This is a genomic window from Nocardia sp. NPDC056611, assembly GCF_042792755.1.
In the GTDB taxonomy this organism is placed as follows: domain Bacteria; phylum Actinomycetota; class Actinomycetes; order Mycobacteriales; family Mycobacteriaceae; genus Nocardia.
Genome location: NZ_JBHTVV010000001.1, coordinates 1 through 223461 on the forward strand (window position 1 = coordinate 1; position 223461 = coordinate 223461).

The window sequence follows — 223461 nt, forward strand, 5'->3', positions numbered from 1 at the left end:
GTGCGGTAACGCATGGAGGTGACTGGTACTAATAGGCCGAGGACTTACCAACAAAGAAGCTACGCGTCCACTGTGCAGTATCTGAAACAACACACAGATACAGGCAGACAGATCCGAATCCCGTTCGCGGGTGCCGGGTTTGGCTCTCTGTGTGACAGTTTCATAGAGTTACGGCGGCTATAGCGGTGGGGAAACGCCCGGTCCCATTCCGAACCCGGAAGCTAAGGCCACCTGCGCCGATGGTACTGCACTCGACAGGGTGTGGGAGAGTAGGACACCGCCGGAACATCATTCGCGAAGACCCCCAGCTTATTGGCTGGGGGTCTTCGGCGTTTTTTGGGAAGATCCTCGGGTGAGTTGGGATCTTGAAGAGCTCGTCGTCAGCCGTACATTGCGACTGCCCGGTATCGAGGGGCCTGGCGGGGACGGCGCGGTCGCCACGCGGCAGTTCGATGCGATATTGATGTCCGTGGGGTTCAAGCTCTCCGGGGAACTCGTCGCGAGACTGTCGGGATCGGCCGCGGGGGCGGTGATCGATGTGGCGGTGCGAGTGTTGCCGATCGTGCGCCGGATGGTCGGCGCGCATGTCGAGCACAATGTGTATTTCAAGGACTTTCCGGCGAATGTGCCTGACTCCGTGGAGTTCTGGACCGAACGCCTGCTGGCCGCGCTCGGCGATGATTCGGCGGCCGTCGCGGTGTCCGAGGGTTTGGCACAGGGGGTGTTGAACCTGCTCGCTCTTCCCGAATACGGGAGGTATCAGCACGGCTATGCCGAAATGGTTGCGGCTCATGATGAGTTGATCGAGTCCGTGCGGGATCGGGTGACCGTGCTGCACCTCGGGCGATCGCTCGAGGACGAGGTGTCCGCGCTTTACCTGTCTCTGGCCGGACGGGCCACGCCGCTCGGCGAGGAGGATCTGGCGATTCTTCGGGAGCTGGCGCTTCACTGTGCGTCCGGCCCGCAACCGGAGTCGATTCCGGTGCGTGAGCACCGGGCGATCATCAACGAGGTCCGGCTCGCGGAGGGTGAGAAGCTGTTGGCCGACACGGTCACCGATGTGCTGCGCCTGGCGTGCCTGCTGTCGGAGGGCGATGTGTCGCTGTCGATTCCTACGCGGTTCCGTTCGCTGTCGCGGCGTTCGCGCCGTGGTCTGCTGGCGGCATTGGATGCGGTGATCGTGGATCAGCCGGCCAAGCTGGGCGATGTGGCCGCGCACCGGGAGGCGTGGAAGCGACTGGGTGAGCGCCTGCATCCGCACGAGTTCCCGCGGTGGGAACATGCCGCAATGGTTTTCGAAGTCGCGCGGGGTGAGCGGCGCGCCCGGTCGTTCATGTCGCGGTTCGAGGCGTTGTTGGCGGTCGATGATGTCGTGGGTGCCGCACAGCTGTTGCGGGCCGCGCCCGGGTTGTTGTTCCGCTCGCTCGATCGCCTGTTGCGGACGGCCACAACGGATGCCGAGCAGGAAGCGGTGCTGACGGTGGTCGAATCGACGATCGGCATGGTGTCGGCCCGCGTGATCCTGTCCGTCCGTGAGCATGTGGACAACCGCGACGGTGTCGCGCAGCGGGTGTTCGCGAACCGTCTGGGCCGTGGCCGGGTACAGCCGGATGGCCGGGACCCGATCGACGCGAAGGTCCTCGACCGCTTGCGCGTATTACTGGACGGAGAACTGAAGCGCCGCCTGCCCGCCCCGTCCCGGCTGGTGATCGATCCGGACGCCGTCGATATCGCTCTCCCCCTGAGCGGCAAGGCGATCAGCGGTGGCCTGGGTGTGCTGCCGCGCGGTTCGGTGTCGCCGGTGTACGGCGAGCGACTCCGGTTCTTCGTCTACTGGCGAGAACGGTCCGCGTCCACGGACTTCGATCTTTCCGCGCTACTGCTCGATCAGGATTACGAGCTGGATGGCCGGCTGTCCTACACCAACCTGACCGACGTGGGTGGTGTGCACTCCGGCGATATCACCGCGGCCCCCGAGGGCGCGTCGGAGTTCATCGAGCTGGATCTGGACAAGGTGGTGGCGCACGCGATCGCGCCGCAGGTGAATGTCTACTCCGGCGAGGGCTTCGACGAGGTGGCAGAGTCCTTCTTCGGCTTCATGCTCCGGGATGGTGACCAGCGGGGCCTGCCCTACGAGCCGCGCACCGTGCGCATGAAGTCGGACCTGCGCGGTGCGGGGCGCGTCGCGTTGCCGCTGGTCTTCTTCCGTGCGCAGTCCGGCGAGTGGCGGGTGAAGTGGCTGCACCTGAATCTACGAGGTGCGCCGGGTTTCAATGCCGTGGAGAACAACCAGGTTTCGGCGTCGGCGCTCGCGCGCGCTGTGATCGATCGCCGCTACCTGACCCTCGCCTATCTCGCGCGCCTCATGGTCGAGGAGGTAACCCTGTGGGACGGGCGGTCTTTCGACGAGCCGGTCATGTTCATCGGCCTGACGCGCCCGGAGGGCTTGCCGGAGGGGTCGCGGGTGTTCACGCCGGAAAATCTGAGTGACCTGATCCCGGCTTGACTGCTACCGTGATGTCCGGCGAGGCCATGGGGGAGCTTCCTTCTAATCGAATTCAGCTCTTCCGCTTTCCTTGCCGCCCGAGGCCCCCGGTTACCGCCGGGGGCCTCGGCATTTCGCCCCCTGGACACCAATGAGAGCAGTGCTCTTGACTTGGATCGCCGTATAGATGATCATTGCTCAAAACAAAGAGCACTGATCTCGGAGTCGCTATGATCGCCACTGTCTGGTCCACCCTCAACTTCACTCTCGCCTTCGTCTTCGAGCTGGTTGCTGTTGGCGCACTGGCCTATTGGGGCGTGCGTACCGGCCGCGGCCGCATCGCGAAGATTCTTCGGGGGGCCGGCACGGCTGTCGCGGCGATGGTGCTGTGGGGGCTGTTCGCGGCGCCGGAGGCGAGCTTCTCGGTGCCGGTGGCCGCGGTGGCGACCAAGGTGCTCGTCTTCGGTGGCGCGGCCGCGGGGCTCTGGCAGTTGGGGTATCGGAAGGTCGCGGTGGTCTTCCCGCTCGTGGTGATCGCGAATCTGGCGGTGATCCACTTCGGGCAGCTGTCGCTGTGAGGCCCGAAGTGAAAATTGAGGCGACACAAGGGTTGTCGGGTGGATACGGTCGCAGCATGATTTCTTTGGCGACTCGGTGTCGGCTGCGCGGCCGTATCGAGTAGCCCGGGAGCGGTGTCTCCGTCCGGGGGAATCGCGCTGTTCTTTTCCCGATCAGCACGAAGGACTGAAGACCGTGCGTACCAATGTTTCTCGACCCGACCTGTCCGTTGTTCGCAATCTGGGGATTCTCGCGCATGTGGATGCCGGGAAGACCACGGTGACCGAGCGGATGCTGTTCCTCACCGGGAGCATCCACAAGCGCGGCGAGGTGCACGACGGGACCACCGTCACCGATTTCGATCCGCAGGAGCGGGATCGGGGGATCACCATCTTCGCGGCGGCCGTGAGCTGTGTGTGGGCCGGGCATCGGTTCACTGTCATCGATACTCCGGGGCACGTGGACTTCTCCGATGAGGTCGAGCGGTCGTTGCGGGTGTTGGACGGCGCTGTCGCGGTGTTCGATGCCGTCGCGGGAGTCGAGCCGCAGAGTGAGTCGGTGTGGCGGCGGGCTGACCGGTACGGGGTGCCTCGGATCGCGTTCGTCAACAAGATGGATCGGGCCGGGGCGGACCTGACGGCCGCCGTGGCCTCGATCCGGGAACGGCTGCATCCGGTTCCGTTGCTCGTGCAGTTGCCGGTGTACTCCGGTGAGGTGCTCACCGGTGTGGTGGACCTGGTCGGGCTGCGTGCGCTCAGGTGGGAGGACGGATTCGCGGAGACCGCGATCCCGGACCACATGGCGGATGCGGTGGCGCAGGCTCGCAAGGCGCTGGAAGAGGCTGTGGCGGAGCGGAGTTCGGCGGCGCTCGAGGAGTTCGTCGAGCGCTCCGCGCTGTCCGCGGATATCTTGGCCGCCGCGCTGCGGGAGCTGACGCTCTCCGGTGAGGTGGTCCCGGTGCTGTGCGGTGCGGCGTACCGCGATATCGGTATCGAGCCGCTGCTCGACGCGGTGGCCGCCTACCTGCCGTCGCCGCTGGACCGGCCGGCGGTGGGTGACGGTGCGTACGGGCGGGCCGCGGATCCGGCGGAACCGCTGGCGGCCTTGGCGTTCAAGGTGCATGCCACGCCGACGGGTCGGCTGACGTTCGTCCGCGTCTACTCGGGTGTCCTCCGCAAGGGCGACACCGTGCTGGACGCGGGCAGTGGTCGGCGCGAGCGGGTTTCGCGCATCCTGCGGGTGCAGGCGGACCGGCACGCCGAGGTGGAGTCCGCGCCCGCGGGCGACATCGTCGCGCTGGTCGGCCCGAAGGCCGTGCGGGTGGGCGCGACCCTGTGCACTCCGGATGCCCCGGTGCTGCTGGAGCCGCCGGCTCCGACCGAGCCGGTGGTGTCGGTGGCGGTGGAGGCGCGGACCGGCGCCGAGACCGAGAAGCTGGCGGTGGCGCTGGCCCGGCTGGCCGAGGAGGACCCGTCGCTGACGGTGCGGACCGATCCGGAGTCGGGGCAGACGCTGCTGGCCGGGCTGGGTGAACTGCACCTGGAGGTCGTGGTGGAGAAGTTGCGCCGCGACCGGGGGCTGAGCGTGACGGTCGGCCGGCCGCAGGTGGCGTATCGCGAGACCGTGGTGCGCGGCGTGCGGGGCTTCACCTACCGGCACGCCAAGCAGGACGGCGGTTCGGGGCAGTGGGCGCACATCGTCTTCGACGTGCGGCCGCTGCGCGAATCCGAGCCCGGGGCCACGGGTTTCGAGTTCGAGTCCACGGTGGTGGGCGGCCGGGTGCCGGCGGAGTTCGTGCGCGCGGTCGAGGCCGGGTGCCGGGATGCCCTGGCGGAGGGCCCGCTGGCGGGTCATCCGGTCACGGGTCTGCGGGTCACGCTCGCCGACGGCGCGACGCACACCAAGGACTCGTCGGAGCTGGCCTTCCGCACCGCGGGCCGCCTGGGCCTGCGGGAAGCCTTGCGCGCCAGTGTCATGGCGGTGCTGGAGCCGCTGGTGGAGCTCACCGCCACGGTGCCGGAGGACCATGTCGGCGCGGTGCTCGGTGATCTCGCCGCCCGGCGGGGCCGGGTGACGGGGTCGGTGACCCGCATCGGCACGGTGGTCGTGACGGCCACTGTCCCGCTGGCCGAATTATTCGGCTACGCAACGCGTTTGCGGAGCCGGACGCAGGGCCGGGGCACGTTCACGACGCGCCCACTGGGTTACGCGCCGGTTCCGTAGCGGTCGGACGCCCGGTGGCGGCGGCACATGGTGTCGCCGTCATCGGGCCCTTCCATCGATCGGAGGTCGACGGAAGGGCTTGATTGTTGTCGCGACTACGTTTACTGTTGTCGCAACAACATATTTTCCCGATTGGAGACGACGATGATGTACTCGTTCACCGAAGAGGCCGTGATCACCGGTGACCTGGACCGCATCTGGGCGGTCGCCACCGATGTCGACCGCTGGTCGGAATGGGACCCGCACGAGGAGAAGTCCCGGATCGACGGTGAGTTCGCGGCCGGGACCACAGGGTGGGTGAAGCCGAAGGGCGCGCCGGCCGGGCCGTTCACTATCGTGGCCGTGGAGCCGGGACAGTCGTGGACCAGTGAGGCGGGCATCCCGTTCGGGAAGCTGCGCGGTCACCGCACCTACGTCCCGCTCGGCGACGGCCGCGTGCGGGTGGCCGAGCACGTCGAGGTGCACGGGCCGATGGGCCCGCTGTTCAAGCTCGTCTGGGAGAAGGGCATGCGCGCGGACATGCCGCTGACCTTCGCCGCATTGGAACAGGAGGCGCGACGGCGTGGCTGAACCACGGGGACCGCTCATGAGTCCGGGCTTCTGGCTGCACCACGCCGCCCTGGAGTGGCGGGCGACGCTGGAACGCAATCTGCGTCCGCTCGGACTCACGCCGACCCAGTTCAATCTGCTGGCCTCGGCCGGGTGGTTGGGCCGGGCGGGGGAGCTGCCGACCCAGCAGCAGGTGGCCGACATGTCGGGCGCGGATCGGATGATGGCGTCCAAGGTGATTCGCGGCCTGGAGGAGCGTGGCCTGCTGGCGCGGTGCGCCGATCCGGCCGACGCTCGCGCGCTGCGCATCGAACTCACGGCCGAAGGCCGGGAATTGGCGAGCCGGGGCGTGCGGATCGCCGTCGACACCGACGAGCAGCTCTTCGGCGTAGACGGCGACCTACTGCGCGAGCAGCTGAAACCGATTGCCGCGCACCGGCTCCCGAACTGACGCCGCCGCTCTCGGATGGCGCCCACCACGGCAGATCGCGGGAGCGCGGCATCGAACCGCGGAGTGCTGCTGGAGGACCTCGAGCACGAGTTCGGCGATCCTTCGCCGCGCGCGGAAGCCATCCGCGCGAGCCAGCGATACGGCTGTACTCGGGCGGTCAGCCCTTGACCAGGATGGCCCGGGTGTAGAGCAGCGCGAAGCCTTGGCGCTGGACGTTCTGCTGAGATTTGGAGCCGGGCTGGGTGGTGACCACCGCCATGTCGCAGCCGGCCGCGGCTGCCTCGGCGAGGCGGGCCGACAGCAGCGACGATTGCACGCCGTGCCGCCGATGCGCGGGATGGGTTGCCGCGCCGGTGAGTTGGGCGATGCCGCCGGACATACGCAGGCTGGCGCCGCCCGCCACGCGGCCGTCGCGCCGGGCGAGATACCTCTGGACGCCCGCCGCGCCGGTCAGGTCGCGCATGGCGTTGGCGATGATCTCGGCGGGGAATTCCTCGTGCGAGGCGACGCCCTGGGTGTCGGGGTGGGCGAAGCCGTCCGCGACCACGGTGAGCCAGATGTCGAATTCGTCTTCGCCGCTGGGCATCACCTCGATGCCCGGCGCGACGTCCGCCGTCCGGGGCGCGCCCAGTTCGCGGCCGAGCACGTTCTCGAACGACACCAGCCGGTACCCGCGGCCGGTGAGCAGTTCTCCGATGCCGGGGTCGCCGAGTTGGGAGACCTCGGCCTGCACGGGCGTCTCGCGGGCCGCGAACAGCCGCTCGATCTCGTCGAGTTCGGCCTCGTCGGGAATCCCCGCGAAGCCGAGTCCGGCGATCTTGTTCAGCGGCGACCCGTCCTCGGCGAACGACGCGACCCCGCCCGCGAGGGGGATCACGAAGCCGGTGTCCGGTTCGAGCCGGGCCGCGGCGGCCGCGCTGCCCTTGGCGATCAGCTCGGTCTCCACCCGCTCGACGCGGGCGGCCAGCTCGCTCCCGCAGAACAGCGTTCCCTCATCGCTCGGCATGGGGTCGAGCCTAGGTCGCGGATCGGTGGCCGCGCCTCTGATTTTCACGGTGCCGCCCGCCGCGGTGGGCGGTTGCCGGGGTCACATCGTGGCGGTCGAGGCGCGGGGCGGGGACGGGCGGGCCGTAGGGTCGGAGCGTGGCTGTTGATGATTCGAGCGGATCCGCCGGTGGTCTGGTGGTCGGGTTCGACCTGGATATGACGCTGATCGATTCGCGGCCGGGGATCGCCGCGGTGTGGGACGCGGTAGCCGCCAGGACCGGGGTGGCGATCGATTCGGAGCTGGTGGTGTCGCGGCTGGGTCCGCCGCTGGCGCACGAGGCGGCGCAATGGTTCCCGGAGCACGAGGTGCCGGGCGTGGTGGCCATGTACCGGGAGATGTATCCGGAGCTGGCGGTGCGCGCGTCGGACCATCTGCCCGGCGTGGTGGACGCGCTGGCGGCGGTGCACGAGGCCGGGGGCCGGGTGCTGGTGATCACCGCCAAGAACGGCCCGCACGCGCAGCTGCATCTGGACCATCTGGGGCTGGCGGTCGACGAACTGGTCGGCGGCGCGTGGGCGGAGGAGAAGGGAGAGGTGCTGCTCCAGCGCGGCGCCTCGATCTATGTGGGCGACCATCTCGGTGATGTGCGCGCGGCCAAGGTGGCGGACGCGACCTCGGTGGCGGTGACCACCGGACCGTATGCGGCCGAGGAGTTGTCGGCGGCCGGCGCGGACGTGGTGCTGCGGGACCTGACCGAGTTCCCGGCCTGGCTGACCGCGCATCTGACGTAGGGGGTGGTGGCCGCATCAGCGGGGCGATGCGGCCGCAGGGGCAATTAGTGGGGGCGGCAGGGGAATTCCCGGCGGTGGGGCCGGGTGGCGTTTGGCATCAGGGTGATTCGAACGGTGTCGGCCGCCGGTTGTCACGGCTACCTTTCTGGACACGGTCACGAGTATCAGCGTTTTTCGAGCCCCGGCTCGCTGATCGGCAACCCTCGCGTGGGCGGTGGGGTGCCCCGGGTGACGACCAGGTGATGTCCGCCGGGCATCGCAAGCGCCAGACCGCGCCCTTCGCGTCGCGGTCGTGTCCCCATGCCCGGCCGCGTGCCGGTGCGCGAATGTAGAGGTAGCAATGAGCAGGATCTGGTCCCGGTCGCGTGTTCTCCGGGTCGCGGTGGGTGTCGGTGCGGCGGCTCTGGTCGTGGGATCGGCGACGGCCTGCGGCGGCCGCGACGCGTCCGGAAGTGGTTCGGACACGGTGTATTTCGGAGTGTCCGGTCCGAAGACGGGCGGCTCGGCCGAGTACGGCCGGCTCTGGCAGCAGGGGTTCGACCTGGCGCTGGACGAGATCAACGCCGCGGGCGGGATCGACGGCAAGAAGGTCGCGCTGAAGTGGGAGGATTCGCAGTCGGATCCGAAACAGACGGTGCCGATCGCCACCAAGTTCGTCGGCGACCAGTCGATCATCGCCGAGCTGGGCGACTTCTCCTCGCCCGCCTCCATCGCCGCCTCGCCGGTGTACAACCGCGGCAAGCTGGTGCAGTACGGATTCACCAACTCCTCGGTGGATTTCACCAAGGGCGGCGACTATTCGTGGAGCCCGTCGATCACCTTGGACGTGTTCCAGGAGCGCAATGCCGAATGGGTGAAGTCCAAGGCCAAGAAGGTGTCGGTGGTGTATCTCGAAACCGACTGGGGTAAGCAGGCTTTCAAGTTCTTCGAGCAGTTCGCCAAGGAGAAGGGCATCGAGATCGCCTATTCCTCGCCGATTCTGCCGGACTCGCAGGACTTCCGGCCGGTGCTGATCAAGGGCCGCGACGCCAACCCGGACGCCTTCGTACACCTGGGTTACGGGCCGGACGGCGCACTGGTGGTCAAGCAGCTGCGTGACGTCGGGTTCACCGGACAGTTCTTCGGTGGCCAGAACACGCCGCAGTTCATCGATCTGGCGGGCAGCGCGGCCGAGGGCGACATCGTGAACGGCGTGTTCACCCCGTCGGATCCGAGCCCGAAGATCCAGAGCTTCGTCACCAAGTTCAAGGCCAAGTTCAACACCGACCCGGGCGACTTCAATGTCTACGCCTACGACGCCGTCAACGTGCTGGTGAAGGCCGCCAAGGCCGGCGGGGCCACCCGCGAGGGCGTGCTGAAGGGCCTGCGTGAGGTCAAGGACTTCGACGGCATCGGTCTGGGCACCTTCGCCTTCGATCAGCAGACCCGCCGCCCGAGCGGTGTGAAGCCGATCGAACTGGTGCTGCAGAACGGCAAATTCGTGCCGGTCGGAAGCAAGAAGTAGATGTTCGACACGCTCATCGCGGGCTTGGTCCACGGCAATGCGTACGCCCTCATCGCCGTGGGCATCACCCTGATCTTCGGGGTCAGCAATGTCATCAACTTCGCGCACGGCGCGATCTTCGCGTTCGGTTCGGTGCTGGGCTGGTGGCTGATCGCCCAGCACGGGGTGCCGTGGTGGGCGGCGCTGGTCGTGGTGGTGGCGGTGACGGCGCTGGTCGGCGTGGCCATCGATGTGCTGGCGGTGCGGCCGCTGCGCCGCGCCCCGGCCATCGCCGCGCTGCTGGCGACGGTGGCGGTGGGGCTGATCATCGAGAACGTGGTCGCCCTGGTGTTCGGTCCGGACACCCGGCCGTTCCCGCAGGTGCTGTCCACCAACAATTTTCAGGTGGGCGGGGTGCGGTTCGGCACCTCGGACGTGGTCATGTTCGCCATCACTCTCATCGTGATGGCGGGGCTGTGGGGGTTCCTGCGGTTCAGCCGCCACGGCCTGGCCATTCGCGCCACCGCGCAGGATCCGGACGCCGCCGCGCAGATGGGCATCGGGGTCGGCCGGGTGCAGTCGCTGGCCTTCGCCATCGCCTCCGGGCTGGGTGGCCTGGCGGGCATCTTCGTCGGCCTCTACAACTCGAACATCTCACCGACCAGCGGCGGCATCGTCGGCATGACGGGGTTCGTGGCCGCCACCATCGGTGGGCTGGGCTCGATTCCAGGCGCGGTCGTCGGCGGTTTCGTGCTCGGCCTGGTGGAGGCGTTCGGCATCTACTGGTTCGGTGACGGCTATCGGGATCTGATCACCTTCGGCCTGCTGGTGATCTTCCTGGTGCTGCGGCCGGGCGGCCTGCTGGCCCGCCCGCCCGCCATCGAATCCGAGCCGATGACCGGCACGTTCCTCGGCTCCGGCCGGGAACCGCGGGTGCGCTGGTGGCATGCGCTGATCGCGTTCGCCGTTGCGGGCGTGGCGATTCCACTCGTCGCGGACGACTACGGCATCTCGGTGGGCACCCAGATCCTGGCCTACGCCATCATCGCGGTCTCGATGACGCTGGTGGCCGGGTCGGCCGGGCAGCTGGCCATCGGGCAGGCGGGGCCGATCGCCATCGGCGCGTACACCTCGGCGGTGCTGACGGTGTCGCACGGCTGGGCTTTTCTGCCGGCCATCGTGGCCGCGGGGATCGTCGCCGCGGTGGCGTCCTCGGTGCTGGCCGCGCCGCTGTGGCGGCTGGGCGGTCACTATGTGGCCATCGCGACGCTGGGCATCGGCATCGTGACGGTGGCGATCATTCGCAACTGGGAGCCGGTGACCCGCGGCAGTTACGGCATCTTCGGGATCCCCGCGCCCAGCCTGTTCGGCTACGAATTCACCACGCACACCCAGATTTTCCGGCTGGAGCTGGCAGTGCTGGCCGTTGTGGTGGCGGTCATCGTCGGCGTGCAGCGGTCCCGCCTCGGCACGGCCATCCGGGCCATCGGGGCCGACGAGGTGGCGGCGCGCTCGGCGGGTGTGCCGGTGCGCGATTACAAGGCGCTGGCCTTCGCGGTGGCGGCGTTCTTCTCCGGCATCGGCGGTGCGCTGCTCGCGCACCAGTACTCCTACATCGATCCGACCGTGTTCAACCTGCCGATGTCGCTGCTGGTGGTGACCATCCTGGTGCTGGGCGGCACGGCGTCGCCGTACGGCGCGGTGCTGGGCGCGGCGGTGCTGATCGGGGCGCCGGAGGTGCTGCGGCTCGCGCCGTCGTGGCGAATCGTGTTGTACGGCTTGGTGTTGCTGCTGGTGGTGCGGTTCCGGCCGCAGGGAATTCTGGTGAGGAGGGATCGTGTCGTCGGAAACGAACAGAACTCTGGAAACAAGCCCAGCCCGGTCGGTGCCTGACTCGGCCGAGGCGGTGCTCACCGTCACCGGCCTGCGGCGGGCCTTCGGTGGCGTGCAGGCCGTGAACGGGGTCGAATTCTCGATCGCGCCCGGCGAATTCGTCTCGATCATCGGGCCCAACGGGTCCGGCAAGTCGACGACGGTCAACCTGATCTCGGGCGTGCTGAGACCGGATGCCGGGGAAGTTCTGGTGCGTGGCAGGCGGATTCGTCCGGGTCGCCCCGAGGCGGCAGCAGCGGCGGGCATCGCGCGCACCTTCCAGAACGGCCGGGTGTTCGGCAATATGACGGTCCGCGAGAATGTCGACGTCGGTCTCCAGCCGACCTTGCACGCCACCCGCCCGCTGCGCGCGCTGGCCGGTATTCCGGTGCTCGGGTGGATTTCGCTGCTGGCCGAGCTGGGGGTGGCCCTGGTGCCGACTCCGGCGGCGCGCGCCGAACGACGCGTGTCGGCGGCCCGCATCGACGCCCAGCTGGCACGTTTCGAGGAACGGCTGGTCCCGCGCGCCGACCATCCCGCCTACACCCTGTCCTACGCCAATCGCCGCCGCACCGAGATCGCTCGGGCGCTCGCGTCCGAGCCGGATCTGCTGTTGCTGGACGAACCGGCCGCGGGCATGAACCAGACCGAGACCGCGGAAATCGGCCGGCAGCTGGCCGAATTGAAGGCGCAGGGCCAGACCGTGCTGCTGGTCGAACACAAGATGGACCTGGTCCACGAGCTCTCCGACCGGGTGCTGGTGCTGGACGAGGGCCGGATCATCGCGTCGGGCACGCCCGACGAGGTGCTCTCCGATCCCCGCGTCATCGAGGCGTACCTGGGCCGCAGCCGGGCCGGGGCAAAGGTGGCCGTCGATGTCTGAGTTCGACGAGAACGCCACGCCGATCCTGGAATTCGATCGCGTGGTGGTGCATTACGGGGCGTCCCGGGCCCTCGACGAGGTGTCGCTGACGGTCCGCCCCGGCGAGATCGTGTCCCTGCTCGGCGGTAATGCCTCCGGCAAGTCGACCACCATGAAAACCGCTCTCGGACTGTTGCATCCGAGTTCCGGCGCGGTCCGGATCGACGGCGTCGACGTGAGCGGCACCCCCGCCGCCACCCGGATCCGGGCCGGGCTGGCCTCGGTGCCGGAGGCGCGACGCGTGTTCCCGGCCATGACCGTCGAGGAGAACCTCTTCGTCGGCGGCTACATCCGCAAGGAGCGTCGCGCGGTGCTGGCCGCGCGGGCCGCCGAGCTGTTCGAGCATTTCCCTCGGCTGGCCGAGCGCCGGATGCAGCGGGCGGGGACCCTGTCCGGCGGGGAGCAACAGATGCTGGCCTTCGCCCGCGCGCTCATGAGCAAACCCCGGCTGATCTGCATGGACGAGCCGACAATGGGACTGTCGCCGTTGTTCGTGGATCGGGTGCTGTCGGAGATCGCCCGGCTCAATCGGGAACTGGGCCTGGCCATCCTGATCGTGGAACAGCAGGCGGAGCTGGCCCTGAGCATCGCGCATACCGCCAATGTGCTGCGCACGGGGCGGATCGTCCTGCACGGCCCGGCCGCGGACCTGGTCGGCGATCCGGCCGTCCGCGATGCCTACCTGGGAAAGGTGACGACATGACCGCACGACGCCTGGGCTTCTTCACCCGCCTGGTCCGCACCGACCCGGCCGAGGACGCGGCCGGCGTGTACCGGCAGGCCCTGGACCAGATCGAACTGGCCGAACGGCTCGGCTACGACACCGCCTGGGTGGCGCAGCACCACCTGGATCCGGCGGAGGGCGGGCTGCCGTCGCCGTTCGTGTTCCTGGCGCACGCGGCCGCCCGGTTCCCGCGGATCCGGGTCGGGACCGCCATCGTGACGCTGGCGCTGGAGGACCCGATCCGGGTCGCCGAGGACGCGGCCGTGCTGGACGAGCTGTCGGGCGGGCGGCTGGAACTCGGCTTCGGCGCGGGCGGGTCCCGGCACGCCTTCGAACTGTTCGAGGCGGCCGATCTCGACCGGCAGCGGCTGTACGCGGACAAACTCGCCAAGGTCACCGCCGCCCTGGCGGGAACGCCGTTGATCGGGGATCGGGGGCTCAATCCGCCCGCGCCCGGACTGCGGGACCGGCTGTGGCAGGCCACCTTCTCGGTCGCCGGCGCGGCGCGCGCCGCCCGCGCGGGTGACGGACTGCTGCTGTCGAAGGCGCAGCCGCGGGATCCGGCCGCACCCGCGGCCACCCTGTGGGAGATCCAGCAGCCGCTGGTCGACGCCTATCTCGACGCGCTGCCGCCGGGTGCGAAACCGCGAATCGGCGCGTCCCGGGGCGTTTTCGTGGCAGACGACCACGCCGAGGCCCGGGCCCTGGCCGAGCGCGGCGCGGCCCGGTTCCTCGATCAGCTGGGTCGCAACGGCGGGCCGGAGGTGGCCGATTCGGTCGCCGAGGTGCTGCGCGACATCTACGTCGGCACGCCCGACGAGGTGGTGGAGCAGCTCGCCGCCGACGTGGCGCTGCGGCACGCCACCGACTTCATCGTGCAGGTCCACCCGGTCGACCCGGGCCACGCCGCCACCCTGCGCTCCATCGAACTCATCGCCACCAAGGTTGCCCCGCAACTGGGTTGGCGACCCGACGAAAGGACTTCCTCGTGACCGAAGCGACCGCCGCCGTCGAGGCGGCGCCACTCGCCCCGGCCGAACCGGAGGCGGACAGGTCCGCCGATGTCATCGATGCCGTACTCGGCCCACGCGCGGACGCGGTTCGGGCGCTGCGGGCGACGCGCCCGGCGGTGATCGCGCATACGCAGGGGGTTTACGAGGCGTTGCTGAACGGTCCGGCGGCCGCGACTGTCGGGCGGGACCGGCTGATCGCGGCGGCCGTGGCGGTGGCGGAGCTGGCGGGCGCGCCCGAGCTGGCCGCGCATTACGCCGGGCTGGGAACGGCTCCGGCCGAGGGGGATCCGGTGCTCGCCGCCATCCTGCGGCACGCCGCGCGGGTCACGACCGCGCCCGCCGCCATCACCCGCGCGGATATCGATGCCCTGGGCGCGGCCGGGCTGTCCGAGCGCGACATCGTCACGGTCGCGCAGCTCATCGGATTCGTGCACTTCCAGGTCCGGCTGCTGGCCGGTCTCACACTGATCGGAGCGGACCATGGGTGAGCGGGGCGCGAGCGAGGTGCGCAGCGTCGAAAACCGACGCCGCCCAACGGGATTCACGCAGGACCAGCTGGACTGGGTGCCGTGGGTGGAACCCATCCGGCTGGCCGATGCCGATGAGTTGCAGAAACCCCTGCTGGAGGGCGATCGCGGGATCGGGCCGTACTTCCGGCTACTCGCGCGCAACCCGGAGGTGCTGGCGCACCGCAGTGGCAACGACAAAGAGATCTTCTACGGTCGAGGGGGACTGACCCGCGCGGAGCGCGAACTCGCGGCGACCGTTACCTCCCGGCACAACGGGTGCGAGTACTGCGCCTCCGTTCATTCACGTTTCACATCTGCGTTGTCCAAGCGGCCCGGGGATGTTCAGCGGTTGCTGGACGAAGGCAACGACGTGCGGATCGACGAAAGGTGGGACGCGGTCATCGATTTCGTGGACGCCCTCGCCGCGAATCCGCCCCGGGCCACCACCGGCCATCTGAACCGCTTGCGGCAGTTGGGTTTCGATGCCGCCGAGCTGCACGATCTGGTGTTGTCGGCGGCCTCGTTCTCGTGGGCCAACCGATTGATGCTCACTCTCGGGGAGCCGGAGGTGCCCGCCTAATCCAGTGCTGTATCGAGTTGGTTCTAGAAAGTTCATCCGTCATCTTCCCTCCGGGGGCATCGGCTCGGTATCGTCGCGAGGGCAAACAGTCAGTGACAACACTGGCAATCGTTCGGATCGGAGCACCACCATGGCGAACTTCCTTTCGGATGTTCTTTCTCAGACCCTGTTCAAGCTGCTGGCTACCGGTTCGGCGAGCCTTTCGGCCAAGTAGCCACGCGAGCGCCATCTTTCGGCAACTGAACGGGTGCCGGAGCGATGCGGAAGGGCCCTCCCGCGCTTGCGGGGATCGGGCCCTTTTTCGTGTCCGGATTATCCGGCTTCGGCAGGGGGTACTCCGCCCCTACGCCAGGCTCCGGTGCTGGTCCGGCGGCGCGTCGCGAGGGGCGTTCAAATAAAACCTAAAAAGTTCCTCAAAAAGTATTCCGTCCAGTTCGCCTGCTCTGTATCGTGATGAACGGCAAACGATCAGTGACTTTCGGGTCAATGCGACATCGGGCCGCGAGTCTCTCCCCCCGGACCCGCGTACCGAACTTGGGACGGTTCCCCTGCCTATACCCACCGTCCCGGGTGCGTCGCCTGGCCCGACGTTGCTGAGCCAACTTTCGGCTAACGCGCGGTAAGTCGAAGGTTCAAACGAAGGGCCCGATCCATGACGAGGGGATCGGGCCCTTCGGTATTGTCTGGCGCAATGTCACAGGAAACGAACGCGGGAAGAATGTACGCCGGGCAGCCCGTAGAAGACCGGCAGCGGCAGCGTCGTGCGCGTTTTCTGGAGTCCGGGCTCACGGTGTTCGCGCGCGATGGATACGCCAATAGTTCCGTCGGAGCCATCTGCAAGGACGCCGGACTCTCCTCCAGACAGTTCTACGAGGAGTTCACCGGTCGCGAATCGCTGTTGCTCGAGCTCTACGAGCATATCGATCGCGAGTCGCGGGAAGCCGTGGCGGCCACCATCGCCGAGCACTCCGACGCCAGCGCCATCGACATCATCGACGCGGCGGTCCGCGCCTACATCGAGTCCATCGGACGAGATCCGCGCAAGGCCAGAGTCGCGCTCGTCGAGGTCGTCGGCGCGGGCCCCAAGGTGGAGAAATTCCGCCTGGAGCTGCGCCGCGCCTGGGGCGCACTGCTGGCCAGCGCCGCCGAGGACGCGGCCCTGCACGGCGAGATCCCGCCCGGCGACTACGAAATGCGCGTGCTCGCCATCATCGGCGCGGTGAACTACGTGGTCGACGCCTGGAGCGGCTCCGATCCGCGCCAGCCGCTCGACGACGTCATCCAGGTGCTGCGCCGCATCATCATGGGCGCGGTCAGCGCCTGACCCGAAAACCCACCTTCCGACGCTCTTTCGCGCCCGTCCGCCTCGCGGACGGGCGCGAACTTTACGGGTAGCGTGCCGATCATGGAGGCTGCGCCGAACAGCGGGACCGGGCCGAACAGGGGGACTGGGCCGAACAGCCGGACCGGACCGAACACGGGGACCGGGCCGAACATGGAGACGGTGCCGATCCAGCTGCCCGACGGAACCACGATCCCGGTGCGGCTGATCCCGGCGAAGGGCTCGCACCGGCATCCGATCACCGCCGACACGCCGCGGCCGGTCGTGGTGATCGCCCCCGGCCTCGGCGTGCCGGGGGAGTACTACTCGCTGTTCGGAATGCCGTTGGCGGCCCGGGGTTTCGATGTGGCGCTGCTGGAGATCCGCGGCAACGGCGGCGGACCCGCGACCGGACCGTCCCGCTACGGCTATCAGGACCTGGTGGCGGTGGACTTCCCGGCCATGTTCGAGGCCGTGCGCCTGCGCTTCCCCGACAGCACCCCGTACCTGCTCGGCCACAGCATGGGCGGCCAGCTGGGCGCCATGTACGCGTCCCGGATCCGGGGGCGGCTGGGCGGGCTCATCCTCATCGCGTCCGGCACACCGCATTTCCGCGGGTACTCGGGGCTGGCCGCGGTCGGCAGCGCGGCGCTGTCGCTGACCGCCAATCTGGCCGGGTTCTGGCCGGGCGACATGGTCACGGCGGGCGGCTTCGGTCGGCAGTCCAAGGCGCTCATCGCCGATTGGGCGCGATTGGCCCGCACCGGCAGGTTCGAACCCGCCGGGGCCGATATCGACTACGAGGAGCGGATCGGGCGGCTGAAACTGCCGGTCCTGTCGATCACCCTGAGCGGCGATGAGCTGACCCCGCGCGGATCAGCCCGGCAACTGCTCGCGAAAATGCCGCAGGCCGACATCACCACCTGGCACAACCCGGCCCCGCTCGGGCACAACGGCTGGATCAGCGATCCCGGCTCCACCATCGACTACGTCGAAAAATGGCTGCGGGACCGCTGATTCGTCAGCGGATCGGGGGCGCTCAGAGCCGCCGCGCGCGCGGCGCGGTCATCTTCTCGGGGCTGAGCAGGTCGTCGAGTTCGGCCTTGGTCATGGCCCCGCGCTCGAGCACCAGGTCATAGACACTGCCGCCGGACTCCAGCGCCTCCTTGGCGATGGCCGCCGACTGCTCGTAGCCCAGCGTCGGCACCAGCGCGGTCACCAGTCCGATGCTGTGCGCCACCAGATCCCGGCAGTGCTCCCGGTTGGCGGTGATGCCGGTGATGCAGCGGCTGGTCAGGGTGACCGCGGCATTGCGCAGCATCATGGTGCCCATCATGAGGTCGTGGGCCATGATCGGCTCGGCCATATTGAGTTCCAGCTGGCTGGCCTCGGCGGCCATGGTGACGGTCATGTCGTAGCCGATGAGCTGGAAACAGACCTGGCTGACCACCTCCGGGATGACCGGGTTGACCTTGCCCGGCATGATCGACGAACCCGGTTGCATGGCGGGCAGATTGATCTCGCCCAGGCCCGCGCGCGGACCGCTGGACAGCAGCCGCAGGTCGTTGCAGATCTTGGACAGCTGCACCGCGGCGCGTTTGAGGGTGGCCGACACCGCCACGAAATCGCCGGAGTCCTGGGTGGCCTCGACCAGGTTCTCGGCCTGCACGATGGGCAATCCGGTTATTTCCGCGAGCTTGACGGTGACCAGGTCCGCGTAGCCGGGCGGGCTGGTGATGCCGGTGCCGATGGCGGTCGCGCCCATGTTCACCGCGAGCAGGTCACCGCCGACGCGCTGCAGATGGTTGATAGCCTCGCCGATCATGACCGCGTACGCGCCGAATTCCTGGCCCAGGGTCATCGGGACCGCGTCCTGCAGCTGGGTGCGGCCCATCTTGATCACGTCGGCGAATTCGACGGCCTTGGCGCGCAGCGCGTTCTGCAGTTCGCCCAGCGCCGCGGAGGCGTCCTGCAGGGACAGGTAGACGCCCAGTTTCACCGAGGTGGGGTAGACGTCATTGGTGGACTGCGAGCGGTTCACGTCGTCGTTGGGGTGCAGGTATCGGTATTCGCCCTTGCGGTGGCCCATGAGCTCCAGGCCGCGGTTGGCGATCACCTCGTTGGCGTTCATGTTGGTGGAGGTGCCCGCGCCGCCCTGCACCATGTCGACGACGAAGTTCTCGCGCAGACGGCCGGTGAGCAGTTCGTCGCAGGCCGCGACGATGGCGTCGGCCTTGGGCTGGGCGAGCGCACCGAGTTCCGCGTTGGCCAGGGCCGCAGCCTTTTTCACGTGGGCCAGGGCATTGACCAGGTGCCCGAACTTGCGCAGCTTGATGCCGGAGATCTGAAAGTTCTCGACCGCGCGCAGGGTCTGCACCCCGTAGTACGCGTCGGCCGGCAGTTCCCGGGTGCCGAGCGAATCGTGTTCGGTGCGAATGCCGCCCAGCGGCTGCTGGGCCGCGATGACGGCCGACAGCTGCGCGGAGACCGCGCGCATGCGGTGCGCGACCAGCTGGGCGACCCGGGAGACCATGCGGTAGTAGCGATCCGGGTGCAGGACGGCCAGTTCCCGCAGGGTCGCCCGGGGCACGGTGAGCACGACCGCGCCGGTGACGCTGCGCCCGGTGGCGGTGTGGGGAGTGTCGTCGACCAGCGCGATCTCCGAGATCAGGCTGCCGGGCCCGAGCAGGGCGAGCTCGACCACGTGGCCGGTGAGGCCGGAGGTGATCCGGATCTCGCCCTCCACCACGATGCCCGCCCACTCGCGCGGCGTGGATTCGTGGAACAGCACCGCCCCGGCCGGGTATTCGCGCCGCTCGGCGGTGGCGGCGAAGGCGCGGACGTCCTCCGGATCGAGTCCGGTGGCCGCGGCGGTGCTACTGATCAGCTCGTCCAGTTCGGCCACGTCGACTCCTCGCTCGGTGGGAAAACCCCACATCGGCACCCGAGTCCGATCTTTCCGAAACGGGCGGATCTTTCAAGCGCGACGCGGCCGTTCACCGTCCATCAGTTGCTGGAGGAAGAACTCGTAGACCAATGCGGCCTGGAACGCGGACTGCTTGTTGTCCGCGGCGCCGCCGTGACCGCCCTCGATGTTCTCGTAGTACCAGACCTCATGGCCCTCGGATGCCAAGCGCGCGGCCATCTTCCGGGCGTGGCCGGGGTGCACGCGATCGTCGCGGGTGGAGGTGGCGAGCAGGATCGGCGGATAGGTCTGCTCGGCGCTGGTGTTCTGGTACGGCGAGTACTTGGCGATGTACTCCCACTCCTCGGGCTTGTCCGGGTCGCCGTACTCGGCCATCCAGGACGCGCCCGCCAGCAGCAGGTGGTAGCGCTTCATATCCAGCAGCGGCACCTGGCAGACGATGGCCCCGAACAGCTCCGGGTAGCGGGTCAGCATGACGCCCATGAGCAGGCCGCCGTTGCTGCCGCCCACCGCGCCCAGCTGGTCGTGGGTGGTGATGCCGCGCGCCACCAGGTCGCGGGCGATGGCCGCGAAATCCTCGTAGGCCTTGTGCCGGTTGGCCTTCAGCGCCGAGGTGTGCCATTCCGGGCCGTATTCGCCGCCGCCGCGGATATTGGTCATGACGTAGGTGCCGCCGCGTTCCAGCCAGCCCATGCCGACCGCGCCGCTGTAGGCCGGGCGGCGCGACACCTCGAAGCCGCCGTAGCCGGACATGACGGTCGGTCCGGGGGTGCCCCGCAGATCACGGTGGCGGATCACGAAATACGGGATCTCGGTGCCGTCGTCGGAACGCGCGAAGAACTGCTCGGTTTCCATACCGTCGGCGTCGAAGAACGCGGGCTCCTGCTTCAGCACCTCCACCGCGCCGCCCACCGAACTCGACATGAGCGTGGCCGGGCTGGTGAAACTGCTGGTGGAGAGCATGAATTCGTCGCCGCCCTCGAGCCGGTCGAGGTTCATCACGCTGGTGGTGGACATGGCCGGGGCGTCGGCCAGCGGCGCGCGGGTCCAGCCGTCCGGGCCGGGGGTGAGCACGTGCAGTTCGGTCTGCACATCGTGCAGGGTGGCCAGTAGCAGGTGGTTCTCGGTCCAGCTGTAGCCGTGCAGGGCCGTGTGCGGGTCGGGGGTGAAGAGCACCTCGAAATCGCGTGCGCCGGACAGGAATTCCTCGAAGTCGGCGGCCAGCAGCGCGCCCGCCGGATAGGTCGAGCCGTTCACCTCCCACGGGGTCTTCGGCCGCACCAGCAGCCACTCCTTGTTCCAGGAGACGTCGGCGTCGGTGGGGGCCTCGATGAGCCGCAAGGTGTCGTCGGACTCGAGCAGGTAGACCTCTTCGTTGAAGAAGTCGGTGGCGCGGCTCAGATAGTGCCGTTCGTAGCCGGGGGTGCGGTCGTAGCCCGCCGAGACGGCCACGTCGGTGGACAGGCCCTCGTACACGAATTCGGCCTCGGCCAAGGGGGTTCCGCGCCGCCAGCGCTTCACCACCCGGGGATAGCCGGAGTCGGTGAGGGAACCGGGGCCGAAGTCCGTGCCCACGTAGATGGTGTCGTGGTCGATCCAGGCGTAGTCGGACTTGGCCTCGGGTAGGTGGAAGCCGCCGTCCGCCGGGTCGATGAAAGTCTTCGCCTCGATATCGAATTCGCGGATCACCTTGGCGTCCGCGCCGCCGCGCGACAGGCTGATCAGCGCGCGCCGCTGCTCCGGGCGCTTCACCGCCGCGCCGCCCCATACCCAGTTCTCGCCCTCGGCCGCGGCCAGTGCGTCCAGGTCGATGAGGATCTCCCAGTCCGGCTCGGCCTTGGCGTATTCGGCGAAGGTGGTGCGCCGCCACAGGCCCTTGGGGTGCTCACGGTCGCGCCAGTAGTTGTAGAGCCACGGGCCGCGCCGGCTCGGATAGGCGATGCGGGTGTCGGTGTCGAGCATGGCGAGCACACGCGCCTCGAGTTCGCCGAAACGCTCGGTCGAGGCGAAACGCTCCTTCGACACCACGTTCCGTTCCTCGGCCCACGCCAGCGCGCGGTCGCTCTCGACTTCTTCGAGCCACAGGTAGGGATCGGTCACACCCTGTCCAACACCGGTCATGCCCTCATTGTTGCCCAGGGGCGCGTTCGCCGGTCGCGAACGTGTTGCCGAGCACGGTGGCAATGACAGTCGGGCGCGGGTGGCGCTGACCGCATCGTCCGGTCAGTAGGATTGCCAGGTGTCGCATGAGCCCCGGCTGTGGGAACAGCACTGCTGCCTGCCATTACTGCCGACCGCGGACGTCACCGAGCTGATTCGGTACCCGATGGGCTCGTATCTCTCGGTGAACATCGGATATTCGCCGCAGACCACCCGCGACTCGCTGGAACTGGTCACCCAGCTGCGGCGGGATGCCTTGACCGACGGCCGTTTCCGGCTGGTGCACGACATCGAGGACGCCTGGCCGAGCACGCCGACCGCGGAGACCGAGTCCACCATCGCGCTGGCCTTCGACCTCGAGGACGCCGGGCCGCTGGACGGCGATCTCGACAATGTCGAGCTGTTCCACGAACTGGGGCTGCGCTCGCTGCTGCCCACCTACAACCACGCCAATGCCGCCGGCTGCGGCTGCCTCGACACCGAGGACACCGGGCTCACCGCCTACGGACGCGACCTGATCCGCACCCTCAACGAGGTGGGCGTGTTCGCCGACGGGTCGCACTGCTCGCGCCGCACCGGCCTCGACATCGCGGAGGTCACCAGCGTCCCGATGATCTACAGCCACTCGAATTTCGCGGCGCTGTGGGAACATCCGCGCAATATCGCCGACGAGCAGGCCAAGGCGTGCGCGGCCACCGGCGGGGTGATCGGTGTCAATGGGGTCGGCATATTCCTGGGCCGCAACGAGCCCGCCGACCGGGCCGGGCGGGTGGAGGCCATGGCCGACCACATCGCCTACGGGGCGGAACTGGTCGGTATCGAGCATGTCGGGGTGGGCTCGGACTACTCCTTCGACGCCGACGATTTCAATCGGGAGCTGGCTGAGAATCCGGAGAGCTACTCCCAGGAGTACCTCCGCTACGGCCAATTGCAATGGACGCCACCGGAAGATCTGCTCGGCACGGCGGGGGTGCGCGGCCTGGACGCGGCGCTCGCCGACCGCGGCTTCTCCGTGGCGGACCGGGCGGCCGTCTTCGGCGGCAACTTCGCGCGCGTCGCCCGGCAGGTGTGGCGCGGCTGATTCCACCTGCATAGCGAACTGATCGGTCGTTTCCGTGGTGTGGGAGTGACCGCTCTCACGTGCTCGCGGTCTCACCCGGGCGGGGGATGGCTGAGTGAGCACCCGGCAACAGGTCTAGTCTCGAAGCCGTGACTTCCCACTACGATGTCGTCGTTCTCGGCGCTGGTCCCGGCGGTTACGTCGCCGCGATTCGTGCCGCTCAACTCGGCCTGCGAACAGCGATCGTCGAGCAGAAATACTGGGGTGGCGTGTGCCTGAACGTGGGCTGCATTCCGTCCAAGGCACTGCTGCGCAACGCGGAGCTGGCTCATATCTTCACCAAGGAAGCGAAGACCTTCGGTATCTCGGGTAACGCGACCTTCGACTTCGGCGCGGCGTTCGACCGCAGCCGCAAGGTCGCGGACGGCCGGGTCAAGGGCGTCCACTTCCTGATGAAGAAGAACAAGATCGACGAGTTCGACGGCAAGGGCACCTTCACCGGCCCGAAGTCGCTCTCGGTCGCGCTCACCAAGGGCGGCACCGAGGACATCACGTTCGACAACGTGATCATCGCCGCCGGCACCGAGACCAAGCTGCTGCCGGGCACCTCGCTGTCGGCCAACGTGGTCACCTACGAGGAGCAGATCCTCACCCGCGACCTGCCGGGCTCCATCCTCATCGTGGGTGCGGGCGCCATCGGCATGGAGTTCGGCTACGTCCTCAAGAACTACGGCGTGGACGTGCGCATCGTCGAATTCCTGGACCGCGCCCTGCCGAACGAGGACGCCGACATCTCCAAGGAGATCACCAAGGCGTACAAGAAGCTCGGCATCACCATCACCACCGGTGCGGCCGTGCAGTCCATGGAAGACGACGGCTCCAAGGTCACCGTCGCCATCAAGGACAACAAGACCGGCGCCATCGAGACCGTCACCGTCGACAAGGTGCTGCAGGCCGTCGGCTTCGCGCCGCGCGTGCAGGGCTACGGCCTGGAGAACACCGGCGTCGCGCTCACCGACCGTGGCGCCATCGCCATCGACGACTACATGCGCACCAACGTCCCCGGCATCTACGCCATCGGTGACGTCACCGCCAAGCTGCAGCTCGCGCACGTCGCCGAGGCGCAGGGCGTGGTCGCCGCCGAGACCATCGCGGGTGCGGAGACCCAGGCGCTGGGCGACTACCGCATGATGCCGCGCGCCACCTTCTGCCAGCCGCAGGTCGCCTCCTTCGGCCTCACCGAGCAGCAGGCCAAGGACGAGGGCTACGACGTCAAGGTCGCCACCTTCCCGTTCACCGCGAACGGCAAGGCGCACGGCCTCGGCGACGCGCAGGGCTTCGTCAAGCTGATCTCCGACGCCAAGTACGGGGAACTGCTCGGCGGCCACCTGATCGGCCCGGACGTCTCCGAGCTGCTGCCGGAACTGACCCTGGCCCAGAAGTGGGACCTCACGGTCAACGAGGTCGCCCGCAACGTCCACACCCACCCGACCCTGTCGGAAGCCATTCAGGAAGCGATCCACGGCCTCGCCGGCCACATGATCAACTTCTGACTCTGAAGGGTCTCAGGGCTTCGCCCCCGAACCCCCTCGAGATTTTCGGGGGCAGGCCCCCGGACCCCCGAGGTCCGGGGGCCTGCCCCGCAAGGCGGCCTGATGTCGGCGTAAGTCGCCGGTATCAGGCCGTTCTCGTGTAGCGATCAGTCGGCCAGGTGCAGGCGGCGGTGGAGGGCGTAGACGCGGTCGGTGAGTTCCGGGAAGGGGCCCGAGACCGGGATGGACGGGGCCACCTCCTGGATGGCGAGGGGGCGGATCGGGCCCGCGGGGACGCCGAACTCGTCGAGCCACTCGGTGAGCTGGGCGGTGGAGGCGGCGTAGACGATCGGGCCCAGGCCGACCCAGGCGTGGGCGGCCGAGCACATGGCGCAGTGTTCGCCGGAGGTGTAGACGGTGGCGGTGGCGCGCTGCTCGGGGGTGAGGTGGTCGGCGGCCCAGCGGGCCAGCTCGAATTCGGGGTGGCGGGTGGCGTCGCCGCCGGAGACCCGGTTGCGGTCCTCGGCCAGGACCTTGCCGTCCGCGTCGACCAGCAGTGATCCGAACGGCTCGTCGCCCGCGTCGAGGGCCTCGGCGGCCAGCTCCACGCAGCGTTCCAGGTACTGCAGATCGGTGTCGGCGGACATTCGGCTCCTTACGGGCGGTGGTAGGCGGACTGCGCCGCTTCGATGGTCGCGAGATTGGACTCGAGGATGTCGATGAGGCCGACGAGCTGGTCGGCGACCCGCGCGCCGAGGTCGGTGAGGGTGTACTCGACCACCGGCGGGATGGACTGCTGGACTTCGCGATTGACCATGCCGTCGCGTTCCAGGGTCTGCAGGGTCTGGGAAAGCATGCGCTCGGAGATGCCGTCGACCCGGCGGCGCAGCGCCGAGAAGCGGTAGGGGCCCTCGCGCAGGGCGGCCAGGGCGAGCACGCCCCAGCGGCTGGCGACGTCCTGCAGGACCGGGCGGGAGGCGCAGTTGCGGGCGAAGACGTCGGCTTCCAGGGTCGGGTCGTCCGTGAAGGACTGGTCGGAAGGCCGGGCGTTCATGAGATTCAGGTTACCTGCCATTCGGGTAGCGGTTCAGGAATAGCATGTGCTTACTATTAGTTAGTACATGTCGAGCGTGCAGTTCATTTCATCGAACCTGGAGGTAGTCATGACCGTCGCAGTCACCGGAGCCAGTGGTCAGCTGGGTCGTCTGGTCGTCGAGGCGCTGCTGAAGGACGGGTCGCAGCCCGTCGTCGCCGTGGTCCGCGATCCCGCCAAGGTGGCCGACCTGGCCGAGCGCGGCGTCGAGGTGCGGGTCGCGAGCTTCGACGATCCGGCGGCGCTGGAACGCGCCTTCCAGGGCGTCGACCGCGTGCTGCTGGTCTCCGGCAACGAGTTCGGCAAGCGCGTCGCCCAGCACACCAATGTGCTGCGCGCCGCCGAGGCCGCGGGCGTGAAACTGCTGGCCTACACCAGCATTCCGCAGGCCGACCGCAATCCGCTGATCCTCGCCCAGGAGCACATCGGCACCGAGGCGGTGCTGGCCGGGGCGAGCATCCCGACCACCCTGCTGCGCAACGGCTGGTACTGGGAGAACTACGCCGGCGGTCTGGGCCACGCCGTCGCGAGCGGCGTGCTGCTCGGCGCGGCCGGGGACGGCAAGGTATCCGGCGCGGCGCGGGCCGACTACGCCGAGGCGGCCGCCCGGGTGCTCACCACCGACGGGCACGAGGGCAAGGTCTACGAGCTCGGCGGCGACGAGACCCTCTCGTACGCCGAACTGGCGCAGGTGATCTCGGAGGTCTCCGGCAAGCCGGTGCGTTACGAGGATCTGCCGCAGCAGGATTACGCGGCCGCGCTGCAGGGTGCGGGCCTGGACGCCGGATACGCGGCGGTGCTGGCCGATGCCGACGCCGGGATCGCGGGCGGCATCCTGGCTGTCGACTCCGGCGACCTGCAGCGGCTGCTGGGTCGCCCGACCACCCCGGTGGCCGAGGTGTTCCGGGCGGCGCTCAACTGATCGAGGGTTCGGGCTGGACCGATCGAGCGGACGGGCAGGCTCAGTACCAGTTGTGGGCCTGCCAGAACGCCCACGCGTTGTTGGGGCTGCCGTAGCGTTCGACCATGTAGCGGTAGGCCCAGCGCAATTGGGTGAGCGGGTTGAACATCCAGTCCGGGCCCTCGCTGAACATCTTGTGCGCGGGGAGGGCCTGGGGCAGCCCGTACGCGCCCGAGGTCGGGTTGATGGCGAACACCTGCCAGTCGCTCTCGCGGGTGATGATGTGGTTGAACGAATCCCACTGGTCGAACGGGACCATGAAGCGGGACATGGTCTGCAGGGCGGGCTTCGAATAGCGCTGGGCCGAGCCGACCAGTTGCAGCAGCGAGGCCGGATCGAGGGGAAGCGCGACCGGGACGCCGGTGGCGGAGACGGGGTTGGCGATCTCGGTGCGAGCGTCGGCGTGCGTGACGCCGACCGTCAAGGGCGCGATGGCCGCCGCCAGCAGTCCGAGTACCGCGACTCGGATCGGGCGCCGGCGGGCGGTGTTCTCGTGGGAAGCGGGCAACGCCTGGTCCTTCCGTGTCGTTCACGAAAAAACAGACCCCATGTGTCTTCCAATCAGAAACCGACCGTACGCCCTTGAACTTCGGTGACGGGGTGAGCGACACGCGGGGAACTCCCTGATCGGCGCCGACGCGCTGGTCAGCGCGCCCGCCCGCGCAGCAGTTCGCGCTCGCTGTCATTGGCGGTGAGTTCGGCCGCCCGCTCGAATGCCGCCCGCGCCTCGGCGGTCCGGCCCAGCCGTTCCAAGAGATCCCCGCGCACGGCGTGCAGCAGGTGATAGCCGTCCAGATCCGCCGCGACCGCGTCGATCAACTCCAGGCCCGCCGCGGGCCCGTGCACCATCGCCACCGCCACCGCCCGGTTCAACTCCACGACCGGTGACGGAAATCGTTGCGCGAGCACGGCATACAGTCCGGCGATGCGCCGCCAATCGGTGTCGGCGGCGGCCGGGGTCACCGCGTGCACCGAGGCGATGGCGGCCTGCAGGGCGTAGCGGCCGGGCGGGAGTTCCCGCGTCCGGTTCAGGGTGTGGGCGCGGGCCAGGGCGGCCAGTCCGCGTTCGATGTACAGGCGGTTCCAGCGGGAACGGTCCTGATCGGGCAGCAGGATCGGGCCGCCGCCGGAATCGCTGCGGGCCGTGGTGCGTGAGGCCTGCAATTCCAGCAGGGCCGCCAGGCCGTGCGCCTCCGGTTCCTCGGGCAGCAGTCCGGTGAGGATGCGGGCCAGGCGCAGCGCGTCCTCGCACAGTTCGGCGCGCACCCAGCGTTCGCCGGAGGTGGCCGCGTAGCCCTCGTTGAAGATCAGGTAGATCACTTCGAGCACCGAGTCCAGTCGCGCGGTCAGCTCCGCGCCCTCCGGTACCTCGAAGGGGATCCCTTTGGCGGCGATGGTGCGTTTGGCGCGCACGATCCGTTGCGCCACCGTCGATTCCGGGACCAGATAGGCGCGCGCGATCTCGGTGGTCGTCAACCCGCCCACCATGCGCAGGGTGAGCGCCGCCCGCGCCGGGGGCGTGAGCACCGGATGGCAGGCGGTGAAGATCATGCGCAGCAGGTCGTCGGCGATCACCGGGTCCGGTTCGCCCACCGGCGCTTCCGCGGTGATCGCCTCCCGGCCCAGCAGTTCCAGCTTCCGGGCGAAGTTCGCGTCGCGCCGGATGCGGTCCACCGCCCGGTGTTTGGCGGTGAGCATGAGCCAGCCGCCGGGATTCGGCGGGACGCCCGCGGACGGCCACTGTTCCAGTGCCGCCACGTGGGCGTCCTGCGCGAGTTCCTCGGCGGTGGCGATATCCCCGACCAGGCGGGTCAATCCCGCCACCAGCCGCGGCCATTCGATGCGCCAGGCCGCTTCCACGGCCCGGCGCGCCCGCTCCTCCCGCGGAGTCAGTGCTGGCCTTCCAGCTGCCGCACCTCGACCTCGATCTCCCATTCGGGTCCGTGCACGCGCAGGAACCGGGAGGCCCATTCGGCGGCCTCCTCGGGGGAGCGCGTCTGCAGCAGCAGGTAGCCGCCGATGATCTCCTTGGATTCGGTGAACGGACCGTCCATGACGGTCTGCGTGCCGCCGGACTGCCGGATCCGGGTGCCCTCCTCGGGCGGGCGCAGGCCCGCGGTGTCGAGCAGCACGCCCGCCTTGGTCATCTCCTCGATGATCTCGTTGACCCGCGCGATCAGGTCGTCGCCGGGACCGTCGGGGGCCTGGGCGGGGTCCAGGCGAATCAGCACCAGGTGTCGCATAGTCGAATCCTCCTTCGTGTGGGGATCGTGGTTCGACCCTCGCCTACTCCTCGAACGGGGTGGGGCGGAATCGACATCCGGCTCAGACCCACCGCACCATCAGACCCACTGCACCAGCTGGATGACGATGCCGTTGGGATCCAGCGCCTGGAAGTAGCGCTCGCCCCACGGCTCGGTCTCGATGGGCGTCACGATCGGCACGCCCTCGCCCTGCACGCGAGCGTATTCGGCATCGATGTCATCCACCACGAAGACCACCAGCAGACCCTGGCCGGCGCTGCCCGCGATGCGGTCCGGCTTGAAGCTGCCGAGGCCGGTGCGCAGGTAGATGACGTCGAAGCCGGCGTCGGGCCGGGTCAGGTTGACGAAACCGTCGGCCGACATCTTCTCGGTGAAGCCGAAGTGGTCGATGAGGAACTTCGCGGAGGCGGTCTCGTCGGGCACGTTCAGGGAGATCGCGGATGCGGTGACGTTCAAGGGTCCTCCTAGGTGGCGCCGGTTAACTCTGTACTAAGTACGCTATACTTTGTACGGACATTCCCGGCGGGATGCAAAGTGATGACCGTCACATGGATACGATCGGCGGCGGAGGTGACGCGAATGGCCGCGAAAGGCGGGGAGCGCAGCAGCGCGGGAGACCCGGTGCGAACGCTGGAACTGCTCTGGCGCGAGCCCGGCTCCGGCGGGTCGGCGCGCGGGCCCAAACAGCGCACCACCGTGGACGCCGTCGTCGCGGCCGCGCTCGGGATCGCCGATACCCAGGGCCTGGCCGCGCTCACCATGCGCTCGGTCGCGGCCGCGCTCGGCATCACGCCGATGGCCACCTACACCTATGTGCCGGGCAAGGCGGAACTGCTGGATCTCATGCTCGACACGGTCTACCAGCGCATGGAGCGCCACGACCTGAGCGGAATGGGCTGGCGGGACCGGGTTTCCACGATCGCCGCCGAGAACCGCGTCATGCTCGCGGCGCACCCGTGGGTGGCGTACCTGCCCACCACGCGCCCGCCGCTGGGGCCCGGCGTGGCGGCGAAGTACGACCACGAACTGAGGGCCTTCGACGGCCTCGGCCTCGGCGACCTCGATATGGACGCGGCGCTCACGTACGTGCTGGGGTTCGTGACCGCCACCGCGCAGCTCGCGATCGACGCCGCCGGGGCGGCCGCGGAAAGCGGGCAATCCGACCATGATTGGTGGGAGCGCGCGGCTCCGCTGCTGGCCCGGGTGTTCGACGCCGAGCGCTACCCTTTGGCGGCGCGGGTCGGCGAGGCGGCCGGGCAGGCGCACGACAGTGCCTACAGTGCGGACCATGCCTACGAATTCGGTCTCGCTCGGGTCCTCGACGGGCTGGCGGGCCTGATCGAGCGTCCCGAACACTGATCGAGAACCCCTGAGCGCCTCTGTCTCTTCCGCGAACCTGGCACAGACCGACCGGGACGATGGTCTCAATATCGCCGCACGGAGCGGCGGGTGGCGGCAGAATTTCAGCTATGCCCCGATCGGCCCCGGAAATCGTTGCCGCCGAAACCTTCACCAGGGCAGCGCAGCCGGTGCTTCCCGTGGGGGAGGGACTGGTCCTGCGGCCGTGGCTGCGGCGCGACGGCCCCGAGGTGTACGCGGCATTCCAGGATCCAGCTATCGCCCGCTGGCACGTGCGCACCGCCGACACCGTGGAGGAGGTCGGGGACTGGGTGGACTCGTGGGCGCGGTCGTGGAGCAGTGGCGCGGCGGCGAATTGGGCCGTGGCGGACAGTCGCAGCGGCCGGCTGATGGGCCGCGCCTCACTGCATCACATGGAGCTGTGGCACGGCGAGGCGGAGATCGCGTACTGGGTGATCCCGGCGGCCCGCGGTCGCGGCATCGCGCCGCGGGCGGTGGAGGCGCTGGTCGGCTGGGCCTTCGAGGTGGCCGGATTCCACCGCCTCGAATTACGTCATTCCGTGCACAACGCCCAATCCTGCCGGGTGGCCGGCAAATCCGGCTTCATCCTCGAGGGCATCAATCGCAGCGCGGGTCTGCACACCGACGGCTGGCACGATATGCACCTGCACGCCCGCATCCAGCCCGCCCGCCCCGCCGAACCCGCCCTCCCGTACGAGGCCGCCACCCAGCCGGTCTTCCGCCTGCGCCGCTAGGGCTTCCGGTCAGTGGTCGGTCTCGATGCGCAGCGCGGTGATGGTGCTGGCCAGGCCCTCGTACTGATTGGTGAGCAGCACGATCTCGATGAGCCGCTGCTCGTCGTAGTGCGCGGCCAGCGCCTGCCAGGTGGCGTCGTCGAGGTCGCGGGTGGTGACCAGCTGGTCGACGGCGGTGAGCAGGGCGCGTTCCTTGTCGGTCCAGCCCGCGGCGGCGGGCCCCTCGCGCAGCCGGTCCAGAATCTCGGGGGTGACGCCCGCGCGCCGTCCCAGCCGGATGTGGTGGTCGGTCTCGTATTCGCATTCGCGCAGGTGCGCGACGCGGAGAATGACCAGTTCGGATTCGTAACGCCGCAGCTTGCCGCCGGGCATCAGCCGCCCGGAGAAGTGCAGCCAGCCGCGGAACAGGCCGCCGGTGCGGCCCAGCGTGCTGAACAGGTGGGCGTCGTCCGTCCCGGCGGCGCGGGAAAGCGCCTGCCAGACAACCCAGTTGACCGGTCCGAGCTCCCGCAGACGGCCGGGAGCGATGCGTGGCTTCGTCGACACCATGGCTCCAGTCAACACCCTGTCTGGGCCACCCGCCAGACCGTGGCGGTGCGCGCCGCCGTGCCCGGTGCGTCGCGACGCGTCCGCGCACCGGCCGGTCCGTGGCGGCTCGGTCGGTTCATTCCCGGACCGCGCGGGCGAGTCTGGTGAGTTCCACGGCGCGGCGAGCTCTGGTCAGGACGTGGGCGCGGGAGCTGGCCAAGTGGGCGAGCAGGGCGCGCAGGGCGGCGTCGAGCTCGTCCGCGAGCAGGTGTTCGGCGATGGCGATGTGGTCCTCGGCCATGGCGGCGATGCGGCCCGGGGTGGGGATGTCCAGGGCGCGCACGGGGCGCACGCGGGCCTGGACCGCCGAGAGTGCCTCGGCGAGCGCGGCATTGCCCGCGGCCAGCAGGACGGTGGTGTGGAAACGCTCGTCGGCGGTGATGAGGTCGGTGTCGGGTGCGGGCGGCTGGTCGCGCAGGTCCTTCCAGAATTCGAGTTCCCGCCGGACCGCGGCCGAGTCGAGAAGCACGCGGCCGTGTGATGGGGGCGCGGCGATGATGGTTCGCGACGCCGCCGGCGATGCCGAGGCGGCGGGGTCGGTCGCGACCGGTTCATCAGGTCCGGCCGGTTGGGCGGGCAGGGTGTCCGGGCAGCCGGACGCCGTGGTCTGCAGCCGCTGGATACCCCTGGCTTCCAGCACGATTCGGAGTTCGTAGAGGTCGCCCAGGTCGTCGACGCGGGGCCGGTACGGGTACAGGCCGTCGGGGTGACGTTCCAGCAGGCCGTCGGACAGCAGCCGGGCCAGCGCCTCCCGGACGGGGGTGCGGGAGACGCCGTACGCCTCGGCGAGTCGTTCCTCGCCGAGCCGCTCGGTGGGCACCAGCACCCCGGCCGCGAGATCCTGCTGGAGCGCGCGGTAGACCCGCTCCGACAACGGAATGCGCCCCCTGCGCGCGTTCACGCCGCTGTCCGATCAGATCGCCATGGCCAGGCGCACCGCGGATTCCGCGCCCGCACCGCCCTCCCCGGAGGACGTGACGCGGCCCGAGCGCAGCACGTAGAACTGCTGCGCGGCTTGCAGGGCGAAACCGATGTGCTGTTCCACCAGGAGCACGCTCAGGCCGCCGCGGGCGGTGAGATCGATTATGGTGCGCTCGATCTCGGCGACCACCGACGGCTGGATGCCTTCGGTCGGCTCGTCCAGGATCAGCAGCTTCGGTTCGGTGATGAGGGCGCGGGCGATGGCCAGCTGCTGGCGCTGACCGCCGGAGAGCAGTCCGGCTTTACGGGTCAACAGTTCCCGCAGCGCCGGGAACAGGTCCAGGGCTTCGGCGATGAGTTCCTTGCCCTTGGCCCGGCCGTCGGCCACCACCTGCAGGTTCTCCATTGTGGACAACTGTGGAAAACTCTGCTGCCCCTGCGGCACGTAGGCGATGCCGCGCTTGACCCGCCGCGACGGCGACATCTTGGTGATGTCCTCGCCGCCGAAGCGGATTTTCCCGGACTTGGCGGGCAGCAGTCCGACCGCCGCGCGCAGCAGCGAGGTCTTGCCGGCCCCGTTGTGACCCATGATGGCGGCCACGCCGTTGTCCGGAACCGTCAGGGACACACCGTGAATCACTTCGGTCCGGCCGTAGCCGGTGTGTAGGTCAACGAGTTCCAGCATTCGTGGCCTCCTTCGCCTCGTCCGATTCCTGCTCTGTGCCGGCGGCGGTGTGCTCCTCGGCGGGCGGCAGCTCACCGGCCGCGGCGGTGCCGAGGTAGACCTCCTGCACCTTCGGATCGGCCTGCACCTGCTCCACCGTGCCCTCGCTGAGCACCCGGCCGCCCGCGAGCACGGTCACCGAACTGGCGAACGCGCGCATGAAGTCCATGTCGTGCTCGACCACGATGACCACCCGCTCACCGCCGATGCGGCGCAACAGGTTTCCGGTCTCCTCGCGTTCCTCGGCGCTCATGCCCGCCACCGGTTCGTCCAGCAGCAGCACCGACGCGTTCTGCACCAGCAGCATGCCGATCTCCAGCCACTGCTTCTGGCCGTGCGCGAGCACGCCGGCGGGCTTGTCGCGCAGCGCGGTGAGCCCGGTCGTCTCCAGCGCCTGCTCGATGGCGGGCAGCACCGACTTGCGCCGTCGCAGCATGGTGAGCGCCGACCGTCCCGCGCCCGCCGCGATATCGAGGTTCTGCAGCACGGTGAGCTGTTCGAACACGCTCGCGGTCTGGAAGGTGCGGCCGACGCCCAGGCGCGCGATCTGATGCACCTTGCGGCCGATGAGCTCGGCGCCGGTCTTCTGCGCCGAACCGGTCGCGGGGACCAGTCCGGTGATGGCGTCGATGAGGGTGGTCTTGCCCGCGCCGTTGGGTCCGATGAGGAACCGCAGGTCGCCCTGCAGGACGGTGAGGTCCACGTCGGAGACGGCTTTGAAGCCGTCGAAACTGACCGAGAGGCCGCGGATCTCGAGGTATTCGCTGTCCATGCCGGCGTTGCCGCCGAGCTTCGGTGCGGGTGTGGTCATCGGGCTTCCACCTTCTGCTCGGCGGCGGGCTCGGCCTCGGCATGCGGCTGGGTGTCGGCCGCGGTGTCGGCGGCGGGTTCGGGTTCGGCGGGCGCCGGGGCGGTGTCGGCGGCCCCGGCAGGTCGCCACCGCTCCAGCAGCCGCTTGGCCATCGGCCCGAATCCGGCCAGCCCGGCCGGAATGAAACCGACCACCACGATGAACAGCGCACCCTGGAAGTAGGTCCACGCCGAGGGGAAGTTCTCGGAGAACGTCGTCTGCGCCCAGGCCACGCCGATCGCGCCCAGCACCGGCCCGAGCAGGGTGGTGCGGCCGCCGATGGCGACGCCGATCAGGAACGCGATGGACGGGACCACGCCGATGTCGGCGGGGGAGATGATCCCGACGATCGGGGTGAACAGCGCGCCCGCGATACCCGCGAAGAACGCGGCCACCACATAGGCGACGATCTTGATATTGGCCGGGTCGTAGCCGAGGAAACGAACCCGCTCCTCCTGATCACGCACGGCGATGAGGAGTTCGCCGTACCGGCTGTGCATCAGCTGCCGCGCCACCGCCACCACCGCGAGCAGCGTGGCCGCCGCGATGAAGAACAGCATGCGCCGGTTCACCGGATCGTCGAGGCGGAAGCCGAAGAACGAGCGGAAGTCGCTCAAACCGGTGAACCCGCCGATGGTCTGCTGCCCGGTGAGCAGGATCGCCAGCGCCGCCGCCAGCGCCTGGCTCAGGATCGCGAAGTACGCGCCCTTGACCCGGCGCTTGAAGACGCCGAAGCCGAGCACCGCCGCCAGCGCGGCCGGCAGCACCGCGATGGCCAGGATCGCCACCGGCGCGGATTCGAAAGGCCGCCAGTACGACGGCAGTTCGGGCACGCCGGCGATGACCATGAACTCCGGTACGTCCTCGTGCGCCTTGGCGGCGTCGGCCATCTGCAGGTGCATGGCCATGATGTACGCGCCGAGCCCGAAGAACACGCCCTGGCCGAGGGTGAGCATGCCGCCGCGGCCCCACGCCAGGCCGATGCCGACCGCGACGATGGCGAAGCACAGGAACTTGGCGAGCAGGCTCAGCCGGAAATCGCTGAGCAGCGCGGGCGCGAGCCCGAACAGCACGATGGCGGCGATGGCGAAGCCGCCCAGGGCTTTCAGCGAAGAGTGGGCGCTCAGGCGCTGGATGGTTGTCATGCCAGACTCCTCGTCCGGACGGTGAACAGACCCTGCGGGCGGACCTGCAGGAAGATCACGACCACGATGAAGACGATCACCTTCGCGACCGTCGCCGTGGTCGAGTACTCGATGAACGAGTTCAGCAGCCCCATACCGAAGGCCGCGATCACGGTGCCCTTGATCTGTCCCAGGCCGCCGATCACGACCACCAGGAACGCGTCCACCAGATACGACTGCCCGATGGTGGGGCTGGTGGAGCCGATCAGGGTCAGGGCGACACCGGCCACGGCAGCCAGTCCCGACCCGATGAAGAAGGTGCTGATGTCGGTGAGACGGGAAGAGACGCCGGAGGTTTCGGCCAGACTGCGGTTCTGCACCACCGCCCGGATGCGCCGGCCCAGCGGGGTCGTCTTGAGCGCGGTGGCCAGCGCGATCACCGCCACCACGGCCAGCACCATGATGAAGATGCGGGTCTTGGGCACCACGGTGCCCGCGATCCCGATGCCGCCGGTCAGCCATTCGGGCGCGACCACGTTCTTGGCTGGGGCGCCGAAGATGTCGCGCACCGCCTGCTGCAACACCAGCCCGACACCGAAGGTGACCAGCAGGGTGTCCAGCGGGCGGTCGTACATCCAGCGGATGAGCCCCATTTCCAGGGCGGCGCCCAGCAGACCGCCGACCAGGAAACCGGCGAACAATGACACGATCAGCGCCACGCCGGTCGCCGAGACCAGTTGCTCCACAACATAAGTGGTGTAACAACCGGCCATGATGAATTCGCCGTGCGCCATATTGATGACGCCCATCTGACCGAAGGTCAGTGACAGGCCCAGCGCGGCGAGCAGCAGGATCGAGCCCAGGCTCAGGCCCGTGAACAGCTGTCCGACAACGGCTGTGTTCAATGTGCCCTCCGCTTCGCTCCGGGCGGGTTCGCGGCCCTGGAGGTCTCGTTCTTCCCTCCCTGCGCTCCTCCGCTTCGCTCCCCCGCTCCGCTCAGTCCAGAACGAGACGGGCCGCGAACCATCGGGGCGGTGGACAGGGACTCTTTGGCGTTGTAATGCATGTTTTTTCAGCTTCTCTATCGGCCGCCGTACGGCTGGTGCGGTTTCGAACCGCACCAGCCGCCCCTCATCGGCGGTAGCCGAGCTACTTCAAGCCCTTGGCCCAGTCGTAGTTCTTCAGGTACGGGTCCGGCGCGATGGCCTTGCCCGAGTCCCACACGGTGTAGATGAGCCCGTCGGGGCGGATCTCGCCGATGCGGGCGGTCTTGGTGATGTGGTGGTTGGACCCGTCGATGGTGACGGTGCCCTCCGGGGCGTCGAAGCTGACACCGTCGGCGGCCTTCTGAATGTCGGCCACCGCGAACGACTTCGCCTTCTCGACGGTGTTCTTCCACAGGAAGACCGAGGTGTAGGCGGCCTCCATCGGGTCGGAGGTGGGCTTGTTGGCGCCGAACGCGGCCTTGTACGCGGAGACGAACGCCTTGTTCTGCGGGGTGTCGACGGTCTGGTAGTAGTTCCAGGCGGTCAGCTGGCCCGCGACGTTCTGCACGCCGACGCCGCCGACCTCCTCCTCGGCGATGGACACCGAGACCACCGGCATCTCGGCGGCTTTCAGGCCCGCGTTCGCGTACTCGCGGAAGAAGGCCACATTGGAGTCGCCGTTGAGGGTGTTGAACACCGCGCCCGCCTTGGCGCTGCGCACCTTGTTGACGATTGTGGAGAAATCGGTGGAGCCCAGCGGCGCGTAGTCCTCGCCCTTGATCTCGATGCCGTTGGCCTTGGCGTAGGCCTTGATCTCCCGGTTGGCGGTCTGCGGGAAGACGTAGTCCGAACCCACCAGGTAGAGGGAGGTGACGCCCTTCTGCTTCAGGTAGTCCAGCGCGGGGATGATCTGCTGGTTGGTGGTGGCGCCGGTGTAGAAGATGTTCTTCGAGTCCTCGAGGCCCTCGTACTGAACCGGGTAGTACAGCAGGGAGTTCAGCGATTCGAACTTGGGCTTCATGGCCTTGCGGGACGCGGAGGTCCAGCCGCCGAACACCGCGGCGACACAGTCGGAGCTGACCAGCTTCTCGGCCTTCTCGGCGAAGGTCTTCGGGTCCGACGCGCCGTCCTCGAGCACCACCTCGACCTTCTTGCCGAGCACCCCGCCCGCCGCGTTGATCTGATCCACCGCCAGCTTGGTGGCATTGGCGACGGTGACCTCGCTGATCGCCATGGTGCCGGTCAGCGAATGCAGCGAACCGATCTTGATGGTGTCCTTCGAGGTGTCCACGCAGGACTTGGCATTGGATCCGGACGCGGTGTCGCTGTCACGCGATCCACAGCCGGCGACCATGACGGCGGACAGCGCCAGCGCGGTCGGAATGGTGATCGCCTTCATCAGGCGGGAAGCCCTGTCCCGGCGGGAAGAGTCGTGCATCGGCGCATCCTTCGGTTCGCTTACGTATACAGCGGCTGTATTCGTGGAACGAAAGGTAAACGGGAGTTGTTGCGCCGGAATGACTCTCGATGAATGTCGGATTTCCTGTGTTGCCCGCTGATGAATTTCCGCTCACCGCAGTAGCTTCGCGATCGTGCGACGGCGGCATCGTTGCAGGTCAACAGGTATGAAACAGGCGAAAGCCGGTACCAGCGGAAGCTGGCACCGGCTCGAAAGCGATGGTGAGGTGAGGTTTACGGCTCGCAGCGGTCAGGAGCAGTACACCAGGCCGGTGTTCTGGTTGACCAAGAAGCACGGCCTGGTGGTGCTCGGCGTCCCGGAGCCGCTGATCCCGCCGATCATCGCGCCGAGCAGGATCCCGGCGGGTATCGCCATGAACCCGAAACCGAGGCTGATGACGGTGACCACGAGACCGAAGATGCCCCCGATGAGCGCGCCGGTCGCCGCGTTGGCGCTGCCGGTTTGGGCGGTGCCCTCCGCGACGGCGGTGGCGGTCGGGTGTGCGACCAGTGCGGCGCCGTCATCAGCGATGCTGGGGTTCAGCGAGAGCACCTGATCGGTGCCGTCGATGGTCACCGAGAGCGGCATCGTGGAAGTGACGATGCCGTTTCCGTCGAGGATGTTCACCGCGGTGTCGGTGAGCTGGAACGTGCCCCCGGTCAGGGTGGTGGTGACGGTCTTGTCCGCATCCGAGCGAACAATGGAGAAGCCCACGTCGTTCGCGTCCTGCGCGGCATGCTGGACGGAATGCGCCGTGGCCGGATCGAAGGTCGGCGCGCCGTAGGATGTGCCCCCCGTAATCGCCAGCGCGGCAATGGTGAGACCGGCCGTCGCGATAACCTGCTTGATATTCACGTCATCATGTTCGTACGGAATTCCGCGGGCGTTGCCCGCCCGGATAGGTCATCGAATCCGTCACTGAATGATGTACGGGGAGATGGAACTTCGGTGTTCGCTGATGTCCAGGGATTTGCCGAGGGGTGGGAAGGCGCGTTGGGGGCAGTTGGAGCGCTCGCATACCCGGCAGCCGGCGCCGATCGGAGTTGCCTTGGGCTCGTTGAGGTCCAGGCCGTCGGCGTAGACGGTGCGGCCGGCGTGGCGGAGTTCGCAGCCAAGGCCGATAGCGAAGGTTTTGCCGGGTTCGCCGTAGCGGGTGGCGCGGCGTTCCACGGTGCGGGCCACCCACAGGTATTTGCGGCCGTCGGGCATCTGGGCGATCTGGGTCATGATCTTCGCGGGGTAGGCGAAGGTCTCGTAGACATTCCACAGGGGGCAGGTGCCGCCGCTGGAGGAGAAGTGGAAACCGGTCGCGGACTGGCGTTTCGACATATTGCCGGCGCGGTCCACGCGGACGAAGGAGAACGGGACGCCGCGGAGTTTGGGGCGCTGCAGGGTGGACAGGCGGTGGCAGATGGTCTCGTAGCTCTGCGTGAAGAAGGCCGACAGGCGCTCGATGTCGTAGCGGAAGTCCTCGGCCACCTCGTGGAAATGGGTGTACGGCAGGACGGTCGCGGCCGCGAAATAGTTGGCCAGGCCCAATTTCGCCAGCACGATCGACTCCTGGCTGGAGAAATTGCCCTCGGCCACCAGCTTTTCGATGAGGTCGCCGCATTCCAGATAGGCGAGTTCGGCGGCGAGTTTGAAGACGCGCTGGCCGCCGGAGAGGTGGGGGGCGATCTCGAGGCGGCGGGCGATCGGGTCGAAGCGATGCAGGACGCCGTCGCCGAGGTCGATGCGTTCGACGATTTGGACACCGTGGGCGTCGGAGAGGCGGCGCGGGATCTCCCGTTTCAGGTCGCCGCCGTGGAAACGCATGCGATGCGTGAGTTCCTCGGCGGCGGTGTCCAATTCGTGAATGTAGTTCTGGCGCTGATAGAAGTAGTCGCGGACTTCCTCGTGCGGTTTCGAGATGGCGGCCGAACCGCTGCCGTCGGCGAACCGGTCCTCGGTGGCCGCGGCCAGCTGGGCGGTGGTGTTCCGATAGCGGCGGTGCATGTTCACCATGGCGCGCGCCAAACCCGGATGCGCGGACACCATTTCGGCGATCTCCTGCGCGTCGGCCTCCACCCCGAGTTCCTGATCCATCACGACCTCCTGGAGTTCGGCGATGAGCCGGGTGTCGTCCTGGGAGGAGAAGAAGCCGGCGTCGACGCCGAAGACTTCGCTGATGCGCAGCAATACCGGTACGGTGAGCGGGCGCACGTCGTGTTCGATCTGATTGAGATAGCTAGCCGAGATCTCGAGCTTCTTGGCCAGCGAGACCTGACTCAAACCGCGCTCGGTGCGCAGCTGCCGCAGCCGCGCTCCGACGTAAGTCTTGGCCATGCGCCCAGTTTATTGGCGAATTCACATCCCTGCCAATCGCAGGATTAGCAGACCCGTTGAGCAATGCATCACACCGATGTCGGTCGCCCGGGATACCGTCGGGAAATGCTCTTGTCCGAAGTGGTCGAAGCATCAGCCGCCGTGCGGGCGACATCGTCCCGCAAGAACAAGATCAATATCTTCGCCGAGCTGCTGAAACGGGCCGAGGTGGGGGAGTTGGCGCAGGTCGTGGCATGGCTGTCCGGCGAGCTGACCCAGGGCCGGATCGGCACCGGATGGCGAACGCTGACCGGGCTCGAGGTGGAGTCCGCGACCGTCCCCACCCTGGCCGTGGAAACTGTGGACAACTTCTTCGAGCAGCTTTCCGGGGTGAGCGGCTCCGGGTCGGCCGCCCGGCGGCAGGAGCTGCTGGCCACCCTGTTCGGGGCCGCCGTGCGGGACGAGCACGACTTCCTGATCCGCCTGCTCACCGGGGAGATGCGGCAGGGGGCGCTGACCGCCATCGTCGCCGAAGCCGTGGCCGTCGCCTTCGGCGTGCCGATCGCCGCGGTGCGGCGGGCGCACATGCTGTCCGGGCAGCTGCCGGTGACCGCGGTCGCGGCCCGCACCGGCGGGGCGGCGGCCCTGGAGGCGTTCCGGCTCCAGGTGGGGCGGGCCATCCAGCCCATGCTGGCCTCGCCCGGCGCCAGCCTCGAGGAGGCGGTGGCCGAATTCGACGGGCAGGTCAGTGTCGAGCACAAGATGGACGGCGCGCGCATCCAGGTGCACCGCGACGGCGACCAGGTGTGGGTGTTCACCCGCACCCTGCGCGAGATCACCGCGAGCGTTCCCGAATTGGTGGAACTGGTGCGGAAATTGGATTGCACCAGTGTCGTGCTCGATGGAGAAACCCTGGCGCTCAACGATTCCGGGCGGCCGCGGCCGTTCCAGGAGACGATGAGCCGCTTCGGCGCGACCGTCGCCCAGGAACTGCTGCTGCACCCGTATTTCTTCGACTGCCTGCATCTGAACGGGGAGGATCTGCTCGACGCGCCGTTGCGGGATCGCCGCCGGGCGCTCACCGAGGTGGCCGGGGGTCTCGGCATCCCGGCGCTCATCGCCCCCGATCCCGAACGCGCCGCCGAGTATTTCGACGGTGCGCTCGCCGCGGGGCACGAAGGCATCATGATCAAATCCCTGGACGCGCCGTATGCGGCGGGCCGTCGCGGGCGGGCCTGGCAGAAGATCAAACCCACCCACACCCTCGACCTGATCGTGCTGGGCGCGGAATGGGGCTACGGCCGCCGCACCGGCTATCTGTCGAATCTCCATCTGGGCGCGCGGGATCCGCAGGGCGGGCCGCCGATCATGGTCGGCAAGACGTTCAAGGGCCTCACCGATGCCCTGCTGCAATGGCAGACCAGTGAATTCCCCCGCCATGAACGCGATCGCGACGCGAATACCGTCTATCTCCATCCGGAACTGGTGGTCGAGATCGCGTTGGACGGAGTGCAGACCAGCCCCCGCTATTCCGGCGGAGTCGCCCTCCGCTTCGCCCGGGTCGTTCGGTATCGCCCCGACAAGGAACCCCGCCAGGCCGACACCATCGACACCATTCGGGCCCTGCTACCCGGGGCGAAATAGGGGCTTTCCCCCGAGAATCCCGAGAGCCGGTCCTCTCACAGGGGATTCACAGCTGAAACCTGGGTCGCTCCGAGATTCGTATCGCACGATTCGGTGGTCGAGCTTCGGCGGACGGTTGTCAGGTGACGGGTCGTCGCAGGAACTGCCACCGCATCTCCCACGCGGAATTCCCTGCACGCCCCGTGCCATCCGCCGGCTCGACGGTGGATTGCGCATGGTCCACCTTGTGGCCGGTGGTGCCCCGCCCCCTCGCCGGGCACCGCCGGCCGCGGTCATCTCTCGCGGCGGTCAGGATTCGTAGTCGTGGGTGCCGGTGAGGTTCGGCAGCCGGCGGCGGCCCGCCGCGAGTTCGCCCGCGAGATCCTCGTAGGCGATGGCCAATTCGGTGAGCCGCTGGGCGGCGTCGAGCGTGGCGGCGTCGGGCGACATGGCGAGGGACAGGTAGGCCAGCGCGGAGAACTGGGCCAGCCGGTCCACCACGGTGCCGACGGTCTCGGTGTGCAGGTGCGCGTCGCGGGCGGCCTTGGGCATCTCCGCCGCCACCCAGCAGTCGATGTCGTGCACCAGCCGGGCCCGGTCATGGTCGATGCGGTTGGTGCCATCGGCGGAGGTGAGCCGCCGCTCGTGCAGGTCCGCGAGTAATCCGGCGCAGCGCAGTACCGGATGGTTGTCGGGGGGCAGGCCGCGGCAGGCCTGCAGCAGGAGGTGTTTCGGCGGGAGCGGATGCACGGCCGACATCCTGCCCCTCGAATGTCTCCGAACGGCAACGACATTCGGTGCCACATTGCCGTCCAGGGGTTGCATCCGGTGCCGTGACGTGCCGTGATGGTGGAGTGATCGTCACCGTGACCATGAACCCCGCCTACGACATGACCTACCGGGTGGAGCATTTCGAGCGTGGTCGCGCGCATCGGGTGCACTCGGTGGACCAGCGGCTGGGCGGGCGTGGCATCAATGTCACGCGGGTGCTCAACCAGCTCGGCAAGTACGCCCGCGCCACCGGATTCTCGGATCACTCCTTCGCGGCCGCGGCGGAACTCGAGATGCCGGTCGACTTCGTGCACGCGCTGCCGTGGGTGCGGCGCACCGTGGTGATCAGTGAGTCCGACGACGGCACCGCGACCGCGCTGTGGGAGCCGGGGCCGCGGGTCACGGAGCCGCGCGCGGTGGATCAGTTGCGGGTGCGGGTGGCGGGGCTGCTGTCGGACATGAGCGGGCTGGTCATCTCCGGGTCGCTGCCGGGCGGGGTGAGCGCGGGGCTGCCCGCCGAGCTGGCCCGGACCGCCATCGCCCGGGGCGTGCCGACGGTCTGCGATTGTGACGGTCAGACACTGGAATTGGCGGCGCGGGTGCCGGGCATTGTGCTCACCCCGAATGTCGAGGAGCTGGAACGGCTGACCGGCCGCCCGGCGGGCACCGTTCCGGAGATCCTGGGGGCCGTGGATCCGCTGATCGCGGACGGTGTGGGCGCGGTGGTGGTGACCCGCGGCGGCGACGGCATGGTGGCGGTGACCCCGACCCGGGCCTGGACGGCCGCGCTGCCGAAGCCGCTGGCGGGCAACCCCACCGGGGCGGGGGACGCGGCGGTGGCTGCCATCATCGCGGCGCTGGCCGCCGAGGCCGCCCCCGACTGGCCGGCGCTGCTCGCCGACGCGGTCGCCACCTCGGCCGCGGCGGTGGTGATCCCGGTCGCGGGCGAGATCGACCGGGTGCTGCGGGACCGGCTGCTGCCCACCGTGCGGGTGCGGGAACTGGAGACGGTCGCGGTCCGGCCGTAGATCGCACCGTGCTCAACCACGGGCGGCGACGGCCGCGGCCGGGAAAACAGACCCGGCGGCGTGGTGGCCCGATCGGGGGATGACTCGGGGTTACGTTGGGGGAGTGTCGGACCTGGAGACTCAACCCGATCGAGGGTCGGGTGTCGGGAATGGATATCGCATGCCGCGGGTGGTGCGCGCGGCGCAGGTGCTCGCCGTGGGCATGGGCGTGCTGGGCGTGCTGTGCGTGGCGGCCTCGGGCTGGTTGATGGGTGCGAAGGCGGCCATCGTGACCGGGGTGCCGTTCGTCCCGGCGCTGCTGCTCGGGCTGGTGGGGTTGACCTTCCATTCCGAGGGCCAGGCGATCCGGGTCGGCGCGATCCTGGTGGCGGTTCTGAACATGTTCTGGACGGTGCCGTCGATCCTGGACGGTCGGCCGCCGGGTCCGCTGGGTCCGCTGGTGTCGCTGGCGGTGATCGTGCTGCTGTTCCGCCGCGAGGCGCGGGACTGGTTCGAGCCGTCGAGCTTCTGGTGAACGATCCGGCCGCACCGTAACAAGTCGGTCATCTCGTCCGTTCATTCGCAATCCGCCCGCAATTGCGGGCACCTACCGTGGCCTTATGAGTTCGGAAGTGGCCGCGGGGACGGGCATTCACATCAGCGGGCTGAGCAAGACCTTCCGGTCGGGGCGGCGGACGGTGGCCGCCCTGGACGCGGTGGATCTGCACACCGAACAGGGCGCGTTCCTGTCGCTGCTGGGACCCTCGGGCTGCGGCAAGTCCACGATCCTGCGCATCCTCGCGGATCTGGAGTCGCCGTCGGCGGGGACGGCGCGGATCAATGGCGAGACCCCGGCCGAGCTGCGGCGGCGGCATCAGTTCGGGATCGCCTTCCAGGATTCGGCGCTGTTGCCGTGGCGCAGTGTGGAATCCAATATCAAGCTGCCATTGCAGGTGGCGGGCCTGCCGGTGGACCGGGAGCTGATCGCGGACCTGATCGCGCTGGTCGGGCTGGAGGGCTTCGAGAAGAGCAAGCCCGCGCAGCTGTCCGGCGGTATGCGGCAACGGGTTTCGATCGCCCGCGCCCTGGTGGTGAAGCCGACCATCCTGCTGCTCGACGAACCGTTCGGCGCGCTCGACGACATGACCCGGCAGCGGCTGAACCTGGAACTGCTGCGCATCTGGACCGAGAAGCCCGCCACCACCCTGATGGTCACGCACGGCATCGCCGAGGCCGTCTTCCTCTCCGACGTGGTCGCGGTGATGAGCCCGCGGCCGGGCCGGGTGGTGGAGATCGTCGAGATCGATCTGCCGCGGCCGCGCACCCCGGAGATGATGCGCACCCCCGAATTCCACAAGCTGCACGACTATCTGTCGGAGCTGCTGTTCGGGCGCAGCGGGCACGGAGGGGTGGCGACGGAATGAACCGCCTGTCCCGAATCGGCGGCGCGGCGGGCATTCTCGTGCTGCTCCTGCTGTGGACCCTGCTGGCCGAGCTGCGCGTCGCGGGCGGCACGGTGCCCAGCCCGTGGACGGTGCTGCACACCATGTACACCGATGGCTGGGCGCTCTACGGGCCGAACTTCCGGATCACCGCGTGGGGCGCGCTGCAGGGCTTCGCGTGGGGGAACGGGCTGGCCATCGCGCTGGCGGTGCTGGTGGTGCTGATCCCGCCGATCGAAATGCTGGTCACCCAGCTGGCCATCCTCAGCTACTGCACGCCGCTGCTGGCGCTGGGGCCGATCATCCTGGTGGTGTTCGGCGGCCGCACACCCACGGTGTTCCTGGCGGCCATGTACTGCTTCTTCACCACCATGGTCGGGACGGTGTCGGGCCTGCGGTCGGCCGATCCCACCGGACTGGATCTGGTGCGCGCCTATGGCGGCGGACGCTGGCAGCGACTGTGGCGGGTGCAGCTGATCGCGGCGCTGCCGAACACCTTGGCGGCCTTGAAGATCGCCGCGCCGTCCGCGGTGCTGGGCGCGATCATCGGCGAGTACCTGGGCGGCGTGGACAGCGGCATCGGAGTGGCGCTGACCGCCGCGCAGACCGCCTACAACGTGCCGCGCACCTGGGGCATGGCGCTGGCCGCGGCCGCGCTGGCCGGGCTCGGCTACGCGATCGTGGCGCTGGCGGCCCGCATCGCGGTGCCGTGGACTCGGGCGGAGGCGTGATGCGGACGGCGACCGGAGGCGTGATGAGAACCCTGAACGCGCTGCGGCCGATCGGCAGATTCCTATTGCCGCTGCTGGTCTCGCTGATCCTGCTGGTGGCGCTGTGGTACGGCTTCCTGAAGCTGTATCCGCAGGTCGGGCTGGTCGGCAAGAGTCCGGGCGAGGTGTGGCGGTACCTGGTCACCGGGCCCACCTCCGAGTCCGCCCGCAAGGTCATCGTCGGTGAACTGCGGATCACGCTGCGGGACGCGGCGATCGGGTTCGGTTCGGGGATGGGTGCGGCGCTGCTGGTGGCCGCGGTGTTCGTGGGCGTCCCGGCGGTGGCGCAGGCGTTCATGCCGGTGGCCATGCTGCTGCGGTCGGTGCCGCTGGTCGCGATCACCCCGATCATCGTGCTGGTGTTCGGCCGCGGGCTGCTGGGCGTGACCGTCATGGCGGCGATCGTGGTGTTCTTCCCGGCGCTGGTGATGATCATGACCGGCTTGCGGTCCGCGCCCCGGCAGGCCACCGAACTCGTGGTGGCCTACGGGGGCTCGCATTGGACGGCCCTGCGCATGGTGGCGCTGCCCGCCGCGCTGCCGTCGGTGTTCGCGGCGGCGCGAATCTCGGTGCCGGGCGCGCTCATCGGGGCACTGCTCGGCGAATGGCTGGGCAGTGGAACAGGTTTGGGCGCGGGCCTGATCCGCGCGATTCCCACGTTCCAGTACAACCGGTTGTGGGCCTCGATCGCGCTGGTCACGGTGGTGTCGGTGGTGGCCTACGCGGTGGTCGGCGTATTGGAGAGCATGGTGCTGGCGCGGTTCTCGCCGCGCACCGGACGGGATTGAGCACACGAGTTAACGCGGCGCATACAAATACGTTGGTCAAAGCAAAAAATCGGAAATCGAAACCGCCTACATTCGCCGCATGAGTGGTTTGTTCCGGCCGGTTCCGGTCGCGCAGTTGTCCATGGGCCGTCGCTCCTTCTTCCGCTACGCCGGGCTGGCCGGTGCGGCGGTGAGCGGGGCCGGGGTGCTCGCCGCCTGCGGAAAGGACTCGTCGGGCGGCGGGAACGGCAGTGTCGCCGACGGTTCCAAGTTCGGGACCGTGGCGGTGCAGTTGTCCTGGCTGAAGAACATCGAATTCGCGGGGGAGTATTTCGCCGATTCCAAGGGCTATTACAAGGACGCCGGATTCGGGTCGGTGAATCTGATCGCGGGCGGCGCGGCCAGCACCTCGGTGGAGGCCGGGCTCGGCACCGGCAAGATCTGGATCGGCATGTCCGCGCCGCAGACCACCGCGCCCGCGATTCTGGAAGGTCTGCCCGCCAAGATCGTCGGCACCACGTATCAGAAGAACCCCTTCTGCATCGTGAGCGCCGCGAACAAGCCGATCCGCAGCCCGCAGGACATGAAGGGCCGCAAGATCGGGGTGCAGGACACCAATCAGCTCATCTTCAACGCGCTGCTCGCCGCCAACAACATGTCACCGGGCGACGTCACCGTGGTGCCCGCGCAATACGATCCGACGCCGCTGGCCAACGGCGAGGTGGACGGGTGGGTCAGCTACGCCACCAACGAGCCGATCACGCTGGCGTCCAAGGGTTTCCAGAACATCAACTTCCTGTTCGCCGACTTCGGGCTGCCGCTGGTCGCCGAGACTCTCACCGTGCACCAGAAGACCATCGACACCGAACGCGACAAGCTGAAGGCGTTCCTGATGGCGGAGGTGAAGGGCTGGAAGGACGCCGTCGCCAACCCGGGCGGGGGGGCGCGGCTGGCCGTCGAGGTGTACGGCAAGGACCAGCGCCTGGAACTGAAGGAACAATCACTGGAGGCGATGGCGCAGAACGATCTCGTGGTCTCCGCGAACACCAAGGCCAACGGCCTGTTCACCATGACCGACGAGCTCATCGCGCAGAATATCGCGGCGCTCGGCAAGTCGAAGATCGACATCAAGGCCGACCAGCTGTTCGACCTGTCGGTGCTGAAGGAGATGTTCGCCGAGCACCCGGAACTGAAGCAGTAGACCGGGATCGGGGGGTCAGCGCGCCAGCTGCACGTGCCGCCGGCCCCCACCCGGCGAGGCGGACAGCGGCTCCGCCGACCTGCCGTTGCGCACCGCCAGCAGTTCCGCGGCGATCGAGACGGCGGTCTCGGCCGGGGTGCGTGCCCCCACGTCCAGGCCCGCCGGGGAGTGCAGGCGGGACAGGGTCTCGTCGCTGAAACCGCCCGCCTGCAGGGCCTCCAGCCGATGTCCGTGCGACGCCGAGGTACCCAGGGCGGCCAGATACCCCAGCTCGGGTAGTCGCAAAGCGACGGTGAGCAAAGGGATTTCGAATTTCGGGTCGTGCGAGAGCACCACCATGGCGGTGTCGCGATCGATCTCACCGGCCGAGGCCAGGGTGTTGAGATAGCGGTGCGGCCAGTCGACCACCACCTCGCAGCCGGGATAGGCGGTCGAGTTGGCGAAGGTCGGGCGGGCGTCGACGATGGTGATCCGGTAGCCGAGCAGCCGGGCCTGGGTGGCCAGCGCGCTCGCGAAAGCATTGGCCCCCACCAGGATCAGGTGCGGCGGGCGGGCGAACGAGGACACGAACACGTCGGAGTCGGGGAGCGAGACCAGCTCGGTGCCGTGCTTGCGATCGGTGATGAGATGCTGCCCGATCACATCCGGATCGGAGTGCCAGACCACGGTGAACAGGGTGACCTGACGCTGCGCGTCGATATCCGCCGCGATATCCGGGAATTCCGGAAAGTGCCTGCGCGAGAACGGTTCCGTGAAGACGTCGAGGGTGCCGACACAGTCCATCTGGGCATCCAGACCGCTGCCCGGACCGAACCGCTGCAGCCCGCGCCGACCGGTGCGCGCCGATTCCGCGGCCGCCTCGTACGCGGCGGCCTCGGCGCAGCCCGCCGAGATGGATCCGAAGGCCCGGCCGTCGGCGTCCACCACCATGGCCGAACCGATCGGCACCGGCGTCGCGCCCTGCGCCCGAACGAGAGTGGCCAACCCTCCGGTTCGCCCGCTGTGCCACACCCGAAGAAGGTCGTCGATGATTTCCCGCATCACATGCTCCCGCTCACAGTGCGCTGCCCGCCGGATAATCCCGATCGATCCCCGTAGCGAGGTCATCGCACGTGACGCACACCATATCCGCTCGTTCCCGTAAATAAGTGCCCGCCCCTGAATTTCCCTCCGCGCTCGCGCGGACCCCGGCCCAGTGCGCGCGCCCCAGCACCACCGGATGACCCGGGACCGACCCGAAGAACGCTCGCGCCACACGGCTCTCGCTCGTTCGCGCCGCCGCGATCACCCGCGCCACCACCTCGGGGCCGACGTCCGGCGTGTCCACCGGCATGATGGCCACGAACTCGGCGGGGGAGTGGGCCGCGCCGGCATCGGCGTTCCCCGCCGCGACAGCCTGCGCCGCAACTGTTGAATCTGCGGGCTGACCTGCTGTTGTCGTGGATTCGCCGGTCCCGGTGAAGCGCATGGTGATCCCGGGCGCGGCTGCCGCCGCCAGACCCGCGCGGGTCGACGCACTCAGCCCGAGGTCCCAGTCCTCGGCCCAAATAGGTTGCACACCTTCGGGTATCGCTATGCCCGAGGTTTGCGACACCAGCCAGCCGCCGTTCGCTGCCCGATACGCGGGCCCGGTCGCGCCCAGCACCACGACGATCCGTTCGCAGCCGCCGTCCCGCAGCGCCCGCACCGCCCCGCGCAGCCACGCGCCACCCTCGGCCAGCACTTTCGGCATGCCATATCGCCGACCGGCACCGGCCGCGAGCAGAATTCCATCGCAGCGTTCGGGACTCACGCGAGCAGGGTAATCCGGCCCGCGCAGGTTCGCTGGCCAAGTGACCAGAAGGGTAGCCCGACCGGCCCGCCGCACATCGGACCAGATGGGACGGTGCGGGCCGCACCGATGGGCCGCATCGTCAGGAGCCGAGCGCGGTCAGCGTCTGCTGGACCTTCAGCAGGCGGGCGGGGTCGATGCCCTCGCAGAGCGTGCGGGCCTTCTCCAGATAGACCTGTGCCAGGGCCGGGTTGTCGGCGCGGCGTTCGAGCTCGCCGAGCGCCCACCACGCGGCCGCCTCGCCGCCCGCGTCGGACATGCCGCGGGTGAGGGCGCGCGACTCCTCGTATTTGATGCGGGCGGCGTCGAATTCGCCGCGATTGCGGTGGATGTGGCCGAAGCCGCGCAGGGTGTCGATCTGGAGCAGGGTGTCCGGTATCTCCTTGCTGATCCGGTACGCCTCCTCGAACAGCGTCCAGGCTTCGTCCAGATCGCCGCGCAGACCCGCGATCCCGCCCAGTCCCCACACCGACCAGCCCTCGCAGTAGCCGTCCCCGATCCGCAGGGCGATGGCGTGCGCCCGGTGGTAGTACTCGTCGCCGGCGGCGTATCGCTCGCTGAGCCGCTCGATATGGCCGAGCTCGCGCAGGGCGTCGCACTCCAGGTGCAGGTCGCCGAGCGAATGCGCGATGCGCAGGACCTGCCGGACCGCGTCGCGGGCGGCATCGCGGCGATCCTGGTGCCGTAGCGCGGCGGCATGCCAGAGCAGGGCGCGGGCGGTGCGGGCATGATCGCCGATGTCCTCCGCCAGCCGCCGGGCATGTTCGAAACACACTGCCGCCCTGGAGTATTCGCGCACCGTCTTGAGCAGGTGGCCGAGGCCGTACCAAGCGTCGCATTCCGCGGTCCGATCGCCGATGGCGTGATTGATCGAGGTGGCGAGCTCGAACATGCTGCGGCTCTCGGCCAGATAGCCCAGGGTGGCGAGCTGCCCGGCCAGCAGATCGGCGAAGCGCGCGGTGTCCGAGGTGCGTTCGGCGGTGCGGGCGCACGCCAGCATCGTGCCCAGCCGCTCCTCGAACCACAGCCGGGCCTGCATGACGGCCATGTTCGGATTCCGGAAGTCGCGGCGCGCGTGCGGATGCGCGGTGTCGAAGGGACGCGGTTTGCCGATACCGCTCGCCGTCTCCAGATAGTGCCCGAGCAGGCGGCCCAGCGCGGCCCCGTGCTCGCCGGGCAGGCTCTCCGAGTCGGCCCGGCAGCGGGCGTAGAGGTGCAGCAGATTGTGCATCCGATACCGCTGATGACCCGGACGGCTGGCGAGCTGATCGATCATCCCGTCCTCGAAGACCCGCTGCAGCAGGCGTTTCGCGGCCGAGTCCTCGGCCTGCGCCATGGCCGCGAAATCATCGGAGGACACCGTCGAACTCGGGAACCAGCCGAGCAGCCGCACCGCGCGACGCGCCTCCTCGTCGCGGAGCCGGGCGTACGAGAGGGCGAAGGCGTCGCGCATGGACTCGTCCTCGGCGGAGAACTTGTCGAGGATCAGCTCCGCCGGGCACATACCCACGCTCGGCCCGGCCGCGGGCAGCGTCACCAGGGTGCTCAGGGCGTCGAGGTCGTCACGCAGGTCCGCCAATAGTCCGGGCCGGCGGCTGATCCGGCCCGCCACCAAGCGGATCGGCAGCGGCAGCCCGCCCGCCACCTCCACGATCCGGCGGGCCGCCGCGGAGTCGTAGCCCGCGCCCAGATTGCCCAGCGTGGCCAGCATCTCCTCGGCCTCGTCCGGGCCCAGCGGCTCCAGCTCCAGCTGATTGACCCGCACCATGCCGGTCAGCGGCCGCCGGCTGGTGATCACCACGAAGCAGCTCGGCGACTGCGGCAGCAGCGGCCGGATCTGCTTGCTCTCCAGCACATCGTCGAACACCACGAGCAGCCGCCGCCCCGCGGTCTCCCGCCGCCACAGCTGCGCCAACCGGCCCTGATCCGCCCGCAGCGGCGGCCGCACCCCCAGCTGACTCAGGCCCGCCGCCAGCAGCCGGGACGCGCTGGCCGCCCCCGCCTCCCGATCGTGACTGCGCATCCCCAGCCATACCGCGCCGTCCGGGAAGCGGTCCGCGAACTTGGCGACCAGCTGCCGGGTGAAGGCGGTCTTGCCCACCCCGGCGACACCCGTGATCAACTGCGCGCGGGAGTCGCCCAGGAAGTGCAGGTCCACGCGGCGGCGCATCTCCTCCAGGGGATGGCGGCGCCCGATGAAGGTCGTCGAATCCGCCGTCGGCACGTACAACTGCCCGGCCCCGGTCCGGTTGAGCCCCAGGCGTTCCCGCGCGGCCTGGTAGGCGCGGCGATCACCCGGCGCCAGATGCGCCAGATCCTCGATGTCGACCAGCCGATCCCAGGTGGTGTTGTACACCAGCGCGAGCAACTCCAGCGTGTGCAGCGCGGGCGCCCGATATCCGTACCCCTCCGGTGTGCGGGCCGGCCACTTCTCGATCTCGCACAGACGGCTGTTCTTCATCCGCGGCTCCCGGTGGCCGTCCGGATCCACCAGGGGCGCGAGCTGATTGAACCGCTCCGCGGCCTGCCGCTGATTGAGGCCGTTGGCCTTGCGCCACGCCGTCCGCGGCCGCAGCCCCCGCCGCATCAGCTCGACGGCCAGCGGCTCCACCAGGGTCTGCTCGCTCAGACCGAGCGCCCGCAGCGAACGGCCGAGCCGGGCGATCTCCTGCGAGGAAGCGGCGGTCGACTCCATCGGGGCACCTCCTCGCCCGCCCGCCATCGCCCGGCAATCGGTGCACCGGGCGGATTCGCTTGGCGGACAGCTGTATTCGCTATCGACGGTAGCGAAGAAATCCGGGGCCGGGCGGGAAACTTCCGGGCCGGGGCCCACGCTCGGCGCAGGTCGGAGCCGGTTCGGGCCGGGAAGAAACGGCGGGACAACGCGGTACGGGGACGGCGGCTCGCGGACGGTCCAATGGAAGCGTCGGGCAATGCCGGGACGGGGCGGGTCCGAATGGAACGGAGGATCGGATCGATGGCCGTAGTGGAGTACGAGTGGCTGATCACCTCGGACGTCGCCCACGAGGTGGCGTTCCGGGTGGATGTGCCCGAGCGGGGACGGGGCCGGTGGGTGCTCTCCTACCTGCCCACGACCCGGCGACTGACCAGGGAACAGGCCCTGGCCGGTGTCCGGCTCGCGGAGTTGATACTGCTCGGATTTCCCGGGCCCACAGCGGAATTCGACGCCGAAGCGGCGACCCTGCACGCCGCGCTGATCGGGCTCGGCCTCACCGAGGCCATGTGCCTGCTCGCCCTGCGCGACACCGGCGGCGACGCGGAGGCGGAGTCGCGCGAGGAAGGCGAGACGCGGGCGCGGCGGCCGATCGAGCGATGCCATCCCCGACCCTCGGGGTCCCGCGAGGCGGCCACCGGTGTCCGGACCCGGCCTGAGCAGGAAGCGATCCGATGATCATCTACGTCGGCGGGCTCGGCATGTACGTGCCCTTCCCGCGCCGGATCCATGCGGGATGGTTCGCCATCGGGTGCGTCGCGGTGCTGACGTTCGCCGTCACGGTCATGCTCGTGGTGGCGGCCGGCTGCGGGACCCGGGTGTCCACCGAACCCGGCCCGCCGCCGACCCCGCCGCCCGTGGCGCTCGTCGAGCCGGCGACGGGCTGAGGGGTGCCCGCCGGAAACCCGAGGCCCCGCACCGGATTCGGTGCGGGGCCTCGGGTTTCCGGGTGGGGCGACGGTCAGAACAGAGCCAGAGCGGCGATCAGGCCGGACAGGGCGACGGTCTGCAGGGCGACCCGCGCATTGAGGATGCTGTCCCACTTGTCCTGCAGCGCACGGGCATCGGCGGGGATGACGCCGGTCCGCGCGGCCGCGGTCTGCGCGGTGTTGATCGGCTTGGCGATGAGGACGTAGCAGGCCAGCCAGGTGAGCAGGGCCGCGAGCGCGAGTCCGGCGGCGACCGCGGCGGGGGCCTGCCCGGCGGCGATCGCGCAGCCGAGGGCGAGGACGGCGGTGATGATGCCGCCGGCGCCGAAGATCGGCATGCGCTTGTCGCCGTAGTAGTGACCCCAGCCGGCGCTGATCGTCACGGTCGCGTCGTCGAGGTGGTCGCGGTAGACGGACCGGGTAATGAGGGCGACGGACCAGTCGGTTCCGTAGACCACGGCATTGGCGAGGATCGCGAGGGCGGCGAGGATCTGGCCGGTCAGGATGAACATCGGGGGCCTCTTTCGGCTGAAATCTAGCGGCGCTAGGAACTGAAGCAACGATAACAACACTCGGGCTAGATTGTCTAGCGATGCTAGAAATTCGGTTCTCAGTCGACCGAACGGTCCGGAATTCGGACCCCGGTGGCATGCCTCACAACCATCAAGATCAGACTGTGCTGTGAAGGTGCTCACATCTCGACGGCCGTCGGCGCGTCACGCACCGGTGGCCCGCATCACCCAAACAGTACGGGCGTTATGCAAAACTGCACGTCAGCGCTACTGGCAAGTAGATTCCACCGCTGCTATTAACAGGCAAATTTTGCAGGCTTAGCAAGATGCCGGTGAAAGCTAGCGGGGATTCACACTTGCAACAGGTAGACGGACATTTTTTCCTGTGCCATCGTGTGGAAGTACACCTCGCGGGCCTAGCAAGTCTGCAAATTGCCGCTCCAGCAGTGGTCGAACATCCGCCTCGGAGTTCGACTCGCGGGGCTACCGAGACCGAACGAAGAAGTGGAGTCAGAGATGTCGAAGGTCGGCACCCCGAAGACCGCTGCGGAACTTCAGCAGGATTGGGACACCAACCCCCGCTGGAAGGGCGTCACCCGCAACTACACCGCCGAGCAGGTCGTGAAGCTGCAGGGCACCGTCGTCGAGGAGCACACCCTCGCTCGCCGTGGTGCCGAGATCCTCTGGGATCTCGTCAACAACGAGGACTACATCAACTCGCTGGGCGCCCTCACCGGCAACCAGGCCGTGCAGCAGGTTCGCGCCGGCCTGAAGGCCATCTACCTGTCCGGTTGGCAGGTCGCCGGTGACGCCAACCTGTCCGGCCACACCTACCCGGACCAGTCGCTGTACCCGGCCAACTCGGTTCCGGCCGTGGTGCGTCGCATCAACAACGCGCTGCTGCGCGCCGACGAGATCGCCAAGGTCGAGGGTGACACCTCGGTCGCCAACTGGCTGGCCCCGATCGTCGCCGACGCCGAGGCCGGCTTCGGTGGCGCGCTGAACGCCTACGAGCTGCAGAAGGCCATGATCGCCTCCGGCGCGGCCGGCGTGCACTGGGAGGACCAGCTGGCCTCCGAGAAGAAGTGTGGCCACCTGGGCGGCAAGGTGCTGATCCCCACCCAGCAGCACATCCGCACCCTGACCTCCGCGCGTCTGGCCGCCGACGTCGCCGACGTGCCGTCGGTGATCATCGCCCGCACCGACGCCGAGGCCGCCACCCTCATCACCTCCGATGTGGACGAGCGCGACCGCGAGTTCCTGGACGGCACCCGCACCGCCGAGGGCTTCTTCGGCACCAAGAACGGCATCGAGCCCTGCATCGCGCGTGCCAAGGCCTACGCCCCCTACGCCGACCTCATCTGGATGGAGACCGGGGTGCCGGACCTCGAGGTCGCGCGCAAGTTCGCCGAGGCCGTCCGCAGCGAGTTCCCGGACCAGCTGCTGGCCTACAACTGCTCGCCGTCCTTCAACTGGAAGGCGCACCTGGACGACGCCACCATCGCGAAGTTCCAGCGTGAGCTGGGCGCCATGGGCTTCAAGTTCCAGTTCATCACCCTGGCCGGCTTCCACTCGCTGAACTACGGCATGTTCGACCTGGCGCACGGCTACGCCCGCGAGGGCATGACCGCGTTCGTCGACCTGCAGGAGCGCGAGTTCAAGGCCGCCGCCGAGCGTGGCTTCACCGCCGTCAAGCACCAGCGTGAGGTCGGCGCCGGCTACTTCGACACCATCGCCACCACCGTGGACCCGAACACCTCCACCGCGGCGCTGAAGGGCTCCACCGAAGAGGGTCAGTTCCACTGAGCCACAACAGGTCCTGAGGACCTGTACCCGGGGCGGTAGTCGCATCACAACCTCCGCCGCCCCGGGAACCTCGAACTCCCGCCGGGAGAGATGGCAAGCCTCTCCCGGCGGGGTGTTCACCCGCCCTTCCCGTCGACAGCCCCGGCGGGGAGGGCATTTTCCTATAGCGTTTTTTGCAAGTCCGTTTTTTCAAGACCTTAAGAAGGCGCAGGGTCGTTCGGTACGACGCCTTCATCCACAGCCACGACGGCCAAACAGCAGGAGCGGGACGTGAGCAGCGAAAAGATTCAGCGCGTCGGCATTATCGGTGCCGGACAGATGGGCGCGGGCATCGCAGAGGTCTGCGCCCGAGCACACGTCGATGTGCTCGTCTTCGAACAGACCCGTGAACTGGCTGCCGCCGGTCGCGCCCGCATCCTGCGGTCGCTGGACCGCGGGGTGTCCAGCGGCAAGATCACCGAGCGCGAGCGCGAGCAGGCCGCCTGGCGGCTGCGCTTCACCAGCGACCTCGGCGACTTCGCCGACCGCCAGCTGGTGGTCGAGGCCGTCGTGGAGAACGAGGACGTGAAGACCGCGATCTTCAGCGAACTCGACAAGGTCGTCACCGACCCCAACGCGGTGCTGGCCTCCAACACCTCCTCCATTCCGATCATGAAGATCGCCGTGGCGACCAACAACCCGGAGCGGGTGGTCGGCATGCACTTCTTCAACCCGGTGCCGGTGCTGCCGCTCGTCGAGCTGGTCACCACCCTCAAGACCACCGAGACCGTCACCAAGCGCGCCGAGCAGTTCGCCGCCGACGTGCTGGGCAAGCAGGTCGTGCGCTCCGCCGACCGCTCCGGTTTCGTGGTCAACGCGTTGCTGGTGCCCTACCTGCTCTCGGCCATCCGGATGGTCGAATCCGGTTTCGCCACCAAGGAAGACGTCGACAAGGCCATGGTGCTGGGCTGTGCCCACCCGATGGGCCCGCTGGCGCTGACCGACCTGGTCGGCCTCGACACCGTGAAGTCCATCGCCGACTCCATGTACTCGGAGTTCAAGGAGCCGCTCTACAGCGCGCCGCCGCTGTTGATGCGCATGGTCGAAGCGGGTCTCCTCGGTAAGAAGGCCGGAGCGGGCTTCTACCAGTACAACCGAGGCTAGAAGCAGCAGGCTAGAAGCAGCCGAACGATGAGTCGCCCGGTTCTTTGTTGCGGGTAACGTGACAACTGATTTCGTAAGAATCGGGTAACTCGTCGGGTACGTCCAAAATTGGCGCTGCACCTGACCGCCGGCCGCGTGTGCATTGGCTACGGCTCTTAGTCTGGCCTGAAGGCGCGGAGAGGCGGGTTAGCCCGCAGCTCGGAAGGAGCGTCCTTCTCATGGTCAACGTCGCCGACGGATTCGGGTCCAGCATTCTGGGTTACCCGCGGATCGGGCAACACCGCGAACTCAAGCGTGCACTCGAGTCGTATTGGCACGGCACGCTTTCCCGTGACGAACTGCTCGCGGTCGGGCGCGAGATTCAGGAGAGTCAGTATCTGGAGCTGGCCGCCACCGGGTTGACCCAGGTCCCCGGCAACACCTTCTCCTACTACGACCACATTCTCGACAACGCGCTGCTGTTCGGCGCGGTCCCGCAGCGGTTCGAGCCCTTCCGGGACAGCCTGGACCCGTTGGACTTCTACTTCCTGATGGCTCGCGGCCGGCCCGATCTGCCGCCGCTCGAGCTGGTCAAGCTGCTGAACACGCCGTACCACTACCGGCAGCCGGAACTCGAGACCGACACCGAGTTCTCACTGCACCCCGAAGCGCTGCTCGACGAATTCGACCGCGCCAAGGCCGCGGGCATCGAGCTGCGTCCGGTGGTGCTCGGCCCGCTGTCGCTGCTGCTGCTGTCCAAGACCGGACACGTGCCCGGCGAGACCGAATTCGACAAGCTGGTGCTGCTCGACAAGCTGCTACCGGTGTACGAGGAACTGTTCGAGGTGCTCGCCAAGCGGGGCGCCACCTGCGTGCAGCTCGACGAGCCCTGTTTCACCAGCGACCGCTCGCCCTCCACCATGGAGCTGTTCGAGAAGACCTACCAGCGGCTGTCCAAGGCCCCGCTGCGCCCGCGCATGCTGGTCACCGGTTCGTACGGCGATTTCGGTGAGGCGACCGAAATCCTGTGCCGCACTGCGGTCGAGGCCATCGGCCTGGACCTGGCCAGCTACCGGGTCCGGCCCGAGGACCTGGCCGCCATCCCCGGCATCAAGCGCAAGCGGCTCTACGCCGGCGTCATCAGCGGCACCAATGTGTGGCGCGCCGACCGGTACGTGACGCTGGAATACCTCAACGCGCTCGCCCAGGTCTGCCCCGACATGGTGGTGTCCACCGGCGCCTCGCTGCTGCACGTGCCCTACGACGTGCTGCGCGAATACGAGCTGGAGGGCAATGTCGCCGACCGTCTCGCCTTCGCCAAGCAGAAGGTGCTGGAAGTGGTCTCGCTGGCCAAGGCGCTGACCGAGGGCCCCTCGGAGAAGTGGCGCAAGAAGCCGACCTCGGTGCACTTCAAGCAGAAGCACGCGGTGCGCCAGCGCGTCTACGCCGTGACCCCGCAGATGCGGGTGCGCGAACCGTACGAGACGCGAAAGCTGGCGCAGCAGGCCAAACTTCAGCTGCCGCTGGTGCCCGCCACCACGCTGGGCTCGTTCCCGCAGAGCGCGACCGCCCGGCAGGCGCGGCACGACCTCGGTCAGGGCCGTTTGTCGTTCGACGAGTACCGCAAGCGCATCGAAGCCGAGATCGAGTCCACCATCCGGCTGCAGGAGGACATCGGCCTGGATGTTCTGGTGCACGGCGAGCACGAGCGCAACGACATGATCCAGTTCTTCGCCGAACAGCTGGACGGCATGGCCACCACCCACTTCGGCTGGGTGCAGGTGTACGGCTCCCGCTGTGTGCGCCCGCCGATCGTGTACGGCGACGTGGCCCGCCCCGAACCCATGTCGGTGTCGTGGACCGCGTACGCGCAGTCGCTCACCGACAAGCCGGTCAAGGGCATGGTCACCGGTCCGGTCACCATGCTCGCCCGCTCCTTCGTGCGTCAGGACCAGCCGCTCTACGAGACCGCCGACCAGGTGGCGCTGGCCATCCGCGACGAGGTCGTGGACCTGGAGAAGGCGGGCATCGCCATCATCCAGGTGGACGAGCCGTCCATCCGCGAGCTGCTGCCGCTGCGCAAGAAGGGACAGGCCGAGTACCTGCGCTGGGCGGTCGGCGCGTTCAAGCTGGCCACCTCCGGCATCAAGCCCGAGACCCAGATCCACACGCACATCGGCTATTCCAGCCGCGGCGACGTGGTGGCGGCCATCGAGGAACTCGACGCCGACGTCACCGCCATCGTCGCCACCCGCTCCATCGAATGGGTGCTGGAGGCGTTGAAGGAGGACTGCGCCGAGGGCCGCGGCCTCACCCACGGCGTCGGGCCCGGCGTCTACGAATCGCGGTCCGCGCGGATCCCGGACATCGACGAACTGGACGAGCTGCTCACCGCGGCCGCCGAGGCGGTCAGCCCGGAACGACTGTGGGCCAACCCGGACGGCGGTCTCAAGACCCGTCACCACTGGCAGCTGGATCCGTCGCTGCGCAATATGGTGGCCGCCGCCCGTCGCGTCCGCCGCCGCGCGGAAGCGGCCGCGGGCGAAACCGCCTGAGGCCGTAGCGTTCTCACCCCGGAACCCCGGTTCGATCCGCCGATCGGACCGGGGTTCCGCGCGTTCGCTGTCACGAATCGGTCATGAACCCGCGATTGGCGCACCCACGACCAGAAGGGCGATCAGATACCGCCGGACCAGCGGGGGAAGTGGGTCCGCGGACTCCCGGAAATGTCGGTGGGCCTCGCTACGGTGTGGGCGTGAACCGCACGGACCGGCTCTACGCGATCGTCGAGGAGTTGCGGGCGGTGTCGCCGCGCCTGCGCACCGCACGGGAACTCGCCGCGCGGCACGGGGTGAGCGTGCGCACGGTCGAGCGGGATATCAGCGCGCTCCAGCAGTCGGGGGTCCCCATCTACGCCGATGTGGGGCGGCGGGGCGGGTACGCGCTGGAGAAGAGCATGTCGCTGCCGCCGCTCAACTTCACCGCGGCCGAGGCGGTGGCGCTGGCCGTCGCGGTGGCGCGCGCCGACGGCGGTCCGTTCGCCGATGCGGGGCGCAGCGCGCTGCGCAAGATCCTGGCCGCCATGTCCGCCCAGAATACCGCCGCCGCACGGCAATTGGCGCTGCGGGTGCGGCTGCTCGAATCACCCGAGGCGGTCGCGCCCATGCCGGTGCCGCCCGAGGTGGAGCAGGCCGTGGTGGCGCGGCGGGTGCTGCGCATCGAATACCTGGATCGGGCGGGCGTGCTCAGTGAGCGCGAGGTGGAACCGGTGGCCCTGCTGCACGGCGGCCGGGGCTGGTACCTGCTGGGCTGGTGCCTGCTGCGCGACGAACCGCGCAATTTCCGGCTCGACCGGATGAAGGCGATCGAGCTGACCGAGCGGATCGGGGCGGAGCGGTCCATCGAGACGTGCAGCCCGGCCGAGCCGGTGCACGAGATCCGGATGATCTCGCTCGGCTAGGTCCGGAAAACACCGACAAAAGATCGGGAAACACCGACAGGGGGTTGTCGCCGGGCGGCGAGATCGTGGTGGGGCACAAGAAATCCACGACGACCGCACAGGAGACAGCCATGACCACCCCGCCCTTCAACACCGTCGCCTGGTTCCAGGTCGGCAGCGACCAGCCCGACTCGGTGAAGACCTTCTACAACGGCCTGTTCGGCTGGAACTTCGCGCAGGACCCGGACCAGGACAGCGGCTACGACCTCATCACCTACCCGGGCAACGAGATGCCCGCCGGCGGCCTCGCGCACGTCGACGACGCCTCGGCCAACCACGCCATCTTCTATGTGCTGGTCCAGGACGTCGCCGCGACCCTGGCCGCGGCCGAGAAGCAGGGCGGCAAGGTGTTCCTGCAGCCCATGACCGCCAAGAACGGCCTGGTCTTCGCCGAACTGCTCGACACCTCCGGCAACCGCTTCGGCGTCTTCAGCCCGCCGCCCGCGAACTGAGCGGCGGCGGTCCCGCCCGTCGCGCGGAGATAGCCTGTCCTGGACGTTGTTTCGAGACAGGAGTGTGGATCGTGGGCATGTTCGATCAGTTGAAGGACGCGGCGGGCAAGGCGGCGGAGCTGGCGGGTCAGCACGCCGACAAGCTGGAGCCGTTGATCGACAAGGCCGGCGACGCGCTGGACCAGCAGACCGACGGCAAGTTCGCCGGCGCGGTGGACAAGGTGCAGGACGCCGCCAAGCAGGCCCTGCGCGAGCAGTCGGGCCAGTAGCCGTCGGTGCAGGACGTGCGGCGCGGGGTATTTCGCGGCGGCCGGTGCGAAATACCCCGTGGCGTCACATGGTGGCGGCGTCGATGACGAAGCGGTAGCGCACGTCGGAGGCGATCACGCGCTCGTAGGCGTCGTCGATGCGGTCGGCGGGGATGACCTCGATCTCCGCACCGATGCCGTGCTCGGCGCAGAAGTCCAGCATCTCCTGGGTCTGCGCGATACCGCCGATCATCGAGCCGGACAGTGAGCGCCGGAAACCGGCCAGTGCCGAGACCCGCACGCTGTAGGGCTTGTCGGGCAGGCCGAGCGCCACCAGGCTGCCGTCCAGGCGCAGCAGCTTGAGGTAGTCCTCGATCGGCAGGTCCGCGGACACGGTGTTGATGATCAGGTCGAAGCTGCCGCGCAGCTGCTTGAAGGTGGCGCGGTCACCGGTGGCGTAGTAGTGGTGCGCGCCGAATCGGCGGCCATCGTCCTGCTTGGACAGCGAGTGGCTGAGCACGGTCACCTCCGCGCCCATGGCCGCGGCGATCTTCACGCCGATGTGCCCGAGCCCGCCCATGCCGATGATGGCGACCCGCTTGCCCGGCCCGGCGTTCCAGTGCCGCAGCGGCGAGAACAGGGTGATGCCCGCGCACAGCAGCGGCGCGGCCACATCCAGCCCGATGCCCTCGGGAATGGCGAGCACGAAGCCCTCGGTCACCACGATCTGCGTGGAGTAGCCGCCCAGGGTGCGCCCACCCGCCTGCTGTTCGGCGGGTACGGGGGAGTTGTAGGTCCAGACCGCGGCCCGGGTGCAGTACTGCTGTTCCCCGGCCACGCAGGGCTCGCATGCGCCGCACGAGTCGACCAGACAGCCCACGCCGACCCGGTCGCCGACCTTGTGCCGGGTCACTTCGGAGCCGACGGCGGCCACGATTCCGGCGATCTCGTGGCCGGGCACACACGGGTAGGCGGTGCTGTGCCATTCGTTGCGGGCGGTGTGGATGTCGGAGTGGCAGATGCCCGCGTACTTCACGTCGATCAGCACGTCGTGGGGGCCGAGTTCGCGGCGCTCGATGGCGACCTTCTCGAAGGACCCGTCCGGGGCGTTCACGGCATAGGCGGTAGCGGTGCTCATGAAGTCATGCCTACCCCCGCATCCCCCGGAGCTCAAACCTTTCGTCCCTTTTCCCACCCCGGCGTGCCGTGCCGATGGGCCCGCAATCGGTCGGCATGCTGGCGGAATGGCGATTCTGCTGTCGTTCCTGTCGTTCTGCTCGACCTTGGTGGGCGGGCTGCTGGCGGTGCGCATCGGCGAGCGCAAGCGACTGGTACTGGGGCTGGCCGCGGGCGTCATGCTCGGCGTGGTGGCCTTCGATCTGATGCCCGAGGCCCTCGAACTGGACGCCACCGAGGCGCTCGGCGTTCCGGTGCCGCTGCTGGCCGCGGTGGTCGGTTTCTTCACGGTGCACGTGATCGAGCGGTCGATGGCCATCCACACCGGCCACGAGGACGAATTCGGGGCGCACCAGCACAATCACGACTTCAGTTCGCTGGGTTTGCTGGCCGCGGGCGGGCTGGTGTTCCACAGCACCCTCGACGGCCTCAGTATCGGTTTCGGTTTCCAGGCGGGGGCGGCGACGGGCGTGGCGGTGGCCATCGCGGTGATCTGCCACGACTTCGCGGACGGATTCAACACTTTCACGCTGGCCACGCTGTACGGCAATGCCCGCAAGCGTGGACTGATCATGCTCGGGCTCGATGCGGTGGCGCCGGTGATCGGTGCGGTGATCGGCACGGTGGTCAAGGTTCCGTCCGGACTGGTCGGACTGTTCTTGGGTTATTTCGCGGGCTTCCTGCTCTACCTCGCCACGGCCGATATCCTGCCCGAGGCGCACGCGGGCAAACCCGCCCGCGGACCGCTGGTATGCACACTGGCCGGTGTGCTTTTCATGTTGGGCGTTGTGGCGCTGAGCCATTGAAATGCTGGTACACCGGTAGAGAGACGCTTGCTCGAGCCGGCGGGCGAACCGCAATCGGGAGGGTCCGTGGACAGCGACAGACGCGGTGGCGGCGGCCGGGTGTTCGCGCTGTTCGTCGTGGTCGTGCTCGGCATCACCGGATTCCTCGGCTACCGCGGCGAACTGCCCCGCTGGCCCTTCGGCGACACCTACGTCACCGCCGGTCTGACCGGCCCGCCGCTGCCTCCGCTGGACGTCACACTGGTGGCGCGAGTCGCGGAACCGGCGCTGGTGAACATCACCGCGGGCATCCGCCCCTACGGCATGGGCGCGGCCGGGTCCGGCATCGTGCTCAGCGCCGAGGGGGAGGTGCTGACCAGCCATCACGTCATCAAAGGCGCTGACACCGTGACGGTCTCGGATGTCGGCACCGGCGCGGTCTACACCGCCACCGTGGCCGGCTACGACGCCATGGCCGATATCGCCCTGCTGGATCTGCAGGGCGCGGGCGGCCTCCCGGCCGCCCGGATCGGCAGTTCCGCCCCGCTGCACGTGGGCGACGACGTGCTGGCCATCGGCAATGCCGGCGGCACCGGATCGCCGACCGCGGTGGGCGGGCCCATCACCAATCTGGATTCGTCCATCGTGGCGCGTAATTCGGCCGACCTGACGCGGAAGTCGTTGCGCGGCATGATCGAGGTCGCGGCCGCGGTCGCCGCCGGGCAGTCCGGCGGTGCGCTGGTGGACCGCTACGGCTCGGTGATCGGGGTCGTCACCGCCGCCTCCGGCGAGGCGGCGAAGGCGGTGGGCAAGGGGCCCAACGGCTACGCGGTGCCCATCGACACCGCCATGGGCGTGGTCCGCCAGATCCGTTCCGGCACACCGACCGACACCGTGCACATCGGCCCCACCGCCACGCTCGGGATCCTCACCTCCGACGCGCAGCCGTCCGCGCAGTCGGGGGCGCCCGCGGGCGCGCGCATCGACGTCGCCATCTACGGACTGCCCGCCTACGAGGCCGGGCTCGCCGACGGAGAGGTCATCACCGCCCTCGACGACCGGCCCATCACGGGCTCACAAATGCTGAAAGCCGCACTCAACGCCCATAAACCGGACGATGTGGTGCGGCTCGAGATCAGCGAACCGGGCGGGGCGCGCCGGACGGTGAGCGTGTCCCTCACCGTCGGCCCGCCGAACTAGTCCCGGCCGATCAGAACTTGCTGTTCCAGTACGACTGGAACTGGACGTACACGATCAGGATGACCACCGCGTAGAACACGGCGACCAGCGTCCACCGCCACTCCGCGATGATCTGCGCGACGCCGCGGGACCGGCCGAACAGCAGTCCGGTCACGATGGCGAACATGGCCGGGGTCACCGCCCACACCACCATGCACCACGGGCACAGCGCGTGGATCTGGAAGGTGGCGTCCCAGACCAGCCAGCCGATGGCCGCCACGCCCGCCAGCAGACCGGCCCACATGCCGCCGACGAACCAGCGCGGCAACGAGATTCCGCAGACCAGCAGCACCCCGATGGTCACGAACACCGAGAACCCCACCACGCCGATGATCGGATTGGGGAATCCGAACATCGACGCCGTCTTGTCCGCCATCACCGTGGTGCACGACAGCGTCGAGTCGATCGTGCACGACGGCCGATAGCCGGGTTCGGTGAGCGACTTGAACTTCTCGACCAGCAGCGTGACCGAGGCCCCCCAGCCGATCAGCGCGGCCAGCAGCAGCGGCCACGCCGATCGGGGTCCAGCGGAGATCATCACTTGCTCGCGTTCTCGATCACCGAGGTCATGCCGCCGGGCGACATGAGGGCCTGGGCATCGGACACCTGGGCGCCGTTCACGTACACCGTCGGGGTGGACTTCACGCCGGTGGCGAAGACCTTGTCGGTCTGCTGCTTCACCCAGGTGGTGTACTTGCCGTCCTTGATGGCCTGGGCCACGGCCGGATCGGTGTACCCGGCGTCCTTGGCGATCTTGATGAGCTGGTCGTCGCTCATGCCGTTGCCGCCCTCCTTGGGCTGGTGCTCGTACATGGCGGACAGCCAGCCCTGGAACTTCGACGGGTCGGCCTCGTACATCACGTAGGCGGCCGCGGACCCGCGGGTGGAGAACTGATTGCCGTTGGAGGCGCGATCGAGGAAGGTGATGATGTTGTAGTCCACCACCGCCTGGCCGCTCTGCACGGCCTTGGCCAGCGCGTCGGCATTGGCCTTCTCGAACATGTTGCACGCGGGGCACTGCACGTCGGCGACCACGCGCACGGACGCCTTCTGCTTGCCCGCGGGCGCGGGGGCGGCGGTGTTGTCGATCCGGATCGCGCCCTCGGGGGTGAGGTTCGGCGGCACCAGCGCGGCCTGCTCGGCATTCCAGTGGAACGTGTTCGAGCCCTCGGCGGCCTTGTCGTCGTTGTGCTTGCGCGTCGCCAGGGTGATGCCGATGCCGGCGATCAGGCCGAGCAGGACGACGGCCACCGCCACTTGAATGAGGATCCTGCGGTTGCGGTCGGCCTTGGCCGCCTGCGCCAGCGGGTTCCGACCCGGTTTGTTGCTCACCTCTGCGCTCACCACACCTTCCGTAGTCACGACATGTGCGGGCCCATCTTCACCCGCGAACCTGAGAGAAACCAGCAAGCGGGCGGGCGGGGGACGGGGATCACGCCCGGGCGAGGCGTTTCTTCTGCTCCTCGATATCGAAGCCGGCGGGCGGCCAGTCGAGTTTCAGGCCCTGCAGCGCGTCGATGAGCAGTTCGGTGACGGCCAGCCGGGCGTACCACTTGGAGTCGCAGGGCAGCACGTACCAGGGGGCGTAGTCGGTATTGGTGCGGTCCAGGACCGCCTGGTACGCCTCTTGGTACTGCGGCCAGTAGCCGCGCTCGTCGATGTCTGCGGGGTTGAACTTCCAGTACTTGTCGGGGCGTTCCAGCCGCTGCATGAGCCGCTTCTTCTGTTCGTCGAGGGAGACGAACATGGCGACCTTCACCACGGTGGTGCCGTCGTCGACCAGTTTGCGCTCGAACTTGTTGATCTCGTCGTAGCGCTTGCCCCACACCTCCGGCGGGACCAGCTCGTGTACCCGGACCACCAGCACGTCCTCGTAGTGCGAGCGGTCGAACACGCCGAGCTGCCCGCCGCGCGGCAGCTGCTTGCGGATCCGCCACAGGTAGTGGTGTTTGCGTTCCTCGGCGGTCGGCACCCCGAAGGCCGCGTGGTCCACGCCCTGCGGGTCGACCGAGCCGATCACGTGCCGGACGATGCCGCCCTTGCCCGCGGTGTCCATGCCCTGCAGCACCAGCAGCACACTGCGGGTGTCGCCGGAGCGGCCGTTGGCGTAGAGCTTCTCCTGCAGATCCGACAGCACCGCGCGGCGCTCCTCGAGCAGGGCCTCACCGGCACGCTTGTCGCCCTTGAAGCCCGGAGTCGTGGACGGATTCAGGTCCGCGACCGAGATGCCGTCGGCGCGTAGCGCCTTGGTGACCGGTTTGGACCAGGATGTCGCCTTCGCCATTCGTCATGCGTAGCACGCGGCGTGGTTTCCCGCAGGCAACCGCGCCGAATCAGACCCGGGCCAGGTGCACCAGTTGGGCGGCCAGTTCCTCGTCGGTGACCGGGGTCAATGTGAGATCGGCGGCCGTGGTGAGCAGGTAGCGGCCGTCGCCGGAGAAGTCGAGCCAGGTGCGGTGCCGGGTCGGCGGCGAGAGCGGATTCGCCGGTTCCACCGAGACGGTGATGAAGCCGCGCCCGTCCACGGGCTCGCGCAGCTTGCGGCGGAAGCGATCCGCTTCCTCCCCGGCTCCGGCGGCGTCGGGATACAGCACGGACTGCTGGGGTTCGCGCAGCGTTTCCAGCCGTCCGGGCGGCGCGGACCCGATGATCTCCACCAGTTCCCGGCCCAGATGCTCGGCGGGACACAGGGATACGGTCACCGCGTCCGGCATCGAGACCAGGATCCCGGCCCGCTGCTGGCCCACCGCCGCGAAGGCGAGAATGCGCCGGGCGCCGGGCCGGGCGGTGCGTTCGCCGTAGAGGGTGACGGTCGTGGTGTCGGTGCGGGCGCACAGCGCCAGGGCGGCGGCCAGGTCCGGGTCGGTGCGACGCAGGTGGCGCGGCATCGGCGCGCCCAGCGCCAGCGGGCCGAATCGCGATGCGCCGCCGGGGTTCTCGGTTGCCGCAGGACTCGTGTCGAGCGGGTAGGGACGGCGTTCCAGATCGGTTTCGCGGGTCCAGATGATCGCGAACTCGTCCGGGGTCAGGATCCATTTCACGTGGCCGACCCCCTTTCTCGGTAACCACCTCCGTCCCGCCCGCGACCCTACCGGAGAGATTCTGCGGGTGCTGGCCGTCACGCTCGAGCGCAGTTCGTGACCTGTCGCATCCGGGCGGAGGATTTCTATCGGACCGGCGGTCCCGCGAACGGCAGCACGACCGTGCAGGACACCGGCTGAGCGTGTTCGGGATCGAGGGCATTGAGAACCACCCGCACCGCCACCGGATCCGCGGGCAGTTCGAAGTGCTCGGTGTAGTCGGTCGCGCACAGGTCCTGCAGCACCACACTGTCGACGTTCGGGCCGTCGAGCAGGCCGGTGGTCCAGGGAGTGGCGATCTCGTCGTAGCGGGACACGACCGTGGTGAACCGGATCGCCGGGGCGATGGCCGGGTCCGGGTTCAGGTCCACCGCGACCCGTGCACCGGGCGACAGCTGGCAGGGACCGCACTGCGCCGCCAATTCCCTTCCGGGTGCGGTGGATTCGAGTAGCGGTTGCAGAGTCGCCAGACCGCTCACCGTCGAGCCGTGCAGCGGCGCGGCCAGCGCCACGTAGTGGTCGATCTTCGGAGCCGCGCCGAGATGGTTCAGGGCATAGAAGGGGACCGCGCCGCCCATCGAATGGCCGACGAGATCGACCTTGTCCGAACCGGTTTCGGCGCGCACCCGGTCGATGAAGTCGGAAATCTGCCGGGCGCTGGTCTCGACCGGCGTCACCGCGCCCATGATCGGTCCGAGCGCGCCCGTGCCGTAGGTCGTGGTGAACACGCAGTACCCGGCGTTCACGAGCACCGGCGAGAGGGTGTTCCAGCCGACGGTGTCATTGCCCAATCCGTGCAGCAGGACGACCGGATTCGGGTGCGCCGCGGCCGGTGTGCAGGACCAGTCGTTCGCGCCGGGTGGCGGCTGCCCCGGCGCGGTGAGCTCGGCGGCCAGCCCGCCGAAATAGCTGTAGGACGGATCGGGCTGGTCGGCGGCGGCCGCGCCCGTGAGGGCGGCGGCGCACAGGCCCGCGGTGAACAAGGCGGCGAGGGTGAGACGGCCGGCGGCCGATCGCGACATGGGTGCTCCCGGTGTTCGTGGCGGTCGTACGCCCGGCGCCCCCAGCGCGCCGGGCATGACCGACCGGTCGGTCATAGGCTAGCCCGCGATGTACCCTCGGGGAAAGCCTCGGCCCAGGAAAGGATTTCGGCCATGCCACGACCAGCGGAACCCGGCCGCAACGCCCTGCTCGACGCGGGGGCCGACGTGGCCGCCCGTACGGGCCTGGCCGGACTGTCCGTGAACGCTGTCGTGCAGGCGGCGGGGATGGCGAAAGGCACCTTCTACCACCACTTCCCGGACCGCCGCAGCTACGTGGTGGCTCTGCACCGCCGCTACCACGACGAGCTGACCACCCTGGTCCGCGCCGCCATCGGCGACCTGGAGCCGGGCCCGGCCCGCCTCCACGCCGGCCTCGCCGCGTACCTGGACGCCTGCCTCGCGACTCGCGGCACGAAAGCCTTCCTGGCCCAATCCCGTACCGACGCCGACCTGCTCGACGAGGTGACGGCCCGCAATCACCTCGTGGCCGTCATGATCGCGCCCGATATCGAAACGCTGGGCTGGGGAAACCCGCCCGCGGTGGCGCACCTGGTGATCGCCATGGTCGCCGAAATCGCTCTGTCCGAACTGTATTCCGGCGCGGCCCGTCCCGACCTCCGCGCCGCGCTCACCGCACTGATCGACCGCGTCCCGGGCTGACCCGGCTCACCGCTCGCTGCCGGCGAGCCCCGTCACGGCCGCATCGAATCCGTCGGTGGCCGCTCGAATCGCCATGGCTCGCACCGTCTCCGGAGCCGCGCCGGCCAGGATGGCTCGGCGGATCTCGGCGTGCAGTGCGCGATCGAGGCCCGCGAGAGCGGCCGCGACGAGCCGCGGAACCGGGTCGTCCGCCTCGGCGCCGGTGACCTCGGCCAGCGCCTCGGCGAGCGCGTTCTCCGTCTGCTCGCCGAGCCGCCGCAAGCGGGCTTGCAGTGCCGGGCTGTCGTCGATCAGCTGCCAGAAGGTGGTGGCGGCGGGCGCGAGGCCGAGCGTCGGATCGTCGCGGCCCACCCGGTCGAGGAAGGAACGCCGCACCGCCGCCGCGGCCGACTCGCCCGGTTCGCGATCCCGCACCGCCGCCGCGAGCCGGTCCACCACCTCGTCCTGACGGTCGAAGAACAGGTCCTCCTTGGTCGGGAAGTAGTTGAACGCGGTATTGACCGACACGTTCGCGGCCCGCGCGACCTCGGCGACGGTGACCCTATCGAACCCCTTCTCCACGAACAGCGCCATGGCCGCGTCGGCCAGTGCGGTCCGGGTGGCGCGCTTCTTCTCCTCGCGCAGTGCCAACGATCGCTCCTTCCGGTCGCGGCCAGTATAGGTGTGACACTAAAAATGGTGTGACACCAAAATTCGAGGTACGGTCGGACCATGACTCTCAGATTCGGCATCTACGCGGGCGGGCTCGGCGGCGACCAGTACGGCAATGTCACCCCCGGACCGCCGGAACGGGCCGACCGCATCGCGGCCGCCCTCGACGAACTGCACGGCGAGCACCCGTTCGTGGTCCGCGGATACGTGCTGTACAGCGATGCGCGCGGCGGGTTCCAGGAGGCCCCGCCGCGGCCGTGGCAGTACGCCGGGGCGCGTCGCACTCTCGATCTGGTGGTGTGCTTCCACGAGCCCGGCGACGACCTCACCGGCTGGCTCGCGTTCCTGCGCAAGCAGATTCGCGAGCACGGGCCGGTGCTGTCCACGCTGCAGATCGCGCAGGAGCCCAACCACGCCGGCCCCGGCGGCAATGGCGACTTTCCGCAGGTCCGGCGGGCCGTGGTCGAAGGGGTGCGGGCCGCTCGCGCGGAGGTGGATCGGCTCGGCCTCGCGGTGCGGATCGGCTGCAACGCGGCGCCGGCCTTCGATCCGGCCCAGGAGTACTGGACCGACCTGGGCCGCCTGGGCGGGCCGGAATTCGCCGACGCGCTGGACTACGTCGGGCTGGACTTCTTCCCCGATGTCTTCCGGCCACTACCGGCCGCGGAGCTGGAAGCCGCCGCCACCGCGGTGCTGACCGGCTTCCGCCGCGACAGCCTCGCCGCCGCGGGCATACCCGCCGCGACACCCATCCACATCAGCGAAAACGGCTGGGCCACCGGGCCGGGACGGTCCTACGCCCGACAGGCCGAGGTGCTCGAGACCATGGTCGAACTCGTCGACGGCCTGGCCGACGAGCTCAACATCACCACCTACGAGCACTTCGGCCTCCGCGATTCGTCCAGCGATCAGGGCGACAAGAACCTCGAATTCGGGCTCCTGCGTTCGGATTACACGCCGAAGCTCGCCTTCGAGCGCTATCGCGAGCTGATCGCGAAGTACAGCGCCCCGGCGTGACCGCCGCGCCGGGTCAGGCGGGGGTGACCTCGATGGTGATGTCCGCGGCCCGCAGCCGCTCGGTCAGCGCGTCGCCCATGGCCGAGGCGGGGGTGAGGATGCCAGCCAGCTCCGGCAGGTCGTCGAAGGCCAGGCAGAGTCCGGCCTGGCCGAGCATGACCGAGGTGGCCTGGTAGCCGGGGTCGCCCTTGCCCGCGAAAGTGCACTCGTACTTGGCGCCCGAGGTGGTGTGAGCGAAGGTACGCATGGTGAACCAGCCACTGCGGCGGGCCTTCTCGCTCGGACCGGTGCCCGGCGCGGGCACGATGCGGTCGAGCAGCTTGCGGCCCAGCGCCACCCGCGACAACACCGCGCCGGTCGCCATGGTGGCCACGATGCCGCCCGCGATACCGGCGGCGACCAGCGGCGAGGTGGCGGACGAGCCCGCGCTCATCACCTCGCGGTAGCGGAAGTTCTTGCCGTACGGCCAGCCCAGCAGGCCATTCGAGCGGCGCACCACCTTGCTGTTGTGCGCGCCCATGATGAAAGTCGCCACCCAGCCGTTCAGGCTCGGGTCGATGTCGGAGGCCCGGGACCACGCCTGGTCGGACTGGCGGCCGACATCGGGTTCCATGGACTTGTCGGGGCTCAGCGAATACGGGTGCGACATGACCGACGCCTTGGCTGGATCCTCGGCGATGGCCTCCATCATGGCGCGCCCGGAATCGATGGTGCCGCCACTCATTCCGCCCTTGAGCCACGCCACCAGGGTGACATCGGTGAGCTCACCGGCATTGTCGGCGACGCTGCGCTGGTACAGCTGGTACACGCTCAGATCCGACGGGATCGAGTCGTAGCCGCAGGAATTCACGATCTTCGCGCCGGTCTCGGCGGCCTTGTCGCCGAACCGGTCGATGCACTCGCGGATGAACAGCGGCTCACCGGTCAGATCGGCGTAGTGCGTGCCGTTCTCCGCGCACGCCTGGACCAACGGGAACCCGTAGCGCAGGTACGGACCCACGGTGGTGACGACCACCTTGGTCCGCGCCGCCAGCGCGTTCAGGCTCTCCTGGTCCGTCGAATCCGCCTGGACCAGCGGCCATTCCGCGGCGAGCGGGCCGAGTTCCGAGCGGACGGCGGCCAGCTTCTCCAGCGAACGGCCCGCCAGCGCGATGCGCGCGCCCGCGGGCGCCGCCTCCACGAGATACTGCGCGGTCAGCTTGCCCACGAAGCCGGTCGCCCCGAATAACGCGATGTCGAATTCCCTTGCGGCCACAGGTCTCACCAATCCGTTTCGTTGGTTCGGGGGCGAAGGACCGAGGCCCGAGCCCCGAGAGTCGGGTTTGTCACGCCTTGGCGGCGCGCTTGCGGGGCTTCTTGGTGGGTGCCCCGGTGGTGGGCGTGGGAGCCGGTCGGCTCGCCAGCCATTCGTGATGGGCACGGCCGAGTTCGGTGACCGGTTCGTCCCCGTACAGCCACTCCCGCGCGATGCGGTGCCAGTTGCCGGTCGCTTCCAGCTGCCCGAGCATGCCGAAGGTCAGGAAGTCGGCACGGCGGGAGAACAGGTGCTCGGGCGGCAGATTCTGCTGTTTCATGCCCTCGAAGTCGGTGGCCCGCGGGTCCACCGCGAGGACGAAGGCGCCCGAGGCCAATTCCGGGGTGATGGTGAGCTCCTCGTCCACCAGCGCCCATTCACACGCGGCGAGCACGTATTCCAGGCATTCCTCGGGCGTGATCTCCTCGGGCGATTCGATGACGCCGCGCTGCACCATGAGGTCGCGCAGGTCCTCGGCCCGCTCCTCGGCGGCCGCGCGGATGCAGACGGCCTCGAAGCGCACGTGTTCGGGATCCATCCGGTTGTAGAGCCCGAAGTCCAGGAACGCGACCCGGCCGTCGGAACCGAGCAGCAGGTTGCCGGGGTGCGGGTCGCCGCAGAACTCGTTGAAGGTGAACAGCGAGCCCACGTAGAACCGGTAGATGATCTCGCCGATCCGATTCCGTTCGGCCGCGGGCATTTCCCGGATCTCCTCGAAGCCGCGGCCGGGGAAGTACTCGCTGACCAGCACGCGGGTGGTGGACAGTTCCGGGTAGGTGGTGGGCACCACGATGAACGGGTGCCCGGCGAACAGGTCCGAGATCTGCTTCTGGGTAGTGGCCTCGGCGACGTAGTCGAGTTCGCTCTCCAGGTTCAGCCGCAGCTCGTCGAGCACGGCCGGGGTCACCCACGGCATGGCGGATTGCAGGATGCGGCGGAACATGGCCAGGTTCTTCAGGTCCGCGCGGACGGCGGTGTCGATGCCCGGGTACTGCACCTTCACCGCGACCTCGCGGCCGTCGTGCAGGGTCGCCTGGTAGACCTGCCCGATCGAGGCGGCGGCGACGGGTTCCGGATCGAATTCGGCGAACACCTGCTCCAGCGGCTGCCCGAAGTCCTCCTCGATGACCGCCCGCATCACCTCGAACGACACCGAGGGCGCGCTGTCGCGCAGCACCGCGAGCCGCCGCTGGAACCGCTCCCGATGCTCGGGCGGCACCAGGTCCAGGTCCAGCACCGACAGCATCTGCCCGAGCTTCATGGCGACGCCCTTCATGGTGCCGAGCACCATGACCATCTGCTCGGTGGCCCGGATCATGGATTCCTCGGCCATCCGGGCGCGCACCGCCTCGGATCTGCCGCGCATGGAACGCCGGGTCTTCTGGGCGCGCAAGGCATTACCGGCTACAGCGATTCCCAGCTTCGTCCCCCGCGCGAGCCTGGATGTGGGCAGCTCTTTCGCCATCAGTGACCCTCCATGGGAGCCAACACCCCCGTTGGTGCCGACATGGCGGAAACCCTGTGATGTGAGCGTCTCAGAGGGTGCGCTCCGCCGACCTCAGACTAACCACACTGGGAACTCCAGTGCTAGCCGTCAGCTAGCACTGTTTGGGGTGTTCTCCGCATCGGGAAGCACGTGGGGGCGCGAGTTGAAGTAATGGCGGTCGCCGCCCGCGCGGACCATGCCCTCGATGGCGCTCCAGGCCATCATGGTGAGGTAGTCGAGCATTTCCTCGCTGGACATGGTGCGGTTGGAGATCCACCAGTCCGTCGCCAGCTGCACGCCGCCGACCAGCACGTAGGACCACAGCATGGCGCCTTCGGTCTGCAGGCCGCGGTCGAAGGACTTGTCGATGATGACCGCGGAGACCACCTGCGCGAACAACTTCTCGAAGTCGGCGAGGGTGGAGGTGTCGGTCGCCGCGCCGTTGCCCATGATGAACCGGTACACGTCGGTGTCCGAATCCACGGTGTGCACATACGCCGCCAGCGTGTTGCGGACCAATTGGTATTCGTCGAGGTCGTCGCTGATGGCGCCGTAGATGCGCGGCATCAGGGTGGTCTCGATGAACCGTTCCATGGTGGCGCGGGTCAAATCCTGCTTGTCCGAGAAGTACCGGTACAGCACGGTTTTGGAGACGCCGATCTCGGCGGCGATCTCGTCCATTCCGGCATCGCCGCCGCGCTTGCGGATGGCGGCGAGGGTGCCGTCCACCAGTTCTTCGCGTCGGTCGATCTTGTGCTGCTGCCAGCGGCGTTTGCGGCCGTCCACACGACCCCCGCGTGGACCGGTGGCCGCCTCGACGGCTGCACTCACGCTGCCTTTGGTGGTCACGCTGCGTTGGCTCCTTGTTCGCGTCCTGGGCCTGGGCCTATTCAGCTTAAGCCTCCCATGCTGTGGATCGCCGCCGTTCGGGAAGGGCCCGGTGGCGGGGAGTTCGTCACATCACGCGCCAGAATGGAAGTCATGGAGCAACCTGCCGGCAGTGCCGGGGTACTCGCGCAGACCGAGCCGAAGCCGATGAAGACCGTTCCCACCGGCGGCGGAGCGTTCGCCGATCTCCTGGACGAAGAGGGTAAGAAGCGCGAGCTGTGGCGTATGAAGGCCATCGCGACGGGCTTCCTGGCTGTGGCCACCGTGATCTACATCGTCTGCGCGTGGATCAGTTCCCACGGCGGGGGCGGGGAGTGGGTGGGCTACGTCAAGGCCGCTTCCGAGGCGGGCATGGTGGGCGCGCTGGCCGACTGGTTCGCCGTCACCGCCCTGTTCCGGCATCCGCTGGGTCTGCCGATCCCGCACACCGCGATCATCCGCAAGAAGAAGGATCAGGTGGGGGAGGGCCTCGGTGACTTCGTGCGCACCAATTTCCTCTCGCCCGACGCCGTCGCCGTGAAGGTGAATTCCGCGCAGATTCCGTTGCGGCTGGGCCGGTGGATGGCAGAACCGGCGAACGCGGAACGGATCTCCGACGAGAGCGCGACGATTCTGCGCGCGGTGATCGGCGTGCTGCGCGACGAGGATGTCGAGCAGATCATCGACCAGACCATCGTGAAGCGGATCGCGGAACCGCTGTGGGGCCCGCCCATCGGTAAGGTCCTCAACGAGTTGATCGCCGACAACCGGCAGGCTCCGCTGCTGGACCTGCTGGCCGAGCGCGCGCACCAGTGGGCGCTGGACTCGCAGGAGACCCTCGACCGCATCGTGAACCGGGACGCTCCCTCGTGGGCGCCCAAATTCGTGAATTCGCTCCTGGCCGAACGCATTTATCGAGAGCTGGTGGAATTCACCTGGAAGGTGCGGACCCAGCCCGATCACGAGGTGCGGCTGGCCGCGAACCGCTTCCTCGAGGAATTCGCCCACGATCTGCAATTCGACGAGGCGATGATCGAGAAGGCGGAAAAGATCAAGACCGAGCTGATGGGCCGGCGCGAGGTCACCGGGATGGCGCAGGCCACCTGGCGGGCGGCCAAGCGGGTGATCCTGGAATCGGCCGACGATCCGAATTCGACCTTGCGGCGCAAGGTGTCGGAGAACGTATTGCAGTTGGGTGAGCGGTTGTCCTCGGACCCGGCGATGCGCGATCAGGTGGACGGCTGGCTGGAGCGGGGCGTCCGTTACCTGGTCGCCAACTACGGCGCCGAGTTCGCGGGTCTGGTCAGCGACACGGTGGCGCGCTGGGATGCCGAGGAGGCTTCGCGCAAGATCGAATTGGCGGCGGGCAAGGACCTGCAATTCATCCGCATCAACGGCACGGTCGTGGGTTCGCTTGCGGGCCTTGTGATCTACACCGTTTCGCATTTGCTGTTCAATGGCTGAACAATTGACCAATTAGCGCTTCGGTTGAAGCGCTGAGTGTTTGCCGACCCGGCATCTACAGGGCGTGCTAACAGAGCGCTTGCAAGAGTTAGCACCCCGTCCTAGAATTGGCCCCACAACCGCCGGAAGGTGAGTGATGAAGCACGATCCCGAGGTTCCCGAACCGATCGAAGGCGACGCGGCGGAGACGTCCGCCGCCGGAGACCGGTCGGGCCGCGTAGCCAACGCGGCTCACGACATCGGGGGCTTCATCCGGTCGCAACGCGAGGCCGCCCAGGTCTCGCTGCGGCAGCTCGCACAGCTGGCGGGGGTGAGCAATCCGTACTTGAGTCAGATCGAGCGCGGGCTGCGGAACCCGTCCGCCGAGGTACTCGCGCAGATCGCCAAGGGTCTGCGGGTCTCCTCGGAGGTCTTGTACATGCGGGCCGGGTACCTCGAGCAGAGGCCGCACGGCCCGGTCCGGGATGCCTTGCTCGCCGACAACGGACTGACCGAACGTCAGAAGCAGGTCCTCCTGGACATCTATGAATCGTTTTGCCGGGAGAACCAGGCTAACGAGGACAGAGGGGACGCAACGGAGCTAATGGGGGGCGTTCCCGGGGGAAATAGGGACAACGAAGTTCCGCACCGCACAACCGAAGTTCCGCCACGCCAGGAGAGCGAACCATCATGACCGAATCGAATCTGACCGCCACCGTCACCAAGCCGATCTACGCCACCGTCGGTGCCGGCGACGCCCTCTACGCCGTTGTGACCGACGCCGTCTCGCAGATCCGTGAGCGTGCCAACTCCGCCGACGTGCAGGGTCGCATCGAAGAGGCCCGCGAGCGCTTCGCCAACCTTCCGGCCGACCTGCAGGAGCAGGCCGAGACGCTGCGCCAGCGTGTGCAGGCGCTGCCGTCCGAGCTGCCCGAGGACCTGGCCGAGCTGCGCGAGAAGGCCACCCCCGAAGAGCTGCGCAAGCTGGTCGACCAGTACTACCACCAGCTGCTGGACTTCTACGCCGACCTGGCCGCCCGCGGCGAGGAGACCGTCGAGAAGCTGCGCGCCAACCCGGCCTTCGAGGACCGCTTCGAGCTCGTCGAGTCCCGCTACAACGACCTGCGGGCCCAGACCCAGGACGTGCTGGGCAAGGTCACCGACCAGGTCGGTCCGTACCTCGGCTTCACCGCCAAGGAAGAGGAGGCCCCGGCCGACGAGACCGTCGACGCCGAGGTCGTGGACGTGACCACCGAGACCGCTCCGGTCGAGGACGAGGCCCCCGCCGCCAAGAAGGCCGCCCCGGCCAAGAAGGCTCCGGCCAAGAAGGCCGCGCCCGCCAAGAAGGCCGCCCCGGCCAAGAAGTAGGTCTTCGCGTTTCGCGAAAGAGCTTGTCGCCCCCGCGCACTCCGGTGCGCGGGGGCGACGCTCGTTTCGGGGGCCGCGCGGATTCGTGTCGTGCCCGGAAGTCGCGGTGGCCGGGTCTTCGCTCCGTATGATGGTGGCGTGATGGGAATACCCGGACTGATTCTGTGGGTCTTGTGGCTGGCCGCGATGGGCATGACCGTGTTCGCCCTCGTGCACGCGATTCGTCAGCGTCCGGATGCCTTCACGGCCGTGGACAAGCTGACCAAGCCGGTGTGGATCGCCATTCTGCTGGCGTCGCTGGGCGGGTTGCTGCTGGGGCAGACCGCGGTCGGGTTCCTCGGTATCGCGGCGGTGGTCGCGACCGGTGTCTACCTGGCCGATGTGCGACCCAAGGTCGATGAGATCCAGCGCGGGCCGCGCTGGTAGTCGGGCCCGAGAACGTCGGCCGCCACCCGGATCACCGGGTGGCGGCCTCTTTTTTGTGTCCGGCACGGTGTGCGGTGGATTCCGACTGGGGAACTTTTCGGGTGCTTGCACTAGCTAGCACCCGGTACTCCGAGTTACTGTATCTATCAGTAACACAAAGGAGTGTCCTATGCGGGCAACGTTGCCTCACCCTGCGGACCTCGGCCGGAAGGTCCGTGACCTGGTGCTCGCGCACCGGGCCGACCTGCGCGCCCGGACCTACGGCACCGCGGATCTGAATCCGCCCGCCGGACCCTACGAGGTCCTGCCGGTCACCGCCTCCGACGGCGCCCGGCTGCGGGTGCACGCCTACGGTCCCGCCGACGGCGATGTGATCGTGCTGGTGCACGGCTGGACCTGCTGCCTCGAATACTGGAATCCCCAGATCAACGCCTTCGCCGGGGAATACCGCGTGATCGCCTACGACGTGCGCGGGCACGGGGAGAGCGACGAGGGCAGCGCCCCGCTCACCACCGACCAGCTCGCCGACGATCTGGCCGAGGTCCTCGACGCGGCGCTGCGGCCGGGTCAGCGGGCCGTGCTGGTGGGACACAGCCTGGGCGGCATGACGATTCAGGCCTGGGCGGGCCGCTACCCGCAGCGGGTGCGGAAGCAGCTGCTCGCGGTGCTGCTCACCAATACCGCGGCCGGCGGCCTGATCGCCGAGACCACCGTGGTCCCGTTCTTCAATCGCGGCGCGGCCGCGCTGCCGTTCCGGATGGGGCTGCTCGGGCTGAGCGCGCGGATCCTGTTCCCGCCGGTCACGCCGGTGCGGTGGGTGTTCCGCCGGCAGGTCATGAGCCTGGCGTCGGTCGGCGACATCGCGGACTTCAGCCTCAATATCGTGCGGTCCTGCCCGGCGCGGGTGCGGGGGCGCTTCGGGACCCTGTTGTCCTATTTGGATGTCGGGCGCGGCGCGGCCAACCTGACGGTGCCGACCACCGTCATCGCGGGTTCGGCCGACGACCTGACCCCGCCGGTGCACGCTGAGCGGATCGTGGCGATGCTCACCAAGACCGGCAGCCTGGACGCCTATCGGATGCTGTCGACCGGGCACCTCGGCAATGTGGAGGCCTATCGGGAGTTCAATGCCGAACTCGCGCGGGTCGCCCAGGACGCTTTCGGGGTTACGGCGAAGGTGGTGGGCGCCTGAGGGGTGGGCTCGCTCACCCCTGGGGGACCTTATTCGCGAGGCCGTACACCGCGAACATTGTTGTATAGCAAGAAGATATATACCCGCTTGCTGTTGCAAGCACCCCGGTTAGCGCGATACTGTGGTCTGGAACACAAAGGAGTGCTCATGCTGGTGAAACTGCCAGAGGCGGGTGTCGGCGTCGACGCGCTCACCGCGCCCTTCCGTTCCGGGCTGCGGAACCGGGCCTACCGGACCGCATCGCTCAACTCCCCGCGGCCCACCGAGGTCCTCCCCGTCATCACGCGGGACGGCGCGAAGCTGCGCGTCCACGCCTACGGACCGGCCGACGGTGACGTGATCGTGCTGGCGCACGGCTGGTCCTGTGCCATCGAATACTGGAACCCGCAGATCAACGCCTTCGCGGGCGAGTACCGGGTGATCGCCTTCGATCAGCGCGGCCACGGCGAAAGCGAGAGCGGCACACGCCTTTTCAGCGCCGATCAGCTCGCGGACGACTTCTCCGACCTGCTCGACGCGGTGCTGGCCCCGGGCCGGCGCGCGGTGCTGGTCGGGCACAGCATGGGCGGCATGACCATTCAGGCGTGGGCCGAACGCTATCCGCACCAGGTCCGGCATCGGGCCTCGGCGGTGCTGCTCGCCACCACCGCCGCGCGGCAGATTCCCAACCGCGCCACCGTGATTCCGCTGCTCAATGACGTGATCCCGGGGCCGGACTGGCTGGCGCTGGCGTTGTTCGGCACCCCGGTGCCGCTGCCCGGCGGGCCCGCGGTCAACATGATCGCCAAGCATCGGCTGATGACTCCGGAAGCCACCCGCGACCAGATCCTCTTCGGCACCTCGATCGTCCGGTCCTGTCGCCCGTCGGTGCGCGCTGCCGTGGCCCGGGGCCTGCTCGAACTCGATCTGCACGGCGCCGCGGCGCATTTGACGGTTCCGACCACGGTGGTCGCGGGTTCGCACGATCGGCTGCTGCCGGAGGTGCATTCGCGCGAGATCGCCGACACCCTCGCCGCTGCCGGACATCTCGACCGGTACACCATCCTGCCCACCGGGCATCTGGTGAACATCGAGGCCGAGAAGGCGTTCAACGTGGAGCTGCACCGCGTCATCCGCCGGTCGCGCCGCGACCCGGTCGCCGTCGCCGGCTGAGCCGGACGAACGAACGACAACGCCCGCCCCGGGAAAGCCGGGGCGGGCGTTGGCTTTTCGGGGTCCTATTCGAAGACGACCGTGCGGCGGCCGTGTACCAGCACCCGGCCCTCCAGATGCCAGCGCAGACCGCGGGCCAGCACCACGCGCTCGATGTCGCGGCCCTGCCGGACCATGTCGCGCACGGTGTCGGAGTGGTCGATGCGGGTGACGTCCTGCTCGATGATCGGGCCCGCGTCCAGTTCGGCGGTCACGTAGTGGCAGGTCGCGCCGATCAGCTTCACGCCGCGCGCGAACGCCTGGTGGTACGGGCGCGCGCCGACGAAGGACGGCAGGAAGCTGTGATGGATATTGATGGCCTTGCCCGCCCAGTGCTCGCACAGTTCGGCGGGCAGCACCTGCATGAAGCGGGCCAGCACCACCGCGTGCGGGTCGTGGGCGTCGACCAGGTCCCGCATCTGCTCGAAGGCGGGACCGCGTTCGGCCGGATCCTTCGGGAACGGGATGTAGTGGAATTTGATGCCGTGCGCCTCGGTCATCCCGGCCAGGTCGGGGTGGTTGCCGATGACGGCCTCGATGGTGGCGGGCAGCTCGCCGGAGGCGGCGCGGCCCAGCAGGTCGTGCAGGCAGTGGCCGTCCTTGGAGACCAGCAGCACCGCGCGGCGGCGTTCCCCGGAGTCGTGCAGCTGCCAGTCGGTCTCCGGGCCCAGCTCGGCGGCGACGGTGGTGAACCGGTCGCGCAGCTCGTCCAGGTCGAACGGCACGGTGGCGGCCTTGATGGCCTGCCGGGTGAAGAACCACCCGGTCTCCAGGTCGGAGTGGTAACCCGCCTCCACGATCGACCCGCCGAAATCGGCGATGAACGAGGTGATGCGGGCGATGATGCCGGGACGGTCCGGGCAGCCCAGGGTGAGCACGTAGCGACGGTCGTCCAGGGTGGAACTCATGAGGGACATACTCCCAGCAACCGCCCGGCTCGCGGCACAGGGGTGAAGCACGCCCCGGTCAGAGCGCGTAGAACGCCTCGGCGTAGTGGAAGTCGCCCTTGATCTCGAGTTCGTAGGCGGTGAGGGTGCGGACCTGGAAGTGGGTGGCCCAGTCCGGCTGGTCCGGAATGACGCCCACCCGGGTGCCGGGTACGAAGCCGAAGCGCGGGTAGTACTCGAGGCTGCCCAGCAGGCCCACGAGGGGCTCGTCGAGGGCGTCCGCGGCCCCGAGGGCGGAGTGCATGAGGGCCGAGCCGATGCCCGCGGCCTGATGGTTCGGGAGCACCCCGAGCGGCCCCAGCGCCAGCACCGGGAACGGGCCCACCGTCGCGCGGGTGAGGCAGACGTGGCCGACCACCTGATCGTGGACCTCCGCCACCAGCGACAGGGTCGGGACCCAGACGGCCGCGTCGTCGCGCAGCGTGTGCACCAGGCCCACTTCGACGGGGTCGCCGGAGGCGTGGGAGGAAGGGGAATCGCCGTCGGCAGCCGCGGGGCGATCGGGGCTCGCGCCGAAAGCGCCGCGGTGTACCGCGTCGATCGCGGCGGCATCGCCGGTACGTTCACGACGGATCAGCACGCCTACAAGTCTGCGTGACAGCGGCGGCGGCCCGCAACAAAGATGTGCCAAACTCGGTGCTCATGCCGAAGATTTCCCGCTCTGACGTGGCGGAGATGATCGATCACACACTGCTGTCACCCGATGCCACCCCCGCGGACGTGACCGCGCTGGTGGCCGAGGCGCGTGAATTGGAGGTGTTCGCGATCTGCGTGTCGCCGTCCATGTTGCCGGTGCGCGCGCCCGGTCTGGTGGTGGCCACGGTCGCGGGTTTCCCTTCTGGCAAACATCATTCGCTGGTGAAGGGGGCCGAGGCGCGGCTCGCGGTGGAGCAGGGTGCGGCCGAGGTGGACATGGTCATCGACGTCGGCGCGGCGCGCGCGGGCGAGTACGGCGCCGTGCTCTCCGACATCGTCACCGTGCGGGAGGCGGTGGGAGATCGCGCCCTGCTCAAGGTGATCATCGAAGCGGCGGCGTTGAGCGATGACGCCATCGTGGAGGTGTGCCGCGCCGCGGAACGCGCGGGCGCGGATTTCGTGAAGACCTCCACCGGTTTTCATCCCGCGGGCGGCGCGAGCGCACATGCGGTGCGGCTCATGGCCGAGACGGTCGGCGGGCGGCTCGGGGTGAAGGCCAGCGGCGGGATCCGGGACGCGGCGCAGGCGGCGGAGTTGATCGCCGCCGGCGCCACCCGGCTGGGTCTGTCCCGATCTCGCGCAGTGCTGGAAGGATTTCCGGTCTGACGGCGGTCGGTCAGCAGAGGATGGGCTGCTGCTGGGCGTTCGGATCCGCCTGCAGCACGGTGTTTCCGCCCTGCAGCGTGATGTGCAGGCCCTCCTTGGTGACCTCGACCTTGTTAGGGGTCAACCCCATCGGGTAGGTCTGCAGGCTCTCGGTCATGAGCTGGACGATGCCCGACACCAGATCGGTGGGGAGCCCGAAGCCGAGCAGCGACGCCTGCACCGTCTCGACCTCGATCTTGCCGTCCACGATCTTCGGCTTGACCTGCAGTTGGGCCAGGCCGCCCAGCACCGCGAAGCTCAGTGTGCCGGTGGCGGGATCGGAGGCGGTGGCCGAGACCAGACCGGCCATCGTCTGGGTGATGCCGTCATTGCTCCAGGTGACGTCGGCGTTGGAGCTGCCGACGCTGGCCTGCTTGCCGCCGTCCTTGGTCTCGACGTCGTGGAAGGTCGCGTGCACGACCATGCCCTGGGCCGGGCCGAACTTGGAATCGTCGCTCTGCACGGTGACCTCGCCGACCTTGTGGTCGATCATGGTGAGCAGCAGCGGTTTCCAGCCGAACGAGACGTCGATCTTGGAGCCCATCTGGGCCTCGAACTGCGAGCTGATGCACTTCTGGACCTTGTGGCGGGCCCAGGCTTCGCCGCCGGCGAGTCCGCCCGCGACCAGCAGCGCGGCCACCAGGGTGACGATCAGCAGGGTCTTCTTGCGGCTGCGCCGCGGACCGGACGAACCGGTCTGTCCGCCACCGGCTTTCGCCGGGGGCGGCGGGGTGCCCGGTGGCACCCGCATACCGCCGGACTGGGTGATCGGACCCGAAGGTCCCGCCGGATAACCGGGTCCGCCCGGCAGAACCGCGGTCGGGCCGGTGCCGTTCGCGAGTTTCGCGGTGTCGGCGGCCGGCGTCGAGCCGGTGCCGGGATGGCCGGTCGCGCCCGCCGCGTAGGCGGCCTCGCCGGGGTGCAGGACCCGGGTGGGCTCGTCGGGATCGGGGGTGGCCGAGTCGCCGGTGTGGGCGGGATCGTTCCACCAGTCGGTGGCCGCGTCCTGTCTCGCACCTAGGACCTCGGTGGGCGTGGCGTCCGGTTTATCGAGGTCAACCGGCTGCGCCGTGGAGTCGCCGGGCCGCACGGTGGGGTCGACCGGCTGCGCGGCGGAGGTGTCGCGCGTGGTTGCGTCGTCCGAGGTGGGTTCCGAACTCATGGGGGCGATTCTTCCCGAGCTTTCTGTGTGAGCTCTGTGCATCCTGTGAGGTGTCGGCACACAGCCGCGGATTGTGACATAACACACATGGGTCCGGCTTATCCTGAGTGCCATGGCTGGGAACGCGGCACCGGGGGATCCGGAACACGGATGGGACGCGTTGCGGGAGCAGGCCGGGCGGCACGCGGGATATTTCACCACCCGGCAGGTACTGCGCACCGGATGTGAGGTCCGGATCCGCGACGGATTACGCGACGGCAGCGTGCTGCGGTCGGGGGTGGGGCTGCTGCGGCTGGCCGACTGGCCCGACGGGCCGCTCGACGAGTACGCCATGTGGTCGGCCTGGTTCGACGGGGCGGCCGCAGTCTCCCACCACAGCGCCGCCGAACTGCACGGGCTGGGCCGGTTGCGGCCGCGGTTCGTGCACCTGTCGGCGCGGGTCGGACGGTTCCCGTTGTCGCCGCGACTGGTGGTGCTGCGGCGCAGTTTCGCGCGCAAGGACGTGGAATCGGCGGGCGCGTTCCTGGTGACGACGCCGCTGCGCACCGTCATGGATCTGGCCGAGGCCGGGATCGGCCAGGTCGCCCTGGACGAGGTGGTGTCCGACGCGGTCGCCATCCATCGCTGCGCCCGGGCCGAGATCCGTTCCGCCAGTGCGGCTCTGGACCCGGCCTCCGCGGCCCGGCTGCATCGCGCGCTGGCTCGCGCGCAGGAAGATCACCGCTAGCGTTCGCCGGACGGCATTCCGCGGAGCGCGGGGTGCGGGTTTCGAGTTTTGCGGGCGCGCGATTCGTGGCAGGGTGACTGGTATGGGGACCGGTGCTGGCGTGTGGGATCTGGTGTTTCCGCCGGGCCCGCCCGAACGGATCGCGGACATGTTCTCGGCCGCCGTCGTCGCCGACGCGATCCGGCCCTACGACGCCGACCTGGCGCAATCCGTGGAGACCTGCCGCGACTGGCGGCACGGCTACCACCGCGTCTTCCGGGGGATGACGGCGCTGGCGATCAGCGCGCCCGAGATCTCGATCGGCATGGCCGAGGCCGGACTGGGCTCGGTGCGGCACATGCTGCGGTTCACCGTCGGCCGCACGGTCGCGGCCCTGGACACCGTCGACATGGACGCCGAGGCCGACGGCGCCGGGCTGGAGACCGCCGCGGTGGCCGGTGAGGCCGCGGTGGCGAAGCGGCTCGAGGTGCCGTGGCGCGGACTGCTGCTGGCCGAGGACGCGCTGCGGCTGCGCCTGGCCGAATGGCAGACCCACGGCATCCTGGAAGCCGATTTCGTGGCCGCGATCGAGCGGGTCATCGACCATCCGGAGTGGCTGGCGCTACCCGGTTTCCAGGTCACCGTGACCGGGGCGGGCGCGGAACTCGGTCCGCTGCGGCCGCTGCTGAACTGGGGCGCGGAAGTGCTCGCGGTCGATCGGCCGGGGCGGGTGCGCTGGGAGCGGCTGCGGGCGGCCGCCAAGTCCGGCGCGGGAGTCATGCGCTACCCCGTCGCGGACGGCGAACCCGGCGTCGACATCTCCCGAGGCTTTCCGGCCCTGGCGCAATGGATCACCGCGCACAGTGACGCGCGGCCGGTGCTCGGGCTCTACGCCGGGCTGCCCGGCGCTGCCGGGGTGCGGCTGGCGGTGGCCTCCGATGTGCTCGCCGACGCGGTGCTGCGGCATCACCCCGACGCGGCGCTGGCCATGCTGGGCTCGCCGACCGACACCTACGCGGTCCCGGCGTCGGTGGTGGCGGCCGCCCGGGATCACCTGGCGCAGCGCGGTTTCCGCGGCAATGCGCAGGATCTGCTGCACCGGGTGGCGCCGCACTCGCTGTACCGGCTCAACTACACCCGCCCGATCTTCGACACCGAGGGCGGCGCGTGGGGGCTGTTCGACAACCTGCCCGCGTTGGCCGGACCGGATTACGCACTGGCGCAACGGTTGCCGCGCTGGCGGGCGGTGCTGGCCGCCGCGGCGGGGTGCCCCGTGTCGTTCACGGTGGCCCCGCCGGCCTGGACCCGCGGTCTCGCCCGCGAGAACGGCTGGCGCGCGGCCGCGTACCGGGCGTCCTCCCGCTTCGGCATCGAGATCTTCGACCCCGCCACCGCCCGGACCCTGCTCGCCGCGAAGCTGGTCGCCGACCTGTACGCGCCCGACGAGCCGCGAATATCCAACCCGGAAGCGCTGTTCGCGGCGGGCGCCGCCCACGGCGGTCTGTGGCGGCAGCCCTTCGCGCCGCGGTCGCTGCTCGCTCCGGCCGCGATCTCCGGCACGGTGCGGGACCTGCTCCACAAGCTCCACTGATCCGCGCGTGGGTGCCCGCGGATCAGTGCAGCCTGCGGTCGGCCACTGGCGCCCCGTCGGGGCCGGAGTGTGGGGACCGTAGGGGGACAGGGTAACTCGCGAGACCGCTCAGGGCAGGGGCGCGACGGCGGACCACGGCACCGTCAGGATGTTGTCGCGCAGGCGGCGGCGGTAGGCGCGGAGCGGAAAACCCTGCTCGCGCAGCAGGTTCGCGGCGTGGCGCCAGCGGACGCGGGGGCCGTAGGGGGCCAGCGGCGCGGCGACGGACCAGGCGCGGTCGGCGGCGGTCAGCAGGGTGTGGATGGGTTCGCCGGGGATATTGCGGTGGATGAGGGCCTTGGGGAGGCGTTCGGCGATGTCGGAGGGCGTGTCGACGGTGAAGGGGTCCCAGGCCAGGGTGAGGGACAGGGGGCGGGTGCGGTCCAGGAGGACCCAGGCGCAGCGGCGGCCGAGTTCGTCGCAGGTGCCGTCGAGGAGCAGGCCGTCGGGGGCCAGACCGGACTGGATGGTCGACCAGGCTTCGGGGACGGCGGATTCCGGATACTGGCGCAGCACGTTGAAGGCGCGCACCAGGGTCGGCCGCAGACCCGCGAGTTCGAAACCGCCGCGGGCGAACACCACTCCGTCCCGGCCCGGGACCACCCGTTCGGGATCGATCTCCAGGCCGACCACGCGGAGATCGGGCCGCACGGTCCGCAGCCGGGCCGCCAGCTCCAGGGTGGTGACCGGGCTGGCCCCGTAACCGAGATCCACCACCAGTGGATCCGCGGCGTCCAGCAATCTTCCGGTGACGAGCGGGTCGTGCATCATCCACCGGTCCCCGCGGCGCAGCCGGTTGATCCCGGTGGTGCCGCGGGTGATCGTGCCGATGGGTTTGGTTACCCGACGGGGTGCTGCTGATCCAGCCAAACCTTCGTCACCTCGGCTTCGGCGCGGAACAGGTCCACCAGATTCACCAGCATGAGCTGTTCGAGCCTGCGCCCGAGGAACGGAACATTGACCTGGGCCCGCGAGGAGGTGCGCAGGGTGCAGCCGGTCTCGGTGGGGAACAGCCGCATGCTGCCGCCGAGAGTGCCAGGGCTGCCGGGGATTTCGGCGGTGTAGGCGCCGGTCACCTCGGGACCGTACGGCCCGTAGGTTTCCCGTCGGGTGATCACCATGTCCCGGTGCACCACCATCTGCGCCATCTCGGGCAGGGTGTCGCGGGGCAGCACGTGACGTAGTTCGACCGTGATGCCGTCGTCGCCGGACTCCAGGCTGACGATGTCGTTCGGGGAGTGCTTGCGCAGTTCCTCGATGCGGGCGTCCCAGTGCTCACGGTTCGTCATCGCCGCGTACACCTGGTGGGTGGTGTGCAGCGAATACCGCGCGGAATAGTCGAGTCGGCGGGCCACGATCGCTCAGGTTACTGCCGGGCGACCTCGGTCAGTGAGAACTCAGCCAATTGTCGGTGAACTCGGCCTCGCGCTCCAGCAGTTCGGTGAGGTGCTGCTGGATGGCCGCCTCGATCTTCTTGCCGAACAACGGGATCTTCACGTCGATGGTCGCGTCGACCACGAAGGTGGAGCCGGCGCCGTCCTCGGTGACGGTGAGGCTGCCGGTGATGGTCGCGGGCGCGCCGTCCACGTGTGCCTCGACGGTGCCGCCGTTGCCGTGCCAGATCTCGGTGCGCGGAATCGTCAGGCCGTCGGGTTTGATCGCGGTGATCTGGGCGGGCAGTTCCGCGGCCGGGATGGTCTGGACCATGTCGACACGCACCTGGTCACCATTGATGGCGAGGCTCTCGATGCGGGCGTTGGGGCCGCCGACCGCCTCGATGCGGTCCTTCCAGTACTGCTCGTTCGCGAACGCAGCGCGCACCGCGGCCATGGGATGTGTCGAGTGCCCAGTGAAGGCCAGAGGTGTCGCCATGGTCGGACAGGCTACCGTCTGTGCCTGTGCGTACTTCTCGGGTGGTGTCGTTCGACGACCTGCGGGACCTGCTGGCGGCGACCGGTGCGCGGCTGCGTGCCGGGGTCCCGCTGGCGGAACTGACGACCCTGCGGGTCGGCGGCCCGGCCACGGTGGCCGACTGCGAGACCACCGAAGCACTGGTGGCCACGGTCCGGGAAGTGGACGCCGCCGGGATTCCGGTGCTGCTCGTCGCGGGCGGCTCCAACCTGCTCATCGGTGACGACGGCTTCGACGGGGTCGTGGTGCGGATCGCCACCGACGGGGTGGAGATCGGCGCGGACTCGGTGCTCGCCGAGGCGGGCGCGAACTGGGACGCGGTGGTGGCGGCCACGGTGGCGGCGGGACTGGGCGGCCTGGAATGTCTGTCCGGCATCCCGGGTTCCGCGGGCGCCACGCCGGTGCAGAATGTCGGCGCCTACGGCGTCGAGGTGGCGAGTTTGCTGCGCCGGGTGCGTTTGCTGGACCGGGCCACCGGGGAGATCCGCTGGGTCGCGCCCGGGGAGCTCGGATTCGGGTACCGCACTTCGATTCTCAAGCACAGTTCCGCCGCGGTGGTGCTGGCCGTCGAATTCGCGCTGCGCGCGGACGGTTCCAGCGCGCCGCTGGGGTACCGGGAACTGGCCGGCGCGCTGGGCGCGGCCGAGGGCGAGTCCCGGCCCGCCGCCGATGTGCGCGAGGTGGTGCTGCGGTTGCGGGCGGGCAAGGGCATGGTGCTGGACCCGGCCGATCACGACACCTGGAGTGCCGGTTCGTTTTTCACCAACCCTGTCATTCCGGATGAGCGGGTGGAGGCTGTGCGCGCCGCGATCGCCGCACATCTCGGCGCGGATGTCACCGTGCCCACCTACCCGGCCGAGGGCGGGGTAAAATTCTCGGCGGGCTGGCTCATCGAGCGCGCCGGCTTCGCCAAGGGCTTTCCGGGCGACGGGTCTCCGGCGCGGTTGTCGACCAAACACACGCTGGCGCTGACCAATCGGGGCGCGGCTACCGCGACCGATCTGGCGACCCTCGCCCGCACGGTTCGCGAAGGGGTTGCCGAGCGCTTCGGCATCGAGCTGGAACCCGAACCCGTGACCGTGGGAGTGAGCCTGTAGCGGGTGGTGTCCACCACTAGAACAGCGTCCGGGATACACGGTTTGCGGGGGTAGGGTCGAACAAGTGAGTAATCGAGGACTGTCCCGCCGGTCGGCCATGCGTGCCGCACTGGTGGCGTCGACAGCGGTCATCGCGGCGGCCTGCTCGTCGTCGAACAAGAACGGCGGCACGGCCAAACCTGCCGAACCCGTCGCCACCGTGAAATTGGAACCGGCCGCCGGCGCCGAGCAGGTCAACCCGACCACGCCGGTCACCGTCACCGTCACCAACGGGCGGATCGACCAGCTGGCGCTGGCCAATGCCAATGGCAAACAGGTAACCGGCACATTCGATGCCACTCGCAGCAAATTCACGGTGAACGAGCCGCTCGGCTACGGCGCCACCTACACCTGGTCCGGCACCGCCATCGGCACCGACAACAAGCCGGTCGCGATCGACGGCAAGTTCAGCACCGTCAACCCCAAGAAGACCGCTCCCGCCACCGTCAATATCGGCGACGGGCAGGAGGTCGGCATCGCCGCGTCGATCATGCTCCAGTTCAAGGGGCACGTCGAGAACAAGGCGGCCGTCGAGAAGGCGCTCACCGTCACCGCCACCCCGGCCACCGAGGGCTCCTGGGCCTGGCTGCAGGACGACAACGGCGGCTCGCGCGCGCACTGGCGGCCCCGCGAGTACTGGCAGCCCGGCACCACCGTGCACCTCGGCGCCAAGCTGTACGGCCTGGACATGGGCGGCGGCCTGTACGGCGACTCCGATCTCACCTCCGACTTCCGCATCGGCCGCGCCCAGATCGTGAAGGCCTCCGCGCCCAGCCACCGCGTCCAGGTGGTGCGGGACGGCGCGACCATCTTCGATTTCGCGTGCAGCTACGGCGAGGGCAACGAGGACCGCAATGTCACTCGCTCCGGCATTCACGTGGTGACGGAGAAGTACGAGGACTTCATGATGTCGAATCCGCCGTTCTACACGAACGTGCGGGAACGCTGGGCCGTGCGCATCTCGAACAATGGCGAGTTCATTCACGCCAATCCGCAATCGGCGTCCGCCCAGGGCAATTCGAACGTCACCAACGGCTGCATCAACCTCAGCACCGCCGATGCCCAGGCCTACTTCCCGACCGCGCTCTACGGCGACCCGGTCGAGGTCACCGGCACCCGCATCCAGCTGTCGGCGGCCGACGGCGACATCTACGACTGGACCATCGACTGGGAGACCTGGAAGGGCCTGTCCGCCCTGCAGGGCGAACCGCACAACCAGATCTCGGCCACCCCGCTCCCGCCCCAGCCGGTCGGCGGTCGCTGACCGCTCGAATCGCGCGCCCGCGACCGCCGGGTTAAGGTCCTCGCCGAGTAACGCCGTGGTGAGGAGCGTTCATGGTCGCGGGCCGGAAGGGAACGGCGGCAACGGATTCCGGGCGCGCCCTGAGTCCTTCGGAGCGATGGTTCTGGATCATCGACCGGATGTCGCCGGCCAACTGCACCGCGCGTGTTCGCGTCGACGGGCGGATTCCGGTCGGGCGGCTGGAATCCGCGGCGGCGATCCTGGTCGCGGAATATCCGCTACTGCGGATGGGTATTTCGGACAATGTGGGCAGTGATCCATGGTTGCGCCCACTACCCGCACCGCGAATTCCGGTGCGGCGGATCCAATCCCGTGATTCCGGGGACTGGGTGCGCGTGGTCGACGCCGAAATCGCCGAACCCATCGACATCGCGAACGGCTTGGCGCGCATCACCGACATCGTCGCCGGGGCGGATTCCGACGGCGAAAGCCACGACATCGTTCTGACGATCTCCCACATCATCGCCGACGGCCGCTCCCTGCTGGCGTTGCTGCGCAAGCTGATCGACTACGCGGCGGATCTGCCCGGGCCGGTAGCCACGCGGCCTCCGGTCCCGGCCGCTGACGACCTGATTCCCCGTGGCGCGCGCGGCTTCCGGCGCTGGGCGCACACCACCCTGGCCGACCAGATCGGCGCGCTGGTGCGGCGACCGCGACGGCTGACCGGCACGGTGGCGGCGTTGTCCGAGCGGCGGACCCGGGTCGTGCACCGGGTGCTCGGCCGGGAAGCGCTGGCCGCCTTGATCATCGATTGCCGCCGAGCCGGGGTGACCGTGCACGCGGCCCTGGCGGCCGCGGTCGCCGATGTGATCGGCGCGGGGGAATCCGGGTTGATCGACGGCGAGGCGCCCCGGGAGATCCCGACTGCGGCTGCCGAGGCGCCGGGGGGTGCGGAGCTTTCAGGAGGCCGGTGCGCGACGTCCGGGCCGGGCGCGAGGACAGCAGTGCGTCGGGTCTCGAGGTTCGGACCTCGCGAGGGCCTGGCGATCGGCGCGCGGGGCGCCGGGGCGGCCCGCGGACGCGGTGCCGTGGGAGTCGGGTCACCGGTGGATTTCCGGGAATCGCTCGGTCCGCGTGTGGATGCGGAGGAGCTGGGGGTGTACGCGCCGGTGCTGGTCGGGTTCGTGCCGTTCGGGCGCGGTGTTTCGCTGTGGGAGGCGGCGCGGGCGGTGAAGCGGCAGTTGGATCGTGGCGTGCGGCAGGGGCGGCATCTGGCGACGGTGGCCGGGATGCGGTTCGGGACGCCGCGCACACTGGAATCCGGGCGGCGGCTGGCGGAACTGGTGGATCGGCGTGCGCCGTGGAATGTGTCGGTCACGAATCTGGGGCGGGTCGAGTTTCCGGAAAGGGCCGGGGCGTGGCGGCTTTCGGGGTTGCGGGTGGCCGCGTCGAATTCGTGCGTGAGCGTCATGACGGTCGCGGTGACGACGGCGCATGCGGAGATGCACCTCGGGTTCTGCCATGCCGAACCGGCGTTGCCCGCGGCGCGGGCGGAGACTTTCGCGGACGCGGTGCTGGCCGTGCTGGCGCGGCGGCCGGATCCGTCAGCGGCGTTGCAGGCGGGCGCGTAGTTCGGCGCGGTCGGGCTTGCTGGTGCGGCCGGTCACGGGGATCTCGTCGACCAGGACGATGTCGTCGGGCAGGGCGGAAACGTCGATGAGGGCGGGTAATTCGCGGCGGAGGCGGGCCTCGAGGTCGGTGGCGTGCAGGTCGGCGACGACGGCCAGGACGACGCGCTCGTCGCCGATCTCGTCGGGGATGCCGATCATGACGGCCTCGCGGACGCCCTCGACGCCCACGATGGCCGGTTCGTACAGGCCCGGATAGATATTGGTCTTGCCGCGGATCATCATGTCCTTCTTGCGGCCCATCAGGACCAGGGTGCCGCCGTCGAAGCGGGCCAGGTCGCCGGTGGCGATCTCCTTCAGCGGGGGTTCGCCGAGGTAACCGCGGCACAGGTTGGGGCCGGAGAGGATGAGTTCGCCGTCGTCGGCGATGCGCGCGTCCACGCCGTCACACGGGAAGCCGAGCGGGTCGCCCGCGCCCTCGAAGGCGAGTTTGTCGGCGCCGGAAGTGATTGCCACCGGCAGGATCTCGGTCATGCCGTAGACCGCCAGGAACTCGGTGCCGGGGAGGGCGGCGCGGGCGCGGCGCAGCAGCGCGGTGGTGACGGGCGCGCCGCCGAGGGAGATCTCCTCGAGGTGGGCCGGTGCGGTCAGCCGCCCGGCGTCGACGGCGTCGAGGATCACCGCCAGGTCGGCGGGGGTGAGGAAGGCGTGGGTGGCGCTGTCCGGGCTGCCCGCCGGGCCGAGCGTGCGGGCGAAGCCGAGCGGATCGACGTGGGTGCTGAAGCGGGGATAGCGCGGCATGGACCAGCGCGCCCCCTCCAGCACCGCGGGTAAGCCCATCATCAGCTGCTCGGTGTGCAGGTGCGAGCCGGGCATCAGGGTGGTGGCGCCCGCCACGGCCGCCAGGCCCGCGCCCAGTGAACCGCGGGTGTGCACCACGGCTTTCGGGTCCGCGGTGGTGCCGGAGGTGAAGACGATGAGTGCCTCGGCGTCGGGATCCTCGACCGGCGCGTCCACGGTGGCGCCGGTGGCGGGGCCGGACCAGCCGGGTTCGGAGCCGATCAGGTGGCCGAGCGGGATGGAGCCGCGCGGCGTCCCGGGGAGGCGCGGGCCGCTGTGGATGTGGCGCACCGGTAGCCGTCCGAATTCCGGTAGCGAGAGGCCGAGCCGGCGGCCGTACTTCTGCAGCGGCCCGCTCAGCAGGTAGAGCAGTGATTCGGTGGCGGCCCAACCGGGTTTCACCAATTCCAGTCGGCGCGCGAACAATTCGGGCCCGACGCCGGGGTCCACGAACACGATGCTGCCGCCCGCCGCGATGGTCCCGAACACCAGCACCACCGCGTCCACGCAGGGCCGGATGGAGAACAGCATCCGGTCACCGGGCTCGAAGCCCTTGCTGTGCAGGCGTTTCACCACCAGGCGGATGCGGGCGTCGAGTTCGGCGAAGCTCAGCGGTTGTTCGCCGATCATGCCGAGGGCGGGGGCGTCGGGGGTGCGCAGCACCTGCTCACGCAGCAGCGCGACGAAATCCTCGCCCGCTGACGGGTATCCAGACGTCACCGGATGTCCACCTGCTCCGGTTTGTAGCGGTGGTCGGCGTACCAGGCGAGGGTCTTGCGCACACCCCAGGCTTTCACGCGCCGATTGGACCCGTACACCCGCACGTCGCGCCGCAGCCCGTAGTCGGTGGTGAGCGTGCGGACCGCGTTCACCAGCGCCCGGTCCTCGTGCAGTTCCTCGATGGCGGTGCGCGGGAAACCGCCGGCGGCCTCGTACAGTTCGGCCGTGATGGCCATATTGCAGCCGGGTGTCATGACGTACGGGCCCAGGTAGCGCGGATCCTGGTTGCCGGGCCGGAGTTTCCCGAACTGCGAGGCCACCTCGAGGGCGACCCGGACGACGGTGCGGTCCAGCAGGCTCACGCCCTCGTCGGTGCGGGGGATGAGCTGACCGCTGACCAGGCGCAGCCCGGAGTCGAAGGCGGCCCGGATCCGCGCGGTCCAGTCGGGGGCGGGCAGGCAGTCGGCGTCGGTGCGGGCCAGGCGGGTGGCCCCGGCCGCGATGGCGTGGCGCATGCCGGTGTCGGCGGCCGCGCCGGTGCCCTTGCGTTCCTCGGTGACGATCTCGATCCGCGGCTCCGGATGCGCGAGGGCGAAGTCGCGCACCACCTTCACGGTGGCGTCGGTGGAGTTGTTGTCCACCACCAGGACGGTGAAGTCCCGGTCCCGCTGCCCGGCGAGTGCCGCCAGGGTGGCGGTGATGCCGTGTTCCTCGTTGTAGGCGGGCACGATCACCCACAGCTCGTTCATGGCCCCTCCCGGAGGAATTGCATACCGCGACTTACGGTTTCGGCAGGCGGTACGCGATGGCGGCGGCCGACGGGCCCGCCCCGGCGGCCACGAACAAGGCTACGTCGGCATGGTCGAGACCGCCGGTGTCGCGGGCCGCCAGGAACGCGACGGGCAAGGCCGAGGTGTGGGCGTCGCCGTCGGTGTCGTCGGCGCTGACCGCTCCGGGGGCGAGGCCCAAGCGCTCGGCGAGCCGGGCCGGGAAGTCGGGGGTGGGTCGCCCGCAGATCAGCATCGTGCGGTCCAGGGGCGCGTCGGCCACCTCGAGGGCTTCGGTCGCGGCCGAGACCGCGTGGTGCAGGAGCGCTTCGATGTCGGCGGGGCGGTGCACCGTGATGGAGGACCGACCGGTCGTCCCCATCTCCGGGAGCCGCACGAATCCCTCCGATCCGGGCCGCCCGTCGGTGGCGCTGATGTGCAGCGCCCCGAATCCGGCAGGGCCCACGGCCTTCTCCAGCAGCATCGCAGCACCCACCGGCTTGATCGGGAAACCCGGCTGCGGGCGCGGCGATGTCGACGGGTGCGCGTCACCGGACACCAGCAGCACCCGGTGCACGGTCGGTGACTCCAGCAGCGCCTGGCTGACCTGGATGGCATTGAGAATGCCGCAGGCCCCGTTCATCAGGTCGAAGGACAGGCAGGGCACATCGCCGCTGCGATACTCCAGGCCGATGCCCACCTGCTGCTGGATCAGCGCGGACATGGCCGGCTCCACCATGTTGGAGTCGCGGTAGACGCCGGTATTGATCAGCGCGTCGATCCGCGCGGGCGTGCTGCCCGCCTCCGCGATGGCCCGGCGCGCGGCGGCCGCCGCCTGCTCGATCGAACTGCCGCCACCGATTTCGGTGACGATGGAAGAAATCACGATTCCCATACCGCATCACACCCGCAGGTCGCCGAGCGTCACCGACAGAAACCCGGCAACGACGCCGGAAGCCGCGGGGACCATCAGTACTTTCGCCCCGGACGCTATCCGCTGTTGTTTGAGCGCGTCATGTAAAACCACGAAATGCGAGGTGGACGCGGTGTTGCCGTACCGGTCCAGCACCATGAGCGCGGGCGGTATCGGGGCGTCGAATTCGCGTTCGGCGATCTTGGACACCAATTCCACCGCGGGCGCGCTGAATTGATGGTGGATCACGTGGTCGTAGCCCTCCGCCGCGAAATCGCTGCCCCGCGCGGCCAGGAAATCCCGCTGCCGGGTGGTCCACAGCAGATAGCGGGCCTCGTTGTGCATGGCCCGGTTGTCGGTGTAGAGCGCGATACCGGAACTGCGGTCGCTGGGCATGCCCAGGCACAACTGCGCGAATCCGGCGCTGGTATTGAGTTCGACGTAGTCGATGCCCTCGTCGGCGGTGCCGTCGCCGTCCAGCACCACCGCGGCCGCGCCGTCGCCGACGGTGAGCGACGCGAACTGCGGATCGTATTTCTCCGACATCTCGCGCACCGCGGTATCGGAGATCGGGGTGATGTACTCGCCGGAGACCACCAGGCCGCGCCGCACCATTCCCGCGCGAATCATCCGGTCCAGCACCAGAACTCCGCTCATCATGCCCGCGCAGGCATTGGAGACGTCGAAATGGATGGCCCCGGTCGCGCCGAGTTCGTTGCGCAGCATGAGCGCGAACGAGGGTTCCACGCAGAATTCGTCGCCGCGAATACGCGTGATGGAGCAGGAGATGACGACATCCAGATCGGCGGCGTCGTAGCGGGAATTGTCGAGGGCGGTCCGGGCCGCGGCCATCGCCACGGTGAAGGAGTCCTCGTCCTCGGCGCAGCGGCGGCGGTGCCGCACGCCGCTGATCCGCTCCAGGTCGATGGGGGAGTCGACGGCCAGCTGGGCCAGCAGCTCCGCGGTCGATATCTCGGTGGCGGGCAGGTACGACCCGACCGCCTCGATGCGTGATCTCACCATGTTTCGCTCCAAGCCGCCCTCGGTTGCGGGGGACGCTAGCAGCGGGCGGCGCGCGGATTCCGATTTTGAAGAATCCGTGATTCAGATCATGGGGCCGTGAACTGCGATGCGGCGCAACACAACTACGCCGCGCCGCGCGCCGCGGTCAGGAACGACGCGCGAAACGCCCCGGCCCGGCCTGATCCCGCGGCGTCACCGTGATGGTGTCCAGATTGACGTGCGGCGGGCGGGACGCCACGAAACCCACCACCTCCGCGATGTCCTGCGCCACCAGCGGATCGATGCCCTGATACACACTCGCCGCACGCTCGGCGTCACCCGCGAACCGCACCAGCGAGAACTCCGTCTCCACCGCGCCCGGCGCGATCTCGGTCAGCCGCACCGGCTGCCCGAGCAGCTCACCGCGCAGCGTCCGGTGCAGCACCGCCTGCGCGTGCTTGGCCGAGGTGTACCCGGACCCGTTGTCATAGGCGTGGAAGGCGGCGATCGAGGTGATCGTGACGATCAGGCCGTCCCCGGAGGCGATCAGCTTGGGCAGCAGCGCCTTGGTCAGCCGCAGCGTGCCCAGCACGTTGGTCTCCCACATCCAGCGCCAGTCGTCCAGATCGGCCTCGAGCACCGGGGCCAGTCCCTTCGCGCCACCGGCATTGTTGACCAGCACGTCGCATCGCTCGACCGCCTCGGTGAAGGCGCGTACCGACTCCTCGTCGGTCACGTCCAGGGCCAGCGGGGTGCCGCCGATCTCCTCGGCCAGCTTCTCCAGCCGCTCGACCCGGCGTGCGCCCACGTACACGTGGTACCCCTGCTTGGCGAGTTCGCGGGCGGTTGCCTCGCCGATACCCGAACTGGCTCCGGTCACCACAGCGGTACGAGTGCTCATGCCTCCGAGCTTAGGCAGGAACCCTGGCCTGCCCCTTCTCGGCCCGCGCCCGCCGCCGGCGCCGCGGCGGGCGCGAGATCCCGGCGGCGCTGCCGGTTAGCCTCACTCCTATGGCGATTCGGGAAGCAGTGAGCGCGGACGGCACGACCATCGTTTACCAGGTGACGGGTCCGGAAGGGGCGCGGCCGCTGGTGCTGCTGCACGGCTGGTCGGGGAATCTGCGCTGCTGGGGACGCTCGGCCGACCTGCTCGCGGAGCAGTTCCGGGTGATCGCGGTGGACCTGCGCGGGCACGGCTACTCCGACGCCCCCGCGACCGGCTACGACGATCCGAAGAACTGGGCCGCCGATATCGCCGCCGTGTTCGCGGCCGAGGACATCACCTCCGGCGCGCTGCTGCTGGGCTGGTCGTACGGCGGCATCGTCGCCTCCGACTACCTCACCGCGCACGGCACCGCGGCCCTCGCGGGCGTCGTCTACACCGGCTCGCAGGCCAATATCGGCCGCGGCGTGCCCGGCGCGGAGACCGGGCCCGGCATGGCCAAGGCCATCCCCGACGTGTTCGACGAGAGCGCGGGCAAGGCCATGCGCGGTTTCGCCGCCTTCGGCAATGCCAATACCGGCCCCGGCCGGGACAAGGGCGTGGACGCCCAGCGGCTGTTCGGCGGCAGCATCGCCACCCTGCCCCGGGTCCGCAAGGCGCTGTTCTACCGGACGGTCGACAACACCGACACCCTGCGCGGCCTCGACATCCCCGTCCTGGTGCTGCACGGCACCGCTGACCCGGTGGTTCCCATCGAGAACGGCCGCCACATCGCCGCCTCCGCGCCCGATGTGCGGACCTCGTACTGGGAGGGCGCCCAGCACGGTCTGTTCATCGAGGATCCGGAGCGATTCGCCGCCGAAATCGCCGCTTTCGCGCGAGACCTGCGGTGATAGCGGTATTGCATTCACGTTGACGAATATCCTTGTGAGTCAGGTCACTTGGGAAGGTAACCCGTGCATGGGGCGTTGTAACCCCCGTGCACACTGGAGTGGTGAGTCAACGCCCGGAGCTACGGCCCGATCGGATTGCCGTGCTATCGGTGCATACGTCACCCTTGGCGCAACCCGGAACGGGCGACGCGGGCGGCATGAACGTCTACGTTCTGCAGACCGCCCTCGAACTGGCCCGCCGCGGCACCGAGGTGGAGATCTTCACCCGCGCCACCTCCTCCAATGACGAACCCGTCGTCGAGGCCGCGCCCGGCGTGCTGGTCCGCAATGTGGTCGCCGGGCCCTTCGAGGGGCTCGACAAGTTCGACCTGCCCACCCAGCTGTGCCCCTTCGCCGCGGAGGTGCTGCGCACCGAGGCGCGCAACCTGCCCGGCCACTACGACCTGATCCACTCGCATTACTGGCTGTCCGGCCAGGTCGGATGGCTCGCGCGGGACCGCTGGCGGGTGCCGATGGTGCACACCGCGCACACTCTGGCCGCGGTCAAGAACGCCTTCCTGGCCGAGGGCGACTGCCCCGAGCCCGCGGTCCGTGAGATCGGCGAGAAGCAGATCGTCGCCGAGGCCGACCGGCTGGTCGCCAACACCGGCGAAGAGGCCCGCCAGCTCGTGGAGCTGTACGGCGCCGACCCCGAGCACATCGACGTGGTGCTGCCCGGCGCCGACCTGAGCCGCTACCACCCCGGCGACAAGCTCGCCGCCCGCGCCGAGCTCGGCCTGCGCGCCGACGAGCGGATCGTCGCCTTCATCGGCCGCATCCAGCCACTCAAGGCCCCGGACGTGCTGGTTCGCGCCGCGGCGCACCTGCTCGCCGAGGAGGCCGCGCAGCCGGTGCCGCCCGCGCGGCCGCTGCGCGTGGTGATCGTGGGCGGACCCTCCGGCAGCGGGCTGGAACGGCCCAACGCGCTCATCGAACTCGCTGCGGCCCTGGGCATCTCGGATCGCGTCACCTTCCTGCCGCCCCAGCCCGCGCACCGGCTGGTGCAGGTGTACCGCGCCGCCGACCTGGTCGCGGTGCCCAGCTACAACGAGTCTTTCGGCCTGGTCGCCATCGAAGCGCAGGCCAGCGGCACCCCGGTGCTGGCCGCCGACGTGGGCGGGCTCGGCACCGCTGTCCGCGACGGCGTCTCCGGCCTGCTGGTTCCCGGCCACCAGACACCGGACTGGGCGGCCGCGCTGCGCAGCATGCTCGAGGACCCGGTCCGGCTCGAACTCATGGGCGCGGCGGCCGTCGAACACGCGGCCAACTTCTCCTGGGCGCACACCGCCGACGGGCTGCTGGACAGCTACTCGGCCGCGTTGTCGCAGGCTCGGGGCAATCGGGTGCGCGGTAGTCTGCATACTGATCGCGCAAGAGCACTGACACGGCCGGCTGTCAGCCCGAGGTCGGCACGCGGGGAGGCTGACCTGGCATGGCGGCGGCGGACGGGAGCGGTACGCAGATGAGTGAGGTCGAGCGCGACTGGACGCCGCGCCCGCATGCCAGCAGCGGTGGTTTGAACGACGAAACCGCCCGGGCCGCGGCACAACTCATCGACGACACGCTCCGCGACCGCGAGATCGAGTACTCGCGCGAGGCGCCCGACCTGTTCGCGGTGGTGCTGCCCGGCGAGCGCAAACTCAAGACCGTCATCGGCGTCGGCGTCGGCAAGCACGGCGTGCGGATGGAATCCTTCGTCTGCCGCAAGCCCGACGAGAACTTCGAGGGCGTCTACAAATTCCTGCTGCGCCGCAATCGCCGCCTCTACGGCGTGGCCTACACCATCGACCGGGTCGGCGACATCTACCTGGTCGGGCGCATGTCCAACGACCGCGTCACCTCCGACGAACTGGACCGCTGGTTCGGCCAGATCCTCGAGGCCGTCGACGCCGACTTCAACACCCTGCTCGAACTCGGCTTCGCCGAATCCATTCGCAAGGAATGGAAATGGCGGGTCTCGCGCGGCGAATCGCTGAAGAATCTACGCGCCTTCGAACACCTCATCGAGGACGCCGACACGCTGCCCCGTATGCCAGGGTGAGAACTGATTTCGTGCCGGTCAGGGTAACTTGTCGGGGACGTCCACAATAGGTTCGGCTCACCACCGCGGGCACGCAATGCCAACTCGGACGAATCTGAGCCGTGCGCTGAAGTCTCGGAGAGGCGGGGGAGCCATGGTGGCGCTTGCGCTGGATATCGGAGCGACCAAATTCGCGGCCGCGCTGGTCGATTCGACGGGTGTGCCCGAGAAACCCCAACGTGTCGCTGTCCCCGATTCCGGGGTGTGGGCGGCCTGCCGTGAATTACTGAGCACCGTGGCCGCCGGGGAAACGGTGACCGCGGTCGGGATCGGGTCCGCGGGACCGGTGGACGTCGCCGCCGGGGTGTGCGGTCCGCTCAACATTCCGGAATGGGCCGACGGCTTCCCCGTGGTCGACGCGGTGCGGAAAGTGTTCCCCGAGGCCGAGATTCGCTTCGCCCTCGACGGGGCCTGCCTGGCGCTGGCCGAACACCGGCTCGGCGCGGCGCGCGGCGCGAACAACGCGCTCTGCCTGACCGTGTCCTCGGGCATCGGCGGCGGGATCATCAGTGACGGCCGGGTCGTCATGGGCCGCACCGGCAATGCCGGACACGTCGGCCACATCGTGGTGCCCGGCAACGAAGAGCCCTGTGCCTGCGGCGGATTCGGCTGCGTGGAGGCCGTCGGCAGCGGCAAGTCCGCGGTGCGCTGGGCCCGGCGGCAGGGGTGGGAGGGCAGGACCGGGGTGGAACTGGCGCAGGCCGCGCGCGACGGGGAGCCGCTCGCTATGGAAGCGCTCGCCCGGGCCGGCACCGCCATCGGGACGGCGGTCGCGTCCGCGGCCGCGTTGCTCGACACCGATCTGGTCGTCATCGGCGGCGGCTTCGCGCAGTCCGGGGAGCCGCTGTGGCAGCCGCTGCGCGCGGCGGCGCTCGGCCACGCCCGCCTGCGCTTCCTGCGGGAACTGCGGGTCGTTCCCTCCGAACTCACTGATCAGGCCACCCTGCGGGGCGCGGCGCTGCTCGTGGGAGGATGACCCCATGACGTACACCCTCGTTTTGCTGCGCCACGGCGAGAGCGAATGGAATGCCCTCAACCTGTTCACCGGCTGGGTGGATGTTCGCCTCACCGACAAGGGTGTCGCGGAAGGCAAGCGCGCCGGCGAGCTGCTCGCCGAGCACGGGATTCTGCCGGACATCGTCTACACGTCGCTGCTGCGCCGCGCGATCAGCACCGCCAACAACGCTCTCGACGCCTGCGACCGCCACTGGATTCCGGTGGTCCGCGACTGGCGTCTGAACGAGCGCCACTACGGCGCCCTGCAGGGCAAGAACAAGGCGGAGATCAAGGAGCAGTACGGCGAGGACCAGTTCATGCTGTGGCGCCGCAGCTACGACACCCCGCCGCCGCCGATCGAGGTCGACAGCGAGTACAGCCAGGACGGCGACCCGCGCTACGCGGGCATCGAGGTCCCCGCGACCGAGTGCCTCAAGGACGTCGTCGCCCGCATGGTCCCGTACTGGGAGGACACCATCGCGACCGATGTGCGTGCCGGCAAGACCGTTCTGGTTGCCGCGCACGGTAATTCGCTGCGCGCGCTGGTGAAGCACCTGGAGAACATCTCCGACGAGGACATCGCCGGGCTGAACATTCCGACCGGCATTCCGCTGAAGTACGAGCTCGACGAGAACCTGCGCCCGCTCGGCGCCGGTGTCTACCTCGACCCGGAGGCCGCCGCGGCCGGCGCCGCCGCCGTCGCGAACCAGGGCGGGAAATAGTCTCACCCTGAAACACTCGAAATAATGCCCCGGCCAATCGGATTGGCCGGGGCATTATTGTCTTATGATTCGACTGTGATACCCATCACGCTACGTGACCGTAGGGTATTCCGGTGTCGCGCAAAAGAATTTGCCGGGGGTTCGTGCATTCAAATCAGTACCTGTAACCGGGGTTTGCAACTTACTTTCTGGTAGATATGCTGCTGGGCGTTCGACCACCTGCGAGAGGTAGATCACGTTCGATGAAGCACGCGCTACAGGCCACGGTTTTAGCCGCCACGGCCGCTCTGCTCCTGCCTTTGACCGGCATCACCGCCGATGCCATCATCCCGACCGGACCCGATGGCGGCGCCGCCGGCGCCGCCTGGACCGCCGCCGAGGACGGGCCGCAGCAGTACCCCAACGTCTTCATCGAATGGGACGTCCCGATCACCATGAGTGACGGCACCGTCCTCAAGGGCAACGTCTACCACCCGGCCGACGCCGCGGGCCGACCCATCGACACCCCGACGCCGACCGTGCTGAACATGACGCCCTACACCAAGCTGGTGTCGAACGTCGCCGACAGCGCCTTCTCGATTCCGGGCCTGTCCGATGCGCTCCTGAACATCTTCCGCAACATCCACCTCGACGGCACTCCGCTCACCGGCTTCGGTGAACTGCTGAACGCGGCGGGCAACGGCGAACTCCGCAACTTCTCCGTCGACCGCCAGCTCATCAAGTCCGGGTACACGCAGGTCGTCGTGGACGTGCGCGGCACCGGATTCTCGCAGGGCGAATGGGACATGCTGCGCGGCCGCGAACAGCAGGACACCGTCGAGACCATCGACTGGGCGTCCAAGCAGCGCTGGTCCAACGGCCGCATCGGCATGAGCGGGCTGTCCTACAGCGCCATCAACCAGGTGCAGGCCGCCGAGAAGCAGCCGCCCGCGTTGAAGGCCATCTTCCCGATCGTGCCCGGCAGCGACCTCATCGACGACGTGCTCGCGCCCGGCGGCGGCTTCGGCTTCAACTTCATCCCGCTGTGGCTGAGCGCCATCAACGGCCTCAAGTGGGTGCCGGACCTGGCCTCCATCGCCGCGGGCACCTTCGACTTCAAGTGGCTGCAGGATCGTGTCAACGATCCCTTCGGCTACCTCGACGTGCTGATGTCGGCCTATACCTCCACCACCATGGACAGTCTCGACCCGCGCGTGAAGGACATGCTCAACGGGTTCACCCAGGACCGCCAGGACTGGCTCGGCGACCCCAGCCGCATCCAGATCCCGACCTTCGTCACCGGCGGCTGGCACGACCTGTTCACCTACTCGGAATCCAAGATCTACAACCAGATTCCGCTGCCGCCCGGCCAGAAGCAGCTGCTCATGGGCAACACCTACCACGTCACCTCCGGTGCGGACGTCAACCGCGTCGGCGCCCCGCCGCGCCTGGACGTGCTGCAACGCGCCTGGTTCGACAAGTGGCTCAAGGGCATCGACAACGGCATCGACGCCTACGGTCCGGTGACCCTCAAGACGCAGGGCGGCGGCTGGAACACCCAGGGCGGATTCGGGCCCACCGCACCGGCTTCCGAGGCCGCCGACTACCGGCGCATGTACTTCTCCGCGCAGCCCTCCGGCACCGCGAACAGCCTGCACGACGGCTCGCTCACCGCGGCCGCCAACGGCGACGGTGACCGGCTCACCGTCGCGCCCGGCCTGTCCACCGTCTGCTCCAACGACGCCGCCCAGGCCACCGCGGGCATCCTCAACCTGATCGACGGCTGCTCCAAGGACTCCCGCGTCGCCGAGGCCAACGCGCTCACCTTCACCAGCGCGCCGGTCGCCGAGGCCACCACCATCTCGGGCCCGATCGCGGTGCACCTCAACACCGTTCAGGACGCCGCCGACGGCTACTGGACCGTCACCGTCAACGACGTCGCCCCCGACGGCCAGTCCACCGTGCTGACCTCCGGCGAGCTCATGGCCTCGCTGCGCCAGGTCGACGAGGACCGCAGCAGCCGCTCCCCGAACGGCGACTACACCGACCCGCGCGCCTTCACCTCGCTGGACAAGCGCCAGGAGACCGTGCCCGGCGAGGCCACCACCCTCGACATCGCCCTCGGCGGCACCCAGGCCGTCCTGCAGCCGGGCCACCGCCTGCGCGTGGACGTGTTCGCGGGCAACTTCCCCAAGGGCCTGCCCATCCTCCCGATGCTCATCGACACCGGTCTCAGGCCGCAGCACCTGCAGCTCGACCCGGACCGTCCGAGCTTCGTGAACATCCCGGTCCGCGGTAACACCGGCTGGTGACACCGCCCACCCGGGATCGAATCCCCGAGCGTGCACAACGGCGTGCACGCCCGGGGCTTTTTCTTTCCGGCCGCATGCGGGCAGGCGGCTCAGGACTCGGGGTCGGCGACGATCACGACTTTGCCGGTGACGGTGCCGGATTCGGCGAGGGCGAGTGCCCGGGCGGCCTCCCGCAACGGGATTCGGGCCGCGATCTGCGGGTGCAGCGCGCCGCGCTCGGCGAGGTCTAGGACCGCGCCCAGGTCCGTCGCGAGGCGCGCCTGGAACCGGGAACGCCGGCGGCGGCCCGCCCAGATGTTGTAGAAGGACGCGCTCCGGTTGTTGGGCAGCGCATTCCACCACAGCAGGCGGGCGAACAGCTTCAGCACCGGCAGCCGGGAATCGCCCTCCTCGTCCTTGGTGGCGGCGCTGCCATAGGAGACGAGGGTGCCGCCGGGCGCGAGCAGCGCGAACGAGTCCACGATGCCGGGGCCGCCGACATGATCGAAGACGGCGTCCACCCCGCCCGGCGCGAGCGCCCGCACCTGGGCGGCCAGATCCCCGCGATAGTCCACCGGCAGAGCGCCGAGTTCGGCCACCGCGTCCGCATTGCGCGCCGACGCGGTCCCGATCACCCGGATGCCCGCCGCGCGCGCCAGCTGCACGAGCGTCGACCCGACGCCGCCGTTCGCGCCGTGCACCAGGATGGTCTGCCCCGCACGGGCTTTCGCCTTCCCGTGCAGCATCTGCCAGGCGGTGATGCCGTTCACGACGAAGGTCTCCGCGGCGTCCGCCGCCAGGCCATCCGGCACCGGCACCAGATCATCCGCGGGCACCGCGAGATGGCTGCTCCAGCCGCCGATCTTGGTCAGCGCCGCGACCCGGCGGCCGATCAGGGCCGGATCGACCCCGGCCCCGACCGCCGTCACCACGCCGACGACGTCGTAGCCGGGCACGAACGGAAACGCGGGCTGGTCATAGTATTTGCCGCGCCGCATCTGCTGCTCGGCGAAGGACACCCCGGTCGCCTCCATACGGACCAGCGCCTCGCCGGGTCCGGGCTGCGGCAATACGCGCGTGGTGACGGCCAGGCCCTCCGGCTCGACGCGTCCGGGCAGCACTACCTCGGTGGCGATGATGTTCGACATGGGTCGATCCCTTCCAGGTGTGTGATCGGTCAATCACTCTTGGGGTGAAGAAAACGCCCTCGTCCGAGGGCGTGCGAGGTCAGTCGAAGTGGCGGATGCCCGCGGTCAGGGTGGCGGCCCAGGCGCCTTCGCCGGCATCCAGGCCGAGGGTCGTGATCAGGTGACACAACTGCCCGTAGGCCATGAACCGCTGCACCTGGGGGCCGGTCGCGCCGGAACGGGTTTCGGCGGACTCGGTGACCCGCCGCAGGCCGCGGCGCACGGCCTCGGCGATATCGGGCACGTCGGCCGCCGAGAGGGCGTGCACCTGCAGCATGAGCAGGCTCTTGTCGGCGATCAATTCGGCGTAGGCCCCGCCCATCTCGTACAGGACCTGCTCCGGATCGCCGCCCGGGGTCCGGGCGGCGCCGGTCGCCAGGGCGCCCTCGACCCGTTCGAAACAGCGGTCCAGGGCGGCGACGAACAACTCCACCTTGCTGGGGAAGAGCTTGAACACGTACGCGGGTGAGATTCCGGCCGCGGCGGCGACCGTATTGATCGGCGTCCCATGGAATCCCGTCTTGGCGAACTCGGTGATCGCCGCATCCAGCACGGCATCCCGTCGAACGTCCGAGGTCGAGAGTGCGATCCCGCGTCTGCTCATGTGAGTGACTGTACACTCACTCTCTGGATCTCCGCTAGCCCTCCGACTCGTCGGGAACGGCGAAGGCCGCTTCCAGCGGCGGGAACAGGGCACGGGCGTCATAACCGGTGAACCAGAGGCCCACCACGAAAGCCGCGGTGGCCTCCAGATATCGGGCCCGGGACAGGCCGCCCGCGGGGATCGGGCGCAGCTTCAGGTCCTCGGCGAGGCCGGAGACGAGCGCGATCGCCGCCTCGTCATCGCCGCACAGCGGCACCGTCACAGGGCGGCCGTCGAACTCGCGATCAGGGCCCGCCCACACCTCGGCGGCCAGCAGATTGAACGCCTTCACGACCTTGGCGCCGGGCGCCGCGGCCGAGATGCGTTCGGCCACCGCGGGTTCGGAGAGACCGAAGCCGCCGGTGTCCGGGGCGAACGCATTGGTGCAGTCGATCAGAGCGCGCCCGGTGAGGGCCCCACGCTGGTCGGTGAGGATATCCGTCAACGCGGCCACCGGCACGGCCAGCAGGGTGGCGTCGCCGAAATTCGCCGCCTCGGACACGGTGGCGGGGCGGGCGCCGGACCCGATCGCGGCGGCGGCCTCCGCCGCTCGCGTGGAAGTCCGTGCGCCGACCACGATCTCGTGCCCGGCCGCGGCCCAGCCGGCGCCGAGAGCGCGGGCCATCTGCCCGGCCCCGATGATTCCGATTCGCATGTCATCTCCTTGGTGTGGCGTGTGGTGACGACGCTAGGAATTCCGAAGCGCACTCCCGGGTGCCCAATGGCGGTGGCAGGGTGGAGGCATGACGGTCGAGAGCACCGAACCGGTGCGGTTCGCCGAATACGGCGGCCGCGAATCGGACTGCCCCGCGCGGCTGGCGGTAGACGTATTCGGCAATTCATGGCTGACAGTGATCGTTTACACACTTCGCGAGGGTCCGATGCGCCCCGTGGAATTGCGCCGCGCCATCGGCGGCATCAGTCAGAAGATGCTCACCCAGACCCTGCGGCGGATGCAGGCGATGGGGTTGCTGGAACATCGCCGATACGCGGAAGCGCCACCGCGCGTTGAGTATTCGCTGACCCCCGCGGGTCGTGATCTGCTGATTCCGATCTTCGCGCTGGGGGAGTGGGCCGACCGCCACGGCGACACCGTGCGCACCGCCCTCTACGGCGATCCCGAGGACTGAACCGCCGCAGCGAAAGCGGTTGCCACAAGGGCGCTCACCGGCCACGACACGCTGACCGAACATCGCGTGAACACCGGGCTAACGAGGGTGGAAGGACCTATGACCTGCGTGAAACTTCCTGCACCCGGGGTTTGACCCCGCGTCGGCGACCGTACGATTCAAAGTGTGAGCGTTCCACAGGCCGTGCTTTTGGCAGTCCTGGCGGCCGTAGTAGGACTGGCCGTCGGCGGACTGCTCATTCCGTATGTGAACGCTCGCCAGGAGCGGATGCGTGCCGCCACCGACACCGGGCTGACCATGTCCCAGGTGCTGGACCTGATCGTGCTCGCCTCCGAATCCGGCATCGCCGTCGTCGACCAGTACCGGGACGTGGTCCTGGTCAACCCGCGGGCCGAGGAGCTGGGCGTGGTCCACGACCGCCTGCTCGACGAGCGCGCGTGGGCGGCGGTCGAGCAGGTGCTGGCCGGGGGCCAGGACGTCGAGTTCGAGCTGACCGCCAAGATTCCCATGCCCGGCCGCGCCCGCCTCGCTGTCCGAGGAGTTGCCCGGCCGCTCTCGCAGGAGAATCCGAACTTCGTGGTCCTGTTCGCGGACGACGACTCCGAACAGGCCCGCATGGAGGCCACCCGCCGCGACTTCGTCGCCAATGTGAGCCACGAACTCAAGACCCCCGTCGGGGCCATGAGCCTGTTGGCCGAGGCGTTGCTGGAATCCGCCGACGATCCCGACTCGGTCCGGCACTTCGGTGAACGCCTGCACGGCGAGGCCCGCCGCATGGGCAAGATGGTCACCGAGCTGATCGCGCTGTCGCGGCTGCAGGGCGCCGAACGGCTGCCCGAACTCGAGGCCGTCGACGTCGACACCGTGGTCACCCAGGCCATCGAACGCTCCCGCACCACCGCCGAGGCCGCGGGCATCACCGTGTCCACCGACGCGGGCAGCGGCCTCGAGGTGCTCGGCGACCAGACCCTGCTGGTGACCGCGTTGTCCAACCTGGTCGAGAACGCCATCGCGTACTCCCCGCGCGGCTCCCACGTGTCGGTGAGCCGGGCGCTGCGCGGCGGCTACATCAATATCGCCGTCACCGACCGCGGCATCGGCATCTCCAAGGAAGACCAGGAACGCGTCTTCGAACGCTTCTTCCGGGCCGACAAGGCGCGCTCGCGTGCCACCGGCGGTACCGGCCTCGGGCTGGCTATCGTCAAGCATGTGGCCGCCAACCACAACGGTGAGATCACCCTGTGGAGCAAACTGGGCACCGGATCGACGTTCACCCTGCGCATCCCGGCCCACCCTGCCGATTCCCACGGGCAGGTCGACAAGAGACTTGCCACCGGTGTTCCGGTGGCCAAGAAGGAAAACGGCACGCGCCCCCTCGGGCGGGCCAGAACCAACGGTGTGGAGGCAACCCGATGACGAGTGTGCTGATCGTCGAGGACGAGGAGTCGCTGGCCGATCCGCTCGCGTTCCTGCTGCGCAAGGAGGGGTTCGAGGTCACCGTGGTGGGCGACGGCCCGTCCGCGCTGGCCGAGTTCGACCGCTCGGGCGCGGACATCGTCTTGCTCGACCTCATGCTCCCCGGCATGAGCGGCACCGACGTGTGCAAGCAGCTGCGAGTGCGCGGCAGCGTCCCGGTCATCATGGTGACCGCGCGCGACAGCGAGATCGACAAGGTGGTCGGCCTGGAACTGGGCGCCGACGACTACGTCACCAAGCCCTACTCCTCGCGCGAGCTGATCGCCCGCATCCGGGCCGTGCTGCGCCGCGGCGCCGGCGAGGAGCCCGACAACGGCAGCGAGACCGCGGTGCTCGAGGCCGGCCCGGTGCGCATGGACGTGGACCGCCACACCGTGCAGGTGAACGGCAAGGCGGTGACGCTGCCGCTCAAGGAATTCGACCTGCTCGAATACCTGCTGCGCAATTCCGGGCGCGTGCTCACCCGCGGCCAGCTCATCGACCGCGTCTGGGGCGCCGATTACGTCGGCGACACCAAGACCCTCGATGTGCACGTGAAGCGCCTGCGCTCGAAGATCGAAGCCGATCCGGCCAAGCCCGAACACCTGGTCACGGTTCGCGGCCTGGGCTACAAGCTGGAAGCCTAGAACCGCCCCGAACGCAGAACCCGCCCGCTTCGAATTCACGAAGCGGGCGGGTTTCGTCTTTCTCCCCGACCAGTTTCCGGGCTTACCCGTTCGGCCGGTGCACTACGCGTTGGGGTCGGACTTCATGGTGTAGACCCACGCCGGGCCGAGGCCGGGCAGTTCCTGCTTCTCCAGGATGATCCAGCCCAGGCCGGGGTTGTCCTGCTGCATGCAGTCGTACCACGCGACGTCCGCGCCGTTGCCGCGGCAGGCGATGGTGTGGCTGGTGCCGTAGGGGCTGACCACGATCTGCTTGCCGGCGTCCTTCGCGCCCAGCACGGCCGGGTCGTTGTACACGACGAAATCGGCGGTGCGATCGGAGTACGCGGTCGGATCGGTGTTATCGGCGAACGCCTGCGGGGCAATGGCGATAACCGCACCGGCGGTCAGGGCGGAGACGGCGAGGATTTTCTTGATCATGGCCACGATGTCTAACACGTTCCGGTGAATTCGCAATAGCGGATCGATGTCGTGGGCACTTCCGACTATTCACAACGCGAGGTCATCGGACCGGCGGTTATGCGAAATATACTTCTGTGCAGCCTGATTGGATTGTCTCCGACCTGCACCGTTTGTTCACCTTCCGGACACTATGACGCGCGCCGCACCGTCGAGACCCACGCCACAAACGAGTACGGGCGTGCCGGGTTCCGCAGAACCCGACACGCCCGATCGCGTCAGGCGATTCGCTAGCTGCTGCCGAAGAGGCCGCTCAGCAGACCGCCCACCAGCTTGCCCGCGCTACCGGTCGCACTCCCGGAGCCGATGCTGCCACCGCCGCCGGTCGACGGCTTGGTGGTGGTCGGGGCCGTCGTGGTCGGCGGCGCGGTGGTGGTCGGCGGGGTCGTGGTGGTCGGCGGGGTGGTGGTGCCGCCCGACACGTTCACGATCAGGGTCTGCGTGCTGCTGCCCTGCGAGGCCGTGATGATGTGCTGGCCCGGCGTGGTGGGCTTCCAGGTGACGCTCGAGTGGTACGCCGGCCACGGGATGATGCCGACGCCGTCGGTGAGGCTCACGCCATTGTCGTTCCAGTTCACCAGCAGGCCGAACGACGCACCGGAGAGATCGGCGCTGAGGGTGTAGGTACCCCCGACCGTCGGCGCGTTGTCGGACACGGTGATCACGTCGACGGTGGCGTTCGCCCCTGGGGCCAGGGCGACCGCGACCGCGGCGGCGGACGCGACGGTGAGACCGGCCATCCCCGCTCTGATCGACCGGCCCGAAGACTTGCTCTGCATTACTACTCCTCTGTGATGTCCAGCGCTGTGCCCCAAGGGAACTGGGGAAGATCGGTCAGAGACCGAAGGGCAGGCCGTTGGCGCTGCCCGTGCCGCCACCGCTCGGCGCGGGGGTGGTCGTGGTCGGCGGCACCGTGGTCGTCGGGACCGTGGTGGTCGTCGTCGGGTCGGTCGTGGTGGTCGGCGGGACCGTAGTGGTCGTGGTCGGCGGCACCGTGGTCGTGGTGGTCGGCGGGACCGTGGTGGTGGTCGTCGGCGGCACGGTGGTCGTGGTGGTCGGCGGGGCCGTCGTGGTGGTGGTTCCGCTGCTCACGTTCACGACCAGGGATTTGGTCGAGCTGCCCTGGGACAGGGTGATGACGTGCTGGCCCGCGCTGGACGGCGTCCAGTCGGTGCTCGAGTGGTACGGAGGCCACGGCACCTTGGAGGCCGGGCTGGTGATCGGGTTGCCGTTGTCTTCCCAGTAGACGAGGAGCCCGAAGGATGCGCCGGAGAGGTCGGCGCTGAGGGTGTAGGTCTGTCCGACGGTCCAGTTCGAACCCGAGATGGTGATCGAGTCGACCGTGGCGTGGGCCTCGGGGGCCTGATGGGTGGCCAGGGCCAGGGACCCGCCGGTGACGATGGCGAGGCCCGCCAGCCCGGCGCCGAGACGGCGAACGGTGGTCGTGCGCATGCGTACTCCTGTGTGTACCAAAGGAATTCGGAGAGAAAGAACTCGGAGAACGATCAGAGACCGAAGGGCAGGCCGTTGGCGCTACCGGTGCCGCCACCGCTGGGCGCGGGGGTGGTCGTGGTCGGCGGCGTCGTCGTGGTGGTCGGCGGGACCGTGGTGGTCGTCGTCGGGTCGGTCGTGGTCGTCGGCGGGACCGTGGTGGTGGTCGGAGGCACCGTGGTCGTGGTCGTCGGCGGTTCGGTCGTCGTGGTCGGCGGCACCGTCGTCGTCGGAGGAACCGTCGTGGTGGTGGGCGGTTCCGTGGTGGTGACCGGCGGCACCGTCGTGGTGGTGGGCGGTTCCGTGGTGGTGACCGGAGGCACCGTGGTGGTGGTGGGCGGTTCCGTGGTGGTGACCGGCGGCACCGTGGTGGTGGTGGGCGGTTCCGTGGTGGTGACCGGCGGCACCGTGGTGGTGGTCGGCGGTTCCGTGGTGGTGACCGGCGGCACCGTCGTGGTGGTCGGCGGTTCGGTGGTGGTGACCGGCGGCACCGTGGTCGTGGTGGTCGGCGGGACCGTGGTGGTGGTCGTCGGCGGCACGGTGGTCGTGGTGGTCGGCGGGGCCGTCGTGGTGGTGACGCCGCTGCTCACGTTCACGACCAGAGACTTGGTCGAGCTGCCCTGCTTCAGGGTGATGTTGTGCTGGCCCGGCGTGGTCGGGGTCCAGTCGGTGCTCGAGTGGTACGGCGGCCACGGCACCTTGGAGGCCGGGCTGGTGATGGGATGGCCGTTGTCTTCCCAGTAGACGAGGAGCCCGAAGGATGCGCCGGAGAGGTCGGCGCTGAGGGTGTAGGTCTGGCCGACGGTCCAGTTCGAACCCGAGATGGTGATCGAGTCGACGGTCGCGTGGGCTTCGGGGGCCTCGTGCGTGACCAGGACCGAGACGGCGCCGGTCGCGATGGCCAGAGCGGCCAGTCCGGCGCCGATGTGACGGCCGCCCAAGGGGATTGTGCTCACTATGCGTACTCCTGTGCTGCGACCCCCGAGGTAGGTAGGGGTCCGAGGCACAGTAAGCGAGCAGCTATGTGAAATACGGTGTTTTCAGAAAGTTACTGGCAAGTATGCCGCTACTTCTTCGCGGACCGAGCCTTCTTCGGCGCGTTCGCGCTGGTCACCGGCTTGCCCGCGGCGGCCGCCGCCTTCTCCTCCGCGATGGCCGTCGCCGGGTGTACCGCGACGATGCCGAGGCCCTGCCGCCGACGGCAGTGCGCGGCCAGTTCGTCGTACGCGGGCTTGCCGATCAGCTCGATCAGCTCCGGCGCGTAAGCCTCCCATACCGGCCGGGTGCCGACGTGCGCATCCGGGGAACCGGTGCAGTACCAGTTCAGGTCCAGTCCGCCCGGACCCCAGCCACGGCGGTCGTACTCGCCGATCGCGGTGCGCAGGATCTCCACGCCGTCGGGCCGCTCCACCCACTCCTGGGTCCGGCGGATCGGCAGCTGCCAGCACACCTCCGGCTTCACGGTGAGCGGTTCCAGGCCCTTGCGCAGCGCCATGGTGTGCAGCGCGCAGCCGATGCCCTCGCTGAAACCGGGCCGGTTGAGGAAGATGCAGGCGCCGTCGACGCGCCGGGTGCGCAGCGCGGGTTCGTCGTCGAGGTCGTCCTCTTCGAGGTACAGCTTCTTGCGGACGCGGCCCTGGTCGTCGGTCGCCTCGCCCATGAGCTGCCAATCCTCGGGTGTGAGCATTTTCACAGCCTTGTGCAGCTTCTTGCCGTCCTCTTCGTCGGAGAGGAACGCGCCGTGCGAGCAGCAGCCGTCGTTCTCGCGGCCGTCGATGATGCCCTGACATGCCGGTGTGCCGAAAACGCAGGTCCAGCGCGAAAGCAGCCAGGTCAGATCCGCCGCGATCAAATGCTCGTCATTTGCTGGATCGACGAATTCGATCCACTCGCGCGGGAAGTCGAGTTCTACTTCGGGCGTCGGGTCGATCTTCGCCGCTGGTCGCAGCCCGGTCGGTCCGCTCGCCGATGCCCCTGTCGTCACAGTGCGGAACGCTAACAGCTCAGTCGCCTGGCCAGAAGTCCTGACGCACCCAGTACCGTGTTCATGTGCGGCTCGGTGTACTCGATGTGGGAAGCAATACCGTCCACCTGCTCGTGGTGGACGCGCATCGTGGTGGACACCCGATGCCGATGAGTTCGACGAAGTCGGCCCTGCGACTGTCGGAGAGCATGGACGACCACGGGCGGATCACGCCCGCGGGGGCCGCCAAGCTGACCGCTACCGTAGCCGAATTCGCAAGTATCGCAAAGACTTCCGGCTGTGTGGAGCTGATGGCCTTCGCCACCTCCGCGGTCCGCGAGGCCACCAACTCCGATGAGGTGCTGGCCCGGGTCCGCGCCGAGACCGGCGTCAAACTGCAGGTGCTCTCCGGTGTCGATGAGGCTCGACACACCTTTCTCGCGGTGCGCCGCTGGTACGGCTGGAGCCCCGGGCGGATCCTCAACCTGGATATCGGCGGCGGCTCGCTCGAGATGAGCAATGGTGCGGACGAGGACCCGGACATGGCCCTGTCGCTGCAATTGGGCGCCGGTCGCCTCACCCGGGACTGGCTGCGCCACGATCCGCCCGGCAAGCGCCGGGTCGCGGTACTGCGGGACTGGCTCGACGCCGAGCTGGTGCTGCCCAGCAAGCAACTGCTCGAGGTGGGCCGCCCGGATCTGGCCGTCGGCACCTCCAAGACCTTCCGCTCGCTGGCCCGGCTGACCGGTGCCGCCCCCTCTGTTGCGGGACCCCGAGTGCGGCGTACCCTGACCAGTTCCGGCCTGCGGCAGCTGATTGCGTTCATATCGAGAATGACAGCCGCCGACCGGGCAGAATTGGAAGGCGTAAGTTCTGATCGGTCACAACAGCTCGTGGCCGGTGCGCTGGTCGCGGAGGCGAGTATGCGGGCACTGTCCCTGGACACGCTCGACATCTGTCCCTGGGCGCTGCGAGAGGGATTGATCTTGCGCAAATTGGATACCGACCTTGATAGCGAACCGATAGCCGGCGGCCCCGACAGCGGCCTGACGGGCCCGATCGAAACGGTGTCTCGATGACCGAGGATTCAAGTCAGCTGTCCGTCGCCGAGCTACTGGCGCGGAACGGGCAGCAAAGCGGAGGCTCCGCGAGCGGTGGGGGTCGCAGACGCCGAAGCGGCCGGGGCATTTCCGTCGCCGAATTGACCGGTGACATTCCGATCGTGCCCGGATCGTCCTCCCACGCCGCGCCGGACGAGGAAGCCGCCGCCGAGCCCGAGCCCGCCGCCACGGAATCGGACTATTCCAACTATTCGAACTTCTCGAATTACGCTGATTCCTCGAACTATTCGGATTACTCCGACTTCTCCACTCCCGCGGCCCCGCCCCAACCGGACTATTCGTCCTATTCGGTAGCAGAGCCCGAACCCGCCTATTCGCCGCTCTCCGGGCCCATCTCGTATTACGATCCGCTGGCCCCCGCCCCGCAGCCGCCGTCCCTACCCGAGCCGTCCGGCCAGAGCTGGTCCGCCGGTCTGGACTGGCCCCCTACCGAGACCCCGGCCCCGGCCCCCGTCGAGCCCCGCTCCGGCCGCCGCCGCAAGCCCGATCCGCTGGACTCCGACTTCGCGCTCGACGGCCTGGGCGCCGAACCGCCCGCCGCGCCCGCGCCCCGTGAGGGCGGTCGCCGCCGCCGCTACGACCCCGAGGACGACACCACCGACGAGGTGCGCCCCTTCCGCGGCGACAGCGGCTCCCGGGCCGACAGCGGTGTCCTGGGCGACAACGGCGCGACCCGCGACGCCGCCTCGGACGCCATGCGCGACATCGCCGCCCGCGCCGAGCGCGATTCGCGCACCCAGTTCAACCCGGCGGTGGCCCGCCCACCCTTCGAGGACCACACCCAGTTCAACCCGGCCGCCCCCGCGTGGTCGCCGACGCCGGGGCCCGAGCCGCTGCCGCGCGCTCCGCATCAGGACCGTCCCGCCTTCGAACCGCCGCAGGCCGCGGCCGCCCCGCCGATGTCGCGCTCGGCCCGCCGGCACGCCGAGGCCCAGTCGCAGCGGCAGCCGGCTCCCGAACCGCAGCCCGCCCCGCCGTTCGGGGATCGCCGCGGCGGTGTCGATCACGGCGCGGCCACCGGGCTGCCGGAGTGGTCGGCGCGAAGACGGCCGGGACCCGACGCCGAACCGGACCGTGGTGATCAGGCCGCGGTGCCGACCGCCGCGTGGTCCTCGCTCGCCGACGACGATCAGCAACTGCTGTCGGGTCAGTCGGTCGCCGGAGATCTGCTGCGCGACGCCCAGCAGCGTGAGGACGAGCGCGCCGAGCGGAATGCGCGCAACGCGGGCAACGCGGGCAAACGCCGCGGCTTCGGTTCCCGGGGCCGCGGGGCGGTCGCGCCGGAGCCGGAACCCGACGACCACCTCACCGACTTCTACGAGCCGCTCGATGAGGACGACTACGACGACTACGACGACGAGCCCGCGTCGTCGATGGGCGCGCGGTTCTCCGCGCTCACCCGGAAGGCGGGCGCCCTCACCCGCAAGGCCGGTCGCGGCACGCCCGCTCAGCCCGCGCGGTCGCGGGCCGCGGGCGCGCGGTCGGCGGGCCGGTCGGACGAGGACGAGAACCGCCGGCAGTGGCTGGTGATCGCGGGTCAGAGCGTGGGCGCCGCGGTCGCGGGCATGTTGCTGTTCAAGGGCTTCGAACGCATGTGGGAAGTGCTCCCGTGGGTTGCCCTGGCCCTGGCCATGGTCGTGATCCTCGGCCTGGTCGCGTTGGTCCGCGTGCTGCGCCGCACCGATGACATTTTCAGCACTGTGATTGCCGTCGTCGTAGGCGTCTTCGTGACGCTCGGACCGCTAGCCTTTCTACTCAGTACGAACTGAGCAGGGAGCGGCAGTGGGGAATATCGTGCAAGCGCAGGGGGCGAGCACCGAGGGCCGGGCGGGGCGCGGGGAAGTCCGGGTCGGGTTGTCGACGGCGTCGGTGTATCCGGAGAACACCGAGGCGGCGTTCCGGTACGCGGCCGAACTCGGTTACGACGGTGTCGAGCTCATGGTCTGGGCGGAACCGGCCAGCCAGTCCATTTCCACCGTGCAGCATTTCGCGCACAAATACGACGTGCCGGTGCTGGCCGTGCACGCCCCGTGTCTGCTGATCTCGCAACGGGTCTGGGGGTCGGACCCGATCGCGAAACTGACCCGCAGCGTGCACACCGCCGAGGCGCTGGGCGCGGCCACCGTGGTGGTGCACCCGCCCTTCCGCTGGCAGCGCCGCTACGCCGAGGGCTTCGCGAAACAGGTTGCGGAACTGGAGAATTCGTCGCCGGTGGCGGTCGCGGTGGAGAACATGTTCCCGATGCGCGCCGACACCCTGCTGCGCGGCAGCTCGATCGACCGGCTGCGCCGCCGGGGCGGGCCCGGGCCGTCGATCACCACCTTCAGCCCCTCCTACGACCCGACCGAGACCGGCTACCGCCACTACACCCTGGACACCTCGCACACCGCGACCGCGGGTGTGGATCCGCTGGTGCTGGCGCAGCGCATGGGCTCGGGTCTGACCCATCTGCACCTCGCCGACGGCCGCGGCGCCGCCACCGACGAGCATCTGATCCCGGGGGAGGGCACCCAGCCGGTGGCCGAACTCTGTGACATGTTGATGCGCAACGGTTTCGACGGTCAGGCGGTGATCGAGGTGAACACCCAGATGGCTCGCACCACGATGGATCGGGCGGCCATGCTGGATCGGGCGCTGTCGTTCGCGCGCGAGCATCTGAACGGATTCTCGCCCGCCCCGACGCCGGAGCCGACGGCCGCGCATCGCGGCTGAGTTGTCATTCGGCGCGGTTGCCGGGGTGATTCATCCCACGACCCGTCCGGAATTTTCACCGGGTCCATTTACGCTGTACAAAACCCAGTGGAAGGACAGCGGATGACAACGGAGCTGACCGTCGACCCGGCGTCGACGAGCGAATTGGCCGACGCGCCGTTCAGTCGCGTCTGCACGCTGACCGAGCTCGACGCGACCACCCCCGGCGCCGGCCGCTTCGCGGGATCCATCGAGTCCACCTGGACCATCGGCGACAAACTGCACGGCGGCACCATGGTCGCGGGCAGCGCCGCCGCGGCCACCGAATGGCTGCGCCGCACGGCCCCCGAACAGGCCGCCATGTTCCCCATCTCGGCCAGCACCGACTTCCTCGGCGCGCCCGTCCCCGGCGCGGTCGAGTACGAGGTCCGGACCCGCAAGCTGGGCCGCCAGATCGCCCTCGTCGACGCGAGCCTGATCCAGGACGGCCGCACCCTGGTGCACACCGCTCTCACGTTCAGCCACCTTGACGACGGGGATCCGCAGTACGCCGCCGACCACGTCGGCGACATGCCCGCGGAACCGCCCGCCGACGCGCTCTTCTACGACGACCGCAACCCCATGGGCAAGATCGTGCACGTGGCCCGGGGCTCCTCGGTCGCCCTCGATCCGGCCTGGGCCCGCTTCCTCGCCGGCGAGAAGTCCGAACCCCGCCTGCGCCTGTGGATCCGCCCCTTCGCGGGTGACGAGCAGGATCCGGACGTGTCCGCCTTCTTCGCGCTCATGTCCGCCGACATGAGCCCGCCGGTCCCGATGAACCTCGGCCACTTCGGCTGGGCCCCCACGGTCCAGCTCACCACCTACCTGCGCCGCCGCCCGGCCCCGGGCTGGCTGCGTGTCATCGCGCACGCCCGCGAGGTCGGCAATCGCATGTTCGACGAGGACCAGCTCGTCATCGACTCCACGGGCGCGATCGTGGCCCAGAGCCGCCAGCTGGCCTTGATCCCCCAAGCACGCTGACGCCGGCGCCAACGGCTCTCAGCCGCGCGCTGAAGGCTCGGGGAGGCGGGATAGCCTTGAATGCTATGACGAGGATTGCGGTAATCGGTGGGGGTCGGATCGGGGAGGCGCTGATCGCGGGCCTGCTCGAGTCCGGGCGGGCGAACAAGGATCTGGTGGTGGTCGAGCCGGTGCCGGCGCGCGCCGAGGCGCTGGCGGACCGGTTCGGGATCCGTGCCACCGACGACATCGCCGATGCCGGCAAGTCGGCCGATCTCATCGTGATCGCGGTGAAGCCCAACGATGTGGACGCGGTCCTGACCGAGCTGGGCAAGGCCGAGCTCGGCGCGGCTGACCACGATCAGGTGCTGGTGTCGCTGGCGGCCGGGGTGACGACCGCGCGCATGGAATCCAAGCTGCCCGCCGGCTTCCCGGTCGTGCGGGTCATGTCGAACACCCCGATGCTGGTCGGCCAGGGCATGAGCGCCATCGCCCCCGGCCGCTACGCCCGCAAGGAACAGCTGGGCCTGGTCACCGAGATGCTGGAGTCGGTGGGCAAGGCGGTGACCGTCTCCGAGGCGCAGATGGACGCCGTCACCGCGGTGTCCGGTTCGGGTCCGGCGTACTTCTTCCTGATCGTCGAGGCGATGATCGACGGCGCGGTGGGCCTGGGCCTGACCCGCGACGTGGCCACCCAGTTGGTCACGCAGACGATGCTCGGTTCGGCCGCGCTGCTGGAGGAGTCGGGTCAGTCTGCCGTGGAATTGCGCGCGGCCGTCACCTCGCCGGCGGGGACCACCGCGGCGGGCCTGCGGGAGTTGGAGCGGGGTGCGGTGCGATCGGCTTTCCACGATGCGTTGCACGCGGCAAAACGGCGTTCCGCCGAACTCGGCGCGATCGCGGACTAACGTTGACAGTGGGTGAGTGTGCTCCCCACTTTCCAATACTGCTCGGTTGCTAGTTTGCTGCCGTAGGCCGACTCGCCACAGCAAAGGCTGATTTCTCACACCCGTCGCAGCAATCCCACTGGTCCCGCTAAGCTTCAAGGAGCACGTGCGTGTCTGTTCCGCCGGTGGGGAAGCCGGCGGCGCGGACGTGCCGGAGGTCAGTGGCGCAATGATGTCTGGAAACAGCCAAGCGAGGTCCGGAAACAGCCCAATCACTGCGGGATCCGTCATCGGAGGGGGAACGCAGTTCCTCACCGTTGCCGAGGTCGCGAATCTGATGCGGGTTTCCAAAATGACGGTGTACCGGTTGGTGCATTCGGGAGAGCTGCCCGCGGTGCGGGTGGGGCGTTCCTTCCGGGTGCACGCCAAGGCGGTGCACGACTATCTGGAGACGTCCTACTTCGATGCGGGGTAGTACGGCCCGATAACCGATCGGCCCCACCCGTTTCGTTCGCCCGAGAGTGGCCCGGTAGCATGAACCGGCATCCTGTACGTGCCGGTGGTGCCGCCGGGTCCATCTCGGCCCGTATCGGGTAGGGACTGTGCAGGGTCAGACAGTGTGCACCCCGCGGAAGCGGGGATGACCCGAGAGAACGCGAGGAACAACCCTATGGGTTCTGTGATCAAGAAGCGCCGCAAGCGCATGTCGAAGAAGAAGCACCGCAAGCTGCTTCGCCGCACGCGCGTGCAGCGCAGAAAACTCGGCAAGTAAGCCGCTGCGTCGTAGCTGGAAGCCCGTCACCGTCGGTGGCGGGCTTTCGTTCTTCACGGGTGATCGAACTCATCGTTAGATCCTGGTTAATACTCTTCGAATGCCCCCTACTCGCCGGTTACCCTGGGAGCGGGAAAAACGCCCGATGACAATTCAAGGCATGGGGGCCAGGTGGGATCCGGAGTGGCAGGGACTCGGGACGGGCAACCGCCCAAGGTGGTGATGGTGACCGGTGCGAGCCGGTTCTTCGGCGGCAATGTGGTGGCCCGGTTGGCGGCCGACCCGGCCGTCGAACGCATCATCGCCGTGGACGCCAAACAGCCCAGCCGTGAGCTGCTGCGCCGTATGGGCCGCGCCGAATTCGTGCGCGCCGATATTCGTAATCCGTTGATCCGCAAGGTTATCGACGGAAATCAGGTCGATACGGTGGTGCATCCCGCCGCGTTGTCGCGCCCGCCCTCCGGGGGCGGCCGGGCCGCCATGAAGGACATGAACGTCCTGGGCGCCATGCAGCTGTTCGCGGTGTGTCGCAAGGCTTCCAGCGTGCGGCGAGTGGTGGTGCGTTCCTCCTCCGCCGTCTACGGGTGCAGCGCAAAGGACCCGGTGAAGTTCACCGAGGAGATGAGCGCCCGCACCCCGCCGCGCGGCTGGTTCGCGCGGGACATGATCGAGGTGGAGGGCTTCGTGCGCGGGCTGGCCCGGCGGCGTCCCGACATCTCGGCGGCCATCCTGCGGTTCCCGCCGATCGTGGGCCCGCAGCTGGCCAAGCGGGGCGTGCAGTACTTCCGCTCGCCGATCACGCCGACCATTCTGGGCCGGGATCCGCGTATGCAGCTGCTGCACGAGGAGGACGGCATCGCCGCCCTGGTGCACGGGGCCATGACGGCCCCCGGCGGCACCTACAATGTGGCTGGGGACGGCGCGATGGCGCTGTCGCAGGCGATCCGGCGGGCCGGGCGGGTCGAACTGCCTGTCCCGTACTCGGTGTTCCGCAGTGTCGGGCGCACCGTGATGGGCCCGGTGATGCGGGAGTTCACCGCCGAGCAGATCGACTATTTCCATTTCGGTTGTGGCCTGGACACCACCCGGATGCGGACCGAACTGGGCTTCGGCCCGCGCTGGACCACGGTGCAGGCCTTCGACGACTTCATAGGGGGCGCAGCGTTGCGGCCCGTGATCGATCCCGCGTGGATCGACGCCGCAGAAAACAAACTTCTCGGCCTGCTCGGGGCCGGGACGGGAGCACACCAATGAGTGATGTAGCGAAGGTGATTCGACTTCACGACGTGGATTTCGAGGCGCGGCACAATCGCCCGTCACGGGTGTGGCCGGCGGGGGAACCGGCGCTCACCCCGGTGACCTCGCTGACCGATCGGCTCGCCGAAGTCGAAGCGCGTCAGCCCAAGTCGCTGGGGGAGATGATCCGGGGAACCGTGGCCGACGGGGTCCGCTACACGGCCGACTTCGCCCGCCGCCGCCTCACCGGCGACTACCAGGTCGACGAGTTCGGCCTGGACGAGCACCTGCTGGAATCGGTGATCCTGCCGATGCTGCGGCCGCTGTCGGACCTGTGGTTCCGGGTCGAGGTGTCGGGTATCGAGAACATTCCCGAGGTGGGCGGCGCGCTGATCGTGGCCAACCACGCGGGCACGGTGCCGCTGGACGGGCTGATGCTGCAGCTGGCTGTGCACGACCGGCATCCCAAGCAGCGCGCGCTGCGCCTGCTGGCCGCCGACCTGATCTTCGAGACGCCGCTGCTGGGCGGACTGGCCCGCAAGGCCGGGCACACCCTGGCCTGCCCCGCGGACGCCGAAAGGCTGTTGCGTGCGGGCGAAGTCGCCGGTGTTTTCCCCGAGGGTTACAAGGGCATCGGAAAGCCGTATTCGGACCGGTACAAGTTGCAGCGTTTCGGCCGTGGCGGTTTCGTGTCGGCGGCGGTGCGCACCGGGGTGCCGATCATTCCGTGCTCGATCGTGGGTTCGGAGGAGATCTATCCGAAGCTGGCCGATATCAAGCCTTTGGCGCGGCTGCTCGGTATTCCGTATTTCCCTGTGACGCCGCTGTTTCCGCATCTGGGTCCGCTCGGCGCGATTCCGTTCCCGTCGAAGTGGTACATCCAATTCGGCGAGCCGATTTCCACTGCCGGATACGAGCCCGCGGACGCCGATGATCCGATGACGATGTTCGAAATCACCGATCAGGTCCGCGAAACCATTCAGGGCTCGCTGTACAAGAATCTGATCAAGCGCCGGAATCCGTTCACCGGCTAGATAATTGGTACCGACCAGCGACCGGCCCGCCCCGAATGGGAGCGGGCCGGTCGCTTTTCGTGCTAGCTGGCCTTGGCTTCGCGTTTCCGGGACAGCACGGCCGCGGCCGCGCCGCCCGCCGCGCCGAGCGCGAGGGCCGTGGGCACACCGACTTTCGCGGCTTTGCGCCCGGTGCGGAAGTCCCGCACTTCCCAGCCGCGATTCTTGGCGACCTCGCGCAGATCCGCGTCCGGGTTGATGGCCACCGCGGTGCCGACCAGCGAGAGCATCGGCACGTCGTTGTGGCTGTCGGAGTACGCCGTGCAGCGCTTCAGGTTCAGGCCCTCACGAATGGCGAGGGTGCGCACCGCGTGCGCCTTGCCGAGTCCGTGCAGGATGTCGCCGACCAGGCGGCCGGTGAACACGCCGTCCTCGCTCTCGGCGACCGTGCCCAGCGCCCCGGTCAGACCGAGCCGCTTGGCGATCACCTGCGCGAGTTCCACCGGTGTGGCGGTGACCAGCCAGACCTGCTGGCCCGCGTCCAGGTGCATCTGGGCCAGCGCCCGGGTGCCGGGCCAGATCTTGTCGGCGATGATCTCGTCGTAGATCTCCTCGCCGAGCGCGGCGAGTTCGGCGGTCGGGCGGCCCGCGATGAAGGACAGCGCCTTCTCCTTGCCCGACGCCATGTCCGAGTGGCTCTCCTTGCCGGTGACCCGGAACTTGACCTGCTTCCAGGCCATGTCGACCAGGTCGGAGGTCTTGAAGTACTTGCGCGAGGCCAGCCCGCGCGCGAAGTGCACGATCGACGCGCCCTGCACCATCGTGTTGTCGACGTCGAAGAAGGCCGCGGCGGTGAGGTCGCGGGCGATCGTGGGCGTCGGCGTGTCGCCGAGGTCGCGCAGCGCCAGCTCGGCGTCGTGGAGGGCGATCGCGGCGTCGGCGCTGGCCTCGCCGGCCAGGTTGGCGCGGACCTCTTCCTCGGTAGGACCGAAGGGGCTGCGGGTGATGCGGGTGAACTGATCCTGCAGGTCAGCCAGTCCCTGACCCCAGCGCGCCGGGAATTCACCGAATCGTCCCGCGATGAAGCCCGTTCCCTGCTCTTTCGAACGTTCCGGCACCAGTACCTCCGCCTGTTAGCGCGAACAACTCAACAGTAACGCCCGGGAGTGGCCGCAACGTAGACGGTGAACGACATATCGGGAAGTTGTTAGATGGTGGCCATGAGCGATTCGCCACATGCTGTGACGCTGTTGACCCGGGACGGGTGCGGGCTGTGCCACACCGCACTCGAACAATTGCGCCCGATCTGCGCCGAGTTCGGCGTCGAGGTGACCACGGTGGACGTGGACGCGGCCGCCGCCACCGATCCGGGCCTGCGCGCCGAATACGGGGACCGGCTGCCGGTGGTGCTGCTGGACGGCCGGGAGCACAGCTATTTCGACGTGGACGAGCCGCGGCTGCGCGCCGACCTCGCGAAATAACCGGATCTACCTCGCGAAACCGGGCGTTATAGGGGATTTTCCGGGCTTTCCGCCGGGGTCCCCCTCCGTCTGTCCCGTCCGGTGTGTTGCGTAGCGGGTTCGCGCTGATGAGGGTTGAATGAACCCGGGGCCGGAGCCCGCCGCAAAGTGACTGAATTCACCGACTTTGTGCAGGGCTTCACAAGCGGTTACGGTGGTGGCACGCGACCCGCCTTCTCGGGCAGCGGAAGCGACCCCCTGAACCTGACTCGACCTCGCCTGCAAGGACCGCGACGGTCTCCCGGCGTCGGGTCGACAAAAGAACCCGGACACTCACCCCCGGCCGGACGAGGAGCGCAAGCGACGTGACAGAGCAGCAAGAGACGCCGCCGACTGGCGTCTCCAAGGCTCTGCAGAAGGACATCCCGCAGGCCACGGTGGCCCGGCTGGCCACGTACCTCCGGGTGCTCGCCGTACTCGCCGACGACGCTGTAGCCATCGTATCGAGTGAGGAACTGGCTGTCGCGGCGGGTGTCGGTTCGGCCAAGTTGCGCAAGGATCTCTCCTTCCTCGGACCCAACGGCGTGCGTGGTGTCGGTTACGACGTGATCAAGCTGCGCGACCGCATCGAGGATGTGCTCGGTCTCTCCGAGGGACACCGGGTGGTGCTGGTCGGAGCCGGTCATCTGGGCCGCGCGCTGGTCGGCTACGGCGGTTTCCGCCGCCGCGGTTTCGCCATGGTCGGGCTGTTCGACAACGATCCCGCGGTCATCGGGACCACCGTCGGCGGACTCGTCGTCCGCGACGTGGCCGAGCTGACCGACGCCGTGGCCACGCTGGAACCCACCATCGCCGTGCTCACCGTGCCCGACGCCGCCGCGCAGGGCGTGTGCGATCTGCTGGTCGAGGCCGGTCTGCAGTGCGTGCTGAGCTTCTCGGCCCTGGCTCTCGAGGCCCCGGCCACCGTCGAGGTGCGACGGGTGGATCTCGCGGTGGAGATGCAGCTGCTGTCGTTCGAGCGGGCCCGCAACGCGGAATCGGCCGCCGAGGACGCGATGAGCGCCGCCGCGGCCGTGGTCGGCTCCGCCGACGCGAACGTGGTGTCCACCCCGATCCGCCGGGTGACGACGATCCAGACCGCGGACACAACCAGCAAGGGAGCGGTGGTCCAGCCATGAGCGTGCTTCTCGTCGGCATCTCACATCGCAGCGCACCGGTGGCGGTGCTGGAGAAGATCGCCATCACCGAGACCGACCGGCCCAAGCTGACCGACAAGATGCTGGCCTCCACGCACGTGTCCGAGGCGATGATCGTCTCCACCTGCAACCGCATCGAGGTCTACGCGGTCGTCGACGCCTTCCACCCCGCACTCGGCGAGATCGGCGAACTGCTCACCAAGCATTCCGGGCTGCCGCTGCCCGAACTCACCAAGCACGCCTACGTGCGCTACGCGGAGGCCGCGGCCGAGCACCTGTTCGCGGTGTCCTCGGGCCTGGATTCCATGGTGGTCGGCGAGCAGCAGATCCTCAGCCAGATCCGGGCCGCCTACGCCGCGGCCGACGCCCAGCAGGCCGCCGGGCGCACCCTGCACGAGCTGGCCCAGCACGCGCTGCGGGTCGGCAAGCGGGTGCACTCCGAGACCGGGATCGACCGCGCGGGCGCGTCGGTGGTGTCGGTGGCGCTGGATCGCGCGGCCGCCGTGCAGGGCCCACTGGCCGGGCGCACCGCGCTGGTGCTGGGCGCCGGTGCGATGGGCGGGCTCGCGGTGGCGCAGCTGGCGCGCGGCGGGGCCGCGAAGGTCATCGTGGTGAACCGGACCCTGGAGAAGGCGCAGCGGCTGGCCAACACGGCCACCACCATGCACGGCGTCGAGGCCGAGGCCATCGAGATGGACCGGCTGGCCGAGGCCATGGCCGCCGCCGACGTGGTGATCACCTGTACCGGCGCGGTGGGCACCGTGGTCACCCTCGCCGATGTGCACCGGGCGCTGTCGGCCAAGCCGGGCGCCGAGGAACTGGTCATCTGCGACCTGGGCCTGCCCCGGGACGTGGACCACGCGGTCGCCGGACTGCCCGGGGTCACCGTCATCGACATCGAGACGCTGCAGCGCGACCCGTCGGCCGGCGCGGCCGCCGACGACACCGCCGCCGCGCGCACCATCGTCGCCGACGAACTCTCCAAATACCTTGCCGGACAGCGCATGGCCGAGGTCACCCCGACCGTGGCCGCGCTGCGCCAGATGGCCGCGGACGTGGTCGAGGCCGAGCTACTGCGCCTGGACTCCCGACTACCGGGACTCGAATCCACCGAACGTGACGAGGTGGCCCGTACCGTGCGACGGGTGGTCGACAAACTGCTGCACGCACCGACGGTGCGGGTCAAGCAGCTGGCCTCCACACCCGGCGGGGACAGCTACGCCGAGGCGTTGCGCGAGCTGTTCGAACTCAAACCCGGTGCGGCGCAAGCGGTTGCCGCGCCGATGGAGATCTCCGCCCTGCAGGGCGAACTGGCCGATGATTTCACCGCCGCCCACCCGGGGGACGAACAGGGGCACATCGCATGACCGGAGCAATGGTGCACGAGAACGACATAACCGCTCCCTCTGCGGAGCAGGCCTATGGTCGCGGAACGGTCGACGCCCCGTGGCGCATCGGCACCCGCGGCAGTCTGCTGGCCCTCACCCAGGCCGGGCACGTGCGTGACGCCTTGATCGCCAACGGCCAGCAGGCCGAGCTGGTCATCGTGAAGACCGCCGGCGACCAGAACGCCACCGATCCCGTGCAGAAGATCGGCGTGGGCGTGTTCACCGCCGCGCTGCGCGAGGAATTGGCCGCGGGCACGGTCGATATCGCCGTCCACTCGTACAAGGATCTGCCGACCGCGCAGGATCCGCGCTTCGACATCGCCGCCATCCCGCCCCGGCAGGATCCGCGCGACGCGCTGGTGGCGCGCGACGGCCTGGTGCTGGGTGAGCTGCCCGCGGGCGCGAAGGTCGGCACCTCCGCGCCGCGGCGCGCCGCACAGCTGAAGGCGCTGGGCCTGGGCATCGAGATCGTGCCGCTGCGCGGCAATCTCGACACCCGGATCGGCAAGGTCTCCTCCGGTGAACTGGATGCCGTGGTGGTGGCGCGGGCCGGGCTGGCCCGCATCGACCGCCTGGACGTCGTCACCGAATCGCTCGAACCGGTGCAGATGCTGCCCGCCCCGTCGCAGGGTGCGCTGGCCGTCGAATGCCGCAGCGAGGACACCGAACTCGTGACCATCCTGTCCGCCCTCGACGATCCCGGCACCCGTGCCGCGATCACCGCGGAACGGGCGTTGCTGGCCGACTTGGAGGCCGGTTGTACCGCGCCGATCGGCGCGCTGGCGGAGGTCGTCGAATCGCTCGACGACGACGGCCGGGTGGTGGAGGAGTTGTCGCTGCGCGCCTGCGCGGCGGCGATCGACGGCTCGGATGTGATCCGGGCTTCAGTGGTCGGACCGGTCGCGGATGCCGCGGACCTGGGGCGGGCACTGGCGCGCGAGCTCTTGGAGCTGGGGGCGCGCGAACTGCTCAGCGTCACAGAGGAATCCGCTGAGCTCACCGACGACAGCAATCCCAGCCCAATGGAGAACAGCCGATGAGCCGAGTGACGAAGAAGAATCCCGGTCGGATCCTTTTCGTGGGGTCAGGGCCCGGTGACCCGGCGCTGTTGACCGTGCGGGCCCGCGAGGTGCTCGGCCGGGCGACGCTGGCCTTCACCGATCCCGACGTCGACAAGGGCGTGCTCGCCCTGATCGGCATCGCGGTCGAGGAGAGCGCCGACGGGACCCGCCCGGTGGACGTGCGCCCCGCCCTGGGCGACGCCGCCGAAGTGGCCAAGACCCTGATCGCGGAGGCCCGCGGCGGCTCCGACGTGGTGCGCCTGGTCTCCGGCGACCCGATGACCACCGACTCGGTCATCCAGGAGATCAACGCCGTCACCCGCTCGCATCTGAGCTTCGAGGTGCTGCCGGGTCTCTCGGCCGGCACCACCGTGCCCGCCTACGCGGGTATCGAACTCGGCTCCAGCCACACCGTGGTGGACGTCCGCGGCGAGGTGGACTGGGCGGCCGTCGCGGCCGCCCCCGGCCCGCTGGTGCTGCACGCCACCTCCGGCCACCTGGCCGAGACCGCCTCGGCGCTGGTGGAACACGGCCTGGCGCCGCAGACCCCCGTCGCGGTGACGGTGCGCGGCACCACTCGCCAGCAGCGCACCATCGACGCCACCCTGGCGACCCTGAACAACGCCGCCTCCGAGCTGGTCGGCCCGCTGGTGGTCACGGTCGGCAAGGAAGTGGACAAGCGCGCCAAGACCTCCTGGTGGGAGTCCCGCGCTCTCTACGGCTGGACCGTGCTGGTGCCGCGCACCAAGGAGCAGGCCGGCGAGATGAGCGAGAAGCTCGTCAACCACGGCGCCATCCCCATGGAGGTCCCGACCATCGCGGTCGAGCCGCCGCGCAGCCCCGCCCAGATGGAGCGCGCGGTCAAGGGCCTGGTCGACGGCCGCTACCAGTGGGTCGTCTTCACCTCCACCAACGCGGTGCGCGCGGTGTGGGAGAAGTTCGGCGAATTCGGCCTGGACGCCCGCGCGTTCAGCGGCGTGAAGATCGCCTGCGTCGGCGAGGCCACCGCGGAGAAGGTGCGCTCCTTCGGCATCAACCCCGAGCTGGTGCCGTCCGGTGAGCAGTCCTCCGAGGGTCTGCTGGCCGACTTCCCGCCCTACGACGACGTTTTCGACCCGGTCAACCGGGTGCTGCTGCCGCGCGCGGACATCGCCACCGAGACCCTCGCCGAGGGCCTGCGCGACCGCGGCTGGGAGATCGACGACGTCACCGCCTACCGCACCGTGCGCGCGTCCCCGCCGCCCGCGGAGACCCGCGAGATGATCAAGACCGGCGGCTTCGACGCCGTGCTGTTCACCTCGTCCTCCACGGTCCGCAACCTGGTCGGCATCGCCGGCAAGCCGCACGCCCGCACCATCGTGGCCTGCATCGGACCCAAGACCGCCGAGACGGCCATCGAATTCGGTCTGCGCGTGGACGTGCAGCCCGAAGTGGCCCAGGTCGGCCCGCTCGTCGAGGCGCTCGCCGAGCACGCCGCCCACCTGCGCGCCGAGGGTCTGCTGCCGCCGCCGCGCAAGAAGAGCCGCCGCAGCCGCTAGCTTCGGCACGATGAACGGCCACCCCGGCCCCGCGTCACGATGACGCGGGGCCGGGGTCGTTCTCACGCCCGGCACGGTCGGGACCTGTGACGGCGCGGAGTGGTTCGGCTCGGCCCGGAGACCGATTCCGGCGCGGCTCGGCGATTGCGTGTCATCGATCGGCCCGGTCGCGAACAACGGGTCCGCGGCAGGACCTCCGGCCCGGGCGAGCATGTCGGCCTCGCCGATTCGCTGGGTGGATGCCCAAGGAAATGTCGTCGTTTCATCCGGAAGCGAAATGCATACGCTGCATTCGGTATTCGATCTTCGAGAGGTGAACATTCATGAAGCGTGTTTCAGTCGGCCTGATCGCGATGTGTGGACTCGCGCTGGGCGCGGGCCTGTCCCCGGCGGCGGCTCTCGCCGAGGCCCCGAGCGTGGCGGCGCCGGTCGCCGATGCGCCGGGGGTCAGCTCGTCCGGCATTCCCGCCGTGACCGTCCTGCAGACTCTGTTGAAGTGCCTGACCAGCGGTTCGAGCAATCCCGGCACGCCGGGATCGACCCAGACCGGCTGCCTGAACTCCTAGCGCCCGCACGGGCGTGGGAGGCGCACCGACGTCCGGTCGTGGGGACGTCGGCGCGCCTCCGCCGCGTTCAGCGGAGCCGCGTGGCGGTCAGCGCTGGGCCGCCATCAGGCGGCGGACCATGCGGCAGGTCGCGTCCGAGGGCTGGTGCACGCCGATGACTTCGGCTGTCTCCCTGATCTTTTCGTTGGTGGCCTGGTCGGGCCCGAAGGACCCGGAATCCAGGAGCGCGATGGCCAGCCGCATGGCCTTCAATCGCCGGTTGTGCGAGACGTACCACGTGCGCGGCCGCCCCGCCGGCAGCGGCTGCTTGGCCAGCGGCCGCCACGCGTGATCGATGACCTCCCCCTTCTTCGGAACCCCGGCGCCCCGGTTCACCTTGCCGGACATGCTGGTAACGGCTGCGAGCACGGCCAATCCTCCCGTCGCGATCCGGGATCGCGCCTTCGAACGCGGCGCGATCCCTTCGAACACATCTTCGATTCTACTCGGACCCACCGACAAAAACGGCTGCTCACAATGACTTTGGACGTCGACCGGGCCCGGCGTCGGAGGCGCGCGCACCCCGGTCACGAGCCGGGCATATCATGCGAGCATGACCGGAATGGACCGCCCTCGGCGGTTGCGCCGCACTCCCGCCATGCGTCGGCTCGTCGCCGAGACCAGCCTGGAGCCGCGGCACCTGATTCTGCCCATGTTCGTCGCCGACGGTATCGGCGAACCGCGTGAGATCTCCTCCATGCCAGGCGTTTTCCAGCATTCGATGGACTCGCTGCGCAAGGCGGCCGCCGAAGCCGTGGCCGCGGGCGTGGGCGGCCTCATGCTCTTCGGCGTTCCGAAGCCCGAGGACAAGGACGCCCAGGGGAGCGGGGCCAGCGACCCGGACGGGATCCTGAACCGCGGCCTGTCCGCACTGGTGTCGGAGGTCGGTGACTCGACGGTCGTCATGGCCGACACCTGCCTCGACGAATTCACCGACCACGGCCACTGCGGCGTGCTCGACGAGCACGGCGCGGTCGACAACGACGCCACCCTCACCCGCTACGTCGAGATGGCGCTGGCGCAGGCCGCGACCGGCGCCGACCTGCTCGGCACCAGCGGCATGATGGACGGCCAGGTGGGCGCGATCCGCGCGGGCCTGGACGCCGCCGGATACACCGACACCGGCATCCTCGCCTACGCGGCCAAGTACGCCTCCGCGTTCTACGGGCCGTTCCGCGAGGCCGTCGGCTCCTCGCTGCAGGGTGATCGGCGCACCTACCAACAGGATCCGGCCAACCGCCGGGAGGCGATCCGTGAGCTGGAACTGGATCTGCTCGAGGGCGCGGACATCGTCATGGTGAAGCCCGCCATGTCGTACCTGGACATCCTGCGCGAGGTCTCGGACCGGTCCACGGTGCCGGTGGCGGCCTACCAGATCTCCGGCGAGTACGCGATGATCACCGCCGCCGCCGAGCGCGGCTGGATCGACCGCAACGGCGCGATCCTGGAATCGCTGCTCGGGATCCGGCGGGCGGGCGCGGACATGGTGCTCACCTACTGGGCCACCGAGGCCGCGCACTGGCTGGCCTGAACCGGAACGAGTAGCTCTGATCGTGAATCCCATGGTCCCGCCGAACGATCCGGCGCGTCCGGCGCCCGAGGACGTCGGCACCGCCTGTCAGCTCTGGTACGCCGCACTCGGGGTCGGGCTGGTGCAGTTGATCGCCTCGCTGATCGCGCAGTTCGGGCAGCGGAACGAATTGGCGCAGCAGATGTTCGACCAGGTGAAGGAGCAGCAACCGGCGGTCACCCTGGCGCAGGTGGAGGTCTGGGCCGCCGTCGTGTTCGTGCTGGTCGCGGTGTTCTGGCTGGTGCTGTCCGGAGCCGGGGTGGCGGTGGTGTGGCAGCTGGGGCGCGGAAAGAACTGGGCCCGAGCGGTTCTCACCGGTTTCGGCATCTTCCTGGTGCTCGGCGCGGCGGGCACGCTGTTCGGCGTCGGCGCCAAGGAGAGCGGCGTGGCCGCGCTGATCGCCGGCGGCGCGGGCATCGTGCAGGCGGTGCTCGCGGGCGGGGCCGTATTCCTCTGCTACCGAAGCGAATCCGACGCCTACTTCCGGCCCGGACCGCGCTAGGTTACCGCCGAGTTTGTTACGGGGGTGACAACGCGTTATGGTGAGGGCTGTCACAACTATTTCGGGAACCGGAAGTCGGCCGTCGCGCGTTACGTCATGCGCCTCGAGCCCCCCGGGAAGGCGGAGCAACGATGCGAGTGGTGATCCAGCAGCCGCACAGCCTGCGGCGTGATATCGCGGTGCTGAGCCTGTTGTTCCTCTTCGGCCTGCTGACCCTCGCCGTACTCCTGATTCCGGGCCTGGCCCACTGAGTCGTTCCGCGATCTTTACGCTCGACCTATGAGTGAGGCCATCAACGCCCCCGGGGCCGTGCTGTTCTCCGAACCCGGCGCGCGCTGGCGGACCATCGCCTACGGACCCGCGCTGTGCGCGATCATCCTGGTCATCGAGCTGTTCCGGGGCGGCGACATCCACTGGTTCGGGCTCGTCTTCTGCGGCGTGCTGCTGGCCGGGTTCGTCTGGTTGCAGGTGATCGCGGGCAAGCGGCACATCAGTGTTGAGCTGACCCCGGAACAGCTGCGCGAGGGCACCGAGGTGGTGCCGTTGCGCGACATCGCCGAGGTGCTGCCCGAAGACGACGAGGAGTCCTGGGATTATGAGGACTGGCAGTCCGCGCGGGCGCTGGGCGAGCTGACCGGAGTACCGCGGCGGCGCAAGGGAATCGGCTTGAAGCTGACCGACGGTCGCCTGGTGCAGGCGTGGGCGCGTGACCATGTCACGCTGCGCGCGGCGCTGACCGAGGCCCTGGGCCACCCGCGCGGGACCGACGACGAGCCTCGGGAGGCGCTGTGATGCGGTGGCTGACGATAGCGGCCGAGATCGTGCTGGTTCCGGTGCTGGCCGTCGCGGCGGTGTGGTGCTGGCGGCACGGGGTGCAGACCACGGTGTTCAAGGCGCAGGGTGAGGCGCCGTCGTTCAGTGCGACCCGCTATGTCGGGCCGTGGCTGGCGGGGTCCGCGGCGCTCGTGATCATGGCCGGACTGTCGCTGATCGACGGGGCCACGCGGGCGGTTCGGCTCACCCGCTGACGTTTTGTCCGATTCGACGGTTCGCGCTCGGCGAGCCCGGTCCGACACACCGATTTGAGGGGTGCGAAGTCGGGTTTCGCCTTATCGCCCTCGGACCGGCGCGGAGAATCATCCGCATGAAGCGCACAGAACTCGTGAAACGCATCGCCCCCGCGGTGCTGGCCGCGGGGCTCGTCGGCGCTGTGGTCGCGGCTCCGGCCGCCGCGGCCCCGGTCGATACCGTCCCGGATTACCGGTCACCGTTGGTGGCGACGTCCTGGCAAGACCTACTACCGCCCCAGCTGAACTGCCTGCTGTCCACCGGATGGGCCGCGTTCTGCCTGGGGATTCCGCTCCCGTAGCGGGGGGTGCGGCGGCGCGACCGCAGACCGCGCCGCCGTCTCCGCCTCAGTTCCAGTTCTGGTAAACATCCAGCACGCGACCGCCCTTGGTGCCGGGCAGGTTCACGAACAGGGTCACCGTGCCGTCGGGATGATCGGCGGCCTCCATCATCACCTGGCGCAGGGAGGCGTGCACGCCGCCCTTGTCGTCCTTGTAGATGGTGGTGTCGGGCTCCAGGCCCGCGCCCATCCGGCTCAACGGCACGAACATGCTGACCACCGCGGGTAAGGGGCCGTCGGCGATGGCGGCCGTCTCTTGATGCGACAGCGCCACCCCCACCCGCCCCTGGTCGATCTGCACCAGCGGCACCGCGGCCTGCGCCACCCCGGGCGCGGCGGCCAGCCCGGCCGCCACCGCGATGATCCCTACCCCGAACCGAACGACCCGCATACGTCCCGCCCTCTCTCAGAAGCCGTTTCCTACGTCGAGACATTACGCATCAGCTATCTAGTAGCGAATTACGTTGTCCGAATCTCACTTCGGCGTGTTGCTCGGATCCGCGTCATCGAGGACCCGCTCGCCGGCTCCCATGATCTCAGCCGTCGGCCTTCGGGATGCGCGCTTCGATCCAGGGTGCGAAGATGACGGGTTGGCTGTGGGAAGAGCCACTCGACTACACCCTGTCGTCGACGGGGGCGGGGGCGGCTGAGAGACTGGGTGCCGTGAGTTCTTCTCCGCGTGTGAGCCAGGCGTCGGTCCCGGTCTCAGCCCACCTTTTCGAACGCGCCGCGGCGGTCATTCCCGGCGGCGTGAATTCGCCGGTGCGGGCGTTCAATTCCGTGGGCGGCACGCCGCGGTTCATCGCCTCCGCGCGCGGGTGCACGCTGACCGACGCCGACGGCAACGACTACGTGGACCTGGTGTGCTCGTGGGGCCCGATGATCCTCGGGCACGCGCACCCGGCGGTCGTCGAGGCCGTGCAGCGGGCCGCCACCGGCGGACTGTCCTTCGGCGCGCCGACCGAGGCCGAGATCGAACTCGCCGAGGCCATCGCGGCCCGGGTCGCTCCGGTCGACCGGGTGCGCCTGGTGAACTCGGGCACCGAGGCCACCATGAGCGCGGTCCGGCTGGCCCGCGGCTTCACCGGCCGCACCAAGATCGTGAAGTTCAGCGGCTGCTACCACGGGCACGTGGACGCGCTGCTGGCCGACGCCGGCTCCGGCGTCGCCACCCTGGGCCTGCCCACCTCGCCCGGCGTCACCGGCGCCCAGGCCGCCGACACCCTGGTGCTGCCCTACAACGACCTCGAGGCCGTGGCCGCCGCCTTCGCCGCCCACCCGGGCGAGATCGCGTGTGTCATCACCGAGGCCGCCGCGGGCAATATGGGCGCGGTCGCGCCGGTCCCCGGTTTCAACGAGGGCCTGCGCCGGCTCACCACCGAGCACGGCGCGCTGCTGATCATGGACGAGGTCATGACCGGTTTCCGGGTCAGCCACTCCGGCTGGTTCGGCATCGACGGCGTGGCCGGCGACCTGTACACCTTCGGCAAGGTGATGAGCGGAGGCCTGCCCGCCGCCGCGTTCGGCGGGCGCGCCGACATCATGAATCACCTGGCCCCGCTGGGCCCGGTCTACCAGGCGGGCACCCTGTCCGGGAACCCGGTCGCGGTGGCCGCGGGTCTGGCCACGCTGCGCACCGCCGACGAGTCGGTGTACGCCACCCTGAACAAGAACTCCGAGCGCCTGGGCGGCCTGCTCACCGAGGCGCTGACCGCCGAAGGCGTCGCGCACCGGGTGCAATTCGCGGGCAATATGGTGAGCGTGTTCTTCGCCGAGAACCCGGTCACCGACTACGCCGCCGCCAAGGCCGCCGAGACCTGGCGTTTCCCAGCCTTCTTCCACGCGCTGCTGGATGCCGGTGTGTACGCGCCCCCGAGCGCCTTCGAAGCCTGGTTCGTCTCGGCCGCTCTCGACGAGGACGCGTTCGACCGCATCGCCGCCGCCCTCCCCGCCGCCGCGCGCGCCGCGGCGGCCGCCACTCCCGAAGGATCCGCCGCGTGAGCTCCGTCCACCCCGACTCGGGCGTACCCGCCCCCGCCCAGCACGAGGCTCCTCTCTCCGCCGAAGAGGCCACCCGCCTCCTGGATTCCATCCGCCAAGCCGAGGACGAACTCGCCGAGACCGGTGAGAACATCGCTGTCGCCCCGGCGGGCGACGTGACCGTCGCACCAGTGGCCGAGGCCGAACCCGAGCCCGCCGCAACGGAATCCGACGATTCCGGCGTGGTCGTGACCGAGGACCCCGAGCCGGTCTTCGAGGCCGCCGTCGCCGCGGCCGAGCGGTTCGCCGCCCCCACCCGGGCCGAGGAGACCGCCGAGCCGGCGGACTCCGCGCCCGCTGAGGCCGCGGAGCCCGCGCGCGCTGAGGCCACGGAGCCCGCGCCCGCTGAGGCCACGGAGCCCGCCCCCGCCGAGGCCGTGGAATCCGCCCCCGCCGCGTTCTCGTCCGAGATCGTTGTCGAGGTCGATCCCCAGACCGACGAGTCCGTCGTCTCGGAAGCCGACCTCACGGTCGCCGACACCGAGGCTCCGGCCCCGGTCTCCGGCACCGGTGGCGGCCTGATCCTCCCCGGTGACGTGGCCAGTGACGTCGAGACGATCGTCCACGTCATGCGCCACGGCGAGGTTCACAATCCGAACGGTGTCCTCTACGGCCGCCTGGCCGGTTTCCAGCTGTCGGTGACCGGCCGCGCGCAGGCCCAGGCCGTGGCGCGTTCGCTGTCCGATCACGACATCGCGCTGGTGGTGGCCTCGCCGCTGCAGCGCGCGCAGGAGACCGCGGATCCGATCGCCAAGGGCCACGGCCTGATCATCCGCACCGACGACAATCTGATCGAGGCGGGCAACACCTTCGAGGGCCTGCGGGTCTCGGCGAGCGACGGTGCGCTGCGCAAGCCCCGCCACTGGTGGAAGTTGCGCGACCCGTTCACCCCGTCCTGGGGCGAGCCGTATCTGCAGATCGCGCACCGCATGCTGGCCGCGGTGAACAAGGCGCGGGTGGAGGCCGCCGGTCGCGAGGCCGTGCTGGTGTCGCATCAGCTGCCGGTGTGGACGCTGCGCCGTTTCCTGCAGGGGCAGCGCCTCTGGCACGACCCGCGGAACCGGCAGTGCTCGCTGGCGTCGCTGACTTCTCTGGTCTACCAGGGCGATACGTTGATCGACATCGTCTACTCGGAGCCCGCCGGCGCCTCCGATCCCACGGTGACCGGGGCATGAGCGGGTCAGGCCCGGAGGCGGCGGCTTGCGTGACCACGCAGGCACCCCGCTCATGCCTGGAGGGCGCAGCATGAGCCGCGCCATCGCGTCCCGGCCCGCGTTCGTCCGTCACCCGCTGCGGCGGGTGGCGGGCCTGCTGGCGGGGCTGACCGTGGTGGCCCTGCTCGCCGGGTGCACGACGGCGGGCAAGGACGCGGTGGCCCAGGGCGGCACCTTCGATTTCGTCTCGCCGGGCGGCAAGACGGAGATCTTCTACGATCCGCCGTCCGCGCGTGGCACCATCGGCAAGCTGTCCGGCCCGGATCTGATGCACGACGGCAAGACCACGTCGGTGGACGATTTCCCCGGCAAGGTCGTGGTACTCAATATCTGGGGCCAGTGGTGTGGCCCGTGCCGCGCGGAAGTCGGTGCGCTGGAACAGGTTTACGAGGCGACCAAGGACAATGGCGTCGCCTTCCTGGGTATCAACGTGCGCGACAACCAGAAGGACAAGGCCCAGGATTTCGTGACCGACAACAAGGTCGGTTACCCCTCCGTCTACGACCCGGCCATGCGCAGCCTGCTCGCGCTCGGCGGCAAGTTCCCGACCAGCGTCATCCCCACCACCATCGTGCTGGACAAGCAGCATCGGGTGGCGGCGGTGTTCTTGCGCAGCCTGCTGGCCGAGGACCTGCGGCCGGTGGTGGATCGACTGGCGGCCGAGCAGTGAATCACGTGACCTACCTGGCGAGCGTGGGGGATTCGTTCCAGCAGACCGCCGCCTCCGGACCGCTGCTGCTCGCGCTGGGCGCGTGCCTGCTGGCGGGCCTGGTGTCGTTCGCCTCGCCGTGCGTGGTGCCCTTGGTTCCCGGCTACCTGTCGTATCTGGCCGGCGTGGTCGGCGCGGAGGCCCCGCCGGTGACGGTGGAGTCGGCGCGGAGCGCGAAGACCGCGGTGGCGGGCCGCAATTCGGCGCGCCTGCGGGTGGCGGGCGCGGCGGCGCTGTTCGTGGCGGGCTTCACCGTCGTGTTCGTGCTGGCCGCCACCACCGTGTTCGGCACCATGCAGGCGCTGACCCTCAATCGTGAACTGCTGCAACGGGTCGGCGGCGTGGTGACCATCGTGATGGGTCTGGCCTTCATCGGCCTGATCCCGATGCTGCAGCGCGACACCCGCATGGAGCCGCGCCGTTTCACCGGCATCGTCGGGGCCCCGCTGCTGGGCGCGGTGTTCGCGCTCGGCTGGACCCCGTGCCTGGGCCCGACGCTGTCGGGTGTGATGGCGGTGTCGGCGGGCACCGAGGGCACCACCGCGGTGCGCGGCGTGGCGCTGATCGTGGCGTACTGCCTCGGCCTGGGGCTGCCGTTCATCATCCTGGCCTTCGGTTCGGCGACCGCGTTGCGGGCCGTCGGCTGGCTGCGCCGTAATTCCCGCACCATCCAGGTGACCGGCGGGCTGCTGTTGGTGGCCGTCGGCATCGCCCTGGTGACCGGATCGTGGGACGTGTTCGTCTCCTGGGTCCGCGACGCCTTCGTCTCGAATGTGACCCTGCCGATCTGACATGACTGCCACCATCGAAACCCCCAGCGCCCCCGCCCGTCCGCCGCGTCAGTCGCCGCTGCGCCGCGGCCTCGGTCTGCTCCGCAACACCTGGCGCGGCCTGACCAGCATGCGCACCGCGCTCATGCTGCTGTTCCTGCTGGCCCTGGCCGCCATTCCGGGCGCGCTGCTGCCGCAGCGCAGTCTCAACGCGGGCAAGGTCGACGATTACATCCGCAATCGCGCGACCCTGGGTCCGTGGATGGACCGGTTGCAGCTGTTCGACGTGTTCTCCAGCTTCTGGTTCACGGCCGTCTACGTGCTGCTGTTCGTCTCGCTGGTGGGTTGCATCCTGCCGCGCTGCGTGGACCACTACCGGGCCTTGCGCGCGCCGCTGACCAAGGCCCCGCGCAACCTGTCCCGCCTGCCGCACCACTGGTCCGGCACCGACGCGGAGACCCCGGAGCAGGTGCTGGACCGGGCCCGCGGCCAGATGCGGGGCTGGCGCACGGTGGTGCAGCCGGGCGATCGGGACGGGGAGCTGACCCTGTCCGCGGAGAAGGGCTACACCCGCGAACTCGGCAACCTGGTCTTCCACCTCGCACTGGTGGGCCTGCTGGCGGCGATCGCGATCGGCAAGCTGTTCGGCTACGAGGGCAATGTCGTGGTGCTCGCCAATGACGGCCCCGGCTTCTGCACCACTTCGCCCGCGGTGTTCGACTCGTTCCGCGCGGGCAATGTCAACGACGGCACCGGGCTGACCCCGATGTGCGTGCGGGTCAAGGACTTCAAGGCCGACTACCTGAAGAACGGTCAGGCGGCGATGTTCACCTCGAACATCCAGTACCAGACCGGCGCCGACCTGGCCTCCGGACAGTGGAACGACACCACCATCCAGGTGAACCATCCGCTGCGCGTCGCCGGGGACCGGGTGTACCTGCAGGGCCACGGTTTCGCGCCCAAGTTCACGGTGACCTTCCCGAACGGGCAGACCCGCACCGAGGCCATCCAGTGGAAGCCGGACGACGCCACCACCTTCCTGTCCTCGGGCGTGCTGCGCATCGACCCGCCGGGCGGCATGTATCCGAGCGAGGAGGAGCGCCGCAAGCATCAGGTGGCGATCCAGGGCCTGTTCGCGCCGACCGCGCTCATGCACGGCCAGCTGCTCACCTCCCGGTATCCGGCGATGAACGATCCCGCGGTGGCCATCGACATCTACAAGGGCGACACCGGTCTGGACACCGGCCGCGCGCAGTCGCTGTTCGCGCTGGATCCGGAGATGATCAAGCAGGGCCGGCTGGTGAAGGAACAGCGGGTGAACCTGAAGCCGGGGGAGACCTCGACCCTGTCCGATGGCACCAAGGTGACCTTCGACGGCGCGGAAGAGTTCGTGAACCTGCAGGTCTCGCACGATCCGGCGCAGCAGTGGGTGCTGGTGACGGCATTGACCATGATGGCGGGCCTGTTGGTGTCGCTGCTGGTGAAGCGCCGTCGCATCTGGTTGCGGGTGTACCCCGGCGAGGCGTCCGACGGTGTACGACGTACCGTAGTAGAAATGGGTGGTTTGGCCCGCACCGACCAGGCCGGCTGGGGCGGCGAGTTCGACCGCCTGCGTGAGCGGCTGCTGACGGGAGAGAAGTAATGCCGATCGACGAGAATCTCGCCTCCTACAGCGATCTCGGATTCAAATCGGCCATCGTGATCTACGCGCTGGTCTGGATCATGCTGGTCTGGCAGTTCGCCCTCACTCGCACGGTGCCGACCACCACCCGCGAATTGGTCACCGCCGGTGGCGGTTCCGAACCGGTCGCCGAGCCGCCCGCGCCGAACGTGCCCGGCAAGGTGGAGTCGCGCGGCGCCGGTCGCCCGTTCTCCGAGCGTCTCGGCAACATGGGCTTCGCGGTCCTGTTCGTCGGCTTCGGCGTGCACGTGGCCTCGATCGTCTTGCGCGGCTTCGCGACCCACCGTTTCCCGCTGGGCAATATGTTCGAGTTCATCTCGATGGCCTGTGCCGCCGCGGTCCTGCTCGGCCTGGTCCTGCTGAACGACCAGCGCTACCGCGGCATGTGGTCGTTCCTGCTGACCCCGGTCCTGATCCTGCTGTTCCTGGCGGGCACCAAGCTGCACGTGGACGCGGCTCCCGTCGTCCCCGCCCTGAAGTCCTACTGGCTCCCGATCCATGTCACCGTGATCTCGATCGGTTCGGGCGTCTTCCTGGTCTCGGGTATCGCGAGCCTGCTGTTCCTGTTCCGCATCTGGCAGCCCGCGGGCGCGGAGGCCGACAACATCTGGGGCCAGCTGGCCCGCCGCCTCCCCGACGCCCAGCTCCTGGACCGCCTGGCGTACCGCACCACCATCATCGGCTTCCCCATCTTCGGCGCGGGCGTCATCCTGGGCGCGATCTGGGCGGAGGCCGCCTGGGGCCGCTTCTGGGGCTGGGACCCGAAGGAGACCTGCTCCTTCATCGCGTGGGTTCTCTACGCCGCCTACCTGCACGCCCGCGCCACCTCCGGCTGGCGCGACACCAAGGCCGCCTGGATCAACATCGCCGGTTTCGTCGCCATGCTCTTCAACCTCTTCATCATCAACATCGTGGTCAGCGGCCTGCACTCGTATGCCGGACTGAACTGATCCAGCTGTTCTCGAAGGCCCCGGCACATCCGTGCCGGGGCCTTCTTCGTGCTGGCACTACCCCTGAGTGCTGTTGCGCTGTACGGTATTAAGCGACAGTGATTAGAACACGTTCTAGTTTTAGTGAAGGGGTGCTCGAGATGGCAGTGACGCCGGAGGGCCGGGTTCGCAAGGTGCGCGAGATCGATGTGGGCGAGGCGCCGACGCGGTACGCGCGGGGATGGCACTGCCTCGGACTGGCCGGCGCGTTCCGCGACGGTAAGCCGCACCAGGTTTCGGCCTTCGGGACCAAGCTGGTGATCTTCGCCGACAGCAAGAACGAACTGCACGTGCTCGACTCGTACTGCCGTCACCTCGGCGGCGATCTGAGCATGGGTGAGGTCAAGGGCGACTCCATCGCGTGCCCGTTCCACGACTGGCGCTGGGGCGGCAACGGCAAGTGCACCGGCATCCCGTATGCCCGCCGAGTGCCGCCGCTGGCGCGCACGCGCTCGTGGATCACCTTGGAGCGCAACGGACAACTGTTCGTGTGGCACGACCACGAGGGCAACCCGCCCACCGACGAGGTGACGATCCCCTACATCGAGGGTCCGTTCACCGACGCCGAGGGCAACGGCCTGGAGACGATCGGGGACGGCTGGACCGACTGGACCTGGGAGTCCATGATCATCGAGGGCTCCAACTGCCGCGAGATCATCGACAACGTCGTGGATATGGCGCACTTCTTCTACATCCACTACGCGTACCCGACGTACTTCAAGAACGTCTTCGAGGGCCACATCGCGACCCAGTACCTGGACTCCACGGCCCGCCCGGACAAGGGCATGGCCACCCAGTACGGCGGCGACTCCACCCTGAAGTCGGTGGCCTCGTACTTCGGCCCGTCGTACATGGTCAATCCGCTGGTCAACAACTACAGCGGCTTCGAGCTCGAGACCGTGCTGATCAACTGCCACTACCCGATCTCGCAGGACGCGTTCGTGCTGCAGTACGGCATGTCGGTGCGCAAGCCGCAGGGTGTGGACGACGCCCAGGCCGACAAGATCGCCAAGAAGATGACCAAGGGCATCGGCGACGGCTTCCTGCAGGACGTCGAGATCTGGAAGCACAAGTCCAAGATCGAGAACCCGCTGCTGACCGAGGAGGACGGCCCGGTCTACCAGCTGCGCCGTTGGTACGACCAGTTCTACGTGGACGTCGCCGACGTCGACCCGAAGTCGGTGCAGCGCTTCGAGTTCGAGGTCGACACCACCAAGGCGAACGAGGCCTGGGAGGCCGAGGTCGCCGAGAACCTGCGCCGCAAGGCGGAGGAGGACGCCCTCAGCCACTGAGGGTTTGCTCAGCCGTGCTCGTACTCGCCTAGTTCGACGTCGGTCATACGCACCTGACCCCGAGTCAGCGGCTCGTAGTCCGCGCCCGATTCCTCACGGATCAGGTGCATGTCCGATAGTTGCCCGTGTCGCTCGGCCCGCCGTGCGGCGGCTCGTTCGTCCCCGGCTTTGCGCCGGGCGTCCTGCGACAGGTTCTGTTCACGCTCCATCAGGCACCTCCGGATGGGCCCCGCTGTGGAACCGGACTGCCCCAGTATGCGCGCGTCGGGCGCGGACCAGACCAGGAAAAAACGACGATCCCCCGTGGGCTGCGCCGAAGCGGTTCCACGGGGGACGGTCACATATATCGCTATGGCTACTTCATTGGCGGAACTTCGGTAAATCAGGTGGATTCGCCGTCGCGATGCTCCCGGGAGAGCTTGGCGAGGAAATCCGGATCGTCTTCGGGACCGATAACGCGGTTGCGCCGAGCGGGTGCTGGGCCGGTGCCGGCCGATCGCTGGGGTCCGAAGGCCTTCCAGCACAGCATCGCGACGGTCACTACCGCGATGAGTGCCAACAGGTACGCCACGTCGCTCACCTCCTGACTTCGAGGGTAATCCGAGCGCGTACCCGCGGCACGTGAAGCGGGCGGTAATCCGTGAATATCGGTGCTACACGCGGGCCTCGGTGGTGAGGGACCGCAGGAGTTGCAGAACTTCGGACTCCCGGAACCGGCGGTGACCGCCCGGAGTCCGCAGGGAGCCGAGCCGACCCGCGTGAGCCCACCGGGTCACGGTCTTCGGATCGACATGGAACATGGCAGCGACTTGGCCTGGGGTGAGCAGGGTGTCCTGACCGGTGACGGAACCCAATGCGCGGCTCGCCGCGGTGAACGCAGTCATTCGCAAACCTTTCCGTTTCGACAGATCCCTCATCAGTAGCGACATCGTTGCACTGCACCCCCTGGGTGTTCGAACGGTCTCGCTTTGGTAAAGAGGAAGTAATAGACAAAACGGATATCCGTTATGTGTTTACGGTCACGTTTGGCCGCGCTGTAGCGAACGGCCAGCGACATACAGACCGGTTGGCCTGTCTGACCTGGGCGGACGAGGGTCGCGGCCGTTTCCCGATCCGCCGTCCCCTAGTCTGGACCGCGTGAGTGAAGCAACCCGACCCGACGGTGCGGGCCGTAGCCTGGCGCGCAATCTGGCCCTCTACACGGTGGCCCGGCTCGGGCTGGTCGCCGTCATCACCGCGATCATCGTGGGCGTCGCCGCCACGGTGAAGGTGTCCATTCCCCTCATCGTCGCCCTGCTGTTCGCGCTGCTCATCGCCATGCCGCTGTCGCTGGTGCTGTTCAAGAAGCTGCGGACCCAGGTGAACCGGGACATCGCCGCCGTGGACGCCAAGCGCCGCGCCGACCGCGACCAGCTGCGCTCGAGGCTGCAGGGCAAGGGCGAGCAGTGAAACGCTGCGATCGCAGCGCACCCCGGGCCTGGGTGGACAATGCCGTCCGGCTCATCGACGCGGACTCCCAGCGCAGCGCGGACACGCATTTGCTGCGCTACCCGCTGCCACCGGAGTGGGGCGTTCAGCTGTATCTGAAGGACGAATCCACCCATCCGACGGGCAGCCTCAAGCACCGGCTGGCGAGATCACTGTTCCTCTACGCCATTTGCAACGGCTGGGTCACCGAGGGCACCACGGTGGTGGAGGCTTCGTCAGGATCGACCGCGATCAGCGAGGCCTATTTCGCCAAGATGCTGGGCCTGGACTTCGTGGCCGTGGTCCCGGCGAAGACGTCTCCGGAGAAGCTGGCCCTCATCGAGGCTCAGGGCGGACGCTGTCACCTGGTGGAACGCGCCTCCGACATCTATGCCGAGGCGGCGCGATTGGCGGCCGAGACCGGCGGCCACTACATGGACCAGTTCACCAATGCCGAGCGCGCCACCGACTGGCGCGGCAACAACAACATCGCGGAGTCCATCTTCCAGCAGATGACCCTGGAGACCCATCCCGTGCCGGCGTGGGTGGTGGTGGGCGCGGGGACCGGCGGTACCGGCGCGACCATCGGCCGCTACCTGCGCTACAAGCGGCACGAGACCCGGCTGGCCGTGGTGGATCCGGAGAACTCGGCGTTCTACGGCGGTTACGAGCTCGATGACCTGGGTTATCAGACCGGTATGCCGTCCCGGATCGAGGGCATCGGCCGGCCGCGGGTGGAACCGTCGTTCATTCCGACCGTGGTGGACTGCATGATCGAGGTGCCCGACGCGGCCTCGGTGGCGACCACGCGGCACGCGAGCACGGTGCTGGGCCGGCGCGTGGGCGGCTCCACGGGTACCAATCTGTGGGGGGCCTTTGCCCTGATTGCCGAGATGATCGCCGCGAACCGTACCGGCAGTGTGGTGACGCTGCTCTGTGACGGCGGAGACCGTTATGCCGGAACCTATTTCAATGACGTATGGGTTGCCGACCAGGGGCTGAGCTTGGCCGAGCCGACCGCGGTGCTGACCGAATTCATCGCTACCGGTACTTGGTCGGGCTAGTTTTCGCACGGCACGACAGGTCGGCCGATATCGGTTGGTCACCCATCGGCAAGTTTGCTATCGAGTTGCTGCAACGGGGTTGTGGGCATCGGATCCTTACCTGGCGCAACGTTTTTCGCGCGTCTCGACGGGGTAACGCCACCCTCTGAGGTGTTAATAGCCCTTGACGTTTCGGGGCGCTGCCGCATCACCGGACGGGTCACCGCGGTGGGTCGATCGACCACCGTGCCCATCACCAGAAGCCACGAATGCAACGTGGATTGGGTGCGCCACATATTGATCCGCATCTCGGTAATGGCCAGGGTGCGCGGATCCCGCACCAGCTTGGTGAGATCCCCGCGCTCGACCGCGACCGTGTCCGAATGCCACAGCAGTGCGAAGTCCGGATCGGCCAGGCAGTGGTCGAGGATCTGGGCGCCGCGCTCCTCCTCGCAGGTGCGGGCCAGCTGCATGCGGAAGCGGCTGACCGCCATGCGAACCTCGTTGTCCCAGTTCACCATGACGGTCCGGGAGATCGGATTGAAGATCAGCCATTCCAGGTAGTTGGATCCGGCCACCAGTTCCGGGAAGAACTCCTGGTGCGCGGCGTTGACGGCGAGGATGTCCCACAGTCCGCTGACGTACGCGCCGATGCCCGGGTTCAGTAGGTCCAGGTAGTCCAGGTCGGCCGGGGTCGGCAGGTCGGGTTCGATGCGCGGGAGCGGTCCCTCGGCGAGCACGAGCGCGTACTCGAAGTCGACCGGCGTCAGTTTGAGCGCGGTCGCCAGGGATTCGATGACCCGTCGGGAGGGGTTGGCGCCGCCTTCGATCTTGGTCAGGTAGGGCACCGAGAGGTTGGCCAGCCAGGCCAGTTGGGGACGCGTGAGATTCGCGGTGGTGCGGCGCTGGCGAATGTACTCGCCGAACGTAGGTACTCCATCCATTTACTTAGGCAGACCTTACTTGTATGGCCGTCAGTTACACGCGCGGTTGCCGACGGATACCCGTGTGGTTCCCGCTGGACGAGGGTTCGGGCAGTCCGTTCTGCTCCAATAGTTTGAAACAACAACAAATGGGGAGTCGAGTTGGGGCAGCAACCGCGGTCGGCCGGAGATGTGAATGTCACATTCGGGCCATGGGTGATCTCATCGGCGCGCGGCAGCGCCATCACCACGCAGAGCGGCACGAAGATCAACGCCTGGGAGCCGTCCGCGTTCGGGCTCTACAAGGATCGCGACGGCGATCTGTGGGAGAAGGTGCCCGGCGGCTGGCGACTGCGGCTCCAGAACGGCATCCCGGCCGACCCGGACGAGCTGTGGGACTGGACCGACGGCTGCGTGCGCGACTACGCCCCCTTCGTCCCCTTCTGCTGACGGCGAACACCCCCTTCTGGTGTCAATTTTCGTTGACGCGCCGTGGATGTCAACGTAAATTGACAGTCATGAGTGAAGCAACGACTCTGGCGGCCGCCGCCGGCAGCCCCGACCCCCAGGTCGGGCTCCGCGCGGTGCTCGCACTGCGCCGGTTGCTCGAGCGACTCGAGGCCATCCAGGTCACCAATGCCCGCACGCAGGGCTGGTCCTGGCAGGCCATCGCCGACGCGCTCGAGGTCAGCCGGCAGGCGGTCCACCAGAAGTACAACCGGAAGGGCGGTATCCGCTGATGTTCGAACGATTCGCCAAACCCGCCCGCACCGCGGTCGTCCTGGCCCAGGAGGAAGCGCGCGACCTGTGCTCCTCGACCATCGAGGTCGAGCACATGCTGCTCGGACTGCTGGTCTGCCCCGACGGCGCCCTGCGGGAAATCCTTGCGGCGCACGGCCTCACCGCCGACGACGTGCGAGAGGCGCTGGCCCGCAAGCGGACCGGGGAACCGCTCGGCGCCGAGGATGCGGAGGCCCTGCGCTCCATCGGCATCGATCTCGACGCCGTCCGGGAGAGCCTCGAGGCGACCTTCGGCGAGAACGCTCTCGACGAGGCGGCCGTTCCTCCCGAGGGATCGCGCTGGCGCAAGTACTGGGGGGCGGAAGGCGGCCCGCGCGGCCACATTCCCTTCACCTCGGATTCGAAGAAGATCGTCGAGCTGTCGCTGCGGGAGGCGTTGGCCCGCAAGGCCGACCGCATCGAGGCCGGGCACATGGTGCTGGCCGTGCTGCGCGCGCCCAACCCGGTCACCCGCCGCCTGATCGGCGACGACGACGCGGTCCGCACCCTGCGGGACGCGGTGACCGGGTACCTGGATCGCGCGGCCTGACCGGTGCCACCGTCCGGCCGGTACGCGATATCCGGCCGCCGCGCCGATCTCGCCCTACGATCGGGGCATGACGCTACTGATACGTCTGCTGATCAACGGGGTGGCCATCTGGCTGGCCGCCGCCTGGGTGACCGGCATCGAGATCAAGACCCCCGAAGACACCACCCAGAGCAAGATCCTGGTGATCGCGGCCATCACGGTCGTGTTCGCGATCGTGAACGCACTCGTGAAACCGATCGTGAAGGTGCTCTCGTTCCCCTTCATCGTGGTGTCGCTGGGCCTGTTCCTGCTGGTGATCAACGCGCTCATGCTGTGGCTGACCGCGAAGATCACCGAGACCACGGAGTACGGCCTGCGGGTGGACGGATTCTGGGCCGCGGTGCTCGGCGGCATCATCATCTCGCTGGTGAACTGGGTGCTCGGCGTCCTGGTCCCCGACGAGGACTGAGCACCGCGGACCGTCCGCGCGGGTCAGCCGATGGCCAGCGCGGCGGCCACCACGATCGACCAGATCAGCATCGCCTGACCGGTTCCGGCGAGGGCGGGAATCAGACCCGGCCCGTTCGCGCCGGACCGGACCGGCTCATTGGCTTTCACCGCCGCCGGCAGCGCGACCAGCGCGGCCAGGGTCCAGGGACTTCTCCAGGCCAGCAGGGCCAGTGCCAGGAACGGGACCAGGATCAGCACCTGGTGCAGGGTGCGGGTGCGGGCGTCGCCCAGCCGCACGGCCAGGGTGAGCTTGCCCGACTCGGTGTCGGTGGGGATGTCGCGCAGATTATTGGTGACCAGCACCGCGCTGGAGAAGGCGCCGACCGACACCGCGCACACCAGCCCCGCCCAGTCGACCCGCCCGGCCTGCACGAACTCGGTGCCCAGCACCGCCACCAGGCCGAAGAACACGAACACCGCGATCTCACCGAAGCCGCTGTACCCGTACGGGTTCCGGCCGCCGGTGTAGAACCACGCCCCGGCCAGGCAGGCCGCGCCGACCAGGATCAGCCACCAGGCGGTGGTGAACACCAGCACCAGCCCGATGATCGCGCCGATCGTGAGGCAGGCGATGGCGGCATTGCGCACCGCGGCCGGACTCGCGAGCTTGGAGCCGACCAGCCGCAGCGGGCCGACCCGCTCGTCGTCGGTGCCGCGAATGCCGTCGGAGTAGTCGTTGGCGTAGTTGACGCCGATGATGAGCGCCACCGAAAGCAGCAGGCACAGCACCGCTTTCCACCACACGAACCCGCCGATCGAGGCCGCGGCGCCGGTGCCCGCCAGCACCGGGGCGATGGCGTTCGGAAGGGTGCGCGGCCGCGCGCCCTCGATCCACTGTGCTGCTGTAGCCATGCACCGCAGCCTAATGCGAGGGGCGCGGGCCGTGCCCGCCCAGTTCGACGGCGGTGTGGCTCAGGCCTCGGCGGCGGCCTTGAGCTGGGCCAGGCCTTTCTCGAAGTCCTTGCCCACCAGGCGATCCATCGGCATCAGTTTGCCGACGAGGGCCATGAGGCCGTTCTGCTCGCCGCGCATGCGCCAGGTCACGGCGGTGGTGTCACCCTGCGGGCGGAATTCGAAGGTGACCTGGTTGGTGGCCTTGAACGGCTTCTCGAAGTGCAGTCTGATGCCGATGGCGTCGGCGGTGGCGGAGGTGATCTCCATGTCGCCGCGCCCGGCCTTGCGGTTGCCGTTCCAGAAGTAGCGGGCCCCGATACCGCGGTCGGCCCCGCTGTAGGTGCGTTCCATGGCGGGGTCGGCGTCCTCCCACGGCGACCACTTGCGCCACTGGTGGAAGTCGTCGACGAGCGCCTGAACCTGAGCGGGATCGGCCTTGATGACCGTTTCCCGCTGTATGTCGAATTCGGCCATGCCCAGAGCCTAGGTGCTGCCGCCGGCCGCCGGCCGACCCTCGGCAAAACCGGTGGCCGCGAGTCCGGTCGCTCGGGTAAGCCGGTACCCGCGTTCGCGGCCCGGCGCGTCCGGCGGCAGCGGGATCGCTCACCTACGATTGGTTGGGAATGAATTCGGAAAAAGGCAGTTCGAGCGGCGCGGGCAGCGCGCGGGTGGCGGATGTGGGCGACTCGATCCTGGTGGCACTGCTGGGTGAGATCGCCCTGCGCCGCGACGGCGCGCTCACCGCTGTACCCGGAGCCCGGGCCCGGCTGCTGGTGGCGGCCCTGGCCGTGCACCCCGGCCGCAGCCGCAGCGCCCAGGCCCTGATCGACGAGGTGTGGGGTGAGGATCCGCCGCGTGCGCCGATGAACGCCCTGCACACCCAGGTCTCGCGGCTGCGTTCGGCGCTGCCCGACGGCGTGCTCGAGATCGGCCCGGCCGGATACCGGCTCATGCTGACCGCCGACCAGGTCGACCTGAGTCTGGCGCGGTCTCTCGAAAGGCAAGCCCGCCAAGCCCATACCGCCGGTGACCACGCCGCCTGCCTGGAACTGCTGGCCGCCGCCCGCGTGCTGTGGCGCGGCGAACCCGGCGCGGACCTGCCGCCCGGACCGGTCGCCGAGGACCTGGCCGCTCAGGCCGCGACCCGCCGCCGCGCCCTGGACACCCTGGAACTGACCGCCCGCGAGGCCATCGGCGATCTGCCCGCCGCCATCGAACTGGCCCAGCACGCCGTGGCCGCCGACCCGTTCGACGAGCCCGCGCACGCCACCCTCATGCGTCTGCTGGCGACGTCGGGCCGCGTCAACGAGGCCCTCGACGTCTTCGCCACCCTGCGCACCCGCCTGGTCGACCAGCTCGGCGCGGACCCGGGCCCCGCGCTGGTGGCGCTGAACACCGCCATCCTGCGCGGCGAACCGCTCCCCGGCGCGCCCGCCGCCCCGAGGAGCGCGACTCCGGACCACGGCGGCGCGGGCACGAGGATCATCGCGGTCCCGGGCTACCCGGTGGCGGACAGCACTCCGGCAGGCCTGCGTGGGCCGGGTGGTCAGGATTATTCGGCGAGCCAGGGCGACGCGGGCGAAGGTCGTCCTGAGCGACCGGGTTCCGAGGCGAGTGGGGCCGTCGATCCCGCGGACCCGGTTCGGGTCGCTCGCCGGAACGGCCATGGCGGCGGGCCGATCGCGATTCGCGCACAGGCGGATTCGCCTGGCGCGCCGCTGTCCGACGCGCCCGTGACCGCCGGACAGGTGCGTTCCCTGCGCCGGGTGCTGGGCGCACAGCACGCGGCGGGCGTGCGGGAACCGGTGGGGGAGACCGCTATCGGCTTGCGCGTCGCGCCGAATCCCCTGCTGGGCCGCGAATCCGATCTGGAGCGGCTCGAGCAGCTGGTCCGGACCTCCCGGGTGACCACGGTGCTCGGCCCGGGCGGCACCGGCAAGACCCGCGTCGCCAATGAGCTGGGCGCGCGCCTGTCCCACGACACCGCGGTGGCGCTGGTGGAGTTGGCCTCGCTGCGCGCCGATGCGGCGGGCGCGGCCGACACCCGCGCCGAGATCGAGGTCGCCATCGCCGCCACCCTCGGCGTCGCCGACTGGGAGACGAACATGCTGCTCCAGCAGCGCCGCCGTGATATCGGCCAGCGGCTGCGGGACGCGCTGGCGGTGCGGCCGACCCTGCTCATACTCGACAACTGCGAGCACCTGATCGAGCCGGTGGCCGAACTGGTGGCCGACCTCGTCGGCGCCAGCGAGCAGCTGACCGTGCTCACCACCAGCCGCGCGCCGCTGGAGATCACGGCCGAGGCCGTCTACCCGTTGCCGCCGTTGACAATCGACTCCGCCGGCTCGCCCGCCACCGAACTGTTCGAGGCCCGCGCCCGCTCGGTGCGGCCGTCGGTGCGGTTGGACCCGGAGGTGGTGGCCCGGCTGTGCCGCACCCTGGACGGTCTGCCGCTGGCCATCGAATTGGCGGCGGCGCGGGTGCGCACCATGAGCGTGGAGGAGATCGACTCCCGCCTCGATCACCGATTCACCCTGCTGCGCAGCGGCGATCGCAGTTCGCCGCAGCGGCACCGCACCCTGTACGCGGTGATCGAGTGGAGCTGGAACCTGCTCGACGAGCCGCAGCGCATCGCCCTGCGCCGGCTGTGCCGATTTCCTGCGGGGTTCACCCTCGCCGCGGCCGAGACAGTGCTGTCCGGACCCGAGATCGGCGATGTCCCCACGGCGGTCGACGGTCTGGTGAGCCAGTCCCTGCTGACGGTGCTGGAGGACGAACAGGGCGGCACCCGCTACCGGATGCTGGAAACGGTTCGGGAATTCGGCGACGAGCAGCTCGCCCTCACCGGTGAGGCCGGTCCGCTGATGGACCGGATGTCGGAGTGGGCCAGGGCTTTCGCGGTGGAGACGGTGGCCGGTTATCAATCGCCCGAACAGATCTCCACCGTGCTGACCCTGTCCGATGAACAGGACAACCTGGTCGCGGTGCTGCGGCACGCCGTCGAGCGCCGGGACGCGGCCGTGGTGCACACGGTGTTCCCGGTGCTGGCGGGATTGTGGGTGCTGCGCGGCGCGCACATGGAGTTGATCAGCTGGTCGCGGCGGATCATGACGGTGCCGGCCCGCGTTCGCCCGCCGGTCGCCGCGGAGACCGATCTGCAGGTGCTGGGCAATCTGATGCTGGGCCTGCACATGCTGTTCGGCAATCCCGAGCTGCGCGAGGTGGCGACGGTCCGCAGTTGGGTCCGCCGCACCCTGAGCTCCGGCGCTCCGATGAGCCCGGTGTTCCGTTTTCTCGGCGAACTGGTGACGCGGTCGTACACCACCGTGCAGCTGGCCAGGCGGCTGGCCTACGGCACGCGGTCGAGCGATCAGCAGATCCAGGTCACGGCACTGTTGTTGCGCGCCAACCTGTGTGAGAACAACGGCATCGTGTACGGCTCGATCCGCGACGCCGAGACCGCCATGCGCATCAATGCCGATCGTGACATCTGGAACTCCGCGATGACCTCCCAGCACCTGGGCAGCTTGCACGGCCAGTCTGGCCGGTACCCGGCGGCGGTCGGCTACTACCGCCGGACCGTCGAGCTCATGGAGGAGTTCCGGGCCTGGGACGAGAGCGTCGAGATGCGCAGCTATCTGGCCGTGGCGCTGGCGGGTTCGGGCGAACCGGCGGCGGCGCGGCGGGCATTGGAGCCGGTGCTGGGCTCCTACGGCGGCATTCCCGCGGTCGATGCCCCCGTGACCCAGCCGAATCACCGGCTGGCCGTGGTGGCGGCCGCGCTCGCGGAAATCGAACTCGTCGAAGGCGACACCGACACCGGGTTACGCCGGTTCCGGCAGGTGCTGCCCTTGCTGGACTGGCCGGCGAGCGTCACCGTGCCCGGCCCCGGCGACATGATCCTGGCCGCGGTGACCATCGACGCCCATGTCCTGCACGGCCGCGCGGACCTGGTCCGCCGGGTGGCCGCCGAGTTGACCGACATCGCGGTCCGCAAGCTGGGCCAGTACTGGGATCTGCCGCAGCTGGGTTCGGTGGCGTGCGCGGTCGGCAGTTGCCTGCTGGCCACCGGCTCGGAGGTCGATCGCGGTCTGGAGCTGCTGGCGTTGTCGCAGCGGGTCTTCGGTCGCCAGGACTATCCGTCCATGCGCTGGACCCGGCACCTCGACCTGCACCGCTCGACACTGGGCGACGAGCGGCTGGACGCCGCGCTGCACGCGGTCGCGGGGCTGGGCCGCCGCAAGGCTGCCGAGCGCATCATCGAGCTCCTGGGCGAGCTCGACGGCGTGCTCTGATCCCGGACGCACGAAAGACGCCCGCCCACCGGAGTTTCCGGTGGGCGGGCGTGTGTTCGGAGCGGGTCAGGCGCGGCGCATGTAGGCCCGCACCGCGAGCGGCGCGAAGACCAGGATGACCACGACCGAGCCGATGAGCGACCAGGCCAGGTTGGCGCTGTAGACGTTGCCGTTCATCAGTTCACGGGCGGACTCGACCATGTAGTAGACCGGGTTGGCCTTGTTGATGCCCTGCAGCCAGCCGGGCATGGTGGACACCTGGGCGAAGGCGCCGGACATGAAGGTCAGCGGGAACATGATCATCATGGACATGCCCTGGACCGCGGGGGCGCTCTTGCCGGTGATGCCGATCAGCGCCCAGATCCAGCTGATCGCGAAGGAGCAGAACACCACGACCAGTCCGGCGACCACGACACCGGCCACGCCGCCGGCGGGACGGTAGCCGAGGATCAGGCCCATGCCGATGGTCAGCGTGGTGGCCAGCCCGTAGCGGACCATATCGGCGATGAGCGCGCCGGCCAGCGCCGAGATGCGGGCGATGGGCAGGGATTTGAAGCGGTCGAACACGCCCTTGTCCATGTCCTCGCGCAGCTGGGTGCCGGTGACGACGGAGGTCAGCACCACGGTCTGGACCAGGATGCCGGGGATCAGGATGGGCAGGTAGTCGTGCACGTTGCCGCCGATGGCGCCGCCGAAGATGTAGGCGAACAGGGCGGTGAACAGGATCGGCTGGACGGTGACGTCGAACAGCTGCTCGGGATTGTGCTTGATCTTGACGATCCCGCGGTAGGCCATGGTGAGCGAGTTCGCCACGGTCTGCTTGAACGGGATGTGGTTGGAGACTTCGGGGATGGGGGCGGCCGTGGCCGCGTGCCGCCCGGTGGGGGCGGTGAGAGTCGTGGTCATGCCGCGCTCCGTTCGGTGTCGTTGTCGGTCTCGTCCTCGGCGCCGTGTCCGGTGAGGGCGAAGAAGACCTCGTCCAGGCTGGGCTTGGCGACATTGATCTCGTCGATGCGGATGTCGTTCTCGCGCAACCGGATCAGGACGTCGGTGGTGATGGAGGGGTCGGGCAGGGGCGCGGTGACGCGGCCCGCCTCGGGGGTGATGGTGGCCTCGACGGCGCGGCCCGCGGCGCGGGACAGGAACTCGCCCACCAGGATCCGGGCCTCGTCGATGCGGTCGCGGTCGGCGAGGGTGAGTTGCAGGGTGGACAGGCCGACCGAGGACTTGAGCTGGTCGGAGGTGCCGTCGGCGATGACCTTGCCGCGGTCGATGACCGCGATCCGGTCGGCGAGCTGATCGGCCTCGTCCAGGTACTGCGTGGTGAGCAGCACCGTGGAGCCGTCGCGCACCAGCCGCCGGATGGTGTCCCACATCTGGGCGCGGGTGCGCGGGTCCAGGCCGGTGGTCGGTTCGTCGAGGAACAGCAGCGGCGGCCGGGCGATCAGGCTGGCGGCCAGGTCGAGGCGGCGCCGCATGCCGCCGGAGAAGTTCTCCAGCGCCTTGTCGGAGGCCTCGGTCAGGCCGAATTCCTCGAGCAGTTCGGCGGACTTGCGCCGCGACTCGGCCCGGGACAGGCCGAGCAGTCGCGAGAAGATCACCAGATTCTCGGTGGCCGTGAGCTTTTCGTCGACGGACGCGTACTGGCCGGTCACGCCGATCAGGGAGCGGACCGCGGTCGGTTCGGCCACCACGTCGCGGCCGAAGATGCGGGCGCTGCCGCCGTCCGGGCGGAGCAGGGTGGCGAGCATGCGGATGGTCGTGGTCTTGCCGGCGCCGTTCGGGCCCAGCACGCCGTAGACGGCCCCCCGCGGCACCGCGAGACTGACGCCGTCGACGGCCCGCTGCTCCCCGAAGACCTTGACCAGGCCGTCCGCCTCGATGGCGAGCGTCTCAGCAGGTGTGTAAGAAGTCATGGCTACACCTTGCGGACCGCGCCTTGCACCCCGCTTGCATGGCGATTGCACGCGCACGCAAGGGCGTCGCGAGCCGACGCAAGGGCCGCTTGCACGGGGTTCCAGGGGTGTCCTGAGCAGCGAAAAGGCCCGTCCATCGGCGGATGGGCGGGCCCGGATCGATCGAGCGTCAGCTGGGGGAGGCGGCCAGCAGGAGCCGGCGGAGGGCAGCGCGGTCGGGCTTGCCGGGCCCGCGCAGCGGCAGTTCGTCGAGCACCGCCAGCTCGCGCGGGGCGGCGATGGCATCGAGTTCGGCGACCACGTGGTCGCGCAGTTCGTCGAGGGTGGGGGCGTCGGCCCCGGGGGCCGGGACGATGGCGGTGGCCACCCGCTGGCCGAGCCGGTCGTCGGGCAGGCCGAGGACCACGCATTCGGAGACCGCGGGGTGGGTGATCAGCACGGCCTCGACGACCTGCGGGATGACCAGCAGCCCGCCGGTCATGATGGCCTCGTCGAGGCGGCCGGTGATGGTGAGCACGCCGTCCTCGACGAATCCCGCGTCCTCGGTGCGGAACCAGCCGGGTTCGGCGAAGGCGGGGTGGTCGGGGATATTGCGGTAGCCCTGGGCGATCATGTCGCCGCCGAGCAGCACCCGCCCGTCCTCGATGCGTACCTCGGTGCCCGTCAGCGGTACTCCCTCGTACACACACCCGCCGCAGGTCTCGCTCATGCCGTAGGTGCGGAAGACGGTGATGCCCGCGGCGCGGGCGCGGTCCAGCACGGGTTTCGGGGTGGCGGCCCCGCCGACCAGCACGCCGTCGAGTCCGGCCAGGGCGGCGGTGGCGGCGGGCTCGTCGAGGGCCTTGATCAGCTGGGTGGGGACCAGGGAGGTGTAGCGGCGCGGGCCGCGCATGCCGGCGATCGCGCCGACCAGGGCCTCGGGCAGGAAGCCGCCGGAGACATCGAGCACGGTCGGTTCGGTCCCGGCCAGGATGCTGCGCAGCAGCACCTGGATGCCCGCGATGTGATGGGTGGGCAGCGCCAGCAGCCACTGTCCGGGACCGCCCAGGCGCTCGTGGGTGGCGTCGCCGCTGGCCCGCAGATTGGCGGCGCTGAGCATGGCGCCCTTGGGGTTTCCGGTGGTGCCGGAGGTGGTGACCACCAGGGCCACTTCCTCGTCGATGGCCTCGCCGGGCCGCAGGCTGGAACTCAGGCGCTGGGTCTCACGGCGGTCGGCGGTGGGGACGGGCAGCCAGGCCGGGCCGTTGCCCTCCAAGGCTTCTCGCAGATGCGGCAATACTTCGCCCACCGCTGCGCCGGTGGGCATGGGAAGGATTCGGAGGGTATTGCTCACGTTCGCGATCGTGTCATTCCGTCTAGTGCGGTCAGTCGGACGTCGGTGTCGCCAGCGGCCAACCGCCGGCTGCGAGCCTGGAGGCCACCCGAGCGATATCGTCCTCGCCGGGCTGCTCCTTGGCAACTCGGGCGATGGCCGCCTCGATGTCGGCGCGCTCGATGTCCTCGCGATCCATATCCGGGGTCGCGACCCGGTCCCGGACCAGCCGCTCCACCACCAGGTGCACTTCGTAGTCGGTGAGCCGCCGGTGCAGGACGGCCAGCAACGCCACATAATCGGACTGCGGGATGCCCTGCGGATATCCGGCTTTGAGCCAGTCCAGCACCTTCTGCAGCACGTTCTGGCGCGGCGGCGCGGCGGGAGCCGGGTCGGCGGCGGGCGGGGTCGGCTGTTCGGGGGTACTCACGAGCGTGCCTTTCGATGAGGCGGCGTCACGCGCCGAGCAGGTGAATTCCGAGTCGGGTGGCGAGGAAGCCGCGTGCGATGAAGAGCACACCGACCACCACCGCGATCATGACCACCGCGAAGCAGACAGTGGAGGCGACCAGCGCGGCGGTGCGGGTGACCCCGGTCGCGCCGTCGTCCACGTGGGCCCGGCAGCGGATGCCGACGGCGAAGACGGTGGGCAGCCCGGCCCCGAAGAGCATGGCGGCGAGCACGACTCGCCACAGGTCGGAGAGGTTGGAGAGCAGGGTGTGCATCGCGGTCTCCTAGCCGATTCCGACGGTGTCGTCATTGCGGTGGGGCTGCGCCGGCGCCGCGGGGGCGGCCGGAGCGGGCTCGCCCTCCCAGTCGGCGGTGACGTTGTGCGAGTTCACCACGGCGCGCTTGGAGCGGTACCAGATCAGCGCGGCCATGGCGATCAGCAGCCCGAACACCACCAGCACGCCGACCGTGCCGCCGATGCCGTGCAGGACGGCCCAGCAGATCGCGCCGACCACACCGGCCAGCGGCAGCGTCAGCACCCAGGCGACCACCATGCGGCCGAGCACGTTCCAGCGCACCTCCGCGCCGGGCCGTCCGATGCCGGAGCCGAGGATGGATCCGGTCACCACCTGCGTGGTGGACAGCGGCAGGCCGAAGTGGGCCGAGGTGAGAATGATCGCCGCGCTGGTGGATTCAGCGGCGAAGCCCTGCGGCGGCGCGATGTCGACCAGGCCCTTGCCCAGGGTGCGGATGATGCGCCAGCCGCCCAGGCAGGTGCCCGCGGCCATGGCGACGGCACACGACACGATGACCCACAGCGGCAGCGGATCGGTGGCTTTGGCCGAACCGTGCGCGATCAGCGCCAGGAAGATGATGCCCATGGTCTTCTGCGCGTCATTGGTGCCGTGCGCGAGCGAGACCAGCGACGAAGTGCCGATCTGTCCCCAGCGGAAACCGCGGGACACGGTCTTCTCGTTGCTGCCGCTGGTGATCCGGTACACCAGCCAGGAGGCGGCCGAGGCGACCAGCGCGGCCACGACGGGGGAGAGCACCGCCGGAATGATGATCTTGGCGATGACGCCTTTGCTGCCCGCGGTCCAGATCACGCCGTGCAGGCCCAGAGCGGCCAGTGTCGAGCCGATGATGCCGCCGAACAGGGCGTGCGAGGAACTGGACGGCAAACCCAACAGCCAGGTGAACAGATTCCACAGAATGCCGCCGACCAGACCCGCGAAGACGATGTCGAGCAGGGCCCGTCCGCTCACCTCCGACAGGTCGACGATGCCCGAGGCCACCGTCGCCGCGACGGCCACACTGAGGAAAGCCCCGATGAGATTCAGCGCCCCGGACAGGAGTACGGCGGTACGCGGCCGCAACGCCCCGGTGGCGATGGAGGTAGCCATCGCGTTCGCGGTGTCATGGAATCCGTTGGTGAAGTCGAACGCCAAGGCTGTGCAAACAACGATCAGCAGAACGAGCAGTTCGGCAGACACACCGATCAGTTTGCGTCATGGTCTTTACGGTCTGTTAACCGGTGCCCCGGACGTGTTTCACAGTTACCTTCGTGCTAAGGCCCGCGGGCCTCAGTCGTCGCCCCGGATGTCTCGCCGGATCGGATGATCGGCCGGGATCTCCACGAGCACCAGCGGCACGTCGTCGGGGTCCCGGAGCCACATCTCGATCAGTCCCCAGGGTTCGCGCACGGGCGCGCGGTCGATGGCGATCCCGCGCAGCGCGAGTTCCGCGGCGGCGTCCGCGCAGTCACGCACCTGCAACCAGATCGCCCCCGCGAACCCGCTCGGCACGTCGCCCGCGCGCCCGTGCCCGGCCACCTCGAGCAGTCCCTGCCCGGCGAAGAAGACCGTCCCGCCCGGATATTCGCGAGCGATGGCCAGCCCCAGCGCATCCCGATAGAAGGCCAGGGTCCGCTCGTAATCGCTCGGCCGGAGAATGACCCGACTGCTCAGTATCTCCATGAGTGCAGCATGACAGCTCGTCGTTTGCCGCGCCCGAAGGTTCGAGGCGAAGGCCCCGCGAATTCCGGAGCGTCAGAAGTAGTAGGGGTACGGCGTCCAGTCCGGGTCGCGCTTCTCGAGGAACGCGTCACGGCCCTCGACCGCCTCGTCGGTCATGTAGGCCAGCCGCGTCGCCTCGCCCGCGAACAGCTGCTGACCGACCAGTCCGTCGTCCTGAAGGTTGAACGCGTACTTCAGCATCCGGATGGCCTGGGGCGACTTGCCCAGGATGTCGGCCGTCCACTCCAGCGCGACGTCTTCGAGCTGCTCGTGATCCACGACCGCGTTGACCGCGCCCATGGCGTGCATCTCCTCGGCGGTGTACGGCCGACCCAGGAAGAAGATCTCGCGAGCGAACTTCTGCCCCACCATCTTCGCCAGGTAGGCGCTGCCGTATCCGCCGTCGAAGCTGCCCACGTCGGCGTCGGTCTGCTTGAACCGGGCGTGCTCGCGGGAGGCGAGGGTGAGGTCGCAGACCACGTGCAGGCTGTGCCCGCCGCCCGCGGCCCAGCCGTTGACCAGGGCGATGACCACCTTGGGCATGAAGCGGATGAGCCGCTGCACCTCGAGGATGTGCAGGCGTCCGGCGCGGGCGGCGTCCACGGTGTCGGCGGTCTCGCCGGAGGCGTATTGGTAGCCGCTGCGGCCGCGGATGCGCTGGTCGCCGCCGGAGCAGAAGGCCCAGCCGCCGTCCTTGGGGCTGGGGCCGTTCCCGGTGAGCAGGACCGCGCCGACGTCGGAGGTCATCCGGGCGTGGTCGAGGGTGCGATAGAGCTCGTCGACGGTGTGCGGCCGGAAGGCGTTGCGGACTTCGGGGCGATCGAAGGCGATCCGGACCGTGCCCTGCTCGACGTGCCGGTGGTACGTGATGTCGGTGAGGTTCTCGAATCCCGGAACGGGCCGCCACAGCGTCGCATTGAAGGTCACGGGAGTGAACATACTGTTCCGGTTCTCGCCGTGGTGAAGACCCACCGCAGTTCGGCGCGGTGTTTCGCAGGTCACCCGGAATCGCGGCGGCGGAATTCGGCCATCCGACAAGGGCGCTGCTCGTTAGCCGATGGACCGTCCGAAGGCCAAAGCGGTCACTTGTTACCCGTGGGGAAATGAACGACCGGGGAACAGTCGCCGAAAGTGAAACGCTGCCAATCGATTGCGGGTGCTTTACAGTGCTGTTGCTGCTGTGGCAGTAGCAGCGCATTGGCATCGTGTGCGCGGGGACACCGGTGCGTATAGTTGCGTGCGCTCGTTCATCGAAAAACTATCCGGAGGAACCTGAAAGTGGTTGCAGCACTGTCTGAATCCCTGCTCGATGACGCCAAGCGTCCCGCCTTCATCGCGGATGCGGAGAAGGTTCTGGACGAGGAGGTGTCGGACAAGGGCGGCGCGTCGGGCCTCGTCGTCAAGGGCGGCTACGCCGCGATCAAGAAGGTCAGCCCCTCGATCGTGGGTGACGCGCTGGAGTCCTTCGTGCCCAAGTTCGTCGAGCAGCTCGAGCCGTACTGGGCCGAGTACCAGAACGGTGGCGCGGGTTCGTTCGCCGATCTGCTGGTGTCCAAGCAGGACGAGGTCGCCGACGCGCTCCTGTCGGTCACCGACGCGCGGGCCGAGGCCTCGTCGCGTCCGGCGCTGACCAAGGTCTACAACTCCATGCGCTCGTCGGCGAAGAAGCATGTCGCCGAGGCTCTTCCGCGTCTGGGTGACCTGGTTCAGCGTCACGCTGGTTAATCAACCGACCGGTTCGCGGCCCGGCGAGGGGCCGCGAACGGGGTCCGTCTGAGGTCGTGTGCGAATGCCCGCGAGGTGGTTCGGGGGCACTCGCGACCGATTCATCCCTGGGACTTGCCGACCCGCCAGTAGCCGGTGAAGGTGATGTCCGCCTTCGGGATCGCGCGCTCCTGCGCGAGATGCCGCCGCACGCCGGCGGCCAGCTTCTGTTCGCCCGCCACGAAGGCGTAGACGCCGGCGCCGGGAATCTCGGCCTGCCGCACCGCCTCCGCGGCCAGCACCCCGACCTCGCCGTGCGCGTCGGTGCGGACCAGCCAGTTCACCGTGACGCCCGCGGGCTCGCCCAGTTCCTGCTTGTCCTCGGCGGACGGGATCTCGATGTAGGCCGCGCCCTTCGCCTCACGCGGCAGTGAGCGCAGCACGCCCGCGATGCCGGGCAGCGCGCTCTCGTCGCCCACCAGCAGCGTCCACTCGCAGTGGTCGGGGGCCTGGTAGGTGATGCCCTCGTCCAGCAGTCCGGCCTTGCAGCCGGGGGTGACGGTATTCGCCCACGCGGAGGCGGGGGTGTCGTCGCCGTGGATGGCGAAGTCGATGTCGATCTCGGCGGTGCTGCCGTATTCGCCGAATCCGGCGGCCCGGTAGTCGCGGACGGTGTAGTTGCGGGCCAGCGGCCGGTGTTCCTTGCCCATCATCAGGTATTGCGCGTACCAGCCGAGGTTGCTGGCCGAGGTGGGCAGGCGGAGGTCGCCGTCGCGGCCCGGCATGAACAGCCGGAACCACTGGTCGAAGCCCATGGCGGTGAAGCCCGTCAGGCCCGGTCCGCCCAGGGTGACCCGCACGAAATGCGGGCTGATCCGTTTGCTGGCCAGTACTTCGGCGGTGAGGATTTCCCGGTGCTCGGGCTTGACATGCTTGCTGCGCTTCGCCATTCGATTAGGTTAGCAAACCCTAACTTTTCAGTATAGGTGTGATCGGGCCGACGCAGCGCCCGGCCGGGCTGTCTGAGAGGCTGGAGGCGTGAATCCATCGACAGCACAGGCGCACGTCGTCGTCGACGAGCTCGCGCGCGGCGGAGTGCGAGACGTGGTCCTGTGCCCGGGATCGCGAAACGCGCCGCTGGCCTTCGCCTTGCAGGCCGCTGACCAGGCCGGGAAGATCCGGCTGCATATGCGCATCGACGAGCGCAGCGCCGGATTCCTCGCCGTCGGCCTGGCCGTGGCGAGCGGCCGCCCGGTGCCCGTCGTCATGACCTCCGGCACCGCCGTCGCCAATCTCGGGCCCGCCGTGCTCGAGGCCAACTACGCCCGCGTCCCGCTGATCGTGCTCAGTGCCAACCGGCCCTACGAGATGCTCGGCACCGGCGCGAACCAGACGGTGGAGCAGTTCGGTCTGTTCGGTAGCCAGGTGCGCGCCGCCATCAGCCTCGGCCTGGCCGAGGACGAGCCCGGCGCCGAGCTCTACCCGAAGCAGAACAGCGTGTGGCGCTCGGCGGTGTGCCGGGTGCTGGCCGCCGCGCGCGGCACCCGCTCCGGCAATGCCGGGCCCGTGCACTTCGACATCCCGCTGCGCGAACCGCTGGTCCCGGACCTGGCCGCCGGCGACTCGCTGCCCGCCGGCCGGGACGGCGAACAGCCCTGGACCGCAACCCAATACGCGACCCTGGACGTGCCGCTCGACATCGACCTGACCCCGGACACCGTGGTCATCTCCGGCCACGGCGCGGGCCATCGCCCCGAGCTCGCGGCGCTGCCGACCGTGGCCGAGCCGACCGCGCCCATGCACGGCCCGGCCCTGCATCCGCTGGCCCTGCCGCTGCTGACGCCGAAGCAGGCCATCATCACCGGCCGGCCGACCCTGCACCGGCAGGTGTCCAAGGTCCTCGCCGACCCGGAGGTCACCGTGTTCGCGCTGACCACGGGCCCGCGCTGGCCCGATGTGTCCGGCAATGTGGTGGGCACCGGCACCCGCGCGGTGACGCACGGCGCGCCCCGGCCGGAATGGCTGGAGCTGTGCCGGGAGCTGAACGAGAAGGCCGTGTCGGTGGTGCGGTCCGAGCTGGCCGGGCACCCGAAGCCGACCGGTCTGCACGTCGCGGCGGTGGTGCTCGGCGCCCTGCGCGACGGCGACCAGCTGCTGCTCGGCGCGTCCAATCCGGTCCGCGACGCGGCCCTGGTCGCGCACCCGCGCCCCGGCATCCGGGTGCTGTCCAATCGCGGTGTGGCCGGCATCGACGGCACCGTCTCGGCGGCGGTCGGCGCGGCGCTCACCCATCCCGGCCGCACCATCGCGCTGATGGGCGACCTGACCTTCCTGCACGACGCGTCCGGCCTGCTCATCGGCCCTGGCGAGCCGCGGCCGGAGGATCTCACCATCGTGGTCGCCAATGACGACGGCGGCGGCATCTTCGAACTGCTCGAACAGGGCGACCCGCAGTACGCGGGCGTGTTCGAGCGGGTCTTCGGCACCCCGCACGGCATGGATCTGGCGGCGTTGTGCGCCGCCTACCGGATTCCGCACCGCCAGGTCGACCCGTCCCAGCTGGCCGACGAGCTGGCCGGGCGTGCGCACGGCATCCGTGTGCTCGAGGTCGCGACCGAGCGGTCGAGCCTGCGGGAACTGCACGCCACCGTGCGCGCGGGAGTGTCGAACTAGCCGGGCAGGTCCCAGTCGTCCCCCATCGGGACGGGGATCGCCTGCTCGACAAGGTCACCCTCGGACGCGGTCCAGCCGTTGTCGTCGGCGGGCAGCGGGGTGATCTCGGTATCGGAGTCGACGACCCGCTCGGCGCGCACATCGCGGTCCGGGTAGGCGTCGGCATCGGGGTAGGGCTCGTCCGCCGGGTAGGCGGCGATGTGCTGTTCGACGTAGTCGGCCTCGGGCACCGCGTCGATTCGATCGATCATCGCTGGCTCCTCTCTGCCGGTGGGGTCGTGCAGGCGGCCACCTTCGAGAATGCCCCTGCTCACGGCGATCGGCAACCGCCGCCGGGTGTCACTCGCCGGGGTGGGGGCTGTCGTCGGCGGGATACTCGACCAGGGCGAGTACCCGCCCGGCCATGAAGCGGGCGGTGCGTACCGGTCCCCCGGTTCTGGTCACCTCACTGACTTCGACAATCCCGCGCGCGATGCGGGTTTCGATGCGGCGGCCCGCTCTGGTGGCCACGATTTCGTAGTTCCGAGACCCGTCGCCGGTGTCGACGACGATCTCCACACGATCACCCTTCATCTATCAATTCTCCTCCCCACCAGGGCTTTTCGCCGCTGATCGCACCTAACGAACCGGTTGCGACGCGGCGGTGCAAGCGCATTCGCGCGCCCGGCGATGAATTCCGCGGCCCCGCCCCGTCCTTATGCCCGACCGGGCCGCACCGGCGGTTCGGCATGCCTCCGGGAGGAACCATGACCACTCCGGAATTCGATCTGGAAGCCGCCGCGGGTGGGCTGGAGGCGGTGGTCGCCGCCGTCTCCGCCTCCGACCTCGAGCGCCGCACGCCGTCCGGGATCAGCGTTCGCGACATGCTGGCCCACGTGCTCGGCTTCACCGAGGGCTTCCGTCAGGGCGCCACCAAGGAGATGATCGGCCGCTCGCAGCCGCCCGAGCCCGGTGCCGGGACCCTGCCCGAGGACTGGCGCGACCGCATTCCGGCGCAGTTGAAGGCGCTGGTGGCGGCCTGGCGCGAACCGGCCGCGTGGTCGGGGGAGACCGAGGTCGGCGGCGTCCTCGCCCCCGCAGCGAGGATGGCCGAGTTCGCGCTGGACGAGCTGATCGTGCACGGCTGGGACCTGGCCCGCGCGACCGAGCGACCCTACGATCCGGCCGGCGCGGATCTCGCGGTGCTGCTGGGCATGCTGCGCGACACCCCGAGGGAGGGCATCCCGGGACTCTTCGGGCCGGTGGTCGACATTCCGGCCGAGGCGCCGCTGCTGGACCGCGTCCTGGGACTGACCGGCCGCGATCCGGCCTGGACCCGGGACTGATCAGGGCTCGGAGCCGGGGCGCGGGCACGGCGAGGGGTCGCGCCCACGCCCCGGGACGGCAGACTCAGCGCGCGGATCGCCCTGTGCCGGAGACGAATACGCCCTGTTCGGCGGCGAGGGCGGCGGCCGTCGCCGCGGCGGTGATCGTGGCCTCGTCGACCGGGTCGCCGCTGGCCAGCAGGCGGTAGTAGAGCGGGGCGGAGACGGCGGAAAGCACGGCGCGCGGGTCGGTTCCGGCCGGAACCTCGCCGCGTGCGGCGGCGGCTTCGACGCACGGCGACCATTCGGTGAGCCGGGTGTCGTAGAAGGCGCGCAGCGCCGCGGCCGCGGTGTCGTCGCTGGTGGCGGCGGCGATGACGGCCCGGAACAGGCGGCCCTGCCGGGGGTCGGTGAGGGTCTTCCCGACCAGCCGCGCATTGGCGAGCAGGTCGCCGCGCAGGGCGCCGGTATCGCTGTGGGGGAGTGAGGTTTCGGCCATCTCGGCGAGCAGGTCGGAGACCAGTCCGGCGGGGGTGCGCCAGCGGCGGTAGACGGTGGTCTTGCCGACCTCGGCGCGGGTCGCGACCTCGGCCAGATCGAGGGTGGCGTAGCCGCGTTCGGCCAGCAGGTCGCCCGCGGCGCGCAGCACGGATTCGCGGACGCGCGCGGTGCGTCCACCGGGGCGGACCGAGCCGGGGCTCGCTGTGTCCTGATTCATAACGGGTCTCCAGTTCCGTTTGCGGCGAGACGAGTGTAGCGTCCTCGGTGTTAATGAAACTGTGGTTCCGTTAGGAGTGGCGATCATGGAATACCGTCGGCTCGGCGCGTCCGGTCTGCTGGTTCCGGCCCTGAGTTTCGGCGCGGGCACCTTCGGTGGCCGCGGCGAACTCTTCTCGGCCTGGGGCGACACCGACGCGGCCCAGGCCCGCCGCCTGGTGGACATCAGCCTGGACGCGGGCGTCACCCTGTTCGACACCGCCGACGTCTACTCGGACGGCGCGTCGGAAGAGGTACTGGGCGAGGCGATCCGGGGCCGCCGCGACCACGTGCTGATCTCGACCAAGGCCACCCTGCCCACCGGGCCGGGCCCGGCCGACGCGGGATCCGGTCGCGCCCGGCTGATCTCGGCGGTCGAGGGCTCGCTGCGCCGGCTCGGTGTCGAGCACATCGACCTGTTCCAGCTGCACGCCTTCGACGCGGGCACGCCCGTCGAGGAAGTGCTCTCGGCCCTCGACTCGCTGGTGCGCTCCGGCAAGATCCGCTACGTCGGCGCCTCCAACTTCGCGGGCTGGCAGCTGATGAAATCCCTGGCAGCCGCGGACCGGCACGGCTTCCCGCGCTATGTCGCGCACCAGGTGTACTACTCGCTCGCCGGGCGCGACTACGAATGGGAGCTCATGCCGCTGGGCCTGGACCAGGGTGTCGGCGCGGTGGTCTGGAGTCCGCTCGGCTGGGGGCGGCTCAGCGGGAAGATCCGTCGCGGCCAACCGCTTCCGCCCGGCAGCCGCCTGCACAAGACCGCCGAGGCCGGGCCGCCTGTCGACGACGAGCTGCTCTACGACGTGGTCGACGTGCTCGACGAGATCGCCGCCGAAACCGGCCGCACCGTCCCGCAGATCGCCCTGAACTGGCTGTTGCGCCGCCCGACCGTGGCCACCGTCATCGTCGGCGCGCGCGACGAGGAGCAGTTGCGCCAGAATCTGGGCGCGGTGGGTTGGAGCCTGGACGCCGAGCAGATCGCCCGGCTGGACAAGGTGAGCGCGGTGACGCCGCCCTACCCCTACTACCCGTACTACCGGCTGGGGGACTTCGCGCGCGTCAATCCGCCTGTCGTGTAGGCGGTTACGCGGGCGGGAACAGACCCTGCGCGAGCACCGGCCACGACGCCTTCAGATCGTCCTGCCAGTAGCCCCAGATGTGGGTGCCGCTGCTGCGGAATTCGAAGGTCGCCGGAATGCGCATGGATTCCAGGCGCTTCTGCAGGATCACCGTGGACAGTTCGCAATTGGCCTCGATGAGCGAGCCCAGTGCGACCGTCTTGGCGGTGTCCTCGGGCTTCTCCATGCGGCCGCGCGCCCCGGGCATGTCGAACGCGCCCGGGATGCCGTTGCCGGTGGAGATGAAAAGGTTGGTGCCGCGCAGTTTCTCGGCGTTCAGGGTGGGGTCGTTGGCCGCCCACATCGGGCCGCCCTCGGGGCCCCACATGTTCTCGACCTTGCCGCCGCCGTAGAGCTCGGTGACCATCTTGATGGCCTCGCGGGCCAGCGGCGTGGTGGTCTGGAAGAAGCCGCTGTAGACGGCGGCGCTCTTGAACAGGCCGGGGTTGAAGATCACCGAATTCAGCACGGGCAGACCGGCCATGGAGATCCCGGCGATGGCGTTGTTGCCGGTGCTGCCCAGCGCCGCGTCCATCAGCGGCGGCAGTTCCTTGCCGAGGTAGGTGGACCACTTGTTCACGCCGAGCGACTTGTCGGCCTGCATCCAGTCGGTGTACCAGCTGAACGCGCCGCCGATGATCTGCACGACATTGGCGTTCTTGTCGGACAGGAAATCCAGTGCGTCGGTGCGCAATTGCCAGGTCGCCGCGTCCACGCCGCCGCCCGCGCCATTGAGCAGATACAGCGTGGGCGCGGGTTCGGAGGTGTCGGCCGGGCGCTGGACATCGACCGGGAAGGTCTGGTTCATGGCCGCGGAGTAGACGGTGAAGACGACGTGGCGGCTGTCGGTGGCCGCGACACTCTTGATGTAGGAGCCGTCCTCGGTCTTGAAGTCGGGGACGCTGACGCCGGGGGCGACCGGGGCGCCGGGGGCGCTGGGGGCGACGGGGGCGGCGGTGGGGTCCGCGCCGGCGGGCACGCAGCCCAGGCTCAGGGTCGCGGCGGCCGCGAGGGCCGCCACCGCGATTCGTCCGGTGATTCGACTGATCCGACCGTTCACGCTCCCGGCCCTTCGTGCTGCTGGCAGCCGTCGCGGGACGGCTCGCCCGCCGGTGAGACTGGACGGGCGAGTTACAAATACCACAGTTTCACATTTGGGGTGCCGGAATCGAACCAGTCAGTACACGTCGCGCACGTACCGCTTCTCCGCCACCAGCTGCTTCTTGAACGCCAGCGCGCCGTCCTCGCTCAGCTTGCCGTGAATACGCGCGATCCTCAGCAGGGTGTCGTCCACGTCCTTCGCCATTCGCGCCGCGTCACCGCACACGTAGAAATGCCCGCCCTCACGCAGCCACGCCCACAACTCCGCGCCGTGCTCGATCATGCGGTGCTGGACGTAGATCCGCTCCCGCTGATCGCGCGAGAACGCCAGATCCAGCCGGGTCAGGAAACCGGAGCGGAACATGTCCTCGAGCTCGGCCCGGTAATAGAAATTGTCCTTCGCGTGCTGATCGCCGAAGAACAGCCAGTTGCGGCCCGTGCATCCCAGCGCCCGGCGCTCCTGCAGGAAGCCGCGGAACGGCGCGATGCCGGTGCCCGGGCCCACCATGATCATCGGCGCGGTCGGGTCCAGCGGCGGCCGGAAGTGCGGGGCCCGCTGCAGGAAGATCGGCACCTCGGCATGCGCGCGATCGGCCAGGAAGGTCGAGCTCACGCCGCCGCGCCGGGCCGCCGACCCGATGGCCGCCGGATCGCCGTAGCGCACCACGCCGACCGTCAGCTGCACCTCGTCCGGGCTCACCAGCGGACTCGACGAGATCGAATACTGGCGCGGCTGCAGCTTCTTCAGCGTGCCCAGCCACTCGACCAGATCGGCCCGCACCGGGAAATCGCGCAGCACGTCCACCGCCTGCCGGTCCCACAGATATCCGTCCAGCTCATTGCGATTGTCCCGGCGCAACAGCTTGGCCAGGCGTGGATTGGCATTGTGCTCGGCCACGAACGACAACAGATCCGCACTCACCCGCGTGATGTCGTAATGCGTGCGCAGCGCCTCGGCCAGCGGTAGCTCGCCATTGTCGATCTCGATCAGCCGATGGCCGTCGAGACCGGTCGCCGCCAGCCATTCCCGCACCAGTGACTCGCAATTCGCGGGCCGAATGCCCAGCGAATCCCCGACCTCGTAGGTGGTCTCCGGATCACTCAGATCGAACCCGAACTGCCGCACCTCTTTCCCGGAACCTTCGCGGGAAAGCAATTCATTGCGAACCAGTTTCGAGAGCACCGGAGAATTCCGGGTGAAAGGCGCGGCGGCGCCGGTCCGAACCGGAGCGACAGCCGTTGCGCCCCGGGCGCTTCCGGGGCCGCCGGCACCGTGTCCGAGCGGACTCGAAGCGCCCGCGCCGCCACGACCGGCAGCGTTCCAGGTGGGCGTGCCGCCGACGGACGCGCCGCCGGAACCCCGGCCGCCCGGAGCGCCGACGGGCGGCGTGGAATGTCCGCCCCGCGGTCCCGCACCGGACCCGCCTCGGTTCCCGCCATCGATGGCCGCGTCGCCCGCTGCGTCCGCGAGTACGCCGGTCACGGCGTCGAACCAGGCCGCGGACACGTCCTCGTGGTCGGGCTCGCTGTCCACGCGCGGCAGCAGCCGGGTCGCGCCGCGCTGGGCGAGCAATTCGTCCAGCTTGCGGCCGTGGCCGCAGAAGTCGTCGTAGGAGGAGTCGCCGAGCGCGAACACCGCGAAGCGCATCCCGGTCAGCCGGATCGCGCTGTCGTTCAACCGTTCCCAGAAGTCCGCGCCATTGTCCGGTGGCCCGCCGTCGCCGAAGGTGCTGCTGATGACCAGCACATCCCCGGTGAGATCGGACAGTTCGGCCGAGTCCATGTCCAGGAGCCGCGGCGCGAAGCCCGACTCCACGAGATGAGTCGTCAGGGCAGCGGCCAGATCCTCCGCGGTTCCGGTCTGCGAGGCCCACAGGATCGTGACGGTCCGCGCCGGAGCCTCCGCGCTCTCGCCGTCGTCGGACCGGCCGGTGAATCCGGCGCCCACGTCCGCCGCGAATCCGATCGACGGCTCCGCGACCCCGGCCGAGAGCGGCTGCGCGCCACGGGAGTACATCCCGCCCAGCAGGCCGTCGATCCACGCCCGGCTGCGGTCGGAGATGGGCGCGGTGGCCGGCAGCACCGGTACCCCGCTGACCGGCAGGCTTTGCAGCGCCGCGAGATACCCGCCCAGGTAGATGCGCTCGACCTCGCTGAGCGTGGGCGCGGTGGCGGTCTCCAGTCCGAGCATGACCGCCAGCGGATGCGGGCCGCCGAGATCCACGCCGCCGACCGCGGGCACGGGTGCGCCGCCGAGCTCGGGTGCGGCCGGAATCCGTTCGGCGGCGTCCGTTTCCGTCTCGGGGTCGCCGGTCGTCGCCGTGCTCAGGGCCGCGACCTTGCGCAGGCGCACCGCGCAGACCTTGAACTCCGGTTGCAGCGAGATCGGGTCCACCGCGTCGGTGGTGACGGCGTTGATGGTCAGGTATTCGCCCTGTTCGTCGTTCCAGTGGAAGGGCGCGAAGCAGGTGCCGGGCAGGACGCGGTCGCTGAGCAGGGCGGGCAGCACGGCGCGGCCGCGGCGCGAGGCGATCTCGAGCTGGTCACCGTCGCGGACCTCGAGGCGGGCGGCGTCGTCGGGGTGCACTTCCAGGAACGGCTTGCCGTTGAGCTTGTTCAGTTTCGCCACCTTCCCGGTCTTGGTCATGGTGTGCCACTGGTGTTGCAGGCGGCCGGTATTGAGGACGAACGGGTGGTCCTCGTCGGGCATCTCGGCGGGCAGCAGGTGCGGGCGCGGCCAGAACACGGCCTTGCGGTTCGCGGTGGCGAAGGCCAGACGGGGCGTGTTCCCGTCCGCGTCGGTGAAGAGGGCCTGGCTGACGCCGTCGTTCACATAGCGAATCGGGTTGCGCCGCTGGGCCGGATCGGGGCACGGCCATTGCGCGGGTCCGGCGCGCAGCAGGTCGTAGTCGATGCCGCGCAGGTCGTATCCGGTGGCCGGGTTGGCGAAGCGGCGGATCTCGTCGAAGATCTCGGCGCTGGAGGCGTAGTCGAAACCGGGGAAGCCGAGCGCCGTCGCCATCTGCGCGATGAGCTGCCAGTCCGGCCGCGCGTCGCCGATCGGCTCGACCGAGCGCTGCAGCAGGGTCAGGTTGCGTTCCGAATTCACCTGCACGCCATCGGCCTCCGCCCACAGCGTGGCGGGCAGCAGCAGGTCGGCGTAGGCGTTGGTGGCGGTGTCGGTGTACACGTCCTGGGCGATCACCAGGTCGGCGGCCTCCAGCCCGGCGATCACGGTGCGCCGGTTGGCCATGGAGGCGACCGGATTGCTGCACATGATCCAGCAGGCCTTGATCCGCCCGTCGGCCAGACCGCGGAACATCTCGATCGACCCGGGCCCGGGCTCGGCGCGAATGGTGCCGGGTTCCAGTCCCCATTCGGCTTCCACGAAGGCCCGGTCGGCGTCGGCGAGCACGCTGCGCTGGCCGGGCAGTCCCGGTCCCATGTAACCCATTTCGCGCCCGCCCATGGCGTTGGGCTGTCCGGTGAGGGAGAACGGCCCGCTGCCGGTGCGGCAGATGGCGCCGGTGGCCAGGTGCAGATTGATGATGGTGTTGGTGGCCCAGGTGCCGTGCGTGGACTGGTTGATCCCCATGGTCCACAGCGACATCCATTCGCCGGCCGCGCCGATCCACTCGGCGGCGGTGCGGATGTCGGCCTCGGCGAGCCCGGTGACCTGGGCGACCAGGTCCGGGGTGTAGGCGTCCAGGAAGTCGGGCAGGTCCTCCCAGCCCTCGGTGTGCTCGGCGATGAAGTCGGCGTCGATGTCGCCGTTCTCGACCAGCAGGTGCAGCAGTCCGTTCAGCAGTGCCAGATCGGTGCCCGGCTTGATCTGCAGGAACAGGTCGGCGCGCGCGGCGGTGTCGGTGCGCCGCGGGTCCACCACGATGAGTTTCGCTCCCGTCTTGAGCCGATCGGCCATGCGCAGGAACAGGATCGGGTGGCAGTCGGCCATGTTCGCGCCGATCACGAAGAACAGGTCGGCGTGGTCGAGGTCGTCGTAGGAGCCGGGCGGCCCGTCCGCGCCCAGCGACAGCTTGTAACCGCTGGCAGCGCTGGCCATGCACAGCCGCGAATTGGCTTCCATGTGGACGGTGCGCAGGTGGCCCTTGGCGAGTTTGGTGGCCAGGTACTGGGCCTCGATCGACAGCTGGCCGGACACGTACAGCGCGATGGCGTCGGGTCCATCCGTGTCGAGGATCACGCGAAGTCGTTGGGCGGCTTCGTGAACGGCCTCGTCGACCGGCATGGGAACGGGCGGCTGGCCGCGTTCGGGGCGGCGGTACGCGGTCTCCATGCGGCCGGGCGCGGCCATCATCTCGGCGTGGGTGTTGCCTTTGGTGCACAGTCGCCCGGCATTGACCGGGTGTTCCTTGTCGCCCTTGACCTTGGCGATCACCGGCAGCCCGAGCGGGCCGGTGGTGGTTTCCACCGTGATGCCGCAGCCCACCCCGCAGTACGAGCACGCGGTCCGGGTGCTCGTCGGGGGCGTCGGCTGTTCGGGCATGGTTCCGAGTTAAGCCACCCCGAGTTGCGGGGGATTTACCGAAAGTTATCGGCAGATGACAATCCACCTCACAGCCATTTTTCGCGGCGGTGAGGTGGGGGCCGATTTCGCTATCGTGAGCAACGCCACAGGTCGGAGGCGGTCGTCAGCCCAGTTTGTAGCCGCGGTGCAGCGCCACGATGCCGCCGGTGAGATTGCGCCACTTCACCGCCGACCAGCCCGCGTCCGCGATCCGCATGGCCAGCTGCGGCTGGTTGGGCCAGGCCCGGATGGACTCGGCCAGGTACACGTAGGCGTCCGGGTTGGAGCTGACCGCGCTGGCCACCTGCGGCAGCGCCTTCATCAGGTACTCCATGTAGACCGTCCGGAACGGCGGGAGGGTGGGGGTGGAGAACTCGGCCACCACGAGCCGCCCGCCGGGCTTGGTCACCCGCAGCATCTCGCGCAGCGCCAGGTCCGGGTCGGACACATTGCGCAGCCCGTAGGAGATGGTGACGGCGTCGAAGGAGTCGTCGGCGAAGGGCAGGGCCATGGCGTCACCGGCGACCATGGGCACATTGCGCCAGCGTCCGGCCGCGAGCATGCCCTGGGAGAAGTCGGCGGCCAGGCACCAGGCTCCGGATTTGGCCAGTTCCACGGTCGAGACGCCGGTTCCGGCGGCCAGATCCAGCACCCGCTCGCCGGGCCGCAGCGCCAGGGCTTTCCGGGTCGCCATCCGCCAGTACCGGTCGATGCCGCCGGTCATCACCGTGTTGGTGATGTCGTACCTTTTCGCGACCCCGTCGAACATCGACGCGACCTCGTTCGGCTGCTTGTCCAGCTGGGCCCGAAACGACTCCCGCTGCCTGATTTTCGCCACGGTGCTTATTTTGCCCTCCGCTTCGCTCCGGGCGGGTTCGCGGCCCTGGAGGTCTCGTTCTTCCCTCCCTCCGCTCCTCCGCTTCGCTCCTCCGCTCCGCTCAGTCCAGAACGAGACGGGCCGCGAACCTTTGGGCGAATGTCGGGACTGCCTATTGTCGCAGCCTAGTTCGCACGCGGGCCCGCAGTGCGCCGAGCCAGCGGGTCGGGGGCGAGCCGAGCAGCCAGAGGGCGGGGATGGCGATGGCCCAGGCGACCACGATGACCGACAGTGCGGGGATGACGGCGACACGGGCATCGCGACCCGCCACCCGAACCAGATCGGGATCGCTGCGCCGATATTCGACATTGATGCGCTCGCCGGCGGTCAGTTTGGTCGGGTACAGCACGCCGGTCTTCGGGTTGTGGGTCTCGCCGTCGGGGGTGACGAAGATGACCGCGGACCGCAGCGTGCCCGCCGAGAGCACTTCGGCGCTGGTCACGCCCCGATCGCTATTGATGAGATGGTCGTCGCGCCAGGCCGCGAGCACCAGCAGCACGGCCAGGAAGCTGACCGTCGCCGCGGCGATGACGATCCCGAGCCGAGCCCGCCGCCACCGAACCGCCTGCCGCTGTTCAGTCCTGGGAGACTGGCTAGTTTCCGACACTTCAGCAGGCTATTCCATCGCTGGGCTACGGTCGTCGCCATGTCCCGAAAATTCAGCTTCACCGTGCAGTACAGCATCCCGGTCGAAGAGCTTCACCGGGCACTCACCAATGACGAGATGTGGCAGTCCCGCTTCGCGGCGGCGCCGACCGCCACGCTGGAGCTCACCCACCCGGACGGGCCCGGCACGATTCGGATCCAGATGACCGAAAAGGCCCCCGAGGACCAGATTCCCGGCATCGTCAAGAAGGTCCTCAAGAGCGAGCTCATGCTGGAGCGGACCGACGCCTGGGGTCCGCTGACCGACGGCGTCGCGCGGGGCAGCTTCAGCGGCCGCTCCGGTGGCATCACCACCGAGATGGCGGGCGCGTTCGAATTGCGGCCCACCGCCGAGGGTTCCGAGATCGAGGCCACCGGCACGGTCGACGTGAAGGTCCCGCTGGTCGGCGGGGCCATCGAACCGCTGGTCGAGAACCTGCTCAAGAAGGTCATGAACAGCGAACGCAAGTCCGTCGAAACCTGGTTCGCCGCACAGAACGCCTGATCCCGGGAATGTGGATGCGGGGGTGGTCCCGCATCCACGGGCCCGGTCGCTACTGCCCGAAGTTCGGATCGAACTCCCGTGGCTCGGTGAGGACCAGCCAGTTGCCGGAGTTGTCGCGGATGATGGCCTCGACGCCGTAGGGGCGCTCCGCGGGCGGCTGCACGAACTCCACGCCTTTGGCGGTGAGCTCGTCGAAAGTCTTCTGGCAGTTGTCGGTTCGCAGGCCCAGCGCGCCGTGCGTGCCGTTGGCCAGCGACCGGCGGATGGCCTCGGCGAGATTGTCGTCCAGCGGGGGACCCGGAATCATCAGCGTCACCTCCAGCTCCGGATGATCCGGATGCGCCACCGTCACCCAGCGGAAGCCGTTGTCGCCCATGGTGACATCGCTGCCCTCGACGAAACCCAGTTTGTCGATGTACCAGGCCTTGGCGGCCGACTGGTCGGTCACGTAGACGGTCACGAGCGAGACATTGGTAATGGTCGTCATGGTTTCCAGGCTATGGACGAGCCCCCGCCGCCGGCTTCTCCGAAATTGCGCGATTCACGCCCGGATTGCTGAGTTCACACACTCGGAACCTCGGTGAGGCTGCCGTAACAGCGGTGCAATCGTCCGGAAAGCCAAGATCAACAATCACTGACCACCCTCGAATCGGAAAACAGCTCGCGACGAGCCCGAACGAGGAGTGCCGGTGGTTCAAGTCGAAACCCCCACGGCGAACGCGGTGGCCGCGTCCAAGGAGACGCTGGAGGATTACACGCTGCGGTTCGCGCCCCGCAGCTACCGGAAATGGAGTCCGGCGGTGGTCGGCGTCTCGGCGCTCGGCGGCATCGCCTACCTGGCCGACTTCTCCATCGGCGCGAACATCGGCATCGCCAACGGCACCGGCAACGCGCTGCTGGGCATCGGCATCTTCGCGATCATCATCATGATCACCGGCTTCCCGCTGGCCTACTACGCGGCCCGCTACAACGTCGACCTGGACCTGATCACCCGCGGCAGCGGCTTCGGGTACTACGGCTCGGTGGTGACGAACATCGTGTTCGCCTCCTTCACCTTCATCTTCTTCGCCCTCGAGGGCTCGATCATGGCGCAGGGCCTGCAACTCGGGCTGCACGTGCCGCTCCCGATCGGCTACCTGGTGTCCACGGTGATGATCTTCCCGCTGGTCATCTACGGCATGAACACCCTCGCCAAACTGCAGGTGTGGACCACCCCGCTGTGGCTGATCCTGATGGTGCTGCCGTTCGGCTTCCTGCTGGTCCGCCACCCCGACTCGGTGGGCGCCTTCCTGTCCTACGGCGGTCAGGACGGCAAGGGCGTCAGCCTGTCCGGCGCGCTGCTCGCCGCCGGCGTCTGCCTCTCGCTCATCGCCCAGATCGCCGAGCAGATCGACTACCTGCGCTTCATGCCGCCCCGGACCCCCGAGAACGCCCGCAAGTGGTGGGGCTGGATGCTGCTGGCCGGACCCGGCTGGGTGCTGTTCGGCGCCATCAAGCAGGTCGTCGGCCTGTTCCTGGCGGTCTACCTGATCGCCAACCTGCCCGGCGCGCAGGACATCGCCAACCAGCCGGTGCACCAGTTCCTCGAGATCTACCGCGACATGATGCCGTCCTGGCTGGCCATGACCCTGGCCGTGGTGCTGGTCGTGATCAGCCAGATCAAAATCAATGTGACCAACGCGTATTCGGGTTCGCTGGCGTGGACCAACTCCTTCACCCGCGTCACCAAGAACTACCCGGGCCGGATCGTGTTCCTCGGCCTGAACCTGGCCATCGCGCTGATCCTGATGGAAGCCAACATGTTCGACTTCCTCAACAACATCCTCGGCTTCTACGCCAACTGCGGTATCGCCTGGATCGTCACCGTCGCAACGGATATCGCGATCAACAAGTACGTCCTGAAGCTCTCGCCCAAGGAGCCGGAGTTCCGCCGCGGCATGCTCTACGACTTCAACCCGGTCGGCCTGGTCGGCTTCGGCCTGTCGGCGGCGCTGTCGATCATGACCTTCTTCGGGATCTTCGGCGAGACCCTGAAGCCGTACTCGCCCATCGTGGCCGTGCTGGTCTCGTTCCTGGCCACCCCGCTCACCGCCGTCCTCACCAAGGGCAAGTACTACCTGCGCCGCGACCACGACGGCATCGACCTGCCCATGTTCGACGAGCACGGCAACCCCTCGGGGGAGACGCTGACCTGCGTCGTCACCGGCATGGAGTTCGAGCGACCCGACATGATCGCCTCCGCGGTGCCGGGACCGGAGGGCGAGATCCAGTACATCAGCTCGCTGGCCCTCTCCACCGACAAGACCGGAATCCACGTGCTGCCGTCCCGATGAGACCCGCGCCCAGCTGAATTCACCCCGCGACCCCGCGGCCTCGCCACGGGGTCGCGTCAGTCCGCGCGTTTCCGATCCGAGAGACCGTGCATGAAGACGTAGCAACCGGGAATATGGGGTGCGCCCTCGGCAGCGAACTTCGCTTGATACTCCGAGGGCGACATCCCCACCAGGTCGGTGAATTTACGACTGAACGAACCGAGGCTGCTGTAGCCCACCAGCATGCAGGCCTCGGTCACCGTCACATTGGTGGCGCGCAGCAGATCCTGCGCCCGCTCGATCCGCCGCTCGGCGAGATACAGGGCGGGCGTCTTGCCGTAGGTGGCCGCGAAACACCGCAGGAAGTGGTACTTCGACACCCCCGCGGCCGCCGCCAGACTGTCCAGGTCCAGCGGCTCCGCGTAATTCCGGTCGGCCAGATCCCGCGCTCGCCGCAGATGCGGCAGCAGCTCCTCGGGAACCGGCCTGGCGTTCACGAGAACGGCTGTAGCTTGTCGATCCGCATCGAGGCCCGTCCCGCGCCCCGCCACAGGCGGGCGGTCAGATCCAGGTCCTCGTCGGTCACCAGATTGCCCATCACTCGGACCGCGGTGCGCTGCAACAGCTTCGACCGCATCAGCGGCGGCCCGCCCAGCGGCACCGTGCGCGGATGCGTGGCCAGTCCGGCCAGTCGCCGCGCCACCGAATAGGTGCGGCCGTAGCGCTCCCGCAGCAGGTCCGGCCAGATACGGGTGAGGTCCGGCTGGTCCAGCAGCCCGGCCAGCATGTGCCCGCCCTCCAGGCCGTAGTCGATGCCCTCGCCGTTGAGCGGGTTCACGCAGCCCGCGGCGTCGCCGACCAGCGCCCAGTTGCGCCCGGCCAGGTTCGACACCGCGCCGCCCATCGGCAGCAGCGCCGACGCCACCGCCCGCGCCTCGCCCTCGAAACCCCATTCCGCGCGCCGCTGGGACACATAGTGCTGAAGCAACGGCTTCAACGCGATATGCGAGGGCCGCTTTTCGGTGGCCAGCGAACCGACGCCGATATTCACCTCGCCATTGCCGAGCGGGAAGACCCAGCCGTAACCGGGAATCAATTCATTGTTCGCATCACGCAATTCGAGATGTGAGGTGATCCACTCGTCGTCACTGCGCTCGGATTTGATGTACGCCCGCGCCGCGGTCCCGTACGCGTACTGGCGGTGCCAGGTGCGGCCCAGCATCTTGCCGACGGGGGAGCGCACCCCGTCCGCCACGATCAGCGTCTTGCAGGACACCGCGCGCAGCCCGCCGTCGGTCTTGATGGTCACGCCGGTGACCCGGTCGCCCTCGCGGGCCACCTCGACCACCTTGGCGCCGTCCACCATCCGCGCCCCCGCCTTGACCGCGGTCTCGCGCAGTTTGTCGTCGAGTTCGGTTCGCGGAACGGCACTTCCGTAGGTGGGAAAGGATCCGTTCGGCCAGGGCAGCAGGGCCTCGCGCCCGAACCCGGCCATCCGCAGGCCCCGGTTCACGGTGTGCGCCCGCACCCAGTCGCCGAGCCCCAGATGCTCCAGTTCGGCCGTGGCGCGCGGGGTGAGCCCGTCGCCGCAGGTCTTGTCGCGGGGGAACAGCGCCGAATCGGTCATCAGCACGTCCCGTCCCGCGCGCGCCGCCCACGCGGCCGCGGCGGACCCGGCGGGACCAGCGCCGACGACCAGAATATCGGCGTGCGCCGGCAGAACATCCGACGATTTCCCCTGCTCGGGCGCGACTTCCGATGAACCCATGCGACCAATACTCGCAGCACATCACCGCGCGCGCATATTTGCCCCGGGGTTCGCCGCCGGGCGTTTCGATTCGCGTGGCGGGTGTTTCGTTGGTCGCACTACGGTGGTGTCCATAGGGGGTGATCGACGCACACGCTAGGTTCTTTGGCGTGGGGTCGGACGCGGCACTGGGAGAAGAAATGAGCGCATCAGCTGTGAGCGATGAGAGCACCGTGGTCGCGGGGGTGGATCTTGGCGATCCCGAGCTCGCCGCCACAGTGCGCAAGGGCCTGATCGAGGTCGAGGACCTGCTCATCACCGAGCTGTCCGACGGCGAGGAATTCCTGCAGGAAGCGGCGCTGCACCTGGCCAAGGCCGGCGGCAAGCGCTTCCGCCCGCTGTTCACCATCCTCACCGGCCAGCTCGGCCCCAATCCCACCAGCCCCGACCTGGTCGTCGCGGGCACCGTGGTGGAACTGGTGCACCTGGCCACCCTGTACCACGACGACGTCATGGACGAGGCCTCCATGCGCCGCGGCGCCCCCAGCGTGAACTCCCGCTGGGGCAACTCCGTCGCCATCCTCGCGGGCGACTACCTGTTCGCGCACGCCTCCCGCCTGGTCTCGACCCTCGGCCCGGACGCGGTCCGGATCATCGCCGAGACCTTCGCCGAGCTGGTCACCGGCCAGATGCGGGAGACCATCGGCGCCCGGCAGTCCCAGGACCCGGTCGAGCACTACCTGCGCGTGGTGTGGGAGAAGACCGGCTCGCTGATCGCCGCCGCCGGACGCTTCGGCGGCACCTTCTCCGGCGCGAGCCTGGACCACGTGGAACGCCTGGCCCGCCTCGGCGACGCCGTGGGCACCGCCTTCCAGATCGCCGACGACATCATCGACATCTCCTCGGCGTCCGAGCAGTCCGGCAAGACCCCCGGCACCGACCTGCGCGAGGGCGTGCACACCCTGCCCGTCCTCTACGCGCTGCGCGACGAGGGCGCCGAAGGTGACCGTCTGCGCAAGCTGCTGGCCACCCCGCCGCAGACCGACGCCGACGTGGAGGAGGCCCTCTACCTGCTGTCGCGTTCGCGCGGCCTGGTGCTGGCCAAGGAGAAGCTGCACGGCTACGCCGACATCGCCCACGCCGAACTCTCGGCCCTGCCCGGCGGCCCGGCCAACGACGCGCTCGAGCAGCTGGTCCGCTACACCATCGAACGGGTCGGCTGACGCTCCCGGGGGAACCTGTTCCCGGCCCGTATCGTTGACCAGGTGTAACGACCCGTATGGGCGCCACTTGGTGGTTCGCGGCCCGTCTCGTTCAGGACCGAGCGGAGGGAGGGAAGAACGAGACCTCCAGGGCCGCGAACCCGCCCGGAGCGAAGCGGAGGGCAAGAATTGCACAGTCACGGGTATGCGAACGGGTTGAAGACGTTCGGACTCTTGGTCGGGATGTCGGCGCTGATCGTGTTCGTGGGAGCGCTCTTCCGCAGCCCCACGATCCTGATCCTGTCGATCGTGCTGGCGGTGGGCATGAATGCCTACGCCTACTTCAACAGCGACAAGCTGGCGTTGAAGGCGATGCACGCGCAGCCGGTCACCGAGCTGGAAGCCCCCGCCATGTACCGCATCGTGCGCGAATTGGCCACGGCCGCCCGCCAGCCCATGCCGCGCCTGTACATCAGCCCCACCAACGCGCCCAATGCCTTTGCCACCGGCCGTAATCCGCGCAATGCCGCGGTCTGCTGCACCACCGGCATCCTGCAGATCCTCGACGAACGGGAGCTGCGCGCGGTGCTGGGGCACGAGCTGTCCCACGTCTACAACCGAGACATCCTGATCTCGTCGGTCGCGGGCGCGCTCGCCTCGGTCATCTCCGGCCTGGCCAACCTGGCCTTCTTCGCGGGCGCCTTCGGTGGCGGCAACCGCAATGGCGAGGGTCCGAATGTCATTGCGCTGCTGTTGGTTTCACTGCTGGGACCGATCGCGGCCACGCTCATCAAACTGGCCGTCTCCCGCTCCCGCGAATACCAGGCCGACCAGGACGGTGCGGAACTCACCGGCGACCCCCTGGCGCTCGCCTCGGCCCTGCGCAAACTGGAACGCGGCACCCAGGCCGCCCCGCTGCCCCCCGAACCGCAGCTGACCGCCCAGTCCCACCTGATGATCGCCAACCCCTTCCGGGCCGGCGACAAGATGGCCCGCTGGTTCTCCACCCACCCCCCGATGGCGGACCGCATCGCCCGCCTCGAGGAGTTGGCGGGCGGCCCCCGCCAGTGAGGGGTACGGGGGCCATGCCCCCGGGATCCCTTCTTCGGGGGTGTGGGGGCGAAGCCCCCACCTGTCCCACCGCTCCTAGCGGTAGTTCACGAACTGCAGGGCGATCTCGAAGTCGCTGCCCTTGAGAAGGGAGATGACCGACTGGAGGTCGTCGCGGCTCTTGCTGCTGACGCGCAATTCCTCGCCCTGGATCTGCGCCTTCACGCTCTTGGGGCCCTCGTCACGGATCTTCTTGGCGATCTTCTTCGCGTTCTCCGTGGTGATGCCCTGGACCAGGGTGCCTGTGATTTTGTACACCTTGCCGGAGGCCTGCGGATCGCCCGCGTCGAACGCCTTGAGCGAGATGTCGCGGCGGATCAGCTTCTCCTTGAACACGTCCAGGGCCGCCTTCACGCGGTCCTCGGACTCGGCGCTGAGGATGATCTTCTCCTCGCCCGACCATTCGATGCTCGCCCCGGTGCCGCGGAAGTCGTAGCGCTGGCTCAGCTCCTTGGCAGCCTGGTTCAGGGCGTTGTCCACCTCCTGGCGATCGATCTTGCTGACCACATCGAACGACGAATCCGCCACACTCTTCTCCTGTCCGAGACCGGATATTCGGGATGTTCCAACACCGACGCTAGCCGCTCCGGCATGGCTGTATCCAGCCGGTTTGCATTCCGGGCGTGGGTTCAGGGTATTCTGCTGAAGCGCTGGAAGGCGTACCCCGGCGGATTGCCCGAGCGGCCAAAGGGAGCTGACTGTAAATCAGCCGCGTAATGCTTCGGAGGTTCAAATCCTTCATCCGCCACTGCAAGAGCCCCGCAGACAAGAGTCTGCGGGGCTCTCTGCATGTGGCCTCTGCTCCGGCGGGTTCGTGGCCCCTGGTCCCGATTCTTCCCTCCTCCGCTCCTCCGCTTCGCTCCCCGCTCCAAGGCGGAGGTCTATCGAGCCGCGGTCCGGAATCGTGACGGCCGCGAACCTTCGAGTGGTTCAAAACATCCTCTGACCAGCCGGTTTGGAGAGTGTGCGGGGATGTGTGTAATCTCGTTCAAGTCGTCAGCGCCCCGGTCCAGACCGGAGCAAGACAGACACGCCCCCTTAGCTCAGTCGGCAGAGCGTTTCCATGGTAAGGAAAAGGTCAACGGTTCGATTCCGTTAGGGGGCTCGCCGGATTGCCGGTGGTGAACGGCTCGGCTTCTCCTAGCAGGACCCGGGACCTCCCCGCCGTCAAGTACCGACACCAGATGGCGGTGTAGCTCAGTCGGTAGAGCAAACGACTCATAATCGTTGTGTCGCCGGTTCAAGTCCGGCCATCGCTACATACTGATATCCCAATCAGGCTGACCGGAAAGAAGGCAATCGTGGCCGCGAAGTCCACTGATATCCGGCCAAAGATCACCTTGGCCTGCGAGCAGTGCAAGCACCGCAACTACATCACCAAGAAGAATCGGCGTAACGACCCGGACCGTCTCGAGCTGAAGAAGTTCTGCCCGAACTGCGGTACCCACCGGGCGCATCGCGAGTCTCGCTAACTTAATCCCGCGCGAATCGACCGCGTGGACAGAGTGCCGGATCGGTAAGTCACTTCGTCTCTTAGAAAGGGACAAGGGACCCGGTCCGGCACTTGGCGTATATACCGGTGGTTCTGCGCTCTCGCCCGTTCCCGTTTCCTGGGAGCAGATAGGGACTTCCTGCCGTGACGATCAACACTGAGATTGATATCGAGGCCGATATGGTCGAATCCGAGCTCTTCGACCCTGCCGCGCACGCCGCCGCCATGGTCGGCCACCACTATCGGGTGGAGGACTACTACGAGGTCGGCCGCGAGAAGGTGCGCGAGTACGCCCGCGCGGTGCAGGATTACCACCCGGTGCACTGGGACGAGGACGCCGCCGCCGCGCACGGTCACGACGGCCTGGTCGCCCCCCTCACCTTCATCTCGCTGGTCGGAATCCTGGCCCAGCGCAAGCTCTTCGAGCAGATCGTCACCGGCTACGACCTGAGCCAGATCATGCAGACGGACCAGATCCTGGAGTTCCACCGTCCGATCAGGGCCGGGGACCAGCTGTCCTGCGTCGTCTACCTGCACTCGTTCCGCCAGGCCTTCGGCGGCGACATCATCGTCACCCGCAACGACGTGCTGGCCCAGAACGACGAACTGGTGCTCACCACCTACACCACCCTGATCGGCCGCAGCGGCGGTGACATCGACCCCAATATCGGTGACGCCGTGCGCAATGTGCTCATGCACGGGGTCGGCCCGGACGCCGCCGACGCGGGCGAGCCCATCGAGGTCGACACCCCCGACCAGTCCGTGGCGGCGCTGCCGGCCAGCACCGTGGTGGCCAGCGCGCAGACCCGCCGCTTCGAGGATGTCGCCGCCGGTGACGAGCTGCCCGCCCGCACCGTGCTGCTGACCCGCGGCGACCTGGTGAACTACGCCGGCGTCTCCGGCGACGCCAACCCGATCCACTGGAGCGACGACGTCGTGAAGCTGGTCGGCCTGGAAAACGTTGTCGCGCACGGCATGCTGACCATGGGCCTGGGCGGCGGCTTCGTCACCTCGTGGCTGGGCGACCCGGGTTCGGTCAAGGAGTACAACGTCCGCTTCACCAGCCCCGTGTACGTCCCGGTCGACCGTCCCGCGGAGATCGAGTACACCGGCAAGGTGAAGTCGGTGGACCCCGAGACCCGCACCGCGGTGATCGCCATCGTGGCGAAGTCGGAGGGCCGCAAGATCTTCGGTCGCGCCACCGCGACGGTGCAGCTCGGCTGACCGGAAACCCGGGTAGGCCGCGACACCCCGATTGGCGATCGTCAGTCGGGGTAACGTACACTCGAAAATCTGGGGTCACCAGCCGATGCGCGCTGCTCCGAGGAGCGGCGCGTGTTGTATGAAATGACCCTGTAGTACAACTGAAAAGAACAGTGGCTGGAAGCAACCCCGTCCAGCCGAAGGGGCGTAGCTCAACTGGCAGAGCAGCGGTCTCCAAAACCGCAGGTTGCAGGTTCAAGTCCTGTCGCCCCTGCCCTGGATGCCGACTTAGAGAGGATCGACGTGAGCGACGAGCGGGACACTCGCCACGAAGATGGCGACGACACCGCCGCGGTGGCTCGTCCGAGCGGCAAGCGGTCCGCCCGGCGCACCCGCGCCGCGTCGTCCAGCGCCGTCGCGACGATCGAACGACCGTCGGATTCGGCCAAGGCAGCCACCAAGCAGTCCGGCAAAGGCAAGAAGGCCGGGCAGAGCGGTTCGGGCAATCCGTTCAAGAGCCTGATGAAGTTCCTCAAGGAAGTCATCGCGGAACTTCGCAAGGTCATCTGGCCCAACCGCAAGCAGATGGTCACCTATACGAGCGTTGTCCTGGTGTTCGTGATTTTCATCATCGCGTACATCAGCGGTTTGGATGTGGCGTTCATCAAGGGTGTCAACTGGCTCTTCGGCTAGGCGGCACGGTGACCGCGTCTGACCGTCGCGGCCGGTGACCGGCCCCCGGGCAGAGGCGGGGAGCGGGAACATCCGCCGGGCTATGCCTTGCCCCGGCGCGCAGAGGATTACGTGACGACTAAGGAAGCGAGTGCCCCAGTGAGCACCCCGGAGAACGGCACAACCGAGGAATTCCCGGTGGATGACGTGGTGATCGAAGAGACCACCGCGGACGTCGAGGACGCTGAGGGCTTCGCCGACGCCGACGAGTTCGCGGCGGACGCCGAAGAGGCCGAGCCCGCGCAGCCCGCGGCCGAGATCTCCGACGAGCCCGCCGACCCGGTCGCCGAGATGACCGCCGCGCTGCGTCGCGCGCCCGGTGACTGGTACGTCGTGCACTCCTACGCCGGGTACGAGAACAAGGTGAAGACCAATCTCGAGACCCGTGTGCAGAACCTCGGTCTCGAGGACTACATCTTCCAGGTCGAGGTGCCGACCGAAGAGGTCACCGAGATCAAGAACGGCCAGAAGAAGAACGTCAACCGCAAGGTGCTGCCGGGCTACATCCTGGTCCGCATGGAGCTGAACGACGAGTCGTGGGGCGCGGTGCGCAACACCCCCGGTGTCACCGGTTTCGTCGGCGCCACCTCGCGTCCCTCGCCGCTGACCATCCCGGACGTAGTGAAGTTCCTGGTCCCGGCCGCGCAGCAGAAGAAGGCCGCCGCGCCGGCCGCCGCCGCTGCCGCCGCCACGACCGGTGGCGACACCGCCGTCGCGAAGCCGATCATCGAGGTCGACTTCGAGGTCGGCGAGTCGGTGACCGTCATGGACGGCCCGTTCGCGACCCTGCCGGCCAGCATCTCCGAGGTCAACGCCGAGCAGCAGAAGCTCAAGGTGCTGGTCTCGATCTTCGGCCGCGAGACCCCGGTCGAACTGGCGTTCACGCAGGTCGCCAAGATTTAGTCGCAGGGAGGCGGTGGCCCGGGTTTCACCCGGTGTCACCGCCTTTTTCGCGTTCACGTAGACTTGCCGGGTTGTGCCTAGGGCCTGATCTCGAGCTGCCCTGGGCGCAAGTCCCGGAAAAGGCTTACGGGTGATCCGTAAGGAACCTAACCAAGGAAGAAAGATGCCCCCGAAGAAGAAGAAGGTCGCTGGGCTCATCAAGCTCCAGATCCAGGCCGGCCAGGCCAACCCGGCTCCGCCGGTGGGTCCGGCGCTGGGTCAGCACGGCGTCAACATCATGGAGTTCTGCAAGGCGTACAACGCGGCGACCGAGTCGCAGCGTGGCAACGTCATCCCGGTCGAGATCACGGTCTACGAAGACCGCACGTTCGACTTCAAGCTGAAGACGCCGCCCGCCGCGCGTCTGCTGCTGAAGGCCGCCGGTGTGCAGAAGGGCTCCGCCGAGCCGCACCGCACCAAGGTCGCGCAGATCACCATGGACCAGGTCCGTGAGATCGCCAAGACCAAGCAGGAAGACCTGAACGCCAACGACATCGACGCCGCGGCGAAGATCATCGCTGGTACTGCCCGCTCGATGGGTATCACCATCGCGGAGTAAGAGCCTTCCGGCTCGGTGGGAGGGACCGCCTGTCCCGCACCACTTCTGACTTAGACAAGGACAGATCAACATGGCAAAACGAAGCAAGGCTTATCTCGAGGCGGCCGCCAAGGTCGACCGCGCTGCTCTCTACGCTCCGCTGGCCGCCGCGCGGCTCGCGAAGGAGACCGCCACCACCAAGACCGACGCGACCGTCGAGGTTGCCGTCCGTCTGGGTGTCGACCCGCGTAAGGCCGACCAGATGGTCCGCGGCACCGTCAACCTGCCGCACGGCACCGGTAAGACCGCCCGCGTCATCGTGTTCGCCGTCGGTGACAAGGCCGCCGAGGCCGAGGCCGCCGGTGCCGACGCCGTGGGCGCCGAGGACCTGATCGAGCGCATCCAGGGCGGCTGGCTGGAGTTCGACGCCGCGATCGCCACCCCGGACCAGATGGCCAAGGTCGGTCGTATCGCTCGCGTGCTGGGCCCGCGTGGCCTGATGCCGAACCCGAAGACCGGCACGGTCACCCCCGATGTCACCAAGGCTGTCAACGACATCAAGGGCGGTAAGATCAACTTCCGCGTCGACAAGCAGGCCAACCTGCACTTCGTGATCGGCAAGGCTTCCTTCGACGAGAAGAAGCTGGCCGAGAACTACGGCGCCGCCCTCGACGAGATCCTGCGTGTCAAGCCCTCCACCGCGAAGGGCCGCTACGTCAAGAAGGTGACGTTCTCGACGAACACCGGACCGGGCATCCCGGTGGATCCGAACCGCACCCGCAACTTCGCCGAAGAGGACTGAGTCCCTTCCGCGTAGCGTAGCGACGCAAGAACACCCAAGGGCCGGCACGAGAAATCGTGCCGGCCCTTGGTGTTGGCGGGGTGCCCCGAGCGTCACAGGTCGTGGAGGCCGCAGATCGGGTCGCCGGTGCTCATGGTGCACAGGGATCGGATGAGCGTTCCCACGATCGGGGTGACGATGGCGGCCGATCCGGTCTGGAGCAGTGCGGATCCGGCGTCGACGCCCGCCGATCCGGTCGTGCGCGGGGGCAACGTGACATCGGCGTTCGCCGGAGCCGCGGCGAGGCCCGCGATCGCGGTGGAAAGCGCCACGGCGGCAAGGACTTTCGAGACCGTTCTGGTCATTGCTTCCTCCTGGAACCAGTTGCGCCGACACTATCCGAGATCAGCCATTTTGAAATACCCCATTTTTACAGTCTGTCGCGTCCGGAAATTCGATGACAGGGTGCGCACATGCGCCGCCTCGCCTTGACTCTCACCGCATCCGCCCTCCTCGCCGGACTGCTGGCCGCCCCAGCCGCCGTTGCCGAGCCTGTCACGCTGGTGCCCGCGCCGGTCGCCGATTCCGGATCCGCCATCCCCACGAACTGGGGCGACGGGTCCCTGCTGTACCTGCTGCCAGGGGCGGTGCTGGTGGGGATTCCGTTCCTGGGATCCGCCGAGCTGCTGGGCTGCGGATACTGGGACGCTCCTCGCTCCACCACACCGCAATGTCAGCTGATGTACGCCTTCTTCTCGGGCAGCAGCACCCTGAGCGGGGTGCGCTGACATGCGCCGACTCGTTTTCGCCCTGACCGCCGCCACGGTGGCGGCGGGCGCGATCGCGGCGCCCGTCGCATCCGCCCAGCCCCTCGAACCGCCGACCGCCATCGCCGACAGCGGTTCGCTGGCCGACGGGTCCGGCCCGCTGGGCACCCTGCCCTTGATCGTGCTCTTCTTTCCCTACGCCGGATCGGCGATCGCGCTGGGCTGCCCGCTCGGCTCGGGGTCGGGCACCGGCCAGGGCACTCAGGACCCCAACCGTTCCGAACACTGCAAGATGCTGGACAACCTCTACTTCGGCAGTGCGTAGCAGCGCACGGCGATCGAGCGGGCCTGCGCTGCTCTCCGCACCCCGTTTTGGCGTATCGATGCTGGTCCGCTATATTGGACGACGGTCATCGACATGCTCTCCGGAGTTTCGGTGATCACCCCACATCGTTCTACCGAAGACCGTTGGTTGCTGCCGTCAGGCGGCTGAAGGTCCGGCGATATTGCCGGCGACCCACGCAGGGAGAACCGAGGTCGGGAAACCCGCGAGAGATCGCGATCGTTTCTTGTGCGCCCCGGGTTCGCTCTGCGACCGGGGCGTTAGCTTTGTCGCCGGCCCCTGTTGGCGGAACTCGGTAGTTCATACGAGAACCGACCATCCAGAGAGGAGGCGAAGTATGGCGAATTCTGAGAAGGTCACCGCGGTCGCGGAGATCACCGAGCAGTTCAAGGCGTCCACCGCGACGGTTGTCACGGAGTACCGCGGTCTGTCGGTCAGCAAGATCACCGAGCTGCGTCGTGCGCTCGGCGCGAACGCTACTTACTCCGTCGCCAAGAACACCCTGGTCAAGCGCGCTGCCGCCGAGGCGGGCGTGGCTGGCCTGGATGACTTGTTCGTCGGTCCGACCGCTATCACCTTCATCACCGGCGAGCCGGTCGAGGCCGCCAAGGCGCTGAAGGCGTTCGCCAAGGACAACAAGGCGCTCATCATCAAGGGCGGCTACATGGACGGCGCTGCGCTGTCCGTGGCCGAGGTCGAGCGCATCGCCGACCTCGAGTCGCGCGAGGTGCTGCTGGCCAAGCTGGCCGGTGCCATGAAGGGCAACCTGTCGAAGGCTGCCGGCCTGTTCGCCGCCCCCGGCAACCAGGTCGCGCGCCTCATGGCCGCGCTGCAGGAGAAGAAGCAGGCCGAGGGTGGCGCTGCCGCTCCGGCCGCCGACGCTGCTGCCGACGCCGAATAAGTCACTACCCCAAACCTATTCGTCGCCGTGGTGCGGTGACGGAACTACCGAAAGGAAATATCAATGGCCAACGTTGATGAGCTGCTCGAGACCTTCGCCGGCATGACCCTGCTGGAGCTGTCCGAGTTCGTGAAGGCGTTCGAGGACAAGTTCGAGGTCACCGCTGCCGCTCCGGTCGCCGTCGCCGTCGCCGGTGGCGCCGCTGCTCCGGCCGACGCCGCCGAGGAGCAGGACGAGTTCGACGTCATCCTCGAGGGTGCCGGCGACAAGAAGATCCAGGTCATCAAGGTCGTGCGTGAGATCGTCTCCGGCCTGGGCCTGAAGGAAGCCAAGGACCTGGTCGAGGGCGCCCCGAAGCCGATCCTGGAGAAGGTCGCCAAGGACGCCGCCGAGGCTGCCAAGGCGAAGCTCGAAGAGGCCGGCGCCAAGATCACCATCAAGTAAGACGGTGTGTCTCACCGGGGTCACAACCCCGGTGGCGCGGTAATTGTGAAAAGGGTGGTTCCCATTGTGGGACCGCCCTTTTCGCGTATTCTGCTGCCGTGATTGGCGCGTGATCGGTACTGCAATGCGAATGTTGCTACCGACCGGTCAGGTCCCGGTGTCCGAGACGGTATATATGCGATACAGTGACCGGACCTACTGTGACGCGCCACACCGCGCGAAATTTGTGGCGGAACGTCCCACATGTAGGGCGCTCGTCGGAGAAAGTGGAGGTTGGCGTGGGCGTCGAGGTCAGGACCGAAGGCATCACGAAGTCGTTCGGATCCCAGCGTATTTGGCAGGACGTCTCGCTGACGCTGCCGTCGGGGGAAGTAAGCGCTCTGCTCGGCCCTTCGGGTACCGGTAAGTCCGTCTTCCTGAAGTCGTTGATCGGTCTGCTCCGTCCGGAGAAGGGCTCGATCTACATCGACGGCACCGACATCACCACCTGCTCGAACAAGGAGCTCTACGAGATCCGCAAGCTGTTCGGCGTCCTCTTCCAGGACGGCGCGCTGTTCGGATCGATGAACCTGTTCGACAACACGGCATTCCCGTTGCGCGAGCACACCAAGAAGAGCGAATCCGAGATCAAGAAGATCGTCATGGAGAAGCTCGAGCTGACCGGTCTGCTCGGCGCCGAGGGCAAGCTGCCCGGCGAGATCTCCGGCGGTATGCGCAAGCGTGCCGGCCTGGCTCGCGCGCTGGTGCTGGACCCGCAGATCATCCTCGTCGACGAGCCGGACTCCGGTCTGGATCCCGTTCGCACCACGTACCTCTCGCAGCTGTTGATCGACATCAACGCGCAGATCGACGCGACGATCCTGATCGTCACGCACAACATCAACCTGGCCCGTACGGTGCCGGACAACATCGGCATGCTGTTCCGCCGCAACCTGGTCATGTTCGGCCCCCGCGAGGTGCTGCTCACCTCCGATGAGCCGGTGGTCAAGCAGTTCCTCAACGGCCGCATGCAGGGCCCCATCGGTATGTCGGAGGAGAAGGACGAAGCCCAGATGGCCCGCGAGCAGGCCATGTTCGACTCGGGTCACCACGCCGGTGGCGCCGAGGAGATCGAGGGCATCATCCCGCAGATGCGGGCGCAGCCGGGCATGCCGGTGCGTGGCGCGGTGGGCCGTCGCCGTGAGCGGGTCCGCCAGATCATGCACACCCTGCCGCCCGCCGCGCAGGAGGCGATCCGGGAGTCCATGGCCGAGAACGGCGATGCCGACACGCAGGTGATGCCCGCGTACCAGGGTGGCTACGACTCCACGGTTCGACAGAACCTAACTAACGGGTAACATACCGCCCGTGAACCCCTCCTCGACGCGACTGCGCACCTCGGTCGAGTCGGGACTTGCCCAGGCCGGCAATGTTTTCGGACTCTTTCTCGACGTGTTCCGGAAGACGTTCCGCCGGCCTTTCCAGTGGCGGGAGTTCATCGAGCAATCGTGGTTCATCGCGAGTGTCTCGATCCTCCCCGCCGCACTGGTGGCAATCCCGTTCGGCGCCGTGGTGGCCCTGCAGACCGGCTCGCTCATCAAGCAGCTGGGGGCGGAGAACTTCACCGGCGCGACCAGCGTGCTGGCCACGGTCCAGCAGGCCGCACCGGTGGTGACCGCATTGATCATCGCCGGAGCCGCCGGCTCCGCCGTAGCCGCCGATCTCGGCTCGCGCACCATTCGCGAGGAGATCGACGCCATGGAAGTGCTCGGCATCGATCCCATTCAGCGCCTGGTGGTTCCGCGCGTGCTGGGCATGATGCTGGTCGCCTTCCTGCTCAACGGCATGGTCTCGGTCGTCGGCATCTGCGGCGGCTACTTCTTCAACGTGGGGCTGCAGGGCGGCACCCCGGGCGCGTACCTGGCGTCCTTCTCCGCCCTCGCGCAAATCCCCGACCTGGTGATCGGTGAGATCAAGGCACTGATCTTCGGTGTGGTGGCGGGCGTCATCGCCGCCTACAAGGGCTTACATCCCAAGGGCGGACCCAAGGGCGTGGGCGACGCGGTGAACCAGTCGGTGGTCATCACGTTCCTCGTGCTCTTCTTCCTGAACCTCATCCTCACCCTGATCTATCTTCAGGTCGTACCCGCAAAGGGCGCGTGACAATGGTCGTTTCGCAGCGCTCCACCGTTTTCTCCCGGTCGGCGCGCCGGGTCAAGCCCGCGCTCATGGCTCCGGTCAACATGGTCGACAAGGCCGGCGACCAGATGTCGTTCTACTCGCGGGCGATCGGCGCCATCCCGCGGACCATCGTGCACTTCCGCAAGGAGGTCACCCGGCTGCTGGCCGAGGTGACCTTCGGGTCGGGCGCGCTGGCGGTCATCGGCGGCACCATCGGCGTCATCGTGTTCATGTCGGCCTCGGTCGGTGTGGTGGTGGGCCTGCAGGGCTTCAAGGCGCTCGACGCGCTGGGCTCGGGCGTGCTCACCGGCTTCCTCACCGGGTACATCAACACCCGTGAGCTCGCGCCCCTGGTTGCGGCACTGGCACTTTCGGCGACGGTCGGCTGTGGGTTCACCGCGCAGCTGGGCGCCATGCGGATCTCCGAGGAGATCGACGCGCTCGAGGTGATGGCGGTGCCGTCGGTGCCGTTCCTGGTGACCACCCGCGCCATCGCGGGCTTCCTCGCCGTGATCCCGCTGTACGTGGTCGGCCTGCTGGGCACCTACCTGGCCTCGCGGTTGATCAGCATCTACTTCAACGGGCAGTCGAGCGGCTCCTACGACCACTACTTCGCGTTGTTCCTGCCACCCGAGGACGTGCTCTATTCGTTCGTGAAGGTGCTGGTCTTCGCGTTCGTGATCATCCTCGTGCACTGCTACTACGGCTACAACGCCACCGGCGGTCCCGCGGGCGTCGGCGTGGCCGTGGGCCGCGCAGTGCGCGCCGCGATCGTGCTGATCAACGTGCTGGACTTCTTCCTGTCCCTGGCGATCTGGGGCACGACGACGACGGTGCGGGTGGCGGGATGAACGGTCAGCGGCCGGAGGAGGCAGCTTGCGTAACCACGCAGGCCGCCCGCTCATCCCGGATGGAGTCAGCATGAGCAACCCGGAGCGCGGGCAGACGCTGAAGAAGCGGACCCTGGGCGTGCTGTTCTTCGCGCTGGTGGCGCTGTTCCTGTGGACCACCATCGCCGTCTACAACAAGCAGTTCGTGGATACGGTGCGGGTCAACCTGGTCACCGACACCGTCGGCAACGCGCTGACCCGCAACGCGGACGTGAAGGTCCGCGGCGTGACCGTCGGCGAGCTGCGCTCGAGCAGCTACGACGGCAAGAACGTGCACCTGGACCTGGCCATCGACCCCGCCAAGGCGGACAAGATCCCGTCCAACGTGACCGCGCGGCTGCTGCCCAAGACGCTGTTCGGTGAGCGCTACATCGACCTGGTGTGGCCGGACAGCCCGCAGGGCCACCTCACCGAGGGCCTCACCCTGCACCAGGACACCTCCGGCAACGCCGTCGAGGTGAGCCAGCTGCTGGACCACATCCTGCCGCTGCTGCAGGCGATTCCGCCGCAGTACCTGTCCTCCACGCTGGGCGCGCTGTCCAACGCGCTGCAGGGTCAGGGCGAGGAGCTGGGCAAGACCATCGACCGGCTCGACGACATCGTCACCCAGGTGAACGGCGTGATGCCGACCCTGCAGGACGATCTGAAGAGCCTGGCCGACGTGGCCACCACCTACTCCGACGCCGCGCCGCAGCTGGTGTCCGCGCTGGACAACCTGCGCACCACCAACGCGACCGTGGTGCAGAAGAAGTCGCAGATCGACACGTTGCTGGCGACTCTCACCCCGAGTGCCACGACCACCGCCGACTTCCTGCTGCTCAACCGCGACAACATCATCGACGTGGCCGCGGACTCGCGGCCCGCGCTGGAGCAGCTGGCCAAGTACTCGCCCAGCTACAGCTGCGCGCTGGCCGGTTTCGCCGAGCTGAAGCCGCGCATCGACACGCTCTTCGGCAAGGGCACCGACATGCCGGGTTCGCGGGTGAGCGTCTCGATCGTGAACCCGCGCGGGCGCTACGTTCCCAACCAGGACGAGCCGCGCTGGTTCGATTCGCGCGGCCCGCTCTGCATTCCGATGTACCCGCCCTTCACCGATCCGGGTCAGTACACCGACGGTTCCGCCAATGACGGCTCCTACCAGCCGCCCAGCCGGAACCCGGGTGACCAGAACATTGGCCGGATGCAGGCGCCGCAGTACAAGGTGTACGGGCCCCAGACGCCGACGACCGCGTACTCGCCGCAGGAGACCCAGGCGCTGGGCACGATCTACGGTGCCGCCCACGGCGTTTCGCCCGAGGAGGTGCCCAGCTGGGTCACCAAGATCGCCGCGCCCGCCTTCCGCGGCAGTGAGGTGAGCGTCAAGTGAAGGATCTGTTGCGTGGCCTCGGGCCGACGCTGACCAAACTGATCGCCTTCATTCTCGTCACGGTCTTCCTGACGGGCGTGCTGGCGCTCACCATCGCCAACTACGGTGGCGGCGGCACCAAGTTCAATGCCCGCTTCACCGACGTGACCTCCCTGAACAAGGGCGACGAGGTCCGGGTCGCGGGTGTCCGCGTCGGCAAGGTGACCAATGTGGCCATCGTGGACAAGCGCCTGGCCAATGTGGAATTCGAACTGACCGACCGGGATTGGCTGCCCGCCTCGACCACGGCGACCATCAAGTACCGGAACCTGGTGGGCCAGCGCTACATCGCGCTGGAGCAGGGGACCGGGCAGCAGGGCCGCAAGCTGAACAAGGGCGCGACGATCCCGCTGGAGCGCACCAAGCCCGCGGTCAATCTGACCGAGCTGTTCAACGGCTTCCGCCCGCTGTTCCAGACCCTCACCCCCGAGGATGTCAACAAGCTGTCCTACGAGATCATCCAGGTCTTCCAGGGCGAGTCCGGCACCATCGCGGACCTGGTGGCCAACACCGCCTCGCTGACCAACAAGATCGCCGACAAGGACGCGGTGATCGGTGAGCTGATCAAGAACCTGAATCTGGTGCTGGACAGCATCAATTCGCGCGGCGACCAGCTCGACCAGTTGATCGTGAACACCGAGGCGCTGGTCTCCGGCCTGAACGCCGAGCGCGGCACCATCGGTTCCGCGGTCTCCTCGCTGGGCGGCCTGGCCCAGGCCACCGCCGACCTGCTGGTACCGGTGCGGCCGAACCTGCAGGGCGCGATCGCGGGCCTGAACCAGCTGACCGGAACCCTCAACGACCGCAAGGACGAGGTCGAAGAGGGCCTGACCAACCTGCCCATCAAGATGGAGAAGCTGGGCCGCGCCGCCTCCTACGGCTCCTGGTTCCAGTTCTATCTGTGCGGCATCGACATCGTCGCGGGGCCGGGCACCAAGGACGCGCCGCAGCTGAATTTCCCGCCCGCGCTCCAGAACCTGCCGACGGTGAATCAGCCGATCTACACGAACCCGGCGCCGCGCTGCCACGGGAAGGGAGGCCGCTGATGGATGACCGCATTGTCATGGGCAAGCGCAGTCCGGCATTCATGGGCGGGCTGGGCCTGATCCTGGTGCTGCTGGTGACCTTGTCCGCGTTCAACCTGGACAAGCTGCCGCTGATCGGGGCGGGCACCAAGTACACCGCCGAGTTCTCCGAGGCCGCGGGCCTGAAGAAGGGCAACGAGGTCCGCATCGCCGGCGTTAAGGTCGGCGCGGTCTCCGATGTCCGCCTCGACGGCGACAAGGTGCTGGTCGACTTCCGCACCCAGGACGCCTGGATCGGCAACGAGACCAGCGCGTCCATCCAGATCAAGACGCTGCTGGGCCAGAAGTACCTGGCGCTCGACCCCAAGGGCGACCGCACCGCGAACCCGCGTGACCGGATTCCGTTGTCGCGCACCGTGTCTCCCTACGATGTGGTGGACGCCTTCAGCGATGCCGCCAAGAACATCGAGGAGACCAACACCGGGCAGCTCGCGCAGAGCTTCCAGGTGCTCTCGGACGCCTTCTCCGCGACCCCGCCGCAGCTGCGCGGGTCCATCGACGGCGTGGCCCGGCTCTCGGAGTCGCTGGCCAAGCGCGACGACCAGCTCAAGAAGCTGTTCGCCGCCACCCGGACCACCTCGAAGGTGCTGGCCGACCGCAATCAGGAGTTCGAGCGGCTGCTCGCCAACGGCGGCCAGCTGATCGCGGAACTCAATGTCCGCCAGCAGGCCATCCACCAGTTGCTGGCCGGCGCGAAAACCGTTGCGGCGGAACTGACCGCGCTGGTCAAGGACAACGAGGAGCAGATCGGCCCGGCGCTGACCAATCTCGAGAAGACGATCGACCTGCTCAACGACCACCAGGCCGACCTGTCCAAGACGCTCACGCTGGCGGCGCCCTTCTACGGGCTGTACTCCAACGTGCTGGGCACCGGCCGCTGGTTCGACGCGGTCATCACGAACCTGATTCCGCCCGCGCTGCCCGATATTCCAGGCAACCGCGATCCGATTCGCAAGTTGGGAGGGTAACTCGTGGCGAAGAATCCGCTGACCGCGTTGAGCGGCACCAGCCGTAAGAACAAGATCATCGCCCTGGTGGCCGTCCTGGCGGTCGCACTCGCGGGCGTCGCGTGGTGGAGCTACGACCGGCTCGAAACCACCAAGATCACCGCGTATTTCGACAAGTCGATCGGCATCTACAAGGGCTCCGACGTCCGGGTCCTGGGCGTGCCGGTGGGCCACGTGGACTCGGTGACCCCCAAGGGCGACGTGGTCGAGGTCGTCATGAAGGTCGACCGCAAGTACGACATCCCCGCCGACGCCAAGGCCGCCCAGATCACCCCCTCGGTGGTGTCGGACCGGTACATCCAGCTCGCGCCCGCCTACAAGGGCGGACCCAAGATGGGCCGCAACGCCACCATCCCCAAGGAGCGCACCGCGACCCCGGTCGAGGTGGACCGCCTCTACAAGAGCATCACCGAACTGTCCGAGGCGCTCGGCCCCAACGGCGCCAACAAGGACGGCGCGCTGAACCAGCTGGCCCGCACCGGCGCCGAGAACCTGGCCGGCAACGGTGACGCGCTGGGCAACAGCTTCACCCAGCTCTCCAGGGCCGCGCACGCGCTCTCCGACTCGCGCACCGACATCTTCGACACGGTCAAGAACCTGCAGACCTTCGTGCAGACCCTGGCCGACAACGACGCGCAGGTCCGGACCTTCAACACCCAGCTGGCCTCGCTGGCCGGGTTCCTGTCCGACGAGCGCCAAACCCTCGGCGACGCGCTGAGCCTGCTCTCGGTCGCGCTCGGCGACGTGGCCCGGTTCATCGACAACAACCGGGAACTGGTGCAGTCCAACGCGGACGCGCTGACCAAGGTCACCCAGACCCTCGCCGATCAGCGCGACGATCTGGCCAAGGCGCTGCCGCTCATCCCGACCGCGCTGAGCAACCTGATCAACGTGCACAACGGTGAGACCGGCACGCTCGACATGCGCCCCAACTTCACCGACCTGCAGGACCCGTTCGGCGTCGTCTGCAAGATGCTGGACCTGGGCAAGCTGCGTCCCGGCGACCCCAAGTTCGAGGCCATCTCGCGGCAGCTCGGCCCGATCCTGAACAACTGCAAGCTGATCACCGACCAGCTCACCGCGGGCGTGAAGACGCCATCGCTGGTGCTGCCCTTCGGCATCCTCAGCGGCGAGAACGAACAGCGCAACGCGGTGCCCGGCTCGGTGCCCGGCAATCCGTCCGACCAGCTGCCGCCGTCGCAGCAGGAAGGTGGACAGCGATGAGCGCCAACCGGATCCGGCGCGCGGCGCTGGTCGCCACCTCGCTCGGCGCGGTGACGCTGGTGGCGGCGGGCTGTGGCGCGGAGAGTATTCCGCTGCCCGGCGGCCCGAACATCGGCAAGCATCCGCTGCACCTCGACATCCGCTTCGCCGACGTGCTGGACCTGGTCCCGCAGTCCACGGTGAAGGTGGACGGCGTGGCCGTGGGCCGGGTCGACAAGATCCGCATCGCCCCCGACAACGCGTGGGAAGCCAGCGTGCAGGTGCTGGTCAACGATGACGTCAACCTGCCCGCCAATGCCCGGGCCGAGGTCAAGCAGACCAACCTGCTGGGCGAGAAGTACATCGAGCTGTCCGCGCCCGCCAAGGACGCCGACTCCGCGCGCCTGAAGGACGGGGCTCGCATCCCCGTCGAGAACACCCGCACCGCCACCGAGGTGGAGCAGGTGCTCGGCGCGCTGTCGCTGCTGCTCAACGGCGGCGGCGTGGCGCAGCTGCAGCCGATCATCGTGGAGCTCAACAAGACTCTGGACGGCCGCGAGGGCAAGGTTCGGGACCTGTTGAACCAGGCCAACACTCTGATCAAGGGCCTCGACGACCAGGTCGGCAACATCACCCGCGCGCTGGACAGCCTGAACACGCTGAGCAGCCGGGTGAGCACCCAGACCACCCAGATCACCAAGATCCTCGACGAGCTGCCCGCGGGCATCAAGATCCTCAATGAGCAACGGCCGCAACTGATCCAGCTGCTGACCCAGCTGGACCGGGTCGGCCAGGCCGGGATCGACGTGCTGGACAAGTCCAAGGAGAACCTGATCACCGACCTGTCCTCGCTGCGGCCCACGCTGCAGGCGCTGGGCGCGTCGGCCGGTGACCTGGTGACCGCGTTCCCGCTCATCCCCACCTATCCGTTCCCGGACGAGGCCATCAAGTCCGCGTTCGGCGGCCAGGTCAACACCTGGCTCTCGGTGGACCTGCAGATCGGCGGCCTGCTGTCGAATCTCGGTGTGGGCAAGCCGGATCCGCAGTACTTGCCGCCCGCGGGCCGCCAGGTCAACGTGGATCCGACCAACCCGTACTACAACGGCAACGGGCCGCGCGGCGGCTGGCCGACCGTCTCGCTGCTGCCCCTGCCGCCCACCGTGGCGCGGCCCACCGGGCAGCCGGGACCGACCGATCCGCTCGGATCGATCCTCGAGCAGCTGGGAGTGGGTGGTCCGCGATGACTCGTCTGGTGCGTAATCAGCTGATCGCCTTCGCGATCATCGCCGTGCTCGGCGTCGTCTTCGTCGGGGCCAAATACGTGCGGCTGGACAATATGCTCGGCTTCGGGCTGTACAAGGTGAAGGTGCAGGCCACCGAGACCGGCAACCTGTCCAAGGGCGCGGAGGTCACCTACCGCGGCGTCCCCGTCGGCCGGGTCGGCGACCTCGACATCACCCCCGACGGCGTGCTCATCACCCTGGAGATGAACTCCTCCAAGCCCAAGGTCCCCGCCAACGCCAAGGCCGTGGTCGCCGACCGCTCCGCCATCGGCGAACAGTTCGTGGACCTGCTGCCCTCCAGCGACGGCGGGCCGTACCTGAAGGACGGCTCGGTCATCACCGGCGCGCAGCTGCCCATCCACGTGGAGGACCTGCTCACCAGCGTCGACACCTTCGCCGGCACCACAGACCTGAAGGCGTTGTCCACCACCATCACCGAGCTCGGCAAGGCCTTCGACGGCAAGGGCGACGACCTCAAGATCCTGATCGACTCGCTCAACAAGTTCACCGCCACCGCGAGCGGCGACAACCTGCAGCAGACCCTGGCCCTGATCCGGTCCGCCCACACCGTGCTGGGCACTCAGGCCGAACAGTCCCCGGCGATCCTGCAGTTCAGCGACGGCCTCGACAAGCTCACCGCGCAGCTGAAGTCCAGCGACCCGGACGTCCGCCGCCTCATCGGCACCGGCACCGACGCGGGCTCCTCGATCAACCGCCTGCTGCAGGAGAGCGGTCCGGCCCTCACCAAGGACCTCACCAACCTGCGGGTCCTGTTGCAGGCCATCTCGCCGAAGTTCTACGCCATCGGCCCGGTGCTGGCCATGCTGCCGCTGCTGCCGCTCGGCGGCTCCTCCACCGCGCCCGGTGACGGCACCACCCACTTCGGCCTGGTGCTCGAGACCAACAACCCGCCCGCCTGCACGGTGGGATACGAAGGCACGCAACGGATTCTGGACCAGATGAAGGCCCAGAACCCCAACTTCGACGACACCCGCGACGACTTCCCGCTCAACACCGCGGCCACCTGTGCGGTGCCGCAGGGCAGCGAGACCGCCGTGCGCGGCGGGGCCCGCGCCGAACTGGCCGACCCCAATGTCGCGCAGCCGTGGGACGACAAGCCCAAGTACGACCCGGAGAAGCTCAACCTGAACCCGGTGGCCACCCAGCTGTCCACCCTCATGGGCATCACTCCCAAGCACTGACCGGCAGGAGAGGAAAGTATGGTGGCGGCGTGAGCCAGGACAAGGACAGCGAATCGGGGGCGAACCTCGAGAAGCCGGCGGTCGAGCCGGTTCCCGACACGACCCCGGACGCGTCCCAGGCCGACGCCGTCACCACCGAACCTCGCGATCCGCGCACCCTGGCCCGGATCGGCGCGGCCGGTCTGCTGGCGGTCTCGGTCGTCGCCGCCGCTGTCATCGGGTTCCTGTGGATCGGGGACAGCAAGGACGAGTCCCGGGCCGAGGCCCGCGACGCCGCCCTCACCGATGCCCGCCAGGCCGCGGTCAACCTCATGTCGATCAATCCCGACGACATCGACGGGTCGCTGGCGAACATCCGGTCATCGATGACGGGGGACCTGCTGAAGCAGCAGGAGGACGGGCAGGAACAGCTCAAGCAGACCGCCCAGGAGTCCAAAACCCGGATCGAGTCCGCGGTCGAGGGCATCACGCTCACCTCGCTCAACAGTGAACGCGACCACGCCTCGGCCTTCGCGGTCCTGAAGATCACCCGCAGCTGGCCCGGCGGCCAGCCCGCCTCCTTCCGCCAGCTGTGGACCCTCGACCTGGTCAAGCAGGGCAGCACCTGGAAGGCCGAGAAGGCGCAGAACCTGGGCGAACCGGTGCCGCTGGGCTCCGGACAGCCCGCCCAGCAGCCGACCACGGCGCCCAAGCCGGGCAACTAGGAGGGAGTGACCATGGCCAACCGGAAACGACCCGTCAATCGCGTCACCCCGCGCCGCCCGGCCGCCCAGCGCGGCACCGCGTCGCGGACCACCGCCGCGGACGTGAGCGCCCGGTCCACCACCGAGCGTTCCGAGAACACCGCCTCGCGCGCCACCCCGCGCGGTCGGGTCCGGGCCGGTATCCGCGGCCGGGGCCCGGCCAAAGACCGTGCCTCGCAACAGTATTCCAAGCTGACCGGACAGGGCGGGTTTTGGCCCAACTGGGGCATCGCGACCGTCTGCGCGGCGCTGTCGGCCCTGCTGCTGGCCTTCGCGATCGTGGGTGCGGTGAACCACTGGGTGAGCAAGCCCAACTCCGGCTCCGGCAATCTCGCCTACGTCGACAACGCGGCCACCGATGAGGTCAAGGCCGCCGCCGACCACGCGCTGACCACGCTCTACGGCTACAAGGCCGCCGAGATCGACAAGTGGAAGGGTTCGGTCAACTCGGTCCTCACCGAGAAGATGCAGAAGGACTTCGCCAAGTTCGTCGACACCACGGTCGACACCATCAAGCAGACTCAGACCGACACCACGGTCAAGACCGACCCGATCGGCGTGACGCTGCTCACCGGCGACCGGGCCGAGCTGCTGGTGAATCTGAACATCTCCGCCGTCAAGGACGGCAAGCCCGAGCCCCTCGCGTCGGGCCCGATCGTGCTGCGGATGCAGAAGACCGACGGCCACTGGCTGGCCTCGGAGATCACCGACAAGTAGGCCGTGGAGATCCCCGGCGGGAGTCGGGGATCACCGGTAAGTCGGTCGTCACATCGCCTGCTCGCCGCCGTCTTTCCGGCATTGCGCGACGTCGGAGGGTGATCTTGCTCTGCGACAGGCGATCTCGCGTTTTGTCAACTCGGCCCGCCACTTGACGACTTTCGTCCTAGCCGTCACGCTATTCACAACAGCGGCGGCTGTCACAGGAGACAACTCGCCGGCGTGGGCACTGTGAACGCAGCCAGCGGACTCTGAGGCCCGGCCGGACACTTGTGAAGACCGCCACTCGGCTGTGGCGGTATCGGCGATCTGAACGCCGGGAATATCGACACAGACACACCGGGGCGAAGTTGACGCCCACGGATCGCCACGGGTGGTACTTTGACACCCCCGTAGGTTTGGGTGTAGTTTTGGACGTTGCGCTGGCTGCCTCCTGTCCATACCTCGATCGCATCACGAAAGTTTCGCCTTCCGGTGTTACTTCCGCTGTCTGCTGTTCGGGTTTCGTTCGGGTCGTAACCAGCGGAATTCGTAGCAGACAAGCGACGGTCGCGGACCACCACGCGACGCGCGTTAGGTGCTGGAAGGACGCATCTTGGCAGTCTCCACCCAGACCAAGGCCGGTATCCCCGGAGCCCCGAAGCGGGTGTCTTTCGCGAAGATTCGTGAACCCCTGGAGGTTCCCGGACTTCTCGATCTACAAACCGAATCGTTCGCCTGGCTGGTCGGTTCAGCAGACTGGCGTGAGCGTGCCACCGCGCGCGGCGACGTCACCAACCCCACCGGGGGCCTCGAGGAGGTGCTCGAGGAGCTGTCTCCGATCGAGGACTTCTCCGGCTCCATGTCGCTGTCCTTCTCCGACCCGCGCTTCGAAGAGGTCAAGGCCTCCATCGAGGAGTGCAAGGACAAGGACATGACCTATGCGGCTCCGCTGTTCGTGACCGCGGAGTTCATCAACAACAACACCGGTGAGATCAAGTCTCAGACGGTCTTCATGGGTGACTTCCCGATGATGACCGACAAGGGCACGTTCATCATCAACGGCACCGAGCGCGTCGTCGTGTCGCAGCTCGTCCGTTCGCCGGGTGTGTACTTCGACTCCTCCATCGACAAGTCGACCGAGAAGACGCTGCACTCCGTGCGCGTCATCCCGTCGCGCGGCGCGTGGCTGGAGTTCGACGTCGACAAGCGCGACACCGTCGGTGTCCGCATCGACCGCAAGCGTCGTCAGCCGGTCACCGTGCTGCTCAAGGCGCTGGGTCTGACCACCGAGGAGATCACCGAGCGCTTCGGTTTCTCCGAGATCATGATGTCCACCCTCGAGAAGGACTCCACCCCGGGTCAGGACGAGGCGCTGCTCGACATCTACCGCAAGCTGCGTCCGGGCGAGCCGCCGACCAAGGAGTCCGCGCAGACCCTGCTGGAGAACCTGTTCTTCAAGGAGAAGCGCTACGACCTGGCGCGCGTCGGTCGCTACAAGATCAACAAGAAGCTGGGCCTGAACCTGGACCAGCCGGTCACCGGCTCGACGCTGACCAAGGAAGACATCGTCGCGACGATCGAGTACCTGGTCCGTCTGCACCAGGGCGATCGCCTCATGACCGCCCCCGGCGGCTCCGAGGTCCCGGTCGACGTCGACGACATCGACCACTTCGGCAACCGTCGTCTGCGGACGGTTGGCGAGCTGATCCAGAACCAGATCCGCGTGGGTCTCTCGCGTATGGAGCGTGTCGTGCGTGAGCGCATGACCACCCAGGACGTCGAGGCCATCACCCCGCAGACCCTGATCAACATCCGTCCCGTCGTGGCGGCGATCAAGGAGTTCTTCGGCACCTCGCAGCTGTCGCAGTTCATGGACCAGAACAACCCGCTCTCGGGTCTGACCCACAAGCGTCGTCTGTCGGCGCTGGGCCCGGGTGGTCTGTCCCGTGAGCGCGCCGGCCTGGAAGTCCGTGACGTCCACCCGTCGCACTACGGCCGCATGTGCCCGATCGAGACTCCGGAAGGCCCGAACATCGGCCTGATCGGTTCGCTCTCGGTCTACGCGCGGGTCAACCCGTTCGGTTTCATCGAGACCCCGTACCGCAAGGTCATCGACGGCCGCGTCACCGATGAGGTCAAGTACCTCACCGCCGACGAAGAGGACCGCCACATCCGCGCCCAGGCGAACTCGCCGGTCGACGCGGACGGCCGCTTCCTCGAGGACCGCGTCCTCGCCCGCCACGGCAACGAGGAAATGGAATACGTCGACGCCAGCGCGGTCGACTACATGGATGTCTCGCCGCGCCAGATGGTGTCGGTCGCGACCGCCATGATCCCGTTCCTCGAGCACGACGACGCCAACCGTGCCCTCATGGGCGCGAACATGCAGCGTCAGGCCGTGCCGCTGATCCGTTCCGAGTCGCCGCTGGTCGGCACCGGTATGGAGCTGCGTGCCGCGGTCGACGCCGGTGACGTGGTCGTGAACCAGAAGGCCGGCGTGGTGGAAGAGGTCTCGGCCGACTTCATCACCGTCATGCACGACGACGGCACCCGTCGTTCGTACCGCCTGCGCAAGTTCGAGCGTTCCAACCAGGGCACCTGCGCCAACCAGCGTCCGATCGTGGACGAGGGCACCCGCGTGGAGGCCGGGCACGTGCTCGCCGACGGTCCGTGCACCGAGAACGGTGAGATGGCCCTGGGCAAGAACCTGCTCGTGGCGATCATGCCGTGGGAAGGCCACAACTACGAGGACGCGATCATCCTGTCGCAGCGCCTCGTGGAGGACGACGTGCTCACCTCGATCCACATCGAGGAGCACGAGATCGACGCTCGCGACACCAAGCTCGGCGCCGAGGAGATCACCCGGGACATCCCGAACGTCTCCGACGAGGTCCTGGCGGACCTGGACGAGCGTGGCATCGTGCGCATCGGCGCGGAGGTCCGCGACGGCGACATCCTGGTCGGCAAGGTCACCCCGAAGGGTGAGACCGAGCTGACCCCCGAGGAGCGCCTGCTGCGCGCCATCTTCGGTGAGAAGGCCCGCGAGGTCCGCGACACCTCCCTGAAGGTGCCCCACGGTGAGTCCGGCAAGGTCATCGGCGTGCGCGTGTTCTCGCGTGACGACGACGACGATCTGCCCCCGGGCGTCAACGAGCTGGTCCGCGTCTACGTCGCGCAGAAGCGCAAGATCCAGGACGGCGACAAGCTCGCCGGTCGCCACGGCAACAAGGGCGTCATCGGCAAGATCCTCCCGCAGGAGGACATGCCGTTCCTGCCCGACGGCACCCCGGTCGACATCATCCTGAACACCCACGGTGTGCCGCGTCGTATGAACATCGGTCAGGTGCTGGAAACCCACCTGGGTTACATCGCCAAGACCGGTTGGCAGGTCGAGGGTTCTCCCGATTGGGCGAAGAACCTGCCGGCCGAGATGATCGGTCAGCCCGCCGACACGAACATCGCCACCCCGGTGTTCGACGGTGCGCGCGAGGAGGAGCTGACCGGCCTGCTCGGTTCGACTCTGCCGAACCGCGACGGCGAGAAGATGATCAACGACGACGGCAAGGCGATCCTGCTGGACGGCCGCTCCGGTGAGCCGTTCCCGTACCCGGTGTCCGTCGGCTACATGTACATCCTGAAGCTGCACCACCTGGTGGACGACAAGATCCACGCGCGTTCGACCGGTCCGTACTCGATGATCACGCAGCAGCCGCTGGGTGGTAAGGCGCAGTTCGGTGGTCAGCGCTTCGGTGAAATGGAATGTTGGGCCATGCAGGCGTACGGCGCGGCCTACACCCTGCAGGAGCTGCTCACCATCAAGTCGGACGACGTGGTCGGCCGCGTGAAGGTGTACGAGGCGATCGTCAAGGGCGAGAACATTCCGGAGCCGGGTATCCCGGAGTCGTTCAAGGTTCTGCTCAAGGAACTCCAGTCGCTCTGCCTCAACGTGGAGGTGCTGTCCTCGGACGGCGCCGCCATCGAGATGCGGGACGGCGACGACGAGGACCTGGAGCGCGCCGCGGCGAACCTGGGTATCAACCTGTCCCGCAACGAGGCTGCGACGGTCGACGACCTGGCGCAGTGAGCGAACGGTCCGGGAAGGCCGATCGGATTCGAGAAGCCTTCCCGGGCAACGGATTTAGCGAACTTTTGCTCATACTCAACCCGAACAGGGGAAAGGAAGTTACGTGCTAGACGTCAACTTCTTCGATGAACTCCGGATCGGCCTGGCGACCGCCGAAGACATTCGTAACTGGTCTTTCGGTGAGGTCAAGAAGCCGGAGACCATCAACTACCGCACGCTGAAGCCGGAGAAGGACGGCCTCTTCTGCGAGAAGATCTTCGGTCCCACCCGGGACTGGGAGTGCTACTGCGGTAAGTACAAGCGCGTCCGCTTCAAGGGCATCATCTGCGAGCGCTGTGGTGTCGAGGTGACTCGCGCCAAGGTGCGTCGTGAGCGCATGGGCCACATCGAGCTGGCCGCTCCGGTCACCCACATCTGGTACTTCAAGGGTGTCCCGTCGCGTCTGGGCTACCTGCTCGACCTCGCGCCGAAGGATCTGGAAAAGATCATCTACTTCGCCGCGTACGTCATCACCTCGGTGGACGACGAGCTGCGTCACAACGAGCTCTCCACGCTCGAGGCGGAGATGGAGGTCGAGAAGAAGACCGTCGCCGACCAGCGTGACGCCGACCTCGAGGCCCGCGCCCAGAAGCTGGAAGCCGACCTGGCCGAGCTGGAGGCCGAGGGCGCCAAGTCCGACGTCCGCCGCAAGGTCAAGGACGGCGGCGAGCGCGAGATGCGTCAGCTGCGCGACCGCGCCCAGCGTGAGCTGGACCGGCTCGACGAGATCTGGACCACCTTCACCAAGCTGGCCAAGAAGCAGCTGATCATCGACGAGGTGATCTACCGCGAGCTGCAGGACCGCTACGGCGAGTACTTCACCGGCGCCATGGGCGCCGAGGCGATCCAGAAGCTCATGGAGACCTTCGACATCGCCGCGGAGGCCGAGAACCTGCGCGAGACCATCCGGACGGGCAAGGGCCAGAAGAAGCTTCGCGCCCTGAAGCGTCTGAAGGTCGTGGCCGCGTTCCAGACCAACGGCAACTCGCCGATGGGCATGGTCCTCGACGCCGTTCCGGTGATCCCGCCGGAGCTGCGCCCGATGGTGCAGCTGGACGGTGGCCGCTTCGCGACCTCCGACCTGAACGACCTGTACCGCCGCGTCATCAACCGCAACAACCGTTTGAAGCGACTGATCGATCTGGGTGCGCCCGAGATCATCGTGAACAACGAGAAGCGCATGCTTCAGGAGTCGGTGGACGCGCTGTTCGACAACGGCCGTCGTGGCCGTCCGGTCACCGGTCCGGGTAACCGCCCGCTGAAGTCCCTGAGCGATCTGCTCAAGGGCAAGCAGGGTCGTTTCCGTCAGAACCTGCTCGGTAAGCGTGTCGACTACTCCGGCCGTTCGGTCATCGTGGTCGGTCCGCAGCTGAAGCTGCACCAGTGCGGTCTGCCCAAGCTGATGGCGCTCGAGCTGTTCAAGCCGTTCGTCATGAAGCGTCTGGTCGACCTGAACCACGCGCAGAACATCAAGTCCGCCAAGCGGATGGTCGAGCGTCAGCGTCCCCAGGTGTGGGATGTCCTCGAAGAGGTCATCTCCGAGCACCCGGTGCTGCTGAACCGTGCGCCCACCCTGCACCGCCTGGGTATCCAGGCCTTCGAGCCGCTGCTGGTCGAAGGTAAGGCCATCCAGCTGCACCCGCTCGTGTGTGAGGCGTTCAACGCCGACTTCGACGGTGACCAGATGGCCGTGCACCTCCCGCTGTCCGCGGAGGCGCAGGCCGAGGCCCGCATCCTGATGCTGTCCTCGAACAACATCCTGTCGCCGGCCTCGGGTCGTCCGCTCGCCATGCCGCGTCTGGACATGGTGACCGGCCTGTTCTACCTGACCCGTCTGGAAGAGGGCGCGGTCGGCGAGTACCGGGCCGCCACCAAGGACGAGGCCGAGTTCGGCGTCTACTCCTCGCCCGCCGAGGCGCAGATGGCCGTGGACCGCGGCGACCTGACCGTGCGTTCGCTGATCAAGGTCCGCCTGACCGATCAGCGTCCGCCGAAGGATGTCGAGGCCGAGCTGTTCCCGGACGGCTGGCAGCGTGGCGACGCGTGGACCTGCAAGACCACCCTGGGTCGCGTGCTCTTCAACGATCTGCTCCCGGCGGACTACGCGTTCATCGACGAGCCGATGCCGAAGAAGCGGCAGGCGGCGATCATCAACGATCTCGCCGAGCGCTACCCGATGATCGTGGTCGCGCAGACCGTCGACAAGCTCAAGGACGCCGGCTTCTACTGGGCCACGCGTTCGGGTGTCACCGTCTCCATGTCGGACGTGCTCGTTCCGCCGGAGAAGGCGGAGATCATGGCGCGCTACGACGCGCAGGCCGACCAGATCGAGAAGAAGTACCAGCGTGGTGCTCTCGACCACCAGGAGCGCAACAACGCCCTGGTCAAGATCTGGCAGGAAGCGACCGAAGAGGTCGGTAAGGCGCTGCGTGCGCACTACCCGGCCGACAACCCGATCATCACGATCGTCGACTCGGGCGCCACGGGTAACTTCACCCAGACTCGTACCCTCGCGGGCATGAAGGGTCTGGTGACCAACCCGAAGGGTGAGTTCATCCCGCAGCCGATCAAGTCCTCCTTCCGTGAGGGTCTGACGGTTCTGGAGTACTTCATCAACACCCACGGTGCGCGAAAGGGTCTGGCCGACACCGCGCTTCGTACCGCCGACTCGGGTTACCTGACCCGTCGTCTGGTGGACGTGTCGCAGGACGTCATCGTGCGCGAGACCGACTGTGGCACCGAGCGCGGCATCGTGGTGCCGATCGCGGAGAAGCAGGCCGACGGCTCCGTCATCCGTGACGCGCACGTCGAGACCAGCACCTACGCTCGCACCCTGGCGACCGACGCGATCGACGCCAACGGCAATGTCGTCGTCGAGAAGGGCCACGACCTGGGCGATCCCGCCCTGGAGGCGCTGCTCGAGGCCGGCATCACCGAGGTGAAGGTCCGCTCCGTGCTGACCTGCACCACCGGCACCGGCGTCTGCGCCACCTGCTACGGCCGCTCGATGGCGACCGGCAAGCTGGTGGACATCGGTGAGGCCGTCGGTATCGTCGCCGCCCAGTCCATCGGTGAGCCCGGTACCCAGCTGACCATGCGTACCTTCCACCAGGGTGGTGTCGCGGGTGACGACATCACGGGTGGTCTGCCCCGTGTGCAGGAGCTCTTCGAGGCTCGTGTGCCCAAGGGCAAGGCCCCCATCGCCGAGGTGTCGGGTCGCGTGCGGCTCGAGGACGACGACCGCTTCTACAAGATCACGATCATCCCGGACGACGGGTCGGACGAGGTCCTGTACGACAAGCTGTCGAAGCGTCAGCGTCTGCGGGTGTTCAAGCACGAGGACGGCTCCGAGCGTCTCCTGGCCGACGGTGACCACGTCGAGGTCGGTCAGCAGCTGCTCGAGGGCTCGGCCGATCCGCACGAGGTGCTGCGCGTGATGGGCCCGCGTCAGGTGCAGGTCCACCTGGTCCACGAGGTCCAGGAGGTGTACCGCTCGCAGGGTGTGTCCATCCACGACAAGCACATCGAGGTGATCGTCCGCCAGATGCTGCGCCGCGTCACCATCATCGATTCGGGTGCGACCGAGTTCCTCCCGGGTTCGCTGGTGGAGCGCGCCGAGTTCGAGTCCGCCAACCGCCGCGTGGTCGCGGAGGGTGGCGAGCCCGCCTCGGGTCGTCCGGTGCTCATGGGTATCACCAAGGCGTCGCTCGCGACCGATTCGTGGCTGTCGGCGGCCTCCTTCCAGGAGACCACCCGCGTGCTCACGGACGCCGCGATCAACTGCCGCTCCGACAAGCTGATCGGCCTGAAGGAGAACGTGATCATCGGTAAGCTGATCCCGGCCGGTACCGGTATCAACCGCTACCGCAACATCCAGGTGCAGCCGACCGAAGAGGCCCGCCAGGCGGCGTACGCTGTCCCGTCCTACGACGACAGCTACTACAGCCCGGACGGCTTCGGCACCTCCACCGGTGCCGCGGTTCCGCTGGACGACTACGGCTTCAGCGATTACCGCTAAGCGTGTAGCCAGGCAATAGGATTCGGCCCCCGCTCCCTGTCGGAGCGGGGGCCGAACTCTTTTCCCGCTCGAGCGCGGTGCGCGGGTCTATGCTGTTTGCGACGAAGTAACCGGCCCCCGTTGCAGGGGAGGAGCTGACGTGTTCGCTCGTAGTGCTCTCGTTTCGGCCGTCTGCTGTGGAGCGGCCCTGTCGCTGTCCTTGCCGCTCTCACTGTCGCTACCGCTCGCCGCCGCCGATCCCGGTGGCGCACTGGGCGGCTGCCGCCACGGCGGCGTCCTCACCGGCGCGCTGATTCCGGGGACCGGCAGCGTAGGCCAGAGCGTCCACCGGGAGGCGGACGTCTGGGCCTGCGCTAGTCCGCTGCTGCCCGGTATCGAATCCGGCCACTTCACCGCCGAATTGCCGTTCAATGCCCTCGATTCGCCGTCGCTGGGCCGATTCGACTGGACCGACGGCAGCGTCAGTCAGGTGATCGGCCAGCCCAACGGCCTGTGGACGATTGTGGACGGCCCCGGCAACGGGCACACCTTCCGTTTCGACCTCGCGCAGGAGATGAACGTGTGGTGGTACCACTGGAACAACAGCATGCCGGTGGAGTCGGTCAGCTTCCTGGCGTGAATCCCGGTGGGGGAGGCGTCAGTTGGCGGGCGGGGGAGTCGGGATAGCGGCGAAGGCGGGCCGGAAGATGTTCGACGCGCCGGGAGCCAGGGTGTCGACGTAGGCGAGCGCGGCCTCGGAGGCCTCGTGGCCGCCGGACATCTGCAGGCCGATGGCCCCGCCGACCACGCCGCCGACCACCGCGAGCAGCGGGGCGGTGATGAAGTCCAGGACGAACAGGCCGAGTGGGAAGCCCGCGATGAAGCCGATGGTGGCGCCGATCGCCGCGCCGGTGGCGACCGCGGGCATATTGGCCTGGACCACGTCGAAGAAGTGCTGCTGGGCGTCGACAGCGCGCAGCTCGGTGTCGGACGCGGCGACCGGGGTGAGGGTGAGGCGGCGGTTGCTCTGGTCGATGACCGGGGTGAATTCCGCTGTCTTGCCATCGATGTCGTACTTCAGGGGCACGGTGGAGACCAGGGTGCCCTTGTCGTCGGTGACGATGACGGCTTCGCCGTCCCAGGTGGCGAGGAACCGCCCGGCCTGCAGGGTGCTGACCGCGGAGCGGTGGTCCGAGGAGAGCGCGACGTCGTAGCCGATGCTGTGATCGGTGCCCTTGATCTGCAGGGCGGGTTGCGCGGGGGCCTGCTCGGGCGCGGCGGTGGCCGTGCCGGCGACGGTGGTCGCGGTCAAGCAAAGCAAGGCAGGCGCAACGTATTTGGTCATACCCATGGTGGCTGGTCCTCGAGTTTGCGATAGGTTTCCCGACCTTTGCGACAAACTACCGTTATCAACTCGAGATGTGAAGCGTTATGGCGCATTCGTGTCGTCGTCGGGTTCCCCGAGTCGCACGACCACGACGCCGATGAGAATCAAAGCGCCGCCGAACAATTGGATCGGCGCGGGCGTCTGGCCCAGGAGCGCCCAGGAGAACAGGATGGCGGCCAGGACCTCGGCGAGCGCCGCGAAGGACGCCAGGCGTGACCCGAGCAGCCGGGTGGCGGCGATACCGGTGACATAGGAGATGGCGGCCGTGATCACGCCGAGCGCGAGCAGCGGCGCCCACCAGTCCACGGTGAACCCCTGGAAGGCAACGGGAGTGGTGGTGGCGTGCAGCGGGACGACGCCGAGCAGGCCCGCCGCCAGGATGCCGAGTCCGCCGACCAGCAGTCCGCTGGTGGCCAGTACGGTGCCGGGCACCGCGTCCCCGGCGTGCGCGCTCAGGATGAAATAAGCGGCCGCGCCGACCATCGCACCCAGGGCCCACGCGATGCCGACCCAGCTGGTGCTGGTGCCCGATCGCAGATCGAGCACCAGCACCAGCCCGGTCACCCCGATGATCGCGCCGAGAACGGTTGCGCGACCGGGCTTCTGACTGTGGCGCAGCCACAACCAGACCACCACGGCGATCGGCGCGGTGTATTCGATGAGCAGCGCGACCCCGACATCCATGTGGGCGACGGCATTGAAATACGACAGCTGCGCGGTGGCGACGGCGAGCAGCCCGTATCCCGCGAGCAGGGAGATATTGCGCCGCAGCAGGTCCCAGTCACCGCGCAATCGCACGACGGCGGCGGGCAGCAGCACGACCGCGCCGAGGAGGACGCGGACGATGACGACGGCGGCGGGGCTCCAGCCCGCGTCGATGAGTCCGCGGGCCAGCGGCCCGGAGAGCCCGAACGCGGCGGCCGACAGGGCGGCGCAGATCAGCCCGGAGCGGATCCGGTGCGACACCACCGTCCTGTCATGAGTCAAAGTCCCCATGACAAATGACGCTAAAGGTCACGTGTGTAATATGTCAATGTGCTTTTCGCTGATGACACGGTGGCCTCCATGGCCGCGGCGGTCGAGCTGGTGAACTCGGCCGAGGAGCCGGACACCCTGACCGAGATCGCCCAGCTGGACGCCTTCTTCGAGAAGCACCGCTACACCGGGGCGCATGCCGGGACCGCCGCCGAACTCGCGGCGGTCCGCGCCCAGCGCGCGCCGCTGCGTCGCCTGCTCACCGCCGACCGCGACACCGCCGTCGCTGTGGTGAACGCCATCCTCGCCGAGCATCGCGCGGTCCCCGAACTGGTCCGCCACGACGGCCTCGACTACCACATCCACGCGGTCCCGCCCCAGGCTCCGCTGCAGGTCCGGATCGCCGTGGAGACGGCCATGGCGATGATCGACCTGATCCGCGCCGACGAGCTCTCCCGCCTGTCGATCTGCGCCGACGACTCCTGCGCGGGCATCGTGCTGGACCTGTCCCGCAACCGTTCCCGTCGTTACTGTTCGACGGCCTGCACCAATCGCAACGCGGTCGCCGCGTACCGGGCCCGCAAGTCCGCGAATTGAGTGTTCCCCGCCCTCCGCGTGCGCTGAGAGCGCTTCGGCATTAGTGTTCTCGAGGCCGCCCTGGCGGGCCGGTCGTTGGCGCCGGCACGCCCGCTGTACGAATTCAATCGGGGTTCCAGGTAATGACGATGAGAACACAACTGCCGCTACGTCCCTACGACGTCGTGCTGATCGGCGGCGGCATCATGAGCGCGACACTCGCGGTGCTGATCAAGCATCTGGAACCCAGCTGGACCATCGGGGTCTACGAACGATTGCCGGAGGTCGGCGCCGAGGCGTCGGCGGCCTGGAACAATTCGGGCACCGGGCACGCGGGCCTGTGCGAACTCGATTACACCGGTGAGAATCCCGACGGCTCCATCGATATCGAGCCGGCGCTCGCGCTGAATGAACAGTTCCAGCTGACCCGGCAATTGTGGGCGTCGCTGGTGGGCTCGGGGATTCTGCGCAATCCGGAGACCTTCATCAATCCGGTCCCGCATATGACGCTGGCGCGCGGCAAGACCGAGGTGGATTTCCTGCGCCGCCGCCACGAAACCATGTCCGCGCATCACCTTTTCGCGAATATGAAGTTCAGTGACGATCCCGCGGTGATCGGCGAATGGGCCCCGCTGCTCACCACCGGCCGTGACGACGGCGAGCCGATCGCCGCCACCCGCGATATCACCGGCAGTGACGTCGATTTCGGTGAGCTGACCCGTCAGCTGTTCCATTGGCTGCGCTGGCAGGACGTGGAGATCCACCGCAATTGCGAGGTGCGCGGACTGCGCCGCAACAATGACGGCACCTGGCAGCTGCGGGTGGACTGGCGCACCGACAACGACCGGCTCACCCGGAAGGCCGACGCCCGCTTCGTCTTCGCGGGCGCGGGCGGCTGGGCGTTGAAGATCCTGCAGAAGGCCGGGATTCCCGAGGCGGACGGCTACGGGCTGCTGCCGGTCAGCGGCCGGTTCCTGCGCTGCGACAATCCTGAGGTGGCGGCCGGGCACGACGCCAAGGTGTACGGGAAGGCGCTGTCGGGCGCGCCGTCGATCGCCATGCCGCACTTGGACACTCGCATCGTGAACGGGGAACGCGCCCTGCTGTTCGGGCCGTACGCGGGCGCGAATCCCCGCTTCCTGAAACAGGGTTCGCTGCTCGACGCTCCCGCCTCGCTGCGGGCGGGCAATGCCGGGTCCATCGCGGCCATGTTGAAGGCGAATACCGAGTTGCTGCGGTTGCTGGCCGGGCAGCTGGCCTCGACCCGGAAGAAGAAATTGGCCGCACTGCGCGAGTTCGTGCCCGAGGCGCGCGCCGAGGACTGGTCGCTGATCACCGCCGGGCAGCGCGCCCAGCTGGTGAAGCCGGACGCCGAACGCGGCGGGGTGCTCGAGTTCGGCACCGAGGTGGTGGCCGCACAGGACGGGTCGATCGCCGCGGTGCTGGGGGCGAGCCCGGGCGCGTCGACGGCGCCGGTGGTGCTGCTCGAGGTGCTGCAGCGCTGCTTCCCGCGCTACGCCCGGATCTGGGAGCCGCGGCTGCGGGAGTTGATGCCGACGCTGGGCCACAGTCTGGCCGATGACGCGCGGCTGGCCCGGCAGACCATGGCCCGGACCGCGGAGGCGCTGGGTCTGGCGGGCCGGGTGGTGGGCTGATTCTTCAGGGAGTCGTGGGCTGATCCGGCAGGAAACTGCCGGGCCTCGGTCGCGGACCGCCGTGGACAAAGGCGCTGCCCGCCCGGTATGAAATTGGAACAGGTTTCAATTCTGATCGGCGGGAGACGCGATGGACAGCGCGAATGCGACCATGGGCGACATGGTGATGGCGGGCTTCAAGAAGCTCGGCTTCATCCAGTTCACGGGCATCGAGAGCGTCGAATACGGCCCGGGCCGCAGCGTGGTCAGCATGGCCGCGCGCCCCGAGCACTTCAACCACAATGGCGACATCCACGCGGCTCTGCTGTTCGGCCTGGCCGAGACCGCCGCCATGGGCGCGTCCATCTCCGGCATCGTGGACCTGCTCGGCGACACCTTCATCGTGGCCCGCGACGGCCGCATCGAATACCTGGCCCGCGCCAAGGGCCAGGAGGGCCCGTTCACCGGCACCGCCGAACTGACGCCCGAGACCATCGCCGAGACCCGCGCGAACATCGAGTCCCGCACCGAGATCGAGCTGGAGGTGCCGGTGATCATCGCCGATATCACCGGCAAGCCCGTGGCCCGCGCCGCGTTCACCGCCGTCATCCGGCCGCGCCGCACATAGTCTCAGCGCTCGCTGTCGAGCATGGCCATCTGTGCCGGGGCGTAGCGCCCGCCCGCCACCCGGTCGGCGGGCACCGCGGCCTCGATGGTGGCCAGCTCGTCCTCGGACAGCCGAATATCCACCGCCGCAACGGCTTCGGCCCAGCGCTCCGGCTTCCGCGCGCCGATCAGCGGCACGATGTCGGCGCCGCGCGACAGCGCCCACGCGATGGCCAGCTGGGCCACGCTCACCGCGCGCTCGGCCGCGATCTTGCCCAGCGCGTCCACCAGCAGCAGGTTGGCGTCGAGGTTCTCGCCCTGGAAGCGCGGGCTGTGGGCGCGGAAGTCGCTGGGCGCGAACTGCTGCCCGGCCCGCACCGAATCGCTGAGCAGGCCGCGCGAGAGCACCCCGTACGCCGTGATGCCGATCCCGAGTTCCCGTGCGACGGGCAGGATCTCGGCCTCGATGCCGCGTGAGATCAGCGAGTACTCGATCTGCAGATCCGCGATCGGATGCACGGCCGCGGCCCGGCGCAGCGTCTCCGCGCCCACCTCGGACAGGCCGATGTGGCGGATGTACCCGGCCTGGACCAGCTCGGCCAGCCCGCCGATGGTCTCCTCGATCGGGACATTCGGGTCCAGCCGCGCGGGCCGGTAGATGTCGACGTAGTCGGTGCCGAGGCGCTGCAGCGAGTAGGCCAGGAAGTTCTTGGTGGCCGCCGGCCGGGTGTCGACGCCGCCGAAGCTGTTGTCCGGGCCGCGCAGCGCCCCGTATTTCACGCTGAGCAGGACGTCCTCCCGCTTGCGGTCGGCCAGCGCCCGCCGGATGAGCAGTTCGTTGTGGCCCATGCCGTAGAAGTCGCCGGTGTCGATGAGGTTCGCGCCGGAATCGAGGGCCGCGTGCACGGTGGCGATCGAGACGGCGTCGTCGGCCGCCCCGTACATGCCCGACATCCCCATGGCGCCCAGGGCGATACGGGAGACGGCGGGCCCGGTCTTGCCGAGCTGGACGGTGCTGAGGTTCGTGGTCATGGGAACAACACTGCGCCCGATCCCGGGAGCGCGGGAGAGGAGCGCTGATCCAGGGATCGGCGATCCCTGGTTACCGGGCCGGGCTGTGGACGGCTGTGGATGAATCCGCGCGCCCAGGCTGGGACTGCCGATACCTGGTTACCGGGCCGGGGACGGGGGACAGTGGTGAGGTGGATCGAACCGAGCTGGCCGACTTCCTGCGCCGACGCCGTGAGCAGCTGCAACCGCAGACCGTGGGATTGCCGCCGGGCGCCCGCCGCCGCACGCCCGGTCTGCGCCGCGACGAGGTGGCCCTGCTCGCGGGCATGTCGACCGACTACTACACCCGCCTCGAGCAGGGGCGCGGGCCGCGGCCCTCGGTGCAGGTGCTGGCCGCGCTGGCGCGGGCGCTGCGACTGACCGACAGCGAACGCGACCACCTCTTCCATCTGTCCGGACATCAGGCCCCGGCCCGCGGCGGCGACAGCCACGTGGGGCCCGGCATCCTGCACGTGCTGTCCAAACTGGACGACACCCCGGCCGTGGTCATCTCCGACCTGGGCGAGGTGCTGGTGCAGAACCGCATGCACACCCTGCTGTCCGGGGATTACTCGCGGCGGCGCGGCCTGGACCGCTGCATTCCGTGGCGCTGGTTCACCGAGCCGGGCTCACGCGCCATCTTCCCGCCGGAGGACTGGGAAGTCATGAGCCACAAGCACGTCGCCGACCTGCGCGCGGTCTCCGCCCGCCGCGCGGGCGACGCCGACGTGACCGAATTGGTGGCCCGGCTGCGCGCCGCCAGCCCGGAATTCGAGCGGCTGTGGCACGAACACGAGGTCGGCACCGGCACCGGGCTCGTCAAACGCATGATCCACCCGGAAGTCGGTGTGCTGGAACTGATCTGCGAGCCGCTGCTCACCCCCAGCGCCACCCGGCACGTGCTGATCTACTACCCCGCGCCGGGTACCGACACCCAGGACAAGCTGGATCTGTTGCGGGTCATCGGAACCCAGTCGATGACCGGCAGCTGATTCCTACTCGTGGGGGACGCCGCAGCGCCGCTTGCGGGGTTTGAGATGCAGTCCCGGCAGCGGGGGAGCGGGAATCCGCTGTTCGGGCGTGTGGCCCGCGATCTCGGCGAACCGGCCGACATCGTGCTTCTCCCAGTCGTTGCGGGCCTGCTCGATCTCCTCGTGACTGCGGGCCACGAAGTTCCACCACATGACCAGGTCCTCGCCGAACGGTTCACCGCCGAGCAGCAGTATGTGCGCGCCCGCGGTGTCGTGCACGCGGATCGCGTCCCGGTCGCTGCCCAGGTAGAACAGGCTGCCCGGCTCGACCACCGTGCCGTCGAGGCTCAGCGCTCCCTCGATCACCAGCACCGCGTGCTCGAACGCCGGGTTCAGCGGCAGCGCGGTGTCGGCTCCGGCCGCGACACGCAGGTCCGCGCCGACGATCGGGGTGTACGCGGTGGCCGGGGAGGTGACCCCGTCCAGCGTGCCGATCAGGACCGTGCCCTCGATCGACGGCGCCCGGAAGGCGGGCAGTTCCCGATGCTGCTCGAAATGCGGTGCGATATCCCGGGATTCACCCGGGAGCGCCACCCACAGCTGTAGTCCGTGCCCCGAGACATGGCCCGGCACCCGGTATTCCGAGTGCGCGATGCCGTGGCCCGAGGTCATGATGTTGAGCTGGCCGGGCGCGATCTCCACATCCGAGCCCACACTGTCGCGGTGCCGGATCCGCCCGTCCAGCGGCCAAGTGACGGTTTGCAATCCGATGTGCGGGTGCGGGTCGATGTCGTGGCCCTCGGGGTTGGCCTCCGACGCGCCGTCGAAGTGGTCCAGGAAGCACCACGCGCCGACCGTCGGCAGATCCCGCTGCGGCAGCGACCGGAACACGGTCACCCCGCGGACGCCGCCGAGCGGCACCTCCCGGGCCGGGAAGAACTCCGCCCGCGGTCCCGGACGGCCCGACGACTCGCACAGCGACTCCTCCGGCCGCGGCTCCAGATCACTCACACCCGCACCTCCCTAGCTCAGCTTTTCCGTTCGACGCGGCTCACCGATCCCGCTTGATGCCCTTGCCTACCACGTATTCGTCGAACTCCGGATGCTTGTCCAGCCAGCCCTTGATGAACGGGCAGCGCGCCACGATGGTGCGGCCGCGGGCGATCACATCCTTGATCGCCTCCTGCGCGAGCAGATTCGCCAGGCCCTTGCCGCTGAATTCCTGATCCACCTCGGTGTGAATGAAGGTGGTGTCGTTGTCGTCGCGCTCGCGGTACTCGCTGAATCCGGCGAGCGAATTCCCGTACCACACCTCGTACCGGTGTTGCGCGTCGTTACGAACGACTGTAGCCGCCACGGCCTGTTCGCTCATTGTTCAGTTCTCCTTCCGCACCCGCACCGGATGTTTGCTCACAATCGACGCTCGATTGAACGCGCCGATAGTGGTGGCAGCCCAGATGAGAACGGACATCTGGTCATCCGACAAATGTTGCCGCGCAGCAGCATACTCACGCCCCATGCTTTCCTCATCCGGCAACGAAGTGACGGTCTCGGCCACCGAGAGCGCCGCCTGCTGCAGTTCCGTGAACAGATACGGACTGCGTCGCCAGCCGGGGAGCACATCCAATTGCTGTTGCGTGACGCCGGCCTCGCGGGCCGCGCGGGTGTGCAGGTCGAGGCAGAACGGGCAACCGGTGAGCTGGGACACCCGCACGTTCACCAATTCCATGACGGCCCGGTCCAGATCGGCTGCCGCGGCGGCGTTCCGCACCGCGAGCGCGACACCGTTGAGCGCGTGGAAGATCTCGGGCGACTGCTTGTCGATCCACACTCGGTCATGTGTAACAGGTGACTGCATAGTGGCTGCATCGTAAGCCGAGAAGGTGAACCGTGCCTTCTCGTCTGAAAAATGGTCATTCCGGACCGCCGTGAAATAACCGGCCCGCATCCGTCGTTCACCAATCGACGACACGGTCCTCGGTCTCTGGAGCAATCAATGAGCAGCAGCCTCGCCGGCGTCCGCACCCGGGTGCGGATCCCGCTGGCCTTCGCCGACGGCTACTCGACCACCGCGCAGGCGGTCACCTTCGACGGTCTCGAGGACGGCCGCGAGCACGTCGCCCTCATCCTCGGCGAACCCGACCTCGACGCCGCCACGCCGCTGGTGCGGCTGCACTCGGAATGCCTCACCGGCGACGTCTTCGGCTCCGCCCGCTGCGACTGCGGGCCGCAGCTGCGCGAATCCGTGGAACGCATCGCCGAGACCGGCGGCGTCCTGCTCTACCTGCGCCAAGAGGGCCGCGACATCGGCCTCTACAACAAACTCGACGCCTACGCCCTGCAGGACGACGGCCTCGACACCTACCAGGCCAACACCGCCCTCGGCTTCGACGAGGACGCCCGCGACTACACCGCGGCCGCCCAGATGCTGACCGCGCTCGGCGTCGGCGAGCTGGACCTGCTCACCAACAACCCGGACAAGGTGCGGCAGCTCACCGCCCTCGGCGTCACCGTGCGCGACACCGTCCCGACCGGCGTCCACGCCAACCCCGGTAACCTCCGCTACCTGCGGGCGAAGGCCGAGCACACCGGCCACACCATCCGCCTCGTGGGCTGACCGGATCGGCTGATCCGGAACGACCAGGGCCCCTCGCGAATACGCGAGGGGCCCTGGTTCGCTTGCGTGGCGGGACTATTCGCGGCCGGCCGAGGCGAAGCTCATGTCCGCGTAGCGATTTCCGGCCACCCGATCCGCGATCGCGTCGAGCTCCGCGAGTTCGGCCGCGGTCAGCGTCACCGTCGCGGCCGCGACGTTCTCGGCGATCCGGGCGCGGCTGCGCGTGCCCGGAATCGGCACCACCGGCAGCTGGTGGACCTGCGCCCGGGCATGCACCCAGGCCAGCGCCACCTGTGCGGGCGTGAGACCGCGGGCCGCGGCGATCGCCCGCAGCGGGGTCAGCAATTCGGCGTTGCTCACCGCGTTCGCACCGGAGAAGCGCGGGTGCCGCCGCCGGAAATCCCCTTCCGCCAGCTCGCCGGTGGCGGGCAGGGCGCCCGACAGGAAGCCCCGTCCCAGCGGCGAATACGGCACGAACGAGATGCCGAGTTCGGCCGCCGCGGGCACCACGGTCCGCTCCACGTCCCGCGAGAACAGCGACCACTCCGACTGCACCGCCGCGATCGGGTGCACGCCGTGCGCGGCGCGCAGCTCCGCGCCGGTCACCTCGGACAGCCCCAGCTGCCGCACCTTGCCCGCCGCCACGAGTTCCGCCATCACGCCGACGGTCTCCTCGATCGGGACGCCGTCCTGCTTGCGGTGCATGTAGTACAGGTCGATCACGTCGATGCCGAGCCGCCCCAGGCTGGCGTCCACGGCCGCGCGGATGTACTCCGGCGAGTTGTTGATACCCCGGAAGCCGGGGTCGTCCGCGCGGCGCTCCAGGCCGAATTTCGTTGCCAGCACCACGGTCTCGCGGTGTGCGCGCACGAACTCGCCGACGAACTCCTCATTGTGGCCGCTGCCGTACATGTCGGCGGTGTCGAACAGCGTCACGCCCAGTTCGAGGGCCCGCTCCAGCGTGGCCCGGGCCTCGGCGGCGTCGGTCGGGCCGTAGAACTCGCTGATCCCCATGGCCCCGTAGCCCTGCGCGCCGACCCGGGTGGTCCCGAGCGCGGTGGTGGGCAGCGCCGTTGTGCTGGTCATCTCTCAATCCCCTTGGTTTGCACTGCTCTTCGCCCGGACCGGCGGTGGTGCGCAGACCGGGCCGCTCTGATAGAGCGCGATCTTGCGGTCGAGGACCACCAGCGTCGATCGGAGTTCCTCGATCTGCGCCAGCACCTCCTCGCGGGTCCGGCGGAACATGGCGAGGCGCTCCGGGAAGGTGTGGTCGCCCTCGCGCACCAGCTCGGCGTAGCGGACCATGTCGGCCACCGACATGCCGGTGCTGCGCAGCTTGCCGATGAACGCGAGCCACTGCAGGTCGCGGTCACTGAAGCGGCGCTGACCGGAATGGTCGCGATCCACGTAGTCCATCAGCCCGATGCGCTCGTACCAGCGCAGCGTGTCGCGGGTGAGCCCGCTGTGCTCGGAGGCTTCGCCGATCGAATACCGCGGTCGCTCGAAGTCCACGGTGTCGCTCGCCGCCGGTGCTGCGTTCATCGGTCTCGCCCTCCTGTGCCGAACCCCGGTATCGACGCTACTGGGTTGGAGTGCACTCCAAGCAAGGGCTGGGAGCGCGAAGATTCGAACGGTCGGCGAATCGGCCGATTCCGGGCCTACCCTGGGGGCATGCCTGGAAAAGACATGGATCGGATCAGAGCGCGATCGGCTCTGGAGACGGCCAAGGAACAGCCGGTGATCACGGCCATCGCCGTCCTGCCGGTGGTGGCGGTGCTCGGTGTCGTGTGGGCGCTCGCGGGTTTCGGCTGGGCGCTGCTGCTCCTGCTGATCATGGCGGGAGTCGTGGTGTGGAAGGGCAAGCTATTCGGCTGAGCCCGAGCCCGCCCGGCCCGGGCGGCTAACGCGGCACGTGGAAACGCACCAGCTCACCCGTGCCCGGGTCGGCGTCTGCCCACGGCCGGTCGAATTCGAGCACGGCCAGCGCCGAGGTGGGGAACTTCTCGCTCATCTCCCCGGCCGGACCGGAGTTCCGGTTGGCCGCCAATTCCCATGCGGTCCAGGGCATTCCGGGGGAGTGGCCGACCAGCAGCAGGGTCTCCACGCCCGGATCGGTGAGCTGCACCAGTTCGATCAGGGTGTGCGGGGACGCCTCGTAGATCGACGTCTCGTAGGACACCGGCGCGGTGACCTCGGTGGCCGCCAGCGTCTCCCGGGTTCGGGTCGCGGTGGAGCACAGCACGGCGTCGATCTCCGGCTGGGTGGCGCGCAGCCACTCGCCCGCCAGCGCCGCCTCGCGCCGCCCGCGCGGGGCCAGGGGGCGGTCGTGGTCGGCCACGCCCTCGGGGTATCCGGACTTGCCGTGCCGCATCAGGATGAGAGTCCGCACCATACGCACTACGGTAGGTGTCCTCGAGCGGAGCCCGGAGACCGGACTCACAGCGGTGCGTGCCAGGTGCCGCCGCGAGACACTGCTCACACTCGAGGCACACTGGTGGTTGGCGGCACACAGCTGTGCCGACACCCGTTGGAATGCCGCCTATATTAGAACGTGTTCTACCGACCCTGCTCGAACCCCGAGCGGAGTAGCACCACGCGACAGTTTCGAGGATCTGCGAGATATGGCCTATGTGATCACGCAGCGTTGTTGCAACGACGCCAGCTGCGTACCCGAGTGTCCGGTCGATTGCATTCGTCCCACGCCCGAGCAACGCGAGTTCGCGACGACGGAGCAGCTCTACATCGACCCGGATACCTGCATCGACTGCGGCGCCTGCGTCGACGCCTGCCCGGTCGACGCGATCTTCTCCGAGGACGATCTGCTCGCCTCGCTGGGGCGGTTCCGCGATATCAACGCCGCCTACTTCCAGCGTCACCCGCTGGAGTCCAACTTCGAGCCGCTGGTCGCCCCGACCCGCGCGCCCAAGGAGCTGGGCACGCTGCGCGTCGCCATCGTGGGCGCCGGCCCCGCGGCCTGCTACGCCGCCGAGGAGCTACTGCGCCGCGCCGACGTCGAGGTGGAGCTGTTCGACCGGCTGCCCACGCCGTACGGCCTGGTGCGCGCGGGCGTCGCGCCGGACCACCCGGGCACCAAGTCGGTGGCCAACCTGTTCGAGTCGGCCTTCCGGCGCGAGGCGCTGCAGTACCGGCTGAACGTGGAGGTCGGCAAGCACATCTCGCACGAGGAACTGCTCGGCCACCACCACGCGGTGATCTACGCCGTCGGCGCGGCCACCGACCGCCGCCTCGGCGTCCCCGGTGAGGACCTGCCCGGCAGCCACTCCGCCACCGAGTTCGTGGCCTGGTACAACGGCCACCCGGACTTCGCCGACCGCGAGTTCGACCTGTCCGGCGAACGCGCCGTCATCGTCGGCAACGGCAACGTGGCGCTCGACGTGGCCCGCGTGCTGACCGTGAACCCCGACGAGCTGGCCAAGACCGACATCGCCGACCACGCCGTGGATGCGCTGCGCCGCAGCAACATCAAGGAGGTCGTGGTGCTGGGCCGCCGTGGCCCGCTGCAGGCCGCCTACACCTCGCCGGAGTTCCTGGCGCTGGCGCACTTGAAGGGCGTCGACATCATCGTCGACCCCGAGGACCTGGTCCTGGACCCGGCCTCGCAGGCCGAGCTGGACAGCCCCGAGGTCGAGCCCTCGCTGCAGCTCAAGTACACCCTCGCCCAGGAATACGCCGCCGGTGCCCGCAACCCGGACAACAAGCGCATCGTGTTCCGCTACCTGGTCTCGCCCACCGCCGTCACCGGTGAGGGCAAGGCCGAGGGCGTGGAGTACGTGCACAACGAGCTGGTCGAGGAGAACGGCCGCACCGTGGCCCGCGCCTCGGACCGCACCGGCAGCCTGGAGGCGTCGCTGGTGCTGCGCTCCATCGGCTACAAGGGCGAGCCGGTCGCGGACGTGCCGTTCGACGAGTCCAACGGCGTCATCCCGAACGACAAGGGCCGAGTCCTGGCCGACGGCAACCCGGTTCAGGGCGTGTACGTCTCCGGCTGGATCAAGCGCGGCCCGCGCGGCGTCATCGGCTCCAACCGGGTCGACTCGACCGAGACCGTCGATCAGATCATCGAGGACTACACCAACGGCAAGCTGGCCGCCCCGCAGGGCGACCGGGCCGCTCTGGACGCGCTGCTCGCCGAGCGTCAGCCCGACCAGATCGGCCGCGAGGGCTGGAAGGCCATCGACGCCGCCGAGAAGACCGCGGGCAAGGCCGCCGGCCGCCCCCGCGTGAAGTTCACCAGCGTCGAGGACCTGCTGAAGGCCGCCAAGGGGTAACCCAACTCTCGGGACTCCCAGAGCTCCGCCCCGAACCCCGAGGGATACCAGGCGTGCGCTCTCAGAGCATTGGTGGCCTCGCGCCATGACACTGCGGCCCCACCCGAATCGGGTGGGGCCGCAGTCGTTTTCGTGGGTACGGGTTTCAATTGCCGAGGTTGATGACCAGGCCATCCTTGGCGCACATGGACGGGACGGCGGGGTTGCCGGGGACGGCGTTGCAGGACCAGCCGTCAATGGTGGCCACATCGGTGTTGCTGACCTGCCGTACGTACTTGGTGGCCACGTTGATGGCCTCGGTGCAGCCGACCCGGCCGGCAGGGGTGCCGACGGCGATGACGGTGCGGGTGCCGCCGCCCGCGTCGGTCACGGTGCCGCAGTTGGCGTCCGCGATCGGGGCCTCGCTGGTGGTGGTCGGCGGGGGCGTGGTGGTCGGGGGCGCGGGCGGGTTGGGGGCGGCGCCGCCGCGCAGGCCGATCAGGAAGCCCTCCTTGAAGCAGAGGTGCGGGACCGCGGCGTCGGGCTGGGGCCGGCAGGTCCAGCCGTCCACCTGGGCGGCGTCGCCGGTGCGGGTGGCCTGCACGTAGCGGGTGGCGACGGTGATGGCCTCGGTGCAGCCGGGGACGCCGCCGGAGCTGGCGTAGGCGATCACGTTGGCGCTCTGGCCGTTTGCTCCGGTAACCGGTCCGCAATCGACATCGGCGGCGGTCTGGGTGGTGGGCACCGGCGGGTGCGTCGGGCCGGGACGCTCGATGGTGGTGTCGCCCGGCGCGGTGGTGCCGCTCGCCGCGACAGTGGTCGACGTGGTGTTCTTCGACGAATCCTGGGAACTGCCACAGGCCGTCATCCCGACGACCAGCGCGGGCGCGGCCACGAGCAGCGCGATGTGAGCGAATCGCATGCCGAACGATCTCCTGTCCCCGATCACCACCCCTGGGCGATCGACCTGCCGCTCAGTGTCGCAGGCAAACGGTCAGCGAACGCATCGCGACGCGGGGAATGTCGCCGGAGGTCAATCGATTTCGCAGTTGTGACACCGCGGCGCAGCTGCGCAACGCGCCCGCCGCCGGGGCCGGCTCAGGCGCCGGGCAGCGGTCCGATCCGCACCGCGGTGGTCGTCACCCCGCCCACCACGAACCACAGCCGCAGCGAGGCGGGATGCCCGGCCCGGTCGCCCGGCTCGTACCGGCTGCGCACGCTCACATGCTGGCGGGCCAGCACCGGCGCCACGTACTCGATGACGGCGCGATGCGGCCCGGCCAGCAGCTTCGGGTAATCCACCAGGTACTGCTCCACCGCCTGCCAGTAGGCCGCGTTGTTCACGTGGTTGTACTGGTCGATATCGGTGGCGCGGACCGGGAACGGCAGGTCCACATCCGATTCCGGCGGGGTGGGGTCGGTGAGCCAGGGCCGCCAGCGCAGCCGGTGCTCATCGGTGGTGCGGGCGAGTTCGGCCAGGCCCTCGTCGCTGATCCGGGTCGGCATATTGGTGAACTCGTTGATATTGATCCAGAAGCCCTCGGTCTCGATCAGACCGCCGTTGTCGCTGGTGATGCGCACCCGCATATTGGTCCAGCGGGTCGACATGGCCGAGCACCAGCGGCGCAGCTCCACCCGGTCCGGCCAGTGCACGGGCCGGACCACGTCCACCACCGTGCGCCGCACGATCCAGGCCGGATCGGTGCGGTGGAAGAAGCCGGATTGCATTTCCTCCCAGGCGATGTCCTGGAGGTAGCGGGCCGTGGCGTCGAATCGCAGCCGCTGATACGGGTCCACATCGCCGGCTCGCACCGGCCACGCGGAAACGAAGCCCATGCCCTCCTGGGGAAGCGGGGCGAGTGGCTCATCGAGTGACACTGGTGCTCCTCGCGCTGCACGGTGTGCCGCATGTCTATCCAGCGGCGCCGGGGGTGCGGCGCCTGCTGACCGAAGTCGGTGACATGACTCTACGGGGCTCGCGGTACCCGTTCGCGCCGAGTCGAAGGAATGCCGGTGCGCTGTTCGAAGGAATGACACCGGGCCGTGCGCCCCGTAGCCTTTCCAGGTGTATCTCCGGTGGGTTCCCGGAGTGCATCCGGCAGTAGGGAGGACGACGCGGGTGGCCGCAGGGGAGAGGGCTGGTTCGCGGTTCGGGCAGTACGAACTGCGGCGGCTGCTCGGGGTCGGCGGCATGGGCGAGGTCTACGAGGCCTACGACACCGTGCGCGACCGGGTGGTCGCCGTGAAACTGCTCGATGTGGACCTGGCCCGGCAGCCCACCTACGTCGAACGCTTCCGCCGCGAATCCCGCACCGCCGCCAAACTCCAGGAACCCCACGTCATTCCGGTGCACGACTGGGGTGAGGTGGACGGGGTCCTGTTCATCGACATGCGACTGGTCCGCGGTCGCGACCTCAAGGCCTACCTGTTCGAGGAGGGCCCGCTGCCGCCCGAGCGCGCGGTCGCCGTGGTGGAGCAGATCGCCGCCGCCCTGGACTCCGCGCACGAGAGCGGCCTGGTGCACCGCGACGTCAAACCCGCCAACATCCTGCTCACCGGCGACTTGTTCGCCTACCTGGTGGATTTCGGCATCGCGCACACCGAATCCGACGTACAGCTCACCCAGACCGGCAATGCCATCGGCTCCTTCGCCTACATGGCGCCGGAACGGTTCGAGCACAATGCCTCGGTCTCGCCGAGCGCCGACATCTACGCGCTGGCCTGCGTGCTCTACGAATGCCTGACCGGCGGCCCGCCCTTCCGGGTGACCGGCAATCTGGCCAATATCCGCGCCCACATGCTGACCCCGCCGCCGCGCCCCAGCGTCCACACCGGCGTCCCGGTCGGCCTGGACCAGGTGGTCGCCATCGGCATGGCCAAGGAGCCCGGCCGCCGCTACGCCACCGCGGGCCAGCTCGCGCGGGCCGCCCGGGCCGCGCTGATGCGCGCCGCGCACGGCGAACCGACCCGCACGACGGTGCCGCCCGCTCCGCCGACCATCGGCAATCCGGCGGTTCCGCCCGGGCATTCGGAACCGCACTACCTCGAGAATCCTTCGGGCCCGGCCGATCCCGCGCGCCAGATGAATCCGCCGGTCGGCGGCCCGGCGCGGAGCGCCGACCCGTCCGGTCCCGTGCGGAGCGCCGACCGGTCCGGTCCCGTGCGGAGCGCCGACCGGTCCGGTCCCGTGCGGAGCGCCGACCCGTCCGGTCCGGTGCGGCATCCGTCCGGACCGCAGCCGCACCCGTCCGGACCGCAGCCGCACCCGTCTGTGCCTGTGGACAATTCGCGTGCCGCACACGCGTTCCCGGCGGGGCCTGTGGATCACTCCCGGGGGATGCCTGTGGATAACTCTCGGGTCGGCCCTTCGGCCGGTCCGGTGGATTACTCGCGCGGAGACCAGGTCCCGGGGCAGCCGACCCCGGTAGCGCCGGGCAACGTCGATCCGACGGTGCTACGGCAAACCGTCGCCGGACAGTCCGGGTACCTCCCCGGGTTCGTCGATC

General features: G+C 68.8%; 227 protein-coding genes, 4 tRNA genes, 1 rRNA gene, 1 pseudogene and 1 riboswitch (1 of these 234 only partly in view). Of the genes and pseudogenes, 140 read left to right on the forward strand and 93 right to left on the reverse strand.

Features of this window, described 5'->3' with window-relative positions; all coding sequences use genetic code 11:
* Positions 1-169 precede the first annotated feature (169 nt).
* The 6 genes from rrf (at position 170) to ACFRAQ_RS00030 (ending at position 6266) form a co-directional block, all read left to right on the forward strand.
* Positions 170-286: ribosomal RNA gene (rrf, locus tag ACFRAQ_RS00005) — 5S ribosomal RNA — on the forward strand.
* A gap of 66 nt (positions 287-352) precedes the next feature.
* Complete coding sequence (locus tag ACFRAQ_RS00010) at positions 353-2506, forward strand: TerD family protein (protein WP_379091899.1); 2154 nt, start codon at positions 353-355, stop codon at positions 2504-2506.
* Between the two features lie 209 nt (positions 2507-2715).
* A complete protein-coding gene (locus ACFRAQ_RS00015; protein WP_379091901.1) occupies positions 2716-3063 on the forward strand; it encodes a YrdB family protein in 348 nt (115 codons plus the stop codon).
* Between the two features lie 175 nt (positions 3064-3238).
* Positions 3239-5266: an elongation factor G gene (fusA, locus tag ACFRAQ_RS00020; protein WP_379091903.1), complete on the forward strand. Its 2028-nt coding sequence runs from the start codon at positions 3239-3241 to the stop codon at positions 5264-5266.
* A 144-nt stretch (positions 5267-5410) separates the two neighbouring features.
* Entirely contained in the window at positions 5411-5836 is a 426-nt protein-coding gene (locus tag ACFRAQ_RS00025) for an SRPBCC family protein (protein WP_379091905.1), read from the forward strand.
* Positions 5829-6266, forward strand: coding sequence for a MarR family winged helix-turn-helix transcriptional regulator (locus ACFRAQ_RS00030; protein WP_379091907.1), 438 nt, complete (start codon positions 5829-5831; stop codon positions 6264-6266). The genes ACFRAQ_RS00025 and ACFRAQ_RS00030 overlap by 8 nt, the downstream gene beginning before the upstream one ends.
* 157 nt (positions 6267-6423) lie before the next feature.
* On the opposite strand, the gene ACFRAQ_RS00035 is transcribed toward ACFRAQ_RS00030, so the two are convergent.
* Positions 6424-7251 carry a GNAT family N-acetyltransferase gene (locus ACFRAQ_RS00035; RefSeq protein WP_379095675.1) on the reverse strand — a complete coding sequence of 276 codons (828 nt, stop codon included), beginning with the start codon at positions 7249-7251 and terminating at the stop codon, positions 6424-6426.
* A 158-nt stretch (positions 7252-7409) separates the two neighbouring features.
* Between ACFRAQ_RS00035 and ACFRAQ_RS00040 the strand changes: the two genes are divergently transcribed.
* The 10 genes from ACFRAQ_RS00040 to ACFRAQ_RS00085 all read left to right on the forward strand — a co-directional run bounded on the left by ACFRAQ_RS00040 (position 7410) and on the right by ACFRAQ_RS00085 (position 17486).
* Positions 7410-8045, forward strand: a complete 636-nt coding sequence (locus tag ACFRAQ_RS00040) for an HAD family hydrolase (protein ID WP_379091909.1) — start codon at positions 7410-7412, stop codon at positions 8043-8045.
* A gap of 153 nt (positions 8046-8198) precedes the next feature.
* Positions 8199-8316: riboswitch (SAM riboswitch) on the forward strand.
* A 69-nt stretch (positions 8317-8385) separates the two neighbouring features.
* Complete coding sequence (locus ACFRAQ_RS00045; RefSeq protein ID WP_379091911.1) at positions 8386-9549, forward strand: ABC transporter substrate-binding protein; 1164 nt, start codon at positions 8386-8388, stop codon at positions 9547-9549.
* Entirely contained in the window at positions 9550-11421 is a 1872-nt protein-coding gene (locus tag ACFRAQ_RS00050; protein ID WP_379091913.1) for an ABC transporter permease, read from the forward strand. It begins immediately after the preceding gene.
* Positions 11414-12283, forward strand: coding sequence for an ABC transporter ATP-binding protein (locus ACFRAQ_RS00055; protein WP_379091915.1), 870 nt, complete (start codon positions 11414-11416; stop codon positions 12281-12283). The genes ACFRAQ_RS00050 and ACFRAQ_RS00055 overlap by 8 nt, the downstream gene beginning before the upstream one ends.
* Positions 12276-13025: an ABC transporter ATP-binding protein gene (locus ACFRAQ_RS00060; RefSeq protein WP_379091917.1), complete on the forward strand. Its 750-nt coding sequence runs from the start codon at positions 12276-12278 to the stop codon at positions 13023-13025. Before ACFRAQ_RS00055 ends, ACFRAQ_RS00060 begins: the two co-directional genes overlap by 8 nt.
* On the forward strand, positions 13022-14038 hold the full coding sequence (locus ACFRAQ_RS00065) for a putative FMN-dependent luciferase-like monooxygenase (protein WP_379091919.1): 1017 nt from the start codon (positions 13022-13024) through the stop codon (positions 14036-14038). Before ACFRAQ_RS00060 ends, ACFRAQ_RS00065 begins: the two co-directional genes overlap by 4 nt.
* Positions 14035-14547, forward strand: a complete 513-nt coding sequence (locus ACFRAQ_RS00070; RefSeq protein ID WP_379091921.1) for a hypothetical protein — start codon at positions 14035-14037, stop codon at positions 14545-14547. The genes ACFRAQ_RS00065 and ACFRAQ_RS00070 overlap by 4 nt, the downstream gene beginning before the upstream one ends.
* Positions 14540-15148, forward strand: a complete 609-nt coding sequence (locus ACFRAQ_RS00075; protein ID WP_379091923.1) for a peroxidase-related enzyme — start codon at positions 14540-14542, stop codon at positions 15146-15148. Before ACFRAQ_RS00070 ends, ACFRAQ_RS00075 begins: the two co-directional genes overlap by 8 nt.
* A 691-nt stretch (positions 15149-15839) precedes the next feature.
* Complete coding sequence (locus ACFRAQ_RS00080) at positions 15840-16472, forward strand: TetR/AcrR family transcriptional regulator (protein ID WP_357090781.1); 633 nt, start codon at positions 15840-15842, stop codon at positions 16470-16472.
* Between the two features lie 171 nt (positions 16473-16643).
* The gene (locus ACFRAQ_RS00085; RefSeq protein ID WP_379091925.1) at positions 16644-17486 is read left to right on the forward strand and encodes an alpha/beta fold hydrolase; all 843 of its coding nucleotides are present in this window, start codon (positions 16644-16646) and stop codon (positions 17484-17486) included.
* A gap of 22 nt (positions 17487-17508) precedes the next feature.
* On the opposite strand, the gene aspA is transcribed toward ACFRAQ_RS00085, so the two are convergent.
* From aspA to ACFRAQ_RS00100, 3 genes and pseudogenes are all read right to left on the reverse strand, one after another.
* Positions 17509-18966 carry an aspartate ammonia-lyase gene (gene aspA / locus ACFRAQ_RS00090; protein ID WP_379095678.1) on the reverse strand — a complete coding sequence of 486 codons (1458 nt, stop codon included), beginning with the start codon at positions 18964-18966 and terminating at the stop codon, positions 17509-17511.
* Positions 18967-19044: 78 nt separating this feature from the next.
* A pseudogene (locus tag ACFRAQ_RS00095) lies at positions 19045-19407 on the reverse strand (cyclic nucleotide-binding domain-containing protein); the annotation flags it as partial.
* A gap of 39 nt (positions 19408-19446) precedes the next feature.
* Positions 19447-21516 carry a prolyl oligopeptidase family protein gene (locus ACFRAQ_RS00100; RefSeq protein ID WP_379091927.1) on the reverse strand — a complete coding sequence of 690 codons (2070 nt, stop codon included), beginning with the start codon at positions 21514-21516 and terminating at the stop codon, positions 19447-19449.
* A 118-nt stretch (positions 21517-21634) separates the two neighbouring features.
* On the opposite strand from ACFRAQ_RS00100, the gene ACFRAQ_RS00105 reads away from it, so the two are divergent.
* Entirely contained in the window at positions 21635-22636 is a 1002-nt protein-coding gene (locus ACFRAQ_RS00105; protein WP_379091929.1) for a dipeptidase, read from the forward strand.
* A 128-nt stretch (positions 22637-22764) separates the two neighbouring features.
* Complete coding sequence (gene lpdA / locus ACFRAQ_RS00110; RefSeq protein ID WP_379091931.1) at positions 22765-24168, forward strand: dihydrolipoyl dehydrogenase; 1404 nt, start codon at positions 22765-22767, stop codon at positions 24166-24168.
* Positions 24169-24314: 146 nt separating this feature from the next.
* On the opposite strand, the gene ACFRAQ_RS00115 is transcribed toward lpdA, so the two are convergent.
* Complete coding sequence (locus tag ACFRAQ_RS00115; RefSeq protein WP_379091934.1) at positions 24315-24794, reverse strand: nucleoside deaminase; 480 nt, start codon at positions 24792-24794, stop codon at positions 24315-24317.
* An 8-nt stretch (positions 24795-24802) separates the two neighbouring features.
* A complete protein-coding gene (locus ACFRAQ_RS00120; protein WP_379091937.1) occupies positions 24803-25201 on the reverse strand; it encodes a winged helix-turn-helix transcriptional regulator in 399 nt (132 codons plus the stop codon).
* A 109-nt stretch (positions 25202-25310) separates the two neighbouring features.
* Between ACFRAQ_RS00120 and ACFRAQ_RS00125 the strand changes: the two genes are divergently transcribed.
* The gene (locus ACFRAQ_RS00125; protein ID WP_379091940.1) at positions 25311-26162 is read left to right on the forward strand and encodes an SDR family oxidoreductase; all 852 of its coding nucleotides are present in this window, start codon (positions 25311-25313) and stop codon (positions 26160-26162) included.
* A 40-nt stretch (positions 26163-26202) separates the two neighbouring features.
* On the opposite strand, the gene ACFRAQ_RS00130 is transcribed toward ACFRAQ_RS00125, so the two are convergent.
* From ACFRAQ_RS00130 to ACFRAQ_RS00145, 4 genes are all read right to left on the reverse strand, one after another.
* The gene (locus ACFRAQ_RS00130) at positions 26203-26709 is read right to left on the reverse strand and encodes a transglycosylase SLT domain-containing protein (RefSeq protein WP_379091943.1); all 507 of its coding nucleotides are present in this window, start codon (positions 26707-26709) and stop codon (positions 26203-26205) included.
* A gap of 137 nt (positions 26710-26846) precedes the next feature.
* A complete protein-coding gene (locus tag ACFRAQ_RS00135; RefSeq protein ID WP_379091946.1) occupies positions 26847-28061 on the reverse strand; it encodes an RNA polymerase sigma factor in 1215 nt (404 codons plus the stop codon).
* Between the two features lie 29 nt (positions 28062-28090).
* Complete coding sequence (locus tag ACFRAQ_RS00140) at positions 28091-28444, reverse strand: YciI family protein (RefSeq protein ID WP_357281998.1); 354 nt, start codon at positions 28442-28444, stop codon at positions 28091-28093.
* 99 nt (positions 28445-28543) lie between these two features.
* Complete coding sequence (locus tag ACFRAQ_RS00145) at positions 28544-28921, reverse strand: VOC family protein (protein WP_357090800.1); 378 nt, start codon at positions 28919-28921, stop codon at positions 28544-28546.
* A 123-nt stretch (positions 28922-29044) separates the two neighbouring features.
* Between ACFRAQ_RS00145 and ACFRAQ_RS00150 the strand changes: the two genes are divergently transcribed.
* Together ACFRAQ_RS00150 and ACFRAQ_RS00155 are read left to right on the forward strand one after the other, a co-directional pair.
* The gene (locus tag ACFRAQ_RS00150; protein WP_379091950.1) at positions 29045-29824 is read left to right on the forward strand and encodes a TetR/AcrR family transcriptional regulator C-terminal domain-containing protein; all 780 of its coding nucleotides are present in this window, start codon (positions 29045-29047) and stop codon (positions 29822-29824) included.
* Between the two features lie 110 nt (positions 29825-29934).
* The gene (locus ACFRAQ_RS00155; RefSeq protein ID WP_379091953.1) at positions 29935-30579 is read left to right on the forward strand and encodes a GNAT family N-acetyltransferase; all 645 of its coding nucleotides are present in this window, start codon (positions 29935-29937) and stop codon (positions 30577-30579) included.
* Positions 30580-30588: 9 nt separating this feature from the next.
* Here ACFRAQ_RS00155 and ACFRAQ_RS00160 read toward each other — a convergent pair whose 3' ends face one another.
* The 9 genes from ACFRAQ_RS00160 to ramB form a co-directional block, all read right to left on the reverse strand.
* A complete protein-coding gene (locus ACFRAQ_RS00160; protein WP_357090805.1) occupies positions 30589-31128 on the reverse strand; it encodes a carboxymuconolactone decarboxylase family protein in 540 nt (179 codons plus the stop codon).
* Positions 31129-31243: 115 nt separating this feature from the next.
* Positions 31244-32068, reverse strand: coding sequence for a GntR family transcriptional regulator (locus ACFRAQ_RS00165; protein WP_379091956.1), 825 nt, complete (start codon positions 32066-32068; stop codon positions 31244-31246).
* A 12-nt stretch (positions 32069-32080) separates the two neighbouring features.
* Positions 32081-32773, reverse strand: coding sequence for an urea ABC transporter ATP-binding subunit UrtE (gene urtE / locus ACFRAQ_RS00170; protein WP_357281988.1), 693 nt, complete (start codon positions 32771-32773; stop codon positions 32081-32083).
* A complete protein-coding gene (gene urtD, locus ACFRAQ_RS00175) occupies positions 32757-33623 on the reverse strand; it encodes an urea ABC transporter ATP-binding protein UrtD (protein WP_379091959.1) in 867 nt (288 codons plus the stop codon). Before urtD ends, urtE begins: the two co-directional genes overlap by 17 nt.
* Positions 33620-34807 carry an urea ABC transporter permease subunit UrtC gene (gene urtC / locus ACFRAQ_RS00180; protein ID WP_379091962.1) on the reverse strand — a complete coding sequence of 396 codons (1188 nt, stop codon included), beginning with the start codon at positions 34805-34807 and terminating at the stop codon, positions 33620-33622. The genes urtD and urtC overlap by 4 nt, the downstream gene beginning before the upstream one ends.
* Positions 34804-35691 carry an urea ABC transporter permease subunit UrtB gene (urtB, locus tag ACFRAQ_RS00185; protein WP_379091965.1) on the reverse strand — a complete coding sequence of 296 codons (888 nt, stop codon included), beginning with the start codon at positions 35689-35691 and terminating at the stop codon, positions 34804-34806. Before urtB ends, urtC begins: the two co-directional genes overlap by 4 nt.
* A gap of 244 nt (positions 35692-35935) precedes the next feature.
* Complete coding sequence (urtA, locus tag ACFRAQ_RS00190; RefSeq protein WP_379095680.1) at positions 35936-37171, reverse strand: urea ABC transporter substrate-binding protein; 1236 nt, start codon at positions 37169-37171, stop codon at positions 35936-35938.
* Between the two features lie 309 nt (positions 37172-37480).
* A complete protein-coding gene (locus ACFRAQ_RS00195) occupies positions 37481-38086 on the reverse strand; it encodes a hypothetical protein (protein WP_379091968.1) in 606 nt (201 codons plus the stop codon).
* A 60-nt stretch (positions 38087-38146) separates the two neighbouring features.
* The gene (gene ramB, locus ACFRAQ_RS00200) at positions 38147-39556 is read right to left on the reverse strand and encodes an acetate metabolism transcriptional regulator RamB (RefSeq protein ID WP_379091971.1); all 1410 of its coding nucleotides are present in this window, start codon (positions 39554-39556) and stop codon (positions 38147-38149) included.
* Between the two features lie 105 nt (positions 39557-39661).
* Between ramB and ACFRAQ_RS00205 the strand changes: the two genes are divergently transcribed.
* A complete protein-coding gene (locus ACFRAQ_RS00205) occupies positions 39662-41179 on the forward strand; it encodes an ATP-dependent DNA ligase (RefSeq protein WP_379091974.1) in 1518 nt (505 codons plus the stop codon).
* Positions 41180-41467: 288 nt separating this feature from the next.
* On the opposite strand, the gene ACFRAQ_RS00210 is transcribed toward ACFRAQ_RS00205, so the two are convergent.
* Complete coding sequence (locus ACFRAQ_RS00210; protein ID WP_379091977.1) at positions 41468-41908, reverse strand: DUF4254 domain-containing protein; 441 nt, start codon at positions 41906-41908, stop codon at positions 41468-41470.
* Positions 41909-42024: 116 nt separating this feature from the next.
* Between ACFRAQ_RS00210 and ACFRAQ_RS00215 the strand changes: the two genes are divergently transcribed.
* The 6 genes from ACFRAQ_RS00215 (at position 42025) to ACFRAQ_RS00240 (ending at position 47116) form a co-directional block, all read left to right on the forward strand.
* Positions 42025-42957, forward strand: a complete 933-nt coding sequence (locus ACFRAQ_RS00215) for a hexose kinase (RefSeq protein ID WP_379091980.1) — start codon at positions 42025-42027, stop codon at positions 42955-42957.
* 160 nt (positions 42958-43117) lie between these two features.
* Entirely contained in the window at positions 43118-43471 is a 354-nt protein-coding gene (locus ACFRAQ_RS00220) for a hypothetical protein (protein ID WP_379091983.1), read from the forward strand.
* 85 nt (positions 43472-43556) lie between these two features.
* Positions 43557-44360, forward strand: coding sequence for an ABC transporter ATP-binding protein (locus tag ACFRAQ_RS00225; protein WP_357281969.1), 804 nt, complete (start codon positions 43557-43559; stop codon positions 44358-44360).
* Entirely contained in the window at positions 44357-45109 is a 753-nt protein-coding gene (locus ACFRAQ_RS00230) for an ABC transporter permease (protein WP_379091986.1), read from the forward strand. Before ACFRAQ_RS00225 ends, ACFRAQ_RS00230 begins: the two co-directional genes overlap by 4 nt.
* Before the next feature lie 23 nt (positions 45110-45132).
* Positions 45133-45936, forward strand: a complete 804-nt coding sequence (locus ACFRAQ_RS00235; RefSeq protein ID WP_379091989.1) for an ABC transporter permease — start codon at positions 45133-45135, stop codon at positions 45934-45936.
* Between the two features lie 79 nt (positions 45937-46015).
* Complete coding sequence (locus tag ACFRAQ_RS00240; RefSeq protein ID WP_379091992.1) at positions 46016-47116, forward strand: ABC transporter substrate-binding protein; 1101 nt, start codon at positions 46016-46018, stop codon at positions 47114-47116.
* 15 nt (positions 47117-47131) lie between these two features.
* On the opposite strand, the gene ACFRAQ_RS00245 is transcribed toward ACFRAQ_RS00240, so the two are convergent.
* The 3 genes from ACFRAQ_RS00245 to ACFRAQ_RS00255 form a co-directional block, all read right to left on the reverse strand.
* Positions 47132-48157 carry an XdhC family protein gene (locus tag ACFRAQ_RS00245; RefSeq protein ID WP_379091995.1) on the reverse strand — a complete coding sequence of 342 codons (1026 nt, stop codon included), beginning with the start codon at positions 48155-48157 and terminating at the stop codon, positions 47132-47134.
* A gap of 13 nt (positions 48158-48170) precedes the next feature.
* Positions 48171-48848, reverse strand: a complete 678-nt coding sequence (locus ACFRAQ_RS00250) for an NTP transferase domain-containing protein (RefSeq protein WP_379095683.1) — start codon at positions 48846-48848, stop codon at positions 48171-48173.
* 181 nt (positions 48849-49029) lie between these two features.
* Positions 49030-51642 carry a tetratricopeptide repeat protein gene (locus tag ACFRAQ_RS00255; RefSeq protein WP_379091998.1) on the reverse strand — a complete coding sequence of 871 codons (2613 nt, stop codon included), beginning with the start codon at positions 51640-51642 and terminating at the stop codon, positions 49030-49032.
* A 282-nt stretch (positions 51643-51924) separates the two neighbouring features.
* Between ACFRAQ_RS00255 and ACFRAQ_RS00260 the strand changes: the two genes are divergently transcribed.
* Positions 51925-52359, forward strand: coding sequence for a hypothetical protein (locus ACFRAQ_RS00260; protein WP_379092001.1), 435 nt, complete (start codon positions 51925-51927; stop codon positions 52357-52359).
* The gene (locus ACFRAQ_RS00265; protein WP_379092004.1) at positions 52356-52568 is read left to right on the forward strand and encodes a hypothetical protein; all 213 of its coding nucleotides are present in this window, start codon (positions 52356-52358) and stop codon (positions 52566-52568) included. Before ACFRAQ_RS00260 ends, ACFRAQ_RS00265 begins: the two co-directional genes overlap by 4 nt.
* 74 nt (positions 52569-52642) lie before the next feature.
* Here ACFRAQ_RS00265 and ACFRAQ_RS00270 read toward each other — a convergent pair whose 3' ends face one another.
* Complete coding sequence (locus tag ACFRAQ_RS00270) at positions 52643-53122, reverse strand: DUF1772 domain-containing protein (RefSeq protein ID WP_379092007.1); 480 nt, start codon at positions 53120-53122, stop codon at positions 52643-52645.
* Positions 53123-53638: 516 nt separating this feature from the next.
* Between ACFRAQ_RS00270 and aceA the strand changes: the two genes are divergently transcribed.
* The 6 genes from aceA (at position 53639) to ACFRAQ_RS00300 (ending at position 60270) form a co-directional block, all read left to right on the forward strand.
* Complete coding sequence (gene aceA, locus ACFRAQ_RS00275; protein WP_213559092.1) at positions 53639-54928, forward strand: isocitrate lyase; 1290 nt, start codon at positions 53639-53641, stop codon at positions 54926-54928.
* Between the two features lie 270 nt (positions 54929-55198).
* Complete coding sequence (locus ACFRAQ_RS00280; protein ID WP_379092010.1) at positions 55199-56071, forward strand: 3-hydroxybutyryl-CoA dehydrogenase; 873 nt, start codon at positions 55199-55201, stop codon at positions 56069-56071.
* 218 nt (positions 56072-56289) lie between these two features.
* Entirely contained in the window at positions 56290-58605 is a 2316-nt protein-coding gene (metE, locus tag ACFRAQ_RS00285; protein WP_379092013.1) for a 5-methyltetrahydropteroyltriglutamate--homocysteine S-methyltransferase, read from the forward strand.
* Positions 58606-58805: 200 nt separating this feature from the next.
* A complete protein-coding gene (locus ACFRAQ_RS00290; RefSeq protein ID WP_379092016.1) occupies positions 58806-59510 on the forward strand; it encodes a helix-turn-helix transcriptional regulator in 705 nt (234 codons plus the stop codon).
* A gap of 110 nt (positions 59511-59620) precedes the next feature.
* Positions 59621-60001: a VOC family protein gene (locus ACFRAQ_RS00295; RefSeq protein WP_357281949.1), complete on the forward strand. Its 381-nt coding sequence runs from the start codon at positions 59621-59623 to the stop codon at positions 59999-60001.
* Between the two features lie 77 nt (positions 60002-60078).
* Positions 60079-60270: an antitoxin gene (locus ACFRAQ_RS00300; protein ID WP_357281948.1), complete on the forward strand. Its 192-nt coding sequence runs from the start codon at positions 60079-60081 to the stop codon at positions 60268-60270.
* 64 nt (positions 60271-60334) lie between these two features.
* On the opposite strand, the gene ACFRAQ_RS00305 is transcribed toward ACFRAQ_RS00300, so the two are convergent.
* Positions 60335-61387 (reverse strand): NAD(P)-dependent alcohol dehydrogenase, encoded by a 1053-nt coding sequence (locus tag ACFRAQ_RS00305; protein WP_379092019.1) that lies wholly within the window; start codon positions 61385-61387, stop codon positions 60335-60337.
* 106 nt (positions 61388-61493) lie between these two features.
* On the opposite strand from ACFRAQ_RS00305, the gene ACFRAQ_RS00310 reads away from it, so the two are divergent.
* Together ACFRAQ_RS00310 and ACFRAQ_RS00315 are read left to right on the forward strand one after the other, a co-directional pair.
* A complete protein-coding gene (locus tag ACFRAQ_RS00310; RefSeq protein ID WP_379092022.1) occupies positions 61494-62231 on the forward strand; it encodes a ZIP family metal transporter in 738 nt (245 codons plus the stop codon).
* Between the two features lie 66 nt (positions 62232-62297).
* Positions 62298-63410 (forward strand): S1C family serine protease, encoded by a 1113-nt coding sequence (locus ACFRAQ_RS00315; protein WP_379092025.1) that lies wholly within the window; start codon positions 62298-62300, stop codon positions 63408-63410.
* Between the two features lie 10 nt (positions 63411-63420).
* Here the strand turns inward: ACFRAQ_RS00315 and ACFRAQ_RS00320 are convergent, their stop codons facing one another.
* From ACFRAQ_RS00320 to ACFRAQ_RS00340, 5 genes are all read right to left on the reverse strand, one after another.
* Positions 63421-63987 (reverse strand): vitamin K epoxide reductase family protein, encoded by a 567-nt coding sequence (locus ACFRAQ_RS00320; protein ID WP_379092028.1) that lies wholly within the window; start codon positions 63985-63987, stop codon positions 63421-63423.
* Positions 63987-64781, reverse strand: a complete 795-nt coding sequence (locus tag ACFRAQ_RS00325; protein ID WP_379092031.1) for a DsbA family protein — start codon at positions 64779-64781, stop codon at positions 63987-63989. Before ACFRAQ_RS00325 ends, ACFRAQ_RS00320 begins: the two co-directional genes overlap by 1 nt.
* 100 nt (positions 64782-64881) lie before the next feature.
* Positions 64882-65733: a polyphosphate kinase 2 family protein gene (locus ACFRAQ_RS00330; RefSeq protein WP_379092034.1), complete on the reverse strand. Its 852-nt coding sequence runs from the start codon at positions 65731-65733 to the stop codon at positions 64882-64884.
* Between the two features lie 49 nt (positions 65734-65782).
* Positions 65783-66490 (reverse strand): ESX secretion-associated protein EspG, encoded by a 708-nt coding sequence (locus ACFRAQ_RS00335; RefSeq protein ID WP_379092037.1) that lies wholly within the window; start codon positions 66488-66490, stop codon positions 65783-65785.
* Between the two features lie 125 nt (positions 66491-66615).
* Positions 66616-67551: an esterase/lipase family protein gene (locus ACFRAQ_RS00340; protein WP_379092040.1), complete on the reverse strand. Its 936-nt coding sequence runs from the start codon at positions 67549-67551 to the stop codon at positions 66616-66618.
* A 132-nt stretch (positions 67552-67683) separates the two neighbouring features.
* Between ACFRAQ_RS00340 and ACFRAQ_RS00345 the strand changes: the two genes are divergently transcribed.
* Positions 67684-68232, forward strand: coding sequence for a TetR/AcrR family transcriptional regulator (locus ACFRAQ_RS00345; protein WP_379092043.1), 549 nt, complete (start codon positions 67684-67686; stop codon positions 68230-68232).
* Between the two features lie 6 nt (positions 68233-68238).
* On the opposite strand, the gene ACFRAQ_RS00350 is transcribed toward ACFRAQ_RS00345, so the two are convergent.
* On the reverse strand, positions 68239-68862 hold the full coding sequence (locus ACFRAQ_RS00350) for a TetR family transcriptional regulator (protein ID WP_379092046.1): 624 nt from the start codon (positions 68860-68862) through the stop codon (positions 68239-68241).
* 81 nt (positions 68863-68943) lie between these two features.
* Here ACFRAQ_RS00350 and ACFRAQ_RS00355 point away from each other — a divergent pair, with 81 nt between their 5' ends.
* A complete protein-coding gene (locus ACFRAQ_RS00355) occupies positions 68944-69900 on the forward strand; it encodes a hypothetical protein (protein WP_379092049.1) in 957 nt (318 codons plus the stop codon).
* Between the two features lie 13 nt (positions 69901-69913).
* On the opposite strand, the gene ACFRAQ_RS00360 is transcribed toward ACFRAQ_RS00355, so the two are convergent.
* The 3 genes from ACFRAQ_RS00360 to ACFRAQ_RS00370 form a co-directional block, all read right to left on the reverse strand.
* A complete protein-coding gene (locus tag ACFRAQ_RS00360) occupies positions 69914-71155 on the reverse strand; it encodes a saccharopine dehydrogenase family protein (RefSeq protein WP_379092052.1) in 1242 nt (413 codons plus the stop codon).
* A 70-nt stretch (positions 71156-71225) separates the two neighbouring features.
* On the reverse strand, positions 71226-72659 hold the full coding sequence (locus ACFRAQ_RS00365; RefSeq protein WP_379092055.1) for an ABC1 kinase family protein: 1434 nt from the start codon (positions 72657-72659) through the stop codon (positions 71226-71228).
* Positions 72660-72788: 129 nt separating this feature from the next.
* Positions 72789-73529: a TetR/AcrR family transcriptional regulator gene (locus ACFRAQ_RS00370; RefSeq protein WP_379092058.1), complete on the reverse strand. Its 741-nt coding sequence runs from the start codon at positions 73527-73529 to the stop codon at positions 72789-72791.
* 186 nt (positions 73530-73715) lie between these two features.
* On the opposite strand from ACFRAQ_RS00370, the gene ACFRAQ_RS00375 reads away from it, so the two are divergent.
* The 6 genes from ACFRAQ_RS00375 to ACFRAQ_RS00400 all read left to right on the forward strand — a co-directional run bounded on the left by ACFRAQ_RS00375 (position 73716) and on the right by ACFRAQ_RS00400 (position 79128).
* Positions 73716-75011, forward strand: coding sequence for a DUF445 domain-containing protein (locus ACFRAQ_RS00375; RefSeq protein WP_379095686.1), 1296 nt, complete (start codon positions 73716-73718; stop codon positions 75009-75011).
* 136 nt (positions 75012-75147) lie between these two features.
* The gene (locus ACFRAQ_RS00380; RefSeq protein ID WP_357281927.1) at positions 75148-75684 is read left to right on the forward strand and encodes a helix-turn-helix transcriptional regulator; all 537 of its coding nucleotides are present in this window, start codon (positions 75148-75150) and stop codon (positions 75682-75684) included.
* Positions 75681-76358 (forward strand): heparin-binding hemagglutinin, encoded by a 678-nt coding sequence (locus ACFRAQ_RS00385; RefSeq protein ID WP_379092062.1) that lies wholly within the window; start codon positions 75681-75683, stop codon positions 76356-76358. The genes ACFRAQ_RS00380 and ACFRAQ_RS00385 overlap by 4 nt, the downstream gene beginning before the upstream one ends.
* A gap of 141 nt (positions 76359-76499) precedes the next feature.
* Positions 76500-76784 (forward strand): DUF2516 family protein, encoded by a 285-nt coding sequence (locus ACFRAQ_RS00390; protein ID WP_357090891.1) that lies wholly within the window; start codon positions 76500-76502, stop codon positions 76782-76784.
* Between the two features lie 169 nt (positions 76785-76953).
* Complete coding sequence (locus ACFRAQ_RS00395) at positions 76954-77976, forward strand: alpha/beta fold hydrolase (protein ID WP_379092065.1); 1023 nt, start codon at positions 76954-76956, stop codon at positions 77974-77976.
* A gap of 147 nt (positions 77977-78123) precedes the next feature.
* A complete protein-coding gene (locus ACFRAQ_RS00400) occupies positions 78124-79128 on the forward strand; it encodes an alpha/beta fold hydrolase (protein WP_379092068.1) in 1005 nt (334 codons plus the stop codon).
* A gap of 65 nt (positions 79129-79193) precedes the next feature.
* On the opposite strand, the gene purU is transcribed toward ACFRAQ_RS00400, so the two are convergent.
* Both purU and ACFRAQ_RS00410 read right to left on the reverse strand, forming a co-directional pair.
* Positions 79194-80075 carry a formyltetrahydrofolate deformylase gene (purU, locus tag ACFRAQ_RS00405; RefSeq protein WP_379092071.1) on the reverse strand — a complete coding sequence of 294 codons (882 nt, stop codon included), beginning with the start codon at positions 80073-80075 and terminating at the stop codon, positions 79194-79196.
* A 58-nt stretch (positions 80076-80133) separates the two neighbouring features.
* The gene (locus ACFRAQ_RS00410) at positions 80134-80694 is read right to left on the reverse strand and encodes a GNAT family N-acetyltransferase (RefSeq protein WP_379092074.1); all 561 of its coding nucleotides are present in this window, start codon (positions 80692-80694) and stop codon (positions 80134-80136) included.
* A gap of 62 nt (positions 80695-80756) precedes the next feature.
* Between ACFRAQ_RS00410 and deoC the strand changes: the two genes are divergently transcribed.
* Positions 80757-81416 (forward strand): deoxyribose-phosphate aldolase, encoded by a 660-nt coding sequence (gene deoC / locus ACFRAQ_RS00415; protein WP_379092078.1) that lies wholly within the window; start codon positions 80757-80759, stop codon positions 81414-81416.
* Between the two features lie 10 nt (positions 81417-81426).
* On the opposite strand, the gene ACFRAQ_RS00420 is transcribed toward deoC, so the two are convergent.
* A complete protein-coding gene (locus ACFRAQ_RS00420; protein WP_379092081.1) occupies positions 81427-82617 on the reverse strand; it encodes an LmeA family phospholipid-binding protein in 1191 nt (396 codons plus the stop codon).
* A 112-nt stretch (positions 82618-82729) separates the two neighbouring features.
* Between ACFRAQ_RS00420 and ACFRAQ_RS00425 the strand changes: the two genes are divergently transcribed.
* Complete coding sequence (locus ACFRAQ_RS00425) at positions 82730-83344, forward strand: hypothetical protein (protein WP_379092084.1); 615 nt, start codon at positions 82730-82732, stop codon at positions 83342-83344.
* Positions 83345-83426: 82 nt separating this feature from the next.
* Entirely contained in the window at positions 83427-84914 is a 1488-nt protein-coding gene (locus tag ACFRAQ_RS00430) for a hypothetical protein (protein ID WP_379092087.1), read from the forward strand.
* Positions 84915-85022: 108 nt separating this feature from the next.
* Here the strand turns inward: ACFRAQ_RS00430 and ACFRAQ_RS00435 are convergent, their stop codons facing one another.
* Genes ACFRAQ_RS00435 through ACFRAQ_RS00445 form a run of 3 tightly spaced genes read right to left on the reverse strand, consistent with a single transcriptional unit; the run spans position 85023 to position 86825 of the window.
* Positions 85023-85823, reverse strand: coding sequence for a class I SAM-dependent methyltransferase (locus ACFRAQ_RS00435; RefSeq protein WP_379092090.1), 801 nt, complete (start codon positions 85821-85823; stop codon positions 85023-85025).
* Positions 85793-86308, reverse strand: coding sequence for a DUF2505 domain-containing protein (locus ACFRAQ_RS00440; protein WP_379092093.1), 516 nt, complete (start codon positions 86306-86308; stop codon positions 85793-85795). The genes ACFRAQ_RS00435 and ACFRAQ_RS00440 overlap by 31 nt, the downstream gene beginning before the upstream one ends.
* 31 nt (positions 86309-86339) lie before the next feature.
* On the reverse strand, positions 86340-86825 hold the full coding sequence (locus ACFRAQ_RS00445; RefSeq protein ID WP_379092096.1) for a DUF2505 domain-containing protein: 486 nt from the start codon (positions 86823-86825) through the stop codon (positions 86340-86342).
* 44 nt (positions 86826-86869) lie between these two features.
* On the opposite strand from ACFRAQ_RS00445, the gene ACFRAQ_RS00450 reads away from it, so the two are divergent.
* The 3 genes from ACFRAQ_RS00450 (at position 86870) to ACFRAQ_RS00460 (ending at position 90874) form a co-directional block, all read left to right on the forward strand.
* Positions 86870-87961 carry a UDP-N-acetylmuramate dehydrogenase gene (locus ACFRAQ_RS00450; RefSeq protein WP_379095688.1) on the forward strand — a complete coding sequence of 364 codons (1092 nt, stop codon included), beginning with the start codon at positions 86870-86872 and terminating at the stop codon, positions 87959-87961.
* Between the two features lie 97 nt (positions 87962-88058).
* Positions 88059-89264: an Ig-like domain-containing protein gene (locus ACFRAQ_RS00455; protein WP_379095689.1), complete on the forward strand. Its 1206-nt coding sequence runs from the start codon at positions 88059-88061 to the stop codon at positions 89262-89264.
* A gap of 71 nt (positions 89265-89335) precedes the next feature.
* On the forward strand, positions 89336-90874 hold the full coding sequence (locus tag ACFRAQ_RS00460; RefSeq protein ID WP_379092099.1) for a hypothetical protein: 1539 nt from the start codon (positions 89336-89338) through the stop codon (positions 90872-90874).
* Here the strand turns inward: ACFRAQ_RS00460 and ACFRAQ_RS00465 are convergent.
* From ACFRAQ_RS00465 to ACFRAQ_RS00485, 5 genes are all read right to left on the reverse strand, one after another.
* A complete protein-coding gene (locus tag ACFRAQ_RS00465; RefSeq protein ID WP_379092102.1) occupies positions 90848-92431 on the reverse strand; it encodes a class I adenylate-forming enzyme family protein in 1584 nt (527 codons plus the stop codon). The two genes, ACFRAQ_RS00460 and ACFRAQ_RS00465, sit on opposite strands and share 27 nt — an antisense overlap.
* On the reverse strand, positions 92428-93180 hold the full coding sequence (locus tag ACFRAQ_RS00470) for a glycosyltransferase (protein ID WP_379092105.1): 753 nt from the start codon (positions 93178-93180) through the stop codon (positions 92428-92430). Before ACFRAQ_RS00470 ends, ACFRAQ_RS00465 begins: the two co-directional genes overlap by 4 nt.
* 31 nt (positions 93181-93211) lie before the next feature.
* A complete protein-coding gene (locus ACFRAQ_RS00475; RefSeq protein WP_379092107.1) occupies positions 93212-94093 on the reverse strand; it encodes a hypothetical protein in 882 nt (293 codons plus the stop codon).
* A gap of 6 nt (positions 94094-94099) precedes the next feature.
* Positions 94100-95134: a 3-oxoacyl-[acyl-carrier-protein] synthase III C-terminal domain-containing protein gene (locus tag ACFRAQ_RS00480; RefSeq protein ID WP_357281899.1), complete on the reverse strand. Its 1035-nt coding sequence runs from the start codon at positions 95132-95134 to the stop codon at positions 94100-94102.
* A gap of 145 nt (positions 95135-95279) precedes the next feature.
* A complete protein-coding gene (locus ACFRAQ_RS00485) occupies positions 95280-96014 on the reverse strand; it encodes an SDR family NAD(P)-dependent oxidoreductase (RefSeq protein ID WP_357281898.1) in 735 nt (244 codons plus the stop codon).
* Positions 96015-96124: 110 nt separating this feature from the next.
* Between ACFRAQ_RS00485 and ACFRAQ_RS00490 the strand changes: the two genes are divergently transcribed.
* The 6 genes from ACFRAQ_RS00490 (at position 96125) to ACFRAQ_RS00515 (ending at position 103077) form a co-directional block, all read left to right on the forward strand.
* Positions 96125-96949, forward strand: coding sequence for an alpha/beta fold hydrolase (locus ACFRAQ_RS00490; protein ID WP_379092111.1), 825 nt, complete (start codon positions 96125-96127; stop codon positions 96947-96949).
* A gap of 101 nt (positions 96950-97050) precedes the next feature.
* Complete coding sequence (mshA, locus tag ACFRAQ_RS00495; RefSeq protein ID WP_379092114.1) at positions 97051-98454, forward strand: D-inositol-3-phosphate glycosyltransferase; 1404 nt, start codon at positions 97051-97053, stop codon at positions 98452-98454.
* On the forward strand, positions 98451-99029 hold the full coding sequence (locus ACFRAQ_RS00500) for a YbjN domain-containing protein (RefSeq protein ID WP_379092117.1): 579 nt from the start codon (positions 98451-98453) through the stop codon (positions 99027-99029). Before mshA ends, ACFRAQ_RS00500 begins: the two co-directional genes overlap by 4 nt.
* Positions 99030-99162: 133 nt before the next feature.
* A complete protein-coding gene (locus tag ACFRAQ_RS00505; RefSeq protein ID WP_379092120.1) occupies positions 99163-100044 on the forward strand; it encodes an ROK family protein in 882 nt (293 codons plus the stop codon).
* Positions 100045-100048: 4 nt separating this feature from the next.
* Positions 100049-100786: a phosphoglyceromutase gene (locus tag ACFRAQ_RS00510; protein ID WP_379092123.1), complete on the forward strand. Its 738-nt coding sequence runs from the start codon at positions 100049-100051 to the stop codon at positions 100784-100786.
* 242 nt (positions 100787-101028) lie between these two features.
* Entirely contained in the window at positions 101029-103077 is a 2049-nt protein-coding gene (locus ACFRAQ_RS00515; RefSeq protein ID WP_379092126.1) for a CocE/NonD family hydrolase, read from the forward strand.
* A gap of 89 nt (positions 103078-103166) precedes the next feature.
* Here ACFRAQ_RS00515 and ACFRAQ_RS00520 read toward each other — a convergent pair whose 3' ends face one another.
* From ACFRAQ_RS00520 to ACFRAQ_RS00530, 3 genes are all read right to left on the reverse strand, one after another.
* A complete protein-coding gene (locus ACFRAQ_RS00520) occupies positions 103167-104204 on the reverse strand; it encodes a medium chain dehydrogenase/reductase family protein (protein ID WP_379092129.1) in 1038 nt (345 codons plus the stop codon).
* A 79-nt stretch (positions 104205-104283) separates the two neighbouring features.
* A complete protein-coding gene (locus tag ACFRAQ_RS00525) occupies positions 104284-104847 on the reverse strand; it encodes a TetR/AcrR family transcriptional regulator (RefSeq protein ID WP_379092132.1) in 564 nt (187 codons plus the stop codon).
* Between the two features lie 34 nt (positions 104848-104881).
* Positions 104882-105541: an NADPH-dependent F420 reductase gene (locus ACFRAQ_RS00530; protein ID WP_379092135.1), complete on the reverse strand. Its 660-nt coding sequence runs from the start codon at positions 105539-105541 to the stop codon at positions 104882-104884.
* An 88-nt stretch (positions 105542-105629) separates the two neighbouring features.
* On the opposite strand from ACFRAQ_RS00530, the gene ACFRAQ_RS00535 reads away from it, so the two are divergent.
* The 3 genes from ACFRAQ_RS00535 (at position 105630) to ACFRAQ_RS00545 (ending at position 108118) form a co-directional block, all read left to right on the forward strand.
* Positions 105630-106016, forward strand: a complete 387-nt coding sequence (locus ACFRAQ_RS00535) for a winged helix-turn-helix transcriptional regulator (protein ID WP_379092138.1) — start codon at positions 105630-105632, stop codon at positions 106014-106016.
* Between the two features lie 165 nt (positions 106017-106181).
* On the forward strand, positions 106182-107432 hold the full coding sequence (locus tag ACFRAQ_RS00540) for a sensor histidine kinase (protein WP_379092141.1): 1251 nt from the start codon (positions 106182-106184) through the stop codon (positions 107430-107432).
* The gene (locus ACFRAQ_RS00545) at positions 107429-108118 is read left to right on the forward strand and encodes a response regulator transcription factor (RefSeq protein ID WP_357090946.1); all 690 of its coding nucleotides are present in this window, start codon (positions 107429-107431) and stop codon (positions 108116-108118) included. The genes ACFRAQ_RS00540 and ACFRAQ_RS00545 overlap by 4 nt, the downstream gene beginning before the upstream one ends.
* Before the next feature lie 102 nt (positions 108119-108220).
* On the opposite strand, the gene ACFRAQ_RS00550 is transcribed toward ACFRAQ_RS00545, so the two are convergent.
* The 3 genes from ACFRAQ_RS00550 to ACFRAQ_RS00560 form a co-directional block, all read right to left on the reverse strand.
* A complete protein-coding gene (locus tag ACFRAQ_RS00550) occupies positions 108221-108577 on the reverse strand; it encodes a hypothetical protein (RefSeq protein ID WP_379092144.1) in 357 nt (118 codons plus the stop codon).
* A 269-nt stretch (positions 108578-108846) separates the two neighbouring features.
* Positions 108847-109395, reverse strand: coding sequence for a hypothetical protein (locus tag ACFRAQ_RS00555; protein ID WP_379092147.1), 549 nt, complete (start codon positions 109393-109395; stop codon positions 108847-108849).
* Between the two features lie 55 nt (positions 109396-109450).
* The gene (locus ACFRAQ_RS00560; protein WP_379092150.1) at positions 109451-110068 is read right to left on the reverse strand and encodes a hypothetical protein; all 618 of its coding nucleotides are present in this window, start codon (positions 110066-110068) and stop codon (positions 109451-109453) included.
* 75 nt (positions 110069-110143) lie between these two features.
* Between ACFRAQ_RS00560 and ACFRAQ_RS00565 the strand changes: the two genes are divergently transcribed.
* Positions 110144-110851, forward strand: coding sequence for a hypothetical protein (locus tag ACFRAQ_RS00565; RefSeq protein WP_379092153.1), 708 nt, complete (start codon positions 110144-110146; stop codon positions 110849-110851).
* A 322-nt stretch (positions 110852-111173) separates the two neighbouring features.
* Here the strand turns inward: ACFRAQ_RS00565 and ACFRAQ_RS00570 are convergent, their stop codons facing one another.
* On the reverse strand, positions 111174-112091 hold the full coding sequence (locus tag ACFRAQ_RS00570; RefSeq protein ID WP_379092156.1) for a hypothetical protein: 918 nt from the start codon (positions 112089-112091) through the stop codon (positions 111174-111176).
* Positions 112092-112156: 65 nt separating this feature from the next.
* Here ACFRAQ_RS00570 and ACFRAQ_RS00575 point away from each other — a divergent pair, with 65 nt between their 5' ends.
* The 9 genes from ACFRAQ_RS00575 (at position 112157) to ACFRAQ_RS00615 (ending at position 120810) form a co-directional block, all read left to right on the forward strand.
* Positions 112157-113149, forward strand: a complete 993-nt coding sequence (locus ACFRAQ_RS00575) for a hypothetical protein (protein ID WP_379092159.1) — start codon at positions 112157-112159, stop codon at positions 113147-113149.
* Positions 113150-113271: 122 nt separating this feature from the next.
* Positions 113272-114960, forward strand: a complete 1689-nt coding sequence (locus ACFRAQ_RS00580) for a hypothetical protein (RefSeq protein ID WP_379092162.1) — start codon at positions 113272-113274, stop codon at positions 114958-114960.
* 22 nt (positions 114961-114982) lie between these two features.
* Positions 114983-115903 (forward strand): sugar phosphate isomerase/epimerase family protein, encoded by a 921-nt coding sequence (locus tag ACFRAQ_RS00585; RefSeq protein WP_379095692.1) that lies wholly within the window; start codon positions 114983-114985, stop codon positions 115901-115903.
* Positions 115904-116005: 102 nt separating this feature from the next.
* Complete coding sequence (locus ACFRAQ_RS00590) at positions 116006-116902, forward strand: thioesterase family protein (protein ID WP_379092165.1); 897 nt, start codon at positions 116006-116008, stop codon at positions 116900-116902.
* Between the two features lie 65 nt (positions 116903-116967).
* The gene (proC, locus tag ACFRAQ_RS00595; RefSeq protein WP_379092168.1) at positions 116968-117789 is read left to right on the forward strand and encodes a pyrroline-5-carboxylate reductase; all 822 of its coding nucleotides are present in this window, start codon (positions 116968-116970) and stop codon (positions 117787-117789) included.
* A 208-nt stretch (positions 117790-117997) separates the two neighbouring features.
* Positions 117998-118243 (forward strand): helix-turn-helix domain-containing protein, encoded by a 246-nt coding sequence (locus ACFRAQ_RS00600; protein ID WP_154790969.1) that lies wholly within the window; start codon positions 117998-118000, stop codon positions 118241-118243.
* Positions 118244-118438: 195 nt separating this feature from the next.
* Positions 118439-118540 carry a 30S ribosomal protein bS22 gene (locus ACFRAQ_RS00605; RefSeq protein ID WP_003402602.1) on the forward strand — a complete coding sequence of 34 codons (102 nt, stop codon included), beginning with the start codon at positions 118439-118441 and terminating at the stop codon, positions 118538-118540.
* Positions 118541-118762: 222 nt separating this feature from the next.
* Positions 118763-119794 (forward strand): NAD-dependent epimerase/dehydratase family protein, encoded by a 1032-nt coding sequence (locus tag ACFRAQ_RS00610; RefSeq protein WP_357091348.1) that lies wholly within the window; start codon positions 118763-118765, stop codon positions 119792-119794.
* On the forward strand, positions 119791-120810 hold the full coding sequence (locus tag ACFRAQ_RS00615; protein ID WP_379092171.1) for a lysophospholipid acyltransferase family protein: 1020 nt from the start codon (positions 119791-119793) through the stop codon (positions 120808-120810). Before ACFRAQ_RS00610 ends, ACFRAQ_RS00615 begins: the two co-directional genes overlap by 4 nt.
* Positions 120811-120872: 62 nt before the next feature.
* Here the strand turns inward: ACFRAQ_RS00615 and ACFRAQ_RS00620 are convergent, their stop codons facing one another.
* Complete coding sequence (locus ACFRAQ_RS00620) at positions 120873-121907, reverse strand: HAD family hydrolase (protein WP_379092174.1); 1035 nt, start codon at positions 121905-121907, stop codon at positions 120873-120875.
* 102 nt (positions 121908-122009) lie between these two features.
* Between ACFRAQ_RS00620 and ACFRAQ_RS00625 the strand changes: the two genes are divergently transcribed.
* The 6 genes from ACFRAQ_RS00625 (at position 122010) to ACFRAQ_RS00650 (ending at position 127998) form a co-directional block, all read left to right on the forward strand.
* Positions 122010-122270: a glutaredoxin family protein gene (locus ACFRAQ_RS00625; RefSeq protein WP_379092177.1), complete on the forward strand. Its 261-nt coding sequence runs from the start codon at positions 122010-122012 to the stop codon at positions 122268-122270.
* Positions 122271-122614: 344 nt separating this feature from the next.
* Positions 122615-123427 carry a redox-sensing transcriptional repressor Rex gene (locus ACFRAQ_RS00630; protein ID WP_379092180.1) on the forward strand — a complete coding sequence of 271 codons (813 nt, stop codon included), beginning with the start codon at positions 122615-122617 and terminating at the stop codon, positions 123425-123427.
* Positions 123424-124812, forward strand: a complete 1389-nt coding sequence (locus ACFRAQ_RS00635) for a glutamyl-tRNA reductase (protein ID WP_379092184.1) — start codon at positions 123424-123426, stop codon at positions 124810-124812. Before ACFRAQ_RS00630 ends, ACFRAQ_RS00635 begins: the two co-directional genes overlap by 4 nt.
* Positions 124809-125873 carry a hydroxymethylbilane synthase gene (gene hemC / locus ACFRAQ_RS00640; protein ID WP_379092187.1) on the forward strand — a complete coding sequence of 355 codons (1065 nt, stop codon included), beginning with the start codon at positions 124809-124811 and terminating at the stop codon, positions 125871-125873. Before ACFRAQ_RS00635 ends, hemC begins: the two co-directional genes overlap by 4 nt.
* Positions 125870-127432 carry a bifunctional uroporphyrinogen-III C-methyltransferase/uroporphyrinogen-III synthase gene (locus ACFRAQ_RS00645; RefSeq protein ID WP_357090970.1) on the forward strand — a complete coding sequence of 521 codons (1563 nt, stop codon included), beginning with the start codon at positions 125870-125872 and terminating at the stop codon, positions 127430-127432. Before hemC ends, ACFRAQ_RS00645 begins: the two co-directional genes overlap by 4 nt.
* A 323-nt stretch (positions 127433-127755) precedes the next feature.
* Entirely contained in the window at positions 127756-127998 is a 243-nt protein-coding gene (locus ACFRAQ_RS00650) for a hypothetical protein (RefSeq protein WP_379092191.1), read from the forward strand.
* An 87-nt stretch (positions 127999-128085) separates the two neighbouring features.
* Here ACFRAQ_RS00650 and ACFRAQ_RS00655 read toward each other — a convergent pair whose 3' ends face one another.
* Complete coding sequence (locus tag ACFRAQ_RS00655) at positions 128086-128406, reverse strand: hypothetical protein (protein ID WP_357090974.1); 321 nt, start codon at positions 128404-128406, stop codon at positions 128086-128088.
* 184 nt (positions 128407-128590) lie between these two features.
* Here ACFRAQ_RS00655 and hemB point away from each other — a divergent pair, with 184 nt between their 5' ends.
* From hemB to ACFRAQ_RS00680, 5 genes are all read left to right on the forward strand, one after another.
* Positions 128591-129568 carry a porphobilinogen synthase gene (gene hemB, locus ACFRAQ_RS00660; RefSeq protein WP_379092194.1) on the forward strand — a complete coding sequence of 326 codons (978 nt, stop codon included), beginning with the start codon at positions 128591-128593 and terminating at the stop codon, positions 129566-129568.
* 31 nt (positions 129569-129599) lie between these two features.
* The gene (locus tag ACFRAQ_RS00665; protein WP_379092197.1) at positions 129600-130109 is read left to right on the forward strand and encodes a hypothetical protein; all 510 of its coding nucleotides are present in this window, start codon (positions 129600-129602) and stop codon (positions 130107-130109) included.
* Between the two features lie 279 nt (positions 130110-130388).
* Positions 130389-130901: a hypothetical protein gene (locus tag ACFRAQ_RS00670; protein ID WP_357281860.1), complete on the forward strand. Its 513-nt coding sequence runs from the start codon at positions 130389-130391 to the stop codon at positions 130899-130901.
* Positions 130901-131137, forward strand: coding sequence for a hypothetical protein (locus ACFRAQ_RS00675; RefSeq protein WP_379092201.1), 237 nt, complete (start codon positions 130901-130903; stop codon positions 131135-131137). Before ACFRAQ_RS00670 ends, ACFRAQ_RS00675 begins: the two co-directional genes overlap by 1 nt.
* 116 nt (positions 131138-131253) lie before the next feature.
* Positions 131254-131478 carry a hypothetical protein gene (locus tag ACFRAQ_RS00680; protein WP_379092204.1) on the forward strand — a complete coding sequence of 75 codons (225 nt, stop codon included), beginning with the start codon at positions 131254-131256 and terminating at the stop codon, positions 131476-131478.
* A 46-nt stretch (positions 131479-131524) separates the two neighbouring features.
* On the opposite strand, the gene ACFRAQ_RS00685 is transcribed toward ACFRAQ_RS00680, so the two are convergent.
* On the reverse strand, positions 131525-131908 hold the full coding sequence (locus ACFRAQ_RS00685; protein WP_379092207.1) for a hypothetical protein: 384 nt from the start codon (positions 131906-131908) through the stop codon (positions 131525-131527).
* 272 nt (positions 131909-132180) lie between these two features.
* On the opposite strand from ACFRAQ_RS00685, the gene hemL reads away from it, so the two are divergent.
* The 7 genes from hemL to ACFRAQ_RS00720 all read left to right on the forward strand — a co-directional run bounded on the left by hemL (position 132181) and on the right by ACFRAQ_RS00720 (position 140212).
* The gene (gene hemL / locus ACFRAQ_RS00690) at positions 132181-133518 is read left to right on the forward strand and encodes a glutamate-1-semialdehyde 2,1-aminomutase (RefSeq protein ID WP_357090985.1); all 1338 of its coding nucleotides are present in this window, start codon (positions 132181-132183) and stop codon (positions 133516-133518) included.
* A 608-nt stretch (positions 133519-134126) separates the two neighbouring features.
* Positions 134127-134732, forward strand: coding sequence for a histidine phosphatase family protein (locus ACFRAQ_RS00695; RefSeq protein WP_379095695.1), 606 nt, complete (start codon positions 134127-134129; stop codon positions 134730-134732).
* A gap of 70 nt (positions 134733-134802) precedes the next feature.
* A complete protein-coding gene (locus ACFRAQ_RS00700; RefSeq protein WP_379092209.1) occupies positions 134803-135441 on the forward strand; it encodes a TlpA family protein disulfide reductase in 639 nt (212 codons plus the stop codon).
* Between the two features lie 5 nt (positions 135442-135446).
* A complete protein-coding gene (locus ACFRAQ_RS00705) occupies positions 135447-136271 on the forward strand; it encodes a cytochrome c biogenesis CcdA family protein (protein WP_357281851.1) in 825 nt (274 codons plus the stop codon).
* 1 nt (position 136272) lies between these two features.
* Positions 136273-137892 (forward strand): cytochrome c biogenesis protein ResB, encoded by a 1620-nt coding sequence (locus ACFRAQ_RS00710; RefSeq protein ID WP_379092212.1) that lies wholly within the window; start codon positions 136273-136275, stop codon positions 137890-137892.
* Positions 137892-138881, forward strand: coding sequence for a c-type cytochrome biogenesis protein CcsB (gene ccsB, locus ACFRAQ_RS00715; protein ID WP_379092215.1), 990 nt, complete (start codon positions 137892-137894; stop codon positions 138879-138881). The genes ACFRAQ_RS00710 and ccsB overlap by 1 nt, the downstream gene beginning before the upstream one ends.
* A gap of 140 nt (positions 138882-139021) precedes the next feature.
* Positions 139022-140212, forward strand: a complete 1191-nt coding sequence (locus ACFRAQ_RS00720) for a Rieske 2Fe-2S domain-containing protein (protein ID WP_379092219.1) — start codon at positions 139022-139024, stop codon at positions 140210-140212.
* 8 nt (positions 140213-140220) lie between these two features.
* Here the strand turns inward: ACFRAQ_RS00720 and ACFRAQ_RS00725 are convergent, their stop codons facing one another.
* From ACFRAQ_RS00725 to ACFRAQ_RS00735, 3 genes are all read right to left on the reverse strand, one after another.
* Positions 140221-140421, reverse strand: a complete 201-nt coding sequence (locus ACFRAQ_RS00725; protein WP_357281844.1) for a hypothetical protein — start codon at positions 140419-140421, stop codon at positions 140221-140223.
* A gap of 173 nt (positions 140422-140594) precedes the next feature.
* Positions 140595-140783: a hypothetical protein gene (locus tag ACFRAQ_RS00730; RefSeq protein WP_357281842.1), complete on the reverse strand. Its 189-nt coding sequence runs from the start codon at positions 140781-140783 to the stop codon at positions 140595-140597.
* A gap of 82 nt (positions 140784-140865) precedes the next feature.
* The gene (locus ACFRAQ_RS00735) at positions 140866-141096 is read right to left on the reverse strand and encodes a BldC family transcriptional regulator (protein ID WP_213559159.1); all 231 of its coding nucleotides are present in this window, start codon (positions 141094-141096) and stop codon (positions 140866-140868) included.
* 253 nt (positions 141097-141349) lie between these two features.
* Here ACFRAQ_RS00735 and ACFRAQ_RS00740 point away from each other — a divergent pair, with 253 nt between their 5' ends.
* Positions 141350-141661: a DUF4229 domain-containing protein gene (locus tag ACFRAQ_RS00740; RefSeq protein WP_379092223.1), complete on the forward strand. Its 312-nt coding sequence runs from the start codon at positions 141350-141352 to the stop codon at positions 141659-141661.
* Positions 141658-142743 carry a PLP-dependent cysteine synthase family protein gene (locus ACFRAQ_RS00745; RefSeq protein WP_379092226.1) on the forward strand — a complete coding sequence of 362 codons (1086 nt, stop codon included), beginning with the start codon at positions 141658-141660 and terminating at the stop codon, positions 142741-142743. Before ACFRAQ_RS00740 ends, ACFRAQ_RS00745 begins: the two co-directional genes overlap by 4 nt.
* 38 nt (positions 142744-142781) lie before the next feature.
* On the opposite strand, the gene ACFRAQ_RS00750 is transcribed toward ACFRAQ_RS00745, so the two are convergent.
* Positions 142782-143666: a helix-turn-helix domain-containing protein gene (locus tag ACFRAQ_RS00750; RefSeq protein WP_379092229.1), complete on the reverse strand. Its 885-nt coding sequence runs from the start codon at positions 143664-143666 to the stop codon at positions 142782-142784.
* A gap of 195 nt (positions 143667-143861) precedes the next feature.
* Here ACFRAQ_RS00750 and ACFRAQ_RS00755 point away from each other — a divergent pair, with 195 nt between their 5' ends.
* The 4 genes from ACFRAQ_RS00755 to ACFRAQ_RS00770 all read left to right on the forward strand — a co-directional run bounded on the left by ACFRAQ_RS00755 (position 143862) and on the right by ACFRAQ_RS00770 (position 145423).
* Complete coding sequence (locus tag ACFRAQ_RS00755) at positions 143862-144095, forward strand: hypothetical protein (RefSeq protein WP_379092232.1); 234 nt, start codon at positions 143862-143864, stop codon at positions 144093-144095.
* 68 nt (positions 144096-144163) lie between these two features.
* On the forward strand, positions 144164-144385 hold the full coding sequence (locus ACFRAQ_RS00760; RefSeq protein WP_147207290.1) for a helix-turn-helix domain-containing protein: 222 nt from the start codon (positions 144164-144166) through the stop codon (positions 144383-144385).
* Positions 144385-144975 (forward strand): Clp protease N-terminal domain-containing protein, encoded by a 591-nt coding sequence (locus ACFRAQ_RS00765; RefSeq protein ID WP_379092235.1) that lies wholly within the window; start codon positions 144385-144387, stop codon positions 144973-144975. Before ACFRAQ_RS00760 ends, ACFRAQ_RS00765 begins: the two co-directional genes overlap by 1 nt.
* 67 nt (positions 144976-145042) lie before the next feature.
* Positions 145043-145423, forward strand: coding sequence for a phage holin family protein (locus tag ACFRAQ_RS00770; protein WP_357281832.1), 381 nt, complete (start codon positions 145043-145045; stop codon positions 145421-145423).
* A 23-nt stretch (positions 145424-145446) separates the two neighbouring features.
* Here the strand turns inward: ACFRAQ_RS00770 and ACFRAQ_RS00775 are convergent, their stop codons facing one another.
* Together ACFRAQ_RS00775 and ACFRAQ_RS00780 are read right to left on the reverse strand one after the other, a co-directional pair.
* Entirely contained in the window at positions 145447-146316 is an 870-nt protein-coding gene (locus tag ACFRAQ_RS00775; RefSeq protein ID WP_379092238.1) for a 1,4-dihydroxy-2-naphthoate polyprenyltransferase, read from the reverse strand.
* Between the two features lie 60 nt (positions 146317-146376).
* Positions 146377-146832 (reverse strand): SRPBCC family protein, encoded by a 456-nt coding sequence (locus ACFRAQ_RS00780; protein ID WP_379092240.1) that lies wholly within the window; start codon positions 146830-146832, stop codon positions 146377-146379.
* A gap of 149 nt (positions 146833-146981) precedes the next feature.
* Between ACFRAQ_RS00780 and ACFRAQ_RS00785 the strand changes: the two genes are divergently transcribed.
* Complete coding sequence (locus ACFRAQ_RS00785; RefSeq protein ID WP_379092243.1) at positions 146982-150653, forward strand: BTAD domain-containing putative transcriptional regulator; 3672 nt, start codon at positions 146982-146984, stop codon at positions 150651-150653.
* A gap of 66 nt (positions 150654-150719) precedes the next feature.
* On the opposite strand, the gene ACFRAQ_RS00790 is transcribed toward ACFRAQ_RS00785, so the two are convergent.
* The 8 genes from ACFRAQ_RS00790 to ACFRAQ_RS00825 all read right to left on the reverse strand — a co-directional run bounded on the left by ACFRAQ_RS00790 (position 150720) and on the right by ACFRAQ_RS00825 (position 157273).
* Positions 150720-151559, reverse strand: a complete 840-nt coding sequence (locus ACFRAQ_RS00790) for an ABC transporter permease (RefSeq protein ID WP_379092246.1) — start codon at positions 151557-151559, stop codon at positions 150720-150722.
* The gene (locus ACFRAQ_RS00795) at positions 151556-152569 is read right to left on the reverse strand and encodes an ATP-binding cassette domain-containing protein (protein ID WP_379092249.1); all 1014 of its coding nucleotides are present in this window, start codon (positions 152567-152569) and stop codon (positions 151556-151558) included. The genes ACFRAQ_RS00790 and ACFRAQ_RS00795 overlap by 4 nt, the downstream gene beginning before the upstream one ends.
* A 169-nt stretch (positions 152570-152738) precedes the next feature.
* Positions 152739-153875, reverse strand: coding sequence for an o-succinylbenzoate--CoA ligase (gene menE, locus ACFRAQ_RS00800; protein WP_379095697.1), 1137 nt, complete (start codon positions 153873-153875; stop codon positions 152739-152741).
* Positions 153876-153933: 58 nt separating this feature from the next.
* Positions 153934-154311, reverse strand: a complete 378-nt coding sequence (locus ACFRAQ_RS00805) for a DUF3349 domain-containing protein (RefSeq protein WP_379092252.1) — start codon at positions 154309-154311, stop codon at positions 153934-153936.
* Between the two features lie 25 nt (positions 154312-154336).
* Positions 154337-154606: a hypothetical protein gene (locus ACFRAQ_RS00810; RefSeq protein WP_379092255.1), complete on the reverse strand. Its 270-nt coding sequence runs from the start codon at positions 154604-154606 to the stop codon at positions 154337-154339.
* Positions 154607-154615: 9 nt separating this feature from the next.
* A complete protein-coding gene (locus ACFRAQ_RS00815; RefSeq protein ID WP_379092258.1) occupies positions 154616-155824 on the reverse strand; it encodes an anion permease in 1209 nt (402 codons plus the stop codon).
* Positions 155825-155914: 90 nt separating this feature from the next.
* Positions 155915-156307: a VOC family protein gene (locus tag ACFRAQ_RS00820; RefSeq protein WP_379092261.1), complete on the reverse strand. Its 393-nt coding sequence runs from the start codon at positions 156305-156307 to the stop codon at positions 155915-155917.
* A gap of 72 nt (positions 156308-156379) precedes the next feature.
* Entirely contained in the window at positions 156380-157273 is an 894-nt protein-coding gene (locus ACFRAQ_RS00825) for a 1,4-dihydroxy-2-naphthoyl-CoA synthase (RefSeq protein WP_379092264.1), read from the reverse strand.
* Between the two features lie 351 nt (positions 157274-157624).
* On the opposite strand from ACFRAQ_RS00825, the gene ACFRAQ_RS00830 reads away from it, so the two are divergent.
* Positions 157625-158071, forward strand: a complete 447-nt coding sequence (locus ACFRAQ_RS00830; protein WP_379092267.1) for a DUF6918 family protein — start codon at positions 157625-157627, stop codon at positions 158069-158071.
* Positions 158072-158172: 101 nt separating this feature from the next.
* On the opposite strand, the gene ACFRAQ_RS00835 is transcribed toward ACFRAQ_RS00830, so the two are convergent.
* The gene (locus ACFRAQ_RS00835) at positions 158173-159000 is read right to left on the reverse strand and encodes a siderophore-interacting protein (protein WP_379092270.1); all 828 of its coding nucleotides are present in this window, start codon (positions 158998-159000) and stop codon (positions 158173-158175) included.
* 88 nt (positions 159001-159088) lie between these two features.
* Here ACFRAQ_RS00835 and menD point away from each other — a divergent pair, with 88 nt between their 5' ends.
* On the forward strand, positions 159089-160723 hold the full coding sequence (gene menD, locus ACFRAQ_RS00840) for a 2-succinyl-5-enolpyruvyl-6-hydroxy-3-cyclohexene-1-carboxylic-acid synthase (protein WP_379092273.1): 1635 nt from the start codon (positions 159089-159091) through the stop codon (positions 160721-160723).
* Here menD and ACFRAQ_RS00845 read toward each other — a convergent pair.
* Together ACFRAQ_RS00845 and ACFRAQ_RS00850 are read right to left on the reverse strand one after the other, a co-directional pair.
* The gene (locus ACFRAQ_RS00845) at positions 160720-160974 is read right to left on the reverse strand and encodes a hypothetical protein (protein ID WP_379092276.1); all 255 of its coding nucleotides are present in this window, start codon (positions 160972-160974) and stop codon (positions 160720-160722) included. The genes menD and ACFRAQ_RS00845 overlap by 4 nt on opposite strands.
* Before the next feature lie 88 nt (positions 160975-161062).
* Complete coding sequence (locus ACFRAQ_RS00850) at positions 161063-161296, reverse strand: hypothetical protein (RefSeq protein WP_379092279.1); 234 nt, start codon at positions 161294-161296, stop codon at positions 161063-161065.
* A gap of 173 nt (positions 161297-161469) precedes the next feature.
* Between ACFRAQ_RS00850 and ACFRAQ_RS00855 the strand changes: the two genes are divergently transcribed.
* Positions 161470-162048, forward strand: a complete 579-nt coding sequence (locus ACFRAQ_RS00855) for a TIGR03086 family metal-binding protein (RefSeq protein WP_379092282.1) — start codon at positions 161470-161472, stop codon at positions 162046-162048.
* Between the two features lie 64 nt (positions 162049-162112).
* On the opposite strand, the gene ACFRAQ_RS00860 is transcribed toward ACFRAQ_RS00855, so the two are convergent.
* Complete coding sequence (locus tag ACFRAQ_RS00860) at positions 162113-162745, reverse strand: TetR/AcrR family transcriptional regulator (protein ID WP_379092285.1); 633 nt, start codon at positions 162743-162745, stop codon at positions 162113-162115.
* 85 nt (positions 162746-162830) lie between these two features.
* On the opposite strand from ACFRAQ_RS00860, the gene ACFRAQ_RS00865 reads away from it, so the two are divergent.
* The gene (locus ACFRAQ_RS00865; RefSeq protein ID WP_379092288.1) at positions 162831-163865 is read left to right on the forward strand and encodes an aldo/keto reductase; all 1035 of its coding nucleotides are present in this window, start codon (positions 162831-162833) and stop codon (positions 163863-163865) included.
* 4 nt (positions 163866-163869) lie between these two features.
* Here the strand turns inward: ACFRAQ_RS00865 and ACFRAQ_RS00870 are convergent, their stop codons facing one another.
* From ACFRAQ_RS00870 to ACFRAQ_RS00885, 4 genes are all read right to left on the reverse strand, one after another.
* Positions 163870-164964, reverse strand: coding sequence for an alpha/beta hydrolase (locus ACFRAQ_RS00870; protein ID WP_379092291.1), 1095 nt, complete (start codon positions 164962-164964; stop codon positions 163870-163872).
* Positions 164965-165081: 117 nt separating this feature from the next.
* Positions 165082-169512, reverse strand: coding sequence for a molybdopterin-dependent oxidoreductase (locus ACFRAQ_RS00875; RefSeq protein ID WP_379092294.1), 4431 nt, complete (start codon positions 169510-169512; stop codon positions 165082-165084).
* Positions 169513-169657: 145 nt separating this feature from the next.
* Positions 169658-170371, reverse strand: coding sequence for a demethylmenaquinone methyltransferase (locus ACFRAQ_RS00880; RefSeq protein ID WP_379092298.1), 714 nt, complete (start codon positions 170369-170371; stop codon positions 169658-169660).
* 151 nt (positions 170372-170522) lie between these two features.
* On the reverse strand, positions 170523-171017 hold the full coding sequence (locus ACFRAQ_RS00885) for a DUF3592 domain-containing protein (RefSeq protein WP_379092301.1): 495 nt from the start codon (positions 171015-171017) through the stop codon (positions 170523-170525).
* 39 nt (positions 171018-171056) lie between these two features.
* Between ACFRAQ_RS00885 and ACFRAQ_RS00890 the strand changes: the two genes are divergently transcribed.
* On the forward strand, positions 171057-171560 hold the full coding sequence (locus ACFRAQ_RS00890; RefSeq protein WP_379092304.1) for a DUF2505 domain-containing protein: 504 nt from the start codon (positions 171057-171059) through the stop codon (positions 171558-171560).
* A 49-nt stretch (positions 171561-171609) separates the two neighbouring features.
* Here the strand turns inward: ACFRAQ_RS00890 and ACFRAQ_RS00895 are convergent, their stop codons facing one another.
* Positions 171610-172047, reverse strand: coding sequence for a VOC family protein (locus ACFRAQ_RS00895; RefSeq protein WP_379092307.1), 438 nt, complete (start codon positions 172045-172047; stop codon positions 171610-171612).
* Positions 172048-172243: 196 nt separating this feature from the next.
* Between ACFRAQ_RS00895 and ACFRAQ_RS00900 the strand changes: the two genes are divergently transcribed.
* Positions 172244-173893 (forward strand): purine-cytosine permease family protein, encoded by a 1650-nt coding sequence (locus ACFRAQ_RS00900; RefSeq protein ID WP_379092310.1) that lies wholly within the window; start codon positions 172244-172246, stop codon positions 173891-173893.
* A 56-nt stretch (positions 173894-173949) separates the two neighbouring features.
* Here ACFRAQ_RS00900 and ACFRAQ_RS00905 read toward each other — a convergent pair whose 3' ends face one another.
* Together ACFRAQ_RS00905 and ACFRAQ_RS00910 are read right to left on the reverse strand one after the other, a co-directional pair.
* On the reverse strand, positions 173950-174369 hold the full coding sequence (locus ACFRAQ_RS00905; RefSeq protein ID WP_379092313.1) for a helix-turn-helix transcriptional regulator: 420 nt from the start codon (positions 174367-174369) through the stop codon (positions 173950-173952).
* A complete protein-coding gene (locus tag ACFRAQ_RS00910) occupies positions 174366-175640 on the reverse strand; it encodes a geranylgeranyl reductase family protein (protein WP_379092316.1) in 1275 nt (424 codons plus the stop codon). The genes ACFRAQ_RS00905 and ACFRAQ_RS00910 overlap by 4 nt, the downstream gene beginning before the upstream one ends.
* 179 nt (positions 175641-175819) lie before the next feature.
* Between ACFRAQ_RS00910 and ACFRAQ_RS00915 the strand changes: the two genes are divergently transcribed.
* Together ACFRAQ_RS00915 and htpX are read left to right on the forward strand one after the other, a co-directional pair.
* Positions 175820-176842, forward strand: coding sequence for a polyprenyl synthetase family protein (locus tag ACFRAQ_RS00915; protein WP_357281789.1), 1023 nt, complete (start codon positions 175820-175822; stop codon positions 176840-176842).
* 168 nt (positions 176843-177010) lie between these two features.
* The gene (htpX, locus tag ACFRAQ_RS00920; RefSeq protein ID WP_379092320.1) at positions 177011-177892 is read left to right on the forward strand and encodes a zinc metalloprotease HtpX; all 882 of its coding nucleotides are present in this window, start codon (positions 177011-177013) and stop codon (positions 177890-177892) included.
* Positions 177893-177967: 75 nt separating this feature from the next.
* On the opposite strand, the gene ACFRAQ_RS00925 is transcribed toward htpX, so the two are convergent.
* Complete coding sequence (locus tag ACFRAQ_RS00925) at positions 177968-178459, reverse strand: YajQ family cyclic di-GMP-binding protein (protein ID WP_357281786.1); 492 nt, start codon at positions 178457-178459, stop codon at positions 177968-177970.
* Positions 178460-178597: 138 nt separating this feature from the next.
* On the opposite strand from ACFRAQ_RS00925, the gene ACFRAQ_RS00930 reads away from it, so the two are divergent.
* From ACFRAQ_RS00930 to rplA, 10 genes are all read left to right on the forward strand, one after another.
* A tRNA-Tyr gene (locus tag ACFRAQ_RS00930) sits at positions 178598-178679 on the forward strand.
* 284 nt (positions 178680-178963) lie between these two features.
* Positions 178964-179036: transfer RNA gene (locus ACFRAQ_RS00935), tRNA-Thr, on the forward strand.
* A gap of 81 nt (positions 179037-179117) precedes the next feature.
* A tRNA-Met gene (locus ACFRAQ_RS00940) sits at positions 179118-179190 on the forward strand.
* 42 nt (positions 179191-179232) lie between these two features.
* Positions 179233-179403: a 50S ribosomal protein L33 gene (gene rpmG / locus ACFRAQ_RS00945; RefSeq protein WP_029925945.1), complete on the forward strand. Its 171-nt coding sequence runs from the start codon at positions 179233-179235 to the stop codon at positions 179401-179403.
* Between the two features lie 200 nt (positions 179404-179603).
* Positions 179604-180647 (forward strand): fused (3R)-hydroxyacyl-ACP dehydratase subunits HadA/HadB, encoded by a 1044-nt coding sequence (locus ACFRAQ_RS00950; RefSeq protein WP_379095700.1) that lies wholly within the window; start codon positions 179604-179606, stop codon positions 180645-180647.
* Between the two features lie 180 nt (positions 180648-180827).
* A tRNA-Trp gene (locus ACFRAQ_RS00955) sits at positions 180828-180900 on the forward strand.
* A 29-nt stretch (positions 180901-180929) separates the two neighbouring features.
* The gene (secE, locus tag ACFRAQ_RS00960; protein WP_379092323.1) at positions 180930-181319 is read left to right on the forward strand and encodes a preprotein translocase subunit SecE; all 390 of its coding nucleotides are present in this window, start codon (positions 180930-180932) and stop codon (positions 181317-181319) included.
* 138 nt (positions 181320-181457) lie between these two features.
* On the forward strand, positions 181458-182261 hold the full coding sequence (gene nusG, locus ACFRAQ_RS00965; protein ID WP_357281784.1) for a transcription termination/antitermination protein NusG: 804 nt from the start codon (positions 181458-181460) through the stop codon (positions 182259-182261).
* A 163-nt stretch (positions 182262-182424) separates the two neighbouring features.
* Positions 182425-182859 (forward strand): 50S ribosomal protein L11, encoded by a 435-nt coding sequence (gene rplK / locus ACFRAQ_RS00970; RefSeq protein ID WP_357091071.1) that lies wholly within the window; start codon positions 182425-182427, stop codon positions 182857-182859.
* A 70-nt stretch (positions 182860-182929) separates the two neighbouring features.
* Positions 182930-183640 carry a 50S ribosomal protein L1 gene (gene rplA, locus ACFRAQ_RS00975; RefSeq protein WP_357091073.1) on the forward strand — a complete coding sequence of 237 codons (711 nt, stop codon included), beginning with the start codon at positions 182930-182932 and terminating at the stop codon, positions 183638-183640.
* Between the two features lie 92 nt (positions 183641-183732).
* Here rplA and ACFRAQ_RS00980 read toward each other — a convergent pair whose 3' ends face one another.
* Positions 183733-183984 carry a hypothetical protein gene (locus tag ACFRAQ_RS00980; protein WP_379092328.1) on the reverse strand — a complete coding sequence of 84 codons (252 nt, stop codon included), beginning with the start codon at positions 183982-183984 and terminating at the stop codon, positions 183733-183735.
* A gap of 108 nt (positions 183985-184092) precedes the next feature.
* On the opposite strand from ACFRAQ_RS00980, the gene ACFRAQ_RS00985 reads away from it, so the two are divergent.
* The 18 genes from ACFRAQ_RS00985 to ACFRAQ_RS01070 all read left to right on the forward strand — a co-directional run bounded on the left by ACFRAQ_RS00985 (position 184093) and on the right by ACFRAQ_RS01070 (position 206511).
* A complete protein-coding gene (locus tag ACFRAQ_RS00985; RefSeq protein ID WP_379092331.1) occupies positions 184093-184407 on the forward strand; it encodes a hypothetical protein in 315 nt (104 codons plus the stop codon).
* Position 184408: 1 nt separating this feature from the next.
* Positions 184409-184711, forward strand: a complete 303-nt coding sequence (locus ACFRAQ_RS00990) for a hypothetical protein (RefSeq protein WP_379092334.1) — start codon at positions 184409-184411, stop codon at positions 184709-184711.
* A gap of 355 nt (positions 184712-185066) precedes the next feature.
* Entirely contained in the window at positions 185067-185630 is a 564-nt protein-coding gene (gene rplJ / locus ACFRAQ_RS00995; protein ID WP_357091081.1) for a 50S ribosomal protein L10, read from the forward strand.
* A gap of 63 nt (positions 185631-185693) precedes the next feature.
* Positions 185694-186074 (forward strand): 50S ribosomal protein L7/L12, encoded by a 381-nt coding sequence (rplL, locus tag ACFRAQ_RS01000; RefSeq protein ID WP_379092338.1) that lies wholly within the window; start codon positions 185694-185696, stop codon positions 186072-186074.
* A 278-nt stretch (positions 186075-186352) separates the two neighbouring features.
* Complete coding sequence (locus ACFRAQ_RS01005; RefSeq protein ID WP_379092341.1) at positions 186353-187411, forward strand: ABC transporter ATP-binding protein; 1059 nt, start codon at positions 186353-186355, stop codon at positions 187409-187411.
* Positions 187412-187421: 10 nt separating this feature from the next.
* Entirely contained in the window at positions 187422-188216 is a 795-nt protein-coding gene (locus tag ACFRAQ_RS01010) for an ABC transporter permease (protein WP_357091085.1), read from the forward strand.
* Positions 188217-188296: 80 nt separating this feature from the next.
* On the forward strand, positions 188297-189085 hold the full coding sequence (locus ACFRAQ_RS01015; RefSeq protein ID WP_379095702.1) for an ABC transporter permease: 789 nt from the start codon (positions 188297-188299) through the stop codon (positions 189083-189085).
* A gap of 70 nt (positions 189086-189155) precedes the next feature.
* Positions 189156-190490 carry an MCE family protein gene (locus tag ACFRAQ_RS01020; protein WP_379092345.1) on the forward strand — a complete coding sequence of 445 codons (1335 nt, stop codon included), beginning with the start codon at positions 189156-189158 and terminating at the stop codon, positions 190488-190490.
* Between the two features lie 8 nt (positions 190491-190498).
* A complete protein-coding gene (locus ACFRAQ_RS01025; protein WP_379095705.1) occupies positions 190499-191575 on the forward strand; it encodes an MCE family protein in 1077 nt (358 codons plus the stop codon).
* Positions 191575-192582 carry an MCE family protein gene (locus ACFRAQ_RS01030; RefSeq protein ID WP_379092348.1) on the forward strand — a complete coding sequence of 336 codons (1008 nt, stop codon included), beginning with the start codon at positions 191575-191577 and terminating at the stop codon, positions 192580-192582. Before ACFRAQ_RS01025 ends, ACFRAQ_RS01030 begins: the two co-directional genes overlap by 1 nt.
* Before the next feature lie 3 nt (positions 192583-192585).
* The gene (locus tag ACFRAQ_RS01035) at positions 192586-193845 is read left to right on the forward strand and encodes an MCE family protein (RefSeq protein WP_379092351.1); all 1260 of its coding nucleotides are present in this window, start codon (positions 192586-192588) and stop codon (positions 193843-193845) included.
* Complete coding sequence (locus ACFRAQ_RS01040; protein WP_379092354.1) at positions 193842-195068, forward strand: MCE family protein; 1227 nt, start codon at positions 193842-193844, stop codon at positions 195066-195068. Before ACFRAQ_RS01035 ends, ACFRAQ_RS01040 begins: the two co-directional genes overlap by 4 nt.
* Positions 195065-196309, forward strand: coding sequence for an MCE family protein (locus tag ACFRAQ_RS01045; RefSeq protein ID WP_379092357.1), 1245 nt, complete (start codon positions 195065-195067; stop codon positions 196307-196309). The genes ACFRAQ_RS01040 and ACFRAQ_RS01045 overlap by 4 nt, the downstream gene beginning before the upstream one ends.
* Positions 196310-196338: 29 nt before the next feature.
* Positions 196339-197013 (forward strand): hypothetical protein, encoded by a 675-nt coding sequence (locus ACFRAQ_RS01050; protein WP_357281770.1) that lies wholly within the window; start codon positions 196339-196341, stop codon positions 197011-197013.
* 12 nt (positions 197014-197025) lie between these two features.
* Entirely contained in the window at positions 197026-197769 is a 744-nt protein-coding gene (locus tag ACFRAQ_RS01055) for a hypothetical protein (protein WP_379092360.1), read from the forward strand.
* A gap of 577 nt (positions 197770-198346) precedes the next feature.
* Positions 198347-201835 (forward strand): DNA-directed RNA polymerase subunit beta, encoded by a 3489-nt coding sequence (locus ACFRAQ_RS01060; RefSeq protein WP_379092363.1) that lies wholly within the window; start codon positions 198347-198349, stop codon positions 201833-201835.
* A 103-nt stretch (positions 201836-201938) separates the two neighbouring features.
* A complete protein-coding gene (locus ACFRAQ_RS01065) occupies positions 201939-205892 on the forward strand; it encodes a DNA-directed RNA polymerase subunit beta' (RefSeq protein ID WP_379092366.1) in 3954 nt (1317 codons plus the stop codon).
* A 139-nt stretch (positions 205893-206031) separates the two neighbouring features.
* Positions 206032-206511 carry a hypothetical protein gene (locus ACFRAQ_RS01070; RefSeq protein ID WP_379092369.1) on the forward strand — a complete coding sequence of 160 codons (480 nt, stop codon included), beginning with the start codon at positions 206032-206034 and terminating at the stop codon, positions 206509-206511.
* Positions 206512-206529: 18 nt separating this feature from the next.
* Here ACFRAQ_RS01070 and ACFRAQ_RS01075 read toward each other — a convergent pair whose 3' ends face one another.
* Entirely contained in the window at positions 206530-207183 is a 654-nt protein-coding gene (locus tag ACFRAQ_RS01075; protein ID WP_379092371.1) for a hypothetical protein, read from the reverse strand.
* Between the two features lie 117 nt (positions 207184-207300).
* Positions 207301-208254 carry a DMT family transporter gene (locus tag ACFRAQ_RS01080; RefSeq protein ID WP_379092374.1) on the reverse strand — a complete coding sequence of 318 codons (954 nt, stop codon included), beginning with the start codon at positions 208252-208254 and terminating at the stop codon, positions 207301-207303.
* Between the two features lie 39 nt (positions 208255-208293).
* Here ACFRAQ_RS01080 and ACFRAQ_RS01085 point away from each other — a divergent pair, with 39 nt between their 5' ends.
* The 3 genes from ACFRAQ_RS01085 to ACFRAQ_RS01095 all read left to right on the forward strand — a co-directional run bounded on the left by ACFRAQ_RS01085 (position 208294) and on the right by ACFRAQ_RS01095 (position 211071).
* Complete coding sequence (locus ACFRAQ_RS01085; RefSeq protein ID WP_379092377.1) at positions 208294-208830, forward strand: CGNR zinc finger domain-containing protein; 537 nt, start codon at positions 208294-208296, stop codon at positions 208828-208830.
* A 128-nt stretch (positions 208831-208958) separates the two neighbouring features.
* A complete protein-coding gene (mqo, locus tag ACFRAQ_RS01090) occupies positions 208959-210464 on the forward strand; it encodes a malate dehydrogenase (quinone) (protein WP_379092380.1) in 1506 nt (501 codons plus the stop codon).
* 130 nt (positions 210465-210594) lie between these two features.
* On the forward strand, positions 210595-211071 hold the full coding sequence (locus ACFRAQ_RS01095; RefSeq protein ID WP_379092383.1) for a PaaI family thioesterase: 477 nt from the start codon (positions 210595-210597) through the stop codon (positions 211069-211071).
* Positions 211072-211073: 2 nt separating this feature from the next.
* On the opposite strand, the gene ACFRAQ_RS01100 is transcribed toward ACFRAQ_RS01095, so the two are convergent.
* On the reverse strand, positions 211074-212081 hold the full coding sequence (locus ACFRAQ_RS01100; protein WP_379092386.1) for an aldo/keto reductase: 1008 nt from the start codon (positions 212079-212081) through the stop codon (positions 211074-211076).
* Positions 212082-212251: 170 nt separating this feature from the next.
* On the opposite strand from ACFRAQ_RS01100, the gene ACFRAQ_RS01105 reads away from it, so the two are divergent.
* Positions 212252-213091, forward strand: coding sequence for a helix-turn-helix transcriptional regulator (locus ACFRAQ_RS01105; RefSeq protein WP_379092389.1), 840 nt, complete (start codon positions 212252-212254; stop codon positions 213089-213091).
* A gap of 3 nt (positions 213092-213094) precedes the next feature.
* Here the strand turns inward: ACFRAQ_RS01105 and ACFRAQ_RS01110 are convergent, their stop codons facing one another.
* From ACFRAQ_RS01110 to ACFRAQ_RS01120, 3 genes are read right to left on the reverse strand one after another with little or no spacing between them, the layout of a single operon-like run.
* Positions 213095-214081, reverse strand: coding sequence for a pirin family protein (locus tag ACFRAQ_RS01110; protein WP_379092392.1), 987 nt, complete (start codon positions 214079-214081; stop codon positions 213095-213097).
* A gap of 40 nt (positions 214082-214121) precedes the next feature.
* Positions 214122-214442, reverse strand: coding sequence for a GNAT family N-acetyltransferase (locus ACFRAQ_RS01115; RefSeq protein ID WP_357091126.1), 321 nt, complete (start codon positions 214440-214442; stop codon positions 214122-214124).
* A gap of 3 nt (positions 214443-214445) precedes the next feature.
* Complete coding sequence (locus ACFRAQ_RS01120) at positions 214446-214901, reverse strand: carboxymuconolactone decarboxylase family protein (protein WP_379092395.1); 456 nt, start codon at positions 214899-214901, stop codon at positions 214446-214448.
* Positions 214902-215066: 165 nt separating this feature from the next.
* On the opposite strand from ACFRAQ_RS01120, the gene ribA reads away from it, so the two are divergent.
* On the forward strand, positions 215067-215687 hold the full coding sequence (ribA, locus tag ACFRAQ_RS01125; RefSeq protein ID WP_379092398.1) for a GTP cyclohydrolase II: 621 nt from the start codon (positions 215067-215069) through the stop codon (positions 215685-215687).
* Positions 215688-215762: 75 nt separating this feature from the next.
* On the opposite strand, the gene ACFRAQ_RS01130 is transcribed toward ribA, so the two are convergent.
* Both ACFRAQ_RS01130 and ACFRAQ_RS01135 read right to left on the reverse strand, forming a co-directional pair.
* Entirely contained in the window at positions 215763-216773 is a 1011-nt protein-coding gene (locus ACFRAQ_RS01130) for an aldo/keto reductase (RefSeq protein WP_379092401.1), read from the reverse strand.
* Positions 216774-216776: 3 nt separating this feature from the next.
* The gene (locus ACFRAQ_RS01135; RefSeq protein ID WP_379092404.1) at positions 216777-217229 is read right to left on the reverse strand and encodes a MerR family transcriptional regulator; all 453 of its coding nucleotides are present in this window, start codon (positions 217227-217229) and stop codon (positions 216777-216779) included.
* 129 nt (positions 217230-217358) lie between these two features.
* On the opposite strand from ACFRAQ_RS01135, the gene ACFRAQ_RS01140 reads away from it, so the two are divergent.
* On the forward strand, positions 217359-217562 hold the full coding sequence (locus ACFRAQ_RS01140; RefSeq protein WP_357091136.1) for a hypothetical protein: 204 nt from the start codon (positions 217359-217361) through the stop codon (positions 217560-217562).
* A 25-nt stretch (positions 217563-217587) separates the two neighbouring features.
* On the opposite strand, the gene ACFRAQ_RS01145 is transcribed toward ACFRAQ_RS01140, so the two are convergent.
* The gene (locus ACFRAQ_RS01145; RefSeq protein ID WP_379092408.1) at positions 217588-218079 is read right to left on the reverse strand and encodes a SixA phosphatase family protein; all 492 of its coding nucleotides are present in this window, start codon (positions 218077-218079) and stop codon (positions 217588-217590) included.
* Positions 218080-218308: 229 nt separating this feature from the next.
* Here ACFRAQ_RS01145 and ACFRAQ_RS01150 point away from each other — a divergent pair, with 229 nt between their 5' ends.
* Complete coding sequence (locus ACFRAQ_RS01150; protein WP_379092411.1) at positions 218309-219976, forward strand: FAD-dependent oxidoreductase; 1668 nt, start codon at positions 218309-218311, stop codon at positions 219974-219976.
* 145 nt (positions 219977-220121) lie between these two features.
* On the opposite strand, the gene ACFRAQ_RS01155 is transcribed toward ACFRAQ_RS01150, so the two are convergent.
* Both ACFRAQ_RS01155 and ACFRAQ_RS01160 read right to left on the reverse strand, forming a co-directional pair.
* Positions 220122-220877, reverse strand: a complete 756-nt coding sequence (locus ACFRAQ_RS01155; protein WP_379092414.1) for a hypothetical protein — start codon at positions 220875-220877, stop codon at positions 220122-220124.
* 176 nt (positions 220878-221053) lie between these two features.
* On the reverse strand, positions 221054-221833 hold the full coding sequence (locus ACFRAQ_RS01160) for an acyl-[acyl-carrier-protein] thioesterase (RefSeq protein WP_379092417.1): 780 nt from the start codon (positions 221831-221833) through the stop codon (positions 221054-221056).
* 241 nt (positions 221834-222074) lie between these two features.
* Between ACFRAQ_RS01160 and ACFRAQ_RS01165 the strand changes: the two genes are divergently transcribed.
* Positions 222075-223461, forward strand: partial view of a protein kinase gene (locus ACFRAQ_RS01165; protein WP_379092420.1) — the 5' portion only. 584 nt of this gene lie beyond the right edge of the window; only the first 1387 of its 1971 coding nucleotides appear in the window; the start codon lies at positions 222075-222077; the stop codon falls past the right edge of the window.

Bases quoted from the DNA above. Each gene is read 5' to 3' on its own strand.
- ACFRAQ_RS00015 (WP_379091901.1), top strand. From the start codon at position 2,716: ATGATCGCCACTGTCTGGTCCACCCTCAACTTCACTCTCGCCTTCGTC.
- ACFRAQ_RS00025 (WP_379091905.1), top strand. From the start codon at position 5,411: ATGATGTACTCGTTCACCGAAGAGGCCGTGATCACCGGTGACCTGGAC.
- ACFRAQ_RS00045 (WP_379091911.1), top strand. From the start codon at position 8,386: ATGAGCAGGATCTGGTCCCGGTCGCGTGTTCTCCGGGTCGCGGTGGGT.
- ACFRAQ_RS00050 (WP_379091913.1), top strand. From the start codon at position 9,550: ATGTTCGACACGCTCATCGCGGGCTTGGTCCACGGCAATGCGTACGCC.
- ACFRAQ_RS00060 (WP_379091917.1), top strand. From the start codon at position 12,276: ATGTCTGAGTTCGACGAGAACGCCACGCCGATCCTGGAATTCGATCGC.
- ACFRAQ_RS00065 (WP_379091919.1), top strand. From the start codon at position 13,022: ATGACCGCACGACGCCTGGGCTTCTTCACCCGCCTGGTCCGCACCGAC.
- ACFRAQ_RS00075 (WP_379091923.1), top strand. From the start codon at position 14,540: ATGGGTGAGCGGGGCGCGAGCGAGGTGCGCAGCGTCGAAAACCGACGC.
- ACFRAQ_RS00080 (WP_357090781.1), top strand. From the start codon at position 15,840: ATGTCACAGGAAACGAACGCGGGAAGAATGTACGCCGGGCAGCCCGTA.
- ACFRAQ_RS00085 (WP_379091925.1), top strand. From the start codon at position 16,644: ATGGAGACGGTGCCGATCCAGCTGCCCGACGGAACCACGATCCCGGTG.
- aspA (WP_379095678.1), bottom strand. From the start codon at position 18,966: ATGCGCGCGGTCTCCGCGCAGCTGTCGGCCGTCATCGCGGCCCAGCAG.
- ACFRAQ_RS00100 (WP_379091927.1), bottom strand. From the start codon at position 21,516: ATGACCGGTGTTGGACAGGGTGTGACCGATCCCTACCTGTGGCTCGAA.
- ACFRAQ_RS00115 (WP_379091934.1), bottom strand. From the start codon at position 24,794: ATGTCCGCCGACACCGATCTGCAGTACCTGGAACGCTGCGTGGAGCTG.
- ACFRAQ_RS00120 (WP_379091937.1), bottom strand. From the start codon at position 25,201: ATGAACGCCCGGCCTTCCGACCAGTCCTTCACGGACGACCCGACCCTG.
- ACFRAQ_RS00125 (WP_379091940.1), top strand. From the start codon at position 25,311: ATGACCGTCGCAGTCACCGGAGCCAGTGGTCAGCTGGGTCGTCTGGTC.
- ACFRAQ_RS00140 (WP_357281998.1), bottom strand. From the start codon at position 28,444: ATGCGACACCTGGTGCTGATTCGCCTGGACCCCGCCCAGGCCCCCGAC.
- ACFRAQ_RS00150 (WP_379091950.1), top strand. From the start codon at position 29,045: ATGGCCGCGAAAGGCGGGGAGCGCAGCAGCGCGGGAGACCCGGTGCGA.
- ACFRAQ_RS00155 (WP_379091953.1), top strand. From the start codon at position 29,935: ATGCCCCGATCGGCCCCGGAAATCGTTGCCGCCGAAACCTTCACCAGG.
- ACFRAQ_RS00160 (WP_357090805.1), bottom strand. From the start codon at position 31,128: ATGGTGTCGACGAAGCCACGCATCGCTCCCGGCCGTCTGCGGGAGCTC.
- urtE (WP_357281988.1), bottom strand. From the start codon at position 32,773: ATGCTGGAACTCGTTGACCTACACACCGGCTACGGCCGGACCGAAGTG.
- urtD (WP_379091959.1), bottom strand. From the start codon at position 33,623: ATGACCACACCCGCACCGAAGCTCGGCGGCAACGCCGGCATGGACAGC.
- urtC (WP_379091962.1), bottom strand. From the start codon at position 34,807: ATGACAACCATCCAGCGCCTGAGCGCCCACTCTTCGCTGAAAGCCCTG.
- urtA (WP_379095680.1), bottom strand. From the start codon at position 37,171: ATGAAGGCGATCACCATTCCGACCGCGCTGGCGCTGTCCGCCGTCATG.
- ramB (WP_379091971.1), bottom strand. From the start codon at position 39,556: ATGGCCAAGACTTACGTCGGAGCGCGGCTGCGGCAGCTGCGCACCGAG.
- ACFRAQ_RS00205 (WP_379091974.1), top strand. From the start codon at position 39,662: ATGCTCTTGTCCGAAGTGGTCGAAGCATCAGCCGCCGTGCGGGCGACA.
- ACFRAQ_RS00220 (WP_379091983.1), top strand. From the start codon at position 43,118: ATGCCGCGGGTGGTGCGCGCGGCGCAGGTGCTCGCCGTGGGCATGGGC.
- ACFRAQ_RS00225 (WP_357281969.1), top strand. From the start codon at position 43,557: ATGAGTTCGGAAGTGGCCGCGGGGACGGGCATTCACATCAGCGGGCTG.
- ACFRAQ_RS00230 (WP_379091986.1), top strand. From the start codon at position 44,357: ATGAACCGCCTGTCCCGAATCGGCGGCGCGGCGGGCATTCTCGTGCTG.
- ACFRAQ_RS00235 (WP_379091989.1), top strand. From the start codon at position 45,133: ATGAGAACCCTGAACGCGCTGCGGCCGATCGGCAGATTCCTATTGCCG.
- ACFRAQ_RS00240 (WP_379091992.1), top strand. From the start codon at position 46,016: ATGAGTGGTTTGTTCCGGCCGGTTCCGGTCGCGCAGTTGTCCATGGGC.
- ACFRAQ_RS00245 (WP_379091995.1), bottom strand. From the start codon at position 48,157: ATGCGGGAAATCATCGACGACCTTCTTCGGGTGTGGCACAGCGGGCGA.
- ACFRAQ_RS00250 (WP_379095683.1), bottom strand. From the start codon at position 48,848: ATGCCGAAAGTGCTGGCCGAGGGTGGCGCGTGGCTGCGCGGGGCGGTG.
- ACFRAQ_RS00255 (WP_379091998.1), bottom strand. From the start codon at position 51,642: ATGGAGTCGACCGCCGCTTCCTCGCAGGAGATCGCCCGGCTCGGCCGT.
- ACFRAQ_RS00260 (WP_379092001.1), top strand. From the start codon at position 51,925: ATGGCCGTAGTGGAGTACGAGTGGCTGATCACCTCGGACGTCGCCCAC.
- ACFRAQ_RS00265 (WP_379092004.1), top strand. From the start codon at position 52,356: ATGATCATCTACGTCGGCGGGCTCGGCATGTACGTGCCCTTCCCGCGC.
- ACFRAQ_RS00270 (WP_379092007.1), bottom strand. From the start codon at position 53,122: ATGTTCATCCTGACCGGCCAGATCCTCGCCGCCCTCGCGATCCTCGCC.
- aceA (WP_213559092.1), top strand. From the start codon at position 53,639: ATGTCGAAGGTCGGCACCCCGAAGACCGCTGCGGAACTTCAGCAGGAT.
- metE (WP_379092013.1), top strand. From the start codon at position 56,290: ATGGTCAACGTCGCCGACGGATTCGGGTCCAGCATTCTGGGTTACCCG.
- ACFRAQ_RS00295 (WP_357281949.1), top strand. From the start codon at position 59,621: ATGACCACCCCGCCCTTCAACACCGTCGCCTGGTTCCAGGTCGGCAGC.
- ACFRAQ_RS00300 (WP_357281948.1), top strand. From the start codon at position 60,079: ATGTTCGATCAGTTGAAGGACGCGGCGGGCAAGGCGGCGGAGCTGGCG.
- ACFRAQ_RS00305 (WP_379092019.1), bottom strand. From the start codon at position 61,387: ATGAGCACCGCTACCGCCTATGCCGTGAACGCCCCGGACGGGTCCTTC.
- ACFRAQ_RS00310 (WP_379092022.1), top strand. From the start codon at position 61,494: ATGGCGATTCTGCTGTCGTTCCTGTCGTTCTGCTCGACCTTGGTGGGC.
- ACFRAQ_RS00320 (WP_379092028.1), bottom strand. From the start codon at position 63,987: ATGATCTCCGCTGGACCCCGATCGGCGTGGCCGCTGCTGCTGGCCGCG.
- ACFRAQ_RS00330 (WP_379092034.1), bottom strand. From the start codon at position 65,733: ATGGCGAAGGCGACATCCTGGTCCAAACCGGTCACCAAGGCGCTACGC.
- ACFRAQ_RS00340 (WP_379092040.1), bottom strand. From the start codon at position 67,551: ATGTCGCGATCGGCCGCCGGCCGTCTCACCCTCGCCGCCTTGTTCACC.
- ACFRAQ_RS00345 (WP_379092043.1), top strand. From the start codon at position 67,684: ATGCCACGACCAGCGGAACCCGGCCGCAACGCCCTGCTCGACGCGGGG.
- ACFRAQ_RS00355 (WP_379092049.1), top strand. From the start codon at position 68,944: ATGACTCTCAGATTCGGCATCTACGCGGGCGGGCTCGGCGGCGACCAG.
- ACFRAQ_RS00365 (WP_379092055.1), bottom strand. From the start codon at position 72,659: ATGGCGAAAGAGCTGCCCACATCCAGGCTCGCGCGGGGGACGAAGCTG.
- ACFRAQ_RS00375 (WP_379095686.1), top strand. From the start codon at position 73,716: ATGAAGACCGTTCCCACCGGCGGCGGAGCGTTCGCCGATCTCCTGGAC.
- ACFRAQ_RS00380 (WP_357281927.1), top strand. From the start codon at position 75,148: ATGAAGCACGATCCCGAGGTTCCCGAACCGATCGAAGGCGACGCGGCG.
- ACFRAQ_RS00385 (WP_379092062.1), top strand. From the start codon at position 75,681: ATGACCGAATCGAATCTGACCGCCACCGTCACCAAGCCGATCTACGCC.
- ACFRAQ_RS00390 (WP_357090891.1), top strand. From the start codon at position 76,500: ATGGGAATACCCGGACTGATTCTGTGGGTCTTGTGGCTGGCCGCGATG.
- ACFRAQ_RS00395 (WP_379092065.1), top strand. From the start codon at position 76,954: ATGCGGGCAACGTTGCCTCACCCTGCGGACCTCGGCCGGAAGGTCCGT.
- ACFRAQ_RS00400 (WP_379092068.1), top strand. From the start codon at position 78,124: ATGCTGGTGAAACTGCCAGAGGCGGGTGTCGGCGTCGACGCGCTCACC.
- purU (WP_379092071.1), bottom strand. From the start codon at position 80,075: ATGAGTTCCACCCTGGACGACCGTCGCTACGTGCTCACCCTGGGCTGC.
- deoC (WP_379092078.1), top strand. From the start codon at position 80,757: ATGCCGAAGATTTCCCGCTCTGACGTGGCGGAGATGATCGATCACACA.
- ACFRAQ_RS00420 (WP_379092081.1), bottom strand. From the start codon at position 82,617: ATGAGTTCGGAACCCACCTCGGACGACGCAACCACGCGCGACACCTCC.
- ACFRAQ_RS00425 (WP_379092084.1), top strand. From the start codon at position 82,730: ATGGCTGGGAACGCGGCACCGGGGGATCCGGAACACGGATGGGACGCG.
- ACFRAQ_RS00430 (WP_379092087.1), top strand. From the start codon at position 83,427: ATGGGGACCGGTGCTGGCGTGTGGGATCTGGTGTTTCCGCCGGGCCCG.
- ACFRAQ_RS00445 (WP_379092096.1), bottom strand. From the start codon at position 86,825: ATGGCGACACCTCTGGCCTTCACTGGGCACTCGACACATCCCATGGCC.
- ACFRAQ_RS00455 (WP_379095689.1), top strand. From the start codon at position 88,059: ATGCGTGCCGCACTGGTGGCGTCGACAGCGGTCATCGCGGCGGCCTGC.
- ACFRAQ_RS00460 (WP_379092099.1), top strand. From the start codon at position 89,336: ATGGTCGCGGGCCGGAAGGGAACGGCGGCAACGGATTCCGGGCGCGCC.
- ACFRAQ_RS00470 (WP_379092105.1), bottom strand. From the start codon at position 93,180: ATGAACGAGCTGTGGGTGATCGTGCCCGCCTACAACGAGGAACACGGC.
- ACFRAQ_RS00475 (WP_379092107.1), bottom strand. From the start codon at position 94,093: ATGGGAATCGTGATTTCTTCCATCGTCACCGAAATCGGTGGCGGCAGT.
- ACFRAQ_RS00480 (WP_357281899.1), bottom strand. From the start codon at position 95,134: ATGGTGAGATCACGCATCGAGGCGGTCGGGTCGTACCTGCCCGCCACC.
- ACFRAQ_RS00485 (WP_357281898.1), bottom strand. From the start codon at position 96,014: ATGAGCACTCGTACCGCTGTGGTGACCGGAGCCAGTTCGGGTATCGGC.
- ACFRAQ_RS00490 (WP_379092111.1), top strand. From the start codon at position 96,125: ATGGCGATTCGGGAAGCAGTGAGCGCGGACGGCACGACCATCGTTTAC.
- ACFRAQ_RS00500 (WP_379092117.1), top strand. From the start codon at position 98,451: ATGAGTGAGGTCGAGCGCGACTGGACGCCGCGCCCGCATGCCAGCAGC.
- ACFRAQ_RS00505 (WP_379092120.1), top strand. From the start codon at position 99,163: ATGGTGGCGCTTGCGCTGGATATCGGAGCGACCAAATTCGCGGCCGCG.
- ACFRAQ_RS00510 (WP_379092123.1), top strand. From the start codon at position 100,049: ATGACGTACACCCTCGTTTTGCTGCGCCACGGCGAGAGCGAATGGAAT.
- ACFRAQ_RS00515 (WP_379092126.1), top strand. From the start codon at position 101,029: ATGAAGCACGCGCTACAGGCCACGGTTTTAGCCGCCACGGCCGCTCTG.
- ACFRAQ_RS00520 (WP_379092129.1), bottom strand. From the start codon at position 104,204: ATGTCGAACATCATCGCCACCGAGGTAGTGCTGCCCGGACGCGTCGAG.
- ACFRAQ_RS00525 (WP_379092132.1), bottom strand. From the start codon at position 104,847: ATGAGCAGACGCGGGATCGCACTCTCGACCTCGGACGTTCGACGGGAT.
- ACFRAQ_RS00530 (WP_379092135.1), bottom strand. From the start codon at position 105,541: ATGCGAATCGGAATCATCGGGGCCGGGCAGATGGCCCGCGCTCTCGGC.
- ACFRAQ_RS00535 (WP_379092138.1), top strand. From the start codon at position 105,630: ATGACGGTCGAGAGCACCGAACCGGTGCGGTTCGCCGAATACGGCGGC.
- ACFRAQ_RS00545 (WP_357090946.1), top strand. From the start codon at position 107,429: ATGACGAGTGTGCTGATCGTCGAGGACGAGGAGTCGCTGGCCGATCCG.
- ACFRAQ_RS00550 (WP_379092144.1), bottom strand. From the start codon at position 108,577: ATGATCAAGAAAATCCTCGCCGTCTCCGCCCTGACCGCCGGTGCGGTT.
- ACFRAQ_RS00555 (WP_379092147.1), bottom strand. From the start codon at position 109,395: ATGCAGAGCAAGTCTTCGGGCCGGTCGATCAGAGCGGGGATGGCCGGT.
- ACFRAQ_RS00560 (WP_379092150.1), bottom strand. From the start codon at position 110,068: ATGCGCACGACCACCGTTCGCCGTCTCGGCGCCGGGCTGGCGGGCCTC.
- ACFRAQ_RS00590 (WP_379092165.1), top strand. From the start codon at position 116,006: ATGACAACGGAGCTGACCGTCGACCCGGCGTCGACGAGCGAATTGGCC.
- proC (WP_379092168.1), top strand. From the start codon at position 116,968: ATGACGAGGATTGCGGTAATCGGTGGGGGTCGGATCGGGGAGGCGCTG.
- ACFRAQ_RS00600 (WP_154790969.1), top strand. From the start codon at position 117,998: ATGATGTCTGGAAACAGCCAAGCGAGGTCCGGAAACAGCCCAATCACT.
- ACFRAQ_RS00605 (WP_003402602.1), top strand. From the start codon at position 118,439: ATGGGTTCTGTGATCAAGAAGCGCCGCAAGCGCATGTCGAAGAAGAAG.
- ACFRAQ_RS00610 (WP_357091348.1), top strand. From the start codon at position 118,763: ATGGTGACCGGTGCGAGCCGGTTCTTCGGCGGCAATGTGGTGGCCCGG.
- ACFRAQ_RS00615 (WP_379092171.1), top strand. From the start codon at position 119,791: ATGAGTGATGTAGCGAAGGTGATTCGACTTCACGACGTGGATTTCGAG.
- ACFRAQ_RS00625 (WP_379092177.1), top strand. From the start codon at position 122,010: ATGAGCGATTCGCCACATGCTGTGACGCTGTTGACCCGGGACGGGTGC.
- ACFRAQ_RS00635 (WP_379092184.1), top strand. From the start codon at position 123,424: ATGAGCGTGCTTCTCGTCGGCATCTCACATCGCAGCGCACCGGTGGCG.
- hemC (WP_379092187.1), top strand. From the start codon at position 124,809: ATGACCGGAGCAATGGTGCACGAGAACGACATAACCGCTCCCTCTGCG.
- ACFRAQ_RS00645 (WP_357090970.1), top strand. From the start codon at position 125,870: ATGAGCCGAGTGACGAAGAAGAATCCCGGTCGGATCCTTTTCGTGGGG.
- ACFRAQ_RS00650 (WP_379092191.1), top strand. From the start codon at position 127,756: ATGAAGCGTGTTTCAGTCGGCCTGATCGCGATGTGTGGACTCGCGCTG.
- hemB (WP_379092194.1), top strand. From the start codon at position 128,591: ATGACCGGAATGGACCGCCCTCGGCGGTTGCGCCGCACTCCCGCCATG.
- ACFRAQ_RS00665 (WP_379092197.1), top strand. From the start codon at position 129,600: ATGGTCCCGCCGAACGATCCGGCGCGTCCGGCGCCCGAGGACGTCGGC.
- ACFRAQ_RS00670 (WP_357281860.1), top strand. From the start codon at position 130,389: ATGAGTGAGGCCATCAACGCCCCCGGGGCCGTGCTGTTCTCCGAACCC.
- ACFRAQ_RS00675 (WP_379092201.1), top strand. From the start codon at position 130,901: ATGCGGTGGCTGACGATAGCGGCCGAGATCGTGCTGGTTCCGGTGCTG.
- ACFRAQ_RS00680 (WP_379092204.1), top strand. From the start codon at position 131,254: ATGAAGCGCACAGAACTCGTGAAACGCATCGCCCCCGCGGTGCTGGCC.
- ACFRAQ_RS00685 (WP_379092207.1), bottom strand. From the start codon at position 131,908: ATGCGGGTCGTTCGGTTCGGGGTAGGGATCATCGCGGTGGCGGCCGGG.
- ACFRAQ_RS00695 (WP_379095695.1), top strand. From the start codon at position 134,127: ATGCGCCACGGCGAGGTTCACAATCCGAACGGTGTCCTCTACGGCCGC.
- ACFRAQ_RS00700 (WP_379092209.1), top strand. From the start codon at position 134,803: ATGAGCCGCGCCATCGCGTCCCGGCCCGCGTTCGTCCGTCACCCGCTG.
- ACFRAQ_RS00710 (WP_379092212.1), top strand. From the start codon at position 136,273: ATGACTGCCACCATCGAAACCCCCAGCGCCCCCGCCCGTCCGCCGCGT.
- ccsB (WP_379092215.1), top strand. From the start codon at position 137,892: ATGCCGATCGACGAGAATCTCGCCTCCTACAGCGATCTCGGATTCAAA.
- ACFRAQ_RS00720 (WP_379092219.1), top strand. From the start codon at position 139,022: ATGGCAGTGACGCCGGAGGGCCGGGTTCGCAAGGTGCGCGAGATCGAT.
- ACFRAQ_RS00725 (WP_357281844.1), bottom strand. From the start codon at position 140,421: ATGGAGCGTGAACAGAACCTGTCGCAGGACGCCCGGCGCAAAGCCGGG.
- ACFRAQ_RS00735 (WP_213559159.1), bottom strand. From the start codon at position 141,096: ATGACTGCGTTCACCGCGGCGAGCCGCGCATTGGGTTCCGTCACCGGT.
- ACFRAQ_RS00750 (WP_379092229.1), bottom strand. From the start codon at position 143,666: ATGGATGGAGTACCTACGTTCGGCGAGTACATTCGCCAGCGCCGCACC.
- ACFRAQ_RS00760 (WP_147207290.1), top strand. From the start codon at position 144,164: ATGAGTGAAGCAACGACTCTGGCGGCCGCCGCCGGCAGCCCCGACCCC.
- ACFRAQ_RS00765 (WP_379092235.1), top strand. From the start codon at position 144,385: ATGTTCGAACGATTCGCCAAACCCGCCCGCACCGCGGTCGTCCTGGCC.
- ACFRAQ_RS00770 (WP_357281832.1), top strand. From the start codon at position 145,043: ATGACGCTACTGATACGTCTGCTGATCAACGGGGTGGCCATCTGGCTG.
- ACFRAQ_RS00775 (WP_379092238.1), bottom strand. From the start codon at position 146,316: ATGGCTACAGCAGCACAGTGGATCGAGGGCGCGCGGCCGCGCACCCTT.
- ACFRAQ_RS00780 (WP_379092240.1), bottom strand. From the start codon at position 146,832: ATGGCCGAATTCGACATACAGCGGGAAACGGTCATCAAGGCCGATCCC.
- ACFRAQ_RS00785 (WP_379092243.1), top strand. From the start codon at position 146,982: ATGAATTCGGAAAAAGGCAGTTCGAGCGGCGCGGGCAGCGCGCGGGTG.
- ACFRAQ_RS00790 (WP_379092246.1), bottom strand. From the start codon at position 151,559: ATGACCACGACTCTCACCGCCCCCACCGGGCGGCACGCGGCCACGGCC.
- ACFRAQ_RS00795 (WP_379092249.1), bottom strand. From the start codon at position 152,569: ATGACTTCTTACACACCTGCTGAGACGCTCGCCATCGAGGCGGACGGC.
- menE (WP_379095697.1), bottom strand. From the start codon at position 153,875: ATGCCCACCGGCGCAGCGGTGGGCGAAGTATTGCCGCATCTGCGAGAA.
- ACFRAQ_RS00810 (WP_379092255.1), bottom strand. From the start codon at position 154,606: ATGCACACCCTGCTCTCCAACCTCTCCGACCTGTGGCGAGTCGTGCTC.
- ACFRAQ_RS00820 (WP_379092261.1), bottom strand. From the start codon at position 156,307: ATGGAGATACTGAGCAGTCGGGTCATTCTCCGGCCGAGCGATTACGAG.
- ACFRAQ_RS00835 (WP_379092270.1), bottom strand. From the start codon at position 159,000: ATGGCGAAGCGCAGCAAGCATGTCAAGCCCGAGCACCGGGAAATCCTC.
- ACFRAQ_RS00845 (WP_379092276.1), bottom strand. From the start codon at position 160,974: ATGATCGATCGAATCGACGCGGTGCCCGAGGCCGACTACGTCGAACAG.
- ACFRAQ_RS00850 (WP_379092279.1), bottom strand. From the start codon at position 161,296: ATGAAGGGTGATCGTGTGGAGATCGTCGTCGACACCGGCGACGGGTCT.
- ACFRAQ_RS00855 (WP_379092282.1), top strand. From the start codon at position 161,470: ATGACCACTCCGGAATTCGATCTGGAAGCCGCCGCGGGTGGGCTGGAG.
- ACFRAQ_RS00860 (WP_379092285.1), bottom strand. From the start codon at position 162,745: ATGAATCAGGACACAGCGAGCCCCGGCTCGGTCCGCCCCGGTGGACGC.
- ACFRAQ_RS00865 (WP_379092288.1), top strand. From the start codon at position 162,831: ATGGAATACCGTCGGCTCGGCGCGTCCGGTCTGCTGGTTCCGGCCCTG.
- ACFRAQ_RS00875 (WP_379092294.1), bottom strand. From the start codon at position 169,512: ATGCCCGAACAGCCGACGCCCCCGACGAGCACCCGGACCGCGTGCTCG.
- ACFRAQ_RS00890 (WP_379092304.1), top strand. From the start codon at position 171,057: ATGTCCCGAAAATTCAGCTTCACCGTGCAGTACAGCATCCCGGTCGAA.
- ACFRAQ_RS00895 (WP_379092307.1), bottom strand. From the start codon at position 172,047: ATGACGACCATTACCAATGTCTCGCTCGTGACCGTCTACGTGACCGAC.
- ACFRAQ_RS00910 (WP_379092316.1), bottom strand. From the start codon at position 175,640: ATGGGTTCATCGGAAGTCGCGCCCGAGCAGGGGAAATCGTCGGATGTT.
- ACFRAQ_RS00915 (WP_357281789.1), top strand. From the start codon at position 175,820: ATGAGCGCATCAGCTGTGAGCGATGAGAGCACCGTGGTCGCGGGGGTG.
- ACFRAQ_RS00950 (WP_379095700.1), top strand. From the start codon at position 179,604: ATGGTCGAATCCGAGCTCTTCGACCCTGCCGCGCACGCCGCCGCCATG.
- rplK (WP_357091071.1), top strand. From the start codon at position 182,425: ATGCCCCCGAAGAAGAAGAAGGTCGCTGGGCTCATCAAGCTCCAGATC.
- rplA (WP_357091073.1), top strand. From the start codon at position 182,930: ATGGCAAAACGAAGCAAGGCTTATCTCGAGGCGGCCGCCAAGGTCGAC.
- ACFRAQ_RS00980 (WP_379092328.1), bottom strand. From the start codon at position 183,984: ATGACCAGAACGGTCTCGAAAGTCCTTGCCGCCGTGGCGCTTTCCACC.
- ACFRAQ_RS00985 (WP_379092331.1), top strand. From the start codon at position 184,093: ATGCGCCGCCTCGCCTTGACTCTCACCGCATCCGCCCTCCTCGCCGGA.
- ACFRAQ_RS00990 (WP_379092334.1), top strand. From the start codon at position 184,409: ATGCGCCGACTCGTTTTCGCCCTGACCGCCGCCACGGTGGCGGCGGGC.
- rplJ (WP_357091081.1), top strand. From the start codon at position 185,067: ATGGCGAATTCTGAGAAGGTCACCGCGGTCGCGGAGATCACCGAGCAG.
- rplL (WP_379092338.1), top strand. From the start codon at position 185,694: ATGGCCAACGTTGATGAGCTGCTCGAGACCTTCGCCGGCATGACCCTG.
- ACFRAQ_RS01015 (WP_379095702.1), top strand. From the start codon at position 188,297: ATGGTCGACAAGGCCGGCGACCAGATGTCGTTCTACTCGCGGGCGATC.
- ACFRAQ_RS01020 (WP_379092345.1), top strand. From the start codon at position 189,156: ATGAGCAACCCGGAGCGCGGGCAGACGCTGAAGAAGCGGACCCTGGGC.
- ACFRAQ_RS01030 (WP_379092348.1), top strand. From the start codon at position 191,575: ATGGATGACCGCATTGTCATGGGCAAGCGCAGTCCGGCATTCATGGGC.
- ACFRAQ_RS01040 (WP_379092354.1), top strand. From the start codon at position 193,842: ATGAGCGCCAACCGGATCCGGCGCGCGGCGCTGGTCGCCACCTCGCTC.
- ACFRAQ_RS01045 (WP_379092357.1), top strand. From the start codon at position 195,065: ATGACTCGTCTGGTGCGTAATCAGCTGATCGCCTTCGCGATCATCGCC.
- ACFRAQ_RS01055 (WP_379092360.1), top strand. From the start codon at position 197,026: ATGGCCAACCGGAAACGACCCGTCAATCGCGTCACCCCGCGCCGCCCG.
- ACFRAQ_RS01080 (WP_379092374.1), bottom strand. From the start codon at position 208,254: ATGGGGACTTTGACTCATGACAGGACGGTGGTGTCGCACCGGATCCGC.
- mqo (WP_379092380.1), top strand. From the start codon at position 208,959: ATGAGAACACAACTGCCGCTACGTCCCTACGACGTCGTGCTGATCGGC.
- ACFRAQ_RS01095 (WP_379092383.1), top strand. From the start codon at position 210,595: ATGGACAGCGCGAATGCGACCATGGGCGACATGGTGATGGCGGGCTTC.
- ACFRAQ_RS01100 (WP_379092386.1), bottom strand. From the start codon at position 212,081: ATGACCACGAACCTCAGCACCGTCCAGCTCGGCAAGACCGGGCCCGCC.
- ACFRAQ_RS01115 (WP_357091126.1), bottom strand. From the start codon at position 214,442: ATGAGCGAACAGGCCGTGGCGGCTACAGTCGTTCGTAACGACGCGCAA.
- ribA (WP_379092398.1), top strand. From the start codon at position 215,067: ATGAGCAGCAGCCTCGCCGGCGTCCGCACCCGGGTGCGGATCCCGCTG.
- ACFRAQ_RS01130 (WP_379092401.1), bottom strand. From the start codon at position 216,773: ATGACCAGCACAACGGCGCTGCCCACCACCGCGCTCGGGACCACCCGG.
- ACFRAQ_RS01135 (WP_379092404.1), bottom strand. From the start codon at position 217,229: ATGAACGCAGCACCGGCGGCGAGCGACACCGTGGACTTCGAGCGACCG.
- ACFRAQ_RS01140 (WP_357091136.1), top strand. From the start codon at position 217,359: ATGCCTGGAAAAGACATGGATCGGATCAGAGCGCGATCGGCTCTGGAG.
- ACFRAQ_RS01145 (WP_379092408.1), bottom strand. From the start codon at position 218,079: ATGGTGCGGACTCTCATCCTGATGCGGCACGGCAAGTCCGGATACCCC.
- ACFRAQ_RS01150 (WP_379092411.1), top strand. From the start codon at position 218,309: ATGGCCTATGTGATCACGCAGCGTTGTTGCAACGACGCCAGCTGCGTA.
- ACFRAQ_RS01155 (WP_379092414.1), bottom strand. From the start codon at position 220,877: ATGCGATTCGCTCACATCGCGCTGCTCGTGGCCGCGCCCGCGCTGGTC.